Genomic DNA, 224,421 nt, shown 5'->3' on the forward strand with positions numbered 1-224,421 from the left:
GTCGTTCCAGAACGTCACCACCGGCTGTGCCAAGCGGGCGAACGCCGACGTGTCCGCCGTCGCCGACCCGCAGACCGGCGTCGCCGTCTACCAGACCTACGGCGGCAGCGGCTGGGCCGTCTACGGCGGCACCAGCGCGTCCGCACCCATCATCGCCTCGGTCTACGCACTCGCCGGCACCCCCGGCACGTCGGACACTCCCGGCGCGTATCCCTACGCGCACACCGGAAACCTCTACGACGTGACCACCGGCAGCAACGGCAGCTGCCCGACTTCCGTGCAGTGCAACGCCGGTCCCGGCTGGGACGGCCCGACCGGGCTCGGCACCCCGAACGGGACGGCGGCCTTCACCAGCGGTGGCGGCACGCCCGGCACGGTGACGGTCGCGAACCCCGGCGGCGAAACCGGCGTCGTTGGCACGGTGGCGAGTGTGCGGCTTTCGGCGTCCGGCGGGTCCGGCGGCTACACCTGGACCGCGACCGGGCTGCCGCCCGGCCTCGCGATCGGCGCCGCGAACGGGCTGATCTCGGGCACGCCGACGACCGCGGGCACCTACTCGGTCACCGCGACCGCCAAGGACGGCGGCGGGCTCACCGGCAGCACCACGTTCTCGTGGACGATCACGACGCCTGGCGGGAACTGCACCGGCCAACTGCTGGGCAATCCCGGCTTCGAGAACGGCACCAGCCCGTGGACCGCGAGCAGCGGCGTCGTCAGCACCGCGTCCGCGGGTGAGGCACCGCATTCGGGCAGTCACGTGGCCTACCTCGACGGCTACGGCAGCACGCACACCGACAGCGTTTCCCAGTCGGTGACCATTCCGGCGAACTGTCACGCGGCGCTGTCGTTCTGGCTGCACATCGACACCGCCGAGAGCGGTTCGACGGCGTACGACAAGCTCACCGTGAAGGCGGGCTCGAAGACGCTGGCGACGTACTCCAACGCCGACGCCGCCTCCGGCTACCAGCAGCACACGCTCGACGTGTCCTCGCTCGCCGGGCAGACCGTCACGATTTCCTTCACCGGCACGGAAGACGCGTCGCTCCAGACGTCGTTCGCGCTGGACGACACCGCGCTCACGCTGAGCTGATCCCACGGTCCGTGGGGGCCTCCTTGAGGGACTCCAGGTCCCTCGGGGAGGCCCCCACGGACGTTTCGCGGGCCGTCCGACGAAAGTAGGCGCGGCGGGGATTTCCGTCTCGTCCCTTTTGCGGCCGGTATTCGCCGGATGCCCGATCGAATTCGGGACCATTCGGGAATCGCCGGGACGGGCGGGCTGTCCCGATCGCGACAGTGACACCCGTGCGCCACCGCGACCCCGCGAGGAGTTGTACAGATCGGGACACCGTTGGTTATTCCCCACCGGCAGACCCCTGGAGGGTTCATGTCCCGTTCCACCCGAAGGATCCTCGCCACGGCGGCGTTCTCCGCCCTGGCACTGACCATGCCCGCGCTGCCCGCGTCCGCCGCGCCCTCGGCACCGGCGGCGCATCCGACCGCCCATGTCTGCGACCAGCACGCGAAACCAGGCATGGCAACGTGTTTCGCGCAGCGACAGACCGACACCACCCGGGCCCGGCTGGCCCCGAACGCCGCGCCGAGCGGCTACGGACCGTCCGATCTGCGTGCGGCGTACAACCTGACCGGTACGGGAAGCGCTTCCGCGACAGTGGCCATTGTGGACGCCTACGACGACCCCAACGCGGAATCCGACCTCGCGACCTACCGGTCCACCTACGGCCTGCCCGCCTGCACCACGGACAACGGCTGTTTCAAGAAGGTCAACCAGAAGGGCCAGTCAAGCCCGCTGCCCAAGGCGGACACCGGCTGGGCGGGCGAGATCTCGCTCGACCTCGACATGGTTTCCGCGATCTGCCCGAACTGCCACATCCTGCTCGTCGAGGCGGACCAGCCGACGATGGACGATCTCGGCACCGCGGTCAACAGCGCCGTGACCCTCGGCGCGAAATACGTGTCGAACTCCTACGGCGGCGGCGAGGACGGCAACGAGAACACCTACGACACCAGCTACTTCAAGCATCCCGGTGTCGCCATCACCGCCAGCACCGGCGACAGCGGCTACGGCATCAGCTACCCCGCGTCCTCGCAGTACGTGACGGCCGTCGGCGGCACCTCGCTCACCAAGGGCGGTGGCGATCGCGGCTGGTCCGAGACCGCGTGGAACGGCGCGGGCAGCGGCTGCTCGGGCAGCGTGCCCAAGCCGTCGTTCCAGAACACCGACACCGGCTGTGACAAGCGGGCCGTCGCCGATGTGTCCGCCGTAGCGGACCCACAGACCGGCGTCGCCGTCTACCAGACCTACGGCGGCAGCGGCTGGGCCGTCTACGGCGGCACCAGCGCGTCCGCACCGATCATCGCCTCGGTCTACGCACTCGCCGGCACCCCCGGCGCGTCCGACACTCCCGGTGCCTACCCGTACGCGCACACCGGGAACCTGAACGACGTCACCGAGGGCAGCAACGGCTCCTGTGACGCCCAGCAGCAGTGCAACGCCGGTCCGGGCTGGGACGGTCCGACCGGGCTCGGCACCCCGAACGGGACCGCCGCGTTCACCGCCTGAGCTGATCCGGTGGTCCGTGGGGGCCTCCCTGAGGGAACTAGAGTCCCTCAGGGAGGCCCCCACGGAGCGTCGTCAGCCCCGGCGCAGGACGACCTTGCGGGGCCCGATCGGCGCGGTGAGCGTGACCGGCAGGGAGATCTCCCGGACATGGTCCGGGCAGATCTGGCTGCGCGCCGCGCGCACCACCGTGACCAGCACGACCACCTGGCGGTCGTCCTGCTCGGTGACCCGGGCGTCGACCTGGTCGCAGCCGCGCTGCTCCTCCTGGACGTACAGCGTCTTCCCGCCGTCGCCCGCGGCGACCGGACGCGGGTAGCCGTCACCCATCCCGCTGCTGTCGACTTGGGTCGCGGGCAGGGCCGTGTCGCCCGCCGGGACGCCCTGGGTCGGCCGGCTCTGACCCGGCGGGGCGCCGGGCAACGTGCCGGGCGGGGCCATCGGCGGGGTGGCCGACGTCGACGGCGGCGCCGTCGACGAGGGCGGCGGCGAGGCCGAATCAGTGACCTTCGCCGGGAGCGTCGACGGCGCCTCGCCCTGACAGGCCGCCGCCAGCACCAGCACCGCGCCGATCCCGAGTACCTTCACCGCGTTCCGCATATCCTCCAGACGGTACCGGGTGCCCGCCAGGTTGCACGTGTTCACCGACGCGCCGCGCGGCCGCGGACGAGCCCGAGCAGCACCACCCCGGCCAGCGTCACCGCGAGCAGCAGCACCGTGCTCGCCGAGGCGAGGAACACCTGGCCACGGTCGGTGAGCGCGAAGATGCTCGCCGGGAGCGTGCGCCAGTCCGGCGGGTACAGCATCATCGTCGCGCCCAGCTCCCCCATCGACATCGCGAGCGCGAGGCTCGCCGACGCCGACATCGCCGGGAGCAGCACCGGGATCCGGACCCGCAGCAGCACCCGCGCCGGGCTCGCGCCGAGGCTCGCCGCCGCCTGCGCGAGCAGCGGGTCGACCCTGGCCATCGCGGCGGTGACCGTGCTGTAGGCGAACGGCAGCAGGATCATCAGATGCCCGAGCAGCACGATCCAGCGGGTGCCGTTGAACGCGAGCGGCGGACGGCTGAACGCGACCAGCAGCGCCAGCCCGAGCACCACCGAGGGCACCGCGATCGGCAGGTGGAACACGGTGTCGGCCACCCGCCGCACCCGCGGCGGCGCCTTCTCCGCCGCCAGCGCCGCCCACGTACCGAGCAGCACCGCGGCGGCCGAGGCGAGCACCCCGGTCTGCACGCTCACCGACAGGCTCGCGAACGTCTCCCCCGACAACGCCCCGGCGAAGTGCGCGCCGGTGAACCCGCCCGGCAGCACCCCGGTCCAGTGCCCGGCGAACGACGCGAGCACGATCATCACCAGCGGTGCCAGCACGACCGCGATGAACAGCACGCCGAACACCGCCCACAGCACGACCTTGCTACGCCGCGTCCACAGCAGCACGACGCCCTCCCTCTGTGTCTTGCGGGACACCCGCACCCGGTCGGCCCGACGAGCGGCTGCGCGATCGTAAGCTCCTCGTGCCTCCGACGGCCCATCGGTAGATCCCGTACAGCGCAAGGGAAAGCGCCACGTTGACCATCGCGACCACGCAGGCGGCGGGGAAGTCGAAGGTCACGATCGCCTTGCCATAGATAAGCGTCGGCAGCGTGGCGACGTCCTTGGCGCCGAGGAACAGCACGATCCCGAACTCGTTCATCGCCAGCAGCGTGGTGAGACAGGCGCCCGAGGCCAGCGACGGCAGCGCCTCGGGCAGCACCACCCGCCACAGCACCCGGCCCGGCTTCGCGCCGAGGCTCGCCGCGACGTCGAGCTGCGCGCCCGGGACCTGCCCGAACGCGGCCAGCGCCGGGCGCATCACGAACGGGGTGTAGAAGGTGATCTCCGCCAGCAGCACGCCCCACGGCGAGTAGAGGAACCCGCCCGCGCCGAGGATTCCCGCGCTGCCGTAGAGGAACGTGAACGCCAGCGCGATGAGGAACGACGGGAAGGCCAGCACGGTGTCGACCAGCCGCGACAGCGTCCGCGCGCCGGGAAACGGCACGAACGCGATCACCAGCGCGAGGAACGTGCCGAGCAGCACGCACCCCGCGGTCGCGCCGAGCGCGAGCACGACGGTCTGCCAGAGCGCGTCGCGGAACTCGGCCGAACCGAGGACCTCACCCCAGACCGACAGGCCCACCGCGCCGGACTTCGCCGTCAGCGACTGGCCCGCGACGAGCACCAGCGGATAGCCGAAGAACCCGAGCAGCACGACCAGCGGCGGCAGCAACCAGGGCAGCCAGCCACGCCGCGAGCCGCCCCGCTCCCGGGGGCGGCTCCTGGTCGCTTCGAGCGCGATACCAGTCATGCGATCGCCTCGCTCCGCGAGACAGTGTCCAATTCCTTCTGGCGCATGATATCCATGATTCGCTCGCAAGCGTCGCTCATGTTCCGGCCCCGATCCCGACCAGCGGGCATCCGTCCGGAATGGACACCCCGACCGGTTCGCCGACCCCGGGCAGACCGTCCACACCGGACACCTCGGCGCGGATCTCGCTGCCGTCGTGCCGCAGTTCGAGGTCGACCCGGTAGCCGCTGCCCCGCCACCGCACCCCGCGGACCAGCGCCGGGAGCGCGTCCGGGGAACCGGCCGCGCGGACCTCGACACGGTGCGGCCGCACGCCGAGCGCGACGGCCTGCCCGTCGGCGATCGCACCGGTCGGCTCGGCGGCCAGCTCGCGCCCGCCGAGGCGGACGGTCACCAGCCGGTCACCCTCGGCGCGGATGAGCTCCACCGGGATGAGGTTGGCGGCGCCGAGGAAGCTCGCGGCGAACTCCGTCGCGGGCCGCCGGTAGAGCTGCTCGCACGGGCCGGTCTCGACCAGCCGCGAGTCCCGCATGAGCGCGATCCGGTCGGCCAGCGCCAGCGCCTCGCCCTGGTCGTGGGTGACGTAGACCAGCGTGGTGTCCGGCAGCTCGGCCCGCAGCCGCAGCAGCTCGGCGACCATGTCCTCGCGCAGCGCGGCGTCCAAAGCGGACAGTGGCTCGTCGAGCAGCAGCACGCGGGGGCGGATCGCCAGCGCCCTGGCGAGCGCCACGCGCTGCTGCTGCCCGCCGGAAAGCTCCCTCGGGTAGCGCCGTGCGTACTGGCCCATACCGACGAGGTCCAGCACCTCACCGACCCGGCGCGTGGTGTCCGATTTGGACACCCCGTGCGCCCTGAGCCCGAACGCGACGTTGCCGTCGACCCGCATGTGCGGGAACAGCGCGTAGCTCTGCACCACGACGCCGAGACCCCGCCGGTGCGGCGGGAGGTCGGTGACGTCCCGCCCGTCGAGCAGCACCCGGCCCGCGCTCGGGCGGACGAACCCCGCCAGGGCCTTGAGCGCGGTCGACTTCCCCGAACCGGACGGCCCGAGCATGGCCAGCGTCTCGCCGCGCGCCACGGTGAGGTCGAGCGGGGCCAGCGCCCTCGTCCGTCCGAAGCGGACTTCGATGCCGCGGAACTCGACCGCGGGGGTCATCGGCCCACGGCCTTCTTGTACGCGGTGAGGGAGGCGTCGAGGCCGCCGAGCACCGCGGTCCAGTCCGGTTGCCAGATGTCCACACCGGACAGCGCGGCCTTGACCTTCTCCGCCTTCGGGCCGCTGGTGGTGACGTCGGCGCGGGCCGGGATGCCGTACGCGTCGGCGGCCTTCGCCTGGGTCTCGGGCGAGAACAGGAAGTCCAGCAGCTTCTTGGCGTTCTCGGCGTGCGGCGCGCCGGTGACGAGCCCGGCGTAGTACGGCAGCGCGAACGTCGAGCGCCTGCCCTGCGCGTCGGCCGGGAAGAACACCGAGAACCCGCCGCTCTTGTCGATCTCGGCGAGGTTCATCTGCACGTCCCCGTTGGCCACCAGGAGTTCGCCCTTGGCGACCTTGGGCTGGAGCTTGCCGGTGGAGGAGGACGGGCCGACGTTGTTGGCCTCCAGCCGGTGGAGGTAGTCGAGCGCGCCCTGCTCGCCGAGCACGTGCTGGAGCTGCAACAGCACGGCGGTGCCGTCGCCCGCCTCGCCGGGGGTGGAGTACTGGACCTTGCCCTTGAGCGACGGCGCGAGGAGGTCGTCCCAGGTCTTCGGCGCCGGGCTCTGCGCGTTGTGGATGAAGCTCAGGTAGTTGTTCATCAGCGCGAAGTAGCGGCCCTGCGGGTCCTTCTGCGCGGCGGGCACCTGGTCGGTGCCCTGCGGGCCCGACGGGGCGAGCAGGCCCTGCGCGGCGGCGCGCTGGATGAACGGCGGCAGCGTCACCAGGACGTCGGCCTGGGTGTTGGCCTTCTCCTTCTCGACCCGGGAGGCCACCTCGCCCGAACCCGCGGTCACCGCCTGCACGGTGATGCCGGTCTTGGCCTTGAACTCTTCGAACCGGGCGGTGTACCAGTCCTCCAGTCCGTCCACTGTGTACACCACGACACTCTTGTCGCCGCTCGCGCCGCCCGCGGTGCCGCCGCAGGCGGTCAGCACGGCGAGCAGGGTCGCGGCGAGGGTGGCCGTCAGCACCCGCATGGTGGTGGTCTTCATGTCCTTCTCGCTCCTCAGGCAGGGTTCAGCAGGTCGGGGAGGTCACGGATCGAATCGAGGACGTGGGTGGCCCCCGCTTCGAGGAATTCGCCGCGTTTGCCGGCGCCGGTGAGCACACCGGCCACAATGGACGCACCGGCACGAAGTCCGGTGTGGACGTCGACAGGGGTGTCCCCGGCGACGGCGATGTTGCGCACATCGCCGATCTCCAGCCGCATCGCGGCGGTCAGCACGAGGTCGGGGTACGGACGCCCGCGGACGCCCTCCCCCGGCGCGAGCACGAGGTCGGCGAGGTCGTGCCAGCCCAGCGCGTCGAGGATGGCCCGCTGGGTGGCGGGGGCGAACCCGGTGGTGAGGGCGACCTTGACGCCACTCTCGCGAAGGCCGCGGATGACGTCCTCGGCACCGGGGATGGGCGCGCACTCGCCGTCGGCGACGAGTTTTTCGTACGCGCGCTGGAATTCTTCGTTGGCGGCGACGGCCTTCGCCTCGTCGCCGAGCATGGCGCGGAAGACGGTGATCTTCGACTGCCCCATGGTGTCCTTGACGTACTTCAGCATTCCCGGATACCGGCTGTCCTCTTCGGACACCCCGGCGGAGGCGATGGCGGCGGTGAAGGCGCGGACGACCAGCCCGTCGTCGGCGACGGTGGTGCCCGCCATGTCCAGTACGGCCAGTTCGGTGGTCACAGTCCCAGCTCCTCTGCGGTGTCTTCGGCGATGGCGGGTGAACAGGTCATGCCGCGGCCGCCGGGGCCGGTGACCAGCACGGCGTTTTCGGCGATCCGGGCGCGGTGCGCGATGCGCGCCGGGTCGGTGGCCTGGGCGTAGACCCCGGCCCAGCGGCGGCGGATCCGGGGCAGCGGACGGCCGAGCAGCGCGCCGGCGACCTCGGCGAGATGGTCGTACGGGTCCTCGTCGACGTCGAAGCCGAAGGGTTCGTCGTACTCGTGGGTGTCGCCGACGGTCAGCGAGCCGTCGAGCCGCTGCACCATCAGCAGTTGCATGGCGTGGCGCGCGGCCACCTCGCCCTGGGGCTGCCCGGCGTTGAGCGCGTCGAGGGCTTCCCCGCGATAGGCCGGGTAATAACGGAAGCTGTCGGCGTCGGCGACGCTCGTGGTGAGCGGCTCGCCGAGCGGTTCGGTCTGGGCCATCTGCAGGCGGACGCGGCGCACCGGGATCGGCCCGGCCAGTTCGCGGACGAGCCCGCCGAGCCAGGCGCCGGTGCAGAACACCACGAGGTCGCCGGTGTGCCGCTCGCCCCGGTCGTCGGCGACGCCGTCGCCGGTGAGCTCACGGACCTCGCGGCCGGGCAGCCAGGTGTAGCGGCCGGTGGCTTCGAGCGCGGCCCGCAGCGCGGGCTGCGCGACGCGGGGTTCGACGGCGCCGTCGCGGTCGCACCACAGCGCGCCGAGAAAGTCACCGCGCAGCGCGGGATTCAGTTCCCGGGTCTCGGCGGCGTCGAGGAGCTTGAAACCGCGGTCGGCCGCCTCGGCGCCCGCCGCCACCTGCCGCGCGACGGCGAGTTCCGCTTCGGTACGGACGACGGTGAGCGAGCCGTTGGGCCGGAACCCGGCGCCCGGCACCCGCTCCCCGATCCGCTCCCAGAGCACCCGCGCGCGCCGCGCCGTCGCCAGCTCGGGGCCGGAGGCGCGGCCCCCGACCCAGACCAGCCCGAAGTTCCGCACGGACGCGCCGCGCGCCTCGGGTTCGCGTTCGAGCTGGACCACTTCGTGACCGCGTTCGACGGCCTGCCAGGCGTGCATCGTGCCGAGCACGCCACCGCCCACAACAAGAATTCGCACGCCGCATACGCTCGCCGGGGGCCGCCAACGGAGCCTGGCCGCCGGACGAACGCCGGGTGAAGTACCCCCGAATATTGGACCGGACGAGTTATCTTTCCGTTATCTTATCCCCGGAAAGCCTCTGAAGGCCACCTTGAGGGAACTCAAGTCCCTCAAGGTGGCCTTCAGAGGCCGTGACTATTCGACGCGGCCGAGGCGGGTCATGAAGCTCAGCCGGTCGCCGCGGAACAGCGATCGGACCCGTTCGAACGGCTCGCCGTCGGGTCCCCACGAGATCCGGTGCATGAGCAGCATCGGCAGCGCCGGGTTCGTGCCGATCAGCAGCGCCTCCCGCGGCGTCGCGAGCACGGTTTCGACGCGTTCCTCGGCGCCGTCGAACACGACACCGAGCCGTTCCCGCAGGCAGGCGTAGAGCGACTGTTCCGGGTCGAACACGTCGAGCAGCGTCGGGAACCGGGCGGCACGCAGGTAGGTCGATTCGAGCCCGACGCGTTCGGCGTCGGCGAGCAGCACCCGTTCGATGTGGATGATCTCGTCCGCGGGCTCGATCCGCAGGTCGGCGGCGAGCGCGGGTCCGGCGGCGCGGCGTTCGAGGGTGATCACGTTCCGGCCGGGCTCGATCCCCTGCCGCCGCAGGCCTTCGGTGTAGCTGACGAGCGCGAGCGGCTGCACGATCTTCGGCGGCGCGACGAAGGTGCCGCTCCCCTGCCGCCTGCTGAGCCTGCCCTCCAGCACCAGTTCCCCGACCGCCTGGCGGACCGTCGCGCGCGAGACCTCGAACCGCTCGCACAGCTCCCGTTCGGCGGGCAGCGCGCTCCCCTCGCCGAGTTCGGCGATCACTTCCAGGAGGCCGACCTTGACCGCGTAGTAGCGCGGAATGCGGCCGTGTTCGGGGATCCCGTCGCGAACGGGGCCGTCGGCGGAGGGGCGGCTCAGCGAGGAACGTGCGCTCACGGGACCCGACACTAGGCCCTGCGGGCGCCGCCGTGGTTCGCTGTCCCGCGACCCGGCAGGCACGAGCGAAGGATCACCCGGATGACCTCACCCTCGATGGCCCGTCGCCTCGGCCTCGGCGACGCGGTGTTCCTCGGGCTCGGCTCGATGATCGGGGCCGGGGTGTTCGCCGCGTTCGCCCCGGCCGTGCGCGCCGCGGGCGCGGGACTGCTGCCCGCGCTCGCACTCGCCGCCGTGGTGGCCTACTGCAACGCGACGTCCTCGGCCCGGCTGGCGGCGCGGTACCCGGAGTCCGGCGGGACCTATGTGTACGGAAGGGAACGGCTCGGCGAATTCTGGGGATACCTGGCGGGCTGGGGGTTCGTGACCGGGAAGACGGCCAGCTGCGCGGCGATGACGCTGACCGTCCTCGCCTACGCCGCGCCGGGACTGGACCGGCCGTGGCGGAGCGTGGCCGCCGTCGTGGTGGTCGCGGCGCTGACCGGGGTCACCTACCGCGGAGTGCGCCGCTCGGCACTGGCCACGCGGGTGATCGTCACGGTCACGCTGCTCGTGCTCGCGCTGGCGGTCGCCGCGACGTCCTCGGGCGGGGCCGCGTTCGCCGTCGCCCCGTTCGCGGGCTTCCGCGCGGGCGGGGTACTGGAGGCCGCGGGGCTGCTGTTCTTCGCGTTCGCGGGCTACGCGCGGCTCGCGACGCTCGGCGAGGAGGTCCGCGACCCGGCCCGCACGATCCCGCGCGCCATCCCGCTGGCGCTCGGGATCACCCTCGTCGTCTACGCCGTCCTCGCCGTGGTGCTGCTCGTCCGGCTCGGCCCGGCCGGGCTCGCCGCGAGCGCCGACCCGATCGCGGCGGCGGTGTCCGGTTCGCCGTGGCCGTGGCTGACGCCGGTCGTGCGCGCCGGTGCCGCGCTGGCCGCGCTCGGTTCCCTGCTCGCGCTGCTCCTCGGGGTGTCACGGACGTCGCTGGCGATGGCCCGCGACGGGCACCTTCCCCGTTTCCTCGCCGTCGTGCATCCGCGGTTCGGCGTGCCACACCGGGCCGAACTGGCGGTCGGTGTCCTCGTCGCCGCGCTGGCCGCGTCGATCGACCTCCGCGGGGCGATCGGGTTTTCGTCGTTCGCGGTGCTCGCGTACTACGCCGTGGCGAACGTCGCGGCGTTGACCCTGCGCGAGGAGGAACACCGCGCGCCGCGCGTCATCGGGGCCGTCGGCCTGCTCGGCTGCGTCGTGCTGGCGTTCAGCCTGCCGTGGACGTCGGTGGTTTCCGGTTGCGCGGTGCTCACGCTGGGCGCGGTGGCCTACGGCGTGCGACGTCTCCGCCACTGACGCCGTTGTCCACTATGGACACTCTGGTTACGGGGGTGTTACCGGTCACCACGGTGACCCATTTGCCGGAAAGACCCGAAGAAAGTCGGTAGTCCCCGTGTGGGTGACTCTGGTGTAGTCGGTGAGCGGCCGCGCGCAGGTTCGTCCATCCATTGTGGACTCCGAGAGGAGTGGTCCCTTGGCCACCAAGCGTTGGTTCACCCTGCTCAGAAACGCCGCGATCGGCCTCGCGGCGGCCGCGACGGCCGCCTCCTTCGCCACCCCGGCGGTCGCCGACCAGCCGCCCTCCACCAATGTCGTCGGCGGAACCCGTGCCGCGCAAGGGGAATTCCCGTTCATGGTGCGGCTGTCCATGGGCTGCGGCGGCGCGCTCTACACCAGCCAGATCGTGCTGACCGCGGCGCACTGCGTCAGCCGGACGGGCGCGAACAGCTCGATCACCGCCACCGTCGGTGTGGTCGACCTGCAGAGCACCAGCGCCAAGAAGGTGAAGTCGACCTATGTGTACCGGTCACCGACCTACGGCACGGCCACCGGCGGTGACTGGGCGCTGATCAAGCTCGCGAGCCCGGTCACCGGCCTCGCGACGCTGCCGATCGCGACGACCTCGTCGCTCAACACCGGCAGCTTCTCGATCGCGGGCTGGGGCGCGGCCAGCGAAGGCGGCGCGCAGCAGCGATACCTGCTCAAGGCCCAGGTCCCGTTCGTGCCCGACAGCACCTGCAAGGCACAGGGCGGTTCGTACGGCAGGCTCATCCCGAACGCGGAACTGTGCGCGGGCAACGTCTCGGCGGGCGGCGTGGACACCTGCCAGGGCGACTCGGGCGGCCCGATGTTCCGCCGGGACGACGCGGGCGCGTGGATCCAGGTCGGCATCACCAGCTGGGGCGACGGCTGCGCCCGGCCGCACGCGCCCGGGGTGTACACCGAGGTGAGCACGTTCGCGTCGGCGATCGCGGACGCCGCCAAGAAGATCTAGCCGGACCACAGGGTTTTGCCGGTCCGTGGGGGCCTCCTTAAGGGACTCTAGGTCCCTCAAGGAGGCCCCCACGGACCTTCAGCGGGTTTTGTCCAGGCGGGACAACGCTTCCTCGTAGCCACCGACGAGTTCGGCGATGACCTCGGCGACGCCGCGGACGCGGTCCATCCGGCCGACGATCTGCCCGACCGGCATGGAAACCAGGCTCGGGTCGTGCACCGCGTGCATCCGGTTGTGCGCCGGCGACACGAGCAGGTTCTGCAACGGCATCGGCAGCGGCTCGGGGGCGTCCGGGGCCGCCCACGCCTCGGTCCACCGGGTCCTGAGCAGCCGCGCCGGCTTCCCGGTGTAGATGCGGCTGCGCACGGTGTCCGACGAGCTCGCGGCCACGAGCGCGCGCTGGATCGCGCCCGATCCGGTCATCGTCTGCAGGTACTCCTCGGTGGCCAGCCAGAACGAACCCATCCACACCCCGGACGCGCCGAGCGCGAGCGCCGCGGCGGCCTGCCTGCCGGAGCCGATGCCGCCCGCGGCGAGCACCGGCGCCCGCTCGCCGACGGCGTCCACGATCTCCGGGACGAGCACCATCGAGGCGATCTCCCCGGTGTGCCCGCCCGCCTCGTACCCCTGCGCCACCACGATGTCCACGCCGTTGTCGACATGTCGCGCGGCGTGCTCCGCCTTGCCCGCGAGCGCCGCCACCGGGACCCCGGCGGCGTGCGCCTGCGCGATGACGTCGGCGGGCGGGGAACCGAGCGCGTTGGCGATCAGCTTGATCGGGTGTTTCAGCGCGACGTCGACCTGCGACCGCGCGACCGAGTGCAGCCAGCCCAGCACCCCGTCACGCCCGGCGCCGCCGTCGTCCAGCGGCGGCACGCCGAGGTCGGCCAGCACCCGCTCGACGAACGCGCGGTGCCCCTCCGGGACGAGCTTGCCGAGGTCGGCCTGGTTCCCCTCGGCGGGGATCTTCGCGGGCATCACGACGTCGACGCCGTACGGTTTCCCGTCGGTGTGCTCGTCCATCCAGTCCAGGACGGCGTCGAGTTCGGCGGCGTCGTTGAACCGGACGCAGCCGAGCACGCCCATCCCGCCGGCGCGGCTGATCGCGGCCGCGACGTGTTCCGACGGGGTGAACCCGAAGATCGGCAGCTCGATCCCGAACCGATCGCAGAGCGAAGTGCGCATCCGTTGTCTCCTAGACGGGCTGGGTGGCGGGCGGGTGCTCGGCGGCGTACCGCTGGGCCCAGGGGTAGTCCGGTTTACCGCTCGGCGTGCGGCCGATCTCCTCGGCCAGCCACACCGTGCGAGGCACCTTGTACCCCGCGATCTCCCCGCGCACGTGCGCCTCGACGCTCGCGAAGTCCACCACGGCGCCTTCGCGCGGCTGGATGACCGCGGCCACCCGCTGGCCCAGCCGCTCGTCCGGCACGCCGATCACGAGCGCGTCGAAGACGTCGGGATGCGATTTCAGCGCACCTTCCACCTCCTCCGGGTAGACCTTCTCGCCGCCGGTGTTGACACACTGGGAGCCGCGGCCGAGCAGGGTGACCGTGCCGTCCTCCTCGTAACGAGCGTAATCGCCGGGTACGACATAACGGGCGCCGTCGACCTCGGCGAAGATCGTCCGGCTCTTCTCGGGGTCGTTGTAGTAACCGAGCGGGACGTGCCCGCGCCGGGCGATGAGGCCGATCGCGCCCGGCTCCGGGGCGACGGCGTTGCCCTCTTCGTCGAGCAGGATGGCGTCCTTGCCGAACTGCACGCGCGGGCCCGCGCTGTGGTCGGAGTCCTTGCCCACCATGCCGATCCCGGTGAACCCGCTCTCCGAGGAACCGATCGCGTCGGTGATCACGACGTTCGGCAGGATGCCGAGGAAATCCTGTTTGACCGAATGCGAGAACAGCGCGGCGTGACTCGACAGCGCGACGAGCGACGACGCGTCGTAGTCGCCCTCGCGGTAGGCCTCGATCAGCGGGCGCGCCATCGCGTCCCCGACGATCGTGAGGACCTGGACCTTGTTGTCCTGCACGGCTTTCCACACGTCGTGCGCGTCGAAGCGCGGGACGAGCACGACCGGGCTGCCGGTGAACAGCGCGCCGAACGCCGCCCACTGCGCGGCGCCGTGGATGAGCGGCGCGGCGGGCAGCCGCACGAGGCTGCCCGACCTGCCCTGTTCGGCGAGCGTCCATTCGTCCGGGACGTACTCCCCGGTGACGAAGTTGATGCCGCCGCCGAGCGCGCGCCAGATGTCCTCGTGCCGCCACAGCACGCCCTTGGGATAGCCGGTGGTGCCGCCGGTGTAGAGGATGTAGAGGTCGTCGGCGCTGCGTTCGCCGAAATCGCGTTCGGGCGATTCGGCGGCCAGCGACGTCTCGTAGTCGACGCCGCCGTAACGCCGGTAATCCCGGTCGCTGCCGTCGTCCACGACGACAACGTGTTTCAGTTTCGGGGTTTCCGGCAGGACGGCGGCGACCTTGTCCGCGTACTGGCGCTCGTGCACCAGCGCGACGAGGTCGGCGTTGGTGAACAGGTACTTCAGTTCACCGTGGACATAACGGTAGTTGACGTTGACGGCGATGGCACGCAGCTTGTACGCCGCGATCATCGCTTCCAGGGCCTCGATGGAGTTACGGGAATAGACACCGATGTGGGATCCGCGTCCCACGCCGTGCACGGCCAGGTGGTGGGCGAGCCGGTTGGCCCGCTCCTCCAGCTCGGCGAAGGTGACCCGCCGGTCACCGCACACGACCGCGACACGTTCCGGCACGGCGTCGACGGCGTGCTCGAGTAGATCCGCGATGTTGAGTGCCACGCCCCCAAAGTAGAACATGTTATCGTTCTGGGCAATATCGCCGAGGCTTTCCTGGAGGTTTCCGTTGAGCGAGCCGCACGCGCTGGTGGAGCGGGACGGGCAGACACTCGTCGTCACGATGAACCGGCCCGAAGCGAAGAACGCGCTGACCGGCGAGATGCTCGGGATCATGACCGAGGCCTGGGACCGCGTCGACGCCGACGACGCCATCCGCAGCTGTGTGCTCACCGGCGCGGGCGGCGCGTTCTGCGCGGGCGCCGACCTGAAGTCGATGTCCCGCAACGCCCCGAGCGACGCGTTCGAGCGCGGGGCGTTCGACCCGAGCCGGATCGACGGGCTGCTGAAGGGCCGCCGGCTCACGAAACCGCTCCTCGCCGCCGTCGAGGGTCCCGCCATCGCGGGCGGCACGGAAATCCTGCAGGGAACGGACATCCGCGTCGCCGGGGAGAGCGCGAAGTTCGGCGTGTCCGAGGCGCGGTGGAGCCTGTACCCGATGGGCGGGTCGGCGGTCCGGCTGCCACGGCAGATCCCGTACACCGTCGCGGCGGACCTGCTGCTGACCGGGCGGCACATCACCGCGGCCGAGGCACTGGAGTTCGGCCTCATCGGTCACGTCGTGCCCGACGGCAAGGCGCTGAACCGCGCGCTGGAACTGGCGTCGCTGGTCAACGCGAACGGTCCCCTCGCGATCCGCGCCATCCTCAAGACCCTGCGCGACACCGAAGGCATGCACGAGGAAGAGGCCTTCAAACTCGACGCCCAGTACGGCATCGCCGTGTTCGCCAGCGCCGACGCCAAGGAGGGCCCCCGCGCCTTCGCCGAGAAACGCCGCCCCGAATTCCACGGCCGCTGACAGCGAACTCGCGTGATCAGAAACAGAACTCACGTGATTGGGGGCGTAACTCACGAGTTACGCCCCCAATCACGCGAGTTGCGCCCTCAATCACGCGAGATCGCTGTTACGGGACGGGGTGGCCTTCCCAGTAGGGGGCGCGGAGGCGGCGTTTGTAGAGCTTGCCGTTGGGGTCGCGCGGGAGTTCGTCGAGGTAGTCGACGCTGCGGGGGAGCTTGAACTTCGCGAGCCGGGTGGCGGCGTAGTCCAGCAGTTCGGCGGTCAGCGCGCCGGAGGGCTCGACGCCGGGGGCGGGCTGGACGACGGCCTTGATCTCCTCGCCCCAGTCCTCGTGCGGGACGCCGAACACCGCGACGTCGGCGATCTTCGGGTGCATCACCAGCTCGCCCTCGATCTCCGCCGGATAGATGTTGACCCCGCCGGAGATGATCAGGTCCGCCTTGCGGTCGTGCAGGAAGAGATAACCGTCCTCGTCGAGGTGACCGACGTCGCCGAGCGTGAACAGATCGCCCACCCTGGCCTTCTCGGTCTTGTCCTTGTCCTTGTGGTACTCGAACTTCGACTCGCCCATCTTCATGTACACCGTGCCGGTCTCGCCCGCGGGCAGTTCCTCCCCCGCGTCGTCGAGGATCCGGATCGTCGAGCCCGGCCAGGGCAGCCCGACCGAGCCGGGTTTCCGCAGCCAGTCCTCGCCGCTGATCACCGTGCCGCCCCCCTCGGTCGCCGCGTAGTACTCGGTGACGACCGGGCCCCACCAGTCGAGCATCCGGCGCTTGACCTCCAGGGGGCACGGCGCGGCACCGTGGATCATCACGCGCAGCGAACTCAGGTCGTAGGCCGCGCGGACGTCGTCGGGCAGCGCGAGCAGCCGCCGGAACTGGGTCGGCACCATGTGACTGTGCGTGACCCGGTGCCGTTCGATCAGCCGCAGCATCTCCTCGGGGTCCCAGCGGTCCATGAGCACAGCCGGGTGCCCGAGCTGGATCGAGATCGCGACGAAGTTGAGCACCGCGGTGTGATAGAGCGGCGACCCGCACAGGTGGACGTGCTCGTCGAACGGCCCGATCCCGAACACCCCGAAAAACCACGTCGACGCGGCGGGCACCTGGTCGGGGTCGGCCCCGGTGAGCGGGCGGCGGACGCCCTTCGGCCGCCCGGTGGTGCCGGAGGTGTACAGCATCGGCGACCCGGCGGTGTGCCGCTGCGGCCTGCCCTCGCCCTCGCCCGCCCCCAGTTCCTCGACGCGGCGGAACCCGGGAACTGTGCCGACGGCGAACCGCGCGGACGCGGGAATGCCCGCCTCGTCCGCCGCGGCCACCGCCGTGTCGGCGAACCGTTCGTGCGCGAGGAACGCCTTCGCGCCGCTGTCGGCGAGGATGTAGGCGATCTCGGGTCCGACGAGGTGCCAGTTGACCACGACGATGTACAGCCCGGACTGGATCGCGGCGAAGTAGGCGGCGACCAGCTCCGAGCCGTTCGGTTGCAGCAGCACCACGACGTCGCCCGTTTCGAGGCCGAGCGCCTCGAGCCCGAGCGCGTACCGGTTCGCCTTGGCGACCAGCTCGCCGTACCCGACCGCCCGGCCGTCCGGGTCGATCAGGGCGGGCAGCTCCGGCTGCTCCCCGGCGATGTTCCACAGTCCGAGCGTCTTCGCGGCAGTCGTCGACATACCGCAAATCTAGAACGCGTTCCACTCACGGGCAATACGTCTTCAGCGCGTTCTTGCCGAGAATTCGAGAACGTGTTTCACTCAAGTCGTGACGGCCAGCGCATCCGAGACCCCCCTGTCGGCCCCGCTCGACATCGGCTTCGACTACACCCGATCGACCGGGCCGGTGCTCGGCCGGTTCGTCAACGCCCTGCGCGAGCGCCGCGTCGAGGGCGTCCGCGGGAGCGACGGACGGGTGCACGTGCCCCCGGTCGAGTACGACCCGGTCACCGCGGCGCCGCTGGACGAGTTCGTCCCGGTCGCCGCCGAGGGCACCGTGGTCTCCTGGTCGTGGTGCGCCGAGCCCCTCGACGGCCAGCCGCTGAGCCGCCCGTTCGCCTGGGCGCTCATCCGGCTCGACGGCGCGGACACCGCGATGCTGCACGCCCTCGACGCGGGCGCGCCCGGGAACGTCCACACCGGACAGCGGGTTCGCGTGCGGTGGGCCGACGAGACCGTCGGGCACATCCGGGACATCGCGTACTTCCTGCCCGCGGAGGCCCCCGACACCACCCCGACCGAGGCGCCGCCCCCGGTCGCGCAACGGGAGGACGGCGCGCCCGTCGCCGTCGTGATCACCCCGGTCCACCTGGGCTACCGGCACTCCGCGTCCCCGGAGGAGAGCCGCTACCTGCGCGCGCTCGCCGAAGGACGGCTGATCGGCCAGCGTTGTCCCGCCTGCGCGAAGGTCTACATCCCGCCGCGCGGGGCCTGCCCGACCGACGGCGTGCCGACCACCGAAGAGGTGGAACTGGCCGACACCGGCATCGTCACCACGTTCTGCATCGTCAACGTCCCGTTCCTCGGCCAGCGGATCCAGCCGCCCTACGTCGCCGCCTACATCCTGCTCGACGGCGCCGACATCCCCTTCCTCCACCTGGTGCTCGGCTGCGACGCGGCCGACGTGCGGATGGGCATGCGGGTGCGCGCGGCGTGGAAACCCCGCGAGGACTGGTGGACGTCGCTGGAGAACATCAGCCATTTCGAGCCGACGGGCGAGCCCGACGCGGCCTACGAATCCTTCGCCCATCACCTCTGAGTCTGTGAGGAACTGATGCCAGACGTCGCCGTCGTGGGGTTCGCGCAGGCCCCGAACGTCCGGGAGACCCCGGGCACCACCAACGGCGTGGAAATGCTCGTGCCGATCTTCGCCGAGGTCTTCGCCGCCACCGGACTGTCCAAACGCGACATCGGGTTCTGGTGCTCCGGCTCGTCGGACTACCTCGCCGGGCGCGCCTTCTCCTTCATCGCCGCGGTGGACGCGATCGGCGCGTTCCCGCCGATCCACGAGTCCCACGTCGAGATGGACGCCGCGTGGGCGCTGTACGAGGCGTGGCTGAAGATCCGGATGGGCGAGGTCGACACCGCGCTCGTCTACGGATTCGGCAAGTCGAGCGCCGGCACGCTGCGCCGGGTGCTGGCGTTGCAGCTCGACCCGTACGTCGTCGCTCCGCTGTGGCCGGATTCGGTGTCCATCGCGGGCATCCAGGCACGGCTGGGGCTCGACGCCGGGCTGTGGTCCGAAAAGGACCTCGCCGAGGTCGCGGCGCGCAGCAGGGCGGACGCGGTGGCCAACCCGGCCGCGCAGCGGTCCGGCACGCCCGACGTCGCGGAACTGCTCGACGCCCCGTATGTCGCGGATCCGTTGCGAGCCCACGACATCGCCCCGGTGACCGACGGCGCTTCGGTGATCGTGCTGGCCTCCGCTGAGCGCGCGAAGGATCTGACCGAGCGCCCGGCGATCCTCACCGGCATCGAGCACCGTGTCGACTCCCCCGTCCTCGGCGCGCGCGACCTGACCCGGTCCCCGTCGACCGAGGCCGCCGCGGCGGCGCTGGATCTCGACGGCGTCGAGGTCGCCGAGCTGCATTCGCCGTTCACGCACCAGGAACTGATCCTGCGGAGCGCGCTCGGGCTCGGCGACGGCGTCCGGATCACTCCCTCGGGCGGCGCGCTGACCGGCAACCCGATGTTCGCGGCCGGGCTCGCCCGCGTCGGCGAAGCGGCGCAACGGATTCTGTCCGGCGAGGCACGGAAAACCCTGGCGCACGCGACAAGTGGCCCGGCGTTGCAGCAGAACCTGGTCGCGACCATGGAGGCGATGTGAGCAAGCAGCTCGCGGCCGTGCTCGGCACCGGCCAGACGCACCACAAGGCCAAGCGCACCGACGTGTCGATGCCCGGGCTGCTGCGCGAGGCGATCGACCGCGCGATGCTCGACGCGCGGGTGGGCTGGGACGAGATCGACGCGGTCGTGATCGGCAAGGCGCCGGACCTGTTCGAGGGCGTGATGATGCCCGAGCTGTTCCTCGCCGACGCGCTGGGCGCGACCGGGAAACCGTTGCTGCGCGTGCACACCGCGGGGTCGGTCGGCGGGTCGACGGCGCTGGTGGCGACGTCGCTCGTGCAGGCAGGGGTGCACCGGCGCGTGCTGACCGTGGCGTTCGAGAAGCAGTCGGAGTCGAACGCGATGTGGGGGCTGTCGATCCTGCCGCCGTTCCAGATGCCGGTCGGCGCGGGCGCCGGTGGCTACTTCGCACCGCACGTGCGCTCCTACATCCGGCGGTCCGGGGCGCCCGAGCACATCGGCGCGATCGTCGCGGCGAAGGACCGGCGCAACGGCGCGCTCAACCCGTACGCGCATCTGCAACAGTCCGATATCACGGTGGAATCCGTTCGGGCGTCGCAGATGTTGTGGGACCCGATCCGCTACGACGAGACCTGCCCCTCCTCGGACGGCGCCTGCGCGATGGTGATCGGCGACGAGGCCGCGGGCGACGCCGTCGAAGGCGGGGCCGCCTGGGTGCACGCGACCGCGATGCGTACCGAGCCGACGACGTTCGCCGGACGCGACCAGGTCAGTCCCCAGGCCGGGCGCGACGCCGCGGCCGCGTTGTGGGCCGAGGCGGGCATCACCGACCCACTGTCCGAAGTGGACGTCGCGGAGATCTACGTCCCGTTCTCCTGGTTCGAGCCGATGTGGCTGGAGAACCTCGGGTTCGCCGAGGAGGGGCAGGGCTGGAAGGTCACCGAGGCCGGGGACACCGCGCTCGGCGGGCGACTGCCGGTGAACGCGTCCGGCGGCGTGCTCTCCTCCAACCCGATCGGCGCGTCCGGGATGCTGCGGTTCTCCGAAGCGGCGAAGCAGGTGATGGGCCGGGCCGGGGACTACCAGGTCGACGGCGCGCGCGTCGCGCTCGGCCACGCCTACGGCGGCGGGTCCCAGTACTTCTCGATGTGGGTGGTCGGCTCCGCCAAACCCGGCTCCTGATCGACGAGGTCGAACGCCCCAATGTGGCATTGGGTGCGCTGGACGCACCCAATGTGGCGTTCGGTGCGTCAGACGCACCGAACGCCACATTGGGGCGCATGACCGCCGGGCATCCTGACCCCGGTCGCCTCGAAAATCCTTGACACGCCGCGAGAATCCCGGGTACATGTTGACGGTTAGCCGCATGTGACAACGATGTCAGCCCCGGGAGGCCGTCATGCGTGCCCGCCTGCTCCTCGCCGCGACGCTCATGCTCCCGCTCGTCACCGCCGTGCCCGCGACGGCGCGTCCCCGGCCGTCGAACGTCGACCTGGTGAACCCGATGATCGGCACCACCGGCGCGGATCCGAGCGAGTACGGCGGCATGATCCCGAGCACCGCGCCGCCGTTCGCGATGACGCGCTGGTCGCCGATGACCAGGGAGAACCGGGTCAGCCGCCTGCCGTATCACCACGACGACACGAAGATCACCGGGTTCATCGGCACCCATCAGCCGGCGATCTGGATGGGCGACTACGGCTACGTGTCCGGGATGCCCGGGATCGGCGAGGTCAAGCCGGGCACGGACGCGCGGGCGATGCCGTTCAGCCGCGCCGACGAGAAGGCGTCGCCGCAGAAGTACACGGTCAAGATGCGAGCGGGTGACGGGAAGACCATCGGCGCCGAACTGACCGGGACGTCGCGCGTCGGGATCATGCGGTTCGGCTTCCCGGCGGACTCCGCGCCGAACTTCGTACTGGACGCGACCCGCGCGGGGATCACCGGCGGTGTCGCGATCGATCCGGCGCGCCGCGAGATCACCGGGTACAACCCCGATCGGCAGGATTCGAAGCTCGGGCCGTTCAAGGCGCCGCGTTTCAAGGGCTATTTCGTGGCGAGCTTCGACACGCCATTCACCGGCTACGGGACCTCGACCGGCGCCACGCTGCACGAAGGGGAACGGGCCCGCACCGACGCCGGACTCGGCGCGTTCGTGCGGTTCCCGTCCTCGGCGCGACGGGTGCAGGTCCGGATCGCCACCTCGTTCATTTCGGTGGAGCAGGCACGGGAGAACCTGGACCGCGAGGCCCCGGACCCGCGGGGATTCGACCGCGTCGCGGCCCGCACCAAGGCGGCGTGGAGCGAGAAGCTCGACCGCGTCGACATCGAGGGCGCGACACCGGACCAGCTGGCGACGTTCTACACCGGCATGGTCCACGCCCTGCAATACCCCTCCGAGATGTCGGAGTACGGCCGGTACTACAGCGCGTACGACGACAGGGTCCACAAAGGAACGAGCTACACCAGCTACTCGCTGTGGGACACCTTCCGCGCCGAAAACGCTTTCCTGACGCTGTTCGCGCCCGAGCGCGTCGACGACATGGTGACGTCGATGCTGCAGGACTACCGCGAGGGCGGCTGGCTGCCGATGTGGAAGAACCCGGCCGAAACCAACATCATGGTCGGCACGAACGCGGACTCGATCATCGCCGAGGCGATCGCCAAGGGCTTCACCGGTTTCGACCGGAACCTCGCCTACGAAGCGGTGCGCAAGGACGCGACGACCCCGCCGGACCGGGACACCGAGCTACGCTTCTCCGACCGCGAAGAGGGAACCCCTGTCGAGGCGCGCGCCGGGCTGACGACGTACAAGCGGAACGGCTGGGTCGCCAACGACCGCACCGCCGAGGCCGGTTCCCGCACCCTCGACTACGCCTACGAGGACTGGGCGGTCGCCCAGGCCGCGAAGGCGCTCGGGAAGACGGACGACGCGAAGTTCTTCCTCGACCGCAGCAAGAACTACCGCACCGTCTACAACGCTTCGACGGGTTTCATGCAGGCGCGGAACTTCGACGGCTCATGGGCGGACGGCGGCTGGACCGAGGGTGACCAGTGGGTCTACAGCTTCGACGTCATGCACGACGTCCCCGGCCTGATCTCCCTGATGGGCAAGGAAAGGTTCCTCGCGCTGCTGGACCGGCACTTCGCCGGGGGACACAACAACCACACCAACGAGCCCAGCCACCACATCGGCTACCTCTACGACTACGCCGGGCGGCCGTGGCAGACCCAGGAGCGGGTGCGGAGCATCGCGGCGGCGAACTACGCGAACCGGCCGGACGGGCTGACCGGGAACGACGACTGCGGGCAGATGTCGGCCTGGTACCTGCTGTCCTCGCTGGGGATCTACCCGGTCAACCCGGCGTCGGACCAGTACGCGGTCGGCAGCCCGTTCTTCACGAAGGTCACCCTGCGGCTGCCCGGCACGCGCCGCCCGCTGGTGGTCTCGTCGCCGGGCAACGCGGCGGACCGGCCCTACGTGGAGTCCTTGCGGCTCAACGGGAAGCCGGTCACCCAGCCGTTACTGAGCCAGCGCGATCTCACCGGCGGCGGCGAGCTGCGGTTCACGATGAGTGCCGTGCCGAAGCCGTGGGGTGGCGACGGCACCCCGCCCGGCGTCCGGTGACGAAGAGGCTCCCGATTCCGTGGTTCTCAGGACGTCCGGTCAAGACACGTAGCCGAAAGACTCGACTCACCGGTCGGCCAGGCACCTCCTGTTACGTTCGACAGGAACGCACTTTTCCTTGACCGGAAGGGCATTTCATGCTGCGCAAGACAATCGTGGGTCTCGTCGCCACGCTGCCGGTTCTCGTCGGCGTCGCCGTCCTCACCCCGGCTTCCGCGGCAGCGGACACTTACTGCTGCGCGGTCGGCGGCCTGTCCGGTGGCGGGACGACACCTCCGCCCCATGGGGGTGGCGGGACCACGCCGCCACCTCACGGTGGCGGGACCACACCGCCGCCTCATGGAGGTGGCGGGACCACACCGCCCCCGCGAGGGAACTGAGCACCTGGCCGGAGCGGCCAATCGCGGAAACCCGGGTGCCGCGTCGGCGCGGCACCCGGGTTTCTCCGTACTTTCGCCACCGGGCCCGGCCACGAGCCCGTCGGGGGAATCAGGCGTAGTTCACCGGGTAGTGCTTGATCCCGTTGAGCCAGCTGGAGCGGAGCCGCTGCGGCGGGGCCGCCTCGGTGATGTCCGGCATGACGTCGGCGATGGCGTTGAAGATCAGGTCGATTTCGAGGCGGGCGAGGTTGGCGCCGATGCAGTAGTGCGAGCCGGTGCCGCCGAACCCGACGTGCGGGTTGTCCTCGCGCAGGATGTCGAACCGTTCGGGGGCGTCGAAGACCTCGGGGTCGAAGTTGGCCGAGCTGTAGAACATCCCGACCCGGTCGCCCGCGTGGATCTCCTGACCGCCGAGCACGGTGTCCCGGGTGGCGGTGCGCTGGAAGGCGACGACGGGGGTGGCCCAGCGGACGATCTCGTCGGGCGCGGTCTTCGGCCGCTGCGCGCGGTAGGTCTCCCACTGTTCGGGGTGATCCAGCAGCGCCTTCATCCCGTGGGTGATGGCGTTGCGCGTGGTCTCGTTTCCGGCGACGGCGAGCAGGATGACGAAGAACCCGAACTCGTCGGAGGCGAGCGCCTCGCCGTCGACGTCGGCCTGGATCAGTTTGGTGACGATGTCGTCCATCGGGCATTTTCGGCGTTCCTCGGCCATGTTCCAGGCGTAGCCGAGGATTTCGGCGGAGGCGGCGATCGGCTCGACGTCGTATTCCGGGTCGTCGTAGGCGATCATCTGGTTGGACCAGTCGAAGATCTTGAGCCGGTCCTCCTGCGGGATGCCGATGAGCTCGGCGATGGCCTGCAGCGGGAGTTCGCACGCGACGTCGGTGACGAAGTCGCCCGAGCCCTTCTTCTTCGCCTCGGCCACGATCCGCTCCGCACGGTCGCGCAGCGTGTCTTCGAGCCGGGAGATCGAGCGCGGCGTGAAACCCTTCGAGACGATGCGCCGGAGCTTCGTGTGCTGTGGCGCGTCCATGTTCAACAGGACCAGACGGTTGGCGTTGAGCATGTCGTCGGTCGTGTTCTCGTCGAACCGGATGATCGCGGTCTTCTCGCTCGACGAGTAGAGCTGGCTGTCCCGCGAAACCTCCTTGACGTCCGCGTGCCGCGTGACCACCCAGTAGCCGTCGTCGCCGAAACCGGCGGTGTTGCGGGGCTGCGGATTCCACCACACCGGTGCGGTACGCCGAAGTTCCGCGAACTCGGCCAGCGGCAGCCGGTGCGCGTACAGGTCCGGGTCGGTGAAGTCGAAACCGGCGGGGATCAGCGGAGCTGCCACAGGTGCCTCCTACGCGGTTCGCCGATGAAACACGTTCTAGAGGGGATTACAGCATACGGCGTTAACCAACGGAAGAGCGTGAAGTGAAACCCGTTAACTTAATCGATGTGGGCGACAGACCCGCAGGTGAGCGAGCGCTCACTCGATCAAGATCCAGATGGCGCCGATGCTGGCCACCCTTGCCAAAAACAGGAACATGTTCTAATTTTGGCCGAGTGAACGCTGTTGACGGACGAAAGGGACACGCATGGGCACGCCAGTGATCGTCGAGGCCGTGCGGACCCCGATCGGCAAGCGCCGCGGCTGGCTGGCCGGGCTGCACGCGGCCGAACTGCTCGGGACCGCGCAGCGTGCCGTGCTCGACCGGGCCGGGATCGAACCCGAGCTGGTCGAACAGCTCGTCGGCGGCGCCGTGACCCAGGCCGGCGAGCAGTCGAACAACGTCACGCGCACCGCGTGGCTGCACGCCGGGCTGCCGGAGACCACCGGCGCGACCACCGTGGACGCGCAGTGCGGCTCCGCGCAGCAGGCCGCGCACCTCGTCGCGGGCCTTATCGCGGCCGGGGCGATCGACGCGGGCATCGCCTGCGGGGTCGAGGCGATGAGCCGGGTCCCGCTCGGCGCCAACCGCGGCACCGAGGCGGGCACCCCGCGGCCGTCCTCGTGGTCGATCGACATGCCCAACCAGTACGGCGCGGCCGAGCGCATCGCCGGACGTCGCGGTATCACGCGCGAGGACGTCGACCGCTTCGGCACCGAATCCCAGCGCAAGGCCGCCGCCGCGTGGGCCGCGGGCCACTTCGACCGCGAGATCATGCCGGTCAAGGCACCCGTCCTCGGCGAGGACGGCGCCCCGACCGGGGAAACGCGCCTGGTCGGCCGCGACCAGGGCCTGCGCGAAACGACCGTCGAAGGGCTCGCGAAGCTCAAGCCCGTGCTGGAGGACGGGATCCACACCGCGGGCACCTCGTCGCAGATCTCCGACGGTGCCGCCGCCCTGCTGCTCATGGACGCCGACCGCGCGCGGGCGCTCGGGCTCCGGCCGCGCGCCAGGATCGTCGCCCAGGCGCTCGTCGGCGCCGAACCGTACTACCACCTCGACGGTCCGGTACGCGCCACCGAACGCGTGCTCGCCAAGGCCGGGATGACCATCGGCGACCCCGACCTGTTCGAGATCAACGAGGCCTTCGCCTCGGTGGTGCTGTCCTGGCAGCGCGTGCACGAACCGGACGAGTCGCGCGTGAACGTCAACGGCGGGGCCATCGCGCTCGGGCACCCGGTGGGCAGCACCGGATCACGGCTGCTCACCACGGCACTGCACGAACTGGAGCGCCGGGACGCCTCGACCGCGCTGATCACCATGTGCGCCGGTGGCGCGCTCGCGACCGCCAGCGTCATCGAGCGCCTCTAGAACTCGTGCGCGTTCCGGGCGAACCCCGGCGGCCGGAACGCGCACGGTCCAGCGGCCGCGGCAGCAGGGACGACACCGCTCAGCCTCGCTCCGCCCTGCCCAGAACGACGAGTCTTCTCAGCAGGTCGGGTCGATGCGCCAGCCTCTCCTCGCCTCCCGGCTGACTCAGAGCCGCGTGATGCGCACGGATCTCCACGGGCAACCGAGCGGCGGATATTCCCTTTTCGACGAGCGTGCACCACAGTTCCACAGCCTGCTCAAAGCTGATGTCTTTGCCGCGCAACACATCGTCAAGCATTTCCAGGAACGTTTCGTGGTTCGAGAGCCGGGGAAGCAGCACCAGGAGCAGCTTGAGGTTGTGCGCCCACAGAACCGGACTGGAGAATTCGCGGATGATGTTCAACTGGTCCAGGACGAACCGCGCCGGAACGGCGTCGTCGACGACCAGCAGATGACACACCTGTGCGGCCAGACGCTGACTCCAGCCCATATTGTAGGAAAGAGACGTGCGCGCGAACCGCACGATTCTCTCGTAAACGACCATTCGATCCCTGGTCGCGGTGTTGTCGGCGTTGAAGAGCGATGCCGCCACGAGATCACCGGCAACAGATCTCAGCTCACCGTTGTACGGAACGTACTCGGAGATGACTTCCGCCAACAGGCTTTCCGGCCCGCCGATCGCGTTGACGACGATGTCCAGGTTCAGGTCGCACACAATCTCCGCGGTGCGGAAAACAGTGGCCGGGAACTGGTTTCTGTCCAGCTTCCTGTCCCGGGGAGAGTACGGCCAGGAAAGCCTGAACGGTCGCACCAGATCGCTCCCCCTGCCCCGATGTCGCAGGTAGGCCACCCGCTCGTCGAAACTGCCGCGCCGGACCGTTTGATAGAGCTTTGTCAAACTGTCCCATTCACCCGGCTTGAGCTGCGACTGCAACAGCAGCATCGTGCTGACCCACTCGTCGAGATGCCGCACGGAATCGACGTAGAGTTCCTTCGAAGTCAGCTCCGATCCGACCGCCATGATGAGAACCAGCAGATTCGCACTGTAGGTGGCCAGCCGCGCGGTGGGCGTCATCCCCGCCGGACTGTAGCCCCGATAGGCCGTGTTGACCTCGGGTTGATGTACCGCCCGGAACACGGCCAGCAACATCCCGCGAAGCCGCGCCCGACGGCTCGCCGGCCATCTCGCCACGAGTTCCGCCAGGAACTCGATCGTGGTGGTGCGCACGGAAAGAAGTGACCAGGAGGTAAAAGCCCTGAGCTCCGCGTCGTCAACACAGGGTTTCCCCGGAAAAAGACTCGTACTTTCCCGATCGGCTTTGTGGATCATTTCGTCGAGGCACCGCCAGATCAGCCGGACCACGAGATACTCGCCAAAAGTCGCGTGCAGGAACTCATAGGTCCCCAGTTCGACGTCGTCCACCGAGGTCCGTGCGCGATGGACGAAGAAGAACCGTCCCAACGCGTTCTTGGCCTCCCCGGCCAGCCGCCGATGACCGGCCGTGATGTGCTCCTGCGAAGACGGTGTGATGCGCAGCGCCGTCAGATCCTCCGCGAGCTGCGCGTCGGTGACCCACTGCGCCCCTCGGTTGAACATGCCCAGTGCGACGATCGAGAGAATCATGATCTCGCGATCGACGGCCGGACTGTCGGCAAGACCGTCCCTGCTCCTCTTGCGCACCTGACGGTAGGCGAATCGATCAAGCAGACGCTCGTAGAGTTCGGTCCGGCTCAGCCTTCCGCTGACGTTGTGCAGGGCGCCGCTTTCCGCGTCGTAGATCGCCAACATCAACAGAAGCAGCGGCTGGGACGCGAGTTCCTGGTATGTCTTGATGAAGCTTTCCCCGAGCCGGCTTCGCCCCTTTCCGGCCAGATAGTCACCATTCGTCGCGTTCCACACATCGAGCCACTGGCCGATCTGATCGACACTGAACGGCTCCAGCCGGACCGCTGCGACATTTCCCGGAAGGCGCATCCGGTCAGCGACCGTGACCCGGCTCGTGACGACTATCGCTACATGCCGCCCCTGCGTGGCTTCGATCCTCTGAAACCGGCAGACTCTCACCAAGTAGTCCGACTTGCTGACGCCGGTGGCCTGAAGTAGTTCGTCGAACCCGTCGAGAAAGACCACGAGCAACGACTCGCCGGCCGACCTGGCGAACTCCGCCCAGGATACGGACTCGTGGGTGGCCAGGCGAATCGCCTGTTCGATCTGCTCGTGAACCTCCGCCTCCGCGGGGACGTCGCGAAGCGGCACGCGGACCGACACGAAGTCCGGGGAAGGCAGCGACGCCGAATACACCTCGGTCAGCAGCGACTTCCCGGCTCCCGGATGCCCCAGCACCACCAACGGCTTGCACCACGCCCAGGGTGTCGACAGATAACCGAGCAAGAACTTCTCGAAGTCCTCACGAACACGTAGCGAACTCCAGAAGTCCTCGCTGTTCACGGGAACACTGGCGTCCACTTCCGACATCCTGAAATGTGGATTCACATACGCGCGGTCGATCATCGGAGAGTCCAGCCCGTCGGGCAACTCGTCGATCGCGACGAGTTTCCGGCCAGGGGTTTCCCGGTTGAACCGGACAACCGCCTGCAACGCGGGCGCGATGTGCTGTACCGGCTCGGCCCGGCTCAGCAGATCCTGAACAGCGCGGTGAACACCTTCCAGGCGGTCATGGGTAGCGGAGTGACCCGAAATGTTCAGCCATATCGCGAACTCCGGGCATTGTTCGGCGAGTTGCTGTATCGAGGCATCGAACAACCGCATCGCCTCGGACACAGCGAGCTGCAGGGCACCGCTCACATGTGACCGCCGCGTGTCGTTCAGGGTGTCCCACACGCTCAGCCGCTGGAAGAACTCGTCCACGCGCGTACCGAGTCCCCGATAGAAGCGGGTGAGCTCGGCCTGTGCGCGGACCGTGTCCGTGTGCAAGCCCAGCACCGGCAGCTCGGTCTGCAACACCGCCTTCGTGATGGCGGCCAGCGAGTCCACATCCGGTCGCGAGCCGGACAGCCCCATCGCGTCCTTGCGTGAGATTCGCAGAGCATCGAGTCGAAAAGGCAACTCTTCACGCTCCAGCGCGTCGAAATACGCGGTCACCATCAGTACCCCGCGCGCCGCGTGAAGCCGCTGGATGCGGTTGAACTGGGTCAGTTTTCGACGTTTGTCTATCCCGCTTGTCACCAGTTCGTTGATCAACCGGGACAGCTCGCCCTTGATACCGAAGAACGATCGCAGGTCGGGCATCAAGGGCAGCGCACCGAGCAGAAGCCCGCCGAATATCCTGTCCAGCGCCTGAACGACTGGGCTGTTTCCGGCGCCAAGGATCTTGACCGCGTCCCGATAGGTCAACCGTGTCACGTCCGGCCTCCTCCCCCGATCGGACGCCGATTGTGTCAGGGCTCACGCCGGGCACGCCGATCCGACACGACGCTGTCGGGCAGCAGGGCGGGCGATCAGCCGAATGGCCGAACACCGATTCGGCCTCCGTGACAGCGGCCAGGCACACGGTTCACGACGAGGTCCTCACCATGCTCGCCGAGCGGCGAGCGGACACGGTGTTACCCGAGCACGGTGCGTTCGACGGGGCCGGTGCCCGAGCGGGTGAAACGGACGTGGTCCCCTCCCTCCTTCCAGTGCTCCACGACCATCGCGCTCCCCTCGACCCAGGTCAGCACGGCGTCGGTGACCTCGAGCCGGAACAGGTGGCACGGATCGGTGTTCCCCTGTACCGCGGCGATCTCCGCCGGATCGGTCACCTCCACCGCGATCCCGGCCAGCTTGGCGTCCCCGCCGTCGGTGATGCCCGGATACGCGTGGAGCGCGAACCGCCCGTCCCGCCGGAGATCGCGCGCCTTCACCGCGCCCGGCAGCGCCCCGACGTAGATCTCCGCGCCGTGGAAGTCGAGTTCGCCGCCGCTCACCCGGGGCGCGCCGTCCTTGCGCAGGGTGGCCAGCACATGCGTCTCCCCCGCGGTGAACCGCCGGTGGATCTTCGCCGCGAGTCCGGGAGCCTGTTCGGTGAAGCCTCGCCAACTGGTCATGCCCGCAGTGTCACATCCACCACCGACAGTTTTGGGCGCGAAAGCCGAGGGGCCCACCGCATAGGATTGCCCGGACCGCTCGCCCACCAGGACCGGCAGACGGGAGGACCGCCGTGGCGCTCTGGGAATCCGCGCTGCTCACGGGTCTCGGCGGCGCACTGACGGCCACCGGCGCCTGGCTCGGGTTCCGTTGGCAGGCCAGGGAAGCCAGGAAGGTCAAGGCGGCGGACCTCGCCAGGGAAGACCGGTACCGCCTCCACAACGACCGAAAGGAGTACTACCTGTCCTTCTACCGTGCAGCGGGGGAAGCCCGGCACGCACTGCACGCACTGCGGAAGCTGCCCGAAGGCGAAGAATCCGCCGAGGCGCTCAAGGAAGCACGGGCGGCACGGACAACGGTCTGGGAGGCGTACACGGCGGTACGCCTGATCGGCGCCGAGCCGGTGCGGGACAAGGCCAACCCGGTCTTCTCGTACGTGTCCGCGGCGGCCCGGCTCGAAACCAGGTTCGACCTCGATCGTTTTGACCGGTTGCTGCGGGAATTCATCGTCGAGGCCCGGGAAGAGCTCACCGGCCATGACGCACCGGCACGCACCATGCCATGATGACGACATGACGATCCGTTCCGGGAGCGATGCCGCGTAAGTCCGCGTCGCGCGTACGCGCCGATCTTCCGCTGAAGCACCACCGCCCCGGCAAACAACGAGTGATCCCGGGGATTTCCCTGGCCGCGCAACGGCAGATCGCGGATTTCGAGCGCCGCCGTGCCTCACCGGGCGCCCTCGCCGAGGCGCTGGCGACCTGGGCGCAGTGGGTGCGGCGGCCGGCACGTGACTATCACGGCGGAGTCCTGTCGCCCTGGCGAGACCACCTCGGTGAACGGTCGCTGCTGTCCGAGGCGCTGCACGCCGTGCCGCCACGGGCTCGGCGTGAGCTGCGGCCGCTGGTGAGACGGCTCGACGAGCACTACCTGCGCCGCACCTTCGACACCCGCTCGACGAGTACCGACGACTGGTGGCCCCACCGGCGGCGGCCCGCGGCCGAGCACTACGCCGAGTACGCCCTCCGCGACCACATCCCGTGGTGGCGGGACTGAAACCTCAGCGCACCACGATCTCCCCGGAGGAGGTCGCGATCCCGACCCCCGCGAGGCGCGGTTCGCCACCGACCCAGCGCACCGGCACGTCGATATCGCCCGTCCACGGCCGCAGCCGGGACTCGTCGCCACCGACTTCCAGCCACGTCACCCGTCCCGGCGCGCGGTCGTGCTCCGCCTCCGCGTACGCGCGCCGCCATCCCGCGACGCGACCCGCGCGAGCGACGTCGTATTCGATGAAGAACGGCCGGTCCCGGCCGACCTCACCGAGCAGGCGCCACCGCCCGGTGTCCCCGCCGCCGCTCGACGGCTCGATTCCCAGTGTGGCGGCGCGGGCGTCGAGAGCGCGCGGTTCGATCGCCCAGGTGAAGAGACGGTCGCCGTGCGCGGTGGCGTCCGCCAGCCGCGTCGCGGCCTCGCTCGCGCGGGCGTCGACGGCGGTGACGAGTTCCAGATACACCGGCGGTTCCAGGGGAACGACGGCGTTGACGACACCGGGCGCCGGCGAGCCGCCGGGCACGGTGCCCAGGCCCCACTCGCGACGAATCCGGTCCGCCGCGGCTTCGAGGTCGCGCACTCCGAGAAGGACGTGGTCGAGGAAGTCCATCCCGTGCACAGTAACGGCTCAGGCCGCCGGAACGCGCGCGTCGACCTCGATCTCGATCTTCATGGCCGGATCGGCCAGCCCGCATTCGAGCATGGTCGCGGCCGGGCGCACCGCACCGAAGCACTCCCGCAGGACCGGCCAGCACGGCTCGAAGTCCGCGCGGTCGGGCAGCAGGTACCGCACCCGCACGACATCGGCGAACGTGGCGCCCGCTTCGGCGAGCGCCGCCCCGATGTTCCGCAGGCACTGCGACGCCTGGTCGACGACGTCGTCCGAGATGGTCATCGTCGAGTAGTCGTAGCCGGCCGGAGGCGCGACGGGCTTACAATCGCGCAGCTCGCCCGGCGCGCCGACCGGGTGCGGGTGTCCCGCGCGATGCGGTACCGGACACGTGGATCCGGCCGCCCTCGACCACCGCGCGTGCGTACCCGATCTTCTCCTCGAAGGTCGAACCGCTGAGAATCGCCCGTCGTTCCACCATGCCGCGCACGGTATTTCAGGCCGCGCCCGCCCGTCCAGCGAATAGGTCAGGCGCCATACACGGGCTCCGGTTCGACGCCTTCGGCCAGCAGTTCGGCGACCACCGGCCCCAGCTCGGCCGGCGCCCACCGGGCGCCCTTGTCCCGCACCGGGCCGTGCCGCCAGCCCTGCGCGAGCCCGACCCTGCCACCGTCCACTTCGAACACCCGGCCGGTCACGCCCGCGGACTCCGTGCTGCCGAGCCACACGACCAGCGGCGACACGTTGTCCGGTGCCATCGCGTCGAAACCCGCGCCGGGCGCGGCCATGTCGTCGGCGAAGGCCTGCTCGGTCATCCTGGTCCGCGCGGCGGGCGCGATCGCGTTGACGGTGACCCCGTAACGGCCCAGTTCGGCCGCGGCCACCGTGGTCAGGCCGAGGATGCCCGCCTTCGCGGCGGCGTAGTTGCCCTGGCCGACGCTGCCCAGCAGGCCCGCCCCGGAGCTGGTGTTGATCACCCGCGCGGCCCGCGCCCGGCCCGCCTTCGCCTCCGCGCGCCAGTATTCCGCCGCGTGCCGCAGCGTCGCGAAGTGCCCTTTCAGGTGCACCCGCACGACGGCGTCCCACTCCTCTTCGGCGAGGTTGACCAGCATCCGGTCGCGCAGGAACCCGGCGTTGTTCACCAGTACGTCCAGCCCGCCGAACTCCTCGACCGCGTTGCCGACCAGCCGGGCCGCGCCCGCCCAGTCGGCGATGTCGTCGGTGTTCGCCATCGCCTCCCCGCCCGCGGCGGTGATCTCGTCGACCACCGACTGGGCGGGGCCCGCCGCGCCGCCGCGTCCGTCCAGCGCCGCGCCGAGGTCGTTGACCACCACCTTGGCGCCCTCGGCGGCGAACGCCAGCGCGTGTGCCCTGCCGATCCCGCGCCCCGCGCCGGTGACGACCACGACCCGTCCCGCGAGCAGCCCGCTCACGCGACCACCTCGCTCCACGAGACAGTGTTGAATTCCTTTTGGCGCATGACATCCATGGTTCGCTCGCAAGCGTCGCTCATGCCCTACCTCCGCTCGGATCCGAATTCGCCGCGGCCAGGAACGCCGGTTTCTCCCCGCCGCCGTGCACCGCCAGGCACGCGCCACTGACGTAGGAAGCCAAGGGGGAGGCCAGGAACGCCGCGCAGGCGCCGATCTCCTCCGGCTCCGCCAGCCGCCCCAGCGGGACCGTCCCGCCCACGGCCGCGACCCCGGCCTCGTCGCCGTAGTGCAGGTTCGCCAGCTCCGTCCGCACCATGCCGACGTCCAGCGCGTTCACCCGCACCTTCGGCGCCCATTCGACCGCGAGGCTCGCGGTCAGGTTGTCCAGCCCCGCCTTCGCCGCGCCGTACGACGCCGTTCCCGGCGAGGGCCGGGTACCGCTGACGCTGCTCACGTTCACGATCACCCCGCCCGTCTCCTGCCGCTGCATCACGGCGTTCGCCGCGCGCGCCACCGTCAGCGGCGCGAGCAGGTTGAGCGCGATCACCTTTTCGTGGAAGCGCGCGGACGCCGTCGCCGCCTCCGCGAACGGCGCTCCCCCGGCGTTGTTGACCACGACGTCGAGGGTGCCGTGTGCGGCGACCACCGCGTCGACCAGTTCGCCGACGGCGGCGGGATCCCGGACGTCGCAGGGCAGGAACTCCGCCACCGCCCCGCCGGCCTCCACCGGCCGCGCCGGGGGTGTGCGGGCGCAGGTGACCACGCCCGCGCCCGCCCGCAGGAAGGCGCGGGTGATCCCCGCCCCGACCCCGCGCACGCCGCCGGTCACCAGGACCACCGCGCCGTCCAGCCGAAGTTGCAGTGCCACGCGAGACCTCCGCCCGTGTCGGGGAAGAACCTGTACCCCGCGCCGGGTACCCTGCTAACGTACCAAGCAAGTGCTAGGTTTGGTAACCCGGAGGGGACCCGATGACCGTTTCGACGCATTCCCCGGAGCCCGGGGTCGCGGTGGTGACCGTGGACGCTCCCCCGGTCAACGCGCTCACCGTGCGGGGCTGGTTCGCACTCGCCGCCGCGGTGGAGGCCGCGGGCCGGGACGAGCGCACGCACGTGGTGGTGCTGCGCGCGGAAGGCCGCGGCTTCAACGCGGGCGTGGACATCAAGGAGATCCAGCGCGACCCCGGCTACGGCGCGCTGATCGGCGCCAACGAGGGCTGCGCGGCGGCGTTTTCGGCCGTCTACGACTGCGCGGTACCGGTGATCGCGGCGGTGCACGGCTTCTGCCTCGGCGGGGGTGTCGGGCTCGTCGGCAACGCGGACGTCGTGGTGGCCAGCGAGGACGCGGAGTTCGGCCTGCCCGAGGTCGACCGCGGCGCGCTCGGCGCGGCGACGCACCTGGCCCGGCTGGTCCCGCAGCACCTGATGCGCGCGCTGTACTACACCGCCTCGACCATCACCGCGCAGCAGCTGCACCACCACGGCTCGGTGTATTCCGTGGTCTCACGCGAAGAACTGGACGCGACGGCGCTGGAGCTGGCGCGGCGGATCGCGGCGAAGGACACCCGGGTGATCCGCGCGGCGAAGCAGGCGATCAACGGCATCGACGTCCAGCCGGTGCACCGCAGCTACCGCTTCGAGCAGGGGTTCACCTTCCAGCTCAACCTGGCCGGGGTCTCCGACGGGGCCCGGCAGTCCTTTTTGGATGACAAGGAGAAGCCTTGAGCGACAAGCGGATGACCGTCGACGAGGTGGTCGGCGAGCTACGCGACGGGATGACGGTCGGCATCGGCGGCTGGGGCTCGCGGCGCAAGCCGATGGCGCTGGTGCGGGCGATCCTGCGCTCACCGCTGAAGGATCTCACCGTGGTCTCCTACGGCGGTCCCGACGTGGGACTGCTCGCGTCCGCGGGGAAGATCCGGCGGCTGGTGTTCGGGTTCGTCACGCTGGACTCGATCCCGTTCGACCCGTGGTTCAACCGCGTCCGCGAGGCCGGGGACATCGCGGTCACCGAGTACGACGAAGGGGTACTCGGCACCGGGCTTTCCGCGGCGGCGCAACGGCTTCCGTTCCTGCCGACGCGGGCCGGGCTCGGCTCCGACGTCCTCCGCTTCAACCCGGAGCTGCGTACCGTGCGCTCCCCGTACCCCGACGGCGAGGAGCTGCTGGCGGTGCCCGCGCTGCGGCTGGACGCGGCGCTCGTGCACCTCAACCGCGCCGACGCGCGGGGCAACGCGCAGTACCTCGGTCCCGATCCGTACTTCGACGAGCTGTTCGCGCTGGCCGCGGACCGGTGTTTCGTGTCGGCGGAACGGATCGTGGACACCGCCGAGCTGACGGCCTCGGCGCCGGTACAGAGCCTGCTGCTGAGCCGCGCGAGTGTGCACGGGGTGGTCGAAACCCCGCGTGGCGCGCATTTCACCACCGCCGCCCCGGACTACGGGCGGGACGAACGTTTCCAGCGCCACTACGCCGAATCCGCCAAGGACCCGGACGCCTGGCCGGAGTTCGCCGACCGGTTCCTTTCCGGGGACGAGAAGGCCTATCAAGCGGCTGTGGACCGGTTCACCGAGGAGGCGGCGTGAGTGACGTGACCCGCGCCGAGATCGCCGTGACGGCGTGTGCCGAGCTGTTCCGCGGTGACGGGGAAATCCTCGTCAGCCCCATGGGGTTCGTCCCCGCGCTGGGCGCGCGGCTGGCTCGGCTGACCTTCGAACCCGACCTGCTGCTCAGCGACGGCGAGGCGTCGCTGCTGGCGAGCACGCCCGGCGCCGAACCGCCGCTGGTCGAAGGCTGGCAACCGTTCCGGAAGGTCCTCGACACCGTGGTACCGCACGGGAAGCGGCACGTCGTCATGGGCGCCAACCAGATCGACCGGCACGGCAACCAGAACATCTCCGCGATCGGCGACCACGCACGGCCGCGGAAACAGTTGCTCGGCGTCCGCGGCGGTCCCGGCAACACCGCCAACCACCGGACGAGCTACTGGGTGCCGAAACACGGCACGCGGGTGTTCGTCGAGGAGGTCGACATCGTCTCCGGCGTCGGGTACGCGCGGGCGCGGGAGGCCGGGCTGCGTTATCACGACGTCCACCGGGTGGTGACGAACCTGGGCGTGCTCGACTTCGGCGGCGCGGACCACGCGGCCCGGCTGCTGTCGGTCCACCCCGGCGTCACGGTGGACGAGATACTGGCGGCGACGTCGTTCCCGTTGGAGACCGGCGCGACGACCGAAACCCGGCTGCCGACCGACGACGAACTGCGGCTGATCAGGACGGTACTCGACCCGAAGTCGTTGCGGGACAAGGAAGTCCGGGCATGAAGACCGCGCTGACGGAGCTGGTGGGCGTCGAACATCCCGTCGTGCAGACCGGGATGGGCTGGGTGGCCGGGCCCCGCCTCGTCTCGGCCACCGCGGAGGCGGGCGGCCTCGGGATTCTCGCCTCGGCCACGATGGGTTACGACGAACTGGCCGCCGCGATCAGGGAGGTCAAGAGCCGCACCGGGCGGCCGTTCGGGGTGAACCTGCGCGCCGACGCCGACGACGCCGCCCGCCGGGTCGAGCTGCTCATCGCCGAGGGGGTCCGGGTCGCGTCGTTCGCGCTGGCGCCGAAGCGGGACATGATCGCGAAGCTGAAGGACAACGGCGTGGTCGTCGTGCCCTCGGTCGGCGCGGCGCGGCACGCGGAGAAGGTCGCGGGCTGGGGCGCCGACGCGGTGATCGTGCAGGGCGGCGAGGGCGGCGGGCACACCGGGGCGGTCGCGACGACCCTGCTGCTGCCGTCCGTGCTGGACGCGGTCGACATCCCGGTGGTGGCCGCGGGCGGCTTCTTCGACGGGCGGGGGCTGGCCGCCGCGCTGGCCTACGGCGCCGCGGGCATCGCGATGGGCACGCGGTTCCTGCTGACCAGGGAGAGCACCGTGCCGGACGAGGTCAAGCGGGCCTACCTCGCCCGCGATCTGAACGGCACCATCGTCACCCGCAAGGTCGACGGCATGCCGCATCGCGTGCTCCGCACCGAGCTGGTGGACGCGCTGGAACACTCCGGCCCGGTCGCGGGGTTCACGCAGGCCGTCCGCAACGCCGTCCGGTTCCGGAAGCTGAGCGGGCTGTCCTGGGCGTCGCTGGCTCGGGAGGGGCTGCGGATGAAACGCGGCGGCGACCGGAGCTGGGCGCAGGTCTTCATGGCGGCCAACACACCGATGCTGCTGCGGGCCGGGCTCGTCGAGGGCGACACCGGCGCGGGCGTGCTGGCGTCCGGGCAGGTCGTCGGCCTGCTGGAGGACCTGCCCGGCGTCGGGGAGCTGATCGCGACGATCGTGGCCGACGCGGAGGCCGCCGTGAAGCGGCTATCCTCCGGTTGACCGGAGACCGTGTTGTGCTTGACTGCGGACATGATCTCGGAAAGCCGGTGCCCGGTCTCCGGTGGTGAGCTGCGTGTGCTGCGCGGTGGTGACGGGCCGGTGCTGCTGCTGATCGCCGGCGGCATCGGCGGCGCCGACTCCTACCGCGCGCTCGCGAAGCAGCTCTACCCGCACTACACCGTCGTCACCTACGACCGGCGCGGGTACGGCGGCAGCACCGACGAGACCACCGGCCCGGTCGGCGTGGCCCGGCAGGCCGACGACGCGCTGGCCGTGCTCGAGCTGGTCGGCGCCGGTCCGGTCGCGGTGTTCGGGAGCAGCGCGGGCGCGTCGATCGGGCTCGACCTCGTCGCCCGGTACCCGGACCGGGTGTCGGCGTTCGTCGCGCACGAGCCGCCGGCGGTACGGCTGATGCCGGACGCGTCGGGCTGGCTGGCGGACGCCGCCGAACAGGTCCGGCTGGCACGCTCGGGCGACGTCCTGGGGGCGGTGACCCGTTTCGCCGACGCGATCGCCGGGGCCGCCCTGCCCGATCTGCCGCGTCTGCGGCTGCCGAACGAGGCCGCCTGGCTGCGGCTGTTCGACCGCGAGTTCACCGCGTTCTACGACTACCTGCCGGACCTGGCGGCGCTGCGCCGGGTGTCCACCGAGATCCTCCCGGTGGCGGGCGAGGGCAGCCGGGGCTGGTATCACTACCAGCCCGCGCGGCTCCTGGCGCTGGAGCTGGGCCTGCCGTTCACCGAGGTGCCGGGCGCGCATCTGGCGCCACAGCGAAACCCGGCCAAGTTCGCCGCCGCGCTGCGCGACCTGCTCGCCGGCGCCTGAAAGCGTTCGCCCGATTAGTCCACAAAGGACTCTCCGGCGCCGGGCTCCCGTCGGTCCGTGAATGCCACATTGAGGGACTCTGAGTCCCTCAATGTGGCATTCACGGACCACCGAAGGAATGAACGGAAGATTCAGGACACCCCGAGGTCCCCTTGCCGAACATCCTAGCGGTGGGCACCGACGAAGGCGTGGCGGGTTGTCCTTTGTGGACTTGAGTGCCCTGAAGGGGTCCTTGAGGGCGTTGAGCGCCCTCAAGGACCCCTTCAGGGCACGAGGTGTGTCTTGTGAGGTGTGACCTGTGTGGCGAGAGTTGTTCACCGTGGTCACTGATGCGAGAGAGCCACACGCGGAACGCCACATTGGGGCGCACGGAGCCGTGGTCAGAGCTGCCGGATGACGCGCGCGGGGTTCCCGGCGGCGAACACCCGGGACGGCAGGTCACGGGTGACGACACTGCCCGCCCCGACCACGGTGTCGTCCCCGACGGTCACCCCGGCGCACACGATGACCCCGCCGCCGAACCAGACGTTGTCGCCGATCGTGATCGGCGCCGCGGACTCCCAGCGCTGACGCCGCTTTTCGTGGTCCTCCATGGGATGCAGCGCGGTCAGCAGCTGGCACCGCGGCCCGATCGACACGTCGTTCCCGATCCGGATGGGCGCGCAGTCCAGCAGGATCGCGTCGTAGTTGAGGAAACTGTTCGTGCCCATCTCGATCAGGTACCCGTAGTCGCACTGGAACCGCGGCATGATCCACGACCCCTCGCCGAGCTTCCCCAGCAGCCGCCGCAGGATCTCGTCCCGCCGCCCGGTCTCCTCCGCCCCGGTCCCGTTGAACTCGTCGACGAGCCCCTGCGCGCGACGGCGGTCCGCGACCAGCTCCGGGTCGTTGTCCCGGTACAGCTCGCCCCGCAGCATGCGTTCCTTCTGCTCTCCCATGATCGCCACCCTAGCCAGAAAGACCCGCGGCTCACACCCGAGCCGGAGCCGAGGCGGGACGCCCGGCGAACGCGCGCGTCCCCAGCGCGACCACGGCCAGCACAACCACGTTCACCGCCAGGCCGATCAGCCCGACGTTGACCGTGCCAGCCAGGTGAGTGTCCACAAAGGTCAGCCAGACCACGGCGACCTCGCCCGCGACGATCCCCGCCAGTACCGGCACCTTGCCCACCGGCACCCGGCGCAGCAGGCCCAGCGCGTTCGCCGGCGCCAGCTGCACGGTCCCGGAATAGGTCAGCAGCAACAGGTTCGCCAGCAGATCGGGCCGGAAGATGCCCAGCAGCAGCGCCAGCGCGCTGGCCACCACCACGGTGCCGTGGTTGATCCAGAACTGCAGCCGCTCCCGCCGCACCCGGACGATGTTGCGCGCCACCAGCGAGGAGATCCCGATCAGGATCCCCGCCGCCGGAACCATCGCGGTCGCCGTCGCGGCGACCACCACCAGCCCGGTCACCCAGCCCGGCAGCGCCTGCTTCGACAACGTCAGCAGCACGCCGTTGGAGTCGGTCGTCTTCGGCAGCACCAGGATCGCGGCGAACCCGACGAACATCGGCAGCATCAGGCAGATCTCGTACACCGGCATCCAGGTGTAGTTGCGCCGCAGCACCTTCGGATCCCGTGCGGACATCAGCGCCGGCCAGGTGTGCGGCAGCGTCATCAGCCCGACCCCGATCGCGCTGACCACCATGCTGGTCACGAACCAGAGGTGATCGTTCGGCCCCGAATGCACGAACAGCTTCTCCGGGTGCAGCTGCTCGATCCGGTGGAACATCGCGGAGATCCCGCCGTGGAAGTACACCGGCACCGCGATCAGCAGCACCACGAGCACCACCAGCATGATCGCGTCCTTGAAGTACGACGTCGCCGCGACGCCGCGCAGCCCGGCCCACAGCACGAACGCCACCACCAGCACACAGCCGAGGACCATGCTCAGCGTCCCCGACGCGGCGTCGCCGGTCACCAGCCGCACGATCAGGCCGAGCCCGGTGATCTGCAACTGCAGGTACGGCAGCACACAGACGACCCCGATCACCGCCGACAGCGTGCCCAGCGCGCGGCTGCCGTACCGGTCCTCCAGGAAGTCACCCTGCGTCAGGTAGCCACGCTCTCGCCCCAGCGTCCACAGGCGTTTCGCTAGGAAGAACAGTACGACGTAGGCGATCGGCACGTACGGCAGCGCGTACATCGCCGCGACGCCGCCGCTGAACGCGAGCCCGGCCATGCCGAGGAAGGTGAAGGTCGTGAACACCTCCCCCGCCTGCAGGAACCACATGGTGAGCGCGCCGAAGCGCCGACCCCCGACCGTCCATTCGGACAGATCGGCCGCGGGACGGCGGCGCCCGACGAAGCCGAGTACCCCGATCAGGACGATCCCGGCGAAGGTGAACGCGAGGATCATCGGTCGGACTCCTCACCGTCACGGGCCATGAGCCGCTCGGTCAGCAGCAGCGCCGGGGTGAGCATGAGACACCAGAACCCACCCCACACCAGCATTTTCGGCAGCCCGAGCCACAGCCCGGTCGTGTTCACGAACGGCAGGAACGGCATCAGCACCAGCGCGAGCACCGGCAGCGCCGGGATGAGGTGATAGCGGCGCATCGCGCTCACCCGGCCAGCGTGGCGAGCTTGCGCACGGCCAGCTCGGCGAGCAGCGCCGCGCCGTCGGGCAGCACGCCGTCGTCGAACGTCGCCAGCGGCGAATGGTTGTCCGGTGCCCGCGCGGGGTCGTCGGCCGTCGACGCGCCGAGGAAGACGTACGCGCCGGGAACCGCTTCCAGCACGCGGGAGAAGTCCTCCGAACCGGTCAGCGGGTCGGGAAGCGCCGCGAACCGTTCCTCGCCGAACACCTCCCGCACCGTGCCGGCGAGGAACTCGTGCTCACCGGCGTCGTTGACGGTGAGCGGGTACTCCACCTCGTACCGCACCTCGACGTCGAGTCCGTGCGCGGCCGCGATGCCCTCGCAGATCCGCACCGCCCGAGCGCCGACCGCCTCCCGCGTCTCCGGTGAGAACGACCGCACGGTCGCTTCGAACGTGGCGTCGTCGGGGATCACGTTGCGCCGCGTCCCGGCCTGGAACACCCCCACGGTGACCACGACCGGGTCGAACACGTCGAAACCACGGGTGACCATGGTCTGCAGCGCGGTGACCATCTCGCACGCCGCGGGAACCGGGTCCCGCGCGACGTGCGGCGCCGAGCCGTGCCCGCCCGCGCCGAGCACCCGGACGAACAGGCCGCCCGACGCCGCCATCAGCGGACCGGGCCTGCCGGTGAACACCCCTCGCGGGAACTTCGCCGCGCTCACGTGCAGCCCGTAGGCGGCGTCGGCCGGGCGCCCGGCCGCGGTCAGCACGCCCTCCTCGATCATCCTGCCCGCGCCGTCGTGTCCCTCCTCCCCCGGCTGGAACATGAACACCACGTCGCCGGGCAGGTCCGCGCGCCGGTCGGCGAGCAGCCGCGCCGCCCCGACCAGCCCGGCGGTGTGCAGGTCGTGCCCGCACGCGTGCATGGCGCCCTCGTGCCGCGAGCTGAACTCGACCCCGCTGCGCTCGGTGACCGGCAGCGCGTCCATGTCCCCGCGCAGCAGCACCGTCCCACCCGGTCTCCCGCCCCGCAGCACCGCGGTCACCGAGCTGAGCGCCCGGCCCACGGTGACCTCCATGCCCAGCCCGTCCAGCGCGGCGAGCACCAGCTCCTGGGTCCGCGGCAGGTGCAGGCCGATCTCGGGGACGCGGTGCAGGGCACGCCGCAGCTCGACCAGCTCGCCGCGCAACTGTCCGGCATCGGAACGCAGGTTCATCCAGGACTCCTCGGGCCGAAGATCGTCGGCCCATCCTGATCCGGGAACGGCGCGATGTCGACCAGGGAACCCCGAGTGGATCAACCCGATCGGCCGAATGGCCGCGCGCGGCCTCGCCTCGGTCCCCGTGCGGGCACGGGAACCGCGGCGGTCCGGCCCGGCGGATGGTGGGGGTGAGGTGGAGGGAAGCACCCGCCGGGCCGGAGACGGGGAGACCGGTCAGCGCCCGTTCACTCGGCGCAGTCGCGGCCGCCGTTGACGCAGCCGACCACCCGGTTCATCAGGTCGCGGCTCATCACGTTGGCGAAGTCGTCGTGATCGGACAGCGGATTGTGCTTCTCCTCCGGGAACGAGTCCACTTTGTACTGTCCGGCCGCCTGGACCCCGCGGGGGATGTCGTAGACGAGGGTGACCCGCAGCTGCGGCACCGCGGTGAACCCGCGACGACAGCCGCCGTCCCGCTCCGGGAACACGATGTGCGAGCGGTGGTCGGCGCTGTCGGTGTGCCTGCCGTCCCAGCAGCTCGGGAAGTCGTGCACGCGCTCCACCTTGCTGCCGCCGGGGCAGATCGGATACTTCTCGGTGATCCGGTTCTCGAACCCGGTACAGGTCCAACTGGCCTTCGTGTTGGCCTTGCCGTTGACCGACGGCTTCGCGTCGCCGTAGAGGACGCGCAGGAACTTCGGCATGGCCGTCACCTTGCCCGCCGGGCTGCCGCGGAAGGTGAGCCGGGCGACCTCCGGCCGCAGAATCCGGCCGTCGTTGCCCGCGACCTCGTTCTTTTCGTTGACGCCCGGCAACTCCTGCTGTCCGTTCCTGCCGTTGTCCCCTTCGTCCTTGCCGCGTTTGCCGTTGTTCCGGTCGTCCTTGTCCTTGCTCCGGCCCCCGCCCTGGTCGTCGCCGCCCTGGTCATCCTTGCCCCGGTTGTCCTTGCCCTGGCCGCCTTTGCCGTTGTCACCGCCGTCGTTCTCGTCGCCGGTGTCGATCCGCACCACCGGCCAGAAGTACGTCGACTGGTCGCCGTTCTTGCACGTCGTGCCCGCGGCGAGCAGGCTCTCGTCGGTCGAATCGGCGTTCGTGGACAGGTTCCCGACGTAGTCGTGCAGGTGCTGCGCGCCGTTGCGGATCCCCGGCTGGGCGATGAAGTTGTCGGGGTTGAAGTGGCCCTCCTCGTTCCGTCCACAGTCGACGGTGAAGGTCCCGGTGGCGGCGCCGTCACGTGGCTTCGGCCCGCCGTCGCCCGGCCGGACCTTGGTGATGTCGACGAAGAAGGACTTGTCGGCCTCGTCCGCGCCGGCCTGCTGGGGAGTGCCCGACGTGGCGTAGACGGCGAGCGCGCCGACGGCGAGGGCGAGGCCGAGCGCGCCGGTCGCCAGTTTCGTCCGGCGGCCGATCCGGTGCCGGGGATGGTTCCGGGCCATAGACTTGTTCACCTCGTTCGTTTTCCCGGGTGTGCCGGAAAACCGGTACCCGGCCGTGAACTACCGAAAGAAATACGGGAGCGTGATACGCGGAGCCGGGAGCCGCCGTGGTGCGGTCCGGCCACCGGGCGGGCCCGGCACCGCTTCCCGGCGCCACGAGGTCCCGCACCCAGGAATACGGACGGCGGACCCGAACGGTTCATCCGAGATCTGCCCGTGATCGTCCCGTTATAGTAAGCTCAGCGCACGATGGCGACGAGCAGCGCGCCGTCCTCGGTCCACACTTCGAAACGCGTGATGTCCGAGAGCGAAAGCGAGGTGACCCCGCCGACCCGCAGCGGTTCGGGCGAACCCGCGACGCCGTAACCGCCGACCGGCACCCGCCAGTCGGCGATCCGCCTCGGCCCGTCGCGCGTGATCGCCCTGAGTTCGCACGTCATCGGCCCGGCGACACCGCTCAGTTCCAGCTCCACCTCGGCGCCCCACGCGCGCGGTGCGACCGTGACCTGGGCCCGCACCGCCGAGCCCTGATCCCCCCTGCCGAAGGAGGTCGCGCCACCCGCCTGCGCCGAAGGCACGGGCGACGGTTTTTCCGCCGGGGACGGCGGAAAGGACGACGCGACGGGCGGGCTCACCGGGCGCGCGACCGACGCCGCCGGTGGACCCGCCGCGCCCGCCGGACGCACGGCCATGGTCACGAACGGCGCGGCGAGCACCGCCACCGCGGCGGCCACCGCGCCGAGGAACCCGAGCCTGCGGCGCCGCTTCCGCGCGGCCGCCGACTCCGCCAGCAGGGCCCGCAGCACGCGGGGGCCGGGCGCCAGCCCCCGCGCCCCCTCCGCCGGGACCGGCGGATCCGGCCAGCTCCTCTTCACCAGTTCCAGGACGTCCGGCAGCCGGTGCAGCTCCAGCAGATCGAGCTGACAGTGCGGACAGTCCAGGAGATGGTCCTCGAACCGCGCGCTGTCGGCCTCGCCCAGCACGCCGAGCACGTACGCGGCGACGTCGGTGTGGGCGGTCCCGGCCACGCGGTTCACCCCCGCTCGCGCAGGGCCCGGCGCAGGGCCCGGACGGCGTGGTGGATGCGCGACTTGACCGTGCCCGGCGGCACGCCGAGGGTGGCGGCGACCTCGTTCACCGTCCGGTCCCGCAGGTAGGTCTGCTGCACCGCCTCCCGCTGCTCGGGTGAAAGTCCTTGCAGGGCCTCGTAAACGATCATCGCGGCGAGCGTCCGATCCGATTCGTCCGGCACACAGATCGCGTCCGAGGAGATCTCTTCCAGCTCCTGGGGCCGGGCGCTGCGGCTGCGCCAGCCGTCGATGACGATGCGCCGGGCCACGGTGAACAGCCAGGCACGCAGCATCTCCGGCTGGCGGTCGAGCCGGTCCGCGTTCCGCCACGCCTTGATCAGGGTCTCCTGCACCACGTCCTCGGCCCACTGCCGGTCATGACCGGTGAGCCTGAGCGTGAACGCCATCAAGGACCCGCCGAACTCCTCGTACAACGCCTTGGCCAGGTCGTCATGAGTATTGGAGCCGGAATCATGACCAGCGACCGGGCGCAGCGTCCGACTGTGCCGTCCCACGCCGGACATCCTTGTGCCCCACCCGGTTGTTCGTCCAGTACCAAAATCCTGGGCCATCCGGCGCAAAGTTTTTTGAACCGTTTCGCGGCTGTGACCGTATCCACTACCGAAGACCCCGACAGAGCGTTGTCCCCCGCAACGCACGGTATCCACGGGGACGGACCGTCCACTGTGGATCTTTCGCGCCCTTTTCCCGTTGCGCCGCCGCGACGGCGCGCGCCCCCGCCCGAGGAGAAAGCCGTGAACCGTATCCTTCGCCGCCTCACGCCGCCCGCGGTGGGCCTCACCGCGCTCGCGGCGCTCACCGGCTGCCAGGCGGGCGCCACGAGCCCGTCCGCCTACCCGATGGACCCCGGCGCCATGACACAGGGTGACGGCATGACGATGGCGCCGACCGACGACGCCGACCCGGCCAGGGCGGCGCTGCGGGCCGCCCGCCCGTTCGACCTCGGCCCCATGGTCGTGGACGGCAGCGGATACGCGGTGTACCGCTACGACCGGGACTCCGCCGCCCCGCCGCGTTCGACCTGTTCCGACGCCTGCGCCCGGGTCTGGACGCCGGTGCGGGCCGACGGCGAGATCCCGCTGACCGGCATCGACCGGGCGCTGGTCGGCAAGGTCACCCGCGCCGACGGGAGCGACCAGGTCACCCTCGCCGGCTGGCCGCTCTACCGCTGCGCCCGCGACGAAATGCCCGGCGAGACCGCGGGCCAGGGCACCGACCGCGCCTGGTACCCGATCACCCCGGACGGGCGCCGGATCGAAACGACCCAGGACACCTGGCGGGCCGATGCGTTCCGCCTCTGACCGTCGCGCCCGTTCCCGCGCGCTGGGCCTGCTCCTGCCGGTGCTCGTGGCGCTGGGCCCGGCCGGGACCGCCGCCGCGGTCGAGGAGTCCGACGCGACACTGGTGGTCAAGGTCCGCCAGGCCGGGCTCTGGGAGATGCCGTCGGGGACGTGGGCCCAGACGCGTTCGGAGAATCCCCGGGTGAAAGACGTCGGGCGGGCGCTGCTGATCGACCACGGCCGGCTCGACGTCGCGACCCGCGCGCTGGCGGGCGAACTCGGCGTCGCACTGCCCGCCGAGCCGACCGCCGAACAGCGGGGCTGGCTCGGCGAGGAACGGGCCGCGCGCACCCCCGCCGACTTCGACCGCGTCTTCGCCAACCGCCTGCGCGCCGCGCACGGCCAGATCCTCGCCACCATCGCCCAGGTGCGCGCGGGCACCAGGGACGACCGCGTCCGCGCCTACGCGACCACCGCCAACCAGGCCGTGCTCCGGCACATCACGCTGCTGGAGAGCACCGGGCTGATCGACTACAGCGCGCTGCCCCCGGCGAACGTGGCCGCGACGGCACCGGCACCCGGCGGCCTCGCACTGTCCACTATGGACGTCCTGACCGCGGCGGTGCTGGCGCTGCTGCTGGGCGGCGGCATGGTCGGTGGCCTGCGGCTGCTGCGGGCGGGCCGCGGCCGCGCCGCCGCGGCGTCCACCGGGACGGGGGCCGGCCGTGGTTGACACCTGGCACGACGTCGCGGCCGTACTGGCCCAGCAGCTCCAGCCGAACACCGATCCCGCCGCCCGCGGCGTCGCCGCCCTGTGCGCGCGCCTGTCCTACGCGGCCATGTGCCTCACCCTGACCTGGGGCGTGCTGACCGCCACCGGCTGGGTGCGCTCGGTGACCGGCCGCAAGGCGCTCCGCACCGGCCATCTGGTGCTGGCGACCATGACACTGGTGTTCGCCGGGGTGCACGCGCTCGGCTTCTTCTACCTGACCGTCGCCCCGTACGGACTCGGCTACCTGTTCGTCCCGTTCCTGCCCACGCAGGAGGCCCGGCACACCGCGGGCATCCTCGGCTTCGAGGTCATGCTGGCGATCGCGATCACCGCCGGGCTGCAACGCTGGACGTCCTACCGGCGCTGGCTGTGGCTGCACCGCTGCGCCTATCCCGCGGTCGGGCTCGCCGCGCTCCACGCCTGGTTCGGCGCGATCGCCAACGGTCACCTTCCGGTGCTGTGGCTGGGCGGGATCACCCTGCTGGTACCCGCGCTGACCGTGGCGGCGCTGCGGTTCCTGCCGGCCAGGACCCTGGAACGGCTCGGGCTCGTCGAAGAACAGGTGGCCTGACATGGGTGTGCGGATAACCCCGGCGAGCGGTACCCGGGTCGGCGTCGACAACGACCGCTGCGAGCTGTACGGAATCTGCGTGATGGAGGCCCCCGGGCTGTTCGCGCTCGGCGCCGACGGCAGGCTGCGGTTCCGGAAACACCCGCTCGGGCCGGAGGAAAAGGAGCAGGCCGTCGCGGCCGCCCGCGCCTGTCCCCTGCAGGCTGTCGTCCTGAGAGGGGACGTCCATGGCTGACGGCGACCGGATCGTCATCGTCGGCGCGGGTGTCGGCGGCCTCCGCGCCGCGGAACGCCTGCGGGAGATCGGTTTCGACGGCGAACTCGTGCTCGTCGGGGACGAACCGCGCCGCCCGTACCACCGGCCCGCGGTGTCGAAACAGCTGGTCATGGGAGCCGCCCGGCCCGCCGACGTCACATTGAAGGCCTACCGCGACCTCGACGCGCACTGGCGGCTCGGCACCCGCGCGACCCACCTCGACACCCTGGAGCGGGTCGTGTACCTGCCGGGCGGGGAGTCGCTCTGGTACGACGGGCTCGTCCTCGCGACCGGGGTGCATCCCCGGCACCTGCCCGGTTCCCCGCGCCACGACCCGCGGGTGCGGGTGCTGCGGACCGTGGACGACGCGCTCGCGGTGCGGCGCTGTCTCGCCGCGAGCACCCGGCCCGCCGTGGTCATCGGCGGTGGCCTGATCGGCAACGAGCTCGCCGCGAGCCTGCGCCACCTCGGCCGCGACGTCACCCTGGTCGGCCACGCGCGGGCGCCGCTGCACCGCTTCGGCGAGCGGGTCGCGAACTCCGTCGTCGCGCTGCACGACGAGCACCGCGCGAAACTGGCGATGCGCTCGGAGGTGCGGCACTGGATCAGCACCAAGGACACGGTCGGGCTGCACCTGACCACCAACCAGCTGCTGGTGGCGAGCGTGGTCGTCCTCGCGATCGGCAGCGTGCCGCAGGTGGACTGGCTGCGCGGGTCCGGCCTGGACGTCTCCGACGGCGTGCTCTGCGAGCCGACGCTGTTCGCCGAGGGCGCCGACGACGTCGTGGCCGCCGGGGACCTCGCCCGCTGGCCGAACCTCCGCTTCGACGAGCGGCCGAGGCGGGTCGAGCACTGGATCAACGCGGTCGAATCGGCCCGCGCCGCGGCGGAGAACCTCATGGCGGGCCGTTCCTCGGCGAAGCCGTTCACCCCGCTGCCCCGGGCGTGGTCGACCCTCTACGACGTCCGGCTGCAGATGGCCGGGCTCCCCACGCTCGGCGAGGACACCGTCGGTCTCGCCGACGGGGTGACCGGGTTCGTCCGCGGCGGCGAGCTGGTCGGCGTCTGCGCGTGGGACCGGCCCCGGGCGATGCTCGGCTGGACCGCCGAGCTGGCCCGCCGGCTGCCCGCCCCCGCCGACGCCCCGACCGGCGCCGTTCCCCTCCAGCCCCGCCCCGCGGTGCCCTCCGGCCCCTGGGCCACCGCCGCGGCGGGGTGACCGGGACGCGCCGCGCGCGGCGGCCGCGTCCCCACACCGGCCACTCGTTCTCCTACGCGGCGGGAGAACGGGTGGCCGGTCCCGCGAAACTCATGTGATCAGCGGCGTAACTCGCGTGTTCGGACCCGTACCCTCGTCCCATCACGCGTGTTACGCCTTCAATCACCCGTGTCACGCCTCCGATCACGGGTGTCCCGCGTTCACGCACACTGCTCGTTCCTAGCCGAGGCGCTCGACTATGGTGACGTTGGCGGTGCCACCGCCTTCGCACATCGTTTGGAGCCCATAACGGCCGCCGGTGCGGGCGAGTTCGTGCAGCAGGGTGGCGAACAGCTTCGTCCCGGACGCGCCGATGGGGTGCCCGAGCGCGATCGCGCCGCCGTTGACGTTGACCTTCGCCGGATCGGCCCCGGTCTCGTCGAGCCACGCGAGCACGACGCTCGCGAACGCCTCGTTGACCTCGAACAGGTCGATGTCCCCGATCTCCAGCCCCGCCCGTTTCAGCGCGTGCGCCGTCGCCGGGATCGGCCCGGTGAGCATCCACACCGGATCCGCCGCGCGTACCGCGATCGTGTGAATCCGCGCCATCGGTGTCAGCCCGTGCTCGCGGACGTAGGACTCCGACGCGATGAGCGTCGCGCTCGCGCCGTCGGAGATCTGGCTCGCCACGGCCGCGGTGATCCGCGAACCCTCGCTCAGCGGCTTCAGCGCGGCCATCCGCTCCAGGCTGGTGTCCCGGCGCGGCCCCTCGTCCCGCCGGAAGTCCCCGAACGGCGCGATCTCCGCGTCGAACCGTCCACTGTCGACCGCGGCGATCGCGCGCTCGTGGCTGCGCAGCGCGAACTCCTCCATCGCCGCGCGGGACACGTCCCAGTGCCCGGCGATCATGTCCGCGCTGCGGAACTGCGACACCTCGGCCCCGCCGTAGCGCTCCTGCCAGCCCTTCGAACCGGAGAACGGGTCGTCGAAGCCGTACTCGCGCCCGGCGAGCATCGCCGCGCCGATCGGCACGGCGCTCATGTTCTGCACCCCGCCCGCGAGCACCAGGTCCATCGTGCCGGACAGCACGGCCTGCGCCGCGAAGTGCACCGCCTGCTGGCTGGACCCGCACTGCCGGTCGACCGTCACGCCGGGCACCTGCTGCGGGAACCCGGCCGCGAGCCAGCACGTCCGCGCGATGTTGCCCGACTGCGGGCCCAGGGTGTCCACGCAGCCGAGGATCACATCGTCCACTTCGGACGGATCGACGCCGGAGCGCTCGACCACCGCGCGGATCACGTGTGCGCCGAGGTCGGCGGAGTGCACGCCGCTCAACGCTCCCCCACGACGGCCGACCGGGGTGCGCACCGCGTCCAGGACATAGGCTTCAGCCACGGTTCCTCCTCTTCGAGTCCTCTTTCCCGGCCGGCGGCGCGGCGATCCCGTCGAGCAGGATGCCGAGGTAGCGCTCGGCCACGTCGCGGGCGCTCAGCGCGCCGTCCGGGTTGTACCAGCGGACCGCGACCCACACGGTGTCGCGGATGAAGCGGTAGACGAGCTCGACGTCGAGGTCCTCGCGGAACACGCCCTCGGCGACGCCGTCGGTGAGGATCCCGTTCCACAGCTTGCGGAACTCGGCGTTGCGGTCGGCGAGGTAGGAGAACCGCGGCAGCCCCATGAGGTGCTTGGCCTCGTTCTGGTAGATCGCCACCTCGGCGGGCCGCCGGTGGATCGCGTCGAACGAGGCCACCACGACGGCCTCCAGGGTCTCCCTGGCACCGCGGCGCTCCGCCACGATCTCGGCGTAGGACCCGAACAGCTCGTCCAGGAACCCGGTCAGGATCTCGTCGGCCATCGACTCCTTCGAGTCGAAGTGGTGGTACAGGCTGCCGGAGAGGATGCCCGCCGCGTCCGCGATGTCCCGCACCGTGGTGGCGACGTAGCCGCGGTCGGCGAACAGCCGCGCGGCGAGCCCGAGCAGCTCGGCGCGACGGGATCCGGGGGTGTTCTTGGCGGCTGGGCTCATGCGATGGACTCGCTTCGCGAGACAGCGTTCGATCCTCTTTGGCGCATGATATCTACGATTCGCTCGCAAGCTTCGCTCATAACTGGACCTCACGCATGCTGACTGCTCACGGACACGACCTCGCCGGTGAGGTACGAGGCGTACTCACTGGCGAGGAAAACCATGACATTCGCGACCTCCCACGGCTCCGCCGCCCTCCCGGAAACCTCGCGGGCGGTCAGCTCGGCGAGCAGTTCGTCGCTGGTCACCTTGGCCAGGAAGGGATGCATCGCGATGCTCGGGGCGACGGCGTTCACCCGGACACCGCAGTGCGCGGCGTCCACCGCGGCGCACCGGGTCAGCGCCATGACCCCGGCCTTCGCGGCCGCGTAGTGCGCCTGGCCCTCCTGCGCGCGCCAGCCGAGCACCGAGGCGTTGTTGACGATCGCGCCGCCGCCGCCCTGCGCGGCGAACCGCCGCAGGGCCGCGCGGGTCGCGCGGAAGGTGCCGTTGAGCGTGACGTCGAGCACGCGCGACCATTCCTCGTCGGTCATCTCCAGTAACGACTTCGTCCCGCCGAGCCCGGCGTTGTTGATCAGCACGTCGAGCCTGCCGAACCGGCTCACCGCGCCGTCGATCAACGCCTGGACCCGCTCCTCCCGCGTGACGTCGCAGGCGATCGCGTACACCTCGCCGAACTCGGCGAGTTCCGCCGCCTTCTCGGCCAGCCGCCGTTCGTGCTGGTCACTGACGACGACCCGGGCACCCTCCTCCAGCGCGCGCCGCGCGACGGCGGAGCCGATGCCGGTGCCCGCGGCGGCGGTCACCACGACCACCTTGTCCCGCAACAGGTTCGCGCCCTCCGGATACTTCGGCACGGGAATCACGCCCTGGCCTCCCTAGGCAGGCCGAGTACGCGCTCGGCGATGATGTTGCGCTGGATTTCGTTGGAACCGCCGTAAATCGTGTCGGCGCGGGAGAACAGATACAGCCGCTGCCAGGCGTCGAAGCCGTCCGGCGCGACCATGCCCGCCGCGCCGCGCACGAGCATCGCCAGCTCGCCGAGCGATCGGTGCCAGTCCGACCAGACGAGTTTCGCCACCGACGCGGCGCCCGGCGCGGTGTCGCCGAGCGCGCGGACGGCGTGCGCCCGCATCACCTCTAGGCCGACCCAGGCCCGGTCGATCCGTTCGGCCACGAACGGATCCGCGTCCGCCCCGCTCTTCTCCGCCAGCTCGGTCAGCGCCTCCAGCTCCCGCCGGAACCCGACCTGCTGGCCCAGCGTCGCGACACCGCGTTCGAAGGCCAGTGTGCCCATCGCGATCCGCCAGCCGTCCCCCGGCTCGCCGACGACGAGGTCCTTCGCGGTGCGCGCACGGGAGAAGAACACCTCGTTGAACTCCGAGGTCCCGGTCATCTGCCGGATCGGCCGGACGTCCACTCCGGACTGTCGCATCGGGACCAGCAGATAGGACAGCCCGTGGTGACGCTTCGAGCCGGGTTCGGTGCGGGCCAGCACGAAACACCAGTCGGCGACGTGCGCGAGCGAGGTCCAAACCTTCTGCCCGCTGATGACCCACTCGTCGCCCTCGAGCCGCGCCGACGTCGACACGGCCGCGAGGTCGGACCCGGCGCCCGGCTCGGAATAGCCCTGGCACCACAGCTGTTCGACCGCGACGATCCGGGGCAGGAACCGGCGCTTCTGCTCCGCCGTGCCGAACGCGAGCAAGGTGGGCCCGAGCAGTTCCTGGCCGACATGACCGACCCGCGCCGGGGCGTCCGCGCGGGCGTACTCCTCGTGGAAGATCACCTGCTGCTCGAACGAAGCGCCCTGCCCGCCGTACTCGGCGGGCCAGCCGAGGCAGTTCCAGCCGCCGGCGGCCAGTTCCTTCTCCCAGGCGACCCGCTCCTCGAACGCCTCGTGCTCACGGCCGGGACCGCCGAGGCCGCGCAGCGCGGCGAACCCGCCACCCAGCCGCTCGGCGAGCCAGCTCCGGATCCGCGCCCGGAAATCGGTGTCCGCCAAGGCTCCTCCTCACTGAGCACTTCTCCATGGACTCCAGCCTCGCCGCGTACTCGTGCCGCTGGCCAAATCGGGGACTCCTGCGTAGGCTACCCTACCAAGCACTTGTTAGGGAGGTCTCGATGCGGGAGCCGACCATTCCGGCGGCACTCGACGCCGCGGCGGAGCGCTTCGCCCACCACGAAGCGGTCGTCGACGGCGACGTCCGGCTGACCTTCCCCGACCTGCGGCGGCACGTGCGGCGCTGTGCGCGGTTCTTCCAGGACCGGGGAATCCGGCCAGGAGACCGCGTCGCGGTCTGCTCCCCCAACACCTGGCACTGGGTGGTCGCGGCCCTCGGCGCGCTGTACGCCGGGGCGACCCTCGTGCCGGTCAGCACCCGCTTCACCACGCCGGAGATCACCGACGTCCTCACCCGCGCGAAGGTGTCCGCGCTGGTCGTGACGGGCCGGTTCCTCGGCGTCGACCGGGTCGCGGCGCTCGGCGGGGCACTGCCGCCGACCGTGCTGCGTGTCCCAGTCGAAGGCGTCGAGGAGGAGCTGGCCGGCGTCACCGAATGGAAGGCGCTCGCCGCGTACGACGACGAGTTCACCAGCCCGGCCCGGCCGGACGACGTCAGCGACATCCTGTTCACCTCGGGCACCACCGGCCGCAGCAAGGGCGCGATGAGCAGCCACCGGCAGGTCCTCGGTGTCGCGGCGGCGTGGGCGGACTGCGGCCGGGTGCGCGCGGACGACCGCTATCTGGTGATCAACCCGTTCTTCCACAGCTTCGGCTACAAGGCGGGGATCGTCGTCGGGCTGCTGACCGGGGCGGCGATCCTGCCGCAGCGCACCTTCGACGTCGCCGAGACGCTGCGGCTGATCGACGCCGAACGCGTCACCGTGCTGCCCGGCGCGCCGACGATCTACCAGGTGCTGCTGGAGGCGCCGGAGCGCGCCGGGCACGAGCTGTCCAGTCTCCGGCTCGCGGTCACCGGCGCCGCTTCGGTGCCGGTGACGCTCGTCGAACGGATGCGGGCCGAACTGGGTTTCGCCACCGTGCTCACCGCGTACGGGCTCACCGAGGCCGTGGTCGCCACGATGTGCCGCCCCGAGGACCCGCCCGAACTGGTCGCCAGGACCGCGGGGCGGGCGACCGCGGGGTTCGAGGTGAAGCTCGGCGAGCGGGACGAGGTCCTGCTGCGCGGCCCGAACGTGATGCTGGGCTACCTCGACGACCCGAAGGCCACCGGGGAGGCGATCGACGCGGACGGCTGGCTGCGCACCGGCGACGTCGGGGAGCTGGACGCGCGGGGGAACCTGCGGATCACCGACCGGCTCAAGGACATGTTCACCTGCGGTGGGTTCAACGTCTATCCCGCCGAGATCGAGCAGGCGCTGGCCCGGTTGGACGGCGTCGCCGAATCGGCCGTCGTCGGCGTTCCGGACCATCGCCTCGGCGAGGTCGGCAAGGCACACGTCGTGCTCCGCCGAGGTCACGAACTGTCCACTGAGGACATCATCGCGTACTGCAAGGAAAACCTGGCCAACTACAAGGTTCCCCGTTACGTGGAGTTCCGCGACGGACTGCCGCGGAACCCGTCGGGGAAGGTGCTCAAGCGAGTCCTGCGGGAGGAGTCCGATGGATGAGGTGGTGCGCTACGAACGGCGCGGCCCGGTCGCCGTGGTGACCATGAACCGGCCGGAGTACCGCAACGCGCAGAACTCCGCGATGACCTACGCGCTCGACGCCGCGTTCACCCGCGCCGTCGACGACGCCGAGGTCAAGGTGATCGTGCTGGCGGGCGAGGGAAAGCACTTCTCGGCGGGTCACGACATCGGCTCGCCCGGCCGCGACGCGGACGTCTCCTTCGAGCGCAGGGCCGTGCTGTGGTGGGACCACGTCGGCGCCGAGGGCGGTGACCAGCGGTTCGCGCGGGAGTCCGAGGTGTACCTGGGGATGTGCCGTCGCTGGCGGGAAATCCCGAAACCGACGATCGCGAGCGTGCAGGGCGCGTGCATCGCCGGGGCGCTCATGCTGGCCTGGGTGTGCGATCTCGTCGTCGCCTCCGAGGACGCGTTCTTCGCCGATCCCGTGGTGCGCATGGGCATTCCCGGCGTCGAGTACTTCGCCCACCCGTGGGTGCTCGGGCCGAGGGCGGCGAAGGAGGTGCTGTTCACCGGCGAGCGGTTCAGTGCCGCGCAGGCGAAGGAATGGGGCATGCTCAACCGGGTCGTGCCCCGCGCCGAGCTGGAGGCCGAGACCCTCGCGCTGGCGGAGAAGATCGCGGTGATGCCCCGGTTCGGGCTCGCGCTGGCGAAGAAGGCGGTCAACCAGGCCGAGGACCTGATGGGCCTGCGGTCCGGGATGGACTCGGTGTTCGGGCTGCACCACTTCGCGCACGCCCACAACGCCGAACTGTCCGGCGGGGACTCGCTCGGCGGCCAGGACGCGCGGTCGATGCGGGACGCGGGAAGGAATGCCTGATGGATCTCGATCTGGACGCCGCGACGCGCGCCTTCCGCGACGAGGCCCGCGCGTGGCTCGCCGAACACGTGCCCGCCGAGCCGCTGCCCTCGTTCGACACCGCGGAGGGTTTCGCCCGGCACCGCGAGTGGGAGGCCCGGCTCGCGGACGCGCGCTGGTCGGTCGTCTCGTGGCCACGGGAGTTCGGCGGCCGGGACGCGAGCCTGCTGGAGTGGGTGCTGTTCGAGGAGGAGTACTACGCGGCGGGCGCGCCGGGGCGGGTCGGCCAGAACGGCCTGTTCATGCTCGCGCCCACGCTGTTCTCCCACGGCACCGAGGAACAGCTGCGCCGGATCCTGCCGAAGATGGCGCGGGGCGAGGAGGTCTGGGCGCAGGCCTGGTCGGAACCGGAGGCGGGCAGCGACATCGCGGCGCTGCGCAGCACGGCGTCCCGTGTGGACGGTGGCTGGCTGCTGAACGGCCAGAAGACGTGGAGTTCCCGTGCCGCGTTCGCCGACCGCGCGTTCGGGCTGTTCCGCAGCGATCCGGACGCCGTGCGTCACCGCGGCCTCACCTACCTGATGGCCGATCTGCGGGCCGAGGGCGTGACCGTCCGCCCCATTCCGCAGCTGGACGGCGAGCCGGGTTTCGCGGAGATCTTCTTCGACGACGTGTTCGTCCCGGACGAGTACGTGATCGGCACCCCCGGCGAGGGCTGGCGCGTCGCGATGACGACCGCCAACAACGAACGCGGTCTTTCGCTGCGGAGCCCCGGCCGGTTCCTCGCCGCCGCCGATCGTCTTGTCGACTTGTGGTCCGGCGCGGACCGGCCCGACGCGACGGCCGAGCGCGTCGCCGACGCCTGGATCGGCGCGCGCGCCTACCAGCTCTACACCTTCGGCACGCTCACCCGGCTCGCCGAAGGCGCCGAGCTCGGGCCCGAGTCGAGTGTCAACAAACTGTTCTGGTCACACCTGGACGTCGCGCTGCACGAGACCGCGCTGGAGGTGCTCGGCCCGGCCGCGGAGCTGCGCGGGCCGTGGACGAACGGCTGGCTGTTCTCGCTGGCGGGCCCGATCTACGGCGGCACCGACCAGATCCAGCGCACCATCGTCGCCGAACGCCTGCTCGGCCTGCCGAAGGAGGCACGATGAGGTTCGCGCTGTCCGCCGAGCAAACCGGTTTCGCCACCAGTCTCGGCGATCTTCTGTCCACTTTGGATACCGATGCCGCCAACCGGGCATGGGCCGCTGGCGACCCCGCTCCCGGGCTGAAGATCTGGCGCCGGCTCGCCGATCTCGGCGTCACGGCTCTTGCCGTCCCGGAAGCCTTCGGCGGGCTGGCGGCGGAGGTGGCGGATCTCGTCGTCGCCTGCGAAGTGCTCGGCGAGTACTGCGTTCCCGGGCCGTGGACCGACACGGTGGCCGTCGCGCCCGCGCTGCTCGGCGACGAACGGCTCACCCCGCTCGCCACCGGCGAGACCCTCGCGTCGGTCCTCTTCGCCCCGCACGTCCCCTACGCGCTGGACGCGGAGGTCGCAGAGATCCGGCTCGCCGTCGACGGAGCCCGCCTCCGCTCGTTCACCCCCGGCGCCGCACTGTCCTCTCTGGACGGTTCGCGGCGGCTGTCCCCCGGTACCCCCGGCGCCGATCTCGGTCCGGCCCACGACGCCGGACGCGCCTTCGAACTCGGCGTGCTGGCCACCGCGGCCCAGTTGCTCGGCGCAGGGCGGTGGCTCCTGGACGCGTCGGTGACCTACGCCGGGCAACGCCGCCAGTACGGTCGCGAAATCGGCCGCTACCAGGCGATCAAGCACCTGCTGGCCGATGTGGTCACCGCGCTCGAACTCGCCCGGCCGCTGCTGTACGGGGCGGCGGTGACGATGGCGCCGGAGGACGTCTCGGCGGCGAAGGTCGCCTGCGGGGAGGCCGCGCTGCTCGCCGCCCGCACCGGCCTCCAGGTGCACGGCGCGATCGGGTACACCGCCGAGCATCCGCTCGGCCTGCGGCTTGCCCGGGTCCGCGCGCTGGTCTCCGCGTGGGGGACGGCGGAGCTCCACCGGCGGCGCGTGCTCGAAACGGTGGCGCGATGACGTTCACCCCGGAGCAGGACGAACTCCGCGCCGGCGTCCGGAAGCTGCTGGGCCGGGAGGCCGACCCATGGCCCGCGCTGTGCGGGCAGATCGGCGTCGCCGCGCTCGCCGTCCCCGAGCGGTTCGGCGGGCTCGGCGCGGAAATCACCGACGTCCAGGTCGTCGCCGAGGAACTGGGCCGGGCGCTCACGGACACGCCGTTCCTCGGCTCCGCGGTACTCGCCGTGCACACCCTGCTGGCATGCGGTGACGAGGACGCGTGCGCGCGGCTTCTCCCCCGGCTCGCCGAAGGCACCGTGGGCGCGGTGGCGTGGACGGGCGACGAGGGCTCCTGGCCGTCCACCGGGCTCGCCTGCCGAGGCACCGAATCCACAGTGGACGGTTCGGCGCACTACGTCCTCTACGGCGATACAGCGCAGATTCTCCTTGTCCTGGCCGAGACCGGAAAAGGGCCCACACTGTACGAAGTGGACACTCGCGAGGACGGTGTGCGCCGGGTGGCCGTACCGGCGATGGACGAAAGCCGCGCGCTCGCCACCATCACCTTCGACCACGCTCCGGCACGCCCGCTCGGGCCGGTCGATCCGGCGCCGATCCGCGACCTCGCGTGCGCGGTACTCGCCGCCGAACAGGCCGGTGCCGCGGCGCGGGCGCTGGAGCTGACCGTGGAGTACACCGGGCAGCGTCACCAGTTCGGCCGCCCGATCGGGTCCTTCCAGGCTCTCAAGCACCGGATGGCCGACCTGCACGTGCTGGTGGAGACGGCGCGTTCGGCGGCGTACGCGGCACCGGAGTCGCCACGACTCGCCGCGGTCGCGAAGGTGCACTGCTCGGAGGCGCTGAGCACGGTCGCCGCCGAAATGATCCAGCTGCACGGCGGGATCGCCGCGACCTGGGAACATCCGGCCCACCGGTACTTCAAACGCGCGCACGGCGCGGCGCAGCTCTTCGGCGCGCCACACCGGCACCTGCCGCGCGTACGCCCGATCGGCTGACCCCGGCGCGCTACAGTTCCCTCATCGCATTCCGAGGGGGAACCAGCGTGCCGAGATCGACGCAGTGGGCAAGGACTCAGTGGGCGAGACGGGTGATTCCGGGGCTGGTCGTCGTCCTGATCCTGCCCTTCCTGCTGACCGGTTCGGACGGGCCGGCGGGCGCCGGGCCGGATCCCGCCGCCGTCGCCGGGCAGGTACGGACCGTGCCCGGCTGGCGGCTGCGGTCGGGCACCGAGGCAGGGGACGACGGCGCCGCGCTGTCCTCGCCGTCCTACGACGATGGCGCGTGGACCGCCGTGCCGGCGCGCTCGACCGTGCTCGGCGGGCTCGTCGCGGCGGGCCGTTACCCGGACCTGAACTATTCGGCGAACCTGCGGGACAAGGTGGATCCGAAGGACTTCACCGTGCCGTGGTGGTACCGCACGACCGTCACCGCCGCACCGGCGCCGGGCAGGCACACCTTCGTGGATCTGCCCGGCGGCGTGATCCCCAAGGCCGAGGTGTGGTTCAACGGCACCATGATCGCCGGGACGGACGTGGTCGCGGGTGCTTACCCGGCGCACCGCTTCGACGTCTCCGGGCTGCTGCGTCCCGGGGCCAACGCGCTGGCCGTCAAGGTGTTCCCGTCCTCGCTGTGTCTGGACCCCGACACCCAGCCCTGTCCCGACCTGTCGATCGGATTCCTGGACTGGAACCAGCCGCCGCCGGACAACAACATGGGTGTCTGGCGGGACGTCCGGTTCGTCGAGACCGGGGCGGTGTCGCTGCGCGATCCCCGCGTGGTCACCCGGCTGGCACTGCCGGGCCTGGAGTCGGCCGAGCTGACCGTCCGGGCGGAGCTGGCGAACAACACCGACCGGACGGTCGCGGCGCGGGCCACCGGGAAGATCGGCACGCTCTCCTTCGCGAAGGACGTCACCCTCGCACCCCACGAAACCACGACGGTGACCTTCGAGCCGATCCATCTCGACCGGCCCCGGGTCTGGTGGCCGGCCCAGATGGGCGATCAGCCGATGTACCGCCTGGCGATGGCGGTGTCCGCGGACGGCACCCCGTCCGACGGGGCGAGCACGGACTTCGGCGTCCGTGACGTCCAGTCCCGGCTCAACGGCGGCGGGGACCGGTACTACCTCGTCAACGGTAAACCGTTCCTCGTGCGCGGGGCGGGCTGGGTGCCCGATCTGTTCCTGCGTTCCGACGCCCGGCGGCTCCAGGACGAGTTCTCCTACATCCGCGATCTCGGGCTGAACACGATCCGGCTGGAGGGCAAGGGCGAGAACGACGAGTTCTACCAGCTCGCCGACCGGCTGGGCATCATGCTGCTGCCCGGCTGGGAATGCTGCACGAAGTGGCAGGCCTACGCCAAGTGGACCCCGGCCGACCACGCCGTCGCCAGGGCCTCCGCCGTCACCGAAGGGCACCGGCTGCGCAACCACCCGAGCATTCTGGGGTTCTACGTGGGCAGTGACACCGCGCCCACGCCCGAGGTGGAAAAGGAATACCTCGACGGGCTCGCCGCGTCGGACTGGCAGGCGCCGGTGATCTCCTCCATCGGCTGGCGCACGAGCCCTCTGCTGGGCGCGTCCGGGAACAAGGGCCTCGGCCCGTACTGGTGGGTGCCACCGTCCTACTGGTACGGGAAGCAGAAGGGCGGTGCGTTCGGCTTCGAAGCGGAGCACGGGCCCGGGCCCGCCATCCCGGAGCTGGGCAGCCTGGAGAAAATCCTCTCGCCCCAGGAGCTGGCGGATCTCTGGCAGCACGGCGACAAGCCGCAGTTCCACCTCTCCTGGTCGGAGAACTTCGACCGGCTGGCCGAGTACTCCACCGCGCTCGAACGACGTTACGGGAAGCCCACCGGCCTCGCGGACTTCGTCGAGAAGTCGCAGCTGGCCAACTACGAGGTCAACCGCGCCCAGTTCGAGGCGTACGGCGCCGAGCAGTCCGCGACGGACAGACCGTCGACGGGCACGATCTACTGGCTGCTGAACAACGCCTGGCCTTCCCTGTTCTGGCATCTGTACGACCACTCGATGGCGCCTTCCGGCGGATACTTCGGGGCCCGGACCGCGCTGCGGCCGCTGCACGTGCAGTACCGCTACGACAACGCCGCCGTGGCGCTGGTCAACACCGGCCTGCGGGACGCGGGACCGTTGTCCGTGCAGACCACGGTCTTCGACCTCGACGGCACTCAGCGCTACGACCACACCACGAACCCGGTGACCGCCAAGGGAAACGCGGCGTCCACGCTGGACACCGTGCCCGTCCCGGACGGGATCTCCACCACCTACTTCGTCCGGCTTCTGCTGCGTGACGCACAGGGAAACGTCGTCGACCGCAACGTCTACTGGCTCTCGACCCAACCGGACGAGGTGAACACCGAAGCCGACGAATGGCGGCTGAGCCCCCAGACCGCGTACGCCGATCTCAGCGGCCTCCGGCGGCTCGCCAAGGGAACCGTGTCGGCCACGGCGTCCAGCGAAGCCCGCGGGGACGACGTCACCACCCACGTCACCCTCACCAATCCCGGAGACCAGGTCGCGTTCTTTCTCCGGGCCACCGTCATCGCCGGGGACACCGAGGTCGCGCCGGCGATCTGGAGCGACGACTACGTCACCCTCTGGCCGGGCGAATCGATGACGCTGACGGCGAAGTACCGCCGCGCTCAGCTGAACAACACCGAACCCGCGGTCCGGCTGAACGGCGTCAACGTCGACACCCGGCAACTGGCGGCGCCGCTGGGCTGAGCGCCTGGTGGGGCCTGCCCCCGTACGAAGCCTGGTGTACACAGGATTCTCCACGGTCACGCCGCTCGAAAGACTCGGGGCGTGACCACAGACAATCTCGTGCATCCCGCGCCCCCGGGTGCGAGCACCGACTACGCCCGGCTCTCGCGTCGTATCGGCGAGGCCGGGCTGCTCGCGCGCCGCCCCGGCTACTACGCCGCCCGCGTCACTCTGGTGGCCGCGCTGTTCAGCACGGGCTGGGTCGCGTTCGCGCTGCTCGGCGCATCCTGGTGGCAGCTCGCGGTCGCGGTGTTCCAGGCGGTGATGTTCGGACAGATCGCGCTGCTGTCCCACGACCTGGCGCACCGGCAGGTGTTCCGCACCCGACGTCCGAGCGAGATCGCCGGGCGGATCGCCGGCAACCTCGGCATCGGGATGAGCTACGGCTGGTGGATGGACAAGCACACCCGCCACCACGCCAACCCGAACCACGAGGAGCTCGACCCCGACGTCGACCCGGACATCCTCGTGTGGTCGAAGGGCCAGGCCCGCGCGAGCCGGGGACTTCCCCGGTTCATCGGCCGCTACCAGGCTTTCCTCTTCTTCCCGCTGCTCACCCTGGAAGGCCTGAACCTGCACTGGTCGGGAATCCGCGCGGTGCGGAAGCCCGGCCTGAAACGGCGTGGGCTGGAAGCGGCTCTGCTGTTCACGCACTTCGCGGTCTACCTCGGCGCGTTGCTGATCGTCCTGACCCCGCTGCAGGCGCTGGTCTTCTTCGCCGTCCATCAGGGACTGTGGGGTGTCTACATGGGATCGATCTTCGCACCGAACCACAAGGGCATGCCGACACTGACCGGGAAACCCGAGCTCGACTTCCTGCGCAAGCAGGTGCTGACCTCGCGCAACGTCCGCGGCAACCGGTTTGTCGACGTCGCACTGGGCGGGTTGAACTATCAGGTCGAACACCACCTTTTCCCGAGCATGCCTTCCCCGCACCTGCGGCGGGCACAGCCGATCGTCGAGGCGTACTGCGCCGAGAAGGGCATTCCGTACACCCAGACGGGACTATTCGACTCCTACCGGCAGGCACTGCGACACCTCCACGAAGCGAGCGCCCCCATCCGAGAAGATTCACGATCCGGGCACCGTTGACACTCCACACACTGTTGCTTACGTTCAGTACATGCCACCTCACCACCCCACACGAAAGAGGCACACCGCTGCGAGATACCCGCGTTGTTCTTGTCGCTGAGTACTCGAGTCACCCGACCGACGAACTCGCGACGAGGAGTACCGATGCCAGGTATCACCGAGGAGACGACCGGCACGTTCGCATCCGCCCTCCGTGCCGCCATTACCGCCAGCGGCCTGTCACTGGACCGGATCCAGTACCGCCTCCGGATGCGAGGCGTCTCCATCAGCGTGCCGACACTGAGCCACTGGCAGTCCGGCAGGCGGCGGCCGGAACGCCCAGAGTCCCTCCGGGCCCTGGTCGAACTGGAGCACGTCCTGGCGGTCCCGTCGAGGTCGCTGCGGTCGCTGTTGGGACCGCCGCGCCCCCGTGGCCGTTACGCCCGACCGGCTTCAGCGTTCCCCACGACCGGCCTCACTCCGCTGAGTGTGCAGGACCGCGCCGAGGTCGGTGTGTTGGGCGGACTCGAGTCGGTGTTCGTCCGGCAGGTGCTGCGGGCGGATCGGGACGGGCTCGACCGTTGGCCTCTGCGATGGGACGTGGACCCGGCTCACGTGCCGGAGGTGATCGCCGTTCGCCACTGCGCGACCGGCCGGATCGCAGTCGACCGACATGACGGCGTCCTCAGCGCGGACCTGCTGTTCGTCTCGCCGCTACGCCGCGGCGAAACGATCATCATGGACTACCGGATCGCCTATCCGCCACGGCGTTCCTGGCTCTCCGGTGACGGGTTCGCCCGACACTTTCCGATCGCCACAAAGAATTACCTCCTCGACCTGAGTTTCGACCCGGCGCGAACGCCCGTGCGGTGCGTACGGTCGCATGGCCCGTCCGGCACGCACGCAACACATTTCGCCGAGATACCCGCTAACGCGACCGGCTCCGCGCAGCACAGGGAAGCCGACGTCGTCGGCCGGATCGGCGTTCGCTGGGAATGGTGACGCGAGGGAAACGGGCCGACGGGAGTCCATTTCAGGGCTTCTTCGTTTTCCGCTTTTCCGTTCTCCTTCGCGACCGGCTCATGGCGGCGGGGCGCCTGGACCGACGGGTGCGAGGCTCATGGAACGGTTGGGCATGGTGAGTGTATTTGCGACCCGTCGGTGTGACGATCAGGTCGCTACCGTTACGACGGGGAACAGGCCGCTCGCCAGGCTCGCGCTTCACTTCGCGATGGAAGGCACAGTGACCATCCAGGGCATCGGCGCTGCTCTCGCCCCGTTCGCCATGCCTCTCGTCGGCATGATCAAGTTCGGCGAACCGAGCCGGACGGCGACAACCCGGGGTCGCGCATTCGCGGTCGCGGACCCGGAGGTCGCAGTCCGGCTCCGACGGCGGCCGATACGTGTCGCGCCCGACGGACGGGTGATGCCCTGTGTCGGCGTCGGTGATCAGCCGTGTCCAGGTCGAGGACGGCGAGGTCGCGATCCGTCTGGCCAGCCACGCGGGAATCGACCCGTACCCGGCCAGCTCGGCCGGCTCCTGATTCAGCCCCGCCAAGGTCATCAGGTCGACCTGGACCTGGATGTCCGCACGCACGCTGGCATCTCCGCCATGGGCCACCAGCAACCGGTCGGCGAACACATCGGCCCGCAGCTGGCCGGTCGTGCGACCCTCCCCCGGGACACGCCGCAGTTCCCGGGCGGCACGATCGACAGAGGCATAGATCGCGCTGGCCTGCTCGACCGGCAATCGCGCGGCCAGCCTGCTCATCGTCTCGCCCTCGGGACGGAGCCGGACCTCCCGGCACCGCCGTCGTTCCAGGGACCGGGCCCGGTATCCGTCCGGATCCAGGCTCAGCACCACCCTGTTGACCGCCCTCCGCAACGAACCGGAGTCCTTCCCCGTCAGTCTGCGCACGATGATCTCGTCCGCCCGTCTCGCCAGCACATCGGACAGGACGACGGTGGACTCGACGATCTTGGTGGCCTTGAGTTCGTCGATCTCGGCGCGCTCCAGCGACGCGAGCGTGCGCGGCAACCGGCGCACCAGCGCCTCGGCCATCACGAGCTTCCGTTCCGCCTGCCGGGGCGTCATCGCCCCGGCGCGTGCGAGTTCGGCGGTGGCCGATCTTCGGGACCCGGCACATCGGAAATATCGTTCCAGGGCACGCATCTGACGCGCCCGCAACCGGCACACCTCCTTCTCCAGAGCACATACTTCGGACAGGGCCGCCTCGGCACCTGAGGCGCCGGGCGAGGTCAGGGGAATGGTCGAAGTGGACACGGGGCCCACGGTACACCGAACATCTGTGCGATAAATCACACGAAATGATGAACCTGTCAAAACAAATGTCCACAAAGGACATAAATGCCGAGAAATAGCTACCAGGAAAGGGAAATCGGCAAATCCGGATCGCGAAAAGACATGTCCGATCCAGCTTTTTCTGCTTAACCAAGGGAAGACAGAGTCGAGGTAACAGCGAATCCTGACCGGTGGAGCTGTCGGCCCAGGTCACCGGCTACGACCGGCGACTTCCGAAGGCTCAGAGCCAGTCGTCCGGGCGAGGCCACGGCCTGAGGGCCGCCAGCGCGTCGGGTACCGGCTCCGTCACCGTGTAACGCCCGCGGTGAAAGAGCAGCGGGCGCGCGTCGGAGACATCGCCGAGCGCCGTGACACGGCCGATGACGACGTAGTGGTCGCCCGCCGTGTGCACGGCTTCCAGCGCGCAGTCGATCCAGGTCAGCGCGCCGTCCAGCAAGGGAGAGCCGGACGGCGCCGGGGTCCAGGGCGCCGTGGCGAACTTGTCGGTGCCGCGGGCGCCGAAGACCGCGCTGACCTCTCGCTGCTCGTCGGCCAGCACGTTCACCGCGAAGACACCGGACGACTCCAGTACCGGCCAGGTCCGGGACGTCTTGGCGGGGCAGAAAAGCACCAGCGGCGGTTCCAGGGACACCGCCGCGAACGACTGGCAGGCGAAGCCGACCGGAGCGGTCCCGTCGTGGCCGGTGACCACGGCGACACCCGTGCAGAAGTGGCCCAGCACGGACCGGAACCGCGCCGGATCGATTTCGGTCATGGCGGTCATGACGACCCCGGCGGGCGGGCGCCGACGGAGAAGTCGTGTCCCCACAACGAAACGGCGGTGCTTTCGCGAGCGATCCAGCTCTCGTCGTCCACCTGGCGGCCCTCGCAGCCGAACTCCACGTCGAAGCCGCCCGGCGTCTTCATGTAGAATGAGAGCATCAAGTCATTGACGTGCCGCCCGAGAGTTGCCGACATCGGAATCTTCCGGCGAATCGCACGGTCCAGACACAGCCCGACATCGTCGGTGTTCTCGACTTCGACCATGAGGTGAACGATCCCGCTCGGTGTCGGCATCGGCAGGAACGCCAGCGAATGGTGCCGTGGGTTGCAGCCGAAGAACCGCAGCCACGCCGGCGCCCCGTCGGCGGGACGGCCGACCAGCTGCGGAGGCAGCTTCATCGAGTCGCGCAACCTGAAGCCCAGCACGTCGCGGTAGAAGCGCAGCGCGGCGTCATCATCATGTGTGGAAAGGACGACATGCCCGAGCCCCTGCTCCCCCGTGACGAAACGATGTCCGTACGGGCTGACGACACGCCGATGTTGCAGCGCGACACCGTGGAACACCTCCAGCTCGTTGCCCGAGGGATCCACAAAGGACACCAGGCCGTCCACCCTGCGGTCGGCGAGCTGTTCCGGCGTGCCTTCCTTGTACGGCACGGAATGCGCGTCGAGCCGATCGCGGATCTCGTCCAGCTCTCCCGCGTTGGCCACCTCCCAGCCCGCCTGCGCGAGCCGGTCCTTTTCGCCGGGGAAGACGACCAGCCGCGCCGGGAAGTCGTCCATTCGCAGATAAAGCGCGTCCGGGTCGGTGCCACTGCCCTCCACCATGCCGAGCACCTTGAGCCCGTATTCCCGCCACGCGGCCATGTCCGTGGCTTCGATGCGGAGGTAGCCCAATGAACGGATACCCATCACGCACTCCCGAGAAAGTCGAGGGCGAGCCGGTTGAACTCGTCGAACTTCTCCAGCTGCGCCCAGTGCCCGCAGCCACCGAAGACATGCAGTTGCGCGCGCGGGATCGTCTTGAGCGCGAGCAGCGCGCCGTCGAGCGGGTTGACCCGGTCCTCCCGGCCCCAGATCAGCAGGACCCGCTGCCGAAGCCGATGTGCCTCCCGCCAGAGCATGCCCTCCTCGTACGAATCCGGTCGCATGAACGACATGCCCATCGCCCGCATCGCGGCCAGCGATTCGGGCGTGCTCGCGGCGGCGAGCCGTTCGTCGATCAGCTCGTCGGTGATGAGCGCCTGGTCGTGCACCATGATCCGCAGGAAGGCTTCGAGGTTCTCACGCGTGGGAGCGCCACCGAACCGCGAGAGGTTCTTGACACCCTCGGTGGGGTCGGGTGCGAACACGTTGACGCTCAGCCCGCCCGGCCCCATCAGCACCAGCCGCCCCGCGCGCTTCGGGTGTTCGAGTGCGAGCCGCACCGCGGCACCGCCACCCAGCGAGTTGCCGACGAAGTGCGCCCGTTCGATCCCGAGCGTGTCCATCAGCCCGGCGACCGCACCGGCGCTGTGCCGGAAGTACTGCGGATGCTCGGTCGGCTTGTCCGAGCGGCCGAACCCGGGCTGGTCGACGGCGATCACACGGTACGACTTCGCGAACACCGGGAGGTTGCGGCCGAAATTGCTCCACGCCGACGCGCCGGGGCCGCCGCCGTGCAGGAAGATCACCGTCTCCGGATGCTCCACCCCGGACTCGTGGTAGTGCAGCCTCACCCCGCCGGGGGTTTCGGCGTATTTGCCCTCCATCACACCATCGCATTCTCGACGGGCAGCCCGAAGGCACCGGTACCGAACATGACGTACGCGCGCTCCGCGTCGTTGGCCGCGTGCACCCGGCCCGCGTGCGCGTCGCGCCAGAATCGCTGGATCGGCGTACCGGCCTGCAATGCCCGGCCGCCGGAGTTCTCGAAAAGCCGGTCGATCGCCGATATGGCGCGCTCGGTGCCGCGGACCTGGTCCCGGCGCACGCGCAGCCGCGTGCTGAACGGAAGCTTCTCGCCACGGCACGCGAGCTGGTACAGCTCGTCGATGTTGTGCGTCAGCTGGAGCCACGCGGCGTCGATCTCGCTGGACGCCTCGGCGATCCGCACCTTGGCGAACGGATCCTCTTTGGACTGTTCACCGGCGTACGCGGCCCGCACCCGCTTGCCCTGGTGCTCGACGTGCGCGTCGTAGGCACCCTGGGCCATCCCGATGATCGGCGCGGTGATGGTGCTCGGGTGCACCGAACCGTACGGGAGCCGGTACAACGGGCCCGGGTTGACTTCCTGTCCCGGCGTTTTGCACTTCGACGTCGCCATGAAGCTCAGCGCACGGTGCTGAGGGACGAACACGTCCTCCACGACGATGTCGTTGGATCCCGTGCCGCGCAGGCCGACGGTGTCCCAGACGTCCACGATGGAGTAGTCCGCGATCGGCACCAGGTAGGTGCAGAAGTCGACCGGTTTGCCATCGGCGAACACGGGTCCGCCGAGCAGCACCCAGCTGCAGTGGTCGCAGCCGGAGGAGAAGCTCCAGCGACCGCTGAGCCGGTAGCCGCCGTCCACCACGGTCGCCTTGCCCATCGGGGCGTAGGAGGACGAGATCCGGACGTCCACGTCGTCGCCCCAGACCTCCTCCTGCGCCTTCCCGTCGAACAACGCGACGTGCCACGGGTGCACACCGAGGATCGAGGCGACCCAGCCGGTGGACCCGCACGCGCTCGCGATCAGTTTCACCGCGGTGTAGAAACTCACCGGATCGGCTTCGACGCCGCCGTACCGCTTCGGCTGCAACAGCTTGAAGAAACCGGTCTCCTGCAAGGCCTTGACCGACTCCTCGGGCACGCGGCGCCCGTCCTCGGCTTCCTGTGCCCGCTCCCGCAGGACCGGGAGCAGCTCACGGACCCCGGCGATCACCTCGTGGGCGGTCTGCTCGCTCATGCACTGTCCCTCTCTCGTGTCCCAACCAGGCCAAGACTAGAACACGTTCTCGTTTTTGTCGAGAACCCCCTGCGCAAGGGCACTGTTTATTCCCGCACGACGGCCGGAAAACACGCAGTCGGCGAGCGAGAGCCCGCTCACGTAGGACCTAGAACAGATTCCCACCGCGGTACGCCCGGCCGCGTACAACCCGGGTATGGAGCGCCCGTCCGCGCCCCGTACCGCGCCCGTGTCCTCGTCGACCACCAGCCCGCCGAGCGTCAGCATCGGGCACGGATAGCCGAGGTTGGGCTTGACGGAGACGTCGATCAGCGAATACGGCGGCGCGTCGAGCGGCCGGGCGAACTCAGCCGGCTTCCCGGTCGGGTCGGGCCCGGCGCGGTAGGCCTCCACCGCGGCCAGCAGCCCGTCCGGAGCGACACCCGCCTTGCGGGCGACCTCGTCGACGGTGGCGCCGGTGACCCGGCCACGCCGCAGCAGGTACCGCAGTTGCAACCACTGGAACCACTGGCTCTGCGACCGCCCGTCACGTCGTGCCTCGGCCACGATCTTCTCGTCCACCAGCAGCCAGCCGCGCCCGCCGTGCGCGGCGATCATCCGTTCGCCGATCGCCGCGCCGTACCGCGACTCGTCGATGATCCGGCCACCGTCGGCGTCGACGAGGATGCCGCCGAGGAACGCGGCCGGCGGCGAAAGGAACCGCCATGCCGAGATCCGCTCCAGCCCGGCGGTCGCGCCGCCCGCCTCGACGCCGAGCCGGATACCCGACCCGTCGTCGGCCGAGGTCCCGAGAGCGAGCCCACCCCGGTGATCCGGCGCGTGCTCGCGCACCATCTCGCGGTTCGCGATGAACCCGCCCGCCGCCAGGATCACCCCGCGGCGCGCCGAAATCCGCAGTTCCCGCCCGTAACGACGTTCGAGCTTCGCGGCCCGGCGATGCAGCGCCTTGCGCAGCGCGGGCACGTAGATCCCGGGTTTCGCGGCATAGCGGGCGAGGTGGCGGTGCGCCGCGCGCGCCCACCTCGGCGCGTCACGCAGGGTGTCGACCACGACGCCGGTGACCGCGCCCTGGTCGTCGACCGTCAACGTCCTGGCGTGTGCCTGCGGGAGAACACGAACTCCGCGGTGGCGCACGGCGGCGGCGAGCCGGGAGAACAGGAGCTTTCCGGATGTTCCGGGTCCTTTGACCCGGTGCCCGCGCGGCGCCGGTTTGGCGATGTCGCGGAAACCTCCGGCGGCCTCGCTGCCGGAGTAGTAGAGGTAGTGGTCGTCGGACGGATACGACGTCTTGTACGGGCACAGGCTGCCCTCGAACGGAACGCCGTTGCCCTCCAGCCAGGTGATCATGTCCCGGCTCGACGTGCAGAACCGCCGCAGTGTCTCCTCGGACACCACGCCGCCGGTCTCCTGGCGCAGGTAGTCGAGCATCGCGTCGGGCGTGTCCTCCACACCCGCGTCGAGCTGCTGCGCGGTCCCGCCTCCGGCGTAGACCACGCCACCGCTCACCACGCTCGCGCCCCCGCCCGAGAACCGGTCGAGCACGAGCACCTCGGCGCCGGCGTCGGCGGCTTCGATCGCCGCGCACGCGCCGGCCGCGCCGAATCCCACGATCACCACGTCCACGACGAGTTCGTCCATGTCGACTACCCTAGAACTGAAACACGTTCTCGTCTATGGTGACGAGGACAGCCCCGAGCAGGCCAATGATCCGATGGAACACGTTCCAGGTGAGGTGGGATGGATAACCAGTTCGACGTGGTTGTGGTCGGCAGCGGCGCCGCCGGGATGACCGCTGCCCTCGCCGCGGCCCACCTCGGCCTCGACGTCGTCGTCGTGGAGAAAGCGTCGCATTTCGGCGGTTCGACCGCACGTTCCGGCGGCGGTGTCTGGATCCCGGGCAACCACGCGCTGCGCGCCGCCGGGATCGACGAACCGCCGGAACGCGCCCGTGAGTACCTGGCGTCGATCGTCGGCGACACCGTCCCGCCGGAACGTCGTGCCGCCTACCTGGCCCGCGGCCCCGAGGTGCTCCGGTTCGTCTGCGATCACTCGCCGCTGCGTTTCCGCTGGGTACGCGACTACAGCGACTACCACCCCGAAGCACCCGGTGGGCGCCCCGGCGGCCGGTCGGTCGAACCCGCCGCGCTCGACGGCCGGCTGCTCGGTCCCGAGCTGGCCAACCTCGAGCCGCCGTACAGCGCTCCCCCGCTCGGCGTTCCGCTCACCCAGGCCGACTACCGCTGGCTGAGCCTCATCGCCCGGCACCCGCGCGGCATTCTGCGGCTGCTCGGACTGGGGATGCGCTGGCTCGCCGGACGGGCCCGCGGGCACCGCCAGCTCGTGATGGGCCAGGCACTGGCCGCCGGGCTGCGTGCCGGGCTGCAACGCGCGAACGTGGAGGTCTGGCTCGACACCCCGCTGCTCGACCTGCGTACTGAGGGGAACAAGGTCACCGGCGTGCTCGTCCGCCGCGACGGCACCGAGACGCTGCTGCGCGCACGCCGGGGCGTCATCCTCGCCTGTGGCGGGTTCGAACACAACGAAGAGATGCGGACGAAGTACCAACGCGCCCCGATCGGGACGGAATGGACCGTCGGGGCCAAGGCCAACACCGGCGACGGCATCACCGCCGGGCTCAAGCTCGGCGCGGCGCTGGACCTGATGGACGACGCGTGGTGGGGGCCGTCGATGCCGCTCACCGGCGGCCCCTGGTTCGCGCTCGCCGAGCGGTCGCGGCCCGGCTGTCTCATGGTCGACGCCGGAGGCGAACGGTTCGTCAACGAGTCCGCGCCCTACGTCGAGGCCGTGCACGCGATGTACGGCGAAGGGGACGGGCCGGGCGAGCACATCCCGACCTGGCTGGTGTTCGACCAGCGCTACCGCGACCGGTACATGTTCACCGGGCTCGGCCCGCGGCAACCCCTGCCGGGACGGTGGTTCAAGGCCGGGATCGCGGCGAAGTCCTCGACGCTCACCGGGCTCGCCGACCGCATCGGTGTCCCGGCCGAAGCGCTGACCTCGACGGTTTCCCGGTTCAACGACTTCGCTCGGCGTGGTGTCGACGAGGACTTCCACCGCGGGCGCAGCGCGTACGACCACTACTACGGCGATCCACGCAACCGGCCGAACCCGAGCCTGGGCCCGCTGGATCGCGCACCGTACTACGCGGTGAAGATCGTGCCCGGCGATCTCGGCACCAAGGGCGGGCTGCTCACCGACGAGCACGCACGCGTCCTGCGCGAGGACGGTTCGGTGATCGCCGGGCTGTACGCGGCGGGCAACACGAGCGCCGCGGTGATGGGCCGCACCTACGCCGGGCCCGGCGCGACGATCGGGCCCGCCATGGTGTTCGGCTACCTTGCGGCCGAGCGGCTGGCACACGAAGATCAGGGGACCATGGAGGACCGATGAACTTACCATTGCGCAGCTGTTTGTCGGGCCGACCGGGTGCGGGTGTCCCGCAGGACACGGAGGTTGAGCGATGACGCAAACACCCAGGTCTGGCGGCGAGTCCGTCCGCACGATCGACGCCGGGGCGCCCCCGGCGCGGTTCGCGCGCGGCTGGCACTGCCTGGGGCTGGCCGAGCAGTTCCGCGACGGGAAGCCCCACGCCATCTCGGCCTTCGGCGAGAAACTCGTCGTGTTCGCCGACTCGTCGGGCGCGCTGAACGTGCTGGACGGCTACTGCCGGCACATGGGCGGCGACCTCACCCAGGGCACGGTCAAGGGTGACGAGATCGCCTGCCCGTTCCACGACTGGCGCTGGAACGGCAAGGGCAAGTGCGTGGCGATCCCTTACGCCAAAAGGGTTCCGCTGCGGGCGCGGACCCGGTCCTGGATCACGATGGAGCAGAACCAGCAGCTGTTCGTGTGGCACGACCCCGAGGGCAACCCGCCGCCGGACGACATCGTGATCCCCCGGGTCGAGGGCGCGTTCAGCGACGAGTGGAGCAACTGGTCCTGGGACTCGATCCTCATCGAGAACGCGAACTGCCGCGAGATCATCGACAACGTCGTGGACATGGCGCACTTCTTCTACATCCACTACGCGTTCCCGACGTACTTCAAGAACATCTTCGAGGGGCACATCGCCACGCAGTACCTCAACACCAAGGGCCGCCCGGACAAGGGCATGGCGTCCAACTACGGCGGCGAGGAGAACCTGCTGCGGTCGGAGGCGTCCTACTTCGGCCCGTCGTACATGATCAACACGCTGCTCAACACGTTCCAGGGCTTCGAGATCGAGAACGTGCTGATCAACTGCCACTACCCGGTGACGGCGAACTCGTTCGTGCTCCAGTGGGGCGTGATGGTGAAGAAACTGCCCGGGATCTCCGACGAGCACGCCGACAAGATCGCGGCGAAGCTGGCCAAGGGAATCGGTGTCGGCTTCCTGCAGGACGTCGAGATCTGGAAGAACAAGACCCGCATCGACAATCCCCTGCTGTGCGAGGAGGACGGCCCGGTCTACCAGCTGCGGCGCTGGTACGAGCAGTTCTACGTGGACGCCGCGGACGTCACCGAGGACATGACCCGCCGGTTCGAGTTCGAGGTGGACACCAGCAGGGCGAACGAGGTGTGGGCCGCCGAGGTCGCGGAGAACCTCGCCAGGCAGCGCGCCGAGGAAGAGGCGGGCGTGTGAAGGCCGAGACCGTTGAGTTCCTGACCGCCGGGCTGCGACCACACGAGTGCCGCAGCTGCGGCACCTGTGTGCTGGTCAAGAAGAACAGCATCCAGCACACCAGCATCCAGTGGACCACCGACGCCGGGCGCAGCTGCCCGGTGTTCGCCGAGCAGGCGGCGGGCGGGGCGCAGACGGCGCTGCTCGACAGCTGCTCACGGCTGTCGGAGAGCATCGACGACGCGGTGCGGGACGGGACTTTGGCGGTCTCCGATGGCTGATCGCTACACGGTCACCGTCGCCGACGTCGTCACCGAGACGGCGGACGCGCGGTCGATCGTCTTCGAGATCCCCGCCGAACACGCGGCCGCGTTCGCCTACACCGCGGGGCAGTTCCTCACGCTGCGGATCCCGAGCGAGCGGACCGGGTCGGTGGCGCGCTGCTATTCGCTCTCCAGCGCGCCCCACGAGGACCGGGTGCAGGTCACGGTGAAACGCACGGCCGGGGGCTACGGCTCGAACTGGGTGTGCGACGAACTGAAGCCCGGCGCCCGGATCGAGGTACTCGCCCCGTCCGGGGTGTTCTCCCCCGCTTCGCTCGACGAGGACTTCCTGCTGTTCGCCGCGGGAAGCGGGATCACCCCGGTGATCTCGATCCTGAAGACGGCGCTGGCACACGGATCCGGCCGGGTCGTGCTGGTGTACGCGAACCGGGACGAGCGCTCCGTGATCTTCGCCCGCGAGCTGGCGGATCTCGCGGCACGGCACGCGGACCGGCTGACGGTGCTGCACTGGCTGGAAAGCGTCCAGGGTCTCCCCACCGCGGAGCAGCTCCGTTCGCTGGCCGCGCCCTACCACGCGCACGAGGCGTTCCTCTGCGGTCCGGCGCCGTTCATGGACGCCGCGCGGCAGGCACTGTCCGCATTGGACGTGCCCCGCAGGCGAGTGCACGTGGAGAAGTTCAGTTCGCTGGCCGGCAACCCCTTCGACGTCCCCGAACCCGCCTCCGCCGGGAGCACCGGGGACGCGGGTGGCGACGACGCGGGCGAGCCCGCCCGGCTGACCGTCAGCCTCGACGGCGAAACCCGCGAGGTGAGCTGGCCGCGCCGCCGGAAGCTGCTGGACCACCTGCTGGACCAGGGGCTCGACGCACCGTACTCGTGCCGGGAGGGCCAGTGCAGCGCCTGTGCGTGCCGCCTGGTGTCGGGCGAGGTGAAGATGCTCGAGAACCAGATCCTCGACGCCGACGACATCGCGGACGGCATCGTGCTGGCATGCCAGTCGGTGCCGCTCACCGACGAGGTCGAGATCAGCTACGAATAACGACGAGACCAGCAGTAAACGAACCGAACCGGTCCACTCGCTTTCGGCCGTTCGGTACCTCTCAGCACAGTAGGAGTCACCCGTGCCCATCGATCCCGCTGTCGCCATCGGCGCCGACCTCGGCGAGGTCGCCTTCTCCTGGACGCCGTCGGACGTGCTGCTCTATCACCTCGCGCTCGGCGCCGGCGCGGATCCCGCGGACGAACGGGAACTGCGCTACGCGTCCGAACGCGGCCTGCGGGTGATCCCGACGTTCGCCACCGTGGCGGCGAATCTGCGGGTGTTCGATCCGCCCGCGGTGTCGTTCCCCGGCGTCGAGATCGACCTGGCGAAGGTGCTGCACGGCAAGCAGGAGATCGAACTGCACCGCCCGATCCCGGTCGAGGGCAAGGCCGTCGCGCGCTCGCGGATCGCGGACGTCTTCGACAAGGGCAAGGCCGCGGTCGTGATCCAGGAGACGGCCGTGACCGGCGAGGACGGAAGTCCACTGTGGACGGCGAGGTCGAGCATCTTCGCCCGCGGCGAAGGCGGCTTCGGTGGTGAGCGCGGCCCGTCCGACCGCGTGGAGTGGCCCGATCGTGAGCCGGACGCCGTGCTCGACACGCCGACCCTGCCCCAGCAGGCGTTGCTGTACCGGCTCTGCGGCGACCGCAACCCGCTGCACTCCGACCCGGAGTTCGCCCGCGCGGCCGGGTTCGACCGGCCTATCCTGCACGGGCTGTGCACCTACGGCGTCGTGGCGAAGACCGTGATCGACGCCTTCCTCGACGGCGATCCGGACCGGGTCCGGTCCTACGGCACGAAGTTCGCGGGGGTGGTGTTCCCCGGCGAGACGCTGCGCACCCGGGTGTGGCGCGAAAACGACCGCCTGCTGGTCACCACCACGGCACCGGACCGCGAGGACGCGCCGGTGCTCGCGGACACGGTGCTGGTGCCGGTCCCGGCGTAACGCCCCGGCGTTTACGCCCCGGCGGGCTCGGGCAGGGTGTCGCCGGTCTCCAGCAGGGTCTTGAGGTTCGACAACAGGTGCGGCCAGCCGCCGCTGACCGCCGCCAGGACGACGCTGTCCGGGTCGAAGCCGTCGTGCACGACGGTGAGCTTGACCAGCGGACCCTGCGGTTCGAGCGTGAAGGTCACCTTGGACCGCGGCTCCGCGGCGGCCCTGGCCCGGAACTCCTCGTCCAGCCCGTGGGTTTCGGCGTGTTCCCTGGTGAAGGTGTGCCAGCGGTAGGACAGCCTGGTGTACGGCTCGGCTTCGAGGACGACCTGCTCGGGATCGGCGATCGTGAACTCCGGCTCGACCCAGGCCATCGCCGAGCCGGGCTTCCAGTCGGTTTCGAACGTGGGGCCCCAGTAACGGCGTGTGAAGGCGGGCTCGGTCAGCGCCTGCCAGAGCTTCTCCGGCGTCGTGCTGATGTAGCTCGTGTAGACGAATTCGGGCTTGCTCATCGGATCTCCTTCGAGTGCTTTCTTCAGGTCGGCGAGCGCGTCCACCCGCGTCCGGTGGTAGCGGTCGATCCACCGCTCGGACAGGGCGTTGATCGGCTCGGCGTTGAGGTAGTGCAACTTCTCCCGGCCGCGCCACACGGTGGTCACGAGGTTCGCCACTTCGAGCACGGCGAGATGCTTGCTGACCGACTGACGTGCCATGTCCAGCCCGGCACACAGTTCGCGCAGCGTCTGGCCGTTGTGCGCGTTCAGGCTGTCCAGCAGCGCCCGGCGGCTGCCGTCGGCCAGCGCCTTGAACACCTCGTCCATCGATCACCCCACTCATGCAGCCAATCGGCTGCCTGAACTATAGGCAGCCATCTGGCTGCATGTCAACCGGGCCTTGAACCTCCCGCTACGTGAGGTTCTATCGTGGTCCAGGTGAGCGGACCCGGGGGTGCTGACCAGCGACGATGGAGTGTCGGGGCGCTGGCCAAGGCGACCGGCACGACGGTGCGCGCCCTGCACCACTACGACGAACTCGGCCTGCTGCGGCCGAGCGAGCGCACCCGTTCCGGGCACCGCCGGTACACCGAACGGGACCTGCACCTGCTGTACCGGATCCGGCTGCTGCGCCAGCTCGGGATGTCGCTGGAGGAGATCGGCGGCGTACTCGCCGATCCCGGTGTCCTGCGCGAGGTACTCGATCGCCGTCTCGAAGAGATCGACGACGAGGTCTGGCGGCTGACCGCGCTGGGACGCCAGATCCGCGGCCTGCTCGAGCAGCTGAACGACGCGAGGCCGCGCCCGGACACCGGCGAACTGCTCACCCTGCTGGGCCGCACCAGCCTGTTCGACAGCTACATCACCCGGGAGCAACGCGACCTGCTGGACGAACGCGCCGGCGAACTCGGCGACGACGGCCGGAAGTGGCTGGACGCGGAATGGCCGCAGGTGCTGACGAAACTGGCCGAGCACTGCCGTGCCGGCGATCCGGTGGACGCGCCCGAGGTCGTGCGGACACTGCGGCGTCTGTTCGTGGTGCTGGACATGTACACCGGCGGCGACGCCGGGCTCAAGGATTCGGTCGCGCGGTTCTTCCGGGAGCGGGGGCTCGGCGTGCTGCGGGACGTGGCGCCCGAGGGTACGGACGTCGCGCTCGGCGACGAACTGTGGGACTACGTGGCCAAGGCCTACGCGGCGGCGTTGTCCGCCGGCTGAAGACGGGCGGGTGACCGCCCACGTAGCGAGGGGGAAGAAATGTTCCGACGATGGATGCTGCTTCTTTTCGTGCCGTTTCTGGCGAGCACCGGAGTCGCGCAGGCGGCCGAACCGGTCGTGCCGCGGCTCCCGGCACCGACCGGCCCGCACGCGGTCGGCGTCACCGAGCTGCACCTGGTCGACTCCGTGCGCCCGGACCCCGGAAGCCCGACCCGCACCCGGGAGGTGATGGTGTCGGTGTTCTACCCGGCCGGGGAGGTCGGGGGTTACCCGGAAGCCCCGCAGATGACGCGCAAAGCCGCGGAGTGGTTCGCCACCACCGACACGGTGATCCTGCACCCGGAGCTTTCGTCCACAAAGGACAAGGTGGGCTGGGCGGCGACGAGGACGCACGCGCACACCGGGGCCCCGGCGCGACCGGGCCGCCGTCCGGTCGTGCTCTACAGCCCGGGTTTCGGTGATCCGCGCACGCTCGGCACCGGTGTCGCCGAAGAGCTGGCCAGCCGCGGCTTCGTCGTGGTGACCATGGACCACCCCGGCGAAACCAGCCTGGTCGAGTTCCCCGGCGGGCGGGTCCGGACGATCCTCGAACTGAACGGCCGCAACCCGGGGACCGACCCCGCGGCCTTCCGCGCGATGATCACCACCAGGCTCGCGGACACCCGGCTCGTGCTGGACAGGCTCGAAAAGCTCGCCGAGGGCGAAAACCCGGACGCCGAACACCGCCCGCTGCCGAAGAACCTCGGGCGAGCGCTCGAACCGCACCGGATCGGGATGTACGGGCACTCGGCGGGCGGGACGACGGCGGCCGAGGCGATGCACGAGGACCCGCGCATCGACGCGGCGGTCAATCTGGAGGGCTTCCTCGACTATCTGCCGGAACAGCCCGGCCAGGCCGGTGAGCTGCTTCCGATCGTCCGTGCGGGCACCGGCCGGCCGCTGCTGCTGTGGGGCACCGACGGCTACCGCACCGAGCGCTACGACCGCGCCTGGTCGGCCATGCTCGCCCGCTCGCCGGAGCGGACGTGCCGGCGTCAGCTCGGCGACGCCACGCACTGGGTGTTCACCGACTTCGGCGCCGTGGCCCCGCAGCTGGAAGCGGCGGGCCTGATGACCGGCGCGCAGCGAAAGTCGCTGATCGGCGCGATCTCCCCGGCGAAATCGGTCCCCGCCGTCCGCGACGGTGTGGTCGCCTTCTTCACCCGGACTCTGCGGCGTTGACGTCCACTGTGGACACGTGAGTGACGGCGCCGTCCTCGGGCGCGGCCGCGACCGCGTCGGTTCGCTGCCGCGACGGCGAGGTAACCACGGCGACCCCGAGGGCCGTCCCCCGCCTGATGATCCCCGTCACGTCGGCTCCTCCCGCCGCACCCGCCGCGCGGACTTTCCCGAGCTAGGCGGGGGGCGGACCAGGACCAGAGAGTGGACCCCCTGATCAGGAGTAGCGCCACCCCCCGTGCCGCCGGTTACGGTGTCCAGAGGGCAACGACGGCAGGACGGACGACAGATGCCAGACGAGCAGGATTTCTTCGTGGTGCGCGGCCAGGTCGAATCCGGCGACAAGCGGGGGCGGGAGCTCGGCTTCCCCACCGCCAACATCGCGCTGCGCGACCAGGACGACGTGGTCGGCGACGGCGTGTGGGCGGGCTGGGCCGAGCGCGCCGACGGCACCCGGATCGCCGCCGCCGTCTCCGTGGGCCGCCGGCCGACCTACTACGGCGCGGACGGCTACCGGCTGCTGGAGGCCCACCTCCTGGACTTCACCGGCGACCTGTACGACGAGGAGCTGACCGTGTGGCTCGGCGAGCACCTGCGCGAGCAGCGGGCGTACTCCTCCGCCGAAGAGCTGATCACGGCGCTGAAGAACGACGTCGCCGCGGCCGCGGCGTGGACGGCCGCTCATCCGGCGGCCGACCTGCCCGATCCCGGCGGCCCCAGGCTCGGCGAGGTCCGCAGGCTCCGGCGTCCCTGATCCGCCTGCCGGAGCGGGGCGTGCCCGGCCCGGCGGCGTCCTGTTCCACCGAGGCGGCGAAGCCGCGTGCGCGGCGGGCTGGCTCCGGTCACAGCGCGGCGACGAACAGGTAGCCCATACCGGCGCCCATCACCGCGCGGCACACCGCGCGCGAGGTCTCACCGACGACGACACCGTCGTCACCACCGGCGCGTACCGCCAGTACCCCGGCACGCGCCGCGTCGAACACGAAATACGCGGCGACCACGGCGGCGGCCACGGGCCACCACCGCCACGCCGGAGAGTCCATTGTGGACATCGTGAGCCACGGGCCACGGTCGCCGGCGCCGTGCGGCATCACGGTGACCATGGCGAACATCGCGAGCGCCGACAGCGCGTGGTGACCGCAGGGGGGACGTCCCGCGTGACAGGACACCACCTGCCGGTGGCGGGCCCGCCACCAGGCGACAGCGAACCAGCCCGTGACGAGCGCGAACACGGCCTGCCAGCCCGCGGCCGGGATGGGGCCGCCCGCCGGGGACAGCATCACGACCATGGCGACCACGAACAGCAACTCGACGAGATCGCCGTGGCGCACCTGGGCGCCGAGCCGCGCGTAGTCGAGCCGGGCGAGGCGCCGCACGCACGGGACCAGCAGCGCGACGAAAACCCCGGTCAGGATCCAGTCCACCGCGACGAGACCGTGCATCGGTCCCGCCTAGGCACCGCGTGCCGGGGACGGCGCGCCGCCGCACTGGAACCGGTCACGTCCTGGCATGCCACCCTCACCACGCGTCGCGAATGATCTCTCCACGGTGACATCCGCCGACGGCCCGCACCAGCCGTCATTGTGGTGAACCCGATGCGCCACCCGAGGGCACGCGACGTGTCCCGCTCGCCGGGAAACCGGCGCGGCTACTCACCTGTCAGGACGAGCCCGCTCGTCGGGACACCGGTGCCCGCGGTCACCAGCACCCGCGCGGCGCCGGTGACCTGGTTGACCGCGCTGCCGCGCACCTGCCGCACGCCCTCGGCGATGCCGTTCATGCCGTGGATGTACGCCTCGCCGAGCTGGCCGCCGTGCGGGTTGAGCGGAAGCGCGCCGTCCAGTTCCAGCGCGCCGTCCGCGATGAAGTCCTTCGCCTCGCCGCGCCCGCAGAATCCCAGCTCCTCCAGTTGCATCAGCACGTACGGGGTGAAGTGGTCGTACAGCACCGCGACGTCCACTTCGGACGGAGCGAGCCCGGACTGGCCCCACAGCTGCCTGCCGACCACGCCCATCTCGGGCAGCGCGGCGAGCTCGTCGCGGTAGTAGCTGGTCATCACGTACTGGTCCGGTCCGCTCCCCTGCGCGGCCGCCGCGATCACCGCCACCGGCTGCGCGAGATCGCGGGCCCGTTCGACGCTGGTGACCACGAGCGCGACACCGCCGTCGCTTTCCTGGCAGCAGTCGAGCAGGTGCAGGGGCTCGGCCACCCAGCGGGACGCCTGGTGTTCCTCCAGGGTGATCGGGCGGCCGTGGAACCACGCGTTCGGGTTCGTCGCCGCGTGCTTGCGGTCGAGCACCGCGATCCGGCCGAAGTCCTCGCTCGTGGCGCCGTATTCGTGCAGGTAGCGGCGGGCGACCATGGCGACGGTCGCGGCCGGGGTCGCGATGCCCATCGGGTAGTGGAAGGCGTTGTCCACCCCGGAGGAGTTGACCTGGCCCGCGGCGGCGGAGGACACCTGGCCGAACCGGTGCCCGGACCGTTCGTTGAACGCGCGGTAGGCGACCACGACGTCCGCGACACCGGTCGCCACCGCCATCGCCGCCTGCTGCACGGTCGCCGCCGCGGCGCCGCCGCCGTAGTGGATCCGGCTGAAGAACTTCAGTTCCGGGATGCCGAGTTCGCGGGCCACCGCGATCTCGCTGTTGCCGTCCATGGTGAACGAAACCAGACCGTCCACATCGGATGGTGCGAGCCCGGCGTCGGCGAGCGCGTGCGACACGCATTCGGCGGCGAGGCGGAGTTCGCTGCGGCCGGAGTCCTTGGAGAACTCGGTAGCGCCGATCCCGGCGATGGCGGCCTTTCCGGAAAGGGTCACGACGCACCGCCCGGCATGGTCAGCTCCACGGTTCCCGTCACGTGTTCGCCCAGACTGTCCACAGCGGACACCGAGAGCACGACCTCCGCGCCGTCGCGTTCGATCACCCGGCCGGTGAAGGTCAGCGTGTCGTAGGCATAACACGGTACCCCGAGGCGGATCTTGATCGAACGCACCAGCGCCTCCGGCCCGGCCCAGTCCGTCACGAAGCGCTGCACGAGCCCGGTGTCGGTCAGGATGTTGAGGAAGATGTCCTTGGATCCCCGCGCGACCGCCGAGTCGCGATCGTGGTGGACGTCCTGGAAGTCCCGCGTGGCGAGCGCGGTGCTCACCACGAAGGTCGGCGTTGCCTCGATCGTCAGCGGGGGAAGCTCGGTGCCGACGGCGTAGTGCACGGTCATCGCGCCACCTTCCACGCGGGCAGGGTCAGGTCGTCGTCGATCCGGACGAACGCGGCCTCGACCGGGAGTCCGATGTGGACCTCTTCGGGCGAGGCGTCGAGCAGTTCGGCCATCACCCGGACGCCCTCCTCCAGTTCCACGAGCGCCACCACGAACGGGAGTTCCTTCCCCGGCACCGGCGGGTGATGGTGCACGACGTAGCTGTACACCTTGCCCCGGCCACACGCGACGACGTGGTCCGGCACGGTGTCGAGCGAGCCGTCGGGCGGCATCGGGCCGGGCGGGTGCCGCAACGTCTCGCCCCAGCGCTGGATCCGCAGCTCTCCCACCTTCAGCCCTTCCCAGAAGAACTCGGTGTCCCTGCTGATTACCGGCCGCAGCACCGGCGCCTTCACCGCGGGCGCCGGCGCGGCGCCGGGCGGACGGAACTTGAGCACCCGGAACACCATGTCCGCCACGGCTTCCTCGCCGACGTACCAGGTGGTCCGCGTGGTGACGAACCAACCTTCGCCAAGCGCGGTGCGCTTCGGGCCGACGACGCCCTCCAGCTTCGTGGTGGCGGCGACGTGCTCGCCGTGCCGCAGGTAGCGGTGGTAGGTCTGCTCGGAGTTGGTCGCCACCACCGAGGTGAACCCGGCCTCGTCGAGCACCGCCATCATGGCGCCGAGCGGATCGTCCTCCGCGCGGGTGCCGTGCAGCCCGTTCATCGTCCACACCTGCGCCATCGCGGGCGGGGCGACGAGTCCCTTGTGGACACTGTCGGCGGCGAAGCCCGGGTCCGTGTACACCGGGTTGTGATCGCCGATCGCCTCGACCCAGTTGTTCACCATCGCCTGGTTGACCGCGTCCCGCGCGAGCCGTGGTGAGGATTCCCCTTGTGCGGCAATACGTTCCGCGGCTTCTTGGACGCCGACTTCTTGGCCGCTCATCGCGGCACCCTCGGCAGTCCGAGACCGGTGGTGGCGATCAGTTCCCGCTGGATCTCGCTGACCCCGCCGCCGAAGGTCAGCACCAGGTTCCGCTTGGCGAGCACGTCGAGGAACTCGGCCAGTTCCGCCGTCGCCGGGTCGGCCGGATCGCCATGGCGTGCCACGATCTCCTCCAGTCTCCTGCCGATCCGCTGGATCCGCTCCGAACCGAACACCTTCGTCGCGGAGGCGTCGGCGACCGCGACCGGCGCGGTCGCCGAGGACACCGCGACCTGCCAGTTCAGCAGTTCGTTGACCCGCGCGGTGGCCATCGCCTCGGCCAGCACCGCCCGGACGTCGGACAGGTCGAGCAGCGGCGTCCCGTCCGGGGCCCGGCGATCGGCCGCCCACGCGCGCACCCGGTCGTACAGACCGCCGATCCGCCCGGCGGGCCCGAGCATCACGCGTTCGTGGTTGAGCTGCGTGGTGATCAGCTTCCAGCCCTCGTTCTCCTTGCCCACCAGCATGTTCGCGGGCACGCGGACGTCCGAGTAGTAGGTCGCGTTCACGTGGTGCGCGCCGTCGCAGGTGATGATCGGGGTCCACGAGAACCCCGGATCGCGGGTGTCCACGATGAGAATCGAGATGCCCTTGTGCTTCGGCGCGTCGCTCGCGGTACGCACCGCGAGCCAGATGTAGTCCGCGTCGTGCGCCCCGGTGGTGAAGATCTTCTGGCCGTTGACCACGTATTCGTCGCCGTCGCGCACGGCCGTGGTGCGCAGCGAGGCGAGGTCCGTCCCGGCCTCCGGCTCGGTGTACCCGATCGCGAAGTGCACCTCCCCGGCCAGGATCCGGGGCAGGAACAGGGATTTCTGCTCCTCGGTACCGAAACGCTGCAGCGTCGGCCCGACGGTCTGGAGCGTCACCGACGGCAGCTGGATCTCGGCGCGCGCGGCCTCGTCGACGAACAGGTGCTGCTCGATCTCGCCGAACCCTCGGCCGCCGTACTCCTTCGGCCAGCCGACGCCGAGCCAGCCGTCGCGGCCCATCCGGCGGACGAGTTCGCGGAACACCGTCCCGTGCCGCTCCCGCAGCATCGACCGGCGCTCCTCGGCGCTGAGCAGCCCGGCGAAGTACTTCCGCAGTTCCGCGCGCAGCTCCTGCTGCTCGGCGGTCAGCTCCACGTGCATCCCGTTCACCTCGCCACTCGTTCGCCGAGCCTGCCGAGCCGGTCGGCCGCACCGCCGACCGCGCGGGCCAGGTCCTTGACCGCCGAGGAATACCGGTGCAGCGGATAGGTTTCGTCGACGCCGACGCCGCCGTGCAGGTGATGGCAGATCGCCAGCGCCGCGGGTGCCTCCTCGGCCAGCCAGTACGCGGCGACGTCGAGGTCGGTGTCCGCGTCCAGTCCCCGCGCGAGCCGCCACACCGCCGACGTCGCGGCCAGGTGCACGGTCCGCGACGCGACGTAGACGTCCGCGATCTGCTGCGCCACCGCCTGGAACGTCGCGAGTGGACGGCCGAACTGCGTGCGTTCGCCGACGTGCCGGGAGGTCAGCGTGAGCGCGCCGGCCAGCAGCCCGTCGCCGAGCGCGGCGGCTCCGGCGAGCGCGAACCGGTGCAGGGCCGCGAGTGCCTGTCCCCCGCCGCGTTCGGTGAGCTGGTCCGCCTCGGACACGGCGACGCCGTCGAGCTTCACCGTGTACTCCGGCGTTTCCGAGGAATTCCTCGACGCCGTGAGCGTGACCCCGTCGGCACGCGGATCGACCAGGAAGACCCCGGTGCCGCCGGGCATCGACACCGGGATCAGGATCCGCGCGGACTCCGCGGCGTAGGGCACGGCCGTCTTGACACCGTCGAGCCGCCAGCCGCCGTTCGCGACCGCGGTCGTGCCGGGCCGGACGGTCAGTGGTGCGGACGGCTCGTGCAGGGCCGCGGTCAGCAGGGTCTCCCCGGCCGCGACCGGGGGAAGCAGCGCGGCGCGTTGCCCCGGGCTGCCCAGCGCCTCCACCGGCAGCACGCCGAGCGCCAGCGCGGCCAGCGCGGGCACCGGCGCGGCCACGCGGCCGACCTCGGTGAGCACCTGGGCGACCTCCGCGACGCCGAGCGCGTCACCGTCCAGGTCGGACGGCAGCGCGAGCGCGAGCAGCCCGGCCTCGGCCAGCGCGTGCCACACGCCGCCGGGGTCGCCGTCCTTGCCGAGCACCTTCGCGGTGAGCGCGATGATCTCGGTCTGCGTATCGTCAAGGGTGAAGTCCATCCACCGCCTCCGGATGGGCGCAATATTGAAACCTGTTCTAGTTTTAGCCGGAACGGGCGAGATCGGCAACCCCCGGAGGAAAGCGCATGGACCGCGGCACCATCGGGGACGCCGGCTGGCTGCTCACCCGGAGGCTGGTGACGATCCCGCCGACCGCGGGCGTGCCCGACCCCAAACCGCTCACGCTGCCGGGCCGGGGAGAAACCGTTTTCGTCGACGTCGGGCCCCGGCACGCCCCCGCGATCGTGCTGCTGCATTCGGTCGCCTGCACGGGCTTGCTGACCTGGTATCCCGTGCTCGAGCGGCTCTCGGCGCGCTACCGGGTGGTGGTGTTCGACCAGCGCCTGCACGGCCAGGGCATCCGGTCGGAGCGGTTCCGGCTGACCGACTGCGCCGAGGACGTGGTCGCCGTCGCGGACGCGCTGGGCATCGGCACCTTCGCCGTCGGCGGCTACTCGATGGGCGGGATGGTCGCCCAGCTCGTCGCACACGCGGAACCAGAACGTGTTACAGGTCTCATCCTGTGCTCGACCGCGAGCAACTTCCGGCGCGGGCTCCGCCAGCGGGTCGCGCTCGACGTCTTCGGCCGTGCCCTGACGCGGTTCCGCGAGAGCGCGCGCATCGGCGCGGTGCCGGGCGAGCCCCGGCGCGCACGGCTGGCCCGGCTGGAGGACCACCGCTGGGCACTGGCCGAGTTCCGGTCCACCAGCGCCTGGGAGATCGCGGTCGCGGTCGACGAGATCGGCCGGTTCGACTCGCGGCCGTGGCTGGCCGCGATCCGGCAGCCGACGTCGGTCGTGGTGACCGGCCGCGACCGGTTCATCGCCCCGGCGCACCAGCGGACGCTCGCGCGGCGCGTCCCCGGCGCGGCGAGCTACGAGATCCCGGCCGGGCACGCCGCCTGCGTGCTCGACGCGAAGGAGTTCGTGCCCGCGCTCATGGCCGCGGTGACCTCGGTCCACGCCCGTTGACGGTGTCCCGCGCTAGTCTTCCGGCACCGAACGAACCTGGGGGCACCGATGACCGGTCTGCGTGACGTCCTGGAGAAGCACGTCGGTGGCGCGGGGGCGCCCGGCGCGGTCGCGCTGATCGCGCGCGGCGACGAGACCGAGGTGGCGGCCGTCGGCACGCACGACGTCGAAGGCACCACCGCGATGGCCCGTGACTCGATCTTCCGGATCGCCTCCATCACCAAGCCGATCGTCGCCGCGGCGGTGATGACCCTGATCGAGGACGGCGGCGTCCGGCCGGAGGACCCGATCGGGAAGTGGCTGCCGGAACTGGCCTCCCCCAGCGTCGTGCGCACACCGGAGAGCCCGGTCGGCGACGTGGTCCCGGCCGACCGGCCGATCACGGTGGCCGATCTGCTCGAGTTCCGGGCCGGGTACGGCTTCGCGGCCGATTTCTCCCTGCCCGCGGTGCGCACGCTGTTCGAACAGGTTCAGGCGAACCCCATCGAACCGGCGGGCTTCCCCGCACCGGAGGAGTGGCTGGCGAAACTCGCCCGCGTACCGATGCTGCACCAGCCGGGCGCGGCCTGGCTGTACAACACCTGCTCCGACCTCCAGGGCCTGCTGATCGCCAGGGCGTCCGGCCGGTCGCTGCCCGAGTACCTGGCCGAGCGGATCTTCACGCCGCTCGGCATGACCGACACGGGATTCATGGTGCCGCCGGAAAGCCGCGCCCGGCTGGCCCGCCTCTACCGCCCGGGCGGCGACGGCGGTCCCACGCCCGTGGCCACCGCCGACGAGAGCTGGCACACGATGCCGCGCTTCCCCTCCGGCGGGGGCGGGCTGGTCTCGACCGCCGACGACTGGGCCGCCTTCGGCCGCATGCTGCTGGGCGGCGGGGTCCTCGACGGGCATCGCGTGCTCTCGGCCGAGTCGGTGCGGCTGATGACGACCGACCACCTGACCCCGGCGCAGCGGGAGGCCGGCACGCTGTTCCTGGAAGGACAGGGCTGGGGTTACGGCGGCTCGGTGGACGTCGCGGCCGTCGAGCCGTGGACCGTGCCCGGCCGCTACGGCTGGGTCGGCGGCACCGGCACGACCGCGCACATCGTCCCCGCCACCGGCACGGTCGCGGTCCTGCTCACCCAGCTGGCGATGGAGACGCCGGTGCCGACCACGTTCATGCGGGAGTTCTGGCGGTACGCGGCGACGGCGTGAATCAGTGTGGCGAGACCAGGTCGGCGGGGCGGAGCGTCAGCGCGTACGGCTTCTCGAGCCGGACCTCGTCGCCCCCGCGGCCCTCGCCCACCAGCGCGTAGGACTCACCGGCGAGGTCGAAGCAGCTCAGGCTCGGCACCCGCGGGTCGATCACCCAGTAGTGCGGGCAGCCCGCCGAGGCCAGCCGGGCGGGCTTGAGATGGCGGTCGATGTGCTCGCTCGAAGGCGAGACGACCTCGACGGCGAGCACCGGCACACCGACCAGCGCGCGGTCGGTGAAGCTGTCCCGCCTGCCCACCACGACGTCGGGGATGAGCACCGTGTGCTCGTCGAGCACGACGTCCACCGGTGCCGGGAGTACCTCGCAGTCCGCGGGACACCCGGGGGTGAGCGCGGCGAGCAGGCGCGCGACCACCCGCTGGTGCAGCGGGCGCGGGGACGGGCTCACTAGAAGTGTCCCGTCGACCAGTTCGTACCGACGACGTTCATCGGTGATCAACTCCAGGTCCCGACGGGTGAGACGGTCTCCGTGCGCGAACATCGGGACGGTCTCCATGCTGCCCCCACCACCTGCCAGGACGGGAATGGACTCGGCCAGCGTAGTCGTGCACGGGCCGCAGCGCTAACCCGCTCACCGAGGCGGTCCTGCTCGACCGGACCATTGTCCCGCCGCCATTCCCGCCGTCGCCGTCACCAGGCGTGCGCGCCATTGTCGCGACCCGCCCGAACAGAGCAGAATAACCGGTTACGGCGTCCATTCGAGTAAAGATCGAGAATTCCCGATTACGCCATTCGCTGTCGTCCCGCTGGTTACTCGATCACCACCTCGCGGACTCCTGACCAGTGTGGACACTGCCCCGAAACCCGCCGGGTCCGCGATTTCACGCCGTCGGCGAAGTGTACCGCGAACATAGCGGGGAACTCACGACGGGATAACGACGAATCCGCGTTCAACCGGATTTCACCGATTGGGTTCCCGCCCGGGGCTCGTTCGTCATCGGCGGTGACGATCACCGGCGTATTCTGGAGCGAGGCAGTTGACCGTGCCCACGCCACCGATCACCCACGGTGTCTCGGTGTACGTACGACCGGGTGGTTCCATGGCCGCTTCGCCCGCCCCGAGCAAACCCGCCTCCCTCTTCCGCCTCGACGGCACCGAAGCCGAGACGCTGGTGTCCCTCCGGCCCGAGCAGGTCTCCGTCGACACCGCCGTCGACCTCTCCGGCACCCCCGCGCGGCTGGTGGCCGGCGCCTTCCACACCGAGGTCCCCCAGTGGATCCCGCACGCCGCCTCGCTGACCGGCAGCGAACTCGACCTGTCCGCCGAACTGCCCTTCGCCGTGCTGCTGGTCCCGCGTCCACCGTGGACATACGCGGTGACCTGGGGCGCCGGGCATCTGGCGCTCAACGACGAACACGTCGAGCAGGGTTTCGGCCTGATGTTCGGGATCCGGCGGCTCGACCCGTTCGACCTCGGGCTGATCGCCAGCGCGGCACTCGACGCGTCGGCGCGGGCCACGCAGATCTCCATCCCCGGCGGCGGCGACCTGTCCGCGTTCCGGCTCGAACCCTACGGCGAGCTGGTCAACCGGCTGGCGGGCGCGGCCGACCTCACCGAGCTCACCTACGGCCGGGTCACCGGGAAGCGCTACCGGATCCGGGTCGGCAACGCGCTGTGGGTCCCGCTGGCCAAGGAACCCCGCGCGTTCCTGGCCGACCTCGACGCCGTCGGCGCGGTGGTGGACGAACCGGACCGGGACTCGGCGCTGCGCTTCATCGCCCAGACCCGGCCGCTCGACCGGCACCACCGCCTGCTGCCCACGCTCGAAGACCGGCTCGCCGGGGCACTCGGCGGCGAGGAGAACGGCGCGCTGGGCCTGGCGTGGCCCGCGACGGCGGTCCGCGAGGCGGAGCACGCCGGGTCGTTCCGGGTCACCGGGCTCGGCGCGGGTGGACCGTTCACCGTGGCGGGACGGCTGGACCTGGAGCATCTCACCGGCCGTCTCGCCACGCTCGACGCCGAGAAGCGCGTCAAAGCCCTGCGCGCGGGGCGTGTCGTCACCTGCGCAGACGACGCGGGCGAGGAGGAGTCCGGCGCCGCGATCCCGGCCGCGAAGTGGGTGGTCTTCGAGACCACGATCGACCACGTCCGGTACGTGTTCCACCAGGGCCGCTGGTACCGGATCGGGGAAACCTACGTCGAGCAGATGCGGGCCCAGGTGGCCGCGCTGCTGGCCCGGCGCTACCCGTGGCCCGAGGTGAAGTGGACGCCCAGCGGCGAGCCCGACGACGAGCATCGCTACTGCCGGAAGGTCGCCCGCGAACCCGGCTTTCTGTGCCTGGACAAGGATTTCGCGACCACGCCGCTGCACCCCCGCTTCGAGCTGTGCGATCTGCTCGGGCCCGGTGGCGAGCTGATCCACGTCAAGTGGCTCGGCCGTGCGACCGCCGCGAGCCACCTCTACACGCAGGCGCTCGTCTCGGCCGAAGCACTGCGGGACGAACCCGACGCGCTCGCCCAGCTCGCCGCGAAGGCCGCGGCGCTGGATCCGGCGCGGGTCGTCACCGACCCGCCGGGGACCGTGGTGCTGGCCGCCGCCGGGCGGTCGTGGCACGTCGACGAACTGTTCACGTTGTCCCAGGTCGCGTTGCTGCGCCTGGACCGCGCGGTCCGCGCGCTGCGGGCCGAGCTGCGCTTCGCCGACATCCCGTACGCGCCGAAGTCGCGGACCCGGGCGAAGGCCGCGAAACGCCGGCGTTAGGCGGGTGCCGCGCCGAGCAGTTCGGCGAGCGCGCCGGGCAGGGCGTCGGCGAGCGGCCAGAGATCCTTGACCAGCTCCTTGGCGCCGAGCAGCCCGACGTCGACCCGGTCCGCGTTCGACAGCACGGTGATGTTCAGCCCGGCGCCGTGGAACACCGGCCCCAGCGGGTAGAACCCGGTGATCCGCGCGCCGAGCAGGTACAGCGGCATCGGCGGGCCCGGCACGTTGGAGACGACGAGGTTGTGCACCACCGGATGTTTTTCGGCCAGCCGCAGCGCCGAGTACGCGCGCACCGCGAGGCCGAACATCGACGCCGCGGAGAACTGCGCCCAGTCGGCCAGCATGTCCGCGTCGATGTCGTGGTGGTGTGCCTTGGACAGCCGGTTCGCCTCGGCCAGGAAGAACACGCGCGCGGCGGGATCGGGCAGATGGGTCGGCAGCGAGGCGAAGAACGCGGACACCTTGTTGCTGCCGCCCTCCCGCTCGGTGCGTTCGTGCACCGACACCGGGACGGTGGCCACCAGCGGATCGCCGGGCAGTTCGCCGCGCTCGTCGAGGAACCGGCGCAGCGCACCGGAAACCAGCGCGAGCACGACGTCGTTCACGGTGACGCGGAAGGCGTTCTTGACGCGTTTGACCTCGTCAAGGTCGAGTGTCGCGTACGCGACGCTGCGGTGCCCGGTGATGGTCCCGTTGAACGAGGTCCTCGGCGCGGTGAACGGCACGGGCATTCCCTTGCCCCGCAACGCTTTCCCCAGCCAGCCCGGTACGAGACCGACCAGGTCGGGCAGCAGTTTCGCCAGCTCGTAAGGACGTTTGACGACCGTGGTGAGCCCGGAGCGCAGCAGGTCGAGCCTGCCGGGCATGAGCCCGTTGTGTCGTGCGGCGGGTTCGATCTCCGGCGGCGGCGCGTCCGGGGAAAGCCCGGCGAGGTACGCGATCAGGCTGGCGCCGCTGACACCGTCCACACTGGCGTGGTGCATCTTGATCAGCACCGCTATCCCGCCGTCGGCCAGCCCCTCGATCACGTAGAGCTGCCACAGCGGACGCGCCCGGTCCAGTTGCTGGCCCGCGATGTGCGCGCACAGCTCGGCCAGTTCGGCGCGGTCGCCGGGCGCGGGCACGCCGATGCGGTGGACGTGGTGGTCGAGGTCGAAGTCCTCGTCCTCCACCCACACCGGATGCCCGACGTTCCAGAGTGGATTGTGCAGTTTGCGGCGGAACGCCGGGATGAGCAGGACCCGTTCCGCCAGCTGCCGTTTGAACTCCGCGAACCGGTACCCGCCCGGCATCGTCGAGCCGTCGAGGGTGATCAGGCCGCAGACGTGCAGGACCTGCGAGGACGTCTCGAGGTAGAGGAAACTCGCGTCCAGCCCGCTCAGTCGCTGCATGGCGCCAGCGTAGGCCAGATCGAGTGACCCGGCCGCCGGGCGCGCGGCGGGTAGCATCGGGCGGGTGCAGCCGAACTTCCTGACCCGCCGCGCGATCCAGCTCGCCCTGACGGCCAACGCCGTGCGCCCGGTGCGTTCGAAGCGCGCGACGATCCCGTTGTTCTTCGCGGGCTGGCTGGCCGACGAGCTGGCGCCCCAGCAGCTCGCGCTCACCGCCGCCGACACGGCCGTCCACCTGGCACGCCACGGGGCCCGCCGCCCGTCCGACCGGATCGGGCTGGCGCTGGCCGGGCTGACCGCCGCCGGGCTCGGCGCGCTGATCACGACCGCGCAGCGCGCCCGCGGCGAGGTCGAGGAGGCGCTGACCACCGCGCTCGGCGAGGACTACGGCGCGCGGCTCGCGCATCCGCCGAGCCCGCGTGACCTGGCCACGCCGTGGGGTCAGCTCGCGCTGCCGTTCCGGATGCGCGACCCGGAGGTGGTCGTCGAGCGGAACATCGCCTACGCACCGGGTGGCAAGCGGTACCTGCTCGACGTCTACCGCCCCCGCCGTCCGGTGTCGGACGCGCCGGTCCTGCTGCAGGTCCACGGCGGGGCCTGGGTGATCGGCAACAAGGAGGAGCAGGGCAGGCCGCTGATGCTGCACATGGCACGGCGCGGCTGGGTCTGTGTCGCGATCAACTACCCGCTGGCACCGGCCGCCCGCTGGCCCGCGCACATCCTCGGCGTCAAACAGGCGCTGATCTGGATCCGCGAGCACATCGCCGCCTACGGGGGCGACCCGCGGTTCGTCGCCGCGACCGGCGGCTCGGCGGGCGGGCACCTCGCCGCGCTGCTCGCGCTGACCGCGAACGACCCCGCCTACCAGCCCGAGAACCCCGATGTCGACACGAGTGTGCAGGCCTGCGTCCCGCACTACGGCGCCTACGACTTCGCCGCGACCACCGGTTCGCGGGCGAGCACCTTTCGGCGGGACCAGCTGCTGGCCCGGCGGGTGTTCGCCCCGGACCGCGACCCGGTGAACCACCTCGGCGACTACATCGCGGCGTCCCCGCTGGACCGCATCACCGACGAGGCGCCGCCGTTCTTCGTCATCCACGGCAAGCACGACTCGCTGATCCCGGTCCGGGAAGCCCGCGAGTTCGTGCGGCGGCTGCGGGAGAAGTCGAAGGAACCGGTCGCCTACGCGGAACTGGCCGGGGCACAGCACGCGTTCGACGTGTTCCCGTCCATCCGCAGCGCGCACGTGGTCCGCGGCGTCGAACGCTTCCTGGAACACGCCTATCGGAGCTGGGCCTCGCGGTAGCGGCGCCCCGGCGGCCGTCCGCACGAGCCGGGTGGCCCGGGCGGCGTGCGTGATCGGACAGCGCACTCGCGTGATCCGGTAGCGAACTCGCGTGATTGAGCGGCGAACTCGCGTGTACCGGGACGGACGGCTCGCGTACTTGGGCAGTCGGCTCGCGTACCTGGGTGGTCGGCTCGTGTGATTCTGTGGCGTACTCGCGTGATCAGGCGGCACACTCGCGTGATTGGACGCGTAACTCGGGTACCTGGGCGGTCGGGTCAGGGTGGGTAGGTGAGGTTCAGGGGGTCCTCGGACGGTGGGGCGTCCAGGTGCCAGTCGGGGCCTTCGCGGACGAAGCGGTACCAGTGCGCGTCGCGGCCGTAGCGGAGCTGGACCTCGCCCCGGGTGACCCGGTTGCGCCAGATCCTGACCTCGCCGGGCAGGCCGGACTCGGCGAGTTCGGCGCGGGCCCGCGCGAGCGGGCCGGGGCCCGGCTGCCAGGGTTCCCGGAGCGCGGCGAGGCCACCGCGGCCCCCTTCCCGCCAGGCGTGTGCCCAGCGGGCCAGCTCCCGGGGCGTCACCTCCCCGGCCGCGGCCAGCGCGGCGAGGTCGCCTTCGGCGCGGGTGGCGGCGCGGCGGGCCAGGTCCTCCTCGAAGGTCAGCTCCGTCCCGGCCGGCGCGCCGTGGACGAGCAGGTCGCGGGCCAGCGCGGCGGCGTCGGCGGCGAGCGCGGCCAGCCCGGCGGCGGTCCAGCCGGTGCTCACCGGCGGGTCGAGGTCGAGCACGGCCGGGGGCCCGGCGGCCTCGGGAACCGGCGGCAGCGGCGGTACCTGCCCCACCCGGCGGCCGTAGGCGGCACGCGGGGTCAGGCCCGGATTCTTCTTCCGGGGCAAGGGCTTCCCGGACTTCCCGGCGCTGTCACCGCGTGGCGCGCGGCGGGCACGCAGTTCGGCGAGCACGTCGTCGCGGGGCCTGCCACGCAACAGGAACAGCACGAACGGATCGGCGTCGACCTCGTCGGCCACGACGTAGTACACGGCCGCGACGTGCTTGCACGGATTGGCCGGGTCCGGGCAGGAACACCGGGGGCGCAGATCGCCGGGGCCGGGCAGCAGATCGGCCCCGGCCTCCCGGGCCCGGTCGGCCAGTTCCTCCGGCAGCTCGCCGTCGAGCAGCGCCGCGGTGTGCCCGAGCCGGGTGCCCGCGACACCGAGCAGCGCGTCCCATTCCGGCGCGGTGAACTCCCGCATCCGGATGCTCACCCGGTACGGCGACGGGCGGCTCCCGCGCACCCGCGCGGAGATCTCCCCCGCGCCGAGCGCCAGCTCGCCGACGGTGCCCTTGCGCGCGTAGGTCCGTCCGCGCGGCAACCGGTTCGGATCCAGCTTCGCCCGTTGTTCCAGCGCTTCGACCCAGGCTCGCCCCCACCAGGTGCGGCCGAACGTCCGCCGTGGCGGCATCAGCCGGAGCCCAGGCGGACCAGATCGGCGAGCTGATCGTCGGACAGCTCGGTGATCCAGTCCTCGCCCGCGCCGACGACCGCGTCGGCCAGCCCCCGCTTCTGTTCCAGCACGGCCGCGATCCGCTCTTCCAGGGTCCCTTCGGCGATCAGCCGGTGCACCTGGACCGGCCGCTCCTGGCCGATCCGGTACGCCCGGTCGGTGGCCTGGTCCTCCACCGCGGGGTTCCACCACCGGTCGTAGTGGATGACGTGGGTGGCCCTGGTCAGGTTCAGTCCGACCCCGCCCGCCTTGAGCGAGAGCAGGAACACCGGGACCTCCCCCGCCTGGAACCGCTCGACCATGTCCTCCCGCTCGGCGGGCGTGTTCTTCCCGGACAGCAGCGCCACCGGCAGCCCGCGCTCGGCCAGCCTGCGTTCCAGCAGCTCGCACAGCTTCACGTACTGGCTGAACACCAGCACGCTGTCCCCCTCGTCGAGGATGACGTCGAGCAGTTCCTCGAACGCGGCGAACTTGCCCGAGCGCCCGGTCAGCGTGCCGCGTGGCTCCTTGAGGTACTGGGCGGGGTGGTTGCAGATCTGCTTGAGCTCGGTGAGCAGCTTGAGCACCTGACCGCGCCGCTGCACGCCCTCGGACTCGCGGATCAGCGCGAGGTTCTCCCGCACCACCGCCTCGTACAGGGTGGTCTGCTCCGCGGTCAGCGGGACGAACCGGTCGGTCTCGGTCTTGCGCGGCAGCTCCGGCGCGATGTCCGGATCGGTCTTGCGGCGCCGCAGCAGGAACGGCCGGACGGTGGCGGCGAGCCGCTCGGTGACCGCGGGGTCGTGATCGCGCTCGATCGGCCGGGCCACCGTGCGGCGGAAGCGGTCCAGCGGGCCGAGCAGCCCCGGCGTCGTCCAGTCCACAATGGACCACAGCTCGGTGAGCCGGTTCTCCACCGGGGTCCCGGTGAGCGCCACCCGCGCCGACGCCGGGATCTTCCGCAGCTGTTTCGCCGTGGCGGACAACGGGTTCTTGACGTGCTGCGCCTCGTCGGCCGCGACCAATCCCCAGTCCACTTCGGACAGCGCGGCGTGGTCCCTGCGCAGCACGCCGTAGGTGGCGAGCACGACCTCACCGGGCAGCAGCTCGTCCAGATGCCGCTTGCCGCCGTGGAACCGGCGGACCGGGACCCCTGGCGCGAAGCGGGCGAACTCGCGTTCCCAGTTGCCCAGCAGCGAGGTCGGGCACAGCACCAGCGCCGGGGCGGCCGAGGATTCCCGCCGGCGCAGGTGCAGCGCGATCAGCTGGATCGTCTTGCCCAGCCCCATGTCGTCGGCGAGACAGGCGCCCAGCCCCAGGCCCGTCATGGTGGCCAGCCAGGCGAGCCCGGCGCGCTGGTACGGGCGCAGCGTGGCGTGCAGGCCGGGTGGCGGTTCGACGGGTTCCCCGGCCCGCGCCCTGATCCGCTCGGCGAGCCCGCCCAGCACCGGCGGCGCGGTGAACTCCACGCGTTCGCCGTCCAGCTCCAGTTCCCCGGTCAGCGCGGCGGCCAGTGCCTGCGCGCCGGTGAGCGTGCGCTCGCGCCGGGCGCGCATCCTGGCCAGCAGCCCGGGATCGACCCGGACCCACTGCCCGCGCAGGCGCACGAGCGGACGCTTCGCCTCGGCGAGCGCGTCCACCTCGGCGTCGGTCAGTTCCTCGCCGCCGAGGCTGAGCCGCCAGCGGAACTTCAGCAGCCCGTTGAGGTCGAACACCGGACCGGTGACGCTGCCGGGCTGCTGGGTGGCCCCGGCCTTCGCCTTGACCTCGCCGCTGAACAGGCCCTTCTGCCACAGCACCTCGATCCCGGCGCCGCCGAGGTCGCGGCTGCCGTCGGTGAGCAGGTCGACGACCTCCTCGTCGCTCAGCGGCAGTTCGGCGGGCGCCGGTTCGGCCAGCACCTTCCCCAGCGGCGCCCACGCCCGCGCGCCGCGACGAAGGCCGAGCAGCAGCTGCGTCTCGACGCCGTCACCGAGCCGGTGCAGCACCGCGTCCGGCGCGTCCCACAGCGTCGCCGCCTCGACCACCAGGCTCGGCTCCGCGGTGCTGCGCACGGCCAGCACCCCGGCGAACGTGGGTTCCGGGCCCTCCTCCTGCCGGGCTTCGACCCGCAGCAGGAGCTGGGCACCGCGGGGCTGGCGCGCGTCCAGCTCGGCGAGCCAGGCGGCGCCGTCCGCGCCGACCAGGGTCGGCTGGGCCGCCGCGAACGCGGCGGGCCCCTCGGCGGCCGGGGTGCGCACCAGTACGTCCGCGGTGGCGTCCCACAGCGCGCGCACGAGTGACTCCGGGGAATGCAGCCGGACCCGTTTCAGCCCGGACAGCGGCAGCGCGTGCGCCTCGGGCGGCAACGCGCCGGCCAGGCCGCGCAACAACTCCTCGTCCCGCGCGTCGAGCGGGCCGACCCGCCACGAGCCGACCCCACCGGGCGAGACCGAGGGCCGCAGCCTGCCGCGCGCGACGAGGTTGACCCCGGCGTTGACCGCGGCCGACCAGGCGGCCACCGCCGGGCTCGCGTCCTCGCCGACGACCAGCAGCCGCGGGATGGCGCGCGCCATCGGGACGACGTTCGCCGCGACCTTCGCGCGCCGGAACTTCTTGCCCTCCGGTAGCACGAGCTCGATGGCGGTGTCGCCCTCGACTCCTTCGCCCCACAGCGCCAATACCCCGTCTCTCGGCGGATCCGAGGGGACGTAGGTGGCCTGGGTGCCTGCTGGGAACTCCACGCCGTGCACGGTATGCCACGGGTACGACAAACGGCGGTACCGCACCCGCCGGGCGGCCCGGCCGGACGCCTCAGCGGGGCAGGCCGAGCAGCCGTTCCGCCGTGAGCGAACGCAGCACCTGGGTGGTACCGCCCGCGATGGAAAGGCAGCGGGACACCAGGAACTCGTGCTCCGCGGCCGCCGCTTCCCCGCCCGCCACGAGCACGTCGGTGCCGTGCAGGTCGAGCGCGAACTCCGCGACGTCCTGCCGGTGCCGGACACCGAGCAGCTTGCGGACACTCGATTCGGCGCCGGGGTCCTGCCCGTCGAGACGCCGCAGCGTCGCGCGGAGGTCGAGGACCGCGCACGCGCTCCCCTGGCCGATCAGGCCGCCGAGCCGGTCCCGCGCGACCTCGTCCAGCCGCACGGGATCCAGTGCCGCCACCAGGTTTTCCACGCCCTCCCCGACCGAGGAACCGCTGCCGAGCGCGACGCGTTCGTTGGCGAGCGTGGTGCGTGCCAGCCGCCAGCCGCCGTCGATCTCCCCGACGACGTCGGTGTCCGGCACGAAGACGTCGTCGAGGAACACCTCGTTGAACACGGCCTCGCCGGTGATCTCGCGCAGGGGCCGGGTCGTGATGCCCTCGGCGCGCATGTCCACCAGGAAGTACGTGATTCCCTTGTGTTTGGGGGCTTCCGGGTCGGTGCGGGCCAGGCAGATGCCCCAGTCCGCTTCGCGCGCGAGCGAGGTCCACACCTTCTGCCCGGTGATCCGCCAGCCGCCGTCGGCGCGGCGCGCGGCCGTGCGCAGTGAGGCGAGGTCCGAACCGGCGCCGGGCTCGCTGAACAGCTGGCACCAGGTCAGTTCCCCGCGCAGCGTCGGCAGCGCGAAGCGGGCCCGCTGTTCGTCCGAGCCGTGTTCGAGGATGGTGGGCACGGCCCAGGCGCCGACGACGAGGTCGGGACGGCGCACGCCGGCATCGGCGAGCGCGGCGTCGATGCGGAGCTGCTCGGCGGCGCCCGCGTCCCGGCCGTACGGGGCGGGCCAGTGCGGCGCGAGCAGACCGGTGTCCGCCAGCGCCGTCCGCTGTTCTTCCGTTGGCAGGCAAGCGATCCCGGCGACCTGTTCGCGCAGCGCGGCGTCCTGTCCGACGTCGACGGCGAGGGTGCGGCGCGTACCGCCGACGGTCAGATCGGCCGCGCGGCGGCGCCAGCGTCCCGACCCGCCCAGCCACCGTCGCAGCGCGATCGCGCGGCGCAGGTACAGGTGCGCGTCGTGCTCCCAGGTGAACCCGATGCCGCCGAGGACCTGGACACAGTCCTTGGCGTTGTCGACCGCGGCGTCCAGCGCGACCGACGCGGCCGCCGCGACGGCCAGCGGATGCCCGGTGGCGGCGGCGTCCCAGGCGAGCGCCTCGGCGGCCTCGGCGCGGCTGAGCATCTCCGCGCACAGGTGCTTGACCGCCTGGAATGCCCCGATCGGGCGACCGAACTGCTCCCGGACCTTCGCGTATTCGACCGCCGTCGTGAGGCACCAGCGGGCGACCCCGGCCGCCTCCGCGACACCCAGCGTCGCGGCGAGGTCCGTCAGGTCGCTGCCGGACACCGGCAGCACGGCCTCGGCCGCGACCTCGACGCCGCTGAACCGGACCCGGCCGAGCGGACGGGAGAAGTCGAACGCCGTCACCGGCTCCACCGTGACCCCGGGGGTCCCCGGCGCGAGCGGGACGTACCCGCCTTCGCAGGGCACCAGCAACCAGGACGCGGGATGCGCGTCGAGTACCGGTCTGCTCTCGCCGTCCAGGATCAGAGCGTCGCCCGAAGTGGTGAACACCGCGTCCAGCACGACCGCGGCGTGTGCGGTGCCCTCGGCCAGTGCGGGCAGGATCTCCTTGGCACACGGGCGATCCGGGTCACCGGCGAGCAGCAGCCCGGCCAGCGCGGTGCCGAGCACCGGGCCGGGCACCAACGCCTCGGCGGCGGCCGCGATCCCGGCGGCGAGGTCGGCGGGCGTGCCACCCGCGCCCCCGGCGTCCTCGGGGAGCGCGACGCCGAACAGCCCGAGCTCGGCGAACCCCGGCGGGACCGTCGCGCCGCAGGTGGCCTCGGCGGCGCGGACGACGTCGACCGGATGGCGTGCCGCCGCCCAATCCTGGATGGCGGCGGCCAGCGCGGCCTGTTCTTCGGTCAGCGCGACCGGCATCGGCGACCTCCTCGCGGTAGCACCGGAACAAACTACTCACGAGTGTAGAACGTGTTACAGTTTTTCGGCCAGTGGGTCACCAGTCGGACAGTCCGCCAGGACAGGTACGCTATGCCGGAGAACTGGAACAAGTTCCGAAGAATCCCACAGGAGCCTCTTCGGGAGAGCGGGGAGAAGCCAATGCCAGGAAAGGCGAAGGCGCCGGTGGCCGCGAAGGGGCGCGGCAACGGGCTGAGCGGCGCGGGCACCGAGGAGCTGGGCTCGGCCGCCCAGCGCGACCGGCGGCGCCGGATCATCGACGCGACCCTCGCGCTCGCCGCCAAGGGCGGGTACGACGCGGTCCAGATGCGCGCGGTCGCGGAGAAGGCCGACGTCGCGCTGGGCACGCTGTACCGCTACTTCCCGTCCAAGATCCACCTGCTGGTCTCCGGGCTGGCCAGGGAGTTCGAACGGGCGCAGGAAAAGCTGGAGCGCTCGGCCATCCCCGGCGACACCCCGGCCGAGCGGCTGATGTTCGTGCTCGGCCGCAACACCCGGCTCATGCAGCGCGACCCGCACCTGACCGAGGCCATGGTGCGCGCGTTCATGTTCGCCGACACCTCGGCCGCCGCCGAGGTCGAACAGGTCGGGCGGCTCATGGAGAACATGTTCGCCAAGGCGATGGGCATCTCCGACCCGACCGAGGCCGACCGCGACATCTTCCACGTCATCGCCGACGTCTGGATGGCGAACCTGGTGGCCTGGGTGACCCGCCGCGCGTCGGCCGCCGACGTCGCGCACCGCGTCGAACTGTCCGTGCACCTGCTGCTGGACAAGAACTAGCTACGGTCGAGTGCCCCAATGTGGCGTTCGGTGCGTCCAACGCACCGAACGCCACATTGGGTGCGTCCAACGCACCCAATGCCACATTGGGGCGTTCGAAACCCCCTTACGCGGTGAGTTTCGGCAGGACCTCGCGGCCGAAGGTCTCGACGAACGCGTCCTGGTTGCGTCCCACGTTGTGGACGTAGATCCGCGTGAACCCGGCGTCCACGTACTTCTGCAGTGCCGCGCGGTGCACGTCCGGATCGGCCGAGACGACCATGCGGCCCTCGAAGTCCTCGCGCCGCACCAGCTTCGCCATCTGCGCGAAGTCGAACGGCGAGCGGATGTCGGCCTTCGGGAACTTCATGCCGCCGTTGGGCCACTGGTCCAGCGCGTTCGCCCACGCCGTCTCGTCGTCCTCGGCCCAGGACAGGTGCACCTGCAGCAGCTTCGGCATCGCGTCCGGGTCCTTGCCCGCCTTCTTCGCGCCCGCGTTGAAGTTGTCGAGGATCCCGCCCAGCTTCTCCAGCGACGCGCCGGGCGTGATCAGGCCGTCGGCCAGCTCACCGGTCTTGCGCGAGGTGTACGGGCCCGCCGACGCGATGTAGATCGGCGGCGGCGCCTCGGGCAGCGTCCACAGCCGCGTGGTGTGCAGCTTGAAGAACTCGCCCGCGTGCTTGACGTCCTTGCCGCTGAACAGTTTCCGGATGATCTCCAGCGCCTCGAACATCCGCCGGACCCGTTCCGGCGCCTCCGGCCAGTACCCGCCGATGATGTGCTCGTTGAGCGCCTCGCCGGAGCCGATCCCGAGCCAGGTGCGGCCGGGGTAGGTCGCCTCCAGCGTCGCCGCGGCCTGCGCGACCATCGCCGGGTGCAACCGGAACGACGGGCAGGTCACGCCCGGCCCGAGGTCGCCGGTGGTGTTCTCCGCGAGCGAGGCGAGCACGCTCCACACGAACGAAGCCTCACCCTGCTGGGGGACCCACGGCTGGAAGTGGTCCGCCGCCATCTGGCCGGAGAACCCGTGCTGTTCGGCCAGCGCGGCCAGCCGGATCGACTCGCGCGGCGAGAACTGCTCCAGCGCCGCGGCCAGCCCGATTTGTACGTCACTCACGAGGTCATCAAACCCTTCAGCGGTTGGCCTGCGCGAACGCGGCCAGTTCGTCCAACTTCCGCAGCGTCTCGCCCTCCGGCAGGGTCGGCAACATCAGGTTCACCTGATCGACGCCGCCCTCGACGTAGCCGTCGAGGACCGCCTGCTCGGCGGGCGCGCCCCAGACGACGAACGGGACGTCGGTGCGGCCCTGCTCGGCCAGCCACTTCCGGACGCGCCGCAGTTCCTCGGGCGGGGCGCCCGGGGTCGGGATCCAGCCGTCACCGTGCGCGGCCAGCCGGTTCAGCGCCGCCTTGCTCGCGCCGCCGACGAAGATCGGCGGATGGGGCTTGGCCACCGGCTTCGGCCAGGAGAAGATCGGGTCGAAGTCGACGTGCTCGCCGTGGAACTCGGCCTCGTCCTTGCCCCAGATCTCCTTGAGCGCGGCCAGTTGCTCGTTCAACAGCGCGCCGCGGGTGGCCGGGTCGGTGCCGTGGTTGCGCATCTCCTCCCGGTTCCAGCCGACGCCGACACCGAAGTCGAACCGCCCGCCGGAGAGCAGGTCGAGCGTGGCGACCTCCTTGGCGGTGTGGATCAGGTCGCGCTGGATCAGCAGCGTGATCCCGGTGCCGAGCCGGAGGTTCTTCGTCGCCACCGCCGCCGCGGTCAGCGCGAGGAACGGGTCGAGCGTGCGGTAGTAGACCCGCGGCAGGTCGCCCCCGGTCGGGTAGGGCGTTTCCCGGCTGGCCGGGATGTGCGAGTGCTCGGCCAGCGACAGCGCCGTGAAGCCCCGCTCCTCCACCGCCCTGCCCAGCACGTCGGGCCGGATTCCCTCGTCGGTCACAAACGTTCCAATGCCGAAGTCCATGTCAGTGACCTACTCGCGGGGCACTCCCGATATTCCCGCCGTTCGTGTTGACATCCCACCGGCACCGGTCGGATGATGGAACTCATCAAGCGTTGAATATTGGGAGGACAGCGTGACCGACCAGGGGATCGACCTCAAGGACGTCGACTTCGAGCAGTGGTACCGGGACAGCGCGGGCAGCACGACCATGCCGTGGGACATCGGCGCGCCGCAGCCCGCGCTGGTCGAACTGGAAAGCGCCGGGGAGTTCGGCGGCGAGGTCCTCGACGTCGGCTGCGGCCTCGGCGAGAACTCGATCTTCCTCGCCTCGCGCGGGCACCGGGTCACCGGCGTGGACGGCGCGCCCTCCGCGCTGCGCCAGGCACGGGAACGCGCCACCGCCAGGGGCGTCGAGGTGGAGTTCGCCGAGGCCGACGCGACCCGGCTCGACGGGTTCGAGAACCGCTTCGACACCGTCCTGGACAGCGCGCTCTACCACTGCCTCACCGAGGACGCGCGGCACGAGTACGTCGCCGCGCTGACCCGCGCCACGAAACCCGGCGCCCGCCTGCACATCTTCTGTTTCTCCGACGCGCTGCCCGAGGGCTTTCCCACGCCGTTCCGGATCAGCGAGCGCAACCTGCGCGAAACGGTCGGGAAGAGCTGGACCATCACCCGGCTCGTCCCCACCCTCTACACCACCGCGACGACCGCGGCGCAGATGGCGGCGCTCGTCGAAAACATGGTGCCGGACCACCGGCTCGACCGGGCCGCGCTGTCCTCGCTCGAAACCGACGACCGCGGCCGGGTCCGGGCGGCCGTGTGGCAGCTGACCGCGATCCGTCCCTAGTTCCGCACGAGGGGCACCCCGGCCGGCCTGGCCGCCTTCTGCTCAGTCCCGGAGCTTGCAGGCCTCCAGCGCCCATTCCTGACGTCCGTACTCGTCGCGGAAGGTCCGGTAGCAGTCGAGGAGCGAGCCCTGGGTGCAGGCCTGGAAGGCGACGTCCACCTCGGCGTCCCCCTCGTCCACCGCGTACCCCACGCAGTCCGGGACGCTCTGGGTGCTCGCCGCGGCGCTCGGCGCCATCGGCACCAGCGCACCGGCCGCCAGCACCAGCACGGGAATCGCTGCCTTACCGAACATGTCTTCACCCTCCGGTTCCGTGCGACGGGGCCGTCGGCACGTGCCCAGTCCACTGCCCCGGTGGCCGGGGACACCAGGGGTCCCCGGCACGATCAGCCGAGTTCCCCGGCACGTCACCGCACCGTGCCGGGGAACTCACCGGACGTACCCCGCGCCGAGCGGGTGCGTTCACTCACCCGGGCGGGAACTCTCCCCTGCGGGTGACTCTCGGATCACGGGCGGGAAAAGTCGCGCACGAGCCAGCGCACGATGTCCTCGGTGGCGCGCACGTTCGAGGCGAGATGTGTCGATCCATTGTGGACGGACGTGGGCAGCGAAACCACCTGCGGACGGGCCCCGGCGGCACCGAACCGCGCGGCACAGCTGCCGGTGTTCGCCGCGATCGCCTGGTCGTCGCCGGGCATCACGTACAACCGCGTCGGCACCCGCGGATTCCAGCCCGCGCAGACGCCGTCGGTGACCCGCAGCGCGGCCGCGAAGCGCGGCGACGGATTCCGCAGCAGCTCGATCGCGGCCGGGGTGAGCAGCTCACCGACCGTGCCGGGCGTACCCGCCATGAGCTGCCGGCCGGTGTGCTCGCCGTCGAAGAGCCCTTCGATCGTCTTGTCGTACGGCGCGCGGAACATCTCCGACGGTGACCGGTAGAGGTGGTGCGACCGGTTCCAGGACACGAGCAGGTACGCCGCGTACAACGCGCTCGACTTCTTGTCGAGTTCACCGGCCAGCAACGCGGGGATCTCGACGTCACGGAAGGAGTAGGCACCGCTGATCGGGGCCAGCGCGCGGAGCCGGAACCGCGGGTCCGCGCGCTCGTCCAGTGCCCGCGCCAGGCCGAGCCCCGCCGAGGCACCCTGGGAGAAGCCGGTGACGACCACGTCGGAGCCCATCCGCCGCCCGAGGAACTCCCGCGTGGCCCGCAGCATGTCCAGTGACGCGGTGGTCTCGGACGGCACGTCCATCCACGGGTGGTATCCGGGCCCGGTGCCCAGCCCGAGGTAGTCGGGCGCGACCGCGGCGAACCCCGCCGACCCGTAGGTCAGCGCGGGCGAGGACGCGAAGTCCTCGACGCTCATCGAAGGCGCGTCACCGCGATACGAGGTGGTCCCGTGCTCGGTGACCACAGTGGACAGTTCGGCCGGCCCGCCGGCGGGCAGCACCAGCAGGCCGCTCGCGGTGGTCGGCCGTTTCCGCGCGTCGACCGTCCGGTACTCCAGCCGGAAGGTGTCCACGCCGTACCGCACCGCGGCGGCGGAAAACCCGGTCGCGGTCAGCTCCGCCTTCGTGTTCTCGGCGCTCACCGAACGCAGCCGCACGACGTCGGTGAGCCGTCCCCTTTCCTGTGCTTCGGCCGTCCCCGGACCGGCGACGAGGGTGCAGGCGACGGCACCCGCGACGAGCGCGGCCCCCCAGCGATGTATGGAAGTCATGCTCGTGAAGTTACGAGCCCGCCGCCCGGCGCACACTGCGGACAACCACCCGCTCAGGGTGGGGTTTACCCCAGGAAGGGCTTGCGCTGGAGCGCACTCCAGCCCGTACCGTCCCGCCCCGTGACCACTCAGCACAGGATCGGCTCGGGCTTCGGCGCCCACAGCACCACCGGCGACGTCCTCGCCGGGATCGACCTCTCCGGCAAGCTCGCGCTCGTCACCGGCGGCTACTCCGGCATCGGCCTCGAAACCACGCGCGCGCTGGCCGGGGCGGGCGCCCGCGTCGTCGTCCCGGCCCGCCGCCCGTCCTCCGCCCGCGACGCGCTCGACGGCGTCGAAGGAGCCGAGATCGGCGAACTCGACCTCGGCGACCTCGGTAGTGTCCAGGCCTTCGCGGAGAGTTTTCTCGCCACCAAAAGAAAAATAGACATCCTCGTCGCGGGAGCCGGGATCATGGCCTGCCCGGAAACCCGGGTCGGACCCGGCTGGGAGGCCCAGTTCGCGACCAATCACCTCGGCCACTTCGCGCTGGTCAACCGGCTCTGGCCGGCGCTCGCCCACGACGGCGCGCGCGTGGTCGCGGTGTCCTCGGCCGGCCACCAGCTCAGCGGGATCCGCTGGGACAACGTGCACTTCGAGACCGGCTACGACCGCTTCCTCGCCTACGGACAGGCGAAAACCGCGAACGCGCTGTTCGCCCGCCACCTCGACACCCTGGCGAAAGACGTTGGCGTGCGGGCGTTTTCCCTGCACCCCGGCAAGATCCTCACCCCGCTGACCCGGCATCTCGACACCGCGGAGATGGTCGGCAACGGCTGGATCGACGAGCACGGCACGGTGATCGACCCGACGTTCAAGACCCCGGCGCGGGGCGCGGCCACCCAGGTGTGGGCGGCGACGTCCCCGGCACTGGCCGGACTCGGCGGCGTCTACTGCGAGGACTGCGACATCGCCGAACCCACCGATCGCGACGACATGGTCTCCGGCGTCCGCGCCCACGCGACCGACCCCGGTGAGGCCGAGCGCCTCTGGGCGTTCTCGGCCGGACTCACCGGGGTCGACGCGTTCGCGTGAAGCGCCGGGGCGTCAGACGTTGCGGCGGTACTGCCCGCCGACCTCGAAGAACGCCTCGGTGATCTGGCCCAGCGAGCACACCCGCGCGGCGTCCATCAGCACCTCGAACAGGTTGCCGCCGCGGGTGGCCGCCTCGCGCAGCGCCTTCAGCGCCTGCTGGGCCTCCTCGCGGTGCCTGCCCTGGAAGTCCTCCAGCCGCGCCAGCTGCGAGCGCTTCTCGTCCTCGGTGGCCCGCGCCAGCTCGATCTCGACGTCGTCCTCGCCCTCGCGCGGGTTGCGGAAGGTGTTGACGCCGATGATCGGCAGCGAGCCGTCGTGCTTCTTACGCTCGTACAGCAGGGACTCGTCCTGGATCTTGCCGCGCTGGTAGCCGGTCTCCATCGCGCCGAGCACGCCGCCGCGTTCGGAGATCCGGTCGAACTCGGTGAGCACGGCCTCCTCGACCAGGTCGGTCAGCTCGTCGATGATGAACGAGCCCTGCAACGGGTTCTCGTTCTTCGACAGGCCCCACTCCTTGTTGATGATCATCTGGATGGCCATCGCGCGCCGCACCGAGGCCTCCGACGGCGTGGTGACCGCCTCGTCGAAAGCGTTGGTGTGCAAGGAGTTCGCGTTGTCGTAGAGGGCACACAGCGCCTGCAGCGTGGTGCGGATGTCGTTGAAGCTCATCTCCTGCGCGTGCAGCGAGCGGCCCGAGGTCTGCACGTGGTACTTGAGCTTCTGCGAGCGCTCGTTCGCGCCGTAGCGCTCCCGCATCGCCACCGCCCAGATCCGCCGCGCGACCCGGCCCAGCACCGAGTACTCCGCGTCCATCCCGTTGGAGAAGAAGAAGGACAGGTTCGGCGCGAAGTCGTCGACGTCCATCCCGCGCGCGAGGTAGGACTCGACGTAGGTGAAGCCGTTGGACAGGGTGAGCGCCAGCTGCGAGATCGGGTTCGCCCCGGCCTCGGCGATGTGGTAGCCCGAGATCGACACCGAGTAGAAGTTCCGGACCCCGTGGTCGATGAACCACTCCTGGATGTCGGCCATCATCCGCAGCGAGAACTCGGTGGAGAAGATGCAGGTGTTCTGGCCCTGGTCCTCCTTGAGGATGTCGGCCTGCACGGTGCCGCGGACGTTGCGCAGCGCCCATTCCCGTAGTTCCGACATCTCCTCGGCGGTCGGCTCGCGGCCGTGCTCGGCGCGGAACGCCTCGGTCCGCTGGTCGATCGCGGTGTTGAGGAAGAACGCCAGGATCGTCGGGGCGGGCCCGTTGATGGTCATCGACACCGACGTGTTCGGCGCGGTCAGGTCGAACCCGTCGTAGAGGACCTTCATGTCCTCGACCGTCGCGATGGACACCCCGGCGGTGCCGACCTTGCCGTAGATGTCGGGACGCGTGTGCGGGTCGTGACCGTACAGGGTCACCGAGTCGAACGCCGTCGAGAGCCGTTTCGCTTCGGAATCGGCCGAGAGCAGCTTGAAGCGCTGGTTGGTGCGGAACGCGTCGCCCTCGCCCGCGAACATCCGCGCCGGGTCCTCGCCGTCCCGCTTGAACGGGAAGACGCCCGCGGTGTAGGGGAAGTAGCCCGGCAGGTTCTCCCGGCGCAGGAACGAGAGCAGCTCACCGGATTCGGTGTAGCGCGGCAGCGCCACCCGCGGGATCCGGTTGCCGGACAGGGTGTCCCGCCACAGCGCGGTGCGCAGCTCCTTGTCGCGGATCTTCACCACGAACTCGTCCTCGCGGTAGGCCTTGGCCAGCTCGCGGAAGCGGGCGAGCAGGTTCGTCGACTCACCGTCCACATCGGACTCGGCGGCGGCGAGCAGGCCGTCGAGCGCGTCGGTCGAGGCGTCGGCGCCCAGCAGCGCCTCCCGCGCGGCGGCCAGGTGCTCCCGCTTGCGCAGGGCGGCGACCTCCCGCTCGGTCTTCGCGTGGTAACCGCGCACGGTCTCGGCGATGTCGGCCAGGTACCGCGCCCGGCTGCCGGGGATGATCGTGCTGGCGTCGGTGGACACCTTGCCCTCGACCTTCGGCAGCACCCCGGCCGACACGGTCAGGCCCCGCCCGGCCAGCGAATCCCGCAGGTGCTGGTAGAGCGCGGTGACGCCGTCGTCGTTGAACTTCGCCGCGCTGGTCCCGAAAACCGGCATGTCGCCGGGGTCCACCCCGAACGCCTCGCGGTTGCGGACGAGCTGGCGCGCGACGTCGCGGCGCGCGTCCTCGGCGCCCCGGCGCTCGAACTTGTTGATCGCGACGACGTCGGCGAAGTCGAGCATGTCGATCTTCTCCAGCTGCGACGCGGCGCCGAACTCCGGCGTCATCACGTACAGCGATTCGTCGACGTAGTCGACGATCCCGGCGTCGCCCTGGCCGATACCCGGCGTCTCGACGATCACCAGGTCGTACCCGGAAGCCTTGCAGGCCAGGATGGACTCGGTCAGCCCGGCCGGGATCTCCCCGCTGCTCCCCCGCGTCGCCAGCGACCGGAAGTACACCGGCGAGCCGTCCAGGCAGTTCATCCGGATCCGGTCACCGAGCAGCGCGCCCCCGCCCCGGCGGCGCGTCGGGTCGACCGCGAGGACCGCGATCCGCAGCTTGTCCTCCTGGTCGAGCCGGAACCGGCGGATCAGCTCGTCGGTGAGCGAGGACTTGCCCGAGCCACCGGTGCCGGTGATCCCGAGGACCGGCACCGGACGCTTCTTCGCCGCCTCGGTGATCGCGTCCAGCCACTCCGGCGCCAGCGTCCCGGCCTGGAGCTGGGTGAGCACCCTGGCCAGCGCGGGCACGTTCCCGGAGAGGAACTCGTCGATCGAGGACGGCTGCCGAGCCGAAAGGTCGACGTCGCACGCCTCGATCATCGAGTTGATCATGCCGGGCAGCCCCAGCCGGTACCCGTCCTCCGGCGAGAAGATCCGCGCGACCCCCCGCGAGTGCAGCAGCTCGATCTCGGCGGGCACGATCACGCCTCCCCCGCCGCCGAACACCTTGATGTGCCCGGCGCCGCGCTCGGCGAGCAGCTCCACCAGATAGGAGAAGTACTCGACGTGCCCGCCCTGATAAGCCGAGATCGCGACGCCCTGCACGTCCTCGGCGATGGCGGCGGTGGCCACCTCGTCGACCGAGCGGTTGTGGCCGAGGTGCACCACCTCCGCGCCCTGCGACTGCAGGATCCGCCGCATGATGTTGATCGACGCGTCGTGCCCGTCGAACAGGCTCGACGAAGTGACGAACCGGACGGGGTTCGCGGGCCGGTACAGGTCGCTGCTCATCCTTCCAAAATACTTGGACTTCCTACTATTGGAAACCCTAGAAGCGGTGACGCGGCTCTCACGGTCCGTCGCGTGCGATTGACAAACCCCAGCTCGGCACTATATTCAACCCATAGGTTAATTAACTGACCGATTGAGATCGAGATGCCGACGGATCAGCTCAGCACCACCTTCGCCGCGCTCGCCGACCCGACGCGGCGCGCCATCCTCGCCCGGCTTTCGGCGGGCGAGGCGACCGTCAACGAACTGGCCGCCCCGTTCGAGGTGAGCCTGCAGGCGGTGTCGAAACACCTGAAGGTGCTGGAGAACGCCGGGCTCATCAGCCGGGGACGCACCCGCCAGTGGCGGCCGTGCCGGCTCGAAGCGGGGCCGCTCGCCGGCGTCGCGGACTGGGTCGCGGCCTACCGCCGGTTCTGGGAGGACGGGTTCGACCGGCTCGACGAGCACCTGCGCCTACTGCGCAACCAGGAAGGAAACCCGGATGCCTGACCACGAACTGACCATCACCCGCGTGTTCGACGCGCCGCGGGAGCGGGTGTTCGCCGCGTGGACCGACCCCGACCAGTTCGCCGCCTGGCTCGGCCCAAAGGGGTACACCGCGCCGGCGGTCACCCTCGACCCGCGGCCCGGCGGCGCGTGGCGCGCGTGTATCCGCAACGAAGCGGGCGACGACGAGCACTGGATGCACGGCGCCTACCGGGAGTTCTCCGCGCCGGACCGGCTGGTGTTCACCTTCGCCTGGGACACCGAGGGCGACCTGCGCGAGCAGACCCTCGTCACCATCGACTTCGCCGACCTCGGCGGCAAGACCGAGATGACCTTCCGCCAGACCGGGTTCCCGTCCGTCGCCGAGCGCGACGGCCACGACACCGGCTGGTCCGAAGCGTTCGACGACCTCACGCGGCACCTCACCTGAAGCACGAGCCCTGGACAAGGAGAGCACCATGACCCTGCCGAAGATCGCCTCGCCCGAAGAGTGGCAGACCGCCCGGGACGCCTTGCTGGTCAAGGAAAAGGAGCTGACCAGGGCACAGGACGCGCTGGCCGCCGAACGACGCGGGCTGCCGATGGTGCGGTTCGACGCGAAGTACCCGTTCGACACCCCGTCCGGCACGGTGAGCCTGCTCGACCTGTTCGAGGGACGCCGTCAGCTGATCGTCTACCACTTCATGCTGCACCCCGGCGACGACGCGGGCTGCCCCGGCTGCTCGCTGCTGGTCGACAACATGGGCCATCTCGCGCACCTGCACGCGCGCGACGTCACCCTCACCCTCGTCGCCCCGGCCACGCTCGCGGAGATCGAGCGGTACAAGACGCGGATGGGCTGGACCGTGCCCTGGGCCTCCGCGTACGGCAGCGGCTTCACCGAGGACTGCGGCGTCGGCGGCGGCTTCGGGATCAGCGTGTTCCTGCGCGACGGCGAGGACGTCTACCGCACCTACTTCACCTCCGGCCGCGGCGGCGACCAGCTCGTCGGCACCCTGCGCTACCTCGATCTCACTCCGTTCGGGCGCCAGGAGGCCTGGGAGGAGAACAGCCCCGGCACGGACGCGCCCGGCTCGTGGTGGCGTCGTCACGACGAGTACTGACCCCGGCGCGGAAAGAAGTTTCCGGCGAGGATGTCAAAGCCGCGCGGGGTGCTCCGACCACCCGGTGAAGGCACACTCCACCGAGCGAGGAGCACCCCATGCGCGAGATCGTCCACCTGGTCCACACCTCCCTCGACGGCTACGTCGAAGGGCCCAACGGCGAATTCGACTGGCCGGTCATGGGCCCCGAGCTGTCCGCCTACTCGCAGGCCCTGACCGACCGGAGCGGCACCTTCGCCTACGGCCGCCGGGTGTGGGAGATGATGGCGGCGTACTGGCCCGAGGCCGAGTCGCACACCGACCACCCGCACGACCTGGCCTTCGCCCCGGTCTGGCGCGCGACCCCGAAGGTGGTCTTCTCGCGCACGCTGGAGAAGGCGGACTGGAACACCCGGGTCCTCGGTGCCGACCTCGCCGCGGAAACCGCCGCGCTGAAACGGGAACCCGGCGGGGACATCGTGCTCATGGGCGGCGCGGAACTGGCCGGGGCGCTCACCGGGCTCGGCCTGATCGACGAGTACCTCGTCGTCGTGCACCCGGTCGTGCTCGGCGGCGGGAAGCGCGCCTTCCCCGGCGCCACCGGCCGGTTCGGCCTGGAGCTGGCGGATTCCCGGGTCTTCGACGGACAGGCCGTCCTGCTGCGTTACCGCCGCGCCGAGAACCGCGGATGATCCGGACGGGCCAAGGGAAAACTCAGGGCACACCAGGGGAATTGCCCTGATGTCCGATCCCGGTACCCGGCCGAGACTCGTCGTGACGCGGTCGGTGCGGATACCCGGCCGGGCAGGGGAATCAGGGGGACGCTGTGCGAAAAGTGCTGACTGTTCTGGCCGCGACCGTGGCGCTGGCCGGTGTCGCCGCCGCTCCGGCTTCGGCGGCTCCGGGGACGCCCGAACTGGCCTTGACCGCGCCCACCGGCGGACATCCGGTGGCGCGGACGGAGCTGCACCTGACCGACCAGGCCAGGGCCGATCCATGGCTGCCGGATCGCCGCCGGGAACTGATGGTCTCGGTGTGGTACCCGGCTCGACGGCCGTCGGACCGCCCCGCCGCCTACGTCACGGCCCAGGAGTCGGAACTGCTGACCAGGCAGTTCGATCCCGGCCTGCCGCCCGATCTGGTGGCCGGGGTACGGACCCACGCCTCGGCCGACGCTCCATTGTGGACACCCGGGCACCGGCTTCCGCTGGTGCTGCTCTCGCCCGGCTGGTCGCTGCCCCGCGCTTCGCTGTCCGGGCTCGCCACGGACCTGGCCAGCCGAGGCTATCTGGCCGTGACGGTCGACCACACCTACGAATCGACCGCGACCGAGTTCCCCGGCGGCCGGATCACCGACTGCGCGGCCTGCCGGGTACGTGACGGGATCCCACCGGCCGGACAGGACGAGTTCTTCGCACGGATGACCGCCAACCGCGCGGCCGACTTGTCGTTCGTACTCGACGCACTGCCCCGATCCTGGTGGGGAGGCCGGTGGATCGACCGGCACCGGATCGCCGCCGTCGGGCACTCCGCCGGCGGGTCCGCCGTCCTCGGCGGCCTGGTCACCGACCGGCGGATCCGCGCCGCGGTGAGCATGGACGGCAGGCTGTCGCCGCCGATCCCCAGCCCGCTGAACCGGCCGGTGCTGTTGCTGGGCGAGCAGAACAGCGTCCCGGGCGGCGCCATCGGCTGGGATCCGAACTGGCGCGAGCTCACCGGGTGGAAGCGGTGGCTGACCGTGACGGGAATGGGCCACGAATCCTTCAGTGACGTCGCACTGCTGTCCGAGCAACTCGGCCGCGTACCGCAGCCACTGCCCAGTGCGCGCGCGACGCGGATCGTGCGTGACTACGTGGCCGCGTTCCTCGACCTGCACCTGCGGGGTGAGCCACAGCCACTGTTGAACGGCCCGGACGAGGACTACCCGGAGGTCCGCTTCCACTGGCCGACGAGGTGACCACGCGGGCCGGGCGGCTCACCGCGCTCCGGTGAGCGCGACGGCCCGCGTGGCTTTCACCGTGGGGACGCGCCGATCTGCTCTCGCAGGATGTCGCCGTGTCCCGCGTGCCGGGCGAACTCCTCGATCATGGCGAGCAGGGTGAAGCGCAGGCTGATCGTTCCTTCGCCGGGGATTTCCCTGGTGTCGTCGAGAGCGAAGCGGGCGGCGATCTCCCGCGACCGACGGCTCGCGCGCTCGAACTCGGCGATCACGTCGGCCAGGGTCTCCTCGTCGGTGACGGTGAAGGTGCCCACGTCCCGTTTCGCGTATCCGTCGCATTCGGATTCGTCCAGACCCGCCCAGAATCGCTGGAACCAGATCCGTTCGGCCGCCGCGGCGTGCTTGAGCACGGAAATCGGCGTCGTCAGCGAAACGACGAGCCGGCGGCGGGCGTCGGCTTCGGAGAGACCGCGCGCGGTCTCGATCAGGGCTTCGCGGTTGCGGTCGAGCGTGTTCTCGAGGAGCGCTCGTTCGCCGCCGTCGGTGATCCTGGTGGTACCCATGGGTTTTCACTCCGTTCTTCGTGATCGGTCTGTCGGCGACCTGGCCATGGTTCGACGCCGGGTTCGCGGACCGGCACGACGCGGCCGGAACGGAAACGGCTGGGGACGTCGAAGTGCGCGCCGCTTTGTCTTCGCGGGAAGCGCGTCGATGCGGGCAGAAGGAAACACCGCGATCGAACTCGGGCACCGGGCAGATCCGGTGCGGCGCCGACACCGGTACCCTAGCGCGTCCTCGGAAGCGGGTCGAGACAGCGCGACGGAAAACGTACTTCCCGGCGGTGTCAGCAGTCCTCGACGACCCAGCCGCGATGAACACAGCGCAGCAGTTCGGCGATGTCCTTACGGCGATCCGTCCTGGGGTCGCCGGCAAGCCGCGCCAGCTCGGGCGCCTTCTCGCGAACCCGGAGGACGATCCCCTCGGTGATTTCGACAGGCCCGGCCTCCGGATCGGGGTACCCGGGGAACCCCGGTTCCGGCCGGAAGAGTCCCCACCAGTCCAGCAACGTCGTGAGTGCCCAGTAGCGCGGCTCGCCGGGCCGTTCCAGGATCACCTGGACGAACACGCTAGTGGCCGGGACGGCGGCGGGATACAGACTGCCCGCGTGGTCGTTGCTCACCTCGTGCCGCAGGTCCGCCACGGCCCGACCCGCCCGGTACTCGGTCGCGGCGTCCGCCAGGGCACGCTCCGCCGCGGCGGCCCGCTCGGGCCGATACCGCTCCGGCCCGGGAATCCGCGTCCAGTCCACCGTCGACACGGCAGAAATCCTAAGCTGTCATGGTGAGGATCCGGCCCGCCGCCCCAGCCGATGTGGACGCCCTGGTTCCCCTCTTCGAGCACTGGGGACATCCCCACGGCCGCGAGGGTGTCGCCGAGATCCTGCGGCAGTGGCAGGATCTCCCGCACGGCGCCGTCCTCGTCGCCGACGACCGAGGTGAGGTCGTCGGGATGGCCGCGGTCGTGGCGAGTCCCCGCCTGGCCGACGCGAAACGCAACGCCCACCTCCAGGGGCTGGTGGTCGCCCGGCGGCGGTTGCGCACCGGCGTGGCGAGCAGCTTGCTGACCGCCACGGAGGACCTCGCGCGTGAGTGGGGCTGCGTGCGGCTGGAGCTCACCACGACCCGCACCCGGGACGCCGCACAGCACTTCTACCGGGCTCGTGGTTATCACGAAACCTCGACCCGGCAGGAGCGCTTCGTCCGCGAACTCCCCGGCCGGGCCGTGGACGCGGCGGGCTGAACGGTTCCGGCCAGCCGCCGAAAATCGGGCCGTGCGGTGCGGGTGCGATACCGCCTAGTCTGTCCGCATGCGACGCTTCGAGGACGAGGACCTCACCGGCGCGGAGTTCCGCGAGTGCGACCTGAGCGGAGCCCGGCTGGTCGGCGTGGTCATGCGGAACGCCGAGATCGACGGCCTGGTCACCCATCTCGTCGTCAACGGGGTCGAGGTCATGCCGTATGTCGAGGCGGAGCTCGACCGCCGCCACCCGGTGCGGCTACTGATCCGCTCCGATGAGCCGGCCGACCTGCGACAGGCCTGGCGGCAACTGCGAGAAGGCTGGGCGACGACCACCAAGCGTGTCCGGTCCATGCCCGAGAACAGCGAGCACCACAGCGTCGACGGCGAGTGGTCGATGGTCGAAACGCTGCGGCACCTCGTCTTCGTGCACGACTCGTGGTTCCGGCGCTGCGTACTCGGGCTCACCGAGCCGTTCACGGCCATGGGACTGGGCCCACCGCTCGTCATGGACCGGGAGAACGAGCTCGAACCGTCCGCCCGACCGAGCCTCGACGAGGTACTCGCCGTGCGCGACCGCCAGGCTTCGGGGATCGAGACGTGGCTGGCCGAGGTCACGCCCGACCAGCTCACGCAGACCGCGCCGGTACCCGACGACGACCGGTGGCCCCCGTACGCCAAGGGGCGGACGGTGCGGCAATGCCTCGGTACCGTGCTCGACGAGGAATGGGCTCACCACGGGTTCTGCGAACGCGATCTGGACAAACTGTCGCGTCAGGAGCCCGCGTCGGGTTCATGACCGGGATCTCGCCGGGCGAGCAAAGGCCGGTCGGGAGTAAGTCGCGGTACAACCGATCAGCTGACCACACGTCCATCGAGCATGCCGCGAACGACGGAATCCCGACGACCACACCTGTTACCGGCCGTGGCCGTCTTCCTCCTCGGTTGGCTCATCGTGGCCGCCGTGAACTACTTCGCCATGACCATCAGCCGGGCGATCCCGCTGCCCCTCATCGTCATCACCGGGGGTGCCTGGCTGATCGGCGCGGCGGCCACCGCGGTTGCCGCCCTGCTGACGTGGCGACGGCTACGCTGGCCCGGTCTGGCCGCCTGCGCGGTCACCACCGTCGCGGTGGCCGTGCTGATCGCCGGTACCAACTGGACTCATTTCTATGCCACCACCTGGTACGCGACGCATCGATCCGAGTTCGCCGCCGTGACGCGGACGATCAGCGACGGCCAGCGGGACTCGCGCCTGGCCGCGGGCGCTTCGCGGATCGACAACGGACATGACCAGCCGGTGTGGTTCCTCACCGCCTGGACCGGAATTCCCGACTGTGCCGCAGGATTCGCCCACTTCGCCGGTAATCCGGAGAAGTACTCCCCTAACCATCCGGTCGACCCGTACGACTATCTGGACGGCCAGGGCTGCGCCGTCCATCCCACCCTCGACCTGGGTGAGGGCTGGTGGTGGGTGGAATAGCGTCGATGTGACAGAAGCGCCGGGTGCGCACCATGACCGAGCATTGCTACGTTCCCGCACCGGGCACGAAGATCATCGAGCCGGGTCCACGGACGGCCACGCTCGGCCAGAACTGCGTCACCCGCGCGTGATCGTCTGGTGCGACCAGGACCCCGACCCGCCGCGTGAGCGCCGGACAGAGTCCCGGCTACAGACGATCCGCCGGGATCTCGTAGATGATCCCTAATCCGTCCTCGTCGTCCCAGTCTTCGCCGACCTTGACGAAGCCGTACTGCGCCGCCAACCGGTAAGAGGCGGAGTTGCCGGGACTGATCGTGACTCGCACGGTACGCACCTGCGGCTCCTTGACGGCCCGCGCCAGCAACGACTCCAGCGCCGCCCGCGCGTAACCGCGTCGCCGGTATGACGGGTCGACGGCGTAGCCAATCTCCACCATCCCCGATGTGTCGGGAGGCCCGTGATAGCCGGCCGTTCCGACGGCCAGGAGCTGGTGCTGATCCCAGATGATGCCGGTGACCCAGGAGGCGCTGCCGGGATCCGCCGCGACCTGCCTGCTGCGCCTCTGCCACAACCTTCGCCGGTCCGATCCGGTCAGGTAGGCCGTCAGCGGTACCGGGCTGGTCGCGGTCGCTCCGGCCAGATCGCCGCGCGCGAGCGAATCGAGCACGGGGCCGGTCAGATGCACGATACGGACCTCCGGCTTCGGCCTGTTCGAGGTCACCGCTTGATCCTTGTCCGGCACGGAAGCGAACCTGCCACGGATCCGAGCACGACGCATCCGAAATACCACGACCGCCCATCGGCGTTACCGAACACCAGCCTCCCCGCCGAACCGGGTGCGGTCGACGGGGAGACGCGCACCCGGTCCATTTCCTGAACAGCGCCACGCTCATGTCGCTCCGGTGCTTTTCCGTCCGAAGATTGACTTCGAGTCCACTGGAGATCACAGAATCAGCGGCATGACCACCGAGTTGACCATCCGCGCCGAGCGACGATCCCTGTGGCTGTGCTTCGAACCGTGGGCGAACGAATACACGGTCCCGCCGCACACGGCGGTGGTGGTCCGCTTTCCGGGCCTGCCCGTCGAACTGACGCATCACCCCGACGGGATCACCTTTCTGAGCTTCGGCCGGCATCCGGACATCTGGAGCCAGGATGGCCGACCTTTGGAGATCTTCAGCAACCACATGCCCGAGACGCCACCGGACGTCGCCGAAGAGGCTGTCCGGCGCGTCATCGGCGCCGTCCCGCCGATCCGCTCTCGCGAGTGACGGCGGTGCAGTTGGTGTACCTACTGGAACGTCAAGTACACGAGCCGTAACGTTGTGTTCATGGGCAACGACCGGCTGCGGGCACTCCTGACCGAGGCGGGCTGGCGCCCGGAAGCGTTCGCCAAACGCATCGCCGCACGAGCACGCAAACTCGGCTTCCGGGTCACCGTCCACGAGAAGACGCCATACTCCTGGATCCGCGACGGCCGCTGTCCGCACGATCCCCTCCCACACCTGGCCTGCGACGTCCTCGCCGATCAGCTCGGCCGCGCCCTCACCCCGGCCGATCTCGGCTGGAAACCCAAGCCGGGCGGCCTGGTCCGGGCTGATGACGGGCTGGCTGATCTGTGGTTCCCTGAAGGGACGATCCTCGGCCTTGAGGAGGTGTCATCGGGCGTGCACCGGCGAGATTTCCTTGCGCTGACTGGTTCGGCGCTGACCGCGGTGGCGCTCCAGGCCATCGTGGCGGATATCCCACGGCTAAGCGCAGCCCTCGAAGGTGGTCGCAGAATTGACGAGCACATCGTCACGGATCTGGAACGGCTTGCCGACCTCCGCCGCCGCATGGACGACCAACTCGGTGGCGGTGCGCTGTATGAATCGGTCACGGCTGATCTCCGGCTCGTCACCCGGCTTCTCGCGAACAGCAGCTATCCCGAGGCGATGGGACGCCGACTGTACGGGGTGGCAGCCGAATTGGCACGGCTCGCGGGTTACGCATGCCATGACAACGGGCACGAAGGCACGGCCCAGCGATTCTGGATGGTCGCGCTCCGCGCGGCCCACCAGGCGCGCGACAGGCCGCTCGGCGCGAACATCTTGACCTTCATGGGCGTCCAGGCCCTGGGGATCTGCAATGCGCGAGAAGCCGTCACCGTGCTCGCCTCGGCTCAGCACGCGGGCGGCACGGGGATCGGGGCCACCCAGCGGGCGGCCATCGCGAGCCTGGCGGCGTGCGCACACGCCAAAGCAGCGGATTCCGCGTCCACCGTGAGGAGCATCGACGAGGCGTTCACTTGGCTCGACCAGTCGCGGCCGACGAACGATCCGGCCTGGATCTACTGGGCGGACAAGGCCGAGCTGTCCGGAAACGCGGGCTCGGCGTTACTCCATCTCGGTGAGAACTCGCAAGCTCTGCCTTATCTGCGAACAGCGACGGAAAGCCTTCAGCCCGGCAACTCCCGGGACCGCGTGTTGTGGATGTCCACGCTCGCTTCCGCGCAGCTACGCAGTGGCGACGCCGACCAATCCCTTGCCACCGCCCACGAAGCGATCGACATCACCGCCCGGCTCTCGTCGGACCGGATGCGGCACCTGCTCGGCGACTTCTGTCGTGAGGCCACCGGAACGCTCGGCAACCCGGCGGCCGCCGCGCTCGTGGATCACGCCCGCACCACCGTGAAACTCTGAGCACCCCGCCCGCACGCACCACAATGGAAAGGCCCTGTCCCGGCTGCTGACGGGCTGGCTGATCTGTGGTTCCCTGAAGGGACGATCCTCGGCCTTGAGGAGGTGTCATCGGGCGTGCACCGACGTGGTTTCCTCGCACTCACCGGTTCGGCGCTCACCGCGGTGGCGCTCCAGGCGATCGTTGCCGACACTCCCCGGCTGGCGGCCGTGGCGCGCGGCAGGCACGGTCTCGACGAACAGGTCGTCACCGACCTCGAACGGCTGGCCGAACTCCGCCGCGGCATGGACGACCAGCTCGGCGGCGGCGCCCTGCACGACGCGCTCACCAGCGATCTCCGGCTCGTGACCCAGCTGCTGTCGAACACCAGCTATCCGGAGGGGCTGGGCAACCGTCTCTACGCGGTCGCGGCGGAACTGGCCCGGCTGGCCGGGTGGTGCTGCCACGACGCCGGTGCACAGGGTGCCGCTCAGCGGCACTGGCTGGTGGCCCTTCGCGCCGCCGAACAAGCGCAGGACAGGGCACTCGGCGCGCACGTGTTGACGGTCATGGGTGTCCAGGCCGCAGCAGTCGGCAATCTACGAGAAAGCATCACGCTCTACAACTCCGCCAAGCACATCGCGGGCACTTCGCTCGGCGCCACCCAGCGAGCGGTCATCGCCGGCGTATCGGCCGGCGCCTACGCCCGCAGCGGCGACGCACGCGAAACCGCCGCGCAGGCCGACGAAACGTTCACGTATTTGGAGCAGTCACGACCGGAGAACGACCCGCCGTGGATCGTCTACTGGGGCACGAAAGCACAACTGTCCGGCGATGCGGGCGCGGCCTTCCTCCACCTAGGCGATCCGACGAAAGCCGTCCCCCATCTGCGAACCGCGGTGGACAACCTCCCGCCGTCCTGCGTGCGGGACCGCGCGCACCGGCGCATCCGGCTGGCCACGGCGCAGTTGCGGACCGGCGACGCCGACCACGCCCTCGCGACCGCGCACGAAGCCACTGATATCGCTTCACGGCTCAGCTCCGGCAAGGTCCGCGACATTCTCGGCGACTTCTGTCGTGAGGCCACCGGAACGCTCGGCAACCCGGCGGCCGCCGGGCTCGTGGATCACGCCCGCACCACCGTGAAACTCTGAGCACCCCGGCCGCACCGCACACACCATTGTGGACAGTTCACGCACCGGCTCGCGCGCGGTTGGCTGACGACATGACTCCAGAGCCGGACAGTTCCGACCTCGTGTACCGCATTCTGCGCCTCGTGAACAACAGGTACCTGCCCCGCACCACGAAGGCGGCCGTGCTGGAGTGGCTCGCGGCGGAGCTGGAACCCTTCGCCGTCGGCGAAGGGTTCCGTGAGCGCTATCTCCGTGAGCTGTGCGCACAGCTGCACCGGACGATCCGTTCCTACCGGCCGGCCGGAGCCGCTCCGCACGATCGGCCGCTCTCCTGTGCGGCAGCCCTTACCTGGATTCAAGGGTGAAGACCTGGCGCGGCCGGTGTTCCCGCTCATCGAAAACGACCAGCGGGGCGAGTTGCTCGCGGCTGTCGGCGAACGCCGCGTCGAGCGCGCCCTGCGACTCGAACTCCACGGTGGAGACGGCCGCGCCGTCCGCCGTGACCCACGAGCGGGCCGCGAGACATCCCGGTCGCGACCGCAGGATCTCGGCGACCTGACCCACCCGGGCGACGAACTCCTCGAAATACTCGGGACGCGGGTAGTGAACGCCCACGAATCCAATCGTCATGGTGACCTCTCCTCCTCGTGCCGCCGCTCGGCCGGAGCCTCCCAGCACTGTTATACGCAACCGTATAACAAGACTAGCCCAGTTATACGGTTGCGTATAGTGGGCGCGGAAGCGGAAGGAGACACCGTGGGCGCGAAACGCACCACGCGCGAGGCGTGGGTCGAGGAAGGCTTGCGAGCGCTCGCCTCGGGCGGTGTGGACGCCGTGCGGGTCGAGGCTCTCGCCAAGGCACTCGGGGTCACCAAGGGCGGTTTTTACGGCTGTTTCCCCGACCGGGCCGCGCTGCTGGAGACGATGCTGGACACCTGGGAACGTGAAGCCGTCGACGATGTCCTCGCTCAGGTCGAGCGTGAGAGCGAGAACGCGCGCGAGAAGGCCCGGCTGGCCGGTCCGCTCACCTTCTCCGGCGATCGGTTGCTGCCGATCGACCTGGCCGTCCGGGACTGGGCACGACGCGACGACGCGGTCGCGGCGCGCCTGCGACGTGTGGACAACCGGCGCATGGCACTTCTCCGCGAGGCCATCGGCTCCTTCTGCCCCGACCCCGAAGAGGTCGAGGCTCGCAGCCTGCTCGCCTTCTGCGCCGCCATCGGCAGCCATTTCCTCGCCGCCGACCACAACGGCCGCACCCGCGAGCAGGTCATCGCCCGAGCCGCGAGCCTGCTGCTCAACCCCTAGCCCGGCCGCGCCACGCACACGACGGTGGACGGGTCACGACGCGGCCGCGCCGGACGGTCCGGTTCCTGCCGACGGCAGGAACCGGATCAGCGAGCGTTGGCCGCCCGCAACGCGATCCACTGCCGCATCGCGTACTCGACGAGCGTGATCAACGTCTGCTTCGTCGACTCGCGGTCCCGCGCGTCGCACCGCACGATCGGGATGTTCGGGTCGATCGACAACGCCTCGCGCACGTCGTTGATGTCGTGCTCGAGGATCCCGTCGAACGTGTTGACCCCGACGATGTAGGGCAGCCCGCGGTCCTCGAAGAAGTCGATCGGGGCGAACGAGTCCGCCAGCCGTCGCGTGTCGGCGAGCACCACCGCGCCGATCGCGCCGCGGACCAGGTCGTCCCACATGAACCAGAACCGCTGCTGCCCCGGCGTGCCGAACAGGTAGAGGATCAGGTCCGCGTCCAGCGACACCCGGCCGAAGTCCATCGCCACGGTGGTCGTCGCCTTGTTCGGCGTCTTGTCGAGGTTGTCGATGCCCCGGCTCGCGTCGGTCATCATCGCCTCGGTCGTGAGCGGCACGATCTCCGACACCGAACCGACGAACGTCGTCTTGCCCGCACCGAAGCCGCCGGCCACCACGATCTTCGCCGAGGTCATAGTGGGAGGCGCGGTCTCCCGCGGTGCCTTATAGCCGACGGAGTCCACTCAAAACCCTTTCCATCAACACCAGATGTGCCTCGGCGCCGTCATTCCCGGTTATCGTCTTGTGCACCGTGACCAGCCCCGCGTCCGCCGCGTCACTGATCAGCACCCTGGCCACACCCAGTGGTACGCGCAGGGCCGCCACGATCTCGGCGACCGAGCGCGGGGTCCGGCACACTTCCATGATCGAGATGCTTTCGATCTGATCCGCGGCCACCTCGGGGAAGCCCCCCGACGCGGCGTAGTCCTTGGTGGAGATCAGCGTCTCCAGCTCCAGAGCATAGTTCGCCCGCGTCCGGCCACCGGTGAGAGCGTACGGCCGCACGATCGCCGTCTCCTCCGCCGGGTTCGGCGGGGGCGGCTGGTCCAGTACCGGTGGCAGGACGAACTCGCCGCTGGGCGGCCCCGGGTCGAACGGGCCACGCCGTCTCGGCCCGTCGGAGTCGGTACCGCTCGGGGGAGAGACTAGTGAGGTCACGCGGTCTCCTTGCTCGGCAGGCGGCTGCCTGATATCGCTCTCATCCGCGGCCGCGTGTGCTCCGGCGGCCGGGGGGTGCGGGGACTCCTTGTTCTTCTTGCGTTTCCGCCGGGCACGGCCCGAGTCCAGGGTGAAGCCGTTGAGGACGTCGGCGAACGTGCCGTCGTCCCCGTCACCGGGAGCGCCGCGCGCTGCCGGCTCTTCGCCGAATCCGGACCCCGTGCTCATCGCGGTATCATCCCACCGGTTCGCCGATCAGCGACCCGCCCGCGCCCTGGAGTTGTGCGCGAAGTTCCGGGGTGAGGATCTGGCCGACCCGGTCGACCAGCATCGTCATCTCGTAGGCCACCTGGCCGATGTCGCAGTTCGGCGCCGCGAGGATGGCCAGGCAGGAGCCGTCGCTGATCGACATCAGGATCATGATGCCGAGCTCCATCTCGACCACGGTCTCGTTGACCGCGCCCGCCTCGAAGCACCGCGCGGCGCCCTGGGTGAGGCTGACCAGGCCCGACGCCACCGCGGCGAGCTGGTCGGCACGGTCGAGCGGGAGCCGGTTGGAGGCGGTCAGCAGCAGGCCGTCCGCCGACACGACGACGGCGTGTGCCACGCCCGGTACCCGCTCGGCGAAGTCGTTGACGAGCCAGCCGAACTGGTTCTGCTGCGGCTGCCCGGTACTCGGCGAGGTCATTCACCCTCCAGTGTTTCGTGATTGCTTTCGGCCGCCCGTGCGGTGTGATGCCGTCCGCGCTGGATGCCCTGCTGGAAGCTGCTCAGGCGACCGCGCACGTCGTGTGCGTCGCGTTGCGGTCGGGGGTTGGACCCACCGGCGAGTGGTGCGACGCTACCCGGAAGCAGTTGCTCCCCGCGACGCCGCCGGGGCAATCCTGCCGAAGTGAACGCCGACGGCGTCGACCGGGACACCGATTGCGCGCTTCGCCAGCCCTCGTCCGATCCGAACGACCAGGCGGCCTCCGCGGTCCCGTCGGCCACTGCGGTGGCCGGGACGTCGGTCCGCGGCGGTTCGGCCCGCGGCGGGGCCGCCTCGGCGGCGGGTGCCTCGACGGGCGGCTGCGCGGCCGGTTCCGGCTGCTCCCCACCTGGTTCCGGCTGCTCCGCGGCCGGTGGGGCGGCGGCGGGGTCACCGGCCGGGGCGGCGGGCGGCGGCGTGGCAGGGCGACGCCGCGACGGCGGCACCGACGGCGCGGTGGCGGGCCTGCCCGCGGAGTCGGCGCCCGACGCGGCCTGCTGCGGCTGCTGAGACTGCTGTGGCCCGGCGGCCGGATCCGGCCGCTGCCCTGGCGTGGCAGGCGTTTCCGGTGTCGCGGCGGGTGCCTCCGGAGCGGCCTGCCGGACCTCCAGGCGGCCGCGGTGCACGCCCTGCTGGAAGCTGCTGAGCCTGCCCCGGACGTCGGCCGGATCGCGCACCGGCAGATCCGGTTTGGCGTCGGCGGCGGGGGCGGGCGGCTCCGGGACGGCGCTGCCGGGCAGCAGCCGCTCGCCACGACGGCGGCGCGGCAGGCCGGCCTGGGTGAACGACGGCGGCGTGGCCTGCGCCTGCGTCACCGCCTGCACGGTCCGCCAGTTCTCGTCGCTCGCGAAGTCCCAGCTGCGCCGTTCCTGCTCCGAAAGCTCCGCCTCGGCGCTCTTGTCCTTGTCGCCCTGGGGTTTCCCCGTGTCCTTCCGGGCGTCCTTCTCACTGTCCTTTTCGGACTTCGCCGCCGCGTCGGCGGTGGGCGCGGCAGCACTCTGCTCGCCGTCCGCGGCGGGCTTGGCCGGCTCGCGGAACCACGCGGAGAGCATCTCGTCGAAGATCGGCGTCGTCTCGGAAGACTTCGTCGCCTTGCTCGTCTTCGCGGTGTCCGGCGCCGGCGGCGCCGCGGTGGCGGCCTGCTGCCACCAGTCGGACAGCGCGGTCCCGTTGTTGGCGGAGAACAGGTCCTTCCCCGAAGGCAGCTCCGCGGGCTCGTCCGCGGCCTTCGGCTCCGGCGCGGGTTCCGGCTCGGGCTCCGGCCGCCGTGGCGGGGGCGCGACGGGCGGCGCGGGCGGGGGCGCGGTGAGGTCGTCGCCGGAGATCGGGCTGAACAGGTCGGTACCGGAGATCTCCAGATCCGAGGGCGGCCGTGCCGCCTCGCCCGGCGCGTGCCCGTTGGTCGTGTGCCCGGCGAGGTCGTTCGCCGAGGGCCAGCGGTTCTCCCCCGCCTGCGTCGGCAGGTGCACGGTGGTGCCGTTGACCGCGGGGAACCGCTGCGGCAGCCCGCCCGGATTCTGCGCGGGCTGGCGGGTGATCGGCCCGGTCACCGTGCTCGCGTCGAGAGCGGTGACCAGTTCGGCGGGGACGACCACGGTCGCTCGCACGCCGACGATGTCCTTGCCGCCGTGCAGCGAGACCCCGATCCGGTGCCTGCTGGCCAGCCGCCCGACCACGAACAGGCCCATCCGGCGCGAGGTCGCCAGGTCCACCGACGCGGCCTCGGTGAGCCGGGTGTTCGCCTCGGCGACCTCGGCGGCGTTCATGCCGATGCCCTTGTCGAGGATGTCGATGTGGAGCGAACCGTCCTCGCCGAGCCTGCTCGCCACGGTCACCTGCGTGGCCGGGGCGGAGAACGCGGTCGCGTTGTCCAGCAGCTCGGCCACCAGCCGCATCAGGTCGCTGGCCGCGTAGCCCACGATCGTCGCCGGGGGCGGCGGCTGCACGACCACGCGCTGGTACTGCTCGATCTCCGAGACCGCGGCGCGCAGCATGTCCTTGGTGCCGACCGGCCTGCCCGACCGGCGGCCCGGTTCGGCGCCGGAAAGCACCATCAGGTTCTCGTTGTTGCGCCGCATGCGGGTGGCGAGGTGGTCCAGCTGGAACAGCGTGGCGAGCTGGTCGGCGTCCTCCTCGTCCCGTTCGAGCTGTTCGATGAGCTGCAGCTGCCGCTGCACCAGGCTCTGGCTGCGGCGCGACAGGTTGACGAACACGCTGCCGTAGCCGGTGCGCATCGCGGCCTGCTCGGTGGCCAGCCGCAGCGCCTGGTGGTGCACCTTGTCGAAGGCGCGGGCCACCTCGCCGATCTCGTCGTCCACGGCGACCGGGACCGGCCGCACCTCGGTGCTCTGCGCCCGGCCCTCCTGGATGTTGCGGACGGCTTCGGGCAGCTGTGTCTCCGCGACGTCGAGCGCGCTGGTGCGCAGCACCTTCAGCGAGCGCAGCAGCTGACGGGTGATGAGGAAGACGACCGCGACGGCGAGCACGAGCGCGCCGAACAGCAGCACCGCGAGCAGTCCGGCGCCACTGCTGGAGTCCTCGACCAGCCCGGCCGACGCGCTGCCGACCTGATCGCCCATCCGCTTCGCGACCGCGCCGAGCTGTCCGAGCATCGCCGAGGAGCTGTCGTTCCATTCCGCGGCGGACAGCCGCCGCAGCGCCTGGTCGGCGGGCACCCCGCTGACCCCGCGCGCGGACTTGGCCAGCCGGTCCCGGGACTGGGCGGTGCCCGCCTGCACCGTCCGGTCGAAGTCCGCCCGCTGGGCGTCGGTGGCCGAGGCGCGGAACGCGGCGAGCCGGTCGGCCAGCCGCAGCTCGGCCGCGTTGAGCTGCTCGAGCGCGCTCGGCGGGAGACCGGCCCTGGCGATCCCGAACGCGACCAGCGCCTGGCTGGTCGAGAGCTGGTCGCCGGCGACGGTGAGCTCGTGCAGCGCGTTCGGGGTCCCGCCCAGCGCGTCGTCGGTGGACCCGGCCGCCAGCGCGGTGTCCAGGTCCATCAGCGCGCCGGTCATCGTGGAGTACTCGGCGATGGCCCGCATCGGCTCCAGCTGCCCGGCACCCACCTGCTGGCGTACCGCGCCGAGCCGGTCGAGTGCGCCCGCGGCCGCCTTCACCAGCCCGCCGACACCGGGCGCGGTCTCCGCGGCCCGCCCCGCCGCGGCGATGTACGGGCCGACCGCGCCGTCGACCTCCGCGCGGGCGGCGGCCAGTTCGGGGGTACCGCCCACGGTGCCCGCGGTCAGCGTCGCCGCGGTGACGGTGCGCTCGTGCTCCAGCCCGGTGGCCAGCGCGCGGACCCCGGAGCCCAGCGCGACCAGCCGGTCGATCCGCTGGTAGCCGCTCGACCGCCCGACCTGGCTCGCGATCGTGGTGACGCCGAGGACCAGCGCGATGAGGATGGGCACCACGGTGACGGCCGACAGCTTGACCGGCAGGCTCCAGTCCCGCCAGCGCACCAGCGCCTGCCAGGCCGCCGCCCAGCGCGAGCGCTGTGGCGGGCGGCCGAGCAGCTTGCCAACAGGCACTTGGCCTTCTCCTGCAACGGTCACGTAAGTGACTCCCTGTCCGGCGTCGTGGAGCCGCGGCGACGGCGCCCGGTGCTTGCGGCGCGGTCCCCGGCCTTGCGGAGTGCCGCGCGATCATCCCGTGCCGAGCACTGTAGGCACCGGTGGCACACGACGCGGCTCTCCCTCCCGGGCCGCCGCCCGGCTCGCTGCACGTGCACTGCGCAACTTGCGTACTGCACGGTCGTGGAGATCAACTTTTCGGTGCCTATCGATCGCTGCGGTCAGCTGGGCCAAAGAATCGTACACCAATGAGGACCTGGTCAATTCCACTCAACATCGGGGTGCTGACCAGGGAAAATGCGTTCACCACCCGGTGACTCGCGCGATCATTCCGCTCCGCCGGGGGACAAACGGGTAATTCCGGTTACCGGACGCGTCGGGTTGCGACGGCCGGACGTCACCCACTTAGCCCACAAAGGGTAGTCAGCTCCCTCATAGGGCGTACTGAGCGTACCCCCATCGGGTGGGTCAAGGGATGAGATGTGCCCAATGTTGTGGCCTTGCGCCCCAACGCCACCCGACCCGGTGATTTCCCACTGGATCTTCCGCTGGGCCTGGGGATCTTCACCGGAGCATCACTCCCGGGACCGGCCACGCGGGCCCGGGAGGGTGAACCGGCTACCAACGGTCACCGGAGGGCACGGGTCCCACCAGCCACTACTCCGTTCGCCGCACCACGCGGAACTGCCCGCGACACGACGTGACAACTGCACTCACTATTCCGAGTGATCTGACCGTGATCGTGCGGTCAACGGCGTTTACCGTTATTTTCCGTACGGGAAATCGAATACCCATCGTGTCCCGTCGCGAACCCCAGGTGCCTATTCCCGGTCACCGGGGCCATGGCTACCATGCGAGCTTCGAAGTCCGGCCGGGCGAGTGGACCCACTCGGCGAGCGAGCCAGCCCCGCGGCGGACGCAAGTTGCCGGAGGCACCCATGCACAACGTCGCGCGTCCCGACGCGACGAGCAGCGCCCTCGAGGAGACCGGCCGGATTCCGGTCCTGTTCGCGGGCGAGCTGCCCAGTTCCGAAAACCCCGACCGGGCCCGCACCCGCTCGGCGCGGCCCGCCGGGCCGGGGAGGCCGGACTACGACCGGATCCAGCACAGCCAGGAGTTCGGCTCCCTGCGCAGGCGGTTCCGCTGGTTCGTCTTCCCGCTGAGCGTGGCCTTCTTCGTCTGGTATCTCACCTACGTCCTGCTCGCGGCGTACGCGCACGACTTCATGAGCGCCAAGGTGTTCGGCCAGGTCAACGTCGGCATGGTGCTGGGCATCGGCCAGTTCGTCAGCACCGCGCTGATCACCTGGCTGTACCTGCGTTTCGCCCGGCGACGGCTCGACCCGATGGTCGCCGACATCCGCGAGCGCGCGGAGGTGGGGCCCCGATGACGCACACCCTCGCCGCGGGACTCCCCGACAACAACCCGGTCCTCAACACCCTGGTGTTCGCGCTGTTCGTCGCGATCACGCTGTTCGTGGTGTACCGCGCGAGCACGCGCAACTCCTCGACGTCGGACTACTACGCGGCCGGGAGCACGTTCACCGGGCGGCAGAACGGGATCGCGCTGTCCGGCGACTTCCTGTCCGCGGCCTCGTTCCTCGGTATCGCCGGCGCGATCGCGATCCACGGCTACGACGGCTTCCTCTACTCCATCGGCTTCCTCGTCGCCTGGCTGGTCGACCTCCTGCTGATCGCCGAACTGCTGCGCAACACCGGCCGCTTCACCATGGGCGACGTGCTCAGCTTCCGGATGAAACAGCGCCCGGTCCGCGCCGCGGCCGCGACCTCGACGCTGGTCATCTCGTTCTTCTACATGCTCGCGCAGATGGCGGGCGCCGGTGGCCTGGTGGCGCTGCTGCTGAACATCCACGGCAAACTGGGCCAGGCGCTGGTGATCGGCGTCGTCGGCCTGGTCATGGTGCTGTACGTGCTGGTCGGCGGGATGAAGGGCACCACGTGGGTGCAGATCATCAAGGCGACCATCCTGCTGCTGGCCGGCGCGCTGATCACCGTGTTCCTGTTCGGCAAGTTCGGGTTCAGCTTCTCCAACCTGCTCTCGGCCGCCGCGGAGAAGAGCCCGCTCGGGGACAAGCTGCTCGAACCGGGCGGTTCCTACGGCAAGGACGGCACCACCAAGCTCGACTTCGTCTCGCTGGCGCTCGCGCTGGTGCTCGGCGCCGCCGCGCTGCCGCACGTGCTGATGCGCTTCTACACCGTGCCGAACTCGCGGGAGGCCCGCCGCTCGGTGGTCTGGGCGACCGCCTGCATGTTCGTGTTCTACCTGTGCACGCTGGTGATCGGCTTCGGCGCGGCCGCCCTGGTCGGCACGGACGAGATCAAGGCCGCGCCCGGCGGCGAGAACTCCGCCGCTCCCCTGCTCGCGCTGCACGTCGGCGGGACACTGCTGCTCGGCGTCATCTCGGCGGTCGCGTTCGCGACGATCCTCGCCGTGGTCGCCGGGCTGACGATCACCGCGTCCGCCTCCTTCGCCCACGACGTCTACGCCAACATCTTCAAGCACGGCAAGGCGGAACCCGCCGACGAGGTCCGCGTCGCCCGGCTCACCGCGGTCGTGGTCGGCGTGCTGGCGATCGTCGGCGGTGTGCTCGCCAACGGCCAGAACATCGCGTTCCTGGTCGCGCTCGCCTTCGCCGTCGCCGCCTCGGCGAACCTGTCGACGCTGCTGTACTCGCTGTTCTGGAAGCGCTTCAACACCACGGGCACGCTGTGGGGCATCTACGGCGGGCTCGCCGCGTGCCTGGTGCTGGTGTTCTTCTCCCCCGTGGTGTCCGGCGACACGGATTCGATCATCAAGGGCGTGGACTTCCACTGGTTCCCGCTGAAGAACCCCGGCCTGGTGTCGATCCCGTTCTCGTTCCTCTGCGGCTTCGTCGGCACCCTGCTCGGCCGTTCGAAGGCCGACCCCGCCAAGCACGCCGAGATGGAGGTCCGGTCCCTGACCGGGATCGGCTCCTAACCCCGCTCCACCCGGAGGCCGTCGAGCACGACACCGAGCATGCGCTCGACGTCCTCCGGTGCGGCGTACTGGCTGACCGAGCCGACCCCGTGACACAGCCGGAGCACGTCGGTGCCCGTGACGTCCGCCCGGATCAGCCCGGCCTCCTGCGCGGCCGACACCAGCGCTCCCGAAGCCGTCTGGGTGCGGGTGCGGCAGAGCGCGAACGTCTCCGACTCGTGGTCGAGCGCGGCCTTGAGCGCGACGGTCAGTCCCCGTCGCTCGGCGTAGTAGCGCACCTGGTTCCGCATCCACGCCTCGAGCGCCTCGCCCGGCGGTAGCTCGGCGAGCAGGTCGAACGCGTGCTGCGCCAGCGTCTCGACCTCGTCGCGGTAGACCGCCTCGAACAGCTTCTCCCTGGTCGGGAAGTGCCGGTACAGCGTGCCCGCGCCCACGCACGCCCGCTTCGCGATGTCGTCCAGCGGGACGTCGGTGCCCTCCTCGGTGAAGGCCTCCCTCGCCGTCGCGATGATGCGCTCGTAGTTCCGCCGCGCGTCCGCGCGCATCGGACGGGCCGCGTCGGCGGTCATCCGGCACCTCCTCGTCGACGAACCGGAGAGATTCTCCGAATTCACTTGCTTAACCGGAGAGCTTCTCCATATTATCACTCCGCACACCAAGCGGAGAAGTTCTCCGGTTACCTCTCGTTCTCGCACTGGGGAGTATTCCTTGACCGAGCACACCCTCACCACCGAGCCCGCGGCCGGGCGGCCCGCCCGCGCGCCGGTGCGCAGCGGGCTCGCACTGGCGATCATCCTGATCTGCCAGCTCATGCTCATCCTCGACGCGACGGTCATGAACGTGGCCATCCCCCGGATCCAGGCGGACCTGGGCTTCAGCCCCACCGGGGTGTCCTGGGTGATGACCTCCTACAGCCTGGTCTTCGGCGGGCTGCTGCTGCTCGGCGGCCGCGCGGGCGACCTGTTCGGCAGGCGCCGCATGTTCGTCGTCGGCACCGCCGTGTTCACCCTCGCCTCGCTCGCGGGCGGGCTGGCCGGTTCGGCGGAGCTGCTCATCGCGGCCCGCGTCGCGCAGGGCATCGGCGCCGCGATGGCGGGCCCGAGCACCCTCGCGCTGATCACCACGACCTTCACCGAGGCCAAGGCCAGGATGCGCGCGCTGTCGTTGTTCTCCGCCATGGCCAGCGGCGGTTTCGCCATCGGCCTGCTCCTCGGCGGTCTGCTCACCGAGTGGATCTCCTGGCGCTCGGCGCTGTTCATCAACGTGCCGTTCGGGCTGGCGATCGTCCTGCTCGCACCGCGGTTCGTGCCCGACCCGCCGCGACGGCGGGCGCACCTCGACCTGCCCGGCGCGATCGCCGGGACGCTCGGGGTCAGCGGGCTCGTGTTCGCCTTCACCCGCGGCGGTTCCGCCGGCTGGGGCGACCCGGTCACCCTGGCCTCGCTGGGCACGGGCGCGGTGCTGCTGGCCGGGTTCCTGGTACTGCAGGCCCGCGGCAGCCAGCCGCTGATCCCGTTGCGGCTGTTCGCCGAACGCAACCGGGCCGCGGCCTACGCGAACTTCTTCCTCGGCCCGATGGCGATGATGTCGATGTTCTTCTTCCTCACCCAGTTCCTGCAGGACATCCAGCACTTCGCCGCGTTGCAGACCGGGTTCGCGTTCCTGCCGATGGCCGCGATGGTGTTCGCGCTGAGCCGGTCGATTCCCCGCCTGCTGCCCCGTTTCGGGCCGAAGCCCCTCGCCGTCACCGGCACCGTGCTGATGATCGCCGGCGCGGGCTGGCTCACCCAGCTCACCCCGAGCAGCGGCTACTTCGAAACGCTGTTCGGGCCGATGATCCTCATGGGCGTCGGCGTCGGGCTGGCGTTCTCCCCGATGAACGTGCTCGTCATGGCCAGCGTGCCGACCGAGGACGCGGGCGCCGCGGGCGGCGTGCTGCAGACCATGCAGCAGGTCGGCGCGGCGCTGGGACTGAGCATCCTGATGACGGTGTCCGGCTCGGTCACCCGCTCGGCGGCAGGCTCCGGAGTGCGCGGGCCGCAGCTCATGGTGGACGGGATGACCGCGGCGTTCCTCGGCGCGAGCCTGCTGGCCGGGCTGAGCTTCCTGGTGGCGCTCACCTTCCGCCGCCACCACACGACCGCCTGATCCGGGGCCAAGCGCCCCAATGTGGCATTGGGTGCGTTGGACGCAGCGAATGTGGCGTTCGGTGCGTTGGACGCACCGAACGCCACATTGGGGCGCACGACCGTCAGAGCTTCTGGCCCGCCTGGACGCGATGGGTGACGCGGCGCTCGACCAGGAACGAAACGAACGGGACGCAGCCTGCGAGCAACACCAGCACGGTGCCCTTGATGGAGAACCGGGCCTTGATCGCCAGGTCGATCGTGAGCACCAGGTAGATCATGTACAGCACGCCGTGGATCGGCGAGTAGACCGCGGACGGCCCCGGGGTGTCGAAGGCGTACCGCAGGACCATCACGAAGCACAGCCCGAGCAGGCCGACGCCGGTGACATAGGCGGAAACCCGGAACCGGGTCAGCGGGCCGGTCAGCGAAGGCGCGCCGGGCCGGGCGGCGTCGGTGCTGGTACTCATGCGATCGCCTCGCTCCGCGAGACAGTGTCCAATCCCTTTCGGCGCATGATGTCCATGATTCGCTCGCAAGCATCGCTCATGCGGGTCGTCCTCACTCTGGCCTGCTGGTCTCCTGGTCACGAGCGTGCAGCTCGCGCAGGTATCGGTTGTAGGCGGCCAGCTCGTCGTCCTCCTCGGCCACCGCGGGCGCGGCACGGCGCGGGGCCGGGACCTCCACGCGCGGCGCGGGTTCGGGGGCCCGCTCGGCCGCGGGCTTCTCCTCCGCGGCACGCTGCCGCAGCTGGCGGATCCGCCAGAACATGAACGCCGGGAACAGCCCGAACAGCGGCCACTGCAGGACGTAGCCGAGGTTCTGGAACGTCCCGTTCGCCGAGGTGAAGCGGTCCCACTGCCACCAGGCGAGACCGCAGGCACCGGCCAAGCTCACCAGGCAGACGCCGACGATCAGGAGACGGCGCCCGATGCTGGATCCCGCCGGGGCTGAACGTGCTGGCACGGCCTCGACGCTAGCACTGGGAACCTGAGAGCCGGCGGCTCGGTCCGGCCTCAGGCCCTGCCCTTGACCGCCTGCGCCGCCTTCGCGTACCCGTCGGCGAGCCCGAAGACCTTCTGCGCGTACTCGGTCGAGTTGTTGTAGGACAGGATCCCGGCCCACCAGCCCGACGGGCTCGCCATGTCCCGGCCGCCCGCGCACAGGTAGCGGGCCGCGGAGAGCGCGGCGTCGTCGATCTGCTGCGGATCGCCCATCCCGTCGCCGTTGCCGTCCGAAGCCCACTTCCGCCAGGTGCTGGGGATGAACTGCATCGGGCCCATCGCGTGCGCGGGGCTGTCACCCTCGTTGATCGCCTCGACGCCGGGCGACCCGTCGAGCGGGACGCCGACGATCGGCTTCGACGGCAGCCCGTTCTCCTGGAGCACCGCCCCGCCGTACTGGCCGTGGTTGGACTCGATCCGGCCGATGCCGGCGAGCGTGGCCCACGAGATCTTGCAGGCGGGCTGGTTCGCGCGCAGCGCCAGCTCGGCGTTGCCGTAGGCACGCAGTGCCCGCGCCGGGATCCCGGTCGCCCCGGCCACCTGGTTCGCCCAGGTGGCGAGCGGGTTCTTGTCCGCGGGCTTCGGCTGTTCGGCCCGCTGCGGCGCGGTCGGCTGCTCGCCGCCCGCGACGACGGCGCTGACCGGCACCACCGAGCCCGGTTGCACGTCCGCGGCCTTGACCTGCAGGGCCGGGATGTCCGTGGTGGTCGGGCTCGCCACCGGCGCGGACGCCTTGGTGACCAGCCACACCCCACCGGCCGCGACCGCGGCCACCGCCACCACCACCGCGAGCCTGCCCAGCACGGCGGCGCCCCGTTTCGGCCGCACCGGTGCCGGGGCGTCCGGGGAGGTGACTTCGGCGTCCTCGGTTTCTCCGGTGATGCGCACGGAACTCCGGTCCTCCAGGCGTGACGGTCTCGGTCGGCTTGGCTATCAGCACAGTTAACGAGCCCGCGCAGGTTAGCGTTACGCGGGCCGTCCCGAGCATTTCGGCACGCCGGGTTCACCCGGTGAAACGGGGAACGGTCTTCAGGCGGTCTTCTGCTGACGGGCCAGGCGGGCCACGCACCAGGCGGGCGCGCTGCCCCGGCGCAGGTGCTGGAGCACCGTCATCGGGCCCAGCCTGCGGGCGAGGTCGGACGGCGCGAGACCGGCCGCCCGGTAGTCGAGCGCGCGCTGGTCGAGCGGGCTGATCCCGGCGTCCCACCACTGCTCGGCCTCGGCGACCCCGCCGACCATCTGCCACCAGCTCGCGGCGGCGACGAGCAGTTCCTCGGGGACCTCCGGCAGCCTGCGGCGCATCGCGTCGAGGTAGCCGGGGTCCGCGGCCTCGACCGGCGCCCAGCGGGCCGGTCCGGACCGCTCGCGCTGGCCGGGAATCCCCGGCGCCGCGGGCCGCGGGGCTTCGGCGAGCCACGCGGACGCGATCCGGTGGACCTCACGTTCCTCGGCGCTCTGCTCGCGCTCGGCGGCCCACTGCTGGATCAACGCGTCCACTCCGGGATCTCCGGTCATCCCTGCCTCCTCATTGGTCCCCGACTGGGCGAGCCCCGACGCTCGCCACCCCGCACGCTGTGCGGCACCACGTAGAACTGCACCAACGACCGACAATCCGCGTGCCCGGCGCGGAATCCCGGGGAGCGGGGAACCGGCCGATCACGCAATGTGAGGACCGTAGGGCCGGAGCGGTGTTCTCCGCCATACCTCAGCTGCTACGAATTCGTTGACCTGGGGTTTCCGGGGGCCAATCCACCCGGATGGTCGAGTGCCACTAGCAGGATCCGGAAATGGTCACGGTCCGTAATCCACCCGATCAGGGACGCTCAGTAACCGGCGGCGGGACAACGGCCCGCCGCCGGTCACGCAGAGCGCGGATTTACTGGAACAGGCTCCGGAAGAACGTCACGATCGCTTCGGCGCCGTTCTTGAGCCAGCCGAGCGCGGTGTGGACGACGCCCGCGGACTGGTTCGGCTGGGTGATCAGGAAGAACAGCACGAGCAGGACCACCGCGATGACGAGGACCTTCTTCAGACCGCTGGACATCTCTCCCCCTTCGTCCGCCGCGACGCCGCCCCGGCAGCCACTGCGTCACCTGGAACCCCGCGAGCACCGCGAGGCGTGGTCCCTACTCTAGGAGTCCGGAGCCGCGAAAACACCCGAACACCACCCACAGGAGCAGCGATGGCGGAAAACGTCCTGGTCGAGCGCGCGGACTCGGTGACGACCATCACGATCAACCGTCCGGCGGCCCGCAACGCCGTCGACGGACCGACCGCCGCCGCGCTCGCCGACGCCTTCCGCGCGTTCGACGCCGACGACGAGGCCTCGGTCGCCGTGCTGACCGGGGCGGGCGGCGCGTTCTGCGCGGGCGCGGACCTCAAGGCCGTGGGCACCGAGCGGATGAACCGCACCGCGCCCGGTGGGGACGGCCCGATGGGCCCCACCCGGATGACACTGGGCAAACCGGTCATCGCCGCGGTGCACGGCCACGCCGTCGCGGGCGGGCTCGAACTCGCGCTGTGGTGCGATCTGCGCGTCGCGGACACCACCGCGGTGTTCGGGGTGTTCTGCCGCCGCTGGGGCGTTCCGCTGATCGACGGCGGCACCGTGCGGCTGCCCCGGCTGATCGGGCAGTCGCGCGCGATGGACCTGATCCTCACCGGCAGGCCCGTCGAGGCCGACGAGGCGCTCGCCATCGGCCTGGCGAACCGCGTGGTGCCCGCCGGGGAAGCGGTTTCCGCGGCCACGGAACTGGCCCGGCGGCTCGCCGCGTTCCCGCAGACCTGTCTGCGGGGTGACCGCCGTTCGGTGTACACCCAGCCGGGACTGTCCGAACAGGACGCGCTGCGTGCCGAGTTCGCCGGGGCGATGGGCGCCGGTGTGCTGGCCGAGGAGGCGGCCGAGGGCGCGGCGCGCTTCGCCGGGGGCGCCGGGCGCCACGGCGGCTTCGACTGAACCGCCGGGACGCGCCCGGGGCGGCACGACGTCCGGCGTTCGCCCGGCTACGCTCCGCCCATGGACGAAGCCGACGGCGACGCAGCCGACAGAGTGGCACTGCGCCCGGTCACCGAAGAGGATCTCGGCCTGCTGGAGGCGCTGACCAACGATCCCGAGGCGACCGGCGAGTTCCAGTGGTACGGCTGGCACGACCCCGGATATCTGCGCCGCCGCTGGCGCGAGACCGGCATGCTGGACCCCGACGGCGGCATGCTCATCGCGACGCTCGGCGCGCGCCCGCTCGGGCTGGTCTCCTGGTACCGCAGCCGCACGAGCCCGATCTCGTACTGCTGGAAGATCGGGCTGGTGCTGGCGCCCGAGGCGCGCGGACACGGCTACGGCGTCGAGGCGCAGCGCCTGCTCGTGCGTTACCTGTTCGCGCACACCCAACTCAACCGCGTCGAGGCCACCACCGAGGTCGGCAACCGCGCCGAGCAGCGCGCGCTGGAGAAGGCCGGGTTCACCCGCGAAGGCGTCCTGCGCGGTTACGGCTTCCGCGCCGGGAAATGGCATGACAACGTCGTCTACTCCGTCGTCCGCGACGAGCTCGCGGACGACGGAGCGGACCAGCCGCGAGTCAGGCGATAACGCCCGCTTCCCGCAGTTTCGCGATCTCCTCGTCGCCGACACCCAGTTCGCCCAGGACGTCCAGGGTGTCGGATCCCTTGTCGCGCGGGGCTTCCGGCGTGCCGGCCGGGGTCCGGTCGAAGCGCGGCGCCGGCGCGGGCTGCACGAGGCCACCGACGTCGACGAAGGTTCCCCGTGCCGCGTTGTGCGGGTGCGCCGCGGCCTCACCGGGGGACAGCACCGGCGTCAGGCACGCGTCGGTGCCCTCGGCCCTGGCGCAGAGCTCGTCGCGCGTGTGCTTGCCGATCGCCCCGGCGACGATCTCCCGCAGCTTCGGCCACTGCGACTTGTCGACGTGCAGCGGCAGTTCCTCCGGGTCGAGGCCGAGCACCTTGACCAGATCGCCCCAGAACCGCATCTCGATCGCGCCGACCGCGACGTACTTGCCGTCGGCGGTCTCGTAGGTGTCGTAGAACGGGGCGCCGCCGTCGAGCATGTTGTCCCCGCGCTCCCCCGGCCACACACCCGAGGCGCGCATCCCGTGCAGGCTCGTGGTGAGCAGCGCGGCACCGTCCACCATGGAGGCGTCGACGACCTGCCCCTTGCCCGAGGACGTCCGCTCGTACAGCGCGGCAAGCACGCCCATGGCCAGCAGCAGCCCGCCGCCGCCGAAGTCGCCGACCAGGTTGAGCGGCGGCACCGGCCGCTCGCCCGCCCGGCCGATCGGTTCCAGCGCGCCCGCGATGCCGATGTAGTTGATGTCGTGTCCGGCGGCCGTGGCCAGTGGCCCGTCCTGGCCCCAGCCGGTCATCCGGCCGTAGACCAGGCGCGGGTTGCGGGCGTGCACGGCCTCCGGGCCGAGGCCGATCCGTTCGGCCACGCCCGGGCGGAACCCCTCGATCAGCACGTCGGCGGTGTCGGTGAGCTTGAGGACGAGCTCGACGCCTTCGGGGGTCTTCGTGTTGATCCCGACCGACCGGCGGCTACGGGCCAGCGGATCGTTCGCGAAGGTGAGCACGTCCGCGCCCGGGGTGGCGCGGTCGACACGGACGACCTCGGCGCCGAGGTCGGCGAGGATCATCGTGGCGAACGGCCCCGGCGCGAGCCCGGCGAGCTCGACGACCTTCAGCCCGCTCAGCGGACCAGCCTTCATGGGTGTGTCCTTTCGTTGCGGCACAAGCGATTCAGAGCGTACGGGAAATGATCTCCTTCATGATCTCGCTGGTGCCACCGAAGATCCGCGAGATCCGCACGTCGGCCCATGCCCGCGCGATCGGGTACTCGGTCATGTAGCCGTAGCCGCCGAACAGCTGGACGCAGTCGTCGACCACCTTGTTGACGCGTTCGGTGGTCCACAGCTTCGCCATCGCCGCGCCCTGCACGTCCAGCTCGCCCTTGAGATGCCGCTCGACGCACTGGTCGAGGAACGCCCGCGCCACCGCGGCCTCGGTGGCGGCCTCGGCGAGGGTGAACTTGGTGTTCTGGAAGGAGAAGATGGGCCTGCCGAACGCCGTGCGCTCCTTGGTGTAGTCCAGCGTGAGGTCGATCGCGGCCTCCATCCCGGCGACCGCGGTGACGGCGATGATCAGCCGTTCCTGCGGCAGCTGCTGCATCAGCTGGATGAAGCCCTGGCCCTCCTGCTCGCCGAGCAGGTTGGCGGCGGGCACCCGGACGTCGTCGAAGAACAGCTCGGCGGTGTCCTGGCCCTTGAGCCCGACCTTGTCCAGCACGCGGCCGCGGCGGAAGCCGGGGGTGTCGGTTTCGACCGCGATCAGCGACACGCCCTGCGCGCCCGCGTCCGGGTCGGTCTTGCACGCGACCACCACCAGATCGGCGTGATAGCCGTTGGTGATGAAGGTCTTGGCGCCGTTGATGACGTAGTGGTCGCCGTCGCGGACCGCGCGGGTCTTGATGCCCTGCAGGTCCGAGCCGGTGCCGGGTTCGGTCATCGCGACGGCGCCGACCAGCTCGCCGCTGGCGAACTTCGGCAGCCACTCCCGCTTCTTCTCCTCGGTGGCGTATTCGAGGAGGTAGTGCGCGACAATTCCATTGTGGACGGTGACGCCCCACGCGCTGTCCCCGGCACGGGCCTGCTCCTCGTACAGCACCGCCTCGTGCGCGAAGGTCCCGCCCCCGCCGCCGTACTCCTCCGGGATGGACAGCGCCAGCAGGCCGACCTCGCCCGCCTTGGTCCACACTTCGCGGTCGAGCCGCTGTTCCTTGGCCCAGCGCTCCTGGTGCGGCACCAGTTCCTTCTGCATGAACGTCCGGGACAGTTCCCGCAGGTCTTCGAGCTCGGTGGTGCTCCACGAACTCTTCCGGATCTGCAACGGCACGGCGACGCCTCCTGAACACGAGCGGTACTGGAAAACATGACGCTTGGCAGGTAAGTTCTGCCTGGAATGTACATCCGTGCCGGACTGAACGTAAAGTGCCAAAGCGAGGGATCCCGGTGACCCAGGTAACACGGCCGCCCACGGCGAAGGCCCACCGCACCCAGGCCGAACGGCGCGAGCAGACCCGCACCGCGCTGCTCGACGCGACGATCGACTGCCTGGTCGAACTCGGGTACGCGCGGACCACCGTGCAGGAGGTCTGCGCCCGCGCCGGGGTGTCCAAGGGCGCGGTGCAGCACCACTTCGCCACCAAGGCCGAACTCATGGCGACCGCGGTGGAACACCTGACGACGAGGCTGCGCGAGCAGCTGGCGTCTTCGCTCGCCGGGCTCCCCGGCGGCGGGCACGGCGTCGCCGCGGCGATCGACCTGCTCTGGAAGGGCTACTCGGGCACGTTGTCCACCGCGGTCACCGAACTGTGGGTGGCGGCGCGGACCGATGCCGAGCTGCGCGCGGCGATCCGGCCGGTGGACCGGGCGCTCGGCCGCGCCACCCTGGAGCACGTCACCGAGGTCGCGGGCGAGCTGCCACCGGAGCGCGCCCAGCTGTTGTTCTGGCTGACGGTGAACCTGACCAGGGGACTGGCGCTGGACGCCGAACTCGGCGGCGATCCGAAACGCCGCCGTCAGCTGCTCGACGAGTGGAAGCGGATCGCCACGATGCTCTACGAGGACGCCACCCAGTAACGTGAATCTTATTCATGTCTCGCCATGGCTCGTACCGCCGGTATGGTTTACTCGCGGGTAACACCTGTGCGGCGCCGGCGTGCCCGGTCGCCGTCTCGGCGAACGGGAGCGGCCATGACCAGCACGACACCGGCGAACGTGGGCCACGACGGCATCGACCCCGTCCACACCGGAACGGTCGGGGACCTGCCCTCCGGGCCTTCGGCGGCCCGCGCGGCCCGACTCGTCGCCCGGGTGACCGGCGGCGCCGACAGCGCGCCGATCCGGATGCCCGCCCCCTTCACCGGGAAACCGATCGCGACGCTGCCGCAGGCGGACGACGCCGAGGTCCGCGCGGCCTTCGCCACCGCCCGCGCGGCACAGCGCGACTGGGCCGAGCGCCCGGTGCGGGAACGCCAGCGGGTCCTCGTCCGGCTGCACGACCTGGTGCTGCGGCGTCAGCGCGAGGCGCTCGACCTGGTCCAGATCGAGGCGGGCAAGGCCCGCCTCGACGCGTTCGACGAGGTGAGCGCGGCCGCGCTGGTCGCCGCGTACTACGGGAAGCACAGCGCCCGGATCCTCGCGCCGCGGCGCGCCGCAGGTGTCATCCCCGGCCTCACGAAGACCGGCGAAGTCCGGCACCCCAAGGGCGTCGTCGGGATCATCTCGCCGTGGAACTACCCTCTCGCACTGACCGCGATGGACGTCTTCCCCGCCCTCGCCGCCGGGAACACCGTGGTGCAGAAGCCGGACAACCAGACCGCGCTGTCCGCGCTGTGGCTGCACGAACTCGCGGCCGAGGCGGGACTGCCGGAGGGCGTGTGGCAGATCGTGCTGGGCCGCGGCTCCCGGATCGGCACCGCGCTGGTCGAGGAGTCGGACTACCTGTGCTTCACCGGGTCCACGCCCACGGGCAAGGAACTGGCCGGACAGGTGGCGAAGCGGCTGACGAGCTACTCGCTCGAACTCGGCGGCAAGAACCCGATGATCGTGCTGCCCGACGCCGACGTCGCCAAGGCCGCGGCGGGCGCGGTGACCGCGTGCTTCTCCTCGGCGGGTCAGCTGTGCGTGTCGGTGGAACGGATCTACGTGCACGAGGACATCCGCGAGGAGTTCACCCGCGCTTTCGTCGCGAAGACGGCCGCGCTGCGGCTCGGCGGCGCGCTGGACTTCCACGCGCAGATGGGATCCCTGACCTCCGAGGCCCAGTTGCGGACGGTGTCCGCGCACGTCGAAGACGCCCGGTCGAAGGGCGCGCGGGTGCTCACCGGCGGCCGGGCCCGGCCGGAGCTGGGGCCGCTGTTCTACGAGCCGACCGTCCTTTCCGGAGTGACGCCGGGGATGACGCCGTTCGCCGAAGAGACGTTCGGGCCGGTCGTGTCGGTCTACGGCTACACCGACGTCACCGAGGCGATCGAGGCCGCCAACGACACCCCGTTCGGGCTCAACGCGAGCGTCTGGTCGCGCAACGGGCGCGCGGGCTGGGAGGTCGCGGCGCGGCTGAAGGCCGGGACGGTCAACGTGAACGAGGGCTACGCGGCGACCTTCGGCAGCGTCGGCGTGCCGATGGGCGGGATGAAGGAGTCCGGCGTCGGACGGCGCAACGGCGCGGAGGGCCTGCTGAAGTACACCGAATCCCAGTCGATCGCGGTGCAGCGCGGCCTCGCGCTGCGGCCGGGGCGCGGCGTGCCCGGCGGGCTGTGGGCCCGCGGCCTGACCGCCGGGCTCAAGGCGTTGCGGCACCTGCCGTGGCGGTGACGCGGTGCTGATCGAACTCGCTGTCGGCGACGCCTACGGCGCGGGCTTCGAGTACGCGGACCCCGAGTTCGTCAAGGCGCACAACACTTTGGGCGGCTACGTCCAGCACCCCCACCATCGGGGTGTGCTGCCCGGCCGGTACACCGACGACACGCAGATGACGCTCGCGATCGCCGAACAGCTGGTGTCCGGCGAGCCCTGGACCGGCCGGGCGCTGGCCGAACGGTTCGTCCGCGGTTACCACCGCGACCCGCGCGACGGCTACGCCGGACGTTTCCACCAGCTGCTCAGCGATGTCGGCGACGGCGCCGAGCTGCTGGCCAGGATCCGGCCGGACAGCGACAAGAGCGGTGCCGCGATGCGGGCCGCGCCGCTCGGGCTGCTGCCCACGGTGCCGGAGGTGCTGCGGCACACCGAAATCCAGGCCCGCATCACGCACGACACCCCGGCCGGGGTCGGGGCCGCGCAGGCGGCGGCGCTGGCCGTGCACTACTGCCACTTCGGCCTCGGCCCGGTTTCCTCGGTGGGACAGTGGATCGCGCGCGTCCTCCCCGACGGCGGCTGGGACCGGCCGTGGCAGGGCAAGGTCGGGCCGAAGGGCTGGATGAGCGTCCGCGCGGCGCTCACCGCGCTCGCGGGCCACGACAGTCTCAGCGCGATGCTGCGCGCGTGCGTCGCCTACACCGGCGACGTCGACACCGTGGCCACGATCGCGCTGGCGGCCGCCTCCCGTGCCCCGTCGATCACGCAGGACCTGCCCGCCGTCCTGCTCGATGGTCTCGAAACCGGCCCCTACGGCCAGTCCTACCTCCGCGACCTCGACACCCGCCTCCTCGCCCTGTCCTGACCCCGGCCACCGAGGGACGCCCTGAGTGCGTTGAGCGCGACAAGGGCGTCCCTCGGTGCGTCGAGCGCACCGAAGGCGTCCCTCGGGCACCCCGCCACCGGCTTCCCGGCGCCCGAGAAAGTCCTCTGTCGTTCTCCGGTTCCATCGAGCGCGGGCAACGGCGACGGTTTTGTCGGTGACCCTCGCTAGCCTGGCGCGGTGATCGACCATCGCGCCGAAGCCGAACGCATCCTGACCGGCCCACCAGGCAAGATCGCGTTCCGCGCGCTGTGCGCCGTCCTCGGCCGCGCGGGCAGCCCGCCGGATCTCGTCGCGTGGTGCGGCGAGCGGCTCGCCGCGTGGCCCGGCGCGGTGCGCGAAGCGCCGTGGTCCTGGCTCGCCGCACTGGAAGCCGGGCACGAGCGGCCCGGCTGGCCGCTCGTGCGGTCCCTGGCGCTCCGCACGACGCACCTCGGCGTCCGCGATCTCCCGCCGCCGGACCCGCGCACCCACCCCGTGCCGCGCACCGTGACGCACCTCGATCTCGGCGCGTTCGCGGGCGAGCGGCTCGCGGCACTGACCGAAACCCTGCGGTACTGGGAAAACCTGCGCTCGGTCCGGGTCAGCCACCTCACCGAGCTGGACACCGAGCTGATCGCGCGGCTCGCCACCCTGCCCGAACTGGCCCGGCTCGACTCGCTGGTCCTGGTGAACGCCGGGGAAGACCTGTTCCACTTCCAGAAGCCGCCGTTCCGCCCGCCCGCCGGGCCGCCGTGGCGGCTGCGGCACGTCGGGCTGCGGGCGCCCGATCTGGTCCACCTGCTGCGTTCCGGCCTCGTGCCGGAGCTGCGGTCGGCCGAGGTCCTGATCAGCGACACCGGGGAGGCGCGCGAGCTCGCCGCCTGCGCGGAGCTGGCCCGGCTCCACCACCTGGCGATCGGGTTCCGCTGTGGCTGGAACAAAAGCCAGCCGCTGGGACAGCTGTACTTCGGCAACGTCATCGAGCAGGACGACGAAGCGTGCGAGGAGTTCTTCACGCACGCCGACCTCACCGGCCTGCGCGGCCTCACCGTGCGCGGCGTCGCCATGCTGGGCAGCCGGGAGGGGCTCGGTGCCCGGGGCGTCGCCGCCATCGTCGCCGGCGGGGTGCCGCGACAGCTGACCGAGCTGACCCTCGACCTGCTGCCGATCGGCGACGAGACCATCGCCGGCGTCGTCGGGGCGCTCGACCCTCAGCGCGTCGAGAAGCTGACCCTCACCGACCTCGTCGCCACCGACCGGACGGCCGGGGCCTTCGCCGCCGCCGGGGCCTTTCCCCGCCTGCGCCACCTCGACCTGAGCCGCAACCTCCTCGGCGAGCGCGGCGCGCGGCGGCTGGCGGACGAGGTCCGGCTGCCCGCGCTGGAACACCTCGACCTGAGTGGCCACGCCCATGGCTCGCCCTACTACGCGAGCGCCGACGTCCAGCCGATCGGCGACCCCGGCGCCGCGGCCTGGGCCGCCTCGCCCAACGCCACCCGGCTGACCCACCTGAACCTCGCGGCCACCGGGCTCGGCACCGACGGCCTCACCGCGCTGCTGGGCTCCGAGCGGTTGCGGCGGCTCGGCACGCTCGACCTGTCGCACAATCCTCTCGGCCGCTGGCCCGCGACGGTGCGGCACGCCCCGGTCTGGCGCACGCTGCACACCCTGGATCTCGCCGAATGCGGCCTCGGCGACGAGGACGCCGCAACCCTCACCGCGACCGATTCCCCTTATCTCCGAAGCGTTTCCTTGGCCTACAACGCCATCGGCACACCGGGTGCGCGGGCGCTCGCCGCGTGGCCGGTGCTGCCGTGGCTGTGGGAGCTGAACCTGCACGACAACGTCATCGGCGACGAGGGCCTCACCGCGCTCGCCACGTCCCGGGCCGCGGGGCGCCTGCTCGAACTCGACCTCGAACAGGACTGCTGGAACGCGAGAGCGCGGTTTCAGCGCCCATTGCCTGCCGCGATCGCCGACGAAGCGGCGTTTCCCAGCCTCGACGCGATGTTCCTCGGTGTCGTCGACGAGTACCACGGTGCCCGGTACTCGGCCGGATTCCCCGCCCCGCTGCGGGAGGAACTCGTCTCGGCTGCCACCACCCACCCGGCGCTGGTCGCGTTTCTCACCCACCTCGAGATGAACGAGCTCGAAGACTCCGAAGCCTCGGCGGCGAACGACCACGACTTCCGTCCCCGGCGGGCCGCCCGGCACGCCGAGTCCGCCGAGCGGGCCCGGAATTTCGCGGACCGACTCGGCACCGAGAACGCCGGAGGGCCATCACGGGATTCCTGAAGCCTGGTCAGGCCGGAGCGTGCATAGCCGCGATGGCCGCGGTGATGCCCTTTCTGTCGTAGCCGCCGGTCGGCAGGGCGGCGCTGTGCGCGTGCCGGACGACGCCCCGGGCGTCGACGAGGACGCTGCCGGATCGTTGCAGCGCCCCGAACAGCGTCCGGCTCAGGCCGATCATCTCGTGCGGGGTGTCGTCGCGGCCGGTGAGCACCGGGAACGGGATCCCGTGCTTCGCCCGCCATGCGGCCGCCGTCCGGCGGTCCTCGGGGACGGCGATGAGGACACGGACGTTGTCGGCCGCCAGTGTGCCGGCGCTCTTGACGAGGTCCCGGACGTGCCGGCCGCAGACCGGGCACGACGTCGACCGCATGAAATAGAGCAGTACCGCGTGCTCGCCTTCGTAGTCGGAGAGGCGGACGCGCCGTCCCTCGGTGTCCTCCAGCACCAGGCGCGGTGCGGGCGAGCCGGATTCGAGCATGGGGAACTTCCCTTCGCAGTCGGGGGATGTGCCGAAAACAGGCGATGTGGGCTCAGGAACCCGGGGTGACGTCTTCGGGCTCGCCGTGCAGACCACGCCGGACCGCGGTCCTGGCCCGGTGCAGCTGGGACTTCATCGCCGGGACGCTGAGGCCGAGCCGACCGGCCACCGTCTGTCCCGGGTGGCCCAGGACGTCACGCATGATCAGCACCCGGCGCTGGACGTCGGGCAGCGCCCGGATCACCCGCGCGACCCGCTCGGCGTCCAGTCGTTTGAGGACTTCGTCCTCCGCCGAGGCCACGGCCCCGAAGTCCGCCCCGGCTTCTTCGTCGCCGAGCAGCCGCCGGGCGCGGCGCAGGCACTCGTGCCGGACGATCCGGAACATCCAGGAAGCCAGCGCCGCCGAGGCGCGCAGCGTCCCGATCTTGCGATAAAGGACGATCAGCGCTTCCTGTGCCGCGTCCTCGGCGTCCTGCGAAGACGCGCAGAGCTGTTCGGCGAAGCGCCGCACGTGCGGATGCGCGCCGTGCACCACCGCGGTGATCGACTTCAGGTCGCCACCCTGCGCGGCCTTGACGAGTTGCTCACTCGCCCAGCGCTGCCCGGCCACGTCCACCTCCGCGTCCCTGCCGTGCCTCCATCCGGCTTCTCCCTTCCGGCTCGACCATCACCCCCATAAGAGGTCACGTCGCCGCGAAAGGATTCACCCCGGCCCGGATCTTTTCCGCGCTGTCCTATTCGGACGGTGCGGGGGCGGTGAGGAGGCCGCGGTCGTAGGCGATGGCGACGGCCTCCGCGCGACGGCTCGCGCCGAGCTTGGCCATCACCCGCGACAGGTGCACGCTCACGGTCTTCTCGCTGATGTACAGCTCCGCGCCGACCTGGCGGTTGGTCCGGCCGAGGGCGACGCGCTCCAGCACGTCACGCTCGCGGTCGGTCAGCGGATCCGCCGGGGTACGGGCCGCCGCTTCGGCGCCCGGCGGCGCGGCGGCACCGGCCAGCTCGATACGGGCGCGGTGGGCCAGATCGCGGACGGCGTCCCGCAGCGGCACCGCGTCCAGTTCGACGGCCACCGTGTGCGCGGCCTCCAGCGCGGCCGCCGCGGATTCGGCGCCGGGGCCGGCGGCGAGCAGCGCACGCGCGTGCTGCCAGCGGCAGAACGCCTGCTCGTACACCGCGCCGTAGCCGAACGCCTCGGCCGCCTCCGCCCACAGCCGCGGTTCGGGACGGCCGCCGAGCCCGCTCGCGGCGGCCTCCAGCCGGGCCGCCCATGCCCGGCCCTCCGGGCCGAGCGTGCCCGAGCGCGGCATGCCCTCGGCGACACACCGGCGGCCGTGCGCGAGCATGCGCTCCCCCGCCGCCAGCGCGTCGACGGTCGCCCGCTGATCACCCCGGCTCCGTGCCTCCTCCGCCAGCGCGGCCGCGGCCGCCACCCCGTGCGCGGCGATCCGGACCCCGCCCAGCAGCGCCGGTTCGATCCGCTCCAGCCAGTCGATCAGCTCCTCGGCCACGCGGGCCGCCTCGGTGTACCGCCCGCGCCAGTACGCGAGCTGCCCGGCCGCGTCCCCCGCCGACAGCGCGATCTGGATGTCGAAGGTCCAGTGCCTGCGCAGCCCCGGCAGCAACCGCTCGGCCGTGTCGAACCGCCCGCGCGAGACCACGAACAACGCCCAGATCCCGAGCATGCGCGCGGCGACCGCGCCGGACACCCCGCGCCCGGCCCGGCCCGCCGCGTCCTCGTCCGGCCAGTCCCCGCTGAGGTACCGCAGCTGGAGGTGCCGGGCACGCAGTTCGAGCCCGTAGGCGCTCCAGGTGAGCCCGGACTCCTCGGCACGGCGCACCCCGCGCTCGGCGTGCTCCAGCGCCAGGCCGACCTCGGCCTGATCGTCGTAGCTCAGCGTGAGGAAGTACATCGCCCGCACCTCGACGTTGAGCGCGCCCGCCTCACGGGCCTTGGCGATCGCCTGCCGCAGGCGCTCCCTGGCCTCGGCCGCGTCCCCCGACGAGTCGGCGAGCGTGCCGAGGGTGACCAGCGCGGAGGCCTCGGCACCCATCGCGCCCACCTCCCGCGCGTCGGACACCGCGGCGAGCGCGCTCTCCATCGCCTGCTCGTACTGGTCGATCACCCGGAGGATCCCGGCCCGGCTGGCCAGCACCCACGCCCGCGTCGCGCTGGGGCCGGTGTGCTCGACCAGTGCCCAGGCCTGGTCGATCGCCGAGACGGCCTCGTCGATGGTGCCTTCGAGCGAGAGCAGGGTCTCGGCCAGCCGCCGCCACGTCCCGGCGGCGCGTTCGAGCGGGATCTCCGGCGTCAGCGCCTGGGTGGCCGAGCGCGCGTACGCCGTGGCCCGTTCGGGTTCGCCGGTGGTCCCCGCGAAGTAGGACGCGTTGTGCAGCAGCCGCAGCTCGTCGACGCCCTCCGGCCTGCCCTCCTCGGGCACGGCGTCCCAAATGGACAGTGCCTGCTCGACGTGCCGGAGCGCGGCGCCGGGCGCGCCCAGCTTCTCGGCCTCCGCCATCGCGCACCACAGCGCCGTGAGCGCCGTGGCGAAGTCCTTGCTTTCCAGGCTGTGGTAGGCCAGCTTGGCGTCGTGCCCGCGTCCCTGCGGCCGGGCCCTGATCCGCGCCGCGTAGGCCGCGTGCATCCGGCCGCGCTCCCCCGGCAGCAGATCGCCGTACACCGCCTCCTGCAACAGGGCGTGCCGGAAGTCGTAGAACCCGTTCTCGATCACCAGGACGTGGTGCTGCACGGCCTCGCGCAGCGCTTCGTCCAGTTCGGCCTCGCCGAGCCCGGCGACCTCGGACAGCGCGGCGTGCGACACCGAGTCGTTGGCCACCGAGAGCACCCGCAGCACGCGCCGGGTGTCCGGCGGCAGCCGCTCCAGGCGGGCGAGCAGCACCTCGGCGAGCCCGGCGGGCAGGTCACGGCAGTCGGCCGAGCTGGCCAGCAGTTCCTCGGCGAAGAACGGGTTCCCCTCCGACCGGGTGGCGATGTCGGCCACCACGTCGGCGGTGAGCGGCTCGTCCGACAGCGCCTCGACGAACGCGCGCGCGTCGGCGGTGCCGAACGGGAGCAGTCCCACCCGCTCGACGGTGGCCAGCCGGACCAGCTCGGCGAGCAGGGCGCGCAGCGGATGCCGCCGGTGCACGTCCTCCTCGCGGTAGCTGCCCACCACCAGCAGGCGCTGCGCGCGCAGCCGGGTGAGCAGGAACGAGAGCAGGTTGCGGGTCGAGCCGTCGGCCCAGTGCAGGTCCTCGAGCAGGATCACCACCGGCCGGGACTCGGCGATCTCGGTCAGCACCCCCAGTACCGCGTCGAACAATTGGAGCTGACCGAGATCCTGTTCCGCCCGGGGCCGCCGCGGCGCCTCCCGCTCGTTGGCGGTCATCTCCCCGTACTCGCCCGCCAGTGGCGCGTCCGGCTCCTGCCCCTGCGGCAGCAGCCTGCCCAGCGCGGGCCGGGCCCGCACGGCGGCGGCTATCCCCGGATCCGCCGCCGTGCCGAGCGGGGCCAGCGCCTCGGCGAACGGGAGGTAGGGCAGGCCGCCCTCCCGCACGTCGATGCAGCGGCCGGTGAGCACCAGCGCGCCGCGGGCCGCGACGTGCTCACCGAGCTCGGTGAGCAGTCTCGTCTTGCCGACCCCCGCGTCCCCGGACAGCAGCACCGCCCCCGCCTCCCGCCGTTCGGCGCGGGCGAAGGCGGCACCGAGCCGCCGCATCTCGTGGGTGCGGCCGACGAGCGGAATTCCGGAACCGAGTCTGGGCACGAGTGGCATTCTCGCCTACCCCACCGACAAGTTCTTCATCGATTTCGCCGAGCGCGGCCCTTACCGGGTGCTCTCGCTCACGTCCGCCGTGGCCCCTTCGGGCGCGCGGCGCCGCTGGGCGGGCACCTCGACGTCGGTGAACCGCTCGGCCCGCAGCCTGCGGGTCACCCGCCGGATCCGGCCCACCCACGCGCCGCGGCCCGCCTTCCGCAGCTCCTCGGCCCGGTAGGCGGCCTCGGCCCGTACCGCGTCCAGGAGCAGATCGGTGTTCATGTGCTTTCCCCTCGTCCCTGAGTTCGTTGGTGACACTCAGAGTCGTCCTGAGGGCCCGCCCCCGGCATCGGGTGATCACCTCATCCTGGACGCGACTCGACCCCTTACTTCCGCCGAAAACCAGCTCAACGGAGGTAAGGGGTCGAGTGAGGGCCGCCGTGGCTCAGTCGCGCAGGGCGGCCAGCAGACCCTGCCAGCCCGAAGCGGGCAAGCGGAAGGCACCCCCTTCGGGATCCTTCGAGTCGCGTACCGCGGCGCCACCCGCGACGAAGGCGATCTCGACGCAGTCGTTGCCGCCACCGCTGTGGCTGCTCTTACGCCAGTGGGCACGCGAAAGGTCGGTGTCCGGCATCATGACCCCACTTCCTTAGCAATCTTCCTGGACCACGTCCTGGATTCGGTGATGGTGCACTGGAGCCGGCGCGGTCGCCTGTTCGGCGAACCGGCCGGCGGCCTCGGCGATCACCTCGACCGAGTCGTCCGGCTTCAGTGCCGCCGCGCGCAGATGGTCGAACATCAGCGCGTAGCGCCGGACATCGGGGGGTTCCTCCAGGTAGAGGCCGCTGGACGTGCTGTCCACGTAGACCACGTCGGCGTCGGCCTGCTCGGGGAAGCCCATGATCAGGAACGGGCCCTCCATCCCGGGGTGGGCGCCGGTACCGAACGGCACGACCTGGATGGTGACGTTCGGCCGCCCGGCCATCGCCACCATCCGGTACAGCTGCTCGGCCATCACCTCGGCGCTGTCCACCACGCGGTGCAGCACGGCCTCGTCGACCACCGCCCAGTACTCCGGCGGCGTGGCGTCGGCGAACAGCTCCTGGCGCGCCATCCGGGCGGCGACGCGGCGCCGGAGCTCGGCGTCGGCCGCGTCCGGGCGCATCGCCCTGATCACCGCGCGGGCGTACCGCTCGGTCTGCAGCAGGCCGGGGACCAGCAGCGCCTGGAACGCGCGCAGCGAGCTCGCGTCCGCCTCCAGCCCGACGAACGTGCCGGTGAAGACCTCGTTGTACGCGTGCCACCAGCCGCGTTTGCGGGCCTCCCTGGCCAGCTGGACGAGCACCTCCTGCTCGTCGCCGGTGATCCCGTACAGCGCGAGCATGTCCCGCGCGTCCCGCGGGGTGACCCCGACGTGCCCGGTCTCGATGCGGCTGATCTTCGAGGCGGAGCATTCGAGCTTCTCGCCCACCTCGTCGATGGTGAGATCCGCGGCCTCGCGGAACCGGCGCAGCTCGCTCGCGAGTCTCCGGCGGCGAACGGTGGGTCCCTGTCCCCTTGCCATCACGACACCTCCGGCTCTCCGGCGCTGAAGCGCTTTCTCGTGCCGCGTCCAACCGTCGGATCAGGCACTTGGTGGAAGATTAACCCGCGCGAATCCCGGGGCCGACCCGGTGATCGATCTGCAATTTGCAGATCGGGCTTGTATCCTCACGACGGGCGCGGGACGACAGCACGCCGACGTCCCGTGAGCAGGGTAGACGACAGCGCCCGGGCACCACGGTGATCACCCGGTCGTTTTCGGCGGTGGTGAGCCCGGGGCCGTCCCCCGATCGGTCCCGGTCTCACCACCGCACCGCTATTGCCCCATTACCGCACTGAGTATTCCGCTTTTCCGTCGCACGAAAGCGTGAATGTCGCGACGGACGGTGCCACTCAGAGCACGCGCAGCAGTCCTTCCTGCACCACGGTCGCGATGAGCGTGCCGTCGGCGGCGAAGAACCGGCCGGTGGCCAGCCCCCGCGCGCCCGACGCCGTGGGCGAGGCGCTGTCGTAGAGGAACCACTCGTCGGCACGGAACGGGCGGTGGAACCACAGGGCGTGGTCCAGGCTGGCGCCGAGGACCTTGTCGAGGTCCCAGTAGACGCCGTGCCGCGCCAGCACCGAGTCGAGCAGGGTCATGTCCGAGGCGTAGGTCAGCACGCAGACATGCAGCAGCTGCTCGTCGCCGAGCCTCCCGTCCGCGCGCATCCACACCTGGTTGCGCGCCGGGTGCTCGTCGGTGTCCCGGGTGACCCACGGCGGGTCGTTGACGTAGCGCAGGTCGATCGGCCGGGGCTGGGCATGGTGGCCGAGGAAGTAGCCCTCGGCGCGCTCCATCAGCGTCGGCAGCGACTCCGGGGCCGGGACGTCCGGCATCGCCTCGGCGTGCTCGATGCCCGTCTCGTCCTTCTGGAAGGACGCCGAGAGCGAGAAGATCGCCTTCCCGTGCTGGATCGCGACGACCCGGCGGGTGGTGAACGAACGGCCGTCGCGGATGCGGTCGACCTCGTAGATGATCGGCACGCTCGGGTCGCCGCCGCGGATGAAGTACGCGTGCAGCGAGTGGACCCGGCGATCGGCGGGGACGGTGCGCCCGGCCGCGACGAGCGCCTGCCCGGCGACCTGGCCGCCGAACACCCGCACCGGGGAGTGCGCGGGCGAGACACCGCGGAAGATGTTCTCCTCGATCTTCTCCAGATCGAGCAGCGCGACCAGCTTGTCGAGCACGGGCTGGCCGCCGCCACCGGGGTGCGTGTCCAGTCCGGTGGCGGCTTCCCTGGCCATTTCAGTCATGCTTGAACCCTATGCGCCAGGTGCCCGTTCGGTCCGCTAGGCGTGGTCGTCTTCACCGAGGCGATGGACGCGGATCAGGTTGGTCGAGCCGACCGTCCCCGGCGGCGAACCGGCGACGATGACGACCAGATCACCCTTGGCGTACTTGCCCATCTCCAGCATCGCGTGGTCGACCTGCTGGATCATCTGGTCGGTCGAGTCCACTTTGGGCACGATGCGGGTCGTGGTGCCCCACGTCATCGCCAGCTGGCTGCGCACGCTCTCCTCCGGCGTGAACGCCAGCAACGGCAGGCGGGTGTGCAGCCGGGCGAGGCGGCGCACCGTGTCGCCGGACTGTGTGAACGCCACCAGCGCCTTGGCGTTGAGCCGCTCGCCGATGTCCCGCGCCGCGTAGGAGATCACGCCGCGCTTGGTGCGCGGGACGTGCGAAAGCGGCGGCACGACCGGCGAATCGGTCTCGACCGCCTCGACGATCCGGCCCATCGTCTGCACCGTCTCGATCGGGTAGCGGCCCACGCTCGTCTCGCCGGAGAGCATCACCGCGTCGGTGCCGTCGAGGACCGCGTTCGCGACGTCGGAGGCCTCGGCGCGGGTCGGGCGCGAGTTGTTGATCATCGACTCGAGCATCTGCGTCGCGACGATGACCGGCTTGGCGTTCTCGCGGCAGATCTGGATGGCGCGCTTCTGCACCAGCGGGACCTGCTCCAGCGGCAGCTCGACGCCGAGGTCGCCGCGGGCGACCATCACCGCGTCGAAGGCCAGCACGACCGCTTCGAGGTTGTAGACGGCCTCGGGCTTCTCGATCTTGGCGACCACCGGCCTGCGGCCCTTGCCGACCCGGTCCATGACCTGGTGCACCAGGTCGATGTCGGCGGGCGAGCGGACGAACGAGAGCGCGATGAAGTCGACGCCGAGTTCGAGCGCGAACTCCAGGTCCTCGATGTCCTTTTCGGACAGTGCGGGGACGGAGACGTCCATCCCGGGCAGGGAGACGCCCTTGTTGTTGCTGACCGGGCCGCCCTCGGTCACCTCGCACACGACGTCCTGGCCGTCGACCTCCTTCACCACGAGGCCGACCTTGCCGTCGTCGACGAGCAGCCGGTCGCCGGGCTTGGCGTCCTTGGCGAGGCCCTTGTAGGTGGTCGAGACGCGTTCGTGGGTGCCAACCACGTCCTCGACGGTGATGCGCACGACGTCACCGGCGTGCCATTCGACAGGGCCGCTCGCGAACGTGCCCAAACGGATCTTCGGACCCTGCAGGTCGGCGAGGATGCCGACCGCCCGGCCCGACTCGGCGGCCGCGGCCCGGACGAGGTCGTAGACCTGTTTGTGGTCGCTGTGGCTGCCGTGGCTGAAGTTCATCCTCGCGACGTCCATCCCGGCGTCGACGAGGGCCCGCATCTTCTCCGCCGTGGCGGTGGCAGGGCCAAGGGTACAAACGATCTTCGCGCGTCGGCTCACGTTCGCACAGCGTAGTACGTCGTCCTCCGTTCGTCTGTACCGATCCCGAATGTTCAAGTTGCCGTGTTCAGAAAGCCCCGGGTGCGCGTAACCTCTGTGGCCATGTCGACGGTTGCGCGCCTCGTCGCGCTCCTCGCGGTTTTTCTTGCTCCGAGCTGCGGAACTCCTTCGTCCGATCGGACGCACTCCGGCTGGGAGTCCGTCCCGTCACCCGCCCCGGGCGCGCGGATACTGGGATTTGCGCGACTCGGTGGCGACACGCGCGTGTTCGGCTCGGTGCCCGGCCCCGAGGGCCGCGCGCCGGGGGCGTGGACGTGGCATGCCGGACACTGGGAGCCGATGACGCTGCGTGCCCGGAGCGGCTACGGCGCGCAGGCCGAGCTGACCGTGCCCGCGACGGACGGTGACCGGTTGCTGGCGCTCGGCTCGGCGTTCGGCGGCGCGCACGGCAACCCGCGGCCGACGATCTGGGCGGGCGGCCCGGCGGGCCTGACCGAGTACCCGCAGGGCATGGAACTGCTGGGCGGGCCGAGGGCGATCACCGTGTCCGGCAGCGCGGCCGGGCCCTCGGCCTACGTCCTGAGCGGGCAGTGGGAGCACCCGCGCGGGGGTGTCGGCGCGTCCGTGTGGGTCTCGGCGGACGGTGCCGACTGGTCGCGGCTCGACGAGGACCCGGCGCTGCTGAGCACGCCGGGTGAACAGACCCGGATCCTCGCGACGGCACACGCCGCGGACGGGTTCGTGGCGGTGGGCGACGCCCGCTCGGACCGGCTCGCGCCGACGGTGTGGACCTCGGGCGAGGGCCGGTCCTGGCGGCGGGAAGCGCTTCCCTCGGACGGGACCTGGGACGCTTCGGCCTGGCGGATCACCTGCCGCGAGTCCTGCTTCGCGGCCGGTGTCGCCGCGCGTCCCGGTGGCGGCCCGCAGCGGGTGGCGTGCTGGACACGGGAGGGGACCGCGTGGCGGCCGATGGTCCTGAGCGGTCCCGAGGTGCCGGGCGCCGAGCTGCTGGAGGTGACCGGGGCGAGCCGGGACGAAAGCGGCACCGCGCTGGTGACGGGCAAGGCCGGCGGGAAACCACGGCTGTGGCGGTTCGGCCCCGGGTGCGGCGGGTTCGCCGAACTGCCGCTGCCCGAGGACGTCCCGGAGATCACCGCGTTCGCCGACGGCGGCACCGCGTTGCTCGCCACGACCGGCCGGGAAAGGAGCGGCCTGTGGCGCCGCGCGCTGTCCGCGCCCGTATGAGCCGTCTCGGCACGGCCAGGATGTCCCCGGCGCACGAGCGCCCGAATGTGGCGTTCGGTGCGCTGGACGCGGCGAATGTGGCATTGGGTGCGTTGAACGCACCCAATGCCACATTGGGAGTCTCTCGCCAGGCGCGACCGGGGTGGCCGGGCGAGGGTGTCTCGTACGGGCCGTTGGGGACGCTCAACGGCCCCGACGCTCCGTACGCGACGCGACCTTCGGCCGCGGCCAGTGTCCCGAATGCGACATTCGCGACACCGGCACAACCCCAACCACGACCGAGAAAACCTCATTGGGGCGCTCGCCGAGGGCGCCCGCCGGTCAGCGGCGGGGTTGTTCGCTGGGGCCGACGCGGTCGCGGGCCCACTCGTTGAAGGCGCGGACCTGGCGCCACGCCTTGCGTACCCGGTCGAGGGCACCGCGTTCGTGCAGCACGTCGTCCGGCTCCCAGACGCGGACGGCGTAGACCGAGCGGTAACGCAACAGATCGAGCCGGGGATGGTCCTCGGCGAAGCCGCGCGGCCGGGACTTCAGCCGGTCACCGCCGATCTCCCAGCCCGCTCGCCGTAGTTTCGCGAGGAGCTTCTCCAGTTCCGTGCCGTGCAGTTCGGTGTCGACCGCGGTCCGGAAGCGGGCCAGCTGGTCGGACGCCAGGTGGAAGCAGCCGCCGCCGACCCGGAGGCCGTCCGGGCCGACCTCGACGTAGTACGCGCCGCCGCCCCTCCCCTGTTCGATGACGGCGCCGCAGTGCGTCTTGTACGGCGTCTTGTCCTTGGCGAAGCGGACGTCGCGGTAGGGCCGGAAAACCTTCGGCTCGCCGAAACCCTCGCCGAACTCCGGGGCCAGCTCGGCCAGCAGCGCCTCCATCGGCGCGCGCACGTCCGCCTTGTACACCGCCAGGTTGTCGTCCCAGTAGACCTTGGAATTGTCCGCGACCAGCCCGTCGAAGAACTCGACCGCGTACTCTCCGAATCCCGTGAACCTCACCCGGGCACGATAATGCGCACCACCGACACTCCCGGGAGGCACCATGGCGACGCAGGGGAAATCGACGGCGGCCACCCACGAGGAGTACCTGTCCGGGCTCGCCGAACCCCGGCGGGGTGAGCTGCGCGCGCTGCACGAACTGGTCCGCGCGACCGTGCCGGAGCTGGCGCCGACGATGGAGTTCGGGATGCCCGGCTACGGCAGATACCACTACCGGTACGCCTCGGGCCGCGAAGGCGACTGGGCGCTCGTGATGCTGGCGAGCAACAAGAACTACATCTCGCTCTACGTCACGTCCGTGGTCGGTGACCGCTATCTGGCCGAGTCGTACGCCGAGCGGCTGCCCAAGGCGTCGGTCGGGAAGAGCTGTGTCCGCTTCAAGCGGGTGTCCGATGTGGACACGGCGGTGCTCGCCGAACTGCTCAGGGAGGCGGCGGCCCACCCGCCGGGCGAACTCGCCTGAGCGGGCGCCGGTTCGGCCCGGCCATGCCTCGCGCGGTTCGAACATGCCTTGACAGGAATATGCGAGCTGCGGTCAGATTTCCGGTGTGACGCATACCTTCGACGTCCTCGCCGAGCCCCGGCGCCGGTCGATCCTCGACCTGCTCCGCGAGGGCGAACGGTCCGTCGGCGAGCTCGTCGACCAGCTGGAGCTGAGCCAGCCCGCGGTGTCCAAGCACCTGCGCGTGCTGCGCGAGGCCGGGTTGGTGACCGTGCGGGTCGCCGCGCAGCGCCGCTGCTACCGGTTGCGCCCGGAACCCCTCGCCGAGATCGACGCCTGGCTCGCCCCGTACCGGCACTTCTGGTCGGGCAGGCTCGACGCGCTGGAACGGCGACTGGAGGAGACCGACTAGCGCGCGTACCGGCCGGGGGTGTGCCCGAAGGCGCGGCGGTAGACGTCGATGAACGCGCTCGGCGTCGACCAGCCGCAGCGGTGCGCGACCACGGTGACCGGCACGTCCCGCGCCAGCAGGACGAGCGCGTGGTGCAGCCGGGACTGGGTGCGCCACTGGGGAAAGGTCATGCCCAGCTCCGCGCGGAACAGCCGGGACAGGGTGCGCTCCCCCGCCCCGGCCACCGCGCCGAACGCGGCGAGCGACCGGCCGTCGGCCGGGTCGGCGTGCAGGGCGGCGCACACCGCGACGAGCCGCGGATCGCGCGGGGCGGGCAGGTGCACCGGGCGCGCGGACGCGGGCCGCAGCCGGTCGAGCAGCACCGCGCGGAGCCGGGCGCGCTCCCCGGCGTCGCCGCCGGGGTCCTGGGTGGCCGCGATGAGCAGTTCGCGCAGCAACGGGGTCACCGCCAGCGCCGTCGGCGCGGTGAGCTCCAACGGGTTCTCCCCCGGCGCGAATCCCACCAGGTGCACGTCGGTGGTGCCGTAGGCGCGGTGGCCGTGCGTGGTCCTCGCGGGCACCCAGATCGCGAGGCTCGGCGGGATCGTCCAGCGTCCCTCGCCGGTCGTGACGGAGAGAACGCCCGTGGCCGCGTAGACGATCTGGTGCTCGTCGTGCCAGTGCGTGTCGATGGCGCCGCCCGGGGCGAGCCTGCGCAGCGCGGTGGGTGCTTCGGGCTGATGGCGGTAAATCGACACTGTTTGGCATCTTACCGAAACTCGGCCGGTCCCCTCGAGGTGAGGCTGAGCGGGTGTCGACTACTCCTCGTGTGCGTACGCACCTGCTGGCGGCCGGTCACGCCTGTCTCGACTTCTACCAAGGCGTCGTCCCGGTGCTCATCCCGTTCCTGGTGGCCGAGCGGCATTACGGCTACGTCGCGGTGTCCGGGTTCGTCCTGGCCGCGACGGTGCTGTCCTCGGTCGCGCAGCCGGTGTTCGGGCTGCTGACCGACCGGTGGCGGCTGCGCTGGCTGGTGCCCGCCGGGACGGTCGCCGCGGGCGTCGGCGTGGCGCTGGTGGGCGCCGGGAACTCCTATCCGTGGACGCTGGGCGCGATCGCGCTGGCCGGGCTGGGGGTCGCCGCCTACCACCCCGAGGCCGCCCGGCTGGCGCGTGCGGTCACCGCGGGCGACCACCGCGGGATGAGCTGGTTTTCGCTCGGCGGCAACGTCGGCTTCGCGCTGGCGCCCGTCGTCGCGGCCCCGGTGCTGGCGACGGGCGGGCTCTCCGCCGCGCCGCTGCTGGCCGTCCCCGCCGTGCTCGGGACGCTGCTCACGCTGCCGCTGCTGCGGCGGGGCCCGGCCGCCGCCCGCCCGGTGACCGAACGGCGGGGCACCGACGACTGGCGCGGATTCCGCAGGCTCACCCTCGTGATCGTGCTGCGCTCGATCGGCTACGTCGGGCTGAGCACGTTCGTGGGACTGTTCGCCCAGCAGCGGCTCGGCGCGGGCAGCACGGCCGGGTCGGTCGCCGTCTTCGTGCTGTTCGCCGGTGGCGCGGCCGGGACCGTGCTGGGCGGGCGGCTCGCGGAACGCTGGGGCCGGATCCGCGTCACCCGGGCGGCGTACGCGGTGGCGACCGCGGCGGTCGCCGGGGTGGTGCTCGTGCCCGGTCCGGCGCTCTACGTCTTCGTCGCCGTGGCCGCCGTCGCGTTGTACGTGCCGTTCTCGCTGCACATCACGCTGGGGCAGGACTACCTCCCGCACCGGACCGGGGTGGCGGGCGGGGTGACCCTCGGCCTCGCGGTCAGCGTCGGCGGGGTGGCCACCCCGGTGCTCGGCGCGGTCGCGTCGGCGACGTCACTGCACCTGGCCGTCGCGCTGCTGGTCCTGCCCACCGCCGGGGCGTGGCTCGTCGCACGCCTGCTGGCCGAGCCGGTGGCATCCGGCCCCGCCCGCCCGGTGACCCGGAGTGGCGCCTCATAGTGTGGCGGTCGGGAAAGGAGGCCGCCGGTGATCAGAGTGGACGGCCGGACGTTGCGGTGCGCGGACGTGGTGACGGCGGCGGCGACCGAGGGTCCGCTGGAGACCGACGTGTCCATCGCCGCGCTCCGCGGCGCCGAGCACGCGTGGAAGCTCGCCGAGGACCTGAGCACCCGGCGGATCGTCTACGGCCGCACCACCGGGGTCGGCGCGAACAAGGACGACGTCGTCACCGGCGAGGACCCGGTCGAACACGGGCGGCGGCTGCTGCGCAGTCACGCGGGCGGCAGCGGGGACACGATGCCGCGCGGTCAGGTCCGGGCGATGATGCTGATCCGGCTCAACCAGCTGCTGGCCGGGCGGTCCGGGGCCAGCCCCGCGCTGATCGGCGCGCTCGCCACGGCGGTGAAGACCGGGGCGCTGCCGCTGGTGCACCGGTTCGGCGCGATCGGCACCGGCGACCTCGCCCCGCTGGCCGAGACCGCGCTCGCGCTCACCGGCGAACGGCCCTGGGTGCGCGGCGCGGTCCCGCCGGTGCCCGTCCACGCGGGGGACGCGCTCGCGTTCATGAGCAGCAACGCCGCGACGCTCGCGGAAGCGACCCTCGCCGCGATGCGGCTGGACACGCTGACGCGCGCGAGTCACGCCGTCGCCGCGCTGACCTACATCGCGCTCGACGGCAACCCCGAGGCCTACGCGACGCCGGTGCACGAAGCGCGTCCGCACGCCGGGCAGGTCGCGTGCGCGGCGGAGATGCGGCGGCTGCTCGGGATGCACGGCACGCCGCGGCCGGGACGGCGGATCCAGGACCCGTTCGGCCTGCGCGCGTTCCCGCAGGTGCAGGGCCCGGCGCTGGACGCGATCCACTACCTGCGGGACGTGCTGGCCGTGGAAGTCAACGCCAGCACGGAAAACCCGATGATCTCGACCGTGCACGGCGACGCCTACCACCACGCGCACTTCCACACCGCGTACGTGTCGACGGCGCTGGACCAGGCACGGGCGACGGTGCACCAGGTCGCGGAGCTGTCCGTGGCCCGGCTCGGCGACCTGCTGGAACCGGAGTTCACCGGGCTGCGGCCGTTCCTCGCGGCGGGACCGGCGGGCAGCTCCGGGCTGATGATCCTGGAGTACGTCGCGCACGACGCGCTCACCGAGCTGCGGCAGGCGGCGCTGCCCGCGACGCTGGGCACCGCGGTGGTGTCACGCGGGATCGAGGACCACGCCAGCTTTTCGACGCAGGCCGCGCGGGCCGGGACCGCCGCCGCGGCGGCGTACCAGCAGGTGCTGGCGTGCGAGCTGGTCGCGGCGGTGCGGGCGCTGCGGATCCGGAAGGCGGAGCTGGTCGACCTGCCGGTGCGCGACGCCTACGCCGCCGCGTCCGCCGTGCTCGACCCGTGCCTGGACGACCGCCCGCTCACCGAGGACATCGCGCACGCCGTCGAGATCCTGGACGTACTGGCGCGGATCTGATGGTCCGTGAATGCCACATTGAGGGATTCTGAGTCCCTCAATGTGGCATTCACGGACGGACACTCAGCCGAAGAAGACTTCGGCCTCTTCGTAGCGCTCGACCGGGACGGTCTTGAGCTCCGCGGTGGCTTCGGACAGCTTGACGCGGACGATGTCGGTGCCCTTCAGCGCGACCATGACGCCGAAGTCGCCGTCGGCGACCGCGTCCACCGCGTGCAGGCCGAACCGGGTGGCGAGCACCCGGTCGTAGGCGGTCGGCGTGCCGCCGCGCTGGACGTGGCCGAGCACGACCGCGCGGGACTCCTTGCCGGTGCGCGCGGCGATCTCGTCGGCCAGCCAGGTGCCGATGCCGCCGAGCCGGACGTGTCCGAAGGCGTCCTTCTCGCCGGTCAGCAGCTTCTCCTCGCCGCCCTCGGGAAGCGCTCCCTCGGCGACGACGATGATCGGCGCGTACTCCTTCTCGAAGCGGCGCTCGACCCAGGAGACGACCTGCTCGACCGAGAAGTGCCGCTCCGGCACCAGGATCACGCTCGCGCCGCCGGCGAGACCGGAGTGCAGCGCGATCCAGCCCGCGTGCCTGCCCATGACCTCGACGACCAGCGCGCGGTGGTGCGACTCGGCGGTGGTGTGCAGCCGGTCGATCGCCTCGGTGGCGATGGACACCGCGGTGTCGAAGCCGAAGGTGTAGTCGGTGGCGCCGAGGTCGTTGTCGATCGTCTTGGGCACGCCGACGACGCCGATACCGTCGTCGGTGAGCCGCTTCGCCACGCCGAGGGTGTCCTCGCCGCCGATCGCGATCAGCGCGTCGACACCCTGGTCGGCGAGCACCGCCTTGATCTTCTCGACGCCGCCCTCGACCTTGTACGGGTTGGTCCGCGAGGAGCGCAGGATGGTGCCGCCCCTGGTGAGGATGTCCTCGACGTCGCGGAGGCCCAGCGGCTTGCTCTCGCCGGTGAGCGGCCCCTGCCACCCGTTGCGGAAGCCGACGAACTCCCAGCCGTGCACCTCGACGCCCTTGCGCACCACCGCGCGGATGACCGCGTTGAGCCCCGGGCAGTCGCCGCCGCCGGTCAGCACCCCGACACGCATCTGAAGCCTCCGTGTATGTCCTGTGGTTCCTGGAGATGACAGTCACATTTCGCCTTGCGCCGCCAGGGTAGCGGCTTTCCTCTTGATCGGTGCAGGGCGGACCACGTGGGGAATCGGTCCGGGCCGCGAACCGTTCTGCTACGGTGGCGGCGTGCAGCGCTATTTCTGGTTTACGAAGCCGGCCCCGGGTGGGCACGGCGGCGTGAACCTGCGCTGAGTCCCACCCCGAGCCGGAATCGCGAAACCGGCTCGGTGCTCTCTCGCGGGTCGGTGTCCACCAGGAAGGAACCACCCGCCATGTCTCCCCTCGCCGGGCCCGCCACCCTCACCCCGCTCGACGCCCAGCGCACCACGAGCGTCAGCCCGCTCATCTCCCCCGCCCTGCTACGCGAGGACCATCCCGTCGACGCGGCGGTAGCGAAGGTCGTGCACCAGGGCCGCGCGGAGACCGTCGACATCCTCGACGGCCGCGACGACCGGCTGCTCGTCGTCGTCGGCCCGTGCTCGGTGCACGACACCGAAGCCGCCCTCGACTACGCCCGCCGTCTCGCCGCGAAGGCCGAGGAACTGCGCGGCGAACTGCACGTCGTCATGCGGGTGTACTTCGAGAAGCCGCGCACGACGCTGGGCTGGAAGGGCCTGATCAACGACCCCGACCTCGACGGCACCTTCGCGGTCAACAAGGGCCTGCGGATGGCGCGGCGGCTGCTGCTCGACGTGTCCGCGCTGGGCCTGCCGGTGGGCTGCGAGTTCCTCGACCCGATCACCCCGCAGTTCATCGCCGACGTCGTCACCTGGGGATCGATCGGCGCGCGGACGGCCGCGAGCCAGGTGCACCGGCAGCTGTGCAGCGCGCTGTCGATGCCGGTCGGGATCAAGAACTCGACCGAGGGCGACGTCCAGGTCGCGGTCGACGCCACCCGCGCCGCGGCGGCGAGCCACGTCTTCGCCGGGATCAACTCCGACGGGCTGGCCGCGCTGCTCACGACGTCGGGGAACCCGGACTGCCACGTCATCCTGCGCGGCGGCTCGGCGGGGCCGAACCACGACGCTTCGACGGTGTCGGACACCCTCGGGCGGCTCCGGAAGTCCGGGCTGGCCGAGCGGGTGATCATCGACGCGAGCCACGGCAACAGCGGGAAGGACCACGTGCGCCAGGCCGAGGTCGTCCGCGAGCTGGCCGGGCGGATCGGCGCCGGTGAACGCGGTGTCGCCGGGCTGATGCTGGAGAGCTTCCTCGCCGCCGGACGCCAGGACCTCGCGCTGGGCCGCGGCGGCGAGCTGACCTACGGCCAGAGCATCACCGACGCCTGCATGGACTGGGACACCACCGAGGACCTGCTGGACACCCTCGCCGAGGCCGTCCGCACCCGCCGCTGAGCCCCGCCTTCGAACGCCCCAATGTGGCATTGGGTGCGCTCAACGCACCGAACGCCACATTGGGGCGCATGACCGCGTCCGGAGCGGGACCGGTCAGCGGCGGGGGCGGGCGGTGCGCCAGACGTCCTCGATGACGCGCCAGCGCTCGAAGTTGTGGCGGGCGTCGGCGAGGGCGTCGTGGGCGTCGGTGGGCGCCGCGGGCAGCTTCGGCTTGCCCACGTCCTCCCACCGCTGCCGCAGGTCGCGGGTGAACCGGGGCAGCTGCCGGGGCAGCGCGGGCATCGGGCCCCACAGCTGGGCCAGCGCGACGTGGTCGTAGGCGGCGAACCAGGCCCACAGCTCGATCCCGCCGGGCGGCTTCCCGAGGAACTCCAGCAGGTCGGCGCGGATGCGCTCGCGTCCGCGCCAGGCCGGGTCCCCGGGCGAGGGCAGCTTCGGCAGCACGTTCTCGCGGACCCACGGCCCGGCCTTGCCCGGATCGAAATCGGTGGAGACCGCGTAGAACTCGCGGCCACGTTCGTCAACGACACCGATCGACACCAGGTCGATCGTCACGCCGTCCTCGATGAATTCGGTGTCGTAGAAAAAACGCACCGGGGAACCCTAGTCGGTCAGCCGACCTTGCTGTCGGGCACCCGGGTGGCGTCGGACGCGGACGGCTGCGCCGGCACCTGGGGACGCACCCCGGCGGCGTCGGCGGCGAGCAGTTCCTTGGCCTTGGCCGCGTAGATGTCGACGTACTCCTGGCCGGACAGCTCCATCAGCGCGTACATGATCTCGTCGGTGATGGAGCGCTCCACGAACCGGTCGCCCGAAAGTCCTTCGTACCGCGAGAAGTCCAGCGGCTTGCCGAACCGGACCTCCAGCCGGCGCGGCCACCACATCTTCGAGCCGATCGGGTTGACCTTCTCGGTGCCGATCATCGCGACCGGGACCACCACGGCACCGGACTCGAGCGCGATACGGGCCACCCCGGTCTTGCCCTTGTACAGCCGCCCGTCCGGCGAGCGCGTGCCCTCAGGGTAGATGCCGAGCAGGTGACCGTCACGCACCAGCCGGATCGCGGTGTCCAGCGCGGCCTGCGCGGCGTTGCCGCCGGAGCGGTCGATCGGGAACTGGCCGACCCCGGTGAAGAACCACTTCTTCAGCAGGCCCTTGAACCCGGGCTCGGTGAAATATTCCGACTTGGCAGGGAAGGTCACCTTCCGCTTCACCCGCAGCGGCATGAAGAACGAGTCGGCGACGGCGAGATGGTTGCCGGCGAGGATCGCGCCCCCGGACGCCGGGATGTTCTCGGCGCCGACGACCTTGGTCGGCCACAGCAGCTTGAGCAGCGGTCCGATGAGCACATACTTCGCCAGCCAGTAGAGCACTCTGCCCGTCTCCTCACCCACGCTCGGCCGGGTCCGGCCCAGTCCGACGAACCAGAGTACGAACCCGGGACGCCCCCGCACAACGCGAGCCACCCGGTTACCCGGCGGCAGCGACCGATCTCACAGCGCCGCCCGGGTGATCCGGGCGGTGGCCGGAGGCCCACAACGTCCCCCGGCCGTGCGAACATGGGTGGCCCACAGTGTGGCCTCAAGCGATGGAGGAGGAAGGCGATCGCATGGGCGTTCTCGCCGGCGCGGAGCCGTTCGCTCACCCCGGTACCACCGGCGCCGGATTCCTGCTGTGCCACGGTTTCACCGGAACCCCGGCGAGCATGCGCGCCTGGGGCGCGCACCTGGCCGACGCCGGGTACGCCGTACGCTGTCCGCTGCTGCCGGGGCACGGCACGCGGTGGCAGGACATGAACCGGACAGGATGGCCGGACTGGTACGGCCGGGTCCGCGAGGAACTGCTCGCGCTGAAGGCGGAGTGCGCCACGGTGTTCGTCGCCGGGCTCTCGATGGGCGGGACTCTGACCCTGCGGCTCGCCGAGGAGTTCGGCGACGCGATCGCCGGGATCGTCCTGGTCAACCCGTCGGTGACGACCCTGCGCCGGGACGCGAAGTTCCTCCCGCTGCTGGCCGGGCTCCTCCCGTCGGTCCCCGCGATCGCGAACGACATCGCCAAGCCGGGTGTCACCGAGCTGGCCTACCCCCGTACCCCGGTGCGCGCCGCCGCGAGCCTCGCGCGGTTCTGGCGGATCGTCCGGGCCGACCTGCCGAAGGTCACCCAGCCGACGCTGCTGCTGCGTTCGGCGGTGGATCACGTCGTCGAACCGGTGAACGCGAAAATCGTCCTGGACGAGATCGGCGGCACCGACGTCACCGAGGTCATACTGGAGAGGAGTTTCCACGTCGCGACCCAGGATCACGACGCGGACCTGATCTTCACCCGCAGCGTCGAGTTCGCACACTCGATCCGCGCGGGGCTGACGGAGGAAGCCAGATGAGCCGGGGGCCAGGCAAGGACGGGCCGGAAGACGTCGACGCGACGTTCGCCGAGATCGTCGCCGATCTGCGGGCCGAGGGTGTCGGCCTGCTGTCCGAAGACGAGGACACCGTCACCGACACCGAGCCGAAGAAGCTCGATCCGCCGCCGAAACCACCGGAGCCCACTGGGACGGCGGGCACCACGGGCACGGCCGATCCCGGCTGGCGCGGCGGCGGGACGAGCTGGGACAGGACGATGTTCGCCGAGGACCCCGCGTCCGACGACGAGCACTTCGTGCCCCCGGAGCCGCCGCCGCTGCCCCGCCCGCGCAAGGGCGCCTTCGTGGTGCTGCTGTTGTTCATCGTGGGCCTGCTCCTGCTGATCATCCCCGGCTTCATCGGGATCAGTCAGGCGGTGGCCACCCCGCTCGGGATCCTCGCGCTCGCGACCGCGATCGCCCTGCTGCTGCTCCGCGTCCGGCAGGGTCCCCCGCCCGGCGCCGATCCCAGCAACGGCGCCCAGGTCTGATCCGACCGGGATCCGCCGATGCACGTCGAGTTCACTCCGTCCCGCCGGTCCACCGTCGGCGCGGAGTGGGAGCTGGCGCTGGCCGACCGGCGCAGCGGCGAGCTGTCCTCGGTCGCCGAGCGGGTGCTCGAGGCCGTCCGGCCCGCGCCCGGCGAGGAGCACCCGAAGATCAAGCAGGAACTGCTGCTCAACACCATCGAGGTGATCACCGGGGTCTGCCGGACGATCGGCGAGGTGACCGCCGACCTGGCCGGGACGCTGGACACCGTGCACGCGGTGTGCGACCGGTTCGGCGTCGAGCCGTTCTCCGCCGGGACGCATCCGTTCTCCAGCTGGTACCAGCAGAAGGTCACCGACAAGGCGCGCTACGCCAAGCTGATCGACCGGACCCAGTGGTGGGGACGACAGATGCTGGTCTACGGCGTCCACGTCCATGTCGGCGTCGAACACCGCGAGAAGGTCCTCCCGATCCTCGATTCGCTGCTGATCTACGCGCCGCACCTGCAGGCGCTGTCGGCGTCCTCGCCGTACTGGGGCGCCGAGGACACCGGGTACGCGTCGAACCGGGCGCTGATGTTCCAGCAGCTGCCGACCGCGGGCCTGCCGTTCCAGTTCACGAAGTGGCCGGAGCTGGAGGGCTACGTCGCCGACATGGTCACCACCGGCGTGATCGACGACTTTTCCGAGATCCGCTGGGACATCCGGCCCTCGCCGCGGCTCGGGACGATCGAGATGCGGGTCTGCGACGGGCTGCCGACGCTGGAGGAGGTCGGCGCGATCGCCGCGCTGACGCAGTGTCTCGTCGAGGACTTCAGCACCCGGCTCGACGACGGCGAGGTACTGCCGACGCTCCCGCCGTGGCACGTGCAGGAGAACAAGTGGCGGGCGGCGCGCTACGGCACCGACGCGATCGTCATCCTCGACGCGCGCGGACGGGAACGCCTGGTCACCGAGGACATCCACGAGCTGCTGGACCGGCTGGAACCGGTCGCGCGCAGGCTGGGTTGTGCCGGTGAACTCCGCGACGTCGAGACGATCCTGCGGTACGGGCCGAGCTACCGGCGGCAGCGCGCGGTGGCCCGGCAGCACAACGGCAGCCTCAAGGCGGTCGTCGCGTCGCTGATCACCGAGATGCGGGACGGGATCGCCCGGCACTGAACGGCGAACTCGCGTACCCGGACGGACGACTCGCGTACCTGGGCGGTCGGCTCGCGTACCTGGAGGGTCGGCTCGCGTACCGGAACGGACGACTCGCGTGTCTGGACGGCGAACTCGCGTGATTGGGCGGCGAACTCGCGTGATCAGGGGCGTAACTCGGCCAGGAGGGTGGCGGGGCCCAGGGTGGTGGCGCCGAGCGCGGTGACGCGGGACTTCAGTTCGCGGTCGGCGGTGGCGACGACGACGTGGTCGCCGGGGCGGGAGCGGGCCTCGGCGGTGACGGCGACGATCGCGGAGTCGCCGTCGGTTTCGGCGTCGACGACCTCGACGCCGGGAATCGGTTCGACGCCTCGGGCCCTGCCCTCCACGACGAGGATCACGCGGGGCCACCACGTCCAGTCCGCGCCGGCCCCACCGCCGACGACGGCGTCCGGAAGTCCGGTCACCGACAGCGAAGCGAGCTGGTCACGCAGCCGGACGGCGGCGCCGAACCGGTCGCGCCACCAGCCGTCCGGGCGGGACCCGACCACGTTCGCGCCGTCCACGACGAGCACCAGCGCCCGGTCCAGCTGGGCACGCAGCCCCGGCCACGCCGCGGCGAAGTCGCGGTGCAGCCGGAACCCGGCGACCTCGTCGGGACGGACCCAGCGCAGTTCGGCGCTCTCCGAATTCGCCACCCGTTCCTCGATCCTCCCGGCCACCGAAGCGACCACCGTGGTGTAGCGCCAATCCCCGTGTTCGACCACCGACGCGGACAACGTACGGACCGTGCCGGGAGCCACCGCCGCCTCCTCGCGCGCCTCGCGGACCGCCGCCTCGCGCGGGGTCTCCCCCGCTTCGAGCGCGCCGCCGGGCAGTGCCCAGGTCCGCCCGTGGTGCACCCACCAGGCCCGGCGCTGGAGCAGCACCCCGCGCGCCGGATCGGACAGCAGCAGCCCCGCCGCGCCGTGCCTGCCCCAGTGCAGCCTGCCGCACGAACAGCGCACGAACACGTTGGCGGGAGGAGTCATCCTCCTACCGTGACACACCGACCTGCGAACCGGCGGCTTTCGCCACGTCCATCGCCAGCGCGGCCGCGCCCACGATCGCGGTGTCGTCGCCGAGGTGCGTGGTCCGGATCCGGGCCAGCGGGCGGTGCTTGGCGCCGGTGATCGCGCCCGCGTAGTGCTCCCTCGCCTCGTCCAGGAACAGCGGCGCGGACTCCGACACCCCACCGCCGATGACGATGATCTCCGGGTCGAACACGTCCGCCACCAGCGCGAGCCCCTCGCCGAGCCACTTCGCCAGTTCCGTCATCGCGCGCTGGGCGATCGGGTCGCCGTCGCGGGCCGCGCCCGCGACCCGCCTGCCGGTGATCGATCCCGGGTCCCCGGCGACCTCGCGGGCCAGCACGGTCGAGCGGCCCGGATGCCGGGCCAGCAGCTCCACCGCGGTCGCCGCCAGCGCCGTCCCGCTGCAGTACCGCTCCCAGCAGCCGTACTTCCCGCACGGGCAGGCCCGGCCGCCCGGCACCACGGTGAGGTGTCCCAGTTCCGGCGCGACGCCGTACGCGCCGCGGTAGATCTTCCCGTCGAGCAGCAGCCCGGCGCCGATCCCGGTGCCGAGCGCCACCAGCGCGGCCACCTGGGCACCGCGTGCCGCGCCGAACCGGTGCTCGCCGACGACCGCGGAGTTCACGTCGTGCTCCAGCGTCACCGGCAGGCCGACCCGCTTCTCGACGCGTTCGGCCACCGGCGCGTTCCGCCAGGCCAGGTGCGGGGCGAACATGACCGTGCGGCGGTCCCGCGCGACGAACCCGGCCACCGCCAGCCCGATCCCGGCCACCTCGTGCCGGTTGCGGAGCGTCTCGACCACCCCGGCGATGGCGTCCTCCAGGGGACCTTCCTCGCTCGGCGTCGCCACCCGCGCAGTGTCCAGCAGGGAACCGCGCTCGTCCACGACTCCGGCCCGGACGCTCGTCCCGCCGACGTCCACCCCGATCGTCCGCACCGCTCAGTACTCCCGCTCCGGCCGCCATTGATCCCGCCTGCGGACCGTGATGTGCTGCACCCGGGGCGAGGCGGGGGCCCCGGCGGGCTCCGGCTCGCGCCGCGCGGGGTGGAACCCCGGCATGTGCACGCCGTCCTCCGGCTCCCACCGGTCCGCGAGCACCGCTCGCAACAGGGCCACCAGCTGGGCGGCCTGTTCGAGCAGCCGCGCGACGAACTCAGGACGTTCGCCGCGCAGAACGGCGACGATCGCACACAATGGACACCAGCCGCATCCCGGGGTGGTCTCCCCGTGCTGTTCGGCACTGTGCGCGGGGTCCTCGGTGTCTTCTCCGGACATCCCGTGCCCGGCCTTGACGAGGCCCTCCAGCCACGGCGCGGCGTGCTCGGCGACCAGTTCCACCAGCAGCCGGATCTCCTCGGCCAGCCGCGGCCCCTCGGCGCCTCCCGGATTCTCCTGTCCGCTCACCCTGTTCCCCGGTTCCCGGCGGCCATGCTCACGACCAGGCCGTCCGCGTCGGATTCCGCGCCGGTGATCCGGCACGGCCGCAACGTCTCCGGCAGGGCGATGAGCCTGCGGAAGCCGTCCACGGTGATCGCCAGGTCGTCGTCGACGCGGGCGAGGTCGACTTCGGCGTCCCGCCGCAGCGGGATCGCGACACGCAGCAGGTAGCCGTCGCCGTCCTCGGCCACCTTCAGCAGCGGGGTGACCGCCTTCCCGTTGCCCGCCAACGGATCGAAGCCGTGATACAGCTCCTGCGCGATCTCCAGCAGCGCCGGAAGCCCGACCGGCTCGGCCGCGCGGTGCTCGACCGTGGTGACCAGGTCCTGGCCGAACCCGGCCTCGGCGAGTTCGGCGAGCACGGCGTTCTGCTGGGTACGCCGGGTGCGGGCCCAGTTCGCCGCCGAGCCACGCCAGAACCCGGGCGCGGGCATGAGCCGGTTCGCGATCAGGCCGTCGACGGCGATGCCGCGCAGCGCGAGCGAGCTGAGCGTGCGCCGCGCTTCGGCCACGACGACGCGCTCCGGCGTCAGCACGAGCCGGACCGTGGTGACGGCGGGATCGGTGAGCAGCGCGCGCAGCGACTCCAGGTGCCTGCCCAGCCTGCGGACCGCGGTGGCGACGCGGGTGCGGCGCCCCTTGCCCGGCAGGCCGAACACCCGGCCGAGGTAGCCCGACACGGCTTCGGGCAGCGCGAGCAGCCGCAGCGTCTCGGCGGTCGGGCCGCAGTCGACGACGACCGTGTCCCAGGGGCCGCGTTCGGCCAGCCGCTGCACCTCGGTGAGCGCGAGCAGCTCGTCGACCCCGGGCAGCACGGTCAGTTCCTCGGCGTCGAGCGTGTCCAGCCCCGCGCCCGCCAGCAGCGACCGCAGTTCCTCCCGCAGCTCGTGCCAGGTGCTGTCCACGAGCGCGCGGGAATCGATCTGTACCGCGGAAAGGAGACTATCCACTTCGGACGGTTCGGCGCCGAGCACTCGGCCGAAGGCGTCGCCGAGGGAGTGCGCGGGATCGGTGGAGACCACGAGCGTCTTCCTGCCACGGGCGGCGAGCGCCGCCGCGGTGGCCGCGGCGAGCGTCGTCTTCCCGACGCCCCCCTTGCCGGTGAACAGCAGGATCCGCATGCCTACCCCTCGGTGGTGGCCGGTTGCCAGGTTCAGCCCTCGGCCCGGCGCTTGAGCTCCTTGAGCGCGGTGTCCATGACCATCTTCTCGGCCTTGCGGCGCAGCAGCCCGATCATCGGCAGCACCAGCTCGACCGACAGCGTGTAGGTGACCCTGGTCCGGCCGCCGTCGAGCGGCTCCAGCGCGTACCGGCCGTTCTGCGCCTTCTGCATCTGGCCGCGCACGAGGTGCCAGCTGACGCCAAGCCCGTCGGCGTCCCAGTCGTATTCGAGGGTGTAAACGTCCTTGATCGGGCCCGCGTCCAGGGTGAGTTTGACCTGCTTGGCGTGCCCGCCGTCATCCTCGGCGAGCACCTCGGTCTCGCGCACGGCCTTGGCCCACTCCGGGTACGCGGGGAAGTCGGCGATCACCGCCATCACCCGCGCGGGCTCGGCGTCGACCTCGATGGACTGTGTGGACTGCTCCGCCATGGCTGGAAGCGTAGCCGGGCCGCCGCGTCACCAGCGCAGCACGTAGGGCTGCGCGGTCTCCTTGAAGTGACCCACGTTACGACACTCGGTGTACCCGACCCGTACGCGCGGCGCGAGCGGCTGGTGGACGTGGCCGAAGACCGACCAGCGGGGCCGGTGCTCGCGGATGAGGCGGAGCAGCGCCGCCGAGCCCAGTTCGGCCCGCCGCGCGACCACGTCGTAGAGCAGCTCCGGCACCGCAGGGGGGATGTGCGTGCACAGGACGTCGATCCGGCCCTCGGCGGCCATCGCGGCGGCGGCCACGTCGTATTCCTCGTCGGAGCGCACGTAGGGCCGCCAGATGCCGTTGCGGCGGGGCACGACGCCCTCGGGCAGCAGCGCGCCGCCGAGGAACCCGAACCGGAGCCCGCCCAGTACGACGCTTTCCCCGTCGAGCAGGTGGATCCCGGCGCCGGCGAACTCGGGCCACAGCTCGGGGCTGTCCACATTGCCCGGTGTGGCGTAGGTGGGCGCGGTCAACGCGGCGAACAGGGTCTCGTACTGGGCACGGACGGCTTCGTCGACCGCGGCGGCGGGATCGTCCAGCCCGGCCCACAGCGTGCGGGAGAAGGCGACGGTCTCCTCACGGGTGCCCTCACGGCGCAGCCGGGCGAACTGGCCGACCTTCTCGGCGCCGAACAGGGTGCCCATGATGCCCTTGTCGTGCTCGCGGTAGTCGACGAAGTCGAGCAGATCACCGAGCACGAGCAGCGCGTCGGCGCCGTCGCCCGCGCGCTTGAGCGCGTCGGCGTTGCCGTGCACATCGGACACGACATGAACCCGCATCTGTTCCCCTAACCCGCTCGCGGACCGACGCCGGGCTCACGCCCGTCCTCCAGGATCTCCTTGAGCCCGAGCGCGATCGTCTTGGCCGCGCGGGCCCGCCGGTCGAACTCGCGGCGCAGCTCCCTTGGCGGCAGTTCCTTCGGCGTCCCGTCCGGACCGGCCGGGGTGGCGCGGAGGAAGTAGTGCAGCAGGGTGCCGTCGAGCACGGGTTCGGTCCAGACCTCCATGGTACCGACGAGCGCGCCGCGGACCGTCCAGCGCAGGCCCGCCTCGCCGCGGTCGGTGTAGACCTCGAGCACGAGATCGGGCCAGTAGCGCGTCCAGGACCGGGGATCGGCGAAGGCCGCCGCCACCGTGGCGGGTGGCACCACGATGAAGGTCTCGTCGACGAGATCGAGGGCAGGTGAGGCCTGGTTCACGATCGGCAGAATGTCATGCCGTCACACTGCGGGGTCGGTCAGCATGGTCTTAGAGTCCGCCTCACGCTAAGTTGACTGGCGGGTAACCGCCAAGGCACTCACTACCGCCGAGGCGGGGATGGCACGCAGCGGCGAAGCTGCCGCAGCGCTTGAACACGGAGGTCCACGTGCGCGAATACAGCGCCCCCGCCGGCAAGCCGGTGCACGACGACGAGAACCTCGCCGACGTCGTCTGGGCGAACGCCGAGCGGTTCTCCGACGTCGTGAGCTTCCGCCGCCAGGTGGAGGGCACCTGGCTGGACGTGACGGCCAGGGACTTCGCCGCCGAGGTGCTGGCCGTGGCCAAGGGCCTCGCGAACGCCGGGATCGGCCCCGGCGACCGGGTCGGGCTCATGTCGAAGACCCGCTATGAATGGACACTGATCGACTTCGCCATCTGGGCGGCGGGTGCGGTGACGGTCCCCATCTACGACACGTCCTCGGCCGAGCAGGTGCACTGGATCCTGTCGGATTCCGCGGCCAAGGGCGTCTTCGTCGAGACCGGCGGGCACGCCGCGACGCTGGGCGAGGTGCGCGACCGGCTGAGTGATCTCGCCCACGTCTGGCAGATCGAGGGCGACTCCCCCGCCACCGAGGAGCTGGCCGCCGCCGGCGCCGAGATGTCCGACGAGGATCTGCACGCGCGCCGCCGGTCGGTGCGGGCCGACGATCTGGCCACCATCGTCTACACCTCGGGCACCACCGGGCGGCCCAAGGGCGTCGAGCTGAGCCACCGGAACCTCCTCGCCGAGATCCGCGCGGACATCGAGGCGTTCCCGCAGCTGATGGAGCAGGGCAACTCGCTGCTGTGCTTCCTGCCGCTCGCGCACGTGCTCGCCCGCGCGATCGCGGTGACGGCGTTCACCGCGCGGGTCACCCTCGGGCACACCCCCGACGTCAAGAACCTGGTTCCCGACCTGGGCACGTTCCGGCCGACGTTCGTGGTCGCGGTCCCGCGGGTGTTCGAGAAGGTCTACAACGGCGCCAAGCAGAAGGCGCATTCCGAGGGCAAGGGCAAGATCTTCGACGCCGCCGAGGCCACCGCGGTCGCCTACAGCGAGGCCAAGGACGCGGGCGGCGCCGGGCTCGGGCTCACGCTCAAGCACCTGCTGTTCGACAAGCTCGTCTACGGCAAGCTGCGGGCGGCGCTGGGCGGGCGGTGCGTGGCGGCGGTGTCCGGCGGGGCCCCGCTCGGCGCGCGGCTGGCGCACTTCTTCCGCGGCATCGGCGTCCCGGTGTTCGAGGGCTACGGCCTGACCGAGACCTCGGCGGCGGCGAACGTGAACACCGAGTCCGCGTTCCGGGTCGGCACCGTCGGCAAGCCGGTGGCCGGGACCTCGGTGCGGATCGCCGAGGACGGCGAGGTGCTGCTGTCGGGCGACGTCGTGTTCAAGGCGTACTACAACAATCCGGCGGCGACCGCGGAGTCGCTCACCGACGGGTGGTTCCACACCGGCGACCTCGGCGAGCTGGACACCGACGGGTTCCTGAAGATCACCGGCCGGAAGAAGGAGATCATCGTCACCGCGGGCGGCAAGAACGTCGCCCCGTCCGGGCTGGAGGACACGATCAAGGCATCCCCGCTGGTGAGCCAGGCGATGGTGGTCGGCGACCAGCGGCCGTTCATCGGCGCGCTGGTGACCATCGACGAGGAGTACTTCCCGTCGTGGAAGGCCCAGCACGGCAAGCCGGCCGGGGCGACCGTGGCCGAACTGGCCGACGACGCGGACCTGCGCGCGGAGATCCAGTCCGCTGTGGACGAAGCGAACAAGGCGGTCTCGCACGCCGAGTCGATCAAGAAGTTCACCGTGCTGTCGGCGGACTTCACCGAGGCGGGCGGCGAGATCACGCCGAGTCTCAAGCTCAAGCGCAACATCGTCTCGAAGAACTACGCGGGCGACATCGAAGCGCTGTACAAGAAGTAGCCCAGTGGTCCGTGAATGCCACATTGAGGGACTCAGAGTCCCTCAATGTGGCATTCACGGACTTTCGCGAGTCAGTGCGGGGAAACGGGATTCGACGCCGTCGAGGAGCATCGCGAGCCCCTCGGCGAACTGCGCGTCGGTGTCGCGATGCTCGGCCTCGGCGATCACCCTTGTCAGGTAAGGGAATTCGCCAGTTTCCAGCAGGCGCGTCAGGTAGGGCGCCATGCGGTGCTGCCAGTCCTCGCGGCTCGTGCCGCTGCGCTGCGCGACCTGCTGGTCGGCCAGCTCGTCCTGCACGAATCCGGTGACCCAGCGCCGGATCAGGTTCAGCACGGCGAGCATGTCGTCGATCGCCAGCCCGTGCCCGTCGAGCAGCGCGAGGTCACGTTCGTTGCCCCGCAACAGGTTCGGGCCCATGATCGGGCGCCCGGCTGCCGTCACGCCGAGCCACGGGTGCTTCCGCAGGATCGCGCGGTACTGGTGCGCGAGCGTCGCGAGGTCCGCGCGGACGTCGCCGCTCGGCGGGAGTGAGCCGTACCCGAGCGCCTGGTCGATCATCACCGCGTAGAGGTCTTCCTTCGCGGGCAGGTACCGGTACAGCGTCATCGCACCGGTGCCGAGCACGGCCGCGATCCGGCGCATCGAGACGGCCTCGATGCCCTCGGCGTCGGCGATCTCGATCGCGACCTCCGCGATGCGCGCGCGGCTGTACGCGGGCGCGGGCCCGCGCGCCGGTTTCTCCGGGCGCATCCAGATGATCGGGTTCTCCTCGGGCACGGACCACCTCCGCCGACCATGGTAGTTGCGTACGGCGTACTCGGTTCAGTATGGTCTTACTGCGTACGATGTACTCACTGGAGGGGAACATGAACCACATCGTGAGCGCGGAGGGACTCCGCAAGCGATATGGCACGACGACGGCACTGGCCGGGCTCGACCTGGCCGTGCCGGCCCACACCGTCTACGGGCTGCTCGGCCCCAACGGAGCGGGCAAGAGCACGGCCGTCCGCGTCCTGACGACACTGACCAGACCGGACGCCGGGCACGCGACCGTCGCCGGGCACGACGTCGTCCGCCGTCCCGAGCGGGTCCGGTCGAGCATCGGGCTGGCCGGGCAGCACGCGGCGGTCGACGAGCGGCTGACCGGGCGGGAGAACCTGCGCCTGTTCGGCCGCCTTTCCCGGCTCGGGCGGCGGGGCGCGGCGGCGCGGGCGGACGAACTGCTGGCGCGTTTCGACCTCGCGGACGCGGCCGACCGGCTGGTGGCCACCTACTCGGGCGGTATGCGGCGGCGCGTCGACCTGGTCGCGAGCCTGCTCACCGCCCCGGCGGTGCTCTTCCTCGACGAACCGACCACCGGGCTCGATCCCCGCAGCAGGCTGGAGATCTGGGCCACGGTACGGGAACTCGTGGCGGACGGGACCTCCGTGCTGCTCACCACGCAGTACCTCGACGAGGCCGACCAGCTGGCGTCGGCGGTCGCGGTGATCGACCACGGCCGCGTCATCGCCGAGGGCTCCCCCGCCGCGCTGAAGTCCCGGATCGGCAGCCAGCTCGACGTCGAGGTGGCCGACGCGTCCTCTGTGGACAGTGCACGCACGGTGCTCGGCACACTGGCGGGACGGCCACCGGAGACCGATCCCGGCGGCCTGCGGCTCAGCGTCGCGTTCCCGGGCGCCACTCCCCCGCTGCCCGAGATCGTCCGGATGCTGGACAACGCCGGGGCCGTGGTGCGCGACGTCGGGCTGCGGCACCCGAGCCTCGACGACGTTTTCCTTTCCCTGACGGAGAAGGCCGCGCGGAGCGAGGTGCCGGCGTGATCCTCGCGGCGGACAGCTGGACGCTCGTCCAGCGCAGACTGCTCCAGCTGAAGCACCAGCCCGGCCAGCTCGTCGCCATGCTGGCGTTCCCGGCGATCATGATCGTGCTGTTCGGTTTCGTCTTCGGCAGCGCGATCTCCGTGCCCGGCGGCGGGAACTACCGGGAGTACCTGATGCCGGGCCTGTTCGTGATGACGAGCATGTTCTCGCTGTCCTCGTCGATGGTCGAGGTCGCGACCGACCAGGGCCGCGGCGTGATGGACCGGTTCCGGTCGATGCCCACCAGCCGCGCGGCCGTCCTCCTCGGACAGACCGGATCCGACGCGGTGACCGGGCTGCTCGGCCTCGCGGTCATGCTGGTCTGCGGGTACGCCTGCGGCTGGCGCGCGCACGATGGCCTCGGCCCGGCGCTGGCCGCGGTCGGGGTGCTCGTGGTGTTCCGGTCCGCGATGGCGTGGATCGGCACCTGCTTCGGGCTGCTGGTGCGTGACGAGCAGGTCGCCGACCAGCTCGCGCCGCTGTCGATGCCGTTCAGCATGCTGTCGAACGCCTTCGTGCCGACCGGCGGGATGCCCGGCTGGCTGCGCGTGGTGTGCGACTGGAACCCGATCAGCGCGGCGGTCGCGGCCTGCCGGTCGTTGTTCGGCAACCCCGGCGTGCCCGGCCCCGGCGCGGCCTGGCCGCTCGCCCATCCCGTCACCGCGACCCTGCTGTGGTCGGCCCTGCTGCTCGCGATCTTCGTCCCGCTGGCGGTGCGTCGCTTCGCCGGCGCCGGGCGATGAAGTGACCCCAGCCGGGGTACGATCGATGTGGAGGCCATCTCCATTTTCGACGCGAGGGAACGCATGACCACCGGCAAACCACTGCGTGCCGACGCCCAGCGCAAACGCGACGCCCTGCTCGCCGCCGCCCGGAAGGTCTTCGACGCCGGAGAGTTCTTCGACCTGCGCTTCGACGACTTCGCCCCGCTGGCCGGGGTGGGCACCGGCACGCTCTACCGCCACTTCCCCACCCGGGAAGCACTGGCCGAGGCGGTCTACCACGGGGAAGTCGCCGCGCTGTGCGACCGCGCCCACCAGCTCCAGGGCACGCTGCCCCCGGCGGAGGCGCTGGCGGCCTTCCTGCGCGACATGGTCGACCACATTGCCGCCCACCAAGGTCTCGCCAGGACGCTGGCCACCCTCATGGCCGACCGCTCCAGCGCACTCGCCGAAGGCAGCCAAGCGCTGGAACAGGCCGTCACCGGCCTCGTGACCGCCGCCGCGCGAGACGGCGCCATCCGCGACGACGTGGACCCCGGCGCCATCATGATGGCGCTCCACGGCATCGGCGCCGCCCACGACCGCCCCCACTGGCGTACCGAAGCCGACGACGTCATCACCCTCGTACTGGACGGGCTGCGCCAGGCGTGAGAACGCCTTTCCGCGCAAGAAAACGGGGGCCGTGCGCGCTCAGGCCGGGCGGGTACCCGACCGGTAGGCCTCGACGCGGCCGGCGTCGTGCGCCAGTGCCGCCGCGACCAGTTCCTCCATGGGAGCACGGCGTTCGGCCTCGTACGCGGCGAAGGCCGACGGCGCGTCCGGCTGGGCACGCAGGCAGCGGGCGAGGGTGACGGCGTCCTCGATCGCCATCGACGCGCCCGCGGCCGCCGCGGGGGAAAAGGCGTGGACCGCGTCGCCCACCAGGACCATCCCCGGCGTCGACCACTTCGGCACGGACGGCAGGTCGTAGGCGTGGTCGCCGAAGACGTCGTCCCCGCTGGCGGCGATGATTTCCGCCGGTGACAAGGATTCCCCGTCACCGGACACGGCCCGGCGCGCCAGCTCACGCCACTGCTCGGACGTCGTCCCGGCGATCTCCTCCCGGCTCCGCTCGGTGTCGGGAACGCGGGCGAACCAGGACGTCACACCGTCCGGGCCGGTGGTGCAGCCGAACGCGGCGAACCGGCCCCGCACCATCCGGTAGATCCCGGGCGCGGCCGGAACTCCGCGGGCGTAGCCGTAGACCACGCTGATCCCGGTGTAGCGCGGTTCGGGGGCCGCCCGGTCGATCAGCCGCCGCACCGGCGAGCGCAGGCCGTCCGCGCCGACCAGCACGTCGCCGGTGGCCGAGGTGCCGTCCGCGAACCGCGCGGTGACCCCCGCCTCGCCGGTCTCCGCGCCGACGAGCCGTTTGCCGTGCTCGACCGGAATCCCGCGCCGCGCCGTTTCCTCTTGCAGCACACGGTAAAGCGCGGCACGGGTGATGGTCCTTGGCCCCGAACCGTCCGGATAGGACCGTCGCGTCACGACGGCCCCGCCGGGCCCGGCGAGTTCGAGACCGGTGGCGGCGGACGACGCGTGGGCGACCGGGGCGGACGCCCCGATCTCCCGCAGCGCCGCCATGCCGCCCGCCATGAGCACCAGGAACGCGCCCGCGTCCGCGCCACCGGCCCGATGGGCCTCGAACACGACCGGATCGTGCCCGGCCCGCCGCACCGCCATCGCAGTGGCCGTGCCCGCGACCCCGCCGCCGGCGATCAGCACCCGCACCGCCGGGTCAGGCCCGTTCCGCCGCGGCGAGGCGGACGCAGACCGCGACGCCGCGCAGCGCCTCCTCGACCTCGGCCAGTTCGGGGAAGGTCGGGGCGATCCGGATGGTCGCGTCCGCCGGGTCCTCGCCGTGCGGGTGGGTGGCCCCGGCCGGAGTCAGCGCGATCCCGGCCTCCTTCGCCAGCCGCACGACCTCCTTCGCGGTCCCCTCGGGCACGGTGAGCGTGACGAAGTACCCACCGAGCGGCTTCGTCCAGGACGCCAGGCCGGTGCCGCCGAGTTCCTCGGAGAAGATGCGGTCCACCGCGGCGAACTTCGGCGCGATGATCTCCGCGTGCCGGCGCATGAGCGCGCGGACGCCGTCCTCATCGCGCAGGAACAGCGCGTGCCGCAGCTGGTTGACCTTGTCCGGGCCGATGGTCCGCTTGCCCACCAGCGCCGACCACCAGTCGAGGTTGGCCTGCGAAGCGCCGAAGAACCCGACCCCGGCACCGGCGAAGGTGATCTTCGAGGTGGAGCCGAACACGAACACGCGGTCGGCGTTCCCGTGCTCGGCGGCCAGCGCGAGGATGTCGGCCAGCTCCGGCTCGGCGTCGGTCAGGTGGTGCACCGTGTAGGCGTTGTCCCAGAAGATCCGGAAGTCCGGCGCCGCCGTGGTCATCGCGGCCAGCCTGCGGACGGTGTCCTCGGCGTAGGTGACGCCGGTCGGGTTGCTGTACTTCGGCACGCACCAGATGCCCTTGATGCCGGCGTCCTCGGCGACGAGCCGCTCGACGACGTCCATGTCGGGGCCGGTCTCGGTCATCGGGACCTGGATCAGCTCGATGCCGAACCGCGCCGAGAGCGCGAAGTGGCGGTCGTAGCCGGGAACCGGGCACAGGAAGGCGACACGCGGCTCGTCGGCCCAGCGGCGCTCGGCGCCGGGCAGCTTGCTGAGCATCGCCTGCACGGTGGCGTCGTGCATCAGTTCGAGGCTGGAGTTGCCCGCCGCCAGCAGCTGCTCGACCGGGACCTGCAGCGCCGGGGCGAAGATGCGCCGGAGCTCGGCGAGGCCCTCGAGACCGCCGTAGTTGCGGACGTCGGTGCCGTCCTCGGCGGTGTGCGCGCCGTTCGGGAGCGAGAGCAGCTCGGCGGAAAGGTCCAGCTGCCGGGGAGCGGGCTTGCCGCGGGTGATGTCGAGGTGCAGGCCTCGGCCGACCAGCGCCGCGTAGTCCCGGCGGGCGCTGTCGACGTCGACAGGAGCAGTGGTCATGGGGTAACGCTAACCCTGCGCGCCATGGCGCTTTCGCCTGGTCCGGTCACGAGCGGTTACGCTGCGTCCCGTGATGTTCGTCGTGCACGCCGACTACCGGCAGTTCTTCTTGCGGGACAAGGCTTCCCACGAGACCTGGCTGCGCACGCACCCGCGGCCGGAGGTGTGGACCGACGAGGCGGTCACCCGGCACCGGGTCGGCGCCGAACCGCACTCGCTGGCCGTCGGCACGGCCCGGTCCGATCTCGTCGAGGTGGCGCTGACCGTCCACGCCGGACCGCCGCCGGTCGCGGCGGAGGCCGACCACGTGGTGGAGGCCGATCTCGACGCGCCGTCCGGTGCCCTGCACCTGTTCGGCCCCGCGGACTACCCGGCCCGGCACCGGCTCGTGCCGATCGCCCCCGGCCGCCACCGGGTGCGGGTGTCCTACCTGCAGGCCGGGCCGCCCGACGCGGAGTGGAACGACTTCGAGTACGGCGATCACCTGCGGTACGTCCTCGATCTCTGGCCGGTGTCCTCGGCGACGGGAGTCGTGGTGCGGAAGCAGGGCGGAGACCTCTGGGACGGCTGAGCCGGGCAGGGCCGCCGGAAAAGCCGGCGGCGGCACCGGTGTCCCGGTGCCGCCGCCGATCCCCCTTACCTACCCCCGGTCCCAGGTGACCGGAAGCCGATGCACGCCATAGATGTTCTGGATGTCCGGACGCAACGGAATCTCCTCGGGCGGAACGGCCAGCCGCAGCGTCGGGAACCGCGTGAACAGCGCCGGGAAGGCGACCCGCATTTCGACCCTGGCCAGCTGCTGGCCGAGACACTGGTGGACGCCGTGGCCGAAGGTCACGTGCCCGGTGGCCTTCCTGGTGACGTCGAGGGTGTCGGGGTCGGCGAACTTGCCGGGATCCCGGTTGGCGGCCTGCATCGAGATCGTGACCGACTCCCCCGCCCTGATCACCTGCCCGTCCAGTTCGACGTCCTCCAGCGCCGCCCGCACCCCGGTGTGCGTGATGCTCAGGTAGCGCAACAGCTCCTCGACGGCGCCCTCGGCGATCCCCGGGTCGGCGCGCAGCGCGGCGGCCTGCGCGGGGTTGCGCAGCAGGGCGAAGGTGCCGAGCGCGATCATGTTCGCGGTGGTGTCGAGCCCGGCCCCGAGCAGGAAGGTGGCCAGCCCGGCCAGTTCCTCGTCGGTGAGGTCACTGGTGGTCAGCTCGCTGAGGATGTCGTCGGTGGGCGCGGCGCGCTTGGCCGGGACCAGCCCGCCCACGTACTCCATCAGCTCGCCGTACGCGGCCATCTGCGCTTCCGGGCTGGAGCCGACGTCAGTCACGGCCGCCGCGCTGCTCTGGAACCGCTCGCGGTCGGCGAAGGGCACGCCGAGCAGCTCGCAGATCATCACCGCGGGAATGGGATACGCGAACGCCTGGACCAGATCCACCTCGGGCCCCTGCCGCTCCATGGCGTCCAGGTACTCGGCGGTGATCTGCTCGACATGCTCGGTGAGCAGCCGCATCCGGCGCACGGTGAACCGCGCGGTGAGCAGCTTCCGGTAGCGGGCGTGCTCCGGGTCGTCGATCCCGGTCAGGTCGCCGGGCGGCGCGGTCGGCACCTCGGTGACCCCTTCCATGCCGGGAAACGGGTAGTGCGCCAGCTCGTACCGCGAGCTGAAACGCCGGTCGGCGAAGACCGCGCGGGCCTGCTCGTAGCCGGTGACCAGCCAGCCCTCGTGCCCGTCGGGGTAGGTCAGCCGGGTCAGCGGACGTTCCTCGCGGATCGGGCCCAGTTCGGCGGGCGGGTCGAATGGGCACCCCGTGGGACGTGCCGTGGGCAGCTCGGTGAGGCCGGTGCTCGCTTCGTTCGGCATCGTGCGCTCCTTTCGTTCGGTTTCGGCCTGATCAGCGGGCGACGTCGGTCCAGGTGACCGGGAGTTCGTGGACGCCGTAGATGGTCATGTCGGTCTTGAGCTTCACTTCGCTCGCGGGAATCGCGAGCCTCAAGGCCGGGAAACGGTTCAGCAGCCCGGAAAACCCGGCACGCATCTCGATACGGGCCAGCTGCTGGCCGAGGCACTGGTGCACGCCGTGGCCGAAGGCCTGCTGGCCACGGGCGTTGCGCCGCACGTCCAAGGTGTCAGGATCCTCGAAACGCCGGGGATCGCGGTTGGCGGCGAGCACCGACACGACAACGGTCGATCCCGCGCCGATGGTCACCCCGCCGAGTTCGATGTCCTCGGTGGCGTAGCGGAAGAAGATGTCGGCGATGGACAGATAGCGCAGGAGTTCCTCGACCGCGCCGGGCAACAGCTCCGCATCGGCCCGCAGGGCGGCCAGCTGCTCGGGGTGTTCCAGCAGCGCGAAAGTGCCCAGCGCCAGCATGTTCGCGGTGGTCTCGTGCCCGGCGAACAGCAGCAGGAACGCCATGCCGACCAGTTCCTCGACGCTGAGATCGTCGTCGCGCGCCAGGTCGGACAGGAGGTCGTCGCCGGGTTCGGCGCGTTTGCCCGTGACCAGCCCGGCCAGGTACGAGGTCATCGCCTCGTACGCGGCCATCTTGTCCTCGAGCGTAACCTCCCGTTCCAGGAACTTGGTGGTGTGGCGCTGGAAGCTGTCCCGGTCGGCGTACGGGACGCCGAGCAGTTCACAGATCACCAGCGAGGGCACCGGCAGCGCGAACTCCTTGACCAGATCCACCGGCGGGGTCAGCTTCGCCAGTTCGTCCAGCTGCCGCTCGGTGATCTCGTCGATGTGCTCTTCCAGCTGCTTCATCCGCTTGACGGTGAAGGCTCCGGTGAGCTTGCGCCGCAGCCTGGTGTGGTCCGGCGGGTCCATGCTGAGGAACAGGCCCGGTTCCGGCGGGGACGGTTCCGTCTGGGTCGGCATGCCGGGCGTCTCGTAGGGCAGATGGATGATGCCGAGGTCCTGACGGGAGCTGAACCGGGTGTCGGCCAGCAGCTGCCGGACCTCCTCGTACCCGGTGACGAGCCAGCCTTCGTGCCCGTCGGGAAAGAGCAGCGGACTGACCGGGCGGGTCTCGCGCAGCCGGGTGATGGCGCGGGGCGGGTCGAACGGGCCCGCGTCGCGTGCCATCGGGAGGCCCTGGGGAACGGCGGCCGTGTCACTCATCGAAAGGTCCTTTCGTGGTGGTGGATGCGGCGGTCGGTCAGCGGGAGTACTCGCGGTTGAAGAGCTTCTTGGACCAGAGGTAGCCGCCGAGTGCGATGACGGCGCACCAGCTGAGCGCGATCCACCAGTGGTTGCCGAGCGGCTTGTCCATCAGCAGCCCGCGCAGGGTCTCGATGATCGGCGTGAACGGCTGGTACTCGGCGAACCAGCGCAGCCCGGCGGGCATGGAGCTGGTGGGGACGAACCCGCTGCCGAGGAAGGGCAGCAGCATCAGCGGCATGAGCACGTTGCTCGCGGACTCGACGCTCTTGCTCACCTGGCCGAGCGCGACCGCGAGCCACACCAGCGCGAACGCCAGCACCACCAGGAAACCCGCCGTGGCGAACCACGCGCCGACACCGGCGGCGGGCCGGAACCCGACGAGCAGCGCCACGCCGATCACGACCGCCAGGCTCAGCATCGCCTGGATCACGCTGCCGAGAACGTGCCCGGTCAGCACCGAGACGCGGGCGATGCTCATGGTGCGGAACCGAGCGATGATGCCTTCGGTCATGTCCATGGCGACCGAGACCGCGGTGCCGTTGACCGTCGCGGTCACCGTCATCAGGACGATGCCGGGCACCAGGTAGTTGACGTACTCGGCGCGCCCGCCGGAGGCCCCGCCCAGCCCCGCGCCCATCGTGCCGCCGAAGACGTAGACGAACAGCAGCAGGAAGATGATCGGCATCCCGACGAGCTGCACGGTCATCGACGGGTAGCGCACCATGCGCCTGAGGTTGCGGCGCAGCATCGTCGCCGAGTCGCGCAGCGGGTGGAACCGGATCGCGGGCGCGGGGCCGGCGAGGGTGGCGGTGCTCATCGGGTGGTCACCTTCTCGTTCTGGGAGTTCTCGGAGCGGGTGTGCTTCGGGTTGCCGGTCAGGGAAAGAAAGACGTCGTCGAGGTCGGGGGTGTGCACCGACAGCTCGTCGACCTCGATGCCGCGCTCGTCGAGCCGGTCGATCAGGGCCTTCAGCGACCGGAGGCTGCCGTCGCTGGGCACCCGCAGCGCGAGCGCGTCGTCCTCGGCCGAAAGCGTGCCGAGCGCGCGGGTCGCCGCGTCCAGGCCGTGCGCGTCGGCGAACCGGAGCCGGACGTGCCCGCCGGGGATGCGGCGCTTCAGCTCGTCCGCGGTGCCCTCGGCGACCAGGCTGCCGTGGTCGAGGACGCCGATCCGGTCGGCCAGTTCGTCGGCCTCCTCCAGGTACTGCGTGGTCAGGAAGATCGTGACGCCGTCGGCCACCAGTCCCCGGACGATCTGCCACATGCTGCGGCGGCTGCGCGGGTCGAGCCCGGTGGTCGGCTCGTCGAGGAAAATCACCCGCGGGTCGCCGACCAGCGTCATCGCGAGGTCGAGCCGCCGCCGCATGCCCCCGGAGTAGGACGACGCCGGTTTCCCGGCCGCGTCGACGAGGTCGAACTGGTCGAGCAGTTCGGCGACGCGCCGCTTGCCCTCGGTGCGGCCGAGGTGGTTCAGGTCGGCCATCATGCGGAGGTTCTCCGCGCCGGTGAGCAGGTTGTCCACCGCCGAGAACTGGCCGGTGACCCCGATCGCGGCGCGTACCGCGTCGGGTTCCCCGCTCAGGTCGTACCCGGCGACGCGGGCGTTCCCGGCGTCGGCGTTGATCAAAGTGGACAGGATCTTGACGGTGGTGGTCTTCCCGGCGCCGTTCGCGCCGAGCAGCGAATAGACCGTGCCCCGGCCGACGTTCAGGTCGAGACCGTCGAGCACGACGTGGTCGCCGTAGGCCTTGCGCAGCCCGGTCACCGCGATCGCGGGCTGGGCGTGGTTGGTGGTCATGATGTCCCCTGGGAAAAGTAGGCAGGTGTACTGGTGTGGAAGCGCTCGCCGGATCAGGCCCGGCGGACGGTGATGTCGCCGAAGGAGGTGCTCGCGCGCACCTCGACGGTCTCGTCGGATTCCCCGGGCCGGGAGGTGCTCTCCAGCAGGTTGTGCACCTGCCCGAAGCCGGTGCGCACCTCGAGCCAGGCGGCGGTGCCCTCGGCGATGCCGACGTCGATACCGCCCATCGCGGTGTCGAGCGTCGCCGTGCCGCGGGCGACCTCGCCGACGCGGACGCTGCCGTTGGCCGTCTTGGCCTCGACGCTGCCGCGCACCCGGCCCACGACGATGTCGCCGTTGGCCGCGCGCGCCCGGACATCGCCGCCGACCGTGTCGATCTCGGTGTCGCCGTTGGAGTTCTTGGTGACCGCAGAGCCCTCGACCGCGCCGACGCGGACCTTGCCGGAGCTGGTGTGGATCTCGAGGTCGCCCGCGACCTCGTCGACCGTGATGTGCCCGGTCGCGGTGTCCAGGCGCAGCGAGCCGGTGCGCTCCAGCTGGAAGTTCCCGACGGAGGTCTTGAACCGGCAGTCGCCGAACCGGCCCGTGCCGTGGAAGCCGCCCACCTGCACGTCGCCGTTCACCCGCGAGCCGGTGGGCAGCTCGACGGACACGGTGACCGACCGGGTCTTGCGGGAGAAGTCGAAGACGCGCGACTTCGGCCCCTTGATGTCCAGCACACCGTTCGCGTAGTCGACGCGGACCTGCTGCGCGGCCTTCACGTCGGACTGGTCGGCCTCGTTGGTCGGGCGCACCTCGACGACGGTGTCGGTCCGGTCGCTCGCGCTGATCCGCACGTCGCCGACGCCGAGTTCGAGCTCGACGGAAACCGGTTCGGGTGTCTCGAAAATGGGCATAGCTGTCCCCTCAGGGTGTGGTGGTGAGACGTCCCCGCAGGTCAGGGACGTGGTGTGGTGAAGAGCGGTTCGGCGGGCTAGCGCACCCAGCCGCTGAAGTGCTGCTTGCTCCGCGAGCCGGCGGACGGCCCGGGGCGCTGCTCGCGGTCGGTGCCCCGCAGCGCCGCCGAGGCCGCCCGGACGAGCCAGGCGTTGACCGAGCGGCCCTCCTTGGCGGCGGCCTCCTCGACCGCGGCCTTGAGCTGCTCCGGGAGGCGCACGTTGATCCGCGCGGTGGGACCGTCCTCGGCGATCGGCGGGCCGCCCTCCGGCGCGGGATCCGGTGGTGCCACGCCCTCCCCCGGCGCCGGTGCCGAGGGTGGTGACGTCACGACGAAGTTCGGCTCGCGTCCACGCAGGCGCAGTTCCACCGCGCCCGGGGCCAGGTCCCGGGTGATCTCGTCCGTGGCACCCGACAGTGCCTCCAGCAGGGTCATCCGGATCGCCGATTCGAGCGGGCCGGTCAGGCGCTCGACCAGCGCACGCGCCTCTTCGCCACCGGCTTCGGCCAGGGTGGCGAATTCACGTCCGAGGTTGCGCACATACGAGCTCAAGTCCATGGCACCACTATGGCACACGAGTGGCACCACTGCAAGCCATCATGGCTCAGATGGTGCCACCGGCGGTGCCACTACCCTGTGCGAGGTGAAGCGAGTACTGGTCACCGGGATGTCGGGGACGGGCAAGACCACGGTGCTGGACGAGCTCGCGTCGCGCGGGCACCGCACCGTCGACACCGACTACGGCGGCTACCACGAGACGGTCGACGGCGAACGGCTCTGGCGCGCGGACCGGATCGACGCGCTGCTCTCGGAGGTTTCGGAGACGCATCTGTTCGTCGGGGGCGCGACGCGCAACCAGGTCCGGTTCTATCCCCGGTTCGACCACATCGTGCTGCTCAGCGCCCCGGCCGCGGTGCTCGTCGAGCGCCTGGCCACGCGTACGACCAATCCCTACGGGAAAACCGGGGCCGAACTCGCCGAGGTGCTCGACAATCTGGAGACCGTGGAACCGCTGCTGCGGGAGTCGGCCACGTTCGAAGTGGTCACGACGGTGCCGGTGGCGCGGGTGGCCGACCTCGTGCTCGCCTACCTCCGCTGACACCCCGCTCGTCAGAACAACGTCATCGGCTCGTGCGATTCGGGCTCGGGCAAGGGTTCCAGCTCCGGCAGCCCCGCACGCACCTCGTCGTGGAAGCGGCGGGCCAGCACCAGCGATCCGGCGTTGTCCGGCGTGTGCAGGAACACCGTCGGCGAGCGGCCTTCGCGCAGCCAGGCGGTGACGATCTCGATCCACGGCCGCCAGCCCGCGACGGTGGCGTCGACGTCGTCCCGGCCGTGGTAGCGCACGATCGGGTACCCGGTGAGCGCGCGGGTACGGCGTGGCACCCGCGGTTTCTTCGCCTGCGCCTCGCGTTCGCCGGTGCTGACCGGTGGGGCGGCGAACAACGTCGTGGTGTCGAACGGCATCCATTCGGCGCCGACCCGGCCCAGCACGTACTCCAGCTGCCGGGCGGCCTTCTCGTCGGCGAAGAACGCGGGATGCCGGACCTCGGCGGTGTAGCGGTAGCGCGGGGGAAGTCCGCGCAGGAACGCCGCCAGCACCCCGAGATCGGTCGGGCCGAAGGACGCGGGCAGTTGCAGCCACAGAGCGTGCGCACGCGGCCCGAGCGGTTCGATCGCGTCCAGGAACGCCCGCAGTTCCGCCTCCGCGCCCGCCAGCCGCCGTTCGTGGGTGACCGTCTTCGGCAGCTTGACCACGAACCGGAACTCCGGCGCGGTCTGCGCCGCCCACGATTCCACGGTGGCACGGGCGGGTGTGGCGTAGAACGTGGTGTTGCCTTCCACCGCGGTGCACCAGCCCGCGTAGGAGCGCAGCCGTTCCCGCGGGTTCGGCTGGTGTTCCTGCCAGGCGGGGTGTGTCCACATCGCGCATCCCACATGAAGCCGCATGCCCGCGACGGTAGTACCGGTTCTCCCGGCGGCGATCGGCGGTCCGGCCGCGATCCGGTGCCCCGTGGCGGATTCCGGGCCGCCGGAGGTCCGTCGCGGGCTAGGGTGCCCGCCATGACCGAACCCTCCGTCCTGCACGACACCAAGATCGCCTACGACTCCGTCGCCGCCCGCTACGCCGAGCTTTTCGGCAATATCTTGGAAACCCTGCCGCTGGAACGGGCGATGCTGACCGCGTTCGCCGACCTCGTGCGGGCCGGGGGCGCCGGACCGGTCGCCGACCTCGGCTGCGGCCCCGGGCATCTGACCGCACACCTGCACACGCTCGGGCTGGACGCCTTCGGCGTCGACCTGTCCACCGAGATGATCACGCTGGCCCGCCGGGACCATCCGGGACTGCGGTTCGACGAGGGGTCGATGACCGCGCTGGACATTCCCGACGGGACGCTCGGCGGCATTCTCGCGTTCTACTCGGTCATCCACACACCGCCGCGGCAGCTGCCCACCGTGTTCGCCGAGTTCCAACGGGTCCTGGCACCGGGTGGCCACCTGCTGCTCGGCTTCTTCGCCGGCGACGACCCGCTGCCGGAGGAGTTCGACCACAAGGTCACGCCCGCCTACCGGTGGTCGCCGGACAGTCTCGCGGAACTGTTGCGCCAGGCGGGATTCACGGAGGTCGGCCGGATGGTGCGCGAGCCACACCAGGACGAGCGGCAGTTCCGGCAGGCCCAGCTCCTGTTCCGCAGGCCATGATCACCCCTGGTGCGGAAATCCGGTTCTCGGCGCGCGGTACGCACAAGTAGGCTGAGGTTCATGGGGTCGGTCAAACAGGTCCAGGTCACCTTCGACTGCGCGGAACCCGAGCGCGTCGCGCGTTTCTGGTGCGAGGTGCTCGGGTACGTCGTGCCGCCGCCACCGGAGGGGTTCGCCACCTGGGACGAGTTCGACCGCTCGCTGCCGCCCGAGCGGCAGGGCGCCTCGTTCGCCTGCTCCGATCCCACCGGCGTGGGCCCGCGGCTGTACTTCCAGCGCGTTCCCGAGGGCAAGGTCGTCAAGAACCGGGTGCACCTCGACGTGCGGGTCGGTACCGGGCTCGTGGGCAAGGAGCGCATCGCCGCCCTCGAGGCCGAGTGCGCGCGGCTGATCCCGCTCGGCGCGGTACGCGTGGAACTGCTGGTCTCCGACGACGAGAACGAGTCGTGCCTCGTGATGCAGGACGTCGAGGGCAACGAGTTCTGCCTCGACTGAGGCTCATCGGCTCCCCGGCACCGCGGTCAGGGGCGACCGCCCTCCAGGTGAATGGTCTCGCCGGTGAGGAATTCGGCCCCCAGCAACCACAACACCGCGTCCGTCACGTCGGCGACGGTGCCGGCGCGGCCGACGAGGGTCCGCCGAGCGGCGGACGCGAGGAAGTCCGGTTTGGCCTCGCCCTTGGCGTCCCAGGCGCCGGAGTCGATGATCCCCGGCGACAGCGCGTTGACCCGGACCGGCGCGAGTTCGGCGGCGAGGTGCCGCGCGGCGAACGCGGCCGCCCCGTTGGTCACGCCCGTCACGACGTTCCCGCGCGCCGGGCGCCAGCCGACCTGACCGGAGAACAGCAGCAGTGATCGCCGGATCGTGAAGTGCTTCGCGAGCAGCAAGGGCCCGATCACCTTGGCCGCGAAGGCGTCGACGGTCCTGTCCCGGTCGAGCTCGCGGATCGGCACCGCATGCGGCGCCGACGCCGTGTTGACCAGATGATCGACCGCCCCGAGTTCGGCGGCCGTCGCGGCGATGGTCGTCTCGTCGCGCAGGTCGATGTGCAGTCCACCGGGCCGATGGGACGCGACGTGTACCCGCGCGCCCTCGGCGGTCGCGGCCGCCGCGATCGCCCCGCCCAGATGCCGCCCGCCCAACACGAGCACTGTTTGACCGGTGAGCCGGTTACCCATGACGCCACTCCGTTTCGTCGACTGTCGTTGCCGACGTAGGCTATGGAAAAGTAACCAGGTACTTCAACGTAACTGGAATCGGAGGGATCACCGTGGGGTACGACGTCATGTCCGTCACCTGTCCGTCCCGGGTGGTGCTGCACCGCATCGGGGCGCGGTGGACGGTGTTCGTGGTCAACGCCCTGGAAGACGGCCCGCTGCGCTTCACCGCCCTGGTGGCGAAAATCCAGGGCGTCACCCCGAAGGTCCTGACCGAAACGCTGCGCGCGATGGAAGAGGATGGCCTGCTCGCCCGCGTCGAGTACGCGGAACAGCCACCCCGCGTCGAATACGGGCTCACCGACCTCGGCCGGTCCCTGCTGATCCCGCTGCGCGCCGTCCGTGAATGGGCGGAAACCCACGTCCCCGAAATCCTCGAAGCCCGCGAACGCGCCCAGAAGGGTTAGCACGGCGCGGATCGGCGATCGTCAAACCACGATTGCCGCGCTTGCGTTACGGGGTCAGCGAGGCGTGCAGCGTCCTAAGTAGCCGGTTGAGTTCGGCCTGGTCGGCGGAGTTGAGACCACGAAGGAACCCGGTTTCGATGTCGGTCACCGATTTCGCCAGGTCGTCGGCTGCCGATCGGCCCGTTTCGGTCAGGTTGATGACGCGTCGCCGCCGGTCCGCGGGATCAACGTGGCGGCCGATCAGGTGTTGGCCGGCCAGGCCGTCGAGGATCGGCACCACGTTTCTGGGATCGACGGCGATGAGGCGGCCGAGGTCCTGCTGTCCCAGCGGGCCGCGTTCGCGCAGCGCCAGCAGGACCGCGTGTTGACTGGGCGTCAGGTTGTGGCGACGCAGCATGCCGATCCAGCTTCGCTCGGCCAGCGAGCCGAGCCGGGCGAGCAGGTAGCCGGTCCTGGCCTCGAACGACAACTGGTCGTCGCGCTGGTCCTTCATGTAGTCATGATAAACCATGATATACATCAGACATGAAAGACATGAGACATGAAGAAAAAACCTACCTGGTGACCGGGGCGACCAGCGGCGTGGGCTACGCCGTCGCCACGCAGTTGGCTGCTCGTGGTGCTCGCGTCCTGCTCGGCGCCCGGTCGGCCGAAAGCGGCCGGGCCGCCGCGTCCATGATCAGGTCACGGGTACCGGAGGCCGAACTGGAAGTCGTGGCCGCCGACCTGTCGGACATGACGCAGGTGCGCTCGCTGGCCGTGCAGGTGCGACAGCACACCACCCGCCTGAACGGCCTGATCCTCAACGCCGCCGAGGCCCGGACCCGCCGCGAACTCACCCCGGACGGGTTCGAAACCAATTTCGCCACGAACTACCTGTCCGGATTCCTGCTCACGCACCTACTGCTACCGGCGCTCACCGGTTCCGCATCCGCGCGGATCGTGGCCCTCTCCTCGTCAAACCACACGCATATCAAGCATCTCGACCTGGACGCGTTGCCCACCGGCGAGAACTTCGGTCACACGCGGACGTACTCGACGACGAAGCTGCTCACCATCCTGTTCGTGGCCGAGTTCGCGCGGCGCGTTCCCGGCACCGGTGTCACCGCCAACGCCGCGGACCCGGGCTTCGTGCGCACCAACCTCGGCCGGCACACCACGGGACCGTTCGGACTCCTCCTGAAAGTCACGCGCCCGTTCCAGACGTCTGCCGAGAAGGCCGCCGGAACGCCCGTCTATCTCGCCACCGCACAGGAGGTCGCGACGAGCATGGGTGGCTACTTCGCCAACAGCCGCCCGGCGAAGCCGAGCCCGCTCTCCCAGGACCCGGAGATCGCGCGGAAGCTGTGGGAACTCAGCTGCGACCTTCTGACACAGCGCAACCTCGCGTCGAGTGACGAACTGGCCTGAGCCGCTCACACCCACCCTCGGCACGACAGGGCACGCGGACACCAAATCGTTGATGACACCAGGAAACCCAGAAAGGTTGCGGCCGGCCTACTGAACGCTCTCGCCGCCCGCGACGTCTTCCTCACGCAACGATCCCCTCCATCCGTGACAACCAGTCGTATCCGAGTCGGCAGGCGACTCGCATCATGCTCTGCCAGGCGGCGCGGTGACAGATTGCGTGATCAGGTGACAGATTGCGCAGTCAGTCACATATCCCCTCCCTAAAACGCCGGTCATTACTTCACTCGATTGTGTCGAACGTATGTGCGAGTGACTGCGGTAAGCTGGAGGCGTGTCCAGGAACCTGTCCACCCAGAAACCGCCACCACTGTGGCGGTTGTCCGGTCGCGAACTCGCCGACGAGGTGCGTGCGCGACTGGAAGCCTTGTGGCGCCTGGACGCCGAACTCGGCCAACTACTGGTGGAGGTTGATTCTCGCGGGGTGTCCGAGCTGTACGGCTACGGATCCACCGCGGCATGGTTCGCACACATGGGGCGGATGTCGCGCGGTGAAGCCAAAAAGCATCTTGATCGTGCGCGTGGGCTGAATCCCGGTCGTAGCATAGACGGTACCGAAACACCCGCCGCCGCGCCAGCGACCGGAGCAGCCGCACTCGCCGGGGAGATCGGACCACATCACATCGGCCGGATTTTGTTGTTCCTGAAGAAGATTCCAGCTGATGTGTCCGAAGAGGACAGAGCAAGCGCGGAGAAGATCCTGGTAGAGCTGGCACGTCAGGCGACACCACAAGAGGTCGACAAAGCCGCCGCCGAGATCCTGGCCCGCATGGACCAGGACGGAAAGGAACCGAAGGACCCGGACCCGGCCGAGCGGAAGCCGGAACTGCGGATGCGGCAACGGAAGGACGGCTGGTTCGATATCGACGGCCAGCTCGATCCCATCACCGGGACCCGGCTGAGCACCATCCTCGACCCACTGTCCACACCCCGGCCCGCCGGGGAAGACGAGTGGCCCGACCTACGGACCACGTCCCAGCGGTACGGAGAAGCCTTCGGCGAGGCCATCGCGATGCTGGCCAACGTCCCCGACGTGCCCGGCGGAGACCGCGCCCACCTGGTGGTCACCGTGGCCCTGAACGACCTCAAGACCAAACTCGGCACCGCCTGCCTGGACATGGTCAGCGAACTCACCGCCACCGAAACACGCATGCTGGCCTGCGACTGCCAGATCATTCCGGCGGTACTGGGCTCGAAAGGCGAACCACTCGATCTGGGCAGGGCCAAGCGTTTGGTCACCCCGGCACTGCGCAAAGCACTAATCATCCGAGACGGCGGCTGCGCTTTCCCCGGCTGCCACCGAAAACCGCGACACTGCGACGCCCACCACGTGATCGAGTGGGCACACGGCGGACACACCATCCTCCGCAACCTCGTACTGCTCTGCACCGCCCACCACCGGCTACTGCACAGTTCACCGTGGACAGTCCACATCACCGAAGACGGAATACCCACCTTCATCCCGCCCGACTACGTCGATCCCTTACGCAGCCCCAGAAGAAACTACCTCCATCAGCGGATCGCCGCCTGAGGACCGGACCGAGCATACAGCGCGAATCCTTCTGGAGTACGGATGTCCAACCACGAACGGCCAACGAGACCGTGCCACGATCCGGCGTGTGGGCAGACACCGGAATACTCAGGCGTCGAAACGGTGCCGGGACTCCTCGATGTGGCCGAGATAGCGCTGGGTCCACGCGCACATCCCGTCGATCGTCGCGCGGAGCCCCCGGCCCGGCTCGGTGAGGACGTACTCGACCCGCGGCGGCACGGTGGGATGCACGGTCCGCTCGACCAGGCCGTTGCGCTCCAGCATCCGCAGGTTCTGGGTGAGCATCTTGTGACTGATACCCGCCACCCCGTCCCGCAGCTCACTGAAGCGCAAGGTGCGGTCGCCGAGGCACTCGATGATCAGCAGCGCCCACTTGTTCGCCACGTCCGAGAAGATCTCCCGCGCCAGCGAGTCGGCGCGGGTCAGGTCCGCGTCCTCGGGCGCGCCGGTGAACTGCCTGTTTCCCATCGGTTCCTTCGGTCGCGGGGTACGTCGTGCCAGGCCGACGCACATTCCCACGGTACCCGAGTCACCACCGGTGACCAGCCGACCGCGGGCAGCGCTACAGCGTGTCCAACCGGGACAGTCGCCACCGGCCGTCGACCCGTTTCGCGGTCACGCTCAGCTGCGCCACCGATGTCTGCGGCGCACCGCCGCCAGGCGCCAGCGTCTGCTGGTCCAGGAACAGCAGCACCGACGCGTCGTCCCCGCGCAGTTCACGCACGCCCAGCGAGCGCACCGTCGTGGTGCGCACCAGCTTCTGCTCCTCCGCGCGCTTCCTCGCCGCCGCGAACTGGTCCCGGTACTGGGCCACCGCGTCCCCGGCGAGCACCTCGGCGGCGGCCCGTTCGGTGCGGGCGAGGTTGGCGTAGTCGTAGGAGAACACCGCCTTGACCGCGGCGCCGACCTGTTCGGTGACCTCGGCCGTCGCGGTCTGGTCCACCAGTGCCGCGTTGTCGCCGGAGTCCAGCAACCCCGTCTCGACGCCGAACCACACCGCACAGCCCAGTGCCACCACCACGATCCCGGCCAGCAGCCGCGCGAGACGGCTCATGCGATCGCCTGCACTCCGCCGACCTTCCACGCGTCGCCGTCGCGCACGAAGTCGACGGTCAGCCGGTTCAGCTTCGGAGCTGGGGCACCGTCGCCGGTACTGACGCGGACGTCCAGTACCGCCATCAGGCGCGCGGTCCCGGCGCCGACGTCGAGCTGGGTCACGGCGGCCTGGACGAGCGACGCGGTCGAGACGGTCTTGGTGCTGGTCGCTCGGTCGACCTGGAGCTTCCGGTCCCCGGACAGGTCTTTCCCGTACTGGCCGGTGGTGGCGGCGATCCAGCGGTCCACGTCCTGGGCGGCGGTGTGGTAGTTCATCGTGTTCAGGGCGACCAGCTCGGCGTTCGCCGCGGCCAGTACCGCGTCGCGTTCCCGGCCACGCGCCTGCGCGTCGTCGTGCGCGGATCGCCACCACGAGAACCCGGTCCCGCCCGCGGCGAGCACCGCGAGGACGGCCGCGACCACCAGCGCGCGCGTGAGCGGCGCCATCACGAGCCGCCCAGCAGCGCGCCCAGCCCGCCCTTGGTCAGCCCGGTCAGCAGGTTCAGCATGCCGGGAAGCTGGTTCTGCTGCGTGGGTTCCGGCTGCTTCGGCGCCGCCGGGAGCACCGGGGGCCTGCCCGCGTACGGCGCGTTCTGCGCGCCCCGCACCCCGGTCTTGCTGCCCGGCGGCTCCGCGCAGTAGGCCTTCGTGTTCACCGGAAGCTCCCGGGTGTCGTTCGCCGGCCGCTGCTGGGTGCCCTCGTACCCCTTGGTGCACGACGCCGGGTCGAAGAAGTTCAGGATGAAACCCAGGTGCCCGGTGCCGTCCGGCGACGTGGTCGGCGAGAACGCCGAGATGACCGGGTAGGCCACGAGCAGCTCTTCGATGGCGTCGGTGCGCGCCGAGGTGACCTGCGCGGTGGTCAGCGTGTTCGCGAACAGCACCCCGAGGTCGGTACCGGACTTCGCGAGCACGTCGCTGATCTGGCGCCCGAGCTGCGGCGCCTCGTCGACGACCTTGCGCAGGTCCGGATCCGAGGTCTTCAGCTGCGAGGCGATCGTGCGCAGCCCGCTGGAGAACTCGGTGATGTTCGCGGCCTGCCGCTGCTGGGTGTCGAGCACCGTCCGCGAGTTCGCCAGCAGGCCCTGGGTCTGCGGCAGGTACCGCATCGCCGCGGTGGTCAGCGAGCCCGAGCTGTCCAACAGCCGTTGCAGGTCCGGCCCGGCGCCGGCGAAGGCGGTGTAGGTCTCGTCGACCACGGTGCGCAGCGAGTCCGGGTGCACCCCGGCCACCAGCTTGTCCAAATTGGACAGCACGGTGTCCGGGCCGAGCGGGATCGAGGTGCGGTTCTGCTCGATCACCCCGCCCTCGGCCAGGTACGGGCCAGTGTCGTGCTGGGGCAGCAGGTCGACGAACTGCTCCCCCACCGCCGACCGGTTCGACACCTGCGCGCGGGTGTCCGCGGGGATCTTCGGCCCGCCCTTGTCGATGTCCAGGCCGACGTCGACGCCGTGGTCGGTGAGCTTCATCGACGTCACCCGGCCGACGGTCACCCCGCGATAGGCGACCTCGGCGTTGACGAAGATCCCGCCCGAGTCCGCGAGCTTCGCGGTGACCAGGTAACCCCTGGTCCCGAAGAGCCGGTCCAGCCCGGCGTACTTGCCGCCGGCGTAGACCACCGACACCACCGCGATGATCATGAACGCGAGCAGCCGGATCCGGGTCGCCCTGGTCATTTGCCACCCCCGAACAGCGAACCGAGCACGCCGCCGACGCCGCCGAGCAGCCCGCCGCCGCTCTGGCCCTGCGGCGCGCCCGGCGCCTGCGGCGGATTGACCGTCGGCAGCGGAAGCGGTGGCGGCGGGGTGCCGTTGTTGAACGGGATCGCGCCCGGCGCACCGGTCCCCTGCGAGCCGGGAATCGGCAGGAACGGCTGCGAGGAACTGGTGATGTTGTGCAGCAGGGTGTCCAGGTCCAGATCGACGGTCGCCTCGACGTTCGCGTAGTCGCCCTTGATCACGTTGCCCGCGTAGTCCGGGAACGGGTAGGTCAGCAGGATCTGCAACGCCTTGGGCAGGTTCTGCCCGGCCTCGCCCAGCTTCTGCAGGATCGGCTGCAACGCCTTGAGGTTCGCGACGAGCTGGTCGCGGCTCTTCGTCACGGTGTCGACGGCGACGCCGGACAGCTTGTTCAGCGACTTCAGCATCCCGACGAGCTGGTCACGCTGGTCGGTGACGATCTTCAGGCCCGGCGCCAGGTTGTCGAGCGCGTTGCCGAGATTCTGCGTCTGCCCGGTCAGTGTGCGCGACAGCTTGTCGAGCCCGTCGATGGCCCGCAGGATCTCGCCCTTGTGCCCGTCCAGCTGGGTGGCGAGTTCGTCCACATGCGACAGCAGGGCGCGGATCTGCGGCTCGTTGCCGGACAACGCGTCGTTCAGCTCGTGGCTGATCTTCTGCAGCTGGTCGACGCCGCCGCCGTTGAGCAGCAACGACAACGCGCCCAGCACCTCTTCGACTTCGGGGTTGCGGTTGGTCCGCGCGAGCGGGATCTGCGCACCCTGGCCGAGCTTCCCCTCGGCCTTCTCCGCCGTCGGCGCGCGCAGGTCGACGAACTTCTCGCCGAGCAGGCTCGACTGTCGCAGCTCGGCGTGCGCGTTGGCGGGCAGGGCGATGTCGCCGTTGACCGCCATGGACACCACCGCCGTGCGGGTGTCCGGGGTGAGGGTCACCTTCTCGACACGGCCTACCGCGACGTCGTTGACCTTGACGCTGGCCTGCGGCACCAGATCCAGCACGTCGGTAAACTGCGCGGTGATCCGGTACGGATGGTCGCCGATGTCGGCACCGCCGGGCAGCGGCGTGCTGTAGAGGCCGTTGAACCCGCCGTCGCTGCACCCCGCGAGCACCAACACCCCGGCCAGCACCCCCACGATTTGCCTGCGGCGCTTCACTTCTTGCCTCCCGACAGCTGGGTGAGGACGTCGGTGACCGGCAGCGGCAGCGGCGGAAGCTCACCGGTCTGGAGCGAGGCGATCACCTGCGAGAGGCTCGGCAGCTTCAACGTCCCGTCGAGCACCGGGGCGAGCTTCTTGCACATGTTCCCGATCACGTCGGGAATCTCCTTCGGCGTCCCCGCGCTGATCAGGCGGCACAGCGTGAGCACCGGCGGGTGGGTGATCTCGTTGAGGTTGTCCCGCACGGCGATCGTGCCGGACGCCGCGTCGTAGGAGTTGATGAAGTTGGTCGCGCCCACCGGGGCGACGTCGAGCACCTCGGCCAGCGAGGAACGCTGGTCCACCAGCACCTTCGTCAGCGAAGCCAGTTTGTCCACATTGGACGAAAGGGCCTCCTTGTTGTCCGCCACGAACGTCTTGACGTCACCGAGCGCGCCACCCAGCGAGGTCAGCGCCGCGCCCACGTCGCCGGAATCCTTGGCGAGGAACCCGCTCACGTCGGCGACGCGCTGGTAGAACTCGTTGAGCTGCGCGTCGCTCTGCGCCAGCGCGCCGGTGAAGGAGTTCAGGTTCTGGATGGTGCCGAACAGGTCGTCCTTCGAGTTGTCCAGCGTCTTCGCGAGGTCGGCGAGCCGCCCGACCGTCGAGTTCAGGTTGGCGCCGTTGCCCTTCAGGTTCGCCGCCGCGGTGTCCAGCGTCTTCGACAGCGCGCCGTCCTTGTTCGCCCCGTCCGGCCCCAGCGCGGTGGAAAGCTTGTCCAGGCTGGAATACAGGTCGTCCAGCTCGACCGGCGTCGCCGTCTTCTCCTTCGGCAGGACGGTCCCGCTGGCCAGCGTCGGCCCGCTTTCGTAGGCCGGGGTGAGCTGGACGTAGCGGTCGCTCACCAGACTCGGCGCGACGACGACGGCGCCCGCGTCGGCCGGGATCCGTACCCCGTCCACCCGCATGTCGACCCGCACCGAGTCGCCCCGCGGCGTCACCCCGGTGACCTCGCCGACCTTGACGCCGAGCACCCGCACCGACGACCCGGCGTAGAGCCCGACCGTCTTGCCGAAGTACGCGCTGACCCGGGTCCCGCCGCCGTCCCGCTGCACCAGCCACAGCACCGCGGCCAGCACCAGCACCGCGACGCACCCGAAGGAAACCCAGGTGACGACCTTGCGCCCCGAACGTGTCTCGACTGTCATATCGCCGCCTCCGCGGGAGAAAGTACGTCGGCGGTCATCGGCCACCTATCCCCTGGTTCGGCGCGGCGATCGGCGGCGTGCAGCCCTCGGGGTTGATCGTCAGCCCACCGGCGATGATCGTCGGCGGCAGCAGCCCACACAGGTATCCCTCGAACCAGCGGCCGTTGCCGGTGGCGTTGGCGCCGACCCGCGCGAACGGCGCCATCAGCTGCAGGCTCTTGTCGAGGTTGCCCTGGTTGCGCTGCAGGATGTCGGTCACCTTCCCCAGTTTCTGCAGCGTCGGCTTCAGCTGCGCGCGGTTGTCGGCCACCAGCCCGGACAGCTGCGCCGACACTTGCTGCGTCCCCTTCAGCAACGAGTCGATCGCCGCCTTGCGGTTCTGCAGCTCGGTCAGCAGCAGGTTGCCGTCGCTGATCACCCGTTGCAGCTGGGCGTTGCGATCGGACAGTGTCTTCGACACCTTGCCCGTGTTGGCCAGCAGGGTGTGCAGCTCACTGTCCCTTGAGGACACCGTCTTCGACAGCGAGGACAGGCCGGAAAGCGTGTCCTTCAGGTACTGCGGGCTGTCCTTGAGGCTGTCCGACAGGACGTTGAAGCTGTCCGCGAGCTGCTTCGTGTCGATGTCGCCGACGGTGTTCGACAGCTGCTGGAACGCGTCCTGCAACTGGAACGGCGTCCGCGTGCGGTTCACCGGGATCGTGCTGCCCGGGTCCTGCGTGCCCGCGCCCTTCGAATCCAGCGCGAGGTACTTCTCCCCCAGCAACGTCTTGATCTCGATCGACGCCGACGAGGCGTCCCCGACCCGGACGCCCTTGACCCGGAACTTCACCAGCACCTGCTTGCCGGACAGGGCCACCGACGTCACCTGGCCGACCTTCACCCCGGCGACCTCGACCTCGTTGTCCGGCTCCAGCCCGGCCGACTCGCCGAAGTAGGCGGTGTAGGTGACGCCGTTGCCGAACATCGGGAGCTTATCGGAGAAGTACGTCACCAGTGTGACGAGCAGGACCAGCACGAGCGCGATCCCGCCGACGGCGGCCTGGTTGCGGTCCTTCAGTCGTTTCACGGGCCGCACCTCTCCGGTCGCTTGGTCGCGGGCAGCGGCAGGATCGGCAGCTCGATGTTGAGCGAGGAGATCCCGATCCGGCCGTTGATGCCGCACAGGTAGTAGTTGAACCAGCTGCCGTAGCTGAGCGTGCGGGTGAACTTCTGCAGGTTGCCCGGCAGCACGCTGAGCAGGTGGTTGAGCAGCTGTTCCGAATCGCCGAGGTTCTGCGACAACGTGCCGAGCTCGCCGACGTCGTCCTTGAGCGCCGGCCGGGCGTCGGCGAGCAGCCCGGTGGTGGCGTTGGTCAGCTCGTCCAGCGCGCCCACCGCGTCCCCGATCGGCTTGCGCTGCTCCGCGAGCCCGCTGACCAGCCGCTGCGTCTGGTCGATGAGGTCGCCCAGCTGCGGGCCGTGCTGGTTGACCGTGCCGAGCACGGTGTTGAGGTTCCCGATGACCTCCCCGATCACCTTGTCCCGCCCGGCGATCGACGTGGTGAGCGAAGCGGTGTGCGCGAGCAGGCTGGAGATCGTGCCGCCCTCGCCCTGGAACACCCGGATGATCTCGCCGGAGAGCTGGTTGACGTCCTTCGGGCTCAGCGCGCGGAAAAGCGGCTTGAACCCGTTGAACAGCACGGTGAGGTTGAGCGCGGGCTTCGTCCGTTCCGGCGGGATGGTCCCGCCGCGGGGCAGGGTCTTCCCGTCCGCGACGTCGGTCCCCAGCGCCAGATACCGCTGCCCGACGAGGTTGCGGTACTTGATGGTCGCGGTCGTCGAGGCGGGCAGCTGGTAGGCCGCCTCGACGTCGAAGTGCACCTCGGCGAGGTTGTGCTCACCTTCGACGACACCGATGTCCCCGACCTGCCCGACCTTCACCCCGGCGATGCGGACGTCGTCCCCGACCTTGAGCCCGGACGCGTCGGCGAACTTCGCGGTGTACCCGGACCGCGCGCCGAAGTTCGTGTTCGCGATGGTGGCGCCGAGAATGCCGGTCAGTACCACGGTGACCGCGGCGAAGATCAGGATCTTCACCAGGGACGGGACGAAACTCCTCACTTCAGCTCCACCTCCGCGCCCCGGTACAGCGGCCCGACGAGCAGGCTGCCCCAGCCCGGCGCCTGCTCCGGCGCGACCCCGAGTGCCGGCGACATCAGCAGGTTCATCAGCTGTTGCTCATCCGGCGACCCGATGACCGACGACCCGCCGGGCGCGCCGCCCCCGGACGTCACCGCTCCCGGCAGCCGCCCGTCCGGGGACTTCGGCGGCGCGGGCTTGCCGGACCCGTCCTGGACCGGACCGTCCGGCGGGTACTGCGGCCAGTGCCCCGGCTTCGGCACCTGCGGATAGCAGCGCGGGCCCCGTTTGTCGGTGTACTTCGGCTCGTCGACGCCGGGCAGGTACTTGCCGCGGCTGGAGGTGAACTCGATGGTGACGCGGCTGACCTCCGGATGCGCGGTGCCCTTGCCGAAGGCCAGTTCCGCGTTCGGGACCGTGTCGGCGAGCTGCTTGAGCATGCACGGGTACTCCGGCGCGTACTTCGCCAGCACGTCCAGCGTCGGCTGGATCGCGGTGGTGAGCCGGATCAGGTTGTCCTTGTTGACGGTGAGGAAGCTCGTCAGGTCGTCCGAGGCGGCGGACACCGTCGCGTACAGGTCGGCGAGGCCGCGTTGCTTGTCCACCAGGGTTTTGCTGGTCGTGGTCAGGTCCGACAGCGCGGTGATGAGGTCCGGCCCCGCCTTGTCGTAGACGTTCGAGACGTTGGCCAGCCCGGTGATGTCGGCCTTGAGATTCGGCAGCGACGGGTTCATCTTGCCCAGGTAGTCCGAAAGCTGGGACAGGGTCTGGCCGAGCTGCTTGCCGCGCCCGTCCAGCGCCGTGGCCACCGCGGTCAGCGTGCTCGACAGCTTTTCCGGCTGCACCGCCTGCAACAGCGGCATCACGTCGCCGAGCACCTTTTCCAGCTCGATCGCGGAACTGGTGCGGTCCTGCGGGATGACGTCGCCGGCCTTGATGTGCGGTTCGGGCTTTTCCGGCAGTTGCAGCGCGACGTACCGCTCGCCGAACAACGTCTTCGGCAGCAGCCGTGCCGAAACGTTCGCCGGGATCACGCCGATCTTGTCCGGTTGCAGCGCCAGTTCCAGCGACGCGTGGTCCCCGCTCGTGCGGATCTCGCGGACCTCGCCGACGAGCATGCCGCGCACCTTGACGTCCGAGCCCTCCCGCATCTGGCTGCCGACGTGGTCGGTGTCCAGCCGGACCAGGGTGACCGTGGTGAACGCCTTGTCGTACATGGCGATCGTCAGCGCGAAGAACAGCGCGGCGACCACGAGGAACACCAGCCCCAGCACCTGGTGCCGGAGTCTGTGCAGCACCTCGCCGCGCATGCTCATCCGGAGATCCTCACCGTCGTGTTGGCACCCCAGATCGCGAGGCTGAGGAAGAAGTCCAGCACCGAGATCAGCACGATCGACGTGCGCACCGCGCGGCCCACCGCGACCCCGACCCCGGCGGGCCCGCCGCTGGCGGTATAGCCGTAATAACAATGGGAAAGGATCACGATGACGGCGAACACCATCACCTTCGCGAAGGACCAGAGGACGTCTTCGGGCGGGAGGAAGAGCGTGAAGTAGTGATCGTAGGTACCCGCCGACTGGCCGTAGAGCCAGATGGTGATCTGCCGTGAGGCGAGATACGACGAGAGCAGGCCGACGGCGTAGAGCGGGATCACCGCGCTGACCCCGGCCAGCACCCGGGTGGTGACCAGGTACGGCATGCTCGGTACCGCCATCACCTCCAGCGCGTCGATCTCCTCCGAGATCCGCATCGCGCCGAGCTGCGCGGTGAATCCGCAGCCGACCGTCGCCGAAAGCGCGAGCCCCGCCGAAAGCGGCGCGACCTCACGGGTGTTGAAGTACGCCGAGATGAACCCGGTCAGCGCGGCGGTGCCGAGCTGGTTGAGCGCCGAATACCCTTGCAGGCCCACGATGAGACCGGTGAACAACGTCATCCCGATCATCACGCCGAGCGTCCCGCCGATCACCGCGAGCCCGCCGGTGCCGAAGCAGACCTCGGTCAGCAGCCGCAGGGTTTCCCCGCGATAGCGGCGGATCGTGCGCGGCGCCCAGGCGAGTGCCCGCGCAGCGAAGGAAAGCTGCTTGCCCAGCCCTTCCAGGCTCGCCCCGGGGCGCGCGATGACTTCCAGCGTCCGGTCGGACACCAGCGGTCGCTGGATCGGTTCTGCCGTCATCGGCTCGCCTCCCCCATCACATGGCCTTCGGCGGCACGATCCGCAGGTAGATCGCGGTCAGCACCACGTTGATGAGGAACAGCAGCAGGAACGTGATCACCACGGCCTGGTTGACCGCGTCGCCGACGCCCTTCGGCCCGCCCGCCGGGTTCAGCCCGCGGAACGCGGCGACCACCCCGGCGACGAAGCCGTAGAGCAGCGCCTTGACCTCGCTGACCCACAGGTCGGGAAGCTGGGCCAGCGCGTTGAAACTGGCCAGGTAGGCACCCGGTGTCCCGCCCTGCAGGACGACGTTGAAGAAGTACCCGCCGAGCACGCCGACCACGCTGACCAGGCCGTTGAGCAGGACCGACACCACGATCGCGGCGAGCACCCTCGGCACGACGAGGCGCTGGATCGGGTTGACGCCCAGCACCTCCATCGCGTCGATCTCCTCACGGATCTTGCGGGCGCCGATGTCGGCGCAGACCGCGCTTCCCCCGGCACCGGCGACCAGCAGGGCGGTGATCAGCGGGCTCGCCTGCTGCACGATCGCCAGCGCGCTCGCGGCACCGGTGAAGGACTGCGCGCCGATCTGCTGGGTCAGCGAACCGAGTTGCAGGGCGATGACCGCGCCGAACGGGATCGCGACGAGCGCCGTCGGCAGGATCGTGACGCTGGCGAAGAACCAGCACTGCTGGATCCACTCACGGAACTGGAACGGGCGACGGAAGATCGCCAGGAAGACCTCCCAGGACAACGTGGCGAGCCTGCCGACCTGCGCCAGCGCCGCGGTTCCCGGAATCCTCGTCGCGGTCTCCACGGCACCTCCCAGTAGTTACCTGCCCGCCGTTCGAAGCCCTCTTCACCGCTGAGAACGCATCAAACGCAGTCTTATCTCATCCCCCGCCGCCACTTTCGGTTAGCGGTGTTCACTACAGTCCCGTCACGGTCACACTTTCAGCGAATACGTCGCCGTCGCGCCGCCGTCGGCGGCGAACTCGCCGCCGGTGCAGTAGGAACTCTCGTCGCTGGCCAGGAACAGCACCAGCCGCGCGATCTCCTCGGGCCGCCCGACCCGGCCCAGCGGGACCTTTTTGGCCACGAACGACATGTCGACTTCGGTGCCCACCGCCTCCGGGATCATCCGCGTGTCCACGGCCCCGGGGTGGACCGAGTTGACCCGGATGTTCTTCGCGGCCAGTTCGAGCGCGGCGACCTTGGTCATCCCGCGGATCGCGAACTTGCTCGCGGTGTAGGCGACGAGATAGGGCATTCCGGCCAGACCCTCCACAGAGGACACGTTGACGATCGAGCCGCCACCGGCGGCCGTCATCGGTTCAACGACCGAACGCATCCCGAGAAACTGCCCGATCTGGTTGACCCGGATGACGCGCTCGTAGTCGGCCAGTTCCGTCTTGCCCAGCTCCGAGAAGTGCAGCACGCCCGCGTTGTTGACCAGCACCGTAGGCGGCCCGAACGCGGCCTGGGTCCGCGTGATCGCGACCTCCCAGTCGGCTTCGGAGCCGACGTCGAGGTGCTGGTACACCGCCGCGTCGCCGATGTCGGCCGCGAGCTTTTCGCCGTCCTCGTCGAGGATGTCGGCGATCACCACCCGCGCGCCCTCGGCCACGAAAGCGCGCACGGCGGCTTCGCCCTGCCCGCGCGCGCCGCCGGTGATCAGCGCGATCTTGCCGTCCAGCCGTCCCGCCACGTCAGCTCCTCGGAGGTCAGGGAAGTGAGAGGATGTCCGTGGCGGCGAACATCCGCCCCGGATCGCGCTCGGCGAAGTAACCGCCGACCGCGGTTTCGAGTTCTTCGGCGGTCCAGACGCCGTTCGCGGTGTCGAACCGCTGTTCCACCCGCGGCGGTTCCAGCAGCGCGACCATCCCGCCGTGCACGACGAACACCTGGCCGTTGACGTTTTCGGCGGCGGGCGAGGCGAGGAACGCGACGAACGGCGCGACGTGCTCCACCGACAGCGGGTCGACGCCGTCTTCGGGCGCCTCACCGAACACCGACTCGGTCATCGCGGTGCGCGCGCGGGGGCAGATCGCGTTGGCGCGCACGCCGTAGCGGCTCAGCCCGCGCGCGGCCGCCACGGTGAGCGCGGCGATCCCGGCCTTGGCGGCGGAGTAGTTGGGCTGCCCCGCCGAACCGACGAGAAACGCCTCCGACGCGGTGTTCACCAGCCGCCCGTACACCGGCTTACCGTCCAGTTTGGACTTGTCGCGCCAGTACTTCGCGGCGTTGCGGGACAACAGGAAATGGCCGCGCAGGTGGACCGCGAGCACGAGGTCCCACTCCGCGTCGGACATCCCGAACAGCATCCGGTCCCGCAGCACCCCGGCGTTGTTCACGACGACGTCGAGCCCGCCGAAGTGGTCGACGGCGGCCTCCAGCAGCGCGTCGGCGGTGGCCCGCTCGGCGACGTCACCGGCGACGGCGATCGCCTTGCCGCCCGCCGCCTCGATCTCCTCCACGGTGTCCTTCGCGTCGCCGAGGTCGTTCACCACGACCGCGGCCCCGGCCTTCGCCAGCGCGAGGGCTTCGGCCCTGCCGAGCCCCGCGCCTGCGCCGGTGACGATGGCCGTCCGGCCCGCCAATGTCCCACCTACGGCCGCACTCACCGCGATGCCTCCTCGTCGAAGCACGTCGGGCCGGGTCCAGCCCGCCTCACGCCCACAGACTAGAATCTGTTCTCGTTCTAATCAAGAGCAAAATCCATCGAGCTAACCAGCTATGAACAGGGCATTCTTCGGACAACCGGTCACAGCATGCGAAACACGTTCTACTTCACTGTCCGGCACCGGCGACACGACGACCAGGTTCTCGTCGTCGTCGAGGTCGAACACCTCCGGCGCGAACCCGACACACACCGCGTTCGCCTCGCAGAGCGAGCGGTCCACCTTGATCTCCATACTTCCTCCCGTCCGCGAAGCCTGGTACAACTAGAACAAGTTCTACTGTAGCCCCGTGACGGGTTCACCCACCACAACGAGCCCTCCGGGCGGAGGTGACGGATGCGGATCGACTACACCACCGGCCAGCGCGAACTGGCCGGTCAGCTGCGCGAGTACTTCGCCGAGCTGATGACACCCGCCCGCCGTGAGAGTCTCGCGGCGGAAGGCGGCGAGTACGGCGATGGCGTGGCGTACAAGGAAATCGTGCGGCAGATGGGCCAGGACGGCTGGCTCGCGCTCGGCTGGCCCCGCGAGTACGGCGGACAGGCCCGCCCGATGCTCGACCAGCTGATCTTCACCGACGAAGCGGCCGTCGCGGGGGTGCCCGTGCCGTTCCTGACGGTCAACACCGTCGGGCCGACGATCATGCGGTTCGGCACCGAAGAACAGAAGGCGTTCTACCTGCCGAGGATCGCCGCGGGCGAGCTCCACTTCTCGATCGGCTACTCCGAGCCGGAGGCCGGGACGGACCTCGCGTCGCTGCGCACCCGCGCCGAACGCGACGGCGACGACTACGTCGTCACCGGGCAGAAGATGTGGACCAGCCTCATCGAGTACGCCGACTACGTGTGGCTGGCCGTGCGCACCGATCCCACGGCCCGCAAGCACAAGGGCCTGTCGATGCTGATCGTGCCGACGAGCGCGCCCGGCTTCTCGTGGACGAAGGTGCACACGGTCGCGGGCCCCGGCACGAGCGCGACGTACTACGACGGGGTCCGTGTCCCGGTGACCAACCGGATCGCCGACGAGAACGCGGGCTGGCCCCTGATCACCAACCAGCTCAACCACGAACGCGTCGCGCTGACCTCCGCCGCGCCGGTGACCGCGTCCCTGCGCGAGGTGCGCGCGTGGGCGCAAACCGCGAAGCTGCCCGACGGCAGCCGCGTCATCGACGCCGAATGGGTCCGGCTGCACCTGGCCCGCGTGCACGCGCACGCCGAGTACCTCAAGCTGCGCAACTGGCGGATCGCCTGGGCGGCCGCGGCGAGCGAGCTCGGCCCGGCCGAGGCGTCGGCGACGAAGGTGTTCGGCACCGAGTTCGCCACCGAGGCCTACCGGCTGCTGATGGAGGTGCTCGGCGCGGCCTCGGTGGTCCGCGAGGGCTCGCCCGGCGCGCTGCTGCGCGGCCGGATCGAACGCCTGCACCGGTCGTCGCTGATCCTGACCTTCGGCGGCGGGACCAACGAGGTCCAGCGCGACATCGTCGCCGCCACCGCGCTCGGCCTCCCCGTCACCCGCTAGGAGCCCCGATGGACTTCTCCCTTTCCGAAGCACAGCAGGCCCTGTCCGGCCTGACCCGCAGGCTGCTGGCCGACAAGGTCACCCCGGACACGCTGGGACCACACGGATCCGGCGGATTCGACGCTCCCCTGTGGACGGACCTGGCGAAGGCGGGCGTGCTGGACGCGGCCCTGCCCGGCTCGGTCGGCGGCGGCGGGTTCGGGCTGCCGGAACAGTGCTCGGTGCTCGCCGAGGTCGGCCGCGCCGTGGCGCCGGTGCCGTACCTGCCCTCGATCACGATGGCCGCGGCGGCGCTCGCCGAGTTCGGCACGCCCGAGCTGACCGAGCGCTGGGTGGTCCCGGTGCTGCGCGGCGTGGTGGTCCTCGCCGTGGCACTGCCCGACGCGGGCGCGCCGTGCGGGTTCACCGTGGAGTCCACAAAGGACGGACACCGGCTCACCGGCGCGCAGTCCGCGGTGCCGTTCGCGGCCTTCGCGCACGGCCTGCTGGTGGAGGCCGACACCGGCGGCGGACGCGGGGTGTTCGTGGTGGACCGGGAGGCGGACGGCGTCGCCGTCGCGGCACAGCGCACGGTCGACCACGCGGACGCCGGCCTGGTGGAGCTGACCGGCGCCCCGGCGGTGGCGCTCGGCGACGTCGGCGAGTGGCTGCGGCTGCGCGGGACCACCGGGCTGTGCGCGCAGCAGCTCGGCGTGGTGGAGCGCGCGCTGGAGCTGACCGCGGCGTATGCCAGGGAGCGCGAGCAGTTCGACCACGTCATCGGCGGCTTCCAGGCCGTGCGGCAGCGGCTCGCGGACGCCTATCTCGACGTCGAGGCGGTCCGGCTGACGCTGTGGCAGGCCGCCTGGCGTCTCACCGAGGGCCTGCCCGCGGCCGAGGAGGTCGCGACCGCGAAGTTCTGGGCCGCCGAAGCGGGCCACCGCGTCGCGCACACCGCGGTGCACATCCACGGCGGTGTCGGCATCGATGTCGATCACCCCGTGCACCGCTACTTCGCCGCCGCGAAACGCCTCGAGTTCACCTTCGGCGGCGCCACCGCCCACCTGCGGGCTCTCGGCACGTCGCTGGCCGAAACCCCCGCCTGATCAGTCGGTGGGGGTGATGGGGCGCAGGCGGCGCGGGCCGGTGTCCGGGCGGGTCGGCGGCGGGCCGAGGACCAGACGCGCGTTGGCGACGAAGGCGCCGTCGGGCGAGGCGAGGATCGGGTCGAGGGCGAGCGAGCGGACCTCGGGGTTGTCCTCGGCGAGGGCGGCCACACGCAGCACCATGTCCTGCAGCGCGGGCAGATCGGCCGGTTCGTCGCCGCGATACCCGGTGAGCAGCGGCGCGGTGCGCGGCTCGCGCAGCAGGGTGGCCGCGTCGACGTCGGTGACCGGGACCGCCCGGTAGGCCCGGTCCCCCAGCAGCGTGCTGACCAGCCCGGACAGCCCGAACGACACGAGCGAGCCGAACGACGGGTCGTCCTGCAGGCCGATCACGCAGGAGATCCCCTTGGGCGCCATCCGCTGCACGTAGACCTCGTCGTCGCCGGACACCGCGCAGAGGCCCTCGTACGCGGTGCGCACCGAGTCCTCCGAGGTCAGGTCGAGCCGTACCCCGGCGAGATCCGGACGGCCGCGCAGGCGTTCGTCGACGGCCTTCAGCGTCACCGGGTAGCCCAGCCCGGCGGCCGCCGCGACCGCGTCATCCACTGTGGACACCACGCGGAACGGGACCACCTCGATGCCGTAGCAGCCCAGCAACCGGACGACGTCGGTGTCCGACAGCAGCGTCGTCTTCCCGTCCTCGGCGGCGAGCAGCTCCCGCACCAGTGCCTGTGCCTGCTCGACGTGGATCCCGCCCGGCCGCACGAGTGTCCCCTGTGGACGCTGCCGCCACGCGGCGTACCGGATCACCCGTGCCAGCGCGTTCACCGCGCGTTCCGGGCTCGGGTAGCTCGGCACCGAACCACGCGTCGGCGTCCCGTCGTCCGACAGCACCGCCAGCTCGGCGGGAACGCCCTCGGCGGCGAGGAAGGTGGAGACGATCGGCTTGTCCCGCGCCATCTCCACGACCGCTTCGCGCAGCGCCCGCGCGTACGCGGTTCCCGGGATCGCCAGCGGTGGCACGAAAACCACGACGAGCGCGTCGGTGTCCGCGGAGTTCAGCGCCTCGCGCACCGCGGCGGCGAACTCCTCCGGGCTCGCCTGCGGGCCGACGTCGACCGGGTCGAACGCCAGCTTCAGCCCCTGCGACCGCGCGGTGTCGGCGGCGAGCAGGCCGATCGCGCTGGAGTTGCCGACGATGCCGACACGGGGGCCGGCGGGCAGCGGCTGGTGGGCGAACACGAGCGCGGTGTCGAACAGTTGCGCCAGCGACTCGACCCGCACCACCCCGGCCTGCTCGAACAGCGCCTGCACGCTCGACTCGTCGACCTCCGCCGAGGTCGCGGCCAGCTGCGGGCGCACCGCGTGCCGCCCGGACTTGACCGCGACGATCGGTTTCGTGCGCGCGAGGCGGCGGGCCAGCCGGGCGAACTTGCGAGGGTTGCCGAACGACTCCAGGTACAGCAGCACGAGATCGGTGTCGGGGTCGGTTTCCCAGTACTGCAACAGGTCGTTGCCCGAGACGTCGGCGCGGTTGCCCGCGGAGACGAAGGTGGACAGGCCGAGCCCGCGCGACTCGGCGTCGGCGAGGATCGCGGTGCCCAGCGCGCCGGACTGGCAGAAGAAGCCGGTGCGCCCGCGCGCGGGCAGCCGGGGCGCGAGGGTGGCGTTGAGCCGCACCGAGGACGCGGTGTTGAGCACGCCCAGCGCGTTCGGGCCGACCACGCGCATGCCGTGCGCCCGCGCCTCGCCGACCAGCCGCAGCTCGGCGTGCAGCCCGAGCGGCCCCGCCTCGGCGAACCCGCCGGACACGATCAGCAGTGTCTTGACACCCTTGGCGAGCGCACCATCCAAAACGGACTCGACGACCTCCGCCGGCACCGCGACGATGGCCAGGTCCACCGGATCCGGGACGTCGAGCACCGAGGAGTAGGCGCGCACGCCGCGGACAGACCGGTGCTCAGGGTTGACTGGGTAGACGGTGCCGGTGAAATCGGCGGAGAGCAGGTTGGTGAACGCGACGTGCCCGACCTTGGTGGGATCCGCGGACGCGCCGATGACCGCGACCGACCGGGGATGCAGCAGGTTGTGCACGCTGCGGGCCTCGGCGGCCTGCTCGCGCGAACGGGCGACGGCGAGGGACTCCTCGGTCGGGTCGATGTCGAACTCCAGGTGCAGCACGCCCTCCTCGATGGCGCGGCTCACCTGGTATCCGGCGTCGCGGAAGACACGGACCATCGCGGCGTTCTCGGCCAGCACCTCGGCGGTGAACCGGCGCAGCCCGCGCTCCGAGGCCGCCGCGGCGAGGTGCTCCAGCAGGATCGACCCCAGCCCGCGCCCCTGGTGCGCGTCGTCGACGACGAAGGCGACCTCGGCCGAGGGACCGCCGTCGAGCCGTTCGTAGCGGCCGACGGCGATGATGTCGTCGCCGAGCATCGCCACGAACGCGACCCGGTCGTGGTGATCCACCGTGGAGAACCGGACGAGATCGCGCGGCGGGATGCGCGGATAGGCGCCGAAGTACCGGAAGTACCTTGTGCGCTCGGAAAGCTTGCCGTGGAAGGCGACCAGCGCGTCCGCGTCGCTGGGCACGATGGGTCGCAGGTGGACGGTGCCGCCGTCGGACAGCACGACGTCGGCTTCCCAGTCACGCGGGTAGTCGTACGGGTCGCGTTCCTCGCGGGCTTCCTCCGGCTCGTCCGCCATGCTCAGTCCCTCGGGTCGTCCGGATCGAGGCCGTGCAGCGGGAAGACCGCGCGGCGGGTGTCCCGGATGGCGATGTCGACCGGGTCGTCCACTTCGTCCCCCCACGGTTTGAACGCCGTCTCCGCGCCGTCGGTCATCGCGACCGGGATCTCGGTGTCCGGCGCGGCGCGGCCGACGTCGGCCACCCATTCCGGCGGGAGCCGGGTGTCGGGTGCCACGTCGCGGTCGAGCACGGTCGCGATGAGATGCGTCCACGACCGCGGCACCACCCGCACCAGCTGGTAACCGCCCCCGCCGACGGCGAGCCAGCGCCCGCCCGCGTAGGTCCCGGCCAGCTCCCGCAGCGTCGCGTAAATCGCGCGGTGCCCGTCGACCGACAGCGACAGGTCCGCCAGGGGGTCCTCGTCGTGCGAGTCGACCCCGCACTGGGTGACCAGCAGCTGCGGTTCGAACTGGGCGAGCAGGGACGGCACGACGGCGTGGAAGGCACGCAGCCAGCTCGCGTCGCGGGTCCGCGGCGGCAGCGGGATGTTGACCGCGGTGCCCTCGGCGCCGTTCCGGCCGACCTCGGCGGAGTAGCCGGTGCCCGGCCACAGCGTGAACGGGTGCTGGTGCAGGGAAATCGTCAGCACCCGGGGATCGTCGTAGAACGCGGCCTGCACGCCGTCGCCGTGGTGGACGTCGGTGTCGACGTAGGCGATGCGGTCGAAGCCGTGGTCGAGCAGCCAGGAGATCGCGACCGAACAGTCGTTGTAGACGCAGAACCCGGAGGCGCGGTCGGCCATCGCGTGGTGCAGCCCGCCCGCGATGTTCACCGCGCGGGTGGCCTCGCCCTCGGCGATCTTGCGGGCGGCCAGCAGCGTCGAGCCGACCACGAGCGCGGAGGCGTCGTGCATGTCGCCGAACACCGGGTTGTCGTCCGTGCCGAGCCCGTGCCCGACGTCCCAGCCGACCAGCGGCGCCTGCCGGACCGCCGCCAGGTACTCCGGGACGTGCGCCCGCAGCAGTTCCTCGTCGCCTGCCGCGTCCGGGACGAGCAGCTCGACCCCGTCGAGCACGCCGAGTTCGGTGGCCAGGCGGATGGTGAGCAGGAGCCGGACGGGATTGAACGGGTGCTGCCCGCCGAGGTCGTACCCCAGCAGGGCGGAATCCCAGACGACGGCGGGCGGGCGCATGTCCGCACCTTAGTGCCCCGGCGCGCCGGTGGCAGGTCTCAGCCGACGTCGGCGATGCAGACGACCCGGTTCCGGCCGCCGCTCTTGGCGCTGTAGAGCGCCTTGTCGGCCGCCTGGAGCAGCCGGTCGAGCGCGGCGCCCGCGGCGGGGTAGGTGGCGACGCCGATCGAGGCCGACAGCCCGTCGATGACCTTGGCGCGGCTGCCGTCCGTGATCTCGACGCTGAGCCCGGCGACGGCTTCGCGGACGCGTTCGGCCACCGTGCGGACGTCGGTCTCACGGATGTCGGGCAGCAGCACCACGAACTCCTCGCCGCCGAAGCGGCCGACCGAGTCGTAGTCCCGGACCGCGCCCTTGATGGTGCCCGCCACGGCGCGGAGCACGGCGTCCCCGCCGAGGTGCCCGTACTGGTCGTTGATCCGCTTGAAGCGGTCGAGGTCGACCATGAGCACCCCGAAACTGGCCTGCGGCAGGCGTTGCGCACGGTGCAGTTCGCGGGTCGCGAGGCTGTGCCAGCCGGTGGTGTTGAACAGTCCCGTCTTCTCGTCGGTGGTGGCCGCGATCTCCAGCTGCTTGACGAGCACGGCGCGGTGCAGCACCAGCAGCGGCGGCACGATCATCACCGCGAGCGCGGGCAGCGTCGCGAGGGTGAGCGCGGTCAGCACGCCGAGGCACAGCGTGGCGACCTCGAGCAGGTTGTCCCCGAGGCCGCCGAACAGGGCGCGGAACGTCCGTTTCTTGACCGTGAGCCCGGGAACGGTGACCAGCGCGCCGACGGCGAAGTAGGCGGTCGTCACGATCGCGATCGCGACGACGCCGGACCAGCCCGCTTCGAGCGCGGCGTACATGCTCGGCACGCCGCTGACGGCGAGGACGGCCGCCGCGGCGTGACAGGTGACGACGACGAGCGCGGCGTTGAAGACCACACGGAACAGCGGTGCCCGGCGGATGCGGTAGAGACTGCGTGTGCCGAGGTGCAGGTACAGGACCACGACGAGCGCGGTGACCAGCGCGGGCGGCAGGAGCAGCACGCCGGCGAAGGTCCACACCGAGGTCATGTTGATGTGCGGGGTGTCCGAGACGAGACGGCGGACGCGTTCGATCCGGCGGCCCAACTCCGCCTGCAGGACCGCCAGCCCGGCGAGCACCCCGAGGATCACGAGGTCCCACGTGCGGGCGCCCCGGCCCGCCGCGGCGACCGTGACGGCGACCGCGACGAGGTCGACCAGCAGGCAGTAGGCGACGAGTCCCGGGCGCTGTCCCCAGAGCGCCCACCGGCGAGGTGACAGAACGTCACCGATGCGGGCGGCGGCTCGGTGTGCCGCCTCGGCCCCATCCATACTCACGGTGGTGCACCCTCCTGGGTGATCTACGAACCGTGTCCACCCAATCACGCCGGACGGCCCCGATCGATGGCCGTTACTCGATTGGAGCAGTGAAGGGAGGCGGTCGGCATGCGCAATCGCGAGACCTGAGCCCGCCCCGTTTTCCCGGTATCCGCTGGGTATCCGTGCTGTCACCGGAAAGGAGGCCGCCGTGCCGCGCAACCGCGAAACCTGAGCCGTCCCACGACCCGGGACTCCCCCGCCCGCGCGAAAGAGACCGCCAGGGAGGAGGCCGTCATGCGCAACCGCGAGACCTGATTCCCCGCGCTCCAGCCGATTCCACCGTTGGCACAAGGGAGGGAAACCGCCGTGCGAAACCGTGAAACCTGAGCCACCGCGAAACCCCGAGACCACGTTATCCGCTGCCGAAGGGCACGAAAGAACCGAAAGGACGTTGTCATGCGCAACCGCGAAACCTGATTCGTCCCCCAGCACGCGAAGGCGAGCCCGGCCCACCGGCCGTCCGGTGCGGCCGGGTCACGCCGCGATCGCGTACGCCCGCTTCCGGCGGTCAGCGCGGGGTGATGGTCATCGGCGACGGCCTCGGCCCGAATTTCACCTCCGACCAATAGATCGCCGTCATGCTGTGTACGCCCGCGTGGTCCCGGATGACGGCGAAGTCGCTCGTGTACTCCCGGCCGTCGTCGTGGGTACCGGCGAGCCGGAGCACCAACGTCGGCGTCGAGTCCGGCTCGTCCACCAGCTGTTCGCCGAGGACCCGCGGCGGCTCCCGTCCGACGGACAGATGGCCCCGCGCCGCGTCGTCGAGCAGATTCCGGCACATCGACTCGGCCGCGGCGACGGTCCGGCACAGGGTCCCGGTGTCCCCCGCCCTGGCCAGCCGGACGGTGGTGTCCAGCAGGTGCCGCGCCTCGGCCGAGCTGGGCGGTGTCTTCCGGGCGGCGGGCTGGTCCGCGCCGGGACCGCCGCAGGCGGCACACACCGCGGCCGCGAAACCGGCGACGCTCAGCAGCACACGTCTCGGACCGGTGCCGTCTCCCACTGTTCCCCCTCTTTTCGCCGTGCCCGGTGGTCAGCCCGGGAGATCGCCGGTGGCCGCCGGGCGTTCGGGATCGCGGGACCAGTGCGACCACGAGCCGGTGTACAGCGCGGCCGGTTCGGGGTGCCTCGCGACCTCCAGCGCCAGCACGATCGACGACGCCGTCACCCCCGAGCCGCAGTAGGCGCCGACCGGCGCGCCCGGCTCGAGGCCGAGTTCGGCGAACCGCGCGGCCAGCGCCTCGGGCGGCAGCCAGCGGCCGTCCAGGCGCAGGTGCCCGGAGAACGGGGCGTTCACCGCGCCAGGGACGTGCCCGGCGCGCGGGTCGATCGGCTCGGTCTCCCCGGCGTAGCGCTCGCGGGCGCGCGCGTCGAAGAGCACGCCGTCGCGCGCGAGCCGCGCGGCCTCGTCCGCGTCGAGAACCGGCATGCCGCCGGGCCGGACCTCGATGTCACCCTCCACGGGCCTCGGCACGTCCGTGCTCACCGGGCGCCGCTCGGTCAGCCAGGCCGCGTACCCGCCGTCGAGCACCGCCACCTCGGTGTGACCCGCCCAGCGCAGCAGCCACCACGCCCGCGCGGCGACCGAGCCGTCGGCGTCGTCGTATGCCACGACCGGGTGATTCGCGCGGACGCCCGCCGCGCGCAGCCCGCGCTGGAGCACGGCCGGATCGGGCAGCGGATGGCGGCCACCCTCCCCGGGTTCCCCGGCGAGGGTGGTGTCGAGGTCGACGAAGACCGCGCCGGGCAGGTGTCCCTCGCGATAGGACTCGGCACCGGGTGGGCCGGCCAGCCGCCAGCGCACGTCGAGGACAATGGGAGCGGCTTCGGCGGGCCCGGCGAGGAGGGCGGCGAGGTCCGCGGTGGAGATCAGAGGGCGCATCGGCCCATCCTCCCGTCACGGCCCCCGCCCGCGCGGCGCGGGCGGACTATCCGGGCGTCGCCGACCGTTATCCCCAGGCCCGCCGTCGTTGTCGGGCCCTACGACTACGATATGCAACTGCGGACGAAGGGGACCAGCGTGAACGAACTCATCGACACCACAGAGATGTACTTGCGTACGATCTACGAGCTCGAAGAAGAGGGTGTCGTCCCGCTGCGCGCCCGGATCGCCGAGCGGCTGCAGCAGAGCGGCCCGACGGTGAGCCAGACGGTGGCCAGGATGGAGCGCGACGGGCTGGTCGTCGTCGCCGACGACCGGCACCTGCAGCTCACCGACCACGGCCGCGAGCTGGCCATCGCCGTGATGCGCAAGCACCGGCTCGCCGAACGCCTCCTCGTCGACGTCATCGGTCTCGAGTGGGAGCACGTGCACAACGAGGCCTGCCGCTGGGAGCACGTGATGAGCGAGGCGGTGGAGCGCAAGCTGGTCAAGCTGCTCGACCATCCGACCACCTCGCCCTACGGCAACCCCATCCCCGGGCTGGACAAGCTCGGCGGCGGCGAACCCGCTCCCCCCGCCGAGTCGGACCTGGTGCGGCTCGACGAGTTCGCGCGGACCGGCGGCGGCGAGGTCGAGATCAAGCGCATCGCCGAGCACGTCCAGCTGGACGAGTCGCTGATGACCGAGCTCAAGTCCGTCGGGATCGTGCCCGGCCACAAGGTCAAGATCGGCAAGGCCAACGGCGGGGGCACCGTCGAGGTGACCGGGGCGGACATCACCGCCCAGGTGTCGAGCTCGGCGCTGCACGCGGTGCTGGCGCAGGCCAGGTGACCCCGGCGGAACAGGCCGCGGCGACGTTCCGCGCCGTCCACGGCACGGCACCGGCCGGCGTGTGGTCGGCCCCCGGCAGGGTGAACCTGATCGGGGAACACACCGACTACAACGACGGGTTCGTCCTGCCCTTCGCGCTGCCGCACCGGCTCGCCGCGGCGGCTTCCTCCCGCGAGGACGGAATCCTCACCGTGTCCACGCTCGGTGACGACGGCCAGCTCCAGCGCTCCGCACCGCTGGAGATCGCCTCGCTCGCGCCCGGCGCCGTCGAGGGGTGGGCCGCGTACCCGGCAGGCGTCGCGTGGGTGCTGCGCGAGCAGGGCTTCGGCCGGGGTGCCGATGTCGTGATCGCCGGTGACGTCCCCTCGGGTGCCGGACTGTCCTCCTCCCACGCGCTCGAATGCGCGGTGTCGCTGGCTTTGCTGGGCCTCACCGGGATCGAGCTCGACGCGCCCGCCGCCGGTGCGCCCGGCCGGTACGAGGTGGCCCGCTGGGTGCAGCGGGCCGAGAACGACTTCGTCGGCGCGCCCACCGGTCTGCTCGACCAGACCGCGTCGCTGTGCTGCACCGCCTCGAACGTGCTCTTCCTCGACGTCCGCTCCGGCGAGATGGAGCAGGTCCCGTTCGGGCTGGCCGAAGCCGGGGTGCGGGTGCTGATCATGGACACCAGGACGAAGCACTCGCACGCGGACGGGGGCTACGGGGAGCGCCGCCGCGGCACCGAACGGGCCGCGGAGCTGCTCGGGGTCAAGGCACTGCGCGACGTGACCCCGGCCGGGCTGCCCGGTGCGCTCGCCGCCCTCCCCGCCGAGCTGGCGCCGCTGGTGCGGCACGTGGTGACCGAGAACCAGCGGGTGCTCGACGTGGTGGCGTTGCTGCGCGCGGGCAGGCTCGCCGAGATCGGGCCGCACCTGGACGCCTCGCACACGAGCATGCGCGACGACTACCGGACCTCCACGCCCGAACTGGACCTCGCCGTCGACTCCGCCCGCGCCGCGGGCGCGCTCGGCGCCCGGATGACCGGTGGCGGTTTCGGGGGTTCGGCGATCGCGCTGGTGCCCGCCGCGGACGTGGACCGGATCGGCGCCGCCGTCGAAGACGCGTTCGCCGGAGCGGGCCGGCGCAAGCCGCGGCTGTTCACCGCGGTCCCTTCGCGCGGCGCGGGCCGCGACTCCTTCTAGCGCAACGGTCCCGGCCCGGAAACAACCCCCACCCGGCCCGGGGCGTCGTCTTGAGGAGAGACTGTGCCGCACAGTCAGCCAGCTCCTCGCCAGAAAGGTTCCAGCGTGACCGAGGACCACAGCAGCAGCCTGAAACTGATCGTGACGGGTGGCGCCGGGTATGTGGGCAGCGTGTGCGCCGCCCGGTTGATCGAGGCCGGTCACGAGGTCACCGTGGTCGACGACCTGTCGACCGGGCACAAGGACGCCGTGCACCCGGACGCCCGGTTCGTCGAGGGCGACGCCGCCGAGGTGGCCGCCGAGATCCTCGGCGAGGGCTTCGACGGTGTCCTGCACTTCGCCGCGAAGTCTCTGGTCGGCGAGTCGATGTCGGACCCGGCGAAGTACTGGGAAGGCAACGTCGTCACGTCGCTGCGCCTGCTGGAGGCGATGCACGCGCACGGTACGCCGCGGCTGGTGTTCTCCTCCACCGCCGCGACCTACGGCGAGCCGGAGTCCTCCCCCATCCCGGAGACCGCGCCGACGCGGCCGACCAACACCTACGGCGCGACCAAGCTCGCCATCGACGCCGCGATCACCGACTTCGCGCGGGCGCACGGCATCGCCGCGGTGAGCCTGCGGTACTTCAACGTCGCCGGCGCGTACGGCGCCTTCGGTGAGCGGCACGCCACCGAAACCCATCTCATCCCCCTCGTCCTCCAGGTCGCCACGGGCGACCGTGCGCGGATCCAGATCTACGGCGACGACTACCCGACACCGGACGGGACCGCGATCCGCGACTACATCCACGTGGTGGACCTCGCCGACGCGCACTCGCTCGCGCTGAAGCACGCCACCGCGGGCGAGCACCGGATCTACAACCTCGGCAGCGGCACCGGCTTCTCCGTGCGGGAGGTGGTCGAGGCCTGCCGTGCGGTGACCGGGCACGCCGTCCCGGCGGAGGTCGCGCCCCGGCGCGCGGGCGATCCCTCGGTGCTGGTGGCCGCCAGCGACCGCGCCCACGCGGAACTCGGCTGGCGGCCCGAGCGCACCGACCTGGCCGGGATCGTCGCCGACGCCTGGGAATTCACCCGCTCCCGCCACGCCGCTCACTCCTGACCGGCGACGCCCGGCGGCGGGTCGGAGAGGCCGAGATCGGCGACGCCGTCACACCGGGCCAGACCGGCGAGTGACTCCGGGGTGAAGCCGTGGTCGAGCGCTCCGGCGAGCAGCCGGGACAGCAGATGTCCCGGCTGCGCCGCGAGCGCGTTCGCCAGCGCCATGCCCGCGAACGCGCCGTCGGACCGCATGTAGGCCGCGTACCCCAGCAGGCAGGCGGCTTCGGCACGGTACGGGGCGGGCAGCTCACGCACCAGCGTGAGCCACAGTTCCTCGGCCTCCTTGGCGATCACCGTGTCCGCCGGTACCGCGGTGGCCAGGCAGGCGTCGCGGACCCGTTTGTCGGCCAGCGCGCACGCCAGCCGGACGGCCTGGTCGTCGGTGGGCGGCCCGGCCCCTCGGCGCTGCCGTTCCAGCGCCGCGCGCACCTCCGCGCCGCCCGAGGACACCGCCTCCGCCGGGGCCCAAGGCGGCGCGGGCAACGCGGCCAGCGCGGCGGCCCGCCGTTCGAGCGCCCCGGGGGAACGGGGTTCGAGCTGCCGCTCCATTTCGGCCCTGCTCTCGAAGGCGATCTGCCCGGCCTCCGTGGAGACCGCGGCGGCGACGGTACCGCGCGGGTCCGGGAGGACCCCGCCGCAGACGGTGTCCTGATAGCACGCCCACGGCGCCCCGGCGGCGATTCCCGGTGTCCACACCGCGTGCAGCATCGGCAGCCCGTGCCCGGCCAGCGCGCGGTCGAGGTGGTGGACGAACCCCGCGTGCGGCGGGCGGCCGCCACGCGGGGCCCTGCCGCCGATCACGGCCGCGGTGACCCCGGTGTGCGGGCTGGCGGCGAACCGCTCCGCCAGCGCCTCGGCCTGCCGCACCCGGTGTTTCCTGGCGGGCAGATCAGCGCGTAGCAGTAGTCCGATGACGCCGCCGGGTGGCCGGTGCCCGAGCAGCACCACGGAGTTCTCGGGGCGGAACCCGAGCAGGTAGGGGAACGCGGCGAGCAGCTGGGCCGGGTCCCGGAGATCGACCGGATCGGTGCCGGTCGTGGTGGATGTGGTCATGCCTCCACCTTGCGGCGGGGCGGGGCCCGCCGGGGCGGGCGCGGCGAATCTGTGGACCACTGGGTCCGTTGTGGACAAGCCTGCCCGGCGGGGGCACGGGCAGGCTTGTCCTGTCGGTGGGGCGCGCTATCCTGCGCGGCCCACCGGGTCGCGCGGCATGGTGTCCGCGCTCCCGATCACCAGCGGTTCCGGCTCAACCGCAGTGTTCGAAGGGGCTCTCGTAGGCACTGGCACCGACCGAACCGCCCCAGCGCACACAGGTCGCGCCCGCGGTCTTGGTGACCGGCCCGGCGTAGTAGGTGAAGCTGCCCTGGTCGGTCGTCCGCGCCGAGCCCTTGACTTCGAGGAACGCCGAAACCGGGCTCGCGGTGCCCAGTGACACGGCCTTGAGCGTGGTCACGCAGTTCGCCTTCGTCGAAGCGTTGTAGAGCAGGTACGCCGTCCCCGCTGTGCCCAGCTTCTGCGAGTCCACGACGGAGAACCCGGAGCCGCAGACCTGCTCGGCCGAATACGGGTTGCCACCGCAGTTGTTCTTGCTCGTAAAGTCTTTGTGTCCGTAGTAAGGCACCGCGACACCGTTGAGCACGGCCTTCTGCGTCACGCCGTTGAGGTTTTCTTCGAAGTGCAGATGCGGCCCGGTGACCCCGCCGGTCGCGCCCGCCTTGCCGATCTGCGTGCCGCCGGTGACCTTCTGGCCCACCGACACCTGCTGGGCGGACAGGTGCGCGTAGCGGGTGCGCCAGCCGCCGCCGTGGTCGAGCTCGATCCAGCGGCCGTAGCTGGTGCTGCCCTCGTTGGCCACCCGGGTCACCGTGCCCGAGGCCGAGGCGAGCACCGGCATCCCGGTGATGCCCGCCTTCTGGAAGTCGACCGAGTTGGCCGGGTTGTGACCGCTGAACGTCGCGGCGGTGACCGTGACACCGCACTTGAACGGGACCTGGAAGTTCGGCGCCGCCGACGCGGTCGCCTGACCGGCGAGGGTCAGGCCGAGCGCGGGCAGGACCGCGGCCGCGGCGAACACGGCGAGCCGTCGCAACCTGGACATGGGTACCTCCTCGTGCGGGTAAGCCGGACACCGCACAGCCAAGAGGACCGACGTACATTTTCCGTATATGCCGAAGACGGAAGGACGAGGATGACGACATCGCGGCCGGACCGCTCCTGGCTGCCGCCGATGCCGCACTGGGTGCGCTGGGGGCTCGTCGCCGTCGGGATGGTCACGGCGATGCCGACGGCGGGCCCGCTCGGCTGGGTGCTGATCGCGGTCACGCTGGTCCTGTCCGTGCCCGTGCTGTGGTATCCGCTGGACGAGGGCCCGCGCGGGCTGCTCCCGGTCGTGGTTCCCGCGATCGTGGCGACCTCGGCCGCCGTGTGGGTGTTCGCGCCGACCAGCTGGGCGTCGGCGTCGATGTACACCATGACGTTCATGGCGATGTTCCGGCTGCCACTGGCCGCCGGGATCACGAGCGCCGTGTTCGCACTGTCCGGGGTCACCTGGTGGATCCTCGTGCGGCAGCTCGACGTCAGCGACATGCTCTCGCTCTACGCGATCGTGGCCGTGGTCGTCCTGCTCGCGCTCAACCGGCGCAACCGGCTGGAGAAGCTGGAACAGGCCGAGCTCGCGCTGGCCCTCGCGCAGACCGCGAACGAAGAGCACGCCCGCTCCGCCGCGCTCGCCGAACGCGCCCGCATCGCCCGTGAACTGCACGACGTCCTGGCGCATTCCCTCGCCGGGCTGTCGCTGAACCTGCAGGGCGCCCGGCTGATGCTGGTGCGCGACGGGGCGAGCCCGGACGCCGTCGCGCAGATCGAACGCGCCCAGAAGCTGGCCACCGAGGGGCTCACCGAGGCCCGCAAGGCCGTCGCCGCGCTCCGGGAGGACGCCGTCCCGGTGGAACGCGCGGTGGCCGATCTGCTGGCCGCGTACCGGATGGACACCGGCGCCCGCGCCGATCTCGCCGTCGAAGGCGAGCCGAGGGAACTGGCCGCGCCGGTCGGCACGGCGCTGGTCCGCGCGGTCCAGGAGGCGCTGGCCAACACGCGCAAGCACGCGCCGAACGCGGACGTCGAGGTGACGCTGAGCTTCACCGCCGGACAGGTCGAGCTGACCGTGGCCGACCGTCAGGGCAGGCGCCCGCCGGAGGCGCCCACGGCAGGCTACGGTTTGCGGGGAATGGGTGAACGGGTCGCGTTGCTGGACGGGCGGCTCGAGAGCGGGCCGGTGGAGGACGGATGGCGGACACACCTGACGGTGCCGGGGTGAACCTGCGAGTGGTGCTCGCCGACGACCAGGCCGTGGTGCGGGAGGGTCTGGTCACGCTGCTCGGCCTGCTGCCCGGCGTCGAGGTAACCGGGTCCGCCGCCGACGGGCTCGCCGCGCTGGAGCTCGTCGCCGAGCACCAGCCGGACGTGCTGCTGGTCGATCTGCGGATGCCGCGCTGCGACGGCGTGGAGACCACCGAACGGGTCCGCGCCGAGCACCCGGGCACCGAGGTCGTCGTGCTCACCACCTACGCCGACGACGAATCCCTGCTGGCCGCGCTGAAGGCGGGCGCGCGGGGCTTCCTCACCAAGGACGCCGACGCCGAGGCGATCGCCCGCGCGCTGCACGCCGCCGCGGCCGGACAGTCCACTGTGGACGCCGAGTTACAGCGCCGCCTGGTGGCGGCCGCGACCAGGAGCACGCCCGCGCGGGTCAAGGAGGTCGAGGGCCTGACCGCGCGCGAGATCGAGGTGCTGCGGCTGATCGCGGCCGGGCTGTCCAACACCGAGATCGCGCGGACGCTGGTGGTCAGCGAGGCCACCGTGAAGACCCACGTGAACCACCTGTTCACCAAGGCGGGGCTGCGGGACAGGGCGCAGGCCGTCGCCTTCGCCTATCGCGCGGGCATCGCCGACTGAGTACTCAGCGCCGGCGAGACAGGGCGACACCCGCCAGGCAGAGCGCGCCGCCGACGAGCCCGTAGGCCGTCGGGAGCTCGGCGAGCAGCAGCCACGACAACAGCACCGACACGGCCGGAACGGCGTAGCTCACCGCGGACAGCCGGCCGGCGTTCATCCGGCGCAGCGCGTAGGCCCACGCGGTGAAACCGACGGCCGTCGGGAACACCCCCAGGTAGACGGCGCCGAGCACCGTGGAGGTGGACGCCACCCGCAGCTCGTCCACCAGCTGAGGGGCCCAGGGCAGCAGGACCACGGTGGCGACGACGCAGCCGAGCCAGATCGCGGTGAGCCCGTCGACGTGGCGCAGCGTGACCTTCTGGACCATGACGCCCGCGGCGTAGAGCACGGCGGCCAGCAGGCAGAGCAGCACGCCCGCCCAGTCGCGCTGCGCGGTGGCCCCGGCCGCGATGATCGCGGTTCCGCCCAGCGCGACGAGCGAACCGACGATGAGGGATCGGGAGAAGCCTTCGCCGAGAAACCTTCCGGCGGTCACGGCGACGAGCAGTGGCGCGAGGTTCACCAGCAACGCCGCCGTCCCGGCGTCGACGTGCCGCTCCCCCGCGTTGAGGACGACGGTGTAGCCGGCGAGCCACAACACGGCGTACACCGCGATCAGCAGGAAAGCCTTGCGGGACAGGCGGACGCGGACCGTCCGGCGGGCCAGCACGAGCACGGTCAGCGTGACGGCCGCGACGCCGAGCCTGAGCAGCGCCAGCGGCGCGGGGGACAACGCGTGCCCGACACCGCGGATGGCGACGAACGCCGAGGCCCACAGCACGACCGCGAGCCCGGCGGCGGCCGCGATCCGGACGGTGTCCTTCCGGCCGGTCCTGGCGGGCTGGGCGGTTTCAACCAGATCAGTCACCCCCGCATCGTCACCCCCACCTTCCGTACAGCACAAGCGACTAATTCTGTACTTCCGTTAAGCAGCACTGTACATTCGCGTCATGCTGGACCTTCCCCGGCTCCGTGTCCTGCGGGCGGTGATCGCGACGGGTTCGATCCGCGCGAGCGCCGCCGCACTCGGCTACACCCCGTCGGCGGTGAGCCAGCAGCTCGCCGCGCTGCAACGGGAGACCGGCCTGCGGCTGTTCGAACGATCCGGCCGCGGCATCGAGCCGACCGCGGCGGGCCGGACGCTGGCTGCCGAGTCCGGCGCGGTGTTCGAGGCGTTCAGCCGGGTCGAACGGGTGGTGAGTGATCTGCGCGCCGGCCGGATCGGCAGCCTGTCGATCGGCTATTTCGGCTCGGCGGGCACGGTGTGGCTGGCCCCGACCGTCGCCGCGCTGCGTGCCGAGTTCCCGGATCTCCGGCTGGACCTGCTGCTCACCGAGTTCACGCGGGGTGACCCGGACGTCGACATCTTCGTGGAGGAGCACGACGTCGAGCGCGCCGGACCGGTCACCGTGCGCAGGCTCGCCGAGGACCCCTACCTCGCCGTCGTCCGTGCCGACGATCCGCTCGCCGGGGCGGCGGAGGTGCCGCTGGCGGCGCTGGCCGAGCGGCACTGGGTGGACAACGACCTGCGCGAAGGGCCGTGCCGCCAGGTGCTCCTCAACGCCTGCGCGCAGGCCGGGTTCTCGCCGGGGTTCGTGGTGGAAACTCACGACTACGGGACCGCGATGTCCTTCGTGGCTACGGGAATCGGGCTGACCGTGGTGCCATCGCTCGGCATCGGCGAGCTGCCGGACGGCCTGACCACCGTCGCGCTGGTGTCCCCCACCCCGGTCCGGCACCTCGCTCTCGCGGTGAAGAAGTCGATCGCGCGGCACCCCGCGGCCCGGCGCGCCGTCGAACTGCTGGAGGACCTGGTGTGCGCGGACCGCTCCCTGACCGGCTGATCACCCACCTCCGTGCCGCCCGCCCGGCGGCACCCGGGAGGATCTGTCCATGCACACCGCCACCTCTCGCGACGGCACGAAGATCGCCTACGACCGGACCGGGGACGGACCGGCGCTGGTCCTGGTCGCCGGCGCGTTCGGCTACCGGAAGTTCCCCGGGCTGGTGGAGCTGGCCGGGCTGCTCGCCGAACGGTTCACGGTCTACAACTACGACCGCCGTGGCCGGGGCGACTCCGGCGACACCGCGCCGTACTCCCCCGAACGCGAGATCGAGGATCTCCAGGCGGTCATCGACGCGGCGGGCGGATCGGCCGGTGTCTGGGGCCTGTCCTCCGGCGCCGTCCTCGCGCTCAAGGCCGCCGCGCACGGCGCCGGGATCACGAAGCTCGCGCTGTACGAGCCGCCGTTCGTCACCGACGCCTCGGGAAAGGTCCCGCCCGCGGACTTCACCGAGCACCTGCGGACGCTGATCGGCGACGACCGGCGCGCCGAGGCGGTCAGGTACTTCATGACCAGGGGTATGGGCGCGCCGTGGTTCGTCCTCCCGATCATGCGCGCCATGGGCCAGGTGTGGCGGCGGCTGCTCGGCCTCGCGCACACCCTGCCCTACGACGCCGAACTCCTCGACGGGCTCAACACGGGCAAGCCGTTGCGGGCCGGGGACTGGGCTCCGGTGACGTCGCCGGTGCTCGTGCTGGACGGCGCCAAGAGCCCGGCGCCGCTGCGGAAGGCGGCCAAGGACCTCGCCGCCGTGCTGCCCGGCGCGAAGCACCAGACGTTGCAGAGCCGGAAGAACACCGTGCCGATGACCGTCCTGGCCCCGGTGCTGATCGACTACTTCGCCGGATAGCGCGTCAGAAGGCCGAACGCAGCGCGGCCTTCCCGCCGGTCACCGGCAACGTCACCGAGGTGCGGGTCAGGTCGAGCGCCAGGCCCGCGCCCGGCTTCGGCCGCAGCGTGAAGTCGTGATCGCTCGACGCGAGCAGGAACTCCAGCCGGTGCCCCGCGGCGAGGACGTAGTCCTTCGGCATCAGCTCGACACCGATCCGGTAGGTCTGCCCCGGCGTGATCGGTTCGGTCCGCGCCGGGTCGTGCCGGTTCTGCGGATCGGCCCAGCCCCGGCTGATCACGTGCGAGGAGCCGTCGGGCGCCCGGTCGAGCAGGACCACGGTGACGTTCGCGGCGGGCCGGTCGAACGAGAGCGCCAGATCCGCCTTCGCGGTTCCCGAAAGCCGTAGAGGCTGTTTCGACGGCGATGTCGCGTAAAGCAGCCTGTTCCCGGACGAGGGCGCCCCGGCGAGCTGCTCGACGGTCTTGCTCGCGTCGTCGGCGAGGCGCTCGACGTTTCCGCTGCCGGGCACCGGGTTCCGCAGATCCAGGGTGCCCTTCGCGCCACCGCCCGGCCACGGGTACGCCTTCACGTCGGCGGTGTCCGGCGCGGGCCAGTCGGGCTCGTCGACCCACGACTTGTCCTCCCGCTGGATCGTCGCCTTCGGCTCGTGCTGGATCCCGTTGTCGACTCCGTAGAGGTAGTGCGACATCCACTTGTTCAACGTCGTGAGCCAGACGTCGCGGCGCAGGCTGATCGGGTCCGCGTGCGCGGCCTGGTGCAGCCAGATCTTGTGTTCGACCCCGTGCTGCCGCAGCGCGGCGTACCACTGCGCGACCTGGTCGGTCTTGACGTTCCAGTCGTTCAGGCCGTGCACCGCGAGCACCGAGGCCCGCACCTTCCCGACGTCGTTGCGGTAGTTGCGGACGTCCCAGAAGCGGCTGTAGTCGCCGGTCACCCGGTCCTGGTCCGCGGTGAGCCCGTCGAGCACCGGGCGGCAGATGGTCCGGTCCGCGCGGGAGTAGACGTACCCGGCGAGCACGTCGGCGTCCTCGCCCTGGTAGCCGCCCGCGGCGACGACCGCGCCCGCGTTGCGGTAGTACTCGTACCAGTTGGAGATCGCGGCGATGGGCACGATCGTCTCCAGCCCCTCGACGCCGGTGCTGGCCACCGCGTTGGGCAGGGTCCCATTGTAGGACACGCCCATCATGCCGGTCCTGCCGGTGCTCCACGCCGCGCCGACCGCCTTGCCGCCCGCGTCGCGCGCGGCGGCGCGGCCGTTGAGCCAGTCGATCACCGAGCGCGCGCCGACCGTCTCGTTGACGTCGCCGGTCGTCGGGCAGCCGGTCGACTGCCCGGTGCCCAGCGACTCCCCGTACACCACGGCGAATCCCCGCGAGGTGAAGTAGTCCTGGTACGCCCAGCGGATCGGCGAGGCGTACGGGCCGACACCGCGCGACGCCGTGCGCGACGCCTCCGGGCCCTGACCGCGGCCGGGGACGTACAGCTCGACGTCGACGTCGTGGTTGGGGATGTCGTTGCCGCCCGCGTAGTACGGGCTCGCCTGGTAGACGACCGGGACCTTCATGCCCTGCGTCGTCGCGCGCGGGCGCACGACCTGCGCGTGCACGAGATCGTCCTTGCCGTCGTGGTCGCTGT

The 224,421-nt window shown here is 71.0% G+C and carries 219 protein-coding genes and 1 pseudogene (2 of these 220 cut by a window edge); 96 read left to right on the forward strand and 124 right to left on the reverse strand.

Annotated elements, in window-relative coordinates:
* Together ABD987_RS05630 and ABD987_RS05635 are read left to right on the forward strand one after the other, a co-directional pair.
* On the forward strand, positions 1-1,090 hold the 3' portion of the coding sequence (locus ABD987_RS05630; RefSeq protein WP_345387651.1) for a putative Ig domain-containing protein. 842 nt of this gene lie to the left of the window's left edge; only the last 1,090 of its 1,932 coding nucleotides appear in the window; the start codon falls outside the window, past its left edge; its stop codon occupies positions 1,088-1,090.
* 294 nt (positions 1,091-1,384) lie between these two features.
* Positions 1,385-2,581, forward strand: coding sequence for a S53 family peptidase (locus tag ABD987_RS05635; RefSeq protein WP_345387653.1), 1,197 nt, complete (start codon positions 1,385-1,387; stop codon positions 2,579-2,581).
* Positions 2,582-2,653: 72 nt separating this feature from the next.
* Here ABD987_RS05635 and ABD987_RS05640 read toward each other — a convergent pair whose 3' ends face one another.
* The 8 genes from ABD987_RS05640 to ABD987_RS05675 all read right to left on the reverse strand — a co-directional run bounded on the left by ABD987_RS05640 (position 2,654) and on the right by ABD987_RS05675 (position 9,869).
* The gene (locus ABD987_RS05640; protein ID WP_345387655.1) at positions 2,654-3,178 is read right to left on the reverse strand and encodes a hypothetical protein; all 525 of its coding nucleotides are present in this window, start codon (positions 3,176-3,178) and stop codon (positions 2,654-2,656) included.
* A 41-nt stretch (positions 3,179-3,219) separates the two neighbouring features.
* Entirely contained in the window at positions 3,220-4,017 is a 798-nt protein-coding gene (locus tag ABD987_RS05645; protein ID WP_345387657.1) for an ABC transporter permease, read from the reverse strand.
* Entirely contained in the window at positions 3,995-4,924 is a 930-nt protein-coding gene (locus ABD987_RS05650) for a 2-aminoethylphosphonate ABC transporter permease subunit (RefSeq protein WP_345387659.1), read from the reverse strand. The genes ABD987_RS05645 and ABD987_RS05650 overlap by 23 nt, the downstream gene beginning before the upstream one ends.
* A gap of 76 nt (positions 4,925-5,000) precedes the next feature.
* Entirely contained in the window at positions 5,001-6,080 is a 1,080-nt protein-coding gene (locus ABD987_RS05655; protein WP_345387661.1) for an ABC transporter ATP-binding protein, read from the reverse strand.
* Positions 6,077-7,111: a 2-aminoethylphosphonate ABC transporter substrate-binding protein gene (locus ABD987_RS05660; protein WP_345387663.1), complete on the reverse strand. Its 1,035-nt coding sequence runs from the start codon at positions 7,109-7,111 to the stop codon at positions 6,077-6,079. Before ABD987_RS05660 ends, ABD987_RS05655 begins: the two co-directional genes overlap by 4 nt.
* A gap of 14 nt (positions 7,112-7,125) precedes the next feature.
* Complete coding sequence (locus ABD987_RS05665) at positions 7,126-7,800, reverse strand: phosphonatase-like hydrolase (RefSeq protein ID WP_345387664.1); 675 nt, start codon at positions 7,798-7,800, stop codon at positions 7,126-7,128.
* Entirely contained in the window at positions 7,797-8,915 is a 1,119-nt protein-coding gene (locus ABD987_RS05670) for a TIGR03364 family FAD-dependent oxidoreductase (protein ID WP_345387665.1), read from the reverse strand. Before ABD987_RS05670 ends, ABD987_RS05665 begins: the two co-directional genes overlap by 4 nt.
* A gap of 177 nt (positions 8,916-9,092) precedes the next feature.
* Complete coding sequence (locus ABD987_RS05675; protein ID WP_345387667.1) at positions 9,093-9,869, reverse strand: GntR family transcriptional regulator; 777 nt, start codon at positions 9,867-9,869, stop codon at positions 9,093-9,095.
* Positions 9,870-9,950: 81 nt separating this feature from the next.
* Between ABD987_RS05675 and ABD987_RS05680 the strand changes: the two genes are divergently transcribed.
* Both ABD987_RS05680 and ABD987_RS05685 read left to right on the forward strand, forming a co-directional pair.
* The gene (locus ABD987_RS05680) at positions 9,951-11,195 is read left to right on the forward strand and encodes an APC family permease (protein WP_345387669.1); all 1,245 of its coding nucleotides are present in this window, start codon (positions 9,951-9,953) and stop codon (positions 11,193-11,195) included.
* Between the two features lie 178 nt (positions 11,196-11,373).
* Positions 11,374-12,174 (forward strand): S1 family peptidase, encoded by an 801-nt coding sequence (locus tag ABD987_RS05685; RefSeq protein ID WP_345387671.1) that lies wholly within the window; start codon positions 11,374-11,376, stop codon positions 12,172-12,174.
* A gap of 78 nt (positions 12,175-12,252) precedes the next feature.
* Here ABD987_RS05685 and ABD987_RS05690 read toward each other — a convergent pair whose 3' ends face one another.
* Both ABD987_RS05690 and ABD987_RS05695 read right to left on the reverse strand, forming a co-directional pair.
* Positions 12,253-13,359: an NAD(P)H-dependent flavin oxidoreductase gene (locus ABD987_RS05690; protein ID WP_345387673.1), complete on the reverse strand. Its 1,107-nt coding sequence runs from the start codon at positions 13,357-13,359 to the stop codon at positions 12,253-12,255.
* Between the two features lie 10 nt (positions 13,360-13,369).
* The gene (locus ABD987_RS05695; RefSeq protein WP_345387675.1) at positions 13,370-14,983 is read right to left on the reverse strand and encodes an acyl-CoA synthetase; all 1,614 of its coding nucleotides are present in this window, start codon (positions 14,981-14,983) and stop codon (positions 13,370-13,372) included.
* Positions 14,984-15,047: 64 nt separating this feature from the next.
* Between ABD987_RS05695 and ABD987_RS05700 the strand changes: the two genes are divergently transcribed.
* A complete protein-coding gene (locus ABD987_RS05700; protein WP_345387678.1) occupies positions 15,048-15,836 on the forward strand; it encodes a crotonase/enoyl-CoA hydratase family protein in 789 nt (262 codons plus the stop codon).
* A 106-nt stretch (positions 15,837-15,942) separates the two neighbouring features.
* Here the strand turns inward: ABD987_RS05700 and ABD987_RS05705 are convergent, their stop codons facing one another.
* Entirely contained in the window at positions 15,943-17,505 is a 1,563-nt protein-coding gene (locus ABD987_RS05705) for an acyl-CoA synthetase (protein ID WP_345387680.1), read from the reverse strand.
* Between the two features lie 88 nt (positions 17,506-17,593).
* Between ABD987_RS05705 and ABD987_RS05710 the strand changes: the two genes are divergently transcribed.
* The 4 genes from ABD987_RS05710 (at position 17,594) to ABD987_RS05725 (ending at position 23,260) form a co-directional block, all read left to right on the forward strand.
* The gene (locus ABD987_RS05710) at positions 17,594-18,583 is read left to right on the forward strand and encodes a Zn-ribbon domain-containing OB-fold protein (RefSeq protein ID WP_345387682.1); all 990 of its coding nucleotides are present in this window, start codon (positions 17,594-17,596) and stop codon (positions 18,581-18,583) included.
* A 15-nt stretch (positions 18,584-18,598) separates the two neighbouring features.
* Positions 18,599-19,651, forward strand: a complete 1,053-nt coding sequence (locus ABD987_RS05715; RefSeq protein WP_345387684.1) for a thiolase domain-containing protein — start codon at positions 18,599-18,601, stop codon at positions 19,649-19,651.
* On the forward strand, positions 19,648-20,814 hold the full coding sequence (locus ABD987_RS05720; protein WP_345387686.1) for a thiolase domain-containing protein: 1,167 nt from the start codon (positions 19,648-19,650) through the stop codon (positions 20,812-20,814). Before ABD987_RS05715 ends, ABD987_RS05720 begins: the two co-directional genes overlap by 4 nt.
* Positions 20,815-21,031: 217 nt before the next feature.
* The gene (locus ABD987_RS05725) at positions 21,032-23,260 is read left to right on the forward strand and encodes a GH92 family glycosyl hydrolase (RefSeq protein WP_345387688.1); all 2,229 of its coding nucleotides are present in this window, start codon (positions 21,032-21,034) and stop codon (positions 23,258-23,260) included.
* A 489-nt stretch (positions 23,261-23,749) separates the two neighbouring features.
* On the opposite strand, the gene ABD987_RS05730 is transcribed toward ABD987_RS05725, so the two are convergent.
* Positions 23,750-24,976, reverse strand: coding sequence for a cytochrome P450 (locus ABD987_RS05730; protein ID WP_345387690.1), 1,227 nt, complete (start codon positions 24,974-24,976; stop codon positions 23,750-23,752).
* Positions 24,977-25,223: 247 nt separating this feature from the next.
* Between ABD987_RS05730 and ABD987_RS05735 the strand changes: the two genes are divergently transcribed.
* Positions 25,224-26,387, forward strand: a complete 1,164-nt coding sequence (locus ABD987_RS05735) for a steroid 3-ketoacyl-CoA thiolase (RefSeq protein ID WP_345387692.1) — start codon at positions 25,224-25,226, stop codon at positions 26,385-26,387.
* A gap of 79 nt (positions 26,388-26,466) precedes the next feature.
* On the opposite strand, the gene ABD987_RS05740 is transcribed toward ABD987_RS05735, so the two are convergent.
* Positions 26,467-29,751, reverse strand: a complete 3,285-nt coding sequence (locus ABD987_RS05740; protein WP_345387694.1) for an NACHT domain-containing protein — start codon at positions 29,749-29,751, stop codon at positions 26,467-26,469.
* 200 nt (positions 29,752-29,951) lie between these two features.
* A complete protein-coding gene (locus ABD987_RS05745; protein ID WP_345387696.1) occupies positions 29,952-30,434 on the reverse strand; it encodes a pyridoxamine 5'-phosphate oxidase family protein in 483 nt (160 codons plus the stop codon).
* Between the two features lie 113 nt (positions 30,435-30,547).
* On the opposite strand from ABD987_RS05745, the gene ABD987_RS05750 reads away from it, so the two are divergent.
* Both ABD987_RS05750 and ABD987_RS05755 read left to right on the forward strand, forming a co-directional pair.
* Positions 30,548-31,039 (forward strand): hypothetical protein, encoded by a 492-nt coding sequence (locus ABD987_RS05750; RefSeq protein ID WP_345387698.1) that lies wholly within the window; start codon positions 30,548-30,550, stop codon positions 31,037-31,039.
* 29 nt (positions 31,040-31,068) lie between these two features.
* Positions 31,069-31,530 carry a hypothetical protein gene (locus ABD987_RS05755; protein ID WP_345387700.1) on the forward strand — a complete coding sequence of 154 codons (462 nt, stop codon included), beginning with the start codon at positions 31,069-31,071 and terminating at the stop codon, positions 31,528-31,530.
* Positions 31,531-31,534: 4 nt separating this feature from the next.
* Here the strand turns inward: ABD987_RS05755 and ABD987_RS05760 are convergent, their stop codons facing one another.
* From ABD987_RS05760 to ABD987_RS05775, 4 genes are all read right to left on the reverse strand, one after another.
* A complete protein-coding gene (locus tag ABD987_RS05760) occupies positions 31,535-32,137 on the reverse strand; it encodes a VOC family protein (RefSeq protein WP_345387702.1) in 603 nt (200 codons plus the stop codon).
* A gap of 18 nt (positions 32,138-32,155) precedes the next feature.
* Positions 32,156-32,422 (reverse strand): Rid family hydrolase, encoded by a 267-nt coding sequence (locus tag ABD987_RS05765; protein ID WP_345387704.1) that lies wholly within the window; start codon positions 32,420-32,422, stop codon positions 32,156-32,158.
* A gap of 242 nt (positions 32,423-32,664) precedes the next feature.
* On the reverse strand, positions 32,665-33,570 hold the full coding sequence (locus ABD987_RS05770) for an SDR family oxidoreductase (protein WP_345387706.1): 906 nt from the start codon (positions 33,568-33,570) through the stop codon (positions 32,665-32,667).
* A 76-nt stretch (positions 33,571-33,646) separates the two neighbouring features.
* Positions 33,647-34,438, reverse strand: coding sequence for an SDR family oxidoreductase (locus ABD987_RS05775; RefSeq protein ID WP_345387708.1), 792 nt, complete (start codon positions 34,436-34,438; stop codon positions 33,647-33,649).
* A gap of 101 nt (positions 34,439-34,539) precedes the next feature.
* Between ABD987_RS05775 and ABD987_RS05780 the strand changes: the two genes are divergently transcribed.
* The 5 genes from ABD987_RS05780 to ABD987_RS05800 are packed head-to-tail and all read left to right on the forward strand — an operon-like array spanning position 34,540 to position 38,757.
* On the forward strand, positions 34,540-35,292 hold the full coding sequence (locus ABD987_RS05780) for an enoyl-CoA hydratase family protein (RefSeq protein WP_345387710.1): 753 nt from the start codon (positions 34,540-34,542) through the stop codon (positions 35,290-35,292).
* Positions 35,289-36,152: a CoA transferase subunit A gene (locus tag ABD987_RS05785; RefSeq protein ID WP_345387712.1), complete on the forward strand. Its 864-nt coding sequence runs from the start codon at positions 35,289-35,291 to the stop codon at positions 36,150-36,152. The genes ABD987_RS05780 and ABD987_RS05785 overlap by 4 nt, the downstream gene beginning before the upstream one ends.
* On the forward strand, positions 36,149-36,889 hold the full coding sequence (locus ABD987_RS05790) for a CoA-transferase subunit beta (protein WP_345387714.1): 741 nt from the start codon (positions 36,149-36,151) through the stop codon (positions 36,887-36,889). The genes ABD987_RS05785 and ABD987_RS05790 overlap by 4 nt, the downstream gene beginning before the upstream one ends.
* Entirely contained in the window at positions 36,886-37,932 is a 1,047-nt protein-coding gene (locus ABD987_RS05795; RefSeq protein ID WP_345387716.1) for an NAD(P)H-dependent flavin oxidoreductase, read from the forward strand. Before ABD987_RS05790 ends, ABD987_RS05795 begins: the two co-directional genes overlap by 4 nt.
* Positions 37,933-37,962: 30 nt before the next feature.
* Positions 37,963-38,757, forward strand: a complete 795-nt coding sequence (locus ABD987_RS05800) for an alpha/beta fold hydrolase (protein ID WP_345387719.1) — start codon at positions 37,963-37,965, stop codon at positions 38,755-38,757.
* Positions 38,758-39,137: 380 nt separating this feature from the next.
* Here ABD987_RS05800 and ABD987_RS05805 read toward each other — a convergent pair whose 3' ends face one another.
* From ABD987_RS05805 to ABD987_RS05835, 7 genes are all read right to left on the reverse strand, one after another.
* Complete coding sequence (locus tag ABD987_RS05805) at positions 39,138-39,695, reverse strand: sugar O-acetyltransferase (RefSeq protein ID WP_345387721.1); 558 nt, start codon at positions 39,693-39,695, stop codon at positions 39,138-39,140.
* A 31-nt stretch (positions 39,696-39,726) separates the two neighbouring features.
* The gene (locus tag ABD987_RS05810) at positions 39,727-41,154 is read right to left on the reverse strand and encodes a sodium:solute symporter family protein (protein ID WP_345387723.1); all 1,428 of its coding nucleotides are present in this window, start codon (positions 41,152-41,154) and stop codon (positions 39,727-39,729) included.
* Positions 41,151-41,354: a hypothetical protein gene (locus ABD987_RS05815; protein WP_345388267.1), complete on the reverse strand. Its 204-nt coding sequence runs from the start codon at positions 41,352-41,354 to the stop codon at positions 41,151-41,153. The genes ABD987_RS05810 and ABD987_RS05815 overlap by 4 nt, the downstream gene beginning before the upstream one ends.
* Before the next feature lie 5 nt (positions 41,355-41,359).
* Entirely contained in the window at positions 41,360-42,556 is a 1,197-nt protein-coding gene (locus tag ABD987_RS05820) for a M20 metallopeptidase family protein (RefSeq protein WP_345387725.1), read from the reverse strand.
* Positions 42,557-42,786: 230 nt separating this feature from the next.
* On the reverse strand, positions 42,787-43,977 hold the full coding sequence (locus ABD987_RS05825) for a DUF1996 domain-containing protein (protein ID WP_345387727.1): 1,191 nt from the start codon (positions 43,975-43,977) through the stop codon (positions 42,787-42,789).
* 239 nt (positions 43,978-44,216) lie between these two features.
* Positions 44,217-45,005: an anti-sigma factor family protein gene (locus ABD987_RS05830; protein ID WP_345387729.1), complete on the reverse strand. Its 789-nt coding sequence runs from the start codon at positions 45,003-45,005 to the stop codon at positions 44,217-44,219.
* Between the two features lie 5 nt (positions 45,006-45,010).
* Positions 45,011-45,562, reverse strand: coding sequence for a sigma-70 family RNA polymerase sigma factor (locus tag ABD987_RS05835; RefSeq protein WP_345387731.1), 552 nt, complete (start codon positions 45,560-45,562; stop codon positions 45,011-45,013).
* Positions 45,563-45,802: 240 nt separating this feature from the next.
* On the opposite strand from ABD987_RS05835, the gene ABD987_RS05840 reads away from it, so the two are divergent.
* The 5 genes from ABD987_RS05840 to ABD987_RS05860 are packed head-to-tail and all read left to right on the forward strand — an operon-like array spanning position 45,803 to position 49,166.
* The gene (locus ABD987_RS05840; RefSeq protein WP_345387733.1) at positions 45,803-46,369 is read left to right on the forward strand and encodes a hypothetical protein; all 567 of its coding nucleotides are present in this window, start codon (positions 45,803-45,805) and stop codon (positions 46,367-46,369) included.
* Positions 46,353-47,081, forward strand: coding sequence for a DUF4142 domain-containing protein (locus tag ABD987_RS05845; RefSeq protein ID WP_345387735.1), 729 nt, complete (start codon positions 46,353-46,355; stop codon positions 47,079-47,081). The genes ABD987_RS05840 and ABD987_RS05845 overlap by 17 nt, the downstream gene beginning before the upstream one ends.
* Positions 47,074-47,691, forward strand: a complete 618-nt coding sequence (locus ABD987_RS05850) for a ferric reductase-like transmembrane domain-containing protein (protein WP_345387737.1) — start codon at positions 47,074-47,076, stop codon at positions 47,689-47,691. Before ABD987_RS05845 ends, ABD987_RS05850 begins: the two co-directional genes overlap by 8 nt.
* 1 nt (position 47,692) lies before the next feature.
* Positions 47,693-47,926: a ferredoxin gene (locus ABD987_RS05855; protein WP_345387739.1), complete on the forward strand. Its 234-nt coding sequence runs from the start codon at positions 47,693-47,695 to the stop codon at positions 47,924-47,926.
* A complete protein-coding gene (locus ABD987_RS05860) occupies positions 47,919-49,166 on the forward strand; it encodes an NAD(P)/FAD-dependent oxidoreductase (protein ID WP_345387741.1) in 1,248 nt (415 codons plus the stop codon). The genes ABD987_RS05855 and ABD987_RS05860 overlap by 8 nt, the downstream gene beginning before the upstream one ends.
* Positions 49,167-49,385: 219 nt before the next feature.
* Here the strand turns inward: ABD987_RS05860 and ABD987_RS05865 are convergent, their stop codons facing one another.
* The 4 genes from ABD987_RS05865 to ABD987_RS05880 form a co-directional block, all read right to left on the reverse strand.
* A complete protein-coding gene (locus tag ABD987_RS05865) occupies positions 49,386-50,540 on the reverse strand; it encodes an acetyl-CoA C-acetyltransferase (protein ID WP_345387743.1) in 1,155 nt (384 codons plus the stop codon).
* Positions 50,533-51,171, reverse strand: a complete 639-nt coding sequence (locus ABD987_RS05870; RefSeq protein ID WP_345387745.1) for a TetR/AcrR family transcriptional regulator — start codon at positions 51,169-51,171, stop codon at positions 50,533-50,535. The genes ABD987_RS05865 and ABD987_RS05870 overlap by 8 nt, the downstream gene beginning before the upstream one ends.
* Before the next feature lie 89 nt (positions 51,172-51,260).
* A complete protein-coding gene (locus tag ABD987_RS05875) occupies positions 51,261-52,037 on the reverse strand; it encodes an SDR family oxidoreductase (protein WP_345387747.1) in 777 nt (258 codons plus the stop codon).
* On the reverse strand, positions 52,034-53,176 hold the full coding sequence (locus tag ABD987_RS05880) for an acyl-CoA dehydrogenase family protein (protein ID WP_345387749.1): 1,143 nt from the start codon (positions 53,174-53,176) through the stop codon (positions 52,034-52,036). The genes ABD987_RS05875 and ABD987_RS05880 overlap by 4 nt, the downstream gene beginning before the upstream one ends.
* 119 nt (positions 53,177-53,295) lie before the next feature.
* Between ABD987_RS05880 and ABD987_RS05885 the strand changes: the two genes are divergently transcribed.
* The 8 genes from ABD987_RS05885 (at position 53,296) to ABD987_RS05920 (ending at position 63,564) form a co-directional block, all read left to right on the forward strand.
* Positions 53,296-54,804 (forward strand): FadD3 family acyl-CoA ligase, encoded by a 1,509-nt coding sequence (locus tag ABD987_RS05885; protein ID WP_345387751.1) that lies wholly within the window; start codon positions 53,296-53,298, stop codon positions 54,802-54,804.
* Positions 54,797-55,642, forward strand: a complete 846-nt coding sequence (locus tag ABD987_RS05890) for an enoyl-CoA hydratase (RefSeq protein WP_345387753.1) — start codon at positions 54,797-54,799, stop codon at positions 55,640-55,642. The genes ABD987_RS05885 and ABD987_RS05890 overlap by 8 nt, the downstream gene beginning before the upstream one ends.
* Positions 55,642-56,775, forward strand: a complete 1,134-nt coding sequence (locus ABD987_RS05895; protein ID WP_345387755.1) for an acyl-CoA dehydrogenase family protein — start codon at positions 55,642-55,644, stop codon at positions 56,773-56,775. Before ABD987_RS05890 ends, ABD987_RS05895 begins: the two co-directional genes overlap by 1 nt.
* Positions 56,772-57,713 (forward strand): acyl-CoA dehydrogenase family protein, encoded by a 942-nt coding sequence (locus ABD987_RS05900; protein WP_345387757.1) that lies wholly within the window; start codon positions 56,772-56,774, stop codon positions 57,711-57,713. Before ABD987_RS05895 ends, ABD987_RS05900 begins: the two co-directional genes overlap by 4 nt.
* Positions 57,710-58,708 carry an acyl-CoA dehydrogenase family protein gene (locus tag ABD987_RS05905; RefSeq protein WP_345387759.1) on the forward strand — a complete coding sequence of 333 codons (999 nt, stop codon included), beginning with the start codon at positions 57,710-57,712 and terminating at the stop codon, positions 58,706-58,708. Before ABD987_RS05900 ends, ABD987_RS05905 begins: the two co-directional genes overlap by 4 nt.
* A gap of 47 nt (positions 58,709-58,755) precedes the next feature.
* Positions 58,756-61,452 carry a glycoside hydrolase family 2 protein gene (locus ABD987_RS05910; protein ID WP_345387761.1) on the forward strand — a complete coding sequence of 899 codons (2,697 nt, stop codon included), beginning with the start codon at positions 58,756-58,758 and terminating at the stop codon, positions 61,450-61,452.
* Positions 61,453-61,533: 81 nt separating this feature from the next.
* Positions 61,534-62,583: a fatty acid desaturase family protein gene (locus ABD987_RS05915; protein WP_345387763.1), complete on the forward strand. Its 1,050-nt coding sequence runs from the start codon at positions 61,534-61,536 to the stop codon at positions 62,581-62,583.
* A 144-nt stretch (positions 62,584-62,727) separates the two neighbouring features.
* Positions 62,728-63,564, forward strand: coding sequence for a hypothetical protein (locus tag ABD987_RS05920; RefSeq protein ID WP_345387765.1), 837 nt, complete (start codon positions 62,728-62,730; stop codon positions 63,562-63,564).
* 31 nt (positions 63,565-63,595) lie between these two features.
* Here the strand turns inward: ABD987_RS05920 and ABD987_RS05925 are convergent, their stop codons facing one another.
* The 6 genes from ABD987_RS05925 to ABD987_RS05950 all read right to left on the reverse strand — a co-directional run bounded on the left by ABD987_RS05925 (position 63,596) and on the right by ABD987_RS05950 (position 70,211).
* Positions 63,596-64,846, reverse strand: a complete 1,251-nt coding sequence (locus ABD987_RS05925; RefSeq protein WP_345387767.1) for a DUF222 domain-containing protein — start codon at positions 64,844-64,846, stop codon at positions 63,596-63,598.
* A 259-nt stretch (positions 64,847-65,105) separates the two neighbouring features.
* The gene (hsaB, locus tag ABD987_RS05930; RefSeq protein ID WP_345387769.1) at positions 65,106-65,648 is read right to left on the reverse strand and encodes a 3-hydroxy-9,10-secoandrosta-1,3,5(10)-triene-9,17-dione monooxygenase reductase subunit; all 543 of its coding nucleotides are present in this window, start codon (positions 65,646-65,648) and stop codon (positions 65,106-65,108) included.
* Positions 65,645-66,559 carry an iron-dependent extradiol dioxygenase HsaC gene (gene hsaC, locus ABD987_RS05935; protein ID WP_345387771.1) on the reverse strand — a complete coding sequence of 305 codons (915 nt, stop codon included), beginning with the start codon at positions 66,557-66,559 and terminating at the stop codon, positions 65,645-65,647. Before hsaC ends, hsaB begins: the two co-directional genes overlap by 4 nt.
* Positions 66,559-67,398, reverse strand: coding sequence for a 4,5:9,10-diseco-3-hydroxy-5,9,17-trioxoandrosta-1(10),2-diene-4-oate hydrolase (gene hsaD / locus ABD987_RS05940; protein WP_345388269.1), 840 nt, complete (start codon positions 67,396-67,398; stop codon positions 66,559-66,561). The genes hsaC and hsaD overlap by 1 nt, the downstream gene beginning before the upstream one ends.
* Positions 67,398-68,573 (reverse strand): 3-hydroxy-9,10-secoandrosta-1,3,5(10)-triene-9,17-dione monooxygenase oxygenase subunit, encoded by a 1,176-nt coding sequence (gene hsaA / locus ABD987_RS05945; RefSeq protein ID WP_345387773.1) that lies wholly within the window; start codon positions 68,571-68,573, stop codon positions 67,398-67,400. The genes hsaD and hsaA overlap by 1 nt, the downstream gene beginning before the upstream one ends.
* A gap of 36 nt (positions 68,574-68,609) precedes the next feature.
* Entirely contained in the window at positions 68,610-70,211 is a 1,602-nt protein-coding gene (locus ABD987_RS05950; protein WP_345387775.1) for an FAD-binding protein, read from the reverse strand.
* Positions 70,212-70,310: 99 nt separating this feature from the next.
* Here ABD987_RS05950 and kstD point away from each other — a divergent pair, with 99 nt between their 5' ends.
* The 5 genes from kstD (at position 70,311) to ABD987_RS05975 (ending at position 75,466) form a co-directional block, all read left to right on the forward strand.
* The gene (gene kstD / locus ABD987_RS05955) at positions 70,311-71,984 is read left to right on the forward strand and encodes a 3-oxosteroid 1-dehydrogenase (protein ID WP_345387777.1); all 1,674 of its coding nucleotides are present in this window, start codon (positions 70,311-70,313) and stop codon (positions 71,982-71,984) included.
* A 70-nt stretch (positions 71,985-72,054) separates the two neighbouring features.
* Positions 72,055-73,215 carry a 3-ketosteroid-9-alpha-monooxygenase, oxygenase component gene (locus ABD987_RS05960; protein ID WP_345387780.1) on the forward strand — a complete coding sequence of 387 codons (1,161 nt, stop codon included), beginning with the start codon at positions 72,055-72,057 and terminating at the stop codon, positions 73,213-73,215.
* Positions 73,212-73,475 carry a hypothetical protein gene (locus ABD987_RS05965; RefSeq protein WP_345387782.1) on the forward strand — a complete coding sequence of 88 codons (264 nt, stop codon included), beginning with the start codon at positions 73,212-73,214 and terminating at the stop codon, positions 73,473-73,475. The genes ABD987_RS05960 and ABD987_RS05965 overlap by 4 nt, the downstream gene beginning before the upstream one ends.
* The gene (locus ABD987_RS05970) at positions 73,468-74,517 is read left to right on the forward strand and encodes a 2Fe-2S iron-sulfur cluster-binding protein (protein WP_345387784.1); all 1,050 of its coding nucleotides are present in this window, start codon (positions 73,468-73,470) and stop codon (positions 74,515-74,517) included. The genes ABD987_RS05965 and ABD987_RS05970 overlap by 8 nt, the downstream gene beginning before the upstream one ends.
* 82 nt (positions 74,518-74,599) lie before the next feature.
* Positions 74,600-75,466, forward strand: coding sequence for a MaoC/PaaZ C-terminal domain-containing protein (locus tag ABD987_RS05975; RefSeq protein WP_345387786.1), 867 nt, complete (start codon positions 74,600-74,602; stop codon positions 75,464-75,466).
* An 11-nt stretch (positions 75,467-75,477) separates the two neighbouring features.
* Here ABD987_RS05975 and ABD987_RS05980 read toward each other — a convergent pair whose 3' ends face one another.
* Positions 75,478-76,275, reverse strand: coding sequence for an ArsR/SmtB family transcription factor (locus ABD987_RS05980; protein WP_345387789.1), 798 nt, complete (start codon positions 76,273-76,275; stop codon positions 75,478-75,480).
* Positions 76,276-76,386: 111 nt separating this feature from the next.
* Here ABD987_RS05980 and ABD987_RS05985 point away from each other — a divergent pair, with 111 nt between their 5' ends.
* Both ABD987_RS05985 and ABD987_RS05990 read left to right on the forward strand, forming a co-directional pair.
* A complete protein-coding gene (locus ABD987_RS05985; protein WP_345387791.1) occupies positions 76,387-77,166 on the forward strand; it encodes a MerR family transcriptional regulator in 780 nt (259 codons plus the stop codon).
* Between the two features lie 54 nt (positions 77,167-77,220).
* Positions 77,221-78,387 (forward strand): alpha/beta hydrolase family protein, encoded by a 1,167-nt coding sequence (locus tag ABD987_RS05990; RefSeq protein WP_345387793.1) that lies wholly within the window; start codon positions 77,221-77,223, stop codon positions 78,385-78,387.
* Here the strand turns inward: ABD987_RS05990 and ABD987_RS05995 are convergent.
* Positions 78,365-78,517 (reverse strand): hypothetical protein, encoded by a 153-nt coding sequence (locus ABD987_RS05995; RefSeq protein ID WP_345387795.1) that lies wholly within the window; start codon positions 78,515-78,517, stop codon positions 78,365-78,367. The two genes, ABD987_RS05990 and ABD987_RS05995, sit on opposite strands and share 23 nt — an antisense overlap.
* A gap of 156 nt (positions 78,518-78,673) precedes the next feature.
* Here ABD987_RS05995 and ABD987_RS06000 point away from each other — a divergent pair, with 156 nt between their 5' ends.
* A complete protein-coding gene (locus tag ABD987_RS06000) occupies positions 78,674-79,138 on the forward strand; it encodes a riboflavin kinase (RefSeq protein WP_345387797.1) in 465 nt (154 codons plus the stop codon).
* Between the two features lie 88 nt (positions 79,139-79,226).
* On the opposite strand, the gene ABD987_RS06005 is transcribed toward ABD987_RS06000, so the two are convergent.
* The 6 genes from ABD987_RS06005 to ABD987_RS06030 form a co-directional block, all read right to left on the reverse strand.
* Positions 79,227-79,826: a DUF5134 domain-containing protein gene (locus ABD987_RS06005; protein ID WP_345387799.1), complete on the reverse strand. Its 600-nt coding sequence runs from the start codon at positions 79,824-79,826 to the stop codon at positions 79,227-79,229.
* Between the two features lie 206 nt (positions 79,827-80,032).
* On the reverse strand, positions 80,033-81,202 hold the full coding sequence (locus ABD987_RS06010; RefSeq protein WP_345387801.1) for a lipid-transfer protein: 1,170 nt from the start codon (positions 81,200-81,202) through the stop codon (positions 80,033-80,035).
* Positions 81,199-81,603 carry a MaoC family dehydratase gene (locus ABD987_RS06015; protein ID WP_345387803.1) on the reverse strand — a complete coding sequence of 135 codons (405 nt, stop codon included), beginning with the start codon at positions 81,601-81,603 and terminating at the stop codon, positions 81,199-81,201. The genes ABD987_RS06010 and ABD987_RS06015 overlap by 4 nt, the downstream gene beginning before the upstream one ends.
* On the reverse strand, positions 81,600-82,532 hold the full coding sequence (locus ABD987_RS06020; RefSeq protein WP_345387805.1) for a bifunctional MaoC family dehydratase N-terminal/OB-fold nucleic acid binding domain-containing protein: 933 nt from the start codon (positions 82,530-82,532) through the stop codon (positions 81,600-81,602). Before ABD987_RS06020 ends, ABD987_RS06015 begins: the two co-directional genes overlap by 4 nt.
* Positions 82,529-83,701 (reverse strand): acyl-CoA dehydrogenase family protein, encoded by a 1,173-nt coding sequence (locus ABD987_RS06025; protein ID WP_345387807.1) that lies wholly within the window; start codon positions 83,699-83,701, stop codon positions 82,529-82,531. Before ABD987_RS06025 ends, ABD987_RS06020 begins: the two co-directional genes overlap by 4 nt.
* A 5-nt stretch (positions 83,702-83,706) precedes the next feature.
* Complete coding sequence (locus tag ABD987_RS06030) at positions 83,707-84,771, reverse strand: acyl-CoA dehydrogenase family protein (protein ID WP_345387809.1); 1,065 nt, start codon at positions 84,769-84,771, stop codon at positions 83,707-83,709.
* 86 nt (positions 84,772-84,857) lie between these two features.
* Between ABD987_RS06030 and ABD987_RS06035 the strand changes: the two genes are divergently transcribed.
* Both ABD987_RS06035 and ABD987_RS06040 read left to right on the forward strand, forming a co-directional pair.
* On the forward strand, positions 84,858-85,742 hold the full coding sequence (locus ABD987_RS06035) for an alpha/beta fold hydrolase (protein ID WP_345387811.1): 885 nt from the start codon (positions 84,858-84,860) through the stop codon (positions 85,740-85,742).
* Between the two features lie 48 nt (positions 85,743-85,790).
* Positions 85,791-86,939, forward strand: a complete 1,149-nt coding sequence (locus ABD987_RS06040; RefSeq protein WP_345387813.1) for a serine hydrolase domain-containing protein — start codon at positions 85,791-85,793, stop codon at positions 86,937-86,939.
* A 1-nt stretch (position 86,940) separates the two neighbouring features.
* On the opposite strand, the gene ABD987_RS06045 is transcribed toward ABD987_RS06040, so the two are convergent.
* The gene (locus ABD987_RS06045) at positions 86,941-87,480 is read right to left on the reverse strand and encodes a Uma2 family endonuclease (protein WP_345388271.1); all 540 of its coding nucleotides are present in this window, start codon (positions 87,478-87,480) and stop codon (positions 86,941-86,943) included.
* A gap of 559 nt (positions 87,481-88,039) precedes the next feature.
* Here ABD987_RS06045 and ABD987_RS06050 point away from each other — a divergent pair.
* Positions 88,040-89,701, forward strand: a complete 1,662-nt coding sequence (locus ABD987_RS06050; RefSeq protein WP_345387815.1) for a TIGR04141 family sporadically distributed protein — start codon at positions 88,040-88,042, stop codon at positions 89,699-89,701.
* On the opposite strand, the gene ABD987_RS06055 is transcribed toward ABD987_RS06050, so the two are convergent.
* Complete coding sequence (locus tag ABD987_RS06055) at positions 89,698-91,092, reverse strand: WS/DGAT/MGAT family O-acyltransferase (protein ID WP_345387817.1); 1,395 nt, start codon at positions 91,090-91,092, stop codon at positions 89,698-89,700. The genes ABD987_RS06050 and ABD987_RS06055 overlap by 4 nt on opposite strands.
* A gap of 64 nt (positions 91,093-91,156) precedes the next feature.
* Between ABD987_RS06055 and ABD987_RS06060 the strand changes: the two genes are divergently transcribed.
* Complete coding sequence (locus tag ABD987_RS06060) at positions 91,157-92,398, forward strand: alpha/beta hydrolase fold domain-containing protein (RefSeq protein ID WP_345387819.1); 1,242 nt, start codon at positions 91,157-91,159, stop codon at positions 92,396-92,398.
* A 257-nt stretch (positions 92,399-92,655) separates the two neighbouring features.
* On the opposite strand, the gene ABD987_RS06065 is transcribed toward ABD987_RS06060, so the two are convergent.
* From ABD987_RS06065 to ABD987_RS06075, 3 genes are all read right to left on the reverse strand, one after another.
* Entirely contained in the window at positions 92,656-93,837 is a 1,182-nt protein-coding gene (locus tag ABD987_RS06065; protein WP_345387821.1) for an SWIM zinc finger family protein, read from the reverse strand.
* Positions 93,837-96,581, reverse strand: a complete 2,745-nt coding sequence (locus tag ABD987_RS06070) for a DEAD/DEAH box helicase (RefSeq protein ID WP_378214050.1) — start codon at positions 96,579-96,581, stop codon at positions 93,837-93,839. Before ABD987_RS06070 ends, ABD987_RS06065 begins: the two co-directional genes overlap by 1 nt.
* Positions 96,582-96,651: 70 nt before the next feature.
* Positions 96,652-98,763: an acyl-CoA dehydrogenase family protein gene (locus ABD987_RS06075; RefSeq protein ID WP_345387825.1), complete on the reverse strand. Its 2,112-nt coding sequence runs from the start codon at positions 98,761-98,763 to the stop codon at positions 96,652-96,654.
* Positions 98,764-98,943: 180 nt separating this feature from the next.
* Here ABD987_RS06075 and kstR point away from each other — a divergent pair, with 180 nt between their 5' ends.
* The gene (gene kstR, locus ABD987_RS06080; RefSeq protein WP_345387827.1) at positions 98,944-99,585 is read left to right on the forward strand and encodes a cholesterol catabolism transcriptional regulator KstR; all 642 of its coding nucleotides are present in this window, start codon (positions 98,944-98,946) and stop codon (positions 99,583-99,585) included.
* A 106-nt stretch (positions 99,586-99,691) separates the two neighbouring features.
* Here the strand turns inward: kstR and ABD987_RS06085 are convergent, their stop codons facing one another.
* The gene (locus tag ABD987_RS06085) at positions 99,692-100,681 is read right to left on the reverse strand and encodes a TIGR03557 family F420-dependent LLM class oxidoreductase (RefSeq protein ID WP_345387829.1); all 990 of its coding nucleotides are present in this window, start codon (positions 100,679-100,681) and stop codon (positions 99,692-99,694) included.
* 16 nt (positions 100,682-100,697) lie between these two features.
* The gene (locus ABD987_RS06090; protein WP_345387831.1) at positions 100,698-101,528 is read right to left on the reverse strand and encodes an LLM class F420-dependent oxidoreductase; all 831 of its coding nucleotides are present in this window, start codon (positions 101,526-101,528) and stop codon (positions 100,698-100,700) included.
* A gap of 112 nt (positions 101,529-101,640) precedes the next feature.
* On the opposite strand from ABD987_RS06090, the gene ABD987_RS06095 reads away from it, so the two are divergent.
* Entirely contained in the window at positions 101,641-102,357 is a 717-nt protein-coding gene (locus ABD987_RS06095; protein WP_345387833.1) for a class I SAM-dependent methyltransferase, read from the forward strand.
* A 42-nt stretch (positions 102,358-102,399) separates the two neighbouring features.
* On the opposite strand, the gene ABD987_RS06100 is transcribed toward ABD987_RS06095, so the two are convergent.
* Positions 102,400-102,651 carry a hypothetical protein gene (locus ABD987_RS06100; RefSeq protein WP_345387835.1) on the reverse strand — a complete coding sequence of 84 codons (252 nt, stop codon included), beginning with the start codon at positions 102,649-102,651 and terminating at the stop codon, positions 102,400-102,402.
* 212 nt (positions 102,652-102,863) lie between these two features.
* Positions 102,864-104,078: an acetylxylan esterase family protein gene (locus ABD987_RS06105; RefSeq protein ID WP_345387837.1), complete on the reverse strand. Its 1,215-nt coding sequence runs from the start codon at positions 104,076-104,078 to the stop codon at positions 102,864-102,866.
* 120 nt (positions 104,079-104,198) lie between these two features.
* On the opposite strand from ABD987_RS06105, the gene ABD987_RS06110 reads away from it, so the two are divergent.
* Complete coding sequence (locus tag ABD987_RS06110) at positions 104,199-105,152, forward strand: SDR family NAD(P)-dependent oxidoreductase (protein WP_345387839.1); 954 nt, start codon at positions 104,199-104,201, stop codon at positions 105,150-105,152.
* Positions 105,153-105,164: 12 nt separating this feature from the next.
* On the opposite strand, the gene icmF is transcribed toward ABD987_RS06110, so the two are convergent.
* On the reverse strand, positions 105,165-108,401 hold the full coding sequence (gene icmF / locus ABD987_RS06115) for a fused isobutyryl-CoA mutase/GTPase IcmF (RefSeq protein ID WP_345387841.1): 3,237 nt from the start codon (positions 108,399-108,401) through the stop codon (positions 105,165-105,167).
* Positions 108,402-108,545: 144 nt separating this feature from the next.
* Between icmF and ABD987_RS06120 the strand changes: the two genes are divergently transcribed.
* The 5 genes from ABD987_RS06120 to ABD987_RS06140 all read left to right on the forward strand — a co-directional run bounded on the left by ABD987_RS06120 (position 108,546) and on the right by ABD987_RS06140 (position 111,926).
* Complete coding sequence (locus tag ABD987_RS06120) at positions 108,546-108,890, forward strand: ArsR/SmtB family transcription factor (RefSeq protein ID WP_345387843.1); 345 nt, start codon at positions 108,546-108,548, stop codon at positions 108,888-108,890.
* Positions 108,883-109,317 carry an SRPBCC family protein gene (locus ABD987_RS06125; protein WP_345387845.1) on the forward strand — a complete coding sequence of 145 codons (435 nt, stop codon included), beginning with the start codon at positions 108,883-108,885 and terminating at the stop codon, positions 109,315-109,317. The genes ABD987_RS06120 and ABD987_RS06125 overlap by 8 nt, the downstream gene beginning before the upstream one ends.
* 28 nt (positions 109,318-109,345) lie before the next feature.
* Positions 109,346-109,990 (forward strand): DUF899 domain-containing protein, encoded by a 645-nt coding sequence (locus ABD987_RS06130; protein ID WP_345387847.1) that lies wholly within the window; start codon positions 109,346-109,348, stop codon positions 109,988-109,990.
* 98 nt (positions 109,991-110,088) lie between these two features.
* On the forward strand, positions 110,089-110,661 hold the full coding sequence (locus tag ABD987_RS06135; RefSeq protein ID WP_345387849.1) for a dihydrofolate reductase family protein: 573 nt from the start codon (positions 110,089-110,091) through the stop codon (positions 110,659-110,661).
* 143 nt (positions 110,662-110,804) lie between these two features.
* Positions 110,805-111,926, forward strand: a complete 1,122-nt coding sequence (locus tag ABD987_RS06140) for an alpha/beta hydrolase family protein (protein WP_345387851.1) — start codon at positions 110,805-110,807, stop codon at positions 111,924-111,926.
* Positions 111,927-111,982: 56 nt separating this feature from the next.
* On the opposite strand, the gene ABD987_RS06145 is transcribed toward ABD987_RS06140, so the two are convergent.
* On the reverse strand, positions 111,983-112,471 hold the full coding sequence (locus ABD987_RS06145) for a DinB family protein (protein ID WP_345387853.1): 489 nt from the start codon (positions 112,469-112,471) through the stop codon (positions 111,983-111,985).
* Between the two features lie 281 nt (positions 112,472-112,752).
* Positions 112,753-113,226, reverse strand: coding sequence for a hypothetical protein (locus tag ABD987_RS06150; RefSeq protein ID WP_345387855.1), 474 nt, complete (start codon positions 113,224-113,226; stop codon positions 112,753-112,755).
* 20 nt (positions 113,227-113,246) lie between these two features.
* Here ABD987_RS06150 and ABD987_RS06155 point away from each other — a divergent pair, with 20 nt between their 5' ends.
* The 3 genes from ABD987_RS06155 to ABD987_RS06165 all read left to right on the forward strand — a co-directional run bounded on the left by ABD987_RS06155 (position 113,247) and on the right by ABD987_RS06165 (position 115,188).
* Positions 113,247-113,708 carry a GNAT family N-acetyltransferase gene (locus tag ABD987_RS06155; RefSeq protein WP_345387858.1) on the forward strand — a complete coding sequence of 154 codons (462 nt, stop codon included), beginning with the start codon at positions 113,247-113,249 and terminating at the stop codon, positions 113,706-113,708.
* 67 nt (positions 113,709-113,775) lie between these two features.
* Complete coding sequence (locus ABD987_RS06160; RefSeq protein ID WP_345387860.1) at positions 113,776-114,504, forward strand: DinB family protein; 729 nt, start codon at positions 113,776-113,778, stop codon at positions 114,502-114,504.
* Positions 114,505-114,669: 165 nt separating this feature from the next.
* The gene (locus ABD987_RS06165; RefSeq protein WP_345387863.1) at positions 114,670-115,188 is read left to right on the forward strand and encodes a hypothetical protein; all 519 of its coding nucleotides are present in this window, start codon (positions 114,670-114,672) and stop codon (positions 115,186-115,188) included.
* Between the two features lie 187 nt (positions 115,189-115,375).
* On the opposite strand, the gene ABD987_RS06170 is transcribed toward ABD987_RS06165, so the two are convergent.
* Complete coding sequence (locus tag ABD987_RS06170) at positions 115,376-115,930, reverse strand: GNAT family N-acetyltransferase (RefSeq protein WP_345387865.1); 555 nt, start codon at positions 115,928-115,930, stop codon at positions 115,376-115,378.
* A 217-nt stretch (positions 115,931-116,147) separates the two neighbouring features.
* Between ABD987_RS06170 and ABD987_RS06175 the strand changes: the two genes are divergently transcribed.
* The 4 genes and pseudogenes from ABD987_RS06175 to ABD987_RS06190 all read left to right on the forward strand — a co-directional run bounded on the left by ABD987_RS06175 (position 116,148) and on the right by ABD987_RS06190 (position 119,344).
* Positions 116,148-116,459 carry a hypothetical protein gene (locus tag ABD987_RS06175; protein ID WP_345387867.1) on the forward strand — a complete coding sequence of 104 codons (312 nt, stop codon included), beginning with the start codon at positions 116,148-116,150 and terminating at the stop codon, positions 116,457-116,459.
* Positions 116,460-116,519: 60 nt separating this feature from the next.
* The gene (locus ABD987_RS06180; RefSeq protein ID WP_345387869.1) at positions 116,520-117,869 is read left to right on the forward strand and encodes an NsdA family TPR-like regulatory protein; all 1,350 of its coding nucleotides are present in this window, start codon (positions 116,520-116,522) and stop codon (positions 117,867-117,869) included.
* A 21-nt stretch (positions 117,870-117,890) separates the two neighbouring features.
* Positions 117,891-119,000 (forward strand): annotated as a pseudogene (locus ABD987_RS06185) (NsdA family TPR-like regulatory protein); the annotation flags it as partial.
* Positions 119,001-119,071: 71 nt separating this feature from the next.
* On the forward strand, positions 119,072-119,344 hold the full coding sequence (locus ABD987_RS06190; protein WP_345387873.1) for a hypothetical protein: 273 nt from the start codon (positions 119,072-119,074) through the stop codon (positions 119,342-119,344).
* On the opposite strand, the gene ABD987_RS06195 is transcribed toward ABD987_RS06190, so the two are convergent.
* Positions 119,325-119,609, reverse strand: a complete 285-nt coding sequence (locus ABD987_RS06195) for an antibiotic biosynthesis monooxygenase (RefSeq protein WP_345387875.1) — start codon at positions 119,607-119,609, stop codon at positions 119,325-119,327. The genes ABD987_RS06190 and ABD987_RS06195 overlap by 20 nt on opposite strands.
* Before the next feature lie 126 nt (positions 119,610-119,735).
* Here ABD987_RS06195 and ABD987_RS06200 point away from each other — a divergent pair, with 126 nt between their 5' ends.
* Positions 119,736-120,287, forward strand: coding sequence for a TetR/AcrR family transcriptional regulator (locus tag ABD987_RS06200; protein WP_345387877.1), 552 nt, complete (start codon positions 119,736-119,738; stop codon positions 120,285-120,287).
* 86 nt (positions 120,288-120,373) lie between these two features.
* Here ABD987_RS06200 and ABD987_RS06205 read toward each other — a convergent pair whose 3' ends face one another.
* From ABD987_RS06205 to ABD987_RS06220, 4 genes are read right to left on the reverse strand one after another with little or no spacing between them, the layout of a single operon-like run.
* Positions 120,374-120,985 (reverse strand): GTP-binding protein, encoded by a 612-nt coding sequence (locus ABD987_RS06205; RefSeq protein WP_345387879.1) that lies wholly within the window; start codon positions 120,983-120,985, stop codon positions 120,374-120,376.
* Positions 120,966-121,688: a DUF742 domain-containing protein gene (locus ABD987_RS06210; protein WP_345387881.1), complete on the reverse strand. Its 723-nt coding sequence runs from the start codon at positions 121,686-121,688 to the stop codon at positions 120,966-120,968. Before ABD987_RS06210 ends, ABD987_RS06205 begins: the two co-directional genes overlap by 20 nt.
* A 7-nt stretch (positions 121,689-121,695) precedes the next feature.
* A complete protein-coding gene (locus ABD987_RS06215) occupies positions 121,696-122,148 on the reverse strand; it encodes a roadblock/LC7 domain-containing protein (protein WP_345387883.1) in 453 nt (150 codons plus the stop codon).
* Positions 122,145-125,732, reverse strand: a complete 3,588-nt coding sequence (locus ABD987_RS06220; protein ID WP_345387885.1) for a sensor histidine kinase — start codon at positions 125,730-125,732, stop codon at positions 122,145-122,147. Before ABD987_RS06220 ends, ABD987_RS06215 begins: the two co-directional genes overlap by 4 nt.
* Before the next feature lie 980 nt (positions 125,733-126,712).
* On the opposite strand from ABD987_RS06220, the gene ABD987_RS06225 reads away from it, so the two are divergent.
* Both ABD987_RS06225 and ABD987_RS06230 read left to right on the forward strand, forming a co-directional pair.
* Entirely contained in the window at positions 126,713-127,165 is a 453-nt protein-coding gene (locus ABD987_RS06225; protein ID WP_345387887.1) for a DUF485 domain-containing protein, read from the forward strand.
* A complete protein-coding gene (locus ABD987_RS06230) occupies positions 127,162-128,754 on the forward strand; it encodes a solute symporter family protein (protein WP_345387889.1) in 1,593 nt (530 codons plus the stop codon). Before ABD987_RS06225 ends, ABD987_RS06230 begins: the two co-directional genes overlap by 4 nt.
* On the opposite strand, the gene ABD987_RS06235 is transcribed toward ABD987_RS06230, so the two are convergent.
* The gene (locus ABD987_RS06235; RefSeq protein ID WP_345387891.1) at positions 128,751-129,323 is read right to left on the reverse strand and encodes a TetR/AcrR family transcriptional regulator; all 573 of its coding nucleotides are present in this window, start codon (positions 129,321-129,323) and stop codon (positions 128,751-128,753) included. The genes ABD987_RS06230 and ABD987_RS06235 overlap by 4 nt on opposite strands.
* A 139-nt stretch (positions 129,324-129,462) precedes the next feature.
* Between ABD987_RS06235 and ABD987_RS06240 the strand changes: the two genes are divergently transcribed.
* A complete protein-coding gene (locus tag ABD987_RS06240) occupies positions 129,463-130,902 on the forward strand; it encodes an MFS transporter (protein ID WP_345387893.1) in 1,440 nt (479 codons plus the stop codon).
* Between the two features lie 103 nt (positions 130,903-131,005).
* Here ABD987_RS06240 and ABD987_RS06245 read toward each other — a convergent pair whose 3' ends face one another.
* The 5 genes from ABD987_RS06245 to ABD987_RS06265 form a co-directional block, all read right to left on the reverse strand.
* On the reverse strand, positions 131,006-131,350 hold the full coding sequence (locus ABD987_RS06245) for a DUF3817 domain-containing protein (RefSeq protein WP_345387895.1): 345 nt from the start codon (positions 131,348-131,350) through the stop codon (positions 131,006-131,008).
* Positions 131,351-131,441: 91 nt separating this feature from the next.
* Positions 131,442-131,846: a hypothetical protein gene (locus ABD987_RS06250; protein ID WP_345387897.1), complete on the reverse strand. Its 405-nt coding sequence runs from the start codon at positions 131,844-131,846 to the stop codon at positions 131,442-131,444.
* Positions 131,847-131,896: 50 nt separating this feature from the next.
* Complete coding sequence (locus tag ABD987_RS06255) at positions 131,897-132,772, reverse strand: lytic transglycosylase domain-containing protein (RefSeq protein ID WP_378214053.1); 876 nt, start codon at positions 132,770-132,772, stop codon at positions 131,897-131,899.
* Positions 132,773-132,913: 141 nt separating this feature from the next.
* Positions 132,914-133,399: a helix-turn-helix transcriptional regulator gene (locus ABD987_RS06260; protein ID WP_345387899.1), complete on the reverse strand. Its 486-nt coding sequence runs from the start codon at positions 133,397-133,399 to the stop codon at positions 132,914-132,916.
* A gap of 361 nt (positions 133,400-133,760) precedes the next feature.
* Positions 133,761-133,928: a hypothetical protein gene (locus ABD987_RS06265; protein ID WP_345387901.1), complete on the reverse strand. Its 168-nt coding sequence runs from the start codon at positions 133,926-133,928 to the stop codon at positions 133,761-133,763.
* 138 nt (positions 133,929-134,066) lie between these two features.
* On the opposite strand from ABD987_RS06265, the gene ABD987_RS06270 reads away from it, so the two are divergent.
* Both ABD987_RS06270 and ABD987_RS06275 read left to right on the forward strand, forming a co-directional pair.
* Positions 134,067-134,840 carry a crotonase/enoyl-CoA hydratase family protein gene (locus ABD987_RS06270; protein ID WP_345387903.1) on the forward strand — a complete coding sequence of 258 codons (774 nt, stop codon included), beginning with the start codon at positions 134,067-134,069 and terminating at the stop codon, positions 134,838-134,840.
* A 60-nt stretch (positions 134,841-134,900) separates the two neighbouring features.
* Positions 134,901-135,470: a GNAT family N-acetyltransferase gene (locus tag ABD987_RS06275; protein ID WP_345387905.1), complete on the forward strand. Its 570-nt coding sequence runs from the start codon at positions 134,901-134,903 to the stop codon at positions 135,468-135,470.
* Here the strand turns inward: ABD987_RS06275 and ABD987_RS06280 are convergent.
* Together ABD987_RS06280 and ABD987_RS06285 are read right to left on the reverse strand one after the other, a co-directional pair.
* Positions 135,460-136,602 (reverse strand): CaiB/BaiF CoA transferase family protein, encoded by a 1,143-nt coding sequence (locus ABD987_RS06280; RefSeq protein WP_345387907.1) that lies wholly within the window; start codon positions 136,600-136,602, stop codon positions 135,460-135,462. The two genes, ABD987_RS06275 and ABD987_RS06280, sit on opposite strands and share 11 nt — an antisense overlap.
* Positions 136,603-136,633: 31 nt before the next feature.
* A complete protein-coding gene (locus ABD987_RS06285) occupies positions 136,634-137,785 on the reverse strand; it encodes an acyl-CoA dehydrogenase family protein (RefSeq protein ID WP_345387909.1) in 1,152 nt (383 codons plus the stop codon).
* A gap of 116 nt (positions 137,786-137,901) precedes the next feature.
* Here ABD987_RS06285 and ABD987_RS06290 point away from each other — a divergent pair, with 116 nt between their 5' ends.
* The 4 genes from ABD987_RS06290 to ABD987_RS06305 all read left to right on the forward strand — a co-directional run bounded on the left by ABD987_RS06290 (position 137,902) and on the right by ABD987_RS06305 (position 143,410).
* Positions 137,902-138,531: a TetR/AcrR family transcriptional regulator gene (locus ABD987_RS06290; RefSeq protein ID WP_345387911.1), complete on the forward strand. Its 630-nt coding sequence runs from the start codon at positions 137,902-137,904 to the stop codon at positions 138,529-138,531.
* Positions 138,532-138,645: 114 nt separating this feature from the next.
* Positions 138,646-140,268, forward strand: coding sequence for a succinic semialdehyde dehydrogenase (locus ABD987_RS06295; RefSeq protein ID WP_345387913.1), 1,623 nt, complete (start codon positions 138,646-138,648; stop codon positions 140,266-140,268).
* Between the two features lie 4 nt (positions 140,269-140,272).
* Positions 140,273-141,115 (forward strand): ADP-ribosylglycohydrolase family protein, encoded by an 843-nt coding sequence (locus tag ABD987_RS06300; RefSeq protein ID WP_345387915.1) that lies wholly within the window; start codon positions 140,273-140,275, stop codon positions 141,113-141,115.
* Between the two features lie 198 nt (positions 141,116-141,313).
* Complete coding sequence (locus ABD987_RS06305) at positions 141,314-143,410, forward strand: hypothetical protein (RefSeq protein WP_345387917.1); 2,097 nt, start codon at positions 141,314-141,316, stop codon at positions 143,408-143,410.
* Between the two features lie 7 nt (positions 143,411-143,417).
* On the opposite strand, the gene ABD987_RS06310 is transcribed toward ABD987_RS06305, so the two are convergent.
* The 8 genes from ABD987_RS06310 to pyk all read right to left on the reverse strand — a co-directional run bounded on the left by ABD987_RS06310 (position 143,418) and on the right by pyk (position 151,939).
* Positions 143,418-143,885, reverse strand: coding sequence for a peroxiredoxin family protein (locus ABD987_RS06310; protein WP_345387919.1), 468 nt, complete (start codon positions 143,883-143,885; stop codon positions 143,418-143,420).
* A gap of 52 nt (positions 143,886-143,937) precedes the next feature.
* Positions 143,938-144,501, reverse strand: a complete 564-nt coding sequence (locus ABD987_RS06315) for an RNA polymerase sigma factor (protein ID WP_345387922.1) — start codon at positions 144,499-144,501, stop codon at positions 143,938-143,940.
* Positions 144,502-144,619: 118 nt separating this feature from the next.
* Positions 144,620-147,661, reverse strand: coding sequence for a helix-turn-helix transcriptional regulator (locus ABD987_RS06320; protein WP_345387924.1), 3,042 nt, complete (start codon positions 147,659-147,661; stop codon positions 144,620-144,622).
* Positions 147,662-147,712: 51 nt separating this feature from the next.
* A complete protein-coding gene (locus tag ABD987_RS06325) occupies positions 147,713-147,925 on the reverse strand; it encodes a hypothetical protein (protein ID WP_345387927.1) in 213 nt (70 codons plus the stop codon).
* A 163-nt stretch (positions 147,926-148,088) separates the two neighbouring features.
* Complete coding sequence (locus tag ABD987_RS06330; protein WP_345387929.1) at positions 148,089-148,280, reverse strand: DUF397 domain-containing protein; 192 nt, start codon at positions 148,278-148,280, stop codon at positions 148,089-148,091.
* 12 nt (positions 148,281-148,292) lie between these two features.
* Positions 148,293-149,207 carry a helix-turn-helix domain-containing protein gene (locus ABD987_RS06335; RefSeq protein WP_345387931.1) on the reverse strand — a complete coding sequence of 305 codons (915 nt, stop codon included), beginning with the start codon at positions 149,205-149,207 and terminating at the stop codon, positions 148,293-148,295.
* 371 nt (positions 149,208-149,578) lie between these two features.
* On the reverse strand, positions 149,579-150,478 hold the full coding sequence (gene tesB, locus ABD987_RS06340) for an acyl-CoA thioesterase II (protein ID WP_345387933.1): 900 nt from the start codon (positions 150,476-150,478) through the stop codon (positions 149,579-149,581).
* 36 nt (positions 150,479-150,514) lie between these two features.
* Entirely contained in the window at positions 150,515-151,939 is a 1,425-nt protein-coding gene (gene pyk, locus ABD987_RS06345; RefSeq protein WP_345387935.1) for a pyruvate kinase, read from the reverse strand.
* Positions 151,940-152,278: 339 nt separating this feature from the next.
* On the opposite strand from pyk, the gene ABD987_RS06350 reads away from it, so the two are divergent.
* Positions 152,279-153,184: a hypothetical protein gene (locus ABD987_RS06350; RefSeq protein WP_345387937.1), complete on the forward strand. Its 906-nt coding sequence runs from the start codon at positions 152,279-152,281 to the stop codon at positions 153,182-153,184.
* 321 nt (positions 153,185-153,505) lie between these two features.
* Here ABD987_RS06350 and ABD987_RS06355 read toward each other — a convergent pair whose 3' ends face one another.
* Positions 153,506-154,171, reverse strand: coding sequence for a DUF2461 domain-containing protein (locus tag ABD987_RS06355; RefSeq protein WP_345387939.1), 666 nt, complete (start codon positions 154,169-154,171; stop codon positions 153,506-153,508).
* A gap of 43 nt (positions 154,172-154,214) precedes the next feature.
* Here ABD987_RS06355 and ABD987_RS06360 point away from each other — a divergent pair, with 43 nt between their 5' ends.
* Positions 154,215-154,634, forward strand: coding sequence for an iron chaperone (locus ABD987_RS06360; protein WP_345387941.1), 420 nt, complete (start codon positions 154,215-154,217; stop codon positions 154,632-154,634).
* A gap of 85 nt (positions 154,635-154,719) precedes the next feature.
* Positions 154,720-155,025 (forward strand): ArsR/SmtB family transcription factor, encoded by a 306-nt coding sequence (locus ABD987_RS06365; protein ID WP_345387943.1) that lies wholly within the window; start codon positions 154,720-154,722, stop codon positions 155,023-155,025.
* Here ABD987_RS06365 and ABD987_RS06370 read toward each other — a convergent pair.
* Positions 155,022-155,762 carry an AraC family transcriptional regulator gene (locus tag ABD987_RS06370; RefSeq protein ID WP_345387945.1) on the reverse strand — a complete coding sequence of 247 codons (741 nt, stop codon included), beginning with the start codon at positions 155,760-155,762 and terminating at the stop codon, positions 155,022-155,024. The genes ABD987_RS06365 and ABD987_RS06370 overlap by 4 nt on opposite strands.
* Positions 155,763-155,833: 71 nt before the next feature.
* On the opposite strand from ABD987_RS06370, the gene ABD987_RS06375 reads away from it, so the two are divergent.
* Both ABD987_RS06375 and ABD987_RS06380 read left to right on the forward strand, forming a co-directional pair.
* Positions 155,834-156,988 (forward strand): MFS transporter, encoded by a 1,155-nt coding sequence (locus tag ABD987_RS06375; protein ID WP_345387948.1) that lies wholly within the window; start codon positions 155,834-155,836, stop codon positions 156,986-156,988.
* Positions 156,989-157,015: 27 nt separating this feature from the next.
* Positions 157,016-158,458: an aromatic amino acid ammonia-lyase gene (locus ABD987_RS06380; RefSeq protein WP_345387951.1), complete on the forward strand. Its 1,443-nt coding sequence runs from the start codon at positions 157,016-157,018 to the stop codon at positions 158,456-158,458.
* Between the two features lie 63 nt (positions 158,459-158,521).
* Here the strand turns inward: ABD987_RS06380 and ABD987_RS06385 are convergent, their stop codons facing one another.
* Positions 158,522-159,547: a 6-phosphofructokinase gene (locus ABD987_RS06385; RefSeq protein ID WP_345387954.1), complete on the reverse strand. Its 1,026-nt coding sequence runs from the start codon at positions 159,545-159,547 to the stop codon at positions 158,522-158,524.
* A 297-nt stretch (positions 159,548-159,844) separates the two neighbouring features.
* Between ABD987_RS06385 and ABD987_RS06390 the strand changes: the two genes are divergently transcribed.
* The gene (locus tag ABD987_RS06390; protein ID WP_345387957.1) at positions 159,845-160,927 is read left to right on the forward strand and encodes a 3-deoxy-7-phosphoheptulonate synthase; all 1,083 of its coding nucleotides are present in this window, start codon (positions 159,845-159,847) and stop codon (positions 160,925-160,927) included.
* Positions 160,928-161,020: 93 nt separating this feature from the next.
* On the opposite strand, the gene ABD987_RS06395 is transcribed toward ABD987_RS06390, so the two are convergent.
* Both ABD987_RS06395 and ABD987_RS06400 read right to left on the reverse strand, forming a co-directional pair.
* Positions 161,021-161,521 (reverse strand): polyadenylate-specific 3'-exoribonuclease AS, encoded by a 501-nt coding sequence (locus ABD987_RS06395; RefSeq protein WP_345387960.1) that lies wholly within the window; start codon positions 161,519-161,521, stop codon positions 161,021-161,023.
* Positions 161,522-161,538: 17 nt separating this feature from the next.
* Positions 161,539-162,300, reverse strand: a complete 762-nt coding sequence (locus ABD987_RS06400) for a lysophospholipid acyltransferase family protein (RefSeq protein WP_345388277.1) — start codon at positions 162,298-162,300, stop codon at positions 161,539-161,541.
* Between the two features lie 236 nt (positions 162,301-162,536).
* Between ABD987_RS06400 and ABD987_RS06405 the strand changes: the two genes are divergently transcribed.
* Genes ABD987_RS06405 through ABD987_RS06415 form a run of 3 tightly spaced genes read left to right on the forward strand, consistent with a single transcriptional unit; the run spans position 162,537 to position 164,974 of the window.
* Positions 162,537-163,307 (forward strand): alpha/beta hydrolase, encoded by a 771-nt coding sequence (locus ABD987_RS06405; RefSeq protein ID WP_345387963.1) that lies wholly within the window; start codon positions 162,537-162,539, stop codon positions 163,305-163,307.
* Positions 163,304-163,816 carry a hypothetical protein gene (locus ABD987_RS06410; RefSeq protein WP_345387965.1) on the forward strand — a complete coding sequence of 171 codons (513 nt, stop codon included), beginning with the start codon at positions 163,304-163,306 and terminating at the stop codon, positions 163,814-163,816. Before ABD987_RS06405 ends, ABD987_RS06410 begins: the two co-directional genes overlap by 4 nt.
* An 18-nt stretch (positions 163,817-163,834) precedes the next feature.
* Positions 163,835-164,974 (forward strand): glutamate--cysteine ligase, encoded by a 1,140-nt coding sequence (locus ABD987_RS06415; protein ID WP_345387968.1) that lies wholly within the window; start codon positions 163,835-163,837, stop codon positions 164,972-164,974.
* Positions 164,975-165,117: 143 nt separating this feature from the next.
* Here the strand turns inward: ABD987_RS06415 and ABD987_RS06420 are convergent, their stop codons facing one another.
* Genes ABD987_RS06420 through ABD987_RS06450 form a run of 7 tightly spaced genes read right to left on the reverse strand, consistent with a single transcriptional unit; the run spans position 165,118 to position 170,299 of the window.
* Positions 165,118-165,984, reverse strand: coding sequence for an NUDIX hydrolase (locus ABD987_RS06420; protein ID WP_345387971.1), 867 nt, complete (start codon positions 165,982-165,984; stop codon positions 165,118-165,120).
* A 4-nt stretch (positions 165,985-165,988) separates the two neighbouring features.
* Entirely contained in the window at positions 165,989-166,948 is a 960-nt protein-coding gene (locus tag ABD987_RS06425; RefSeq protein ID WP_345388280.1) for an ROK family protein, read from the reverse strand.
* Between the two features lie 18 nt (positions 166,949-166,966).
* Positions 166,967-167,431, reverse strand: a complete 465-nt coding sequence (locus tag ABD987_RS06430; RefSeq protein ID WP_345387973.1) for a hypothetical protein — start codon at positions 167,429-167,431, stop codon at positions 166,967-166,969.
* Positions 167,428-168,585: an ArsA family ATPase gene (locus tag ABD987_RS06435; protein WP_345387975.1), complete on the reverse strand. Its 1,158-nt coding sequence runs from the start codon at positions 168,583-168,585 to the stop codon at positions 167,428-167,430. The genes ABD987_RS06430 and ABD987_RS06435 overlap by 4 nt, the downstream gene beginning before the upstream one ends.
* 32 nt (positions 168,586-168,617) lie before the next feature.
* Positions 168,618-169,055, reverse strand: coding sequence for an SRPBCC family protein (locus ABD987_RS06440; protein ID WP_345387978.1), 438 nt, complete (start codon positions 169,053-169,055; stop codon positions 168,618-168,620).
* Positions 169,056-169,082: 27 nt separating this feature from the next.
* Complete coding sequence (locus tag ABD987_RS06445) at positions 169,083-169,880, reverse strand: metallophosphoesterase family protein (protein WP_345387981.1); 798 nt, start codon at positions 169,878-169,880, stop codon at positions 169,083-169,085.
* Between the two features lie 8 nt (positions 169,881-169,888).
* A complete protein-coding gene (locus tag ABD987_RS06450; protein WP_345387984.1) occupies positions 169,889-170,299 on the reverse strand; it encodes a polyketide cyclase / dehydrase and lipid transport in 411 nt (136 codons plus the stop codon).
* 167 nt (positions 170,300-170,466) lie between these two features.
* Here ABD987_RS06450 and ABD987_RS06455 point away from each other — a divergent pair, with 167 nt between their 5' ends.
* Positions 170,467-172,263: an AMP-dependent synthetase/ligase gene (locus ABD987_RS06455; RefSeq protein WP_345387986.1), complete on the forward strand. Its 1,797-nt coding sequence runs from the start codon at positions 170,467-170,469 to the stop codon at positions 172,261-172,263.
* A 54-nt stretch (positions 172,264-172,317) separates the two neighbouring features.
* Here ABD987_RS06455 and ABD987_RS06460 read toward each other — a convergent pair whose 3' ends face one another.
* Entirely contained in the window at positions 172,318-173,040 is a 723-nt protein-coding gene (locus ABD987_RS06460; RefSeq protein ID WP_345387988.1) for a TetR/AcrR family transcriptional regulator, read from the reverse strand.
* Positions 173,041-173,129: 89 nt separating this feature from the next.
* Here ABD987_RS06460 and ABD987_RS06465 point away from each other — a divergent pair, with 89 nt between their 5' ends.
* The 3 genes from ABD987_RS06465 (at position 173,130) to ABD987_RS06475 (ending at position 175,495) form a co-directional block, all read left to right on the forward strand.
* Positions 173,130-174,083: an ATP-binding cassette domain-containing protein gene (locus ABD987_RS06465; protein WP_345387991.1), complete on the forward strand. Its 954-nt coding sequence runs from the start codon at positions 173,130-173,132 to the stop codon at positions 174,081-174,083.
* The gene (locus ABD987_RS06470; RefSeq protein WP_345387994.1) at positions 174,080-174,865 is read left to right on the forward strand and encodes an ABC transporter permease; all 786 of its coding nucleotides are present in this window, start codon (positions 174,080-174,082) and stop codon (positions 174,863-174,865) included. Before ABD987_RS06465 ends, ABD987_RS06470 begins: the two co-directional genes overlap by 4 nt.
* Positions 174,866-174,928: 63 nt before the next feature.
* Positions 174,929-175,495: a TetR/AcrR family transcriptional regulator gene (locus tag ABD987_RS06475; protein WP_345387997.1), complete on the forward strand. Its 567-nt coding sequence runs from the start codon at positions 174,929-174,931 to the stop codon at positions 175,493-175,495.
* A gap of 39 nt (positions 175,496-175,534) precedes the next feature.
* Here ABD987_RS06475 and ABD987_RS06480 read toward each other — a convergent pair whose 3' ends face one another.
* Positions 175,535-176,608 carry an FAD-dependent oxidoreductase gene (locus ABD987_RS06480; RefSeq protein ID WP_345388000.1) on the reverse strand — a complete coding sequence of 358 codons (1,074 nt, stop codon included), beginning with the start codon at positions 176,606-176,608 and terminating at the stop codon, positions 175,535-175,537.
* Positions 176,609-176,621: 13 nt separating this feature from the next.
* Positions 176,622-177,866, reverse strand: a complete 1,245-nt coding sequence (locus ABD987_RS06485) for an aspartate aminotransferase type Ic (RefSeq protein WP_345388003.1) — start codon at positions 177,864-177,866, stop codon at positions 176,622-176,624.
* 73 nt (positions 177,867-177,939) lie between these two features.
* On the opposite strand from ABD987_RS06485, the gene ABD987_RS06490 reads away from it, so the two are divergent.
* The gene (locus tag ABD987_RS06490; protein WP_345388282.1) at positions 177,940-178,437 is read left to right on the forward strand and encodes a hypothetical protein; all 498 of its coding nucleotides are present in this window, start codon (positions 177,940-177,942) and stop codon (positions 178,435-178,437) included.
* A gap of 69 nt (positions 178,438-178,506) precedes the next feature.
* On the opposite strand, the gene ABD987_RS06495 is transcribed toward ABD987_RS06490, so the two are convergent.
* From ABD987_RS06495 to ABD987_RS06520, 6 genes are all read right to left on the reverse strand, one after another.
* Entirely contained in the window at positions 178,507-179,721 is a 1,215-nt protein-coding gene (locus ABD987_RS06495) for a cytochrome P450 (RefSeq protein WP_345388006.1), read from the reverse strand.
* 31 nt (positions 179,722-179,752) lie between these two features.
* A complete protein-coding gene (locus tag ABD987_RS06500) occupies positions 179,753-180,979 on the reverse strand; it encodes a cytochrome P450 (protein WP_345388009.1) in 1,227 nt (408 codons plus the stop codon).
* Positions 180,980-181,016: 37 nt separating this feature from the next.
* Complete coding sequence (locus ABD987_RS06505; protein ID WP_345388012.1) at positions 181,017-181,838, reverse strand: ABC transporter permease; 822 nt, start codon at positions 181,836-181,838, stop codon at positions 181,017-181,019.
* A complete protein-coding gene (locus ABD987_RS06510) occupies positions 181,835-182,818 on the reverse strand; it encodes an ATP-binding cassette domain-containing protein (protein ID WP_345388015.1) in 984 nt (327 codons plus the stop codon). The genes ABD987_RS06505 and ABD987_RS06510 overlap by 4 nt, the downstream gene beginning before the upstream one ends.
* A gap of 53 nt (positions 182,819-182,871) precedes the next feature.
* A complete protein-coding gene (locus ABD987_RS06515; RefSeq protein WP_345388018.1) occupies positions 182,872-183,717 on the reverse strand; it encodes a DUF4097 family beta strand repeat-containing protein in 846 nt (281 codons plus the stop codon).
* Positions 183,718-183,794: 77 nt separating this feature from the next.
* A complete protein-coding gene (locus ABD987_RS06520) occupies positions 183,795-184,316 on the reverse strand; it encodes a toxin-antitoxin system HicB family antitoxin (RefSeq protein ID WP_345388021.1) in 522 nt (173 codons plus the stop codon).
* An 85-nt stretch (positions 184,317-184,401) separates the two neighbouring features.
* Here ABD987_RS06520 and ABD987_RS06525 point away from each other — a divergent pair, with 85 nt between their 5' ends.
* Positions 184,402-184,857, forward strand: coding sequence for an AAA family ATPase (locus ABD987_RS06525; protein ID WP_345388024.1), 456 nt, complete (start codon positions 184,402-184,404; stop codon positions 184,855-184,857).
* Between the two features lie 11 nt (positions 184,858-184,868).
* On the opposite strand, the gene ABD987_RS06530 is transcribed toward ABD987_RS06525, so the two are convergent.
* Complete coding sequence (locus ABD987_RS06530; protein ID WP_345388285.1) at positions 184,869-185,684, reverse strand: DUF72 domain-containing protein; 816 nt, start codon at positions 185,682-185,684, stop codon at positions 184,869-184,871.
* Positions 185,685-185,822: 138 nt separating this feature from the next.
* Here ABD987_RS06530 and ABD987_RS06535 point away from each other — a divergent pair, with 138 nt between their 5' ends.
* Both ABD987_RS06535 and ABD987_RS06540 read left to right on the forward strand, forming a co-directional pair.
* On the forward strand, positions 185,823-186,461 hold the full coding sequence (locus tag ABD987_RS06535; protein WP_345388028.1) for a class I SAM-dependent DNA methyltransferase: 639 nt from the start codon (positions 185,823-185,825) through the stop codon (positions 186,459-186,461).
* 60 nt (positions 186,462-186,521) lie between these two features.
* Positions 186,522-186,956 (forward strand): VOC family protein, encoded by a 435-nt coding sequence (locus ABD987_RS06540; protein WP_345388031.1) that lies wholly within the window; start codon positions 186,522-186,524, stop codon positions 186,954-186,956.
* Between the two features lie 26 nt (positions 186,957-186,982).
* On the opposite strand, the gene ABD987_RS06545 is transcribed toward ABD987_RS06540, so the two are convergent.
* Positions 186,983-187,639 carry an SDR family oxidoreductase gene (locus ABD987_RS06545; RefSeq protein ID WP_345388034.1) on the reverse strand — a complete coding sequence of 219 codons (657 nt, stop codon included), beginning with the start codon at positions 187,637-187,639 and terminating at the stop codon, positions 186,983-186,985.
* 107 nt (positions 187,640-187,746) lie between these two features.
* On the opposite strand from ABD987_RS06545, the gene ABD987_RS06550 reads away from it, so the two are divergent.
* Positions 187,747-188,085: a winged helix-turn-helix transcriptional regulator gene (locus ABD987_RS06550; RefSeq protein WP_345388037.1), complete on the forward strand. Its 339-nt coding sequence runs from the start codon at positions 187,747-187,749 to the stop codon at positions 188,083-188,085.
* A 46-nt stretch (positions 188,086-188,131) separates the two neighbouring features.
* Here the strand turns inward: ABD987_RS06550 and ABD987_RS06555 are convergent, their stop codons facing one another.
* On the reverse strand, positions 188,132-188,578 hold the full coding sequence (locus ABD987_RS06555) for a MarR family winged helix-turn-helix transcriptional regulator (RefSeq protein ID WP_345388040.1): 447 nt from the start codon (positions 188,576-188,578) through the stop codon (positions 188,132-188,134).
* 41 nt (positions 188,579-188,619) lie between these two features.
* On the opposite strand from ABD987_RS06555, the gene ABD987_RS06560 reads away from it, so the two are divergent.
* Together ABD987_RS06560 and ABD987_RS06565 are read left to right on the forward strand one after the other, a co-directional pair.
* Positions 188,620-189,495 carry an SDR family NAD(P)-dependent oxidoreductase gene (locus ABD987_RS06560; RefSeq protein WP_345388043.1) on the forward strand — a complete coding sequence of 292 codons (876 nt, stop codon included), beginning with the start codon at positions 188,620-188,622 and terminating at the stop codon, positions 189,493-189,495.
* Between the two features lie 331 nt (positions 189,496-189,826).
* Positions 189,827-191,083: an HNH endonuclease signature motif containing protein gene (locus ABD987_RS06565; RefSeq protein ID WP_345388046.1), complete on the forward strand. Its 1,257-nt coding sequence runs from the start codon at positions 189,827-189,829 to the stop codon at positions 191,081-191,083.
* Between the two features lie 108 nt (positions 191,084-191,191).
* Here ABD987_RS06565 and ABD987_RS06570 read toward each other — a convergent pair whose 3' ends face one another.
* From ABD987_RS06570 to ABD987_RS06635, 14 genes are all read right to left on the reverse strand, one after another.
* The gene (locus ABD987_RS06570) at positions 191,192-191,572 is read right to left on the reverse strand and encodes a winged helix-turn-helix transcriptional regulator (RefSeq protein ID WP_345388049.1); all 381 of its coding nucleotides are present in this window, start codon (positions 191,570-191,572) and stop codon (positions 191,192-191,194) included.
* Between the two features lie 94 nt (positions 191,573-191,666).
* Positions 191,667-192,158 (reverse strand): hypothetical protein, encoded by a 492-nt coding sequence (locus tag ABD987_RS06575; RefSeq protein WP_345388052.1) that lies wholly within the window; start codon positions 192,156-192,158, stop codon positions 191,667-191,669.
* Complete coding sequence (locus tag ABD987_RS06580; protein WP_345388055.1) at positions 192,155-192,646, reverse strand: hypothetical protein; 492 nt, start codon at positions 192,644-192,646, stop codon at positions 192,155-192,157. The genes ABD987_RS06575 and ABD987_RS06580 overlap by 4 nt, the downstream gene beginning before the upstream one ends.
* Complete coding sequence (locus ABD987_RS06585) at positions 192,646-193,875, reverse strand: MCE family protein (protein WP_345388058.1); 1,230 nt, start codon at positions 193,873-193,875, stop codon at positions 192,646-192,648. The genes ABD987_RS06580 and ABD987_RS06585 overlap by 1 nt, the downstream gene beginning before the upstream one ends.
* Complete coding sequence (locus ABD987_RS06590; protein WP_345388060.1) at positions 193,872-195,089, reverse strand: MCE family protein; 1,218 nt, start codon at positions 195,087-195,089, stop codon at positions 193,872-193,874. The genes ABD987_RS06585 and ABD987_RS06590 overlap by 4 nt, the downstream gene beginning before the upstream one ends.
* Positions 195,086-196,279 (reverse strand): MCE family protein, encoded by a 1,194-nt coding sequence (locus tag ABD987_RS06595; protein ID WP_345388062.1) that lies wholly within the window; start codon positions 196,277-196,279, stop codon positions 195,086-195,088. The genes ABD987_RS06590 and ABD987_RS06595 overlap by 4 nt, the downstream gene beginning before the upstream one ends.
* Positions 196,280-196,313: 34 nt before the next feature.
* Positions 196,314-197,345, reverse strand: a complete 1,032-nt coding sequence (locus ABD987_RS06600) for an MCE family protein (protein ID WP_345388063.1) — start codon at positions 197,343-197,345, stop codon at positions 196,314-196,316.
* The gene (locus tag ABD987_RS06605) at positions 197,342-198,379 is read right to left on the reverse strand and encodes an MCE family protein (RefSeq protein WP_345388065.1); all 1,038 of its coding nucleotides are present in this window, start codon (positions 198,377-198,379) and stop codon (positions 197,342-197,344) included. Before ABD987_RS06605 ends, ABD987_RS06600 begins: the two co-directional genes overlap by 4 nt.
* On the reverse strand, positions 198,376-199,707 hold the full coding sequence (locus ABD987_RS06610) for an MCE family protein (protein WP_345388288.1): 1,332 nt from the start codon (positions 199,705-199,707) through the stop codon (positions 198,376-198,378). The genes ABD987_RS06605 and ABD987_RS06610 overlap by 4 nt, the downstream gene beginning before the upstream one ends.
* Before the next feature lie 2 nt (positions 199,708-199,709).
* Entirely contained in the window at positions 199,710-200,570 is an 861-nt protein-coding gene (locus tag ABD987_RS06615) for an MlaE family ABC transporter permease (RefSeq protein WP_345388067.1), read from the reverse strand.
* A gap of 16 nt (positions 200,571-200,586) precedes the next feature.
* Complete coding sequence (locus ABD987_RS06620) at positions 200,587-201,372, reverse strand: MlaE family ABC transporter permease (RefSeq protein WP_345388069.1); 786 nt, start codon at positions 201,370-201,372, stop codon at positions 200,587-200,589.
* A 129-nt stretch (positions 201,373-201,501) separates the two neighbouring features.
* Positions 201,502-202,263 (reverse strand): glucose 1-dehydrogenase, encoded by a 762-nt coding sequence (locus tag ABD987_RS06625; protein ID WP_345388071.1) that lies wholly within the window; start codon positions 202,261-202,263, stop codon positions 201,502-201,504.
* A gap of 16 nt (positions 202,264-202,279) precedes the next feature.
* The gene (locus ABD987_RS06630) at positions 202,280-203,179 is read right to left on the reverse strand and encodes a 3-oxoacyl-ACP reductase (protein ID WP_345388073.1); all 900 of its coding nucleotides are present in this window, start codon (positions 203,177-203,179) and stop codon (positions 202,280-202,282) included.
* 102 nt (positions 203,180-203,281) lie between these two features.
* Entirely contained in the window at positions 203,282-203,470 is a 189-nt protein-coding gene (locus ABD987_RS06635; RefSeq protein WP_345388076.1) for a ferredoxin, read from the reverse strand.
* 102 nt (positions 203,471-203,572) lie between these two features.
* Here ABD987_RS06635 and ABD987_RS06640 point away from each other — a divergent pair, with 102 nt between their 5' ends.
* A complete protein-coding gene (locus tag ABD987_RS06640; RefSeq protein WP_345388078.1) occupies positions 203,573-204,754 on the forward strand; it encodes an acyl-CoA dehydrogenase family protein in 1,182 nt (393 codons plus the stop codon).
* An 8-nt stretch (positions 204,755-204,762) separates the two neighbouring features.
* Positions 204,763-205,839 (forward strand): acyl-CoA dehydrogenase family protein, encoded by a 1,077-nt coding sequence (locus ABD987_RS06645; protein WP_345388080.1) that lies wholly within the window; start codon positions 204,763-204,765, stop codon positions 205,837-205,839.
* On the opposite strand, the gene ABD987_RS06650 is transcribed toward ABD987_RS06645, so the two are convergent.
* From ABD987_RS06650 to ABD987_RS06670, 5 genes are all read right to left on the reverse strand, one after another.
* Positions 205,840-208,545 (reverse strand): bifunctional acetate--CoA ligase family protein/GNAT family N-acetyltransferase, encoded by a 2,706-nt coding sequence (locus ABD987_RS06650; protein WP_345388083.1) that lies wholly within the window; start codon positions 208,543-208,545, stop codon positions 205,840-205,842.
* 2 nt (positions 208,546-208,547) lie between these two features.
* On the reverse strand, positions 208,548-209,720 hold the full coding sequence (locus tag ABD987_RS06655; RefSeq protein WP_345388085.1) for an acetoin utilization protein AcuC: 1,173 nt from the start codon (positions 209,718-209,720) through the stop codon (positions 208,548-208,550).
* A 38-nt stretch (positions 209,721-209,758) separates the two neighbouring features.
* Entirely contained in the window at positions 209,759-211,060 is a 1,302-nt protein-coding gene (locus ABD987_RS06660) for a GGDEF domain-containing protein (protein ID WP_345388290.1), read from the reverse strand.
* 556 nt (positions 211,061-211,616) lie between these two features.
* Positions 211,617-212,108, reverse strand: coding sequence for a hypothetical protein (locus ABD987_RS06665; RefSeq protein WP_345388087.1), 492 nt, complete (start codon positions 212,106-212,108; stop codon positions 211,617-211,619).
* A gap of 30 nt (positions 212,109-212,138) precedes the next feature.
* Entirely contained in the window at positions 212,139-212,987 is an 849-nt protein-coding gene (locus ABD987_RS06670) for a sulfurtransferase (protein ID WP_345388089.1), read from the reverse strand.
* Positions 212,988-213,125: 138 nt separating this feature from the next.
* On the opposite strand from ABD987_RS06670, the gene ABD987_RS06675 reads away from it, so the two are divergent.
* The 3 genes from ABD987_RS06675 to galE all read left to right on the forward strand — a co-directional run bounded on the left by ABD987_RS06675 (position 213,126) and on the right by galE (position 216,097).
* Complete coding sequence (locus ABD987_RS06675; RefSeq protein WP_345388091.1) at positions 213,126-213,818, forward strand: iron-dependent transcriptional repressor DtxR; 693 nt, start codon at positions 213,126-213,128, stop codon at positions 213,816-213,818.
* Positions 213,815-214,999, forward strand: coding sequence for a galactokinase (galK, locus tag ABD987_RS06680; protein ID WP_345388093.1), 1,185 nt, complete (start codon positions 213,815-213,817; stop codon positions 214,997-214,999). The genes ABD987_RS06675 and galK overlap by 4 nt, the downstream gene beginning before the upstream one ends.
* A 105-nt stretch (positions 215,000-215,104) precedes the next feature.
* Complete coding sequence (galE, locus tag ABD987_RS06685; protein WP_345388095.1) at positions 215,105-216,097, forward strand: UDP-glucose 4-epimerase GalE; 993 nt, start codon at positions 215,105-215,107, stop codon at positions 216,095-216,097.
* Here galE and ABD987_RS06690 read toward each other — a convergent pair.
* Together ABD987_RS06690 and ABD987_RS06695 are read right to left on the reverse strand one after the other, a co-directional pair.
* The gene (locus tag ABD987_RS06690; protein WP_345388097.1) at positions 216,088-217,149 is read right to left on the reverse strand and encodes a DUF4192 domain-containing protein; all 1,062 of its coding nucleotides are present in this window, start codon (positions 217,147-217,149) and stop codon (positions 216,088-216,090) included. The two genes, galE and ABD987_RS06690, sit on opposite strands and share 10 nt — an antisense overlap.
* Before the next feature lie 193 nt (positions 217,150-217,342).
* On the reverse strand, positions 217,343-218,194 hold the full coding sequence (locus ABD987_RS06695) for a M23 family metallopeptidase (protein WP_345388099.1): 852 nt from the start codon (positions 218,192-218,194) through the stop codon (positions 217,343-217,345).
* A 90-nt stretch (positions 218,195-218,284) separates the two neighbouring features.
* On the opposite strand from ABD987_RS06695, the gene ABD987_RS06700 reads away from it, so the two are divergent.
* Both ABD987_RS06700 and ABD987_RS06705 read left to right on the forward strand, forming a co-directional pair.
* Entirely contained in the window at positions 218,285-219,412 is a 1,128-nt protein-coding gene (locus ABD987_RS06700; protein WP_345388101.1) for a sensor histidine kinase, read from the forward strand.
* Complete coding sequence (locus ABD987_RS06705) at positions 219,409-220,050, forward strand: response regulator (RefSeq protein ID WP_345388292.1); 642 nt, start codon at positions 219,409-219,411, stop codon at positions 220,048-220,050. Before ABD987_RS06700 ends, ABD987_RS06705 begins: the two co-directional genes overlap by 4 nt.
* Positions 220,051-220,054: 4 nt before the next feature.
* On the opposite strand, the gene ABD987_RS06710 is transcribed toward ABD987_RS06705, so the two are convergent.
* Positions 220,055-220,957, reverse strand: coding sequence for a DMT family transporter (locus ABD987_RS06710; RefSeq protein WP_345388103.1), 903 nt, complete (start codon positions 220,955-220,957; stop codon positions 220,055-220,057).
* Positions 220,958-221,039: 82 nt separating this feature from the next.
* Between ABD987_RS06710 and ABD987_RS06715 the strand changes: the two genes are divergently transcribed.
* Both ABD987_RS06715 and ABD987_RS06720 read left to right on the forward strand, forming a co-directional pair.
* The gene (locus tag ABD987_RS06715) at positions 221,040-221,933 is read left to right on the forward strand and encodes a LysR family transcriptional regulator (protein WP_345388105.1); all 894 of its coding nucleotides are present in this window, start codon (positions 221,040-221,042) and stop codon (positions 221,931-221,933) included.
* Between the two features lie 49 nt (positions 221,934-221,982).
* Complete coding sequence (locus tag ABD987_RS06720; protein ID WP_345388107.1) at positions 221,983-222,783, forward strand: alpha/beta fold hydrolase; 801 nt, start codon at positions 221,983-221,985, stop codon at positions 222,781-222,783.
* Between the two features lie 4 nt (positions 222,784-222,787).
* Here ABD987_RS06720 and ABD987_RS06725 read toward each other — a convergent pair whose 3' ends face one another.
* Positions 222,788-224,421 carry the 3' portion of a Xaa-Pro dipeptidyl-peptidase gene (locus tag ABD987_RS06725; RefSeq protein ID WP_345388110.1) on the reverse strand. It continues 175 nt past the right edge of the window, so the window shows 1,634 of its 1,809 coding nt (coding positions 176-1,809); the start codon falls outside the window, past its right edge; its stop codon occupies positions 222,788-222,790.

Source organism: Amycolatopsis samaneae (genome assembly GCF_039541975.1).
GTDB lineage: Bacteria > Actinomycetota > Actinomycetes > Mycobacteriales > Pseudonocardiaceae > Amycolatopsis > Amycolatopsis samaneae.

What these genes read in the sequence shown, in the direction of transcription:
- ABD987_RS05635 (WP_345387653.1), top strand. Translation starts at nt 1,385, where the DNA reads ATGTCCCGTTCCACCCGAAGGATCCTCGCCACGGCGGCGTTCTCCGCC.
- ABD987_RS05640 (WP_345387655.1), bottom strand. Translation starts at nt 3,178, where the DNA reads ATGCGGAACGCGGTGAAGGTACTCGGGATCGGCGCGGTGCTGGTGCTG.
- ABD987_RS05650 (WP_345387659.1), bottom strand. Translation starts at nt 4,924, where the DNA reads ATGACTGGTATCGCGCTCGAAGCGACCAGGAGCCGCCCCCGGGAGCGG.
- ABD987_RS05655 (WP_345387661.1), bottom strand. Translation starts at nt 6,080, where the DNA reads ATGACCCCCGCGGTCGAGTTCCGCGGCATCGAAGTCCGCTTCGGACGG.
- ABD987_RS05660 (WP_345387663.1), bottom strand. Translation starts at nt 7,111, where the DNA reads ATGAAGACCACCACCATGCGGGTGCTGACGGCCACCCTCGCCGCGACC.
- ABD987_RS05680 (WP_345387669.1), top strand. Translation starts at nt 9,951, where the DNA reads ATGACCTCACCCTCGATGGCCCGTCGCCTCGGCCTCGGCGACGCGGTG.
- ABD987_RS05690 (WP_345387673.1), bottom strand. Translation starts at nt 13,359, where the DNA reads ATGCGCACTTCGCTCTGCGATCGGTTCGGGATCGAGCTGCCGATCTTC.
- ABD987_RS05705 (WP_345387680.1), bottom strand. Translation starts at nt 17,505, where the DNA reads ATGTCGACGACTGCCGCGAAGACGCTCGGACTGTGGAACATCGCCGGG.
- ABD987_RS05715 (WP_345387684.1), top strand. Translation starts at nt 18,599, where the DNA reads ATGCCAGACGTCGCCGTCGTGGGGTTCGCGCAGGCCCCGAACGTCCGG.
- ABD987_RS05725 (WP_345387688.1), top strand. Translation starts at nt 21,032, where the DNA reads ATGCGTGCCCGCCTGCTCCTCGCCGCGACGCTCATGCTCCCGCTCGTC.
- ABD987_RS05735 (WP_345387692.1), top strand. Translation starts at nt 25,224, where the DNA reads ATGGGCACGCCAGTGATCGTCGAGGCCGTGCGGACCCCGATCGGCAAG.
- ABD987_RS05745 (WP_345387696.1), bottom strand. Translation starts at nt 30,434, where the DNA reads ATGACCAGTTGGCGAGGCTTCACCGAACAGGCTCCCGGACTCGCGGCG.
- ABD987_RS05755 (WP_345387700.1), top strand. Translation starts at nt 31,069, where the DNA reads ATGCCGCGTAAGTCCGCGTCGCGCGTACGCGCCGATCTTCCGCTGAAG.
- ABD987_RS05760 (WP_345387702.1), bottom strand. Translation starts at nt 32,137, where the DNA reads ATGGACTTCCTCGACCACGTCCTTCTCGGAGTGCGCGACCTCGAAGCC.
- ABD987_RS05765 (WP_345387704.1), bottom strand. Translation starts at nt 32,422, where the DNA reads ATGACCATCTCGGACGACGTCGTCGACCAGGCGTCGCAGTGCCTGCGG.
- ABD987_RS05780 (WP_345387710.1), top strand. Translation starts at nt 34,540, where the DNA reads ATGACCGTTTCGACGCATTCCCCGGAGCCCGGGGTCGCGGTGGTGACC.
- ABD987_RS05795 (WP_345387716.1), top strand. Translation starts at nt 36,886, where the DNA reads ATGAAGACCGCGCTGACGGAGCTGGTGGGCGTCGAACATCCCGTCGTG.
- ABD987_RS05800 (WP_345387719.1), top strand. Translation starts at nt 37,963, where the DNA reads ATGATCTCGGAAAGCCGGTGCCCGGTCTCCGGTGGTGAGCTGCGTGTG.
- ABD987_RS05805 (WP_345387721.1), bottom strand. Translation starts at nt 39,695, where the DNA reads ATGGGAGAGCAGAAGGAACGCATGCTGCGGGGCGAGCTGTACCGGGAC.
- ABD987_RS05810 (WP_345387723.1), bottom strand. Translation starts at nt 41,154, where the DNA reads ATGATCCTCGCGTTCACCTTCGCCGGGATCGTCCTGATCGGGGTACTC.
- ABD987_RS05815 (WP_345388267.1), bottom strand. Translation starts at nt 41,354, where the DNA reads ATGCGCCGCTATCACCTCATCCCGGCGCTGCCGGTGCTCGCGCTGGTG.
- ABD987_RS05820 (WP_345387725.1), bottom strand. Translation starts at nt 42,556, where the DNA reads ATGAACCTGCGTTCCGATGCCGGACAGTTGCGCGGCGAGCTGGTCGAG.
- ABD987_RS05825 (WP_345387727.1), bottom strand. Translation starts at nt 43,977, where the DNA reads ATGGCCCGGAACCATCCCCGGCACCGGATCGGCCGCCGGACGAAACTG.
- ABD987_RS05845 (WP_345387735.1), top strand. Translation starts at nt 46,353, where the DNA reads ATGCGTTCCGCCTCTGACCGTCGCGCCCGTTCCCGCGCGCTGGGCCTG.
- ABD987_RS05855 (WP_345387739.1), top strand. Translation starts at nt 47,693, where the DNA reads ATGGGTGTGCGGATAACCCCGGCGAGCGGTACCCGGGTCGGCGTCGAC.
- ABD987_RS05860 (WP_345387741.1), top strand. Translation starts at nt 47,919, where the DNA reads ATGGCTGACGGCGACCGGATCGTCATCGTCGGCGCGGGTGTCGGCGGC.
- ABD987_RS05870 (WP_345387745.1), bottom strand. Translation starts at nt 51,171, where the DNA reads ATGAGCCCAGCCGCCAAGAACACCCCCGGATCCCGTCGCGCCGAGCTG.
- ABD987_RS05885 (WP_345387751.1), top strand. Translation starts at nt 53,296, where the DNA reads ATGCGGGAGCCGACCATTCCGGCGGCACTCGACGCCGCGGCGGAGCGC.
- ABD987_RS05890 (WP_345387753.1), top strand. Translation starts at nt 54,797, where the DNA reads ATGGATGAGGTGGTGCGCTACGAACGGCGCGGCCCGGTCGCCGTGGTG.
- ABD987_RS05895 (WP_345387755.1), top strand. Translation starts at nt 55,642, where the DNA reads ATGGATCTCGATCTGGACGCCGCGACGCGCGCCTTCCGCGACGAGGCC.
- ABD987_RS05900 (WP_345387757.1), top strand. Translation starts at nt 56,772, where the DNA reads ATGAGGTTCGCGCTGTCCGCCGAGCAAACCGGTTTCGCCACCAGTCTC.
- ABD987_RS05905 (WP_345387759.1), top strand. Translation starts at nt 57,710, where the DNA reads ATGACGTTCACCCCGGAGCAGGACGAACTCCGCGCCGGCGTCCGGAAG.
- ABD987_RS05920 (WP_345387765.1), top strand. Translation starts at nt 62,728, where the DNA reads ATGCCAGGTATCACCGAGGAGACGACCGGCACGTTCGCATCCGCCCTC.
- hsaB (WP_345387769.1), bottom strand. Translation starts at nt 65,648, where the DNA reads ATGACCGCCATGACCGAAATCGATCCGGCGCGGTTCCGGTCCGTGCTG.
- hsaC (WP_345387771.1), bottom strand. Translation starts at nt 66,559, where the DNA reads ATGGGTATCCGTTCATTGGGCTACCTCCGCATCGAAGCCACGGACATG.
- hsaD (WP_345388269.1), bottom strand. Translation starts at nt 67,398, where the DNA reads ATGGAGGGCAAATACGCCGAAACCCCCGGCGGGGTGAGGCTGCACTAC.
- hsaA (WP_345387773.1), bottom strand. Translation starts at nt 68,573, where the DNA reads ATGAGCGAGCAGACCGCCCACGAGGTGATCGCCGGGGTCCGTGAGCTG.
- ABD987_RS05950 (WP_345387775.1), bottom strand. Translation starts at nt 70,211, where the DNA reads ATGGACGAACTCGTCGTGGACGTGGTGATCGTGGGATTCGGCGCGGCC.
- kstD (WP_345387777.1), top strand. Translation starts at nt 70,311, where the DNA reads ATGGATAACCAGTTCGACGTGGTTGTGGTCGGCAGCGGCGCCGCCGGG.
- ABD987_RS05960 (WP_345387780.1), top strand. Translation starts at nt 72,055, where the DNA reads ATGACGCAAACACCCAGGTCTGGCGGCGAGTCCGTCCGCACGATCGAC.
- ABD987_RS05970 (WP_345387784.1), top strand. Translation starts at nt 73,468, where the DNA reads ATGGCTGATCGCTACACGGTCACCGTCGCCGACGTCGTCACCGAGACG.
- ABD987_RS05980 (WP_345387789.1), bottom strand. Translation starts at nt 76,275, where the DNA reads ATGGACGAGGTGTTCAAGGCGCTGGCCGACGGCAGCCGCCGGGCGCTG.
- ABD987_RS05990 (WP_345387793.1), top strand. Translation starts at nt 77,221, where the DNA reads ATGCTGCTTCTTTTCGTGCCGTTTCTGGCGAGCACCGGAGTCGCGCAG.
- ABD987_RS06000 (WP_345387797.1), top strand. Translation starts at nt 78,674, where the DNA reads ATGCCAGACGAGCAGGATTTCTTCGTGGTGCGCGGCCAGGTCGAATCC.
- ABD987_RS06005 (WP_345387799.1), bottom strand. Translation starts at nt 79,826, where the DNA reads ATGCACGGTCTCGTCGCGGTGGACTGGATCCTGACCGGGGTTTTCGTC.
- ABD987_RS06015 (WP_345387803.1), bottom strand. Translation starts at nt 81,603, where the DNA reads ATGACCGTGCACTACGCCGTCGGCACCGAGCTTCCCCCGCTGACGATC.
- ABD987_RS06020 (WP_345387805.1), bottom strand. Translation starts at nt 82,532, where the DNA reads ATGAGCGGCCAAGAAGTCGGCGTCCAAGAAGCCGCGGAACGTATTGCC.
- ABD987_RS06025 (WP_345387807.1), bottom strand. Translation starts at nt 83,701, where the DNA reads ATGCACGTGGAGCTGACCGCCGAGCAGCAGGAGCTGCGCGCGGAACTG.
- ABD987_RS06030 (WP_345387809.1), bottom strand. Translation starts at nt 84,771, where the DNA reads ATGGACTTCACCCTTGACGATACGCAGACCGAGATCATCGCGCTCACC.
- ABD987_RS06035 (WP_345387811.1), top strand. Translation starts at nt 84,858, where the DNA reads ATGGACCGCGGCACCATCGGGGACGCCGGCTGGCTGCTCACCCGGAGG.
- ABD987_RS06040 (WP_345387813.1), top strand. Translation starts at nt 85,791, where the DNA reads ATGACCGGTCTGCGTGACGTCCTGGAGAAGCACGTCGGTGGCGCGGGG.
- ABD987_RS06045 (WP_345388271.1), bottom strand. Translation starts at nt 87,480, where the DNA reads ATGTTCGCGCACGGAGACCGTCTCACCCGTCGGGACCTGGAGTTGATC.
- ABD987_RS06050 (WP_345387815.1), top strand. Translation starts at nt 88,040, where the DNA reads ATGGCCGCTTCGCCCGCCCCGAGCAAACCCGCCTCCCTCTTCCGCCTC.
- ABD987_RS06055 (WP_345387817.1), bottom strand. Translation starts at nt 91,092, where the DNA reads ATGCAGCGACTGAGCGGGCTGGACGCGAGTTTCCTCTACCTCGAGACG.
- ABD987_RS06065 (WP_345387821.1), bottom strand. Translation starts at nt 93,837, where the DNA reads ATGCCGCCACGGCGGACGTTCGGCCGCACCTGGTGGGGGCGAGCCTGG.
- ABD987_RS06075 (WP_345387825.1), bottom strand. Translation starts at nt 98,763, where the DNA reads ATGCCGGTCGCGCTGACCGAAGAACAGGCCGCGCTGGCCGCCGCCATC.
- kstR (WP_345387827.1), top strand. Translation starts at nt 98,944, where the DNA reads ATGCCAGGAAAGGCGAAGGCGCCGGTGGCCGCGAAGGGGCGCGGCAAC.
- ABD987_RS06090 (WP_345387831.1), bottom strand. Translation starts at nt 101,528, where the DNA reads ATGGACTTCGGCATTGGAACGTTTGTGACCGACGAGGGAATCCGGCCC.
- ABD987_RS06100 (WP_345387835.1), bottom strand. Translation starts at nt 102,651, where the DNA reads ATGTTCGGTAAGGCAGCGATTCCCGTGCTGGTGCTGGCGGCCGGTGCG.
- ABD987_RS06105 (WP_345387837.1), bottom strand. Translation starts at nt 104,078, where the DNA reads ATGACTTCCATACATCGCTGGGGGGCCGCGCTCGTCGCGGGTGCCGTC.
- icmF (WP_345387841.1), bottom strand. Translation starts at nt 108,401, where the DNA reads ATGAGCAGCGACCTGTACCGGCCCGCGAACCCCGTCCGGTTCGTCACT.
- ABD987_RS06120 (WP_345387843.1), top strand. Translation starts at nt 108,546, where the DNA reads ATGCCGACGGATCAGCTCAGCACCACCTTCGCCGCGCTCGCCGACCCG.
- ABD987_RS06125 (WP_345387845.1), top strand. Translation starts at nt 108,883, where the DNA reads ATGCCTGACCACGAACTGACCATCACCCGCGTGTTCGACGCGCCGCGG.
- ABD987_RS06130 (WP_345387847.1), top strand. Translation starts at nt 109,346, where the DNA reads ATGACCCTGCCGAAGATCGCCTCGCCCGAAGAGTGGCAGACCGCCCGG.
- ABD987_RS06135 (WP_345387849.1), top strand. Translation starts at nt 110,089, where the DNA reads ATGCGCGAGATCGTCCACCTGGTCCACACCTCCCTCGACGGCTACGTC.
- ABD987_RS06145 (WP_345387853.1), bottom strand. Translation starts at nt 112,471, where the DNA reads ATGGGTACCACCAGGATCACCGACGGCGGCGAACGAGCGCTCCTCGAG.
- ABD987_RS06155 (WP_345387858.1), top strand. Translation starts at nt 113,247, where the DNA reads ATGGTGAGGATCCGGCCCGCCGCCCCAGCCGATGTGGACGCCCTGGTT.
- ABD987_RS06160 (WP_345387860.1), top strand. Translation starts at nt 113,776, where the DNA reads ATGCGACGCTTCGAGGACGAGGACCTCACCGGCGCGGAGTTCCGCGAG.
- ABD987_RS06175 (WP_345387867.1), top strand. Translation starts at nt 116,148, where the DNA reads ATGACCACCGAGTTGACCATCCGCGCCGAGCGACGATCCCTGTGGCTG.
- ABD987_RS06180 (WP_345387869.1), top strand. Translation starts at nt 116,520, where the DNA reads ATGGGCAACGACCGGCTGCGGGCACTCCTGACCGAGGCGGGCTGGCGC.
- ABD987_RS06190 (WP_345387873.1), top strand. Translation starts at nt 119,072, where the DNA reads ATGACTCCAGAGCCGGACAGTTCCGACCTCGTGTACCGCATTCTGCGC.
- ABD987_RS06195 (WP_345387875.1), bottom strand. Translation starts at nt 119,609, where the DNA reads ATGACGATTGGATTCGTGGGCGTTCACTACCCGCGTCCCGAGTATTTC.
- ABD987_RS06210 (WP_345387881.1), bottom strand. Translation starts at nt 121,688, where the DNA reads ATGAGCACGGGGTCCGGATTCGGCGAAGAGCCGGCAGCGCGCGGCGCT.
- ABD987_RS06215 (WP_345387883.1), bottom strand. Translation starts at nt 122,148, where the DNA reads ATGACCTCGCCGAGTACCGGGCAGCCGCAGCAGAACCAGTTCGGCTGG.
- ABD987_RS06225 (WP_345387887.1), top strand. Translation starts at nt 126,713, where the DNA reads ATGCACAACGTCGCGCGTCCCGACGCGACGAGCAGCGCCCTCGAGGAG.
- ABD987_RS06230 (WP_345387889.1), top strand. Translation starts at nt 127,162, where the DNA reads ATGACGCACACCCTCGCCGCGGGACTCCCCGACAACAACCCGGTCCTC.
- ABD987_RS06235 (WP_345387891.1), bottom strand. Translation starts at nt 129,323, where the DNA reads ATGACCGCCGACGCGGCCCGTCCGATGCGCGCGGACGCGCGGCGGAAC.
- ABD987_RS06245 (WP_345387895.1), bottom strand. Translation starts at nt 131,350, where the DNA reads ATGAGTACCAGCACCGACGCCGCCCGGCCCGGCGCGCCTTCGCTGACC.
- ABD987_RS06260 (WP_345387899.1), bottom strand. Translation starts at nt 133,399, where the DNA reads ATGACCGGAGATCCCGGAGTGGACGCGTTGATCCAGCAGTGGGCCGCC.
- ABD987_RS06265 (WP_345387901.1), bottom strand. Translation starts at nt 133,928, where the DNA reads ATGTCCAGCGGTCTGAAGAAGGTCCTCGTCATCGCGGTGGTCCTGCTC.
- ABD987_RS06270 (WP_345387903.1), top strand. Translation starts at nt 134,067, where the DNA reads ATGGCGGAAAACGTCCTGGTCGAGCGCGCGGACTCGGTGACGACCATC.
- ABD987_RS06275 (WP_345387905.1), top strand. Translation starts at nt 134,901, where the DNA reads ATGGACGAAGCCGACGGCGACGCAGCCGACAGAGTGGCACTGCGCCCG.
- ABD987_RS06280 (WP_345387907.1), bottom strand. Translation starts at nt 136,602, where the DNA reads ATGAAGGCTGGTCCGCTGAGCGGGCTGAAGGTCGTCGAGCTCGCCGGG.
- ABD987_RS06295 (WP_345387913.1), top strand. Translation starts at nt 138,646, where the DNA reads ATGACCAGCACGACACCGGCGAACGTGGGCCACGACGGCATCGACCCC.
- ABD987_RS06310 (WP_345387919.1), bottom strand. Translation starts at nt 143,885, where the DNA reads ATGCTCGAATCCGGCTCGCCCGCACCGCGCCTGGTGCTGGAGGACACC.
- ABD987_RS06320 (WP_345387924.1), bottom strand. Translation starts at nt 147,661, where the DNA reads ATGCCACTCGTGCCCAGACTCGGTTCCGGAATTCCGCTCGTCGGCCGC.
- ABD987_RS06325 (WP_345387927.1), bottom strand. Translation starts at nt 147,925, where the DNA reads ATGAACACCGATCTGCTCCTGGACGCGGTACGGGCCGAGGCCGCCTAC.
- ABD987_RS06330 (WP_345387929.1), bottom strand. Translation starts at nt 148,280, where the DNA reads ATGATGCCGGACACCGACCTTTCGCGTGCCCACTGGCGTAAGAGCAGC.
- ABD987_RS06335 (WP_345387931.1), bottom strand. Translation starts at nt 149,207, where the DNA reads ATGGCAAGGGGACAGGGACCCACCGTTCGCCGCCGGAGACTCGCGAGC.
- tesB (WP_345387933.1), bottom strand. Translation starts at nt 150,478, where the DNA reads ATGACTGAAATGGCCAGGGAAGCCGCCACCGGACTGGACACGCACCCC.
- ABD987_RS06350 (WP_345387937.1), top strand. Translation starts at nt 152,279, where the DNA reads ATGACGCTGCGTGCCCGGAGCGGCTACGGCGCGCAGGCCGAGCTGACC.
- ABD987_RS06360 (WP_345387941.1), top strand. Translation starts at nt 154,215, where the DNA reads ATGGCGACGCAGGGGAAATCGACGGCGGCCACCCACGAGGAGTACCTG.
- ABD987_RS06385 (WP_345387954.1), bottom strand. Translation starts at nt 159,547, where the DNA reads ATGCGTGTCGGGGTGCTGACCGGCGGCGGCGACTGCCCGGGGCTCAAC.
- ABD987_RS06390 (WP_345387957.1), top strand. Translation starts at nt 159,845, where the DNA reads ATGTCTCCCCTCGCCGGGCCCGCCACCCTCACCCCGCTCGACGCCCAG.
- ABD987_RS06405 (WP_345387963.1), top strand. Translation starts at nt 162,537, where the DNA reads ATGGGCGTTCTCGCCGGCGCGGAGCCGTTCGCTCACCCCGGTACCACC.
- ABD987_RS06410 (WP_345387965.1), top strand. Translation starts at nt 163,304, where the DNA reads ATGAGCCGGGGGCCAGGCAAGGACGGGCCGGAAGACGTCGACGCGACG.
- ABD987_RS06415 (WP_345387968.1), top strand. Translation starts at nt 163,835, where the DNA reads ATGCACGTCGAGTTCACTCCGTCCCGCCGGTCCACCGTCGGCGCGGAG.
- ABD987_RS06420 (WP_345387971.1), bottom strand. Translation starts at nt 165,984, where the DNA reads ATGACTCCTCCCGCCAACGTGTTCGTGCGCTGTTCGTGCGGCAGGCTG.
- ABD987_RS06435 (WP_345387975.1), bottom strand. Translation starts at nt 168,585, where the DNA reads ATGCGGATCCTGCTGTTCACCGGCAAGGGGGGCGTCGGGAAGACGACG.
- ABD987_RS06440 (WP_345387978.1), bottom strand. Translation starts at nt 169,055, where the DNA reads ATGGCGGAGCAGTCCACACAGTCCATCGAGGTCGACGCCGAGCCCGCG.
- ABD987_RS06445 (WP_345387981.1), bottom strand. Translation starts at nt 169,880, where the DNA reads ATGCGGGTTCATGTCGTGTCCGATGTGCACGGCAACGCCGACGCGCTC.
- ABD987_RS06465 (WP_345387991.1), top strand. Translation starts at nt 173,130, where the DNA reads ATGAACCACATCGTGAGCGCGGAGGGACTCCGCAAGCGATATGGCACG.
- ABD987_RS06475 (WP_345387997.1), top strand. Translation starts at nt 174,929, where the DNA reads ATGACCACCGGCAAACCACTGCGTGCCGACGCCCAGCGCAAACGCGAC.
- ABD987_RS06485 (WP_345388003.1), bottom strand. Translation starts at nt 177,866, where the DNA reads ATGACCACTGCTCCTGTCGACGTCGACAGCGCCCGCCGGGACTACGCG.
- ABD987_RS06490 (WP_345388282.1), top strand. Translation starts at nt 177,940, where the DNA reads ATGTTCGTCGTGCACGCCGACTACCGGCAGTTCTTCTTGCGGGACAAG.
- ABD987_RS06495 (WP_345388006.1), bottom strand. Translation starts at nt 179,721, where the DNA reads ATGCCGAACGAAGCGAGCACCGGCCTCACCGAGCTGCCCACGGCACGT.
- ABD987_RS06500 (WP_345388009.1), bottom strand. Translation starts at nt 180,979, where the DNA reads ATGAGTGACACGGCCGCCGTTCCCCAGGGCCTCCCGATGGCACGCGAC.
- ABD987_RS06505 (WP_345388012.1), bottom strand. Translation starts at nt 181,838, where the DNA reads ATGAGCACCGCCACCCTCGCCGGCCCCGCGCCCGCGATCCGGTTCCAC.
- ABD987_RS06510 (WP_345388015.1), bottom strand. Translation starts at nt 182,818, where the DNA reads ATGACCACCAACCACGCCCAGCCCGCGATCGCGGTGACCGGGCTGCGC.
- ABD987_RS06515 (WP_345388018.1), bottom strand. Translation starts at nt 183,717, where the DNA reads ATGCCCATTTTCGAGACACCCGAACCGGTTTCCGTCGAGCTCGAACTC.
- ABD987_RS06520 (WP_345388021.1), bottom strand. Translation starts at nt 184,316, where the DNA reads ATGGACTTGAGCTCGTATGTGCGCAACCTCGGACGTGAATTCGCCACC.
- ABD987_RS06530 (WP_345388285.1), bottom strand. Translation starts at nt 185,684, where the DNA reads ATGTGGACACACCCCGCCTGGCAGGAACACCAGCCGAACCCGCGGGAA.
- ABD987_RS06535 (WP_345388028.1), top strand. Translation starts at nt 185,823, where the DNA reads ATGACCGAACCCTCCGTCCTGCACGACACCAAGATCGCCTACGACTCC.
- ABD987_RS06540 (WP_345388031.1), top strand. Translation starts at nt 186,522, where the DNA reads ATGGGGTCGGTCAAACAGGTCCAGGTCACCTTCGACTGCGCGGAACCC.
- ABD987_RS06545 (WP_345388034.1), bottom strand. Translation starts at nt 187,639, where the DNA reads ATGGGTAACCGGCTCACCGGTCAAACAGTGCTCGTGTTGGGCGGGCGG.
- ABD987_RS06550 (WP_345388037.1), top strand. Translation starts at nt 187,747, where the DNA reads ATGTCCGTCACCTGTCCGTCCCGGGTGGTGCTGCACCGCATCGGGGCG.
- ABD987_RS06555 (WP_345388040.1), bottom strand. Translation starts at nt 188,578, where the DNA reads ATGAAGGACCAGCGCGACGACCAGTTGTCGTTCGAGGCCAGGACCGGC.
- ABD987_RS06560 (WP_345388043.1), top strand. Translation starts at nt 188,620, where the DNA reads ATGAGACATGAAGAAAAAACCTACCTGGTGACCGGGGCGACCAGCGGC.
- ABD987_RS06570 (WP_345388049.1), bottom strand. Translation starts at nt 191,572, where the DNA reads ATGGGAAACAGGCAGTTCACCGGCGCGCCCGAGGACGCGGACCTGACC.
- ABD987_RS06575 (WP_345388052.1), bottom strand. Translation starts at nt 192,158, where the DNA reads ATGAGCCGTCTCGCGCGGCTGCTGGCCGGGATCGTGGTGGTGGCACTG.
- ABD987_RS06580 (WP_345388055.1), bottom strand. Translation starts at nt 192,646, where the DNA reads ATGGCGCCGCTCACGCGCGCGCTGGTGGTCGCGGCCGTCCTCGCGGTG.
- ABD987_RS06585 (WP_345388058.1), bottom strand. Translation starts at nt 193,875, where the DNA reads ATGACCAGGGCGACCCGGATCCGGCTGCTCGCGTTCATGATCATCGCG.
- ABD987_RS06595 (WP_345388062.1), bottom strand. Translation starts at nt 196,279, where the DNA reads ATGACAGTCGAGACACGTTCGGGGCGCAAGGTCGTCACCTGGGTTTCC.
- ABD987_RS06610 (WP_345388288.1), bottom strand. Translation starts at nt 199,707, where the DNA reads ATGCGCGGCGAGGTGCTGCACAGACTCCGGCACCAGGTGCTGGGGCTG.
- ABD987_RS06615 (WP_345388067.1), bottom strand. Translation starts at nt 200,570, where the DNA reads ATGACGGCAGAACCGATCCAGCGACCGCTGGTGTCCGACCGGACGCTG.
- ABD987_RS06635 (WP_345388076.1), bottom strand. Translation starts at nt 203,470, where the DNA reads ATGGAGATCAAGGTGGACCGCTCGCTCTGCGAGGCGAACGCGGTGTGT.
- ABD987_RS06640 (WP_345388078.1), top strand. Translation starts at nt 203,573, where the DNA reads ATGCGGATCGACTACACCACCGGCCAGCGCGAACTGGCCGGTCAGCTG.
- ABD987_RS06645 (WP_345388080.1), top strand. Translation starts at nt 204,763, where the DNA reads ATGGACTTCTCCCTTTCCGAAGCACAGCAGGCCCTGTCCGGCCTGACC.
- ABD987_RS06650 (WP_345388083.1), bottom strand. Translation starts at nt 208,545, where the DNA reads ATGGCGGACGAGCCGGAGGAAGCCCGCGAGGAACGCGACCCGTACGAC.
- ABD987_RS06655 (WP_345388085.1), bottom strand. Translation starts at nt 209,720, where the DNA reads ATGCGCCCGCCCGCCGTCGTCTGGGATTCCGCCCTGCTGGGGTACGAC.
- ABD987_RS06660 (WP_345388290.1), bottom strand. Translation starts at nt 211,060, where the DNA reads ATGGATGGGGCCGAGGCGGCACACCGAGCCGCCGCCCGCATCGGTGAC.
- ABD987_RS06670 (WP_345388089.1), bottom strand. Translation starts at nt 212,987, where the DNA reads ATGCGCCCTCTGATCTCCACCGCGGACCTCGCCGCCCTCCTCGCCGGG.
- ABD987_RS06690 (WP_345388097.1), bottom strand. Translation starts at nt 217,149, where the DNA reads ATGACCACATCCACCACGACCGGCACCGATCCGGTCGATCTCCGGGAC.
- ABD987_RS06695 (WP_345388099.1), bottom strand. Translation starts at nt 218,194, where the DNA reads ATGTCCAGGTTGCGACGGCTCGCCGTGTTCGCCGCGGCCGCGGTCCTG.
- ABD987_RS06700 (WP_345388101.1), top strand. Translation starts at nt 218,285, where the DNA reads ATGACGACATCGCGGCCGGACCGCTCCTGGCTGCCGCCGATGCCGCAC.
- ABD987_RS06715 (WP_345388105.1), top strand. Translation starts at nt 221,040, where the DNA reads ATGCTGGACCTTCCCCGGCTCCGTGTCCTGCGGGCGGTGATCGCGACG.
- ABD987_RS06720 (WP_345388107.1), top strand. Translation starts at nt 221,983, where the DNA reads ATGCACACCGCCACCTCTCGCGACGGCACGAAGATCGCCTACGACCGG.